This is a genomic window from Aeromonas rivuli, from assembly GCF_020149575.1.
Lineage (GTDB): Bacteria > Pseudomonadota > Gammaproteobacteria > Enterobacterales > Aeromonadaceae > Aeromonas > Aeromonas rivuli.
The window spans coordinates 2,690,086-2,920,771 of the sequence record NZ_CP079742.1; the positions used below are offsets into that span (position 1 = coordinate 2,690,086).

Below are 230,686 nucleotides of genomic sequence, written 5' to 3' on the forward strand. Positions count from 1 at the left end.
TAGAGCGCAGAAGTCGCCTTGCTTTCGGCCAGATCTGAACCACCACGGAACAGGTTGTAGCGCATCCGCACCATAGCGGTCAGATCGTCGTTACGTCCCTTGACAGCATCGATGTCCTCATTCCAGTTCTGATCCACCTCGATGGCGACATTGGGATAGAAGCCAGACTTGGCACCTTCATTCTGGTACTTGGCCGCTTCAATATCTTGCAGGGAGGAGAGCAAGGTTGGATGCACCTCGGTGGCCGTCTTGAGCGCCGTTTCGATGGACGCAGGCATCAGGCTGGCATCCGGTACTGGCTGCACCAGATCCTTGGGCATCTCATTGACCACACGCACGTACTCACTCTCGGCGTCCCGATAGTTGTTCTCCGCCGCCGCCTGGTTTGAATAGGCGCGTGCGACCCGGCCCTCGATCTGGGTCTGGTCTGCTGTTGAGCCCAATCCTGAGTCGGTTCGTTTGCTGATGTCGCTGCGGATCTGCTCATGGGTCGCCAGGTTGTCTTTGGACAACTCCAGTATCTCCTGCTGACGCAGCATATTGAGATACACCTCGGCCGTGCGCAGCGCCGTGTTCTCGGCTTCCGAGATCATGGCCAGGCGCTGGGCGCTCGCTTCTGCTTTGGTACGAGCCACGTTGCTGCTGACATCGAAACCGTCAAACAGCATCTGGCGCAGACTGAGGCCAGCCTCTTTGCGGGTCATGGAGTCATCGACACCAGGGCCCCCCAGACGAGTAGCTGGACTGTCGGTATTCTCATACCCCACCCCGGCTCTCAGATCTATGGTGGGGTAATAGCCGCCCTTGGCACCATCATGCTGATACATGCGGGCCTGATAGAGATCAAATGCCTCCTTGATCTTGGGATGAGTCGCCAACGCCTGAGCAACGGATTGCTCCAGCGTTTCGGCCTGAACCAGGCCAGGAAGTAATACAGCGCCACTTACAAGCATGGCAACAATCGTCTTTTTCATAATATCTCCAGTCATATGCTTTTATTGATTGTTGGCTTATCGTTCCCTCAGTGCCGACTGTTTGGCCCGCAATATCGGTTTTAGCAAATAGTCTAGAACACTCTTTTTACCAGTGATGATATCTGCACTGGCTAACATACCGGGGATGATGGGTAATGCATTTGTTTCATCGCCCAGAAAGCTTTTATCCGTCCTGACTCGTACCAGATAGAAGGAGTTACCTTCCTCATCTTGAATAGAGTCGGCACTTATTTGTTCTACCTTGCCATGCAAGCCCCCATAGATGGTGAAATCATAGGCAGTGAATTTCACCACGGCTTCCAATCCGGGTCGCAAAAAAGCAATATCCTTGGGCGACACCTTGGCTTCAACTAAGAGTGTATCCTCAAGTGGCACTATCTCCATCAAATCCATGCCTGGCTGGACCACACCACCCAAGGTATTGATCTTCAGCTTTTTGATGGTGCCTTTGAGAGGTGCAACCACGCTGGTTCTGTCGACGCGATCTCGCAGCCCCACTTGGCCTGCGGAGAGCTGACCCAATTTACCCTGACGCTCATTCAATTCAGTCTGGGCATCGGCTCGGAATTTCAGTGCGATATCATTGCGCTTGGAGATGGCTTCCCGCAATGCGGAGTTTAGTTTGGGAATTACCAGGCGATTACTCTCCAGCTCACCCTGCATTTCGTTTACCTGACGTTCCAGTTTGATCAATTCAACCTGAGGTACTATCCCCTCTTTCGCCAATGGGCGGCTGATATTCAATTCTTGGCGAGCAAGATCCACACTGCGGCCCACGGTACGTATTTTCGAGTTGAGCTCGATGAGCTCCTGCTCTTTCTGCTCTATCTGTTGTCCCAGGATATAGAGCTGATTCTGAAGGTTGTTGAGCCGATCATTTTGCACCGACACCTCACGGGCCGCATATTCGGCAAATACATTCTCATAACCTTCCGGGAAATCGATGGCCTGTTTGTCAATCGCCACCTGCTCGCGCCAACTCACGTTAGCCTCGCTTTTGACGACCACGCTGCGGATCTCCGCTCGCAGGCGAGCGATGTCGCCCTTTAGGGTAACCAGCTCCTGCTCGCGCTCACGAAAGTCGGAGCGAAACCGGGTGTCATCGATGCGCAACAAGGTCTGGCCCTTCTCGACGATGTCGCCCTCCTTGACGAAGATCTCTTTGACAATCCCCCCCTCCAGGTTCTGGATCACCTGCAATTGGCGGGATGGGATCACCTTGCCCTGTCCCACGGTCACCTCGTCGAGCTTGGCCCATGCGGCCCAGATCAGGGCGCTCATAAAGAAGAAGAAACAGCACCAGAGCAGCACTCGAGCCCGGGTTGGTGTACTGAGCAATACGGCGGCGGCACCATCATCCACGAAGGCCAGATGCTCCTGGGCGGGCAACACATCCTTCTTAAGCATTAGATGCCTCCTGAACCCGTACCTTGCCTTCTTTGAGCTGTTGCAACACCTGAACCTTGGGACCGTCCGCCACTATTTTGCCTTGCTCGATAACGATCACCCGATTGACCACATCCAGCATCAATGTTTTGTGGGTAATGACAATCAGGGTAGTCTCAGAGCCGAGCCTGGCCAGCTCCTGCTTGACCTGTTGCTCGGACTGGTTGTCCATGTTGGAGGTCGGCTCATCCATCACCAGTATGGGAGGGTCATTGAGCAGCGCCCGAGCCAGCAAAATAGCCTGGCGCTGACCACCGGATAGCTGACGCCCCCCCTCACCAATCTGGCGATCCAGACCGTTGGGATCCCGATTGGTGAAGTTGGTCACCCCGGCTCGCTTGGCGGCGCGCAACACCCTGGCATCATCCACCAGAGGATTGCCCAGCATGATGTTGTCACGCACCGAGCCAAAGAAGAGCGTCACATCCTGGGGCACGCAACCTATGTTACGGCGCACCGCGGCAGGGGCCAGCTGATCGAGATCGAAACCATCCAGACGCACCGAACCATCACTCGGGCGATATAACCCCATCAGTAACTTTTCAAGCGTGGTCTTGCCCGCCCCGATCCGACCTATGATTGCCACCTTCTCGCCCGGTTCAATCTTGAGACTGATGTCGTGCAAGGTGCTGGTCTCCATGCCCGGGTATTTGAAGGTAACATTCTCGAATTCGATGCGCCCCTCGACCACGGGGTGGTGAATGTACTGCCGCCCCTCCTCCTGCTCACCCGGGGTGCTCATGATCCCCTCGAGGATGGTCAACGCAGAGCGGGCCTGGTTATAGCGGGTAGCGAGCACGGAGAGCTGCACCATGGGCGCAATGGCACGACTCGACAGCATGACGGCCGCTATCATGCCGCCCATGGTGACCAGGCCATCCGAGATCTGGTAAACACCGACAATCACCAGTCCGACCGTCACCACCTGCTGGATGTAACTCGCCAGGGATGACATGGAGTTGGTGATACGGCGGGTCTGTACCCCCCAGGTGGATATGTGGGAAACCGCCTGTTCCCAGCGATGCTGGAACATGCTTTCGGCCCCGAAGATCTTGACGGTTTCAAGACCCGCGATGCTCTCCACCAGGTTGGCGTTTTTCTGGGAGGCGAGCCGTGAGCCCTCCTCAATCGACTGTTTGAGGGAGCCCTGTATATAGAAGCTGTAGGCCAGCAGGATCAGCATGGCGACGATGGGTACCACCACCATGACCCCGGCAAACATCCAGATCACCACCAGGAAGAAGATGGCAAATGGCAGATCGATCAGGGTTGAGACAGTGGCCGAGGTGAAGAACTCCCGCACTGACTCAAACTCCTGCAAATGTTTGGCAAAGGCACCGGTGGACGCGGGTCTCGACTCCATTCGCATCCCCATCACCTTGGCAAAAATCTTGGCCGACAGCAGCACATCCGACTTCTTGCCGGCAATATCGATGAAGTAGCTGCGCAACTGACGCATCACAAAATCGAAGGTAAACACCACCACGGCGCCCACCGCCAGCACCCAGAGGGAATCGAAGGCAAGGTTGGGTACTATTTTGTCATAGACGTTCATGGTGAACAGAGGGCTGGCCACCGCAAACAAATTGATCAGAATGGAGGCCACCAGGACATCGCGATAGATGCCCCGCGACTCCAGCAGGGTACTCCAGAACCAGTGACCATCGCGGGTCTCCAGCACCTTGGGGGAGCGTTCGTCGAAGCGAAACTGCTTCTTGACGAAAAAGAGCCGTCCCAGATACGCATCGCCGAGTTGGGCTGCCGTTAGCCACTCGGCCGCATCGCCTGCCTGAGGAAAAATAACCTTGGCCTGACTGCGATCCTCGTTCCACTCCAGCAAGATGCAGGCACCGCCATCGCGGGTCTGCAAAATACAGGGCAACAGCAGTGAGGATATTTGTTCGAGAGGTTGCAGCACCTCCCGGGCAGAGAGGCCAGCACGTTCTGCGGCGCGGCTGAGCAGCGCCGTGGTCAACCGACCGGACACCAGTGGCAGCCCAGTGGTCAACGCATCCTTGCTATTGGGAACGCCATAGAAGCGGGTCAGGAAGACCAGGCATTCCAACAGCTCATCGATATGGTCGGTTTCTGCTTGCATAAAATCCTGTTCGATAAATAGGCTGGGGGTCAACCTTGCTTATCCATGCTCAGCGCCAAAACGCCGTTTACCTGAGGCGTCTGGTTGTGATGATAAGCACAAAGATACTCACATGATACCCAATAAAAACACGTAATCCCTAATAAGAGACATGCCATCGTGCGCTGTGGCCCATGTCACCTCTATCACGATAAGGCACCAAACAGGTCACCTCAAGGTTCGGTGCTACATCGGCCTGATAACATTGAATGCGTGGCCTGACAGATATCTCCGAACGGCGCACCTTAACAGCTTAACGACCTGAGAACTATAGAACAGAGTCTGATTTTCATCTAATAACCCACTGTTTTTTTTGCTAAATTTGATAGGTTAGTCAGCTATTGGCTATCGAGTAGAAAGGGGGTTCCCAACCGATGGCCCTGAGGACCGCTCTCAGACAAGCCTGCTGCAATCAGACTCATGGCTGTCCAGCGATTCTCGCACCAGTCCGGAGCCAGCAGGGTCGGTTTACGGGCCGAGGCAGAGACCCTGTGATAGACCACCTCCGGCGGCGTGTGCTGGATCATGGCGACCGCCGCCGCCACATATTCTGCCAGCGTCGGCACCACCAGCCTCCCTGCCAGCCAGGCTTTGCCCAGGGTGCTGCCAGTCACCACATGCAGAGGGTGCAACTTGATCCCCTCGACCCCGGTCTCGACGACTCGTTGCAGGGTCTGCACACTATCCATCGCCTGTTCACCCGGCAAGCCGACAATGAGATGCGTGCACACCTTGATACCACGCACCTGGGCACGGCGCACCGCATCGGCATAAGCCCCATAGCCGTGGCCACGATTGATCCGCCTGAGTGTCTCGTCATTGGCGCTTTGCAGCCCCAACTCCAGCCACACCTCATAACCCTGGGACTGATAACCGGCCAGCAGATCGAGTACGGCATCCGGCACGCAATCAGGCCGGGTGCCGACACACAAGCCCACCATGTCGCTCACCGAGAGCGCCTCTTCGTACATCTGCTTCAGATAGGCCACCTCGGCATAGGTGCTGGTATAGGCCTGAAAATAGGCGAGATAGCGCCGCGCTCGCGTCACTTCCTCACGCCGGGCCTTGAGTTGAGCCATCACCGAGAGCTGCTGGGCCGACTCATCGGCGAAGGAGGAGACATTGCAGAAGGTGCAGCCCCCACGCCCCAGGGTGCCGTCCCGATTCGGACAGCTGAAGGCACCATGAATGGAGAGTTTGTGGATCTTCTCACCATGGCGGCGCTTGAGATCCTGCCCCAGGGTATTGACCATTTCATGTAACTGCATGACAACTCCCGATAAAAAGCGAAATTGTACAGGCTGGGTTGGCCATCATGCTGAGCTGGATCAAGAGTCAGCCCGGTGTAAAAACATATAAATATTCATCCTGAACCGAATAAATATCTCCAACCGAGACTTTATCCCGTTCGGTGCTGCCGTCATGCTGGCAACAGTGAACCTCAGGTGATGAGAATAAATTCCACTAAGCTTTTGTTTATAAAAACAAATAAATCGGTATCTCGGTGGGAAGTAAAAGCAAGTCGCACAACAGAGAAATGTGATCGAACTCATTCACTGATTGCGCAGCTTGGTAAGATTACTACAAGAGGGTCTGGTCGCTACCTCAACTGACAAAGTGCAATATTTAGATATATAACGCTGGTATATCAATTAAAAGCAAACCAATACACCAAAACACCCCCCACATATCAATACGCAACCACATTTTGTTATGTGGATGTAACAAGTAAAACATCTGACTTGTCCAATTGACCTAGTGCAAAATTCCCATTAGTTTGGAGATTCGCCACTTCAGGCAGACGGAACCACAAGAGCCAATCGCAATTTATGCAGTTTGCGAATCAAGGCCGAGCAAGGGAGATATGCAATGTCACTATATGATCCAAAGCTGGAGAGGGATAACTGTGGCTTCGGCCTGTTGGCCCACATGGAAGGGGAAGCCAGCCACAAGCTTGTCCGTCTCGCGATGTCAGCATTGGCTCGCATGCAACACCGCGGCGGTATCTCCGCCGATGGCAAGACCGGCGATGGCTGCGGCCTGCTGCTGCAAAAACCCGACAGCTTCTTTAGAGCCGTGGCCGAGGAGAAGGGTTGGCATCTGGGTCGCAAGTATGCGGTCGGCATGCTGTTCCTCAACCCGGACCCCGTGTTGGCCCAGCAAGCCCGTGACATCATCAACGAAGAGCTCGAGCGGGAAACCCTGAGCCTGGTCGGCTGGCGTCAGGTGCCTATTGATACCCATGTCCTCGGCCCCATTGCCAAGGCGTCCCTGCCCAGCATAGAGCAAGTCTTCGTCAACGCCCCTCCCGGCTGGGTCGACAAGGATCTCGAGCGCCGCCTCTATATAGTGCGTCGCCGCATCGAGAAGCGGATCAGCGATGACTACTTCTACGTGGTCAGCCTCTCCAATCTGGTCACCGTCTACAAAGGGCTCTGCATGCCCGTGGACCTGCCGCATTTCTACCTGGATCTCGCCGACATCCGTCTGCAGTCAGCCATCTGCGTCTTCCACCAGCGCTTCTCCACCAACACCAGCCCGCGCTGGCCGCTGGCGCAGCCGTTCCGTTATCTCGCCCACAACGGCGAGATCAACACCATCGCCGGCAACCGCCAGTGGGCCAAGGCGCGCAGCTACAAGTTCGCCACCCCGCTCATTCCGGATCTGCAAGAGGCCGCCCCCTTCGTCAACACCACCGGATCGGACTCCTCCAGCCTGGACAACATGCTGGATCTCTTCCTGGCCGGTGGCATGGATCTGTTCCGCGCCATGCGCCTGCTGATCCCGCCTGCATGGCAGAAGCACCCCAACATGGATGAGGACTTGCGGGCCTTCTACGACTTCAACTCCATGCACATGGAGCCCTGGGACGGCCCGGCCGGTATCGTCATGACCGACGGCCGCTACGCGACCTGCGCCCTGGACCGTAACGGCCTGCGCCCTGCCCGTTATGTCATCACCAAGGACAAGTTCATCACCCTCGCCTCCGAAGTGGGCACCTGGGACTACACCCCGGACGAGGTGCTGGAGAAGGGCCGGGTTGGCCCGGGTGAGCTGTTCGTCATCGACACCAGCAATGGCAAGGTGTGGACCAGCTTCGAGATCGATGACGATCTCAAGAGCCGCCACACCTACAAGCAGTGGATGACAGATCACTGCAAGCGCCTCATCCCCTTCGAGCAGATGGACGACGCCAACACCGGCGCCCGCGAGCTGGACGACGATCAGCTCAAGACCTATCAGAAGCTGTTTGGCTACTCCTATGAGGAGCTGGATCAGATCATTCGCGTGCTCGGCGAAAACGGCCAGGAGGCGGTGGGCTCCATGGGCGACGATACCCCCATGGCGGTGCTCTCCTCCCGTCAACGCACGCTCTATGATTACTTCCGCCAGATGTTTGCCCAGGTGACCAACCCGCCCATCGATCCCCTGCGGGAAAATCATGTCATGTCCCTGGCGACCTGCATCGGCAGCGAGCAGAACGTCTTCAACGAGACCTTTGGTCACGCCCATCGGGTGCTGTTCCAGTCTCCTATCCTGCTCTACTCCGACTTCCATCAGCTGCTGGCCCTGGAAGGGGATCACTATCGCCACACCCTGATCGACCTCAACTTTGCCCCAAGCGAAGGGCTGGAGGCCGCGGTGCAGCGCATCTGCCAGGAGGCAGAGACTGCCGCCCGTGCCGGTACCGTGCTGCTGGTACTCTCGGACAGAAACATCAGTGCCGATACCCTGCCTATCCCGGCCGCCATGGCGGTGGGCGCGGTGCAACGCACCCTGGTTGACAACAACCTGCGCTGTGACGCCAACATCCTGGTAGAAACCGCCAGCTGCCGCGACCCGCACCACTTCGCCGTGCTGCTCGGCTTTGGCGCCACTGCCGTCTACCCCTATCTCGCCTACGAGACCCTGGCCAAGCAGCTGGAAGAGGGCGTGCTCAAGATGAGCCTGCGCCAGGCCATGCTCAACTACCGTAATGGCATCAACAAGGGCCTCTACAAGGTGATGTCCAAGATGGGCATCAGCACCATCGCCAGCTACCGCTGCTCCCAGCTGTTCGAGGCGGTAGGTCTGTCCAAGTCCATCGTCGAGACCTGCTTCCGCGGCGTGTCCAGCCGGATCCAGGGTGCAGACTTTGACGATATCCAGCAGGATCAGCACAATCTGGCCCGTACCGCCTGGCTCAAGCGCAAGCCCCTCAACCAGGGCGGCCTGCTCAAGTACGTCCACGGCGAGGAGTACCACACCTATAACCCGGACGTGGTGCAGACCCTGCAAACCGCGGTGCGCTCCGGCGAATACAGCGACTACCTGCACTATGCCCGGCTGGTCAACGAGCGGCCGGTGGCGACCCTGCGCGACCTTATCGGGGTCAAGCAAGGCCAGCAGGCCATCTCCATCGACGAGGTGGAGCCGGCCACCAATCTCTTCAAGCGCTTCGACTCCGCCGCCATGTCCATCGGCGCCCTCGGCCCTGAGGCTCACGAAGCCCTGGCGATTGCCATGAACCGCCTCGGCGGTCAGAGCAACTCAGGGGAAGGCGGTGAAGATCCCAAGCGTTTTGGCACCGAGAAGAACTCGCGCATCAAGCAAGTTGCCTCGGGTCGCTTCGGCGTCACCCCCCACTATCTGATGAACGCCGATGTGGTGCAGATCAAGGTGGCCCAGGGCGCCAAGCCCGGCGAAGGCGGCCAGCTGCCCGGTGACAAGGTGACGGCCCAGATAGCCCAGCTGCGCTATTCCGTGCCTGGCGTGACGCTCATCTCGCCGCCGCCCCACCATGACATCTATTCCATCGAGGACTTGGCCCAGCTCATCTTCGACATCAAGCAGATCAATCCAGGCTGCCTGGTGTCGGTGAAACTGGTCTCCGAACCCGGAGTGGGCACCATCGCCTGCGGCGTGGCCAAGGCCTATGCCGACTTCATCACCATCTCCGGTTATGACGGCGGCACAGGGGCCAGCCCCATCACCTCGGTCAAGTATGCCGGCTCCCCCTGGGAACTTGGCCTGGCCGAGACCCAGCAAGCCCTGGTCGCCAACGGCCTGCGCCACAAGGTGCGGCTGCAGGTGGATGGCGGCCTCAAGACGGGTCTGGACATCATCAAGGCGGCCATCCTTGGCGCCGAGAGCTTCGGTTTTGGTACCGGCCCCATGGTGGCGCTCGGTTGCAAATACCTGCGTATCTGCCACCTGAACAACTGCGCCACCGGCGTGGCCACCCAGGATGAGAAACTGCGTCGTGACCACTTCACCGGTCTGCCGGAGATGGCGATGAACTACTTCAGGTTCGTGGCTCAGGAGACCCGTGAGTTGATGGCCGGTTTGGGTATCAGCCAGCTGACCGACCTCATCGGCCGCACCGAGCTGCTCGAAGCCCTGCCCGGCCTCACCGCCCGTCAGGCCAAGCTGGATCTCTCCGGCATCCTGGCCAAGCCGGTGGCGGTGGCGGGTTCCAGCCTGTTCTGCCAACAACACAACCCCACCTTCGACAAGGGGCCGCTCAACCTGCGCATGGTCGAAGACCTGCTCGAGGCGGTGGAAACCAAGAGCGGCGGCGAGTATCGCTACGACATCCGCAACACAGACCGCTCCATCGGTGCGCGCCTGTCCGGTGAAATTGTCACCCGTCACGGTAACCAGGGCATGGCCAGCGATCCGGTACGCGTACACTTCAACGGCACCGCAGGCCAGAGCTTCGGCGTCTGGAACGCCGGCGGTCTGGAGCTGATCCTGACCGGTGACGCCAATGACTACGTGGGCAAGGGCATGACCGGCGGCAAGCTGGTGGTCAAACCCCATGTCGGCGTGTCGTTCAAGTCCCATGAAGCGGCCATCATCGGCAACACCTGCCTCTATGGTGCCACCGGCGGCAAACTCTATGCGGCAGGTACCGCGGGCGAGCGCTTTGCGGTGCGTAACTCCGGGGCCCTGGCGGTGGTCGAGGGCATTGGCGACAACGGCTGCGAATACATGACAGGCGGCATAGTGACCGTCCTCGGTGAAACCGGGGTCAACTTCGCGGCGGGCATGACCGGCGGCTTCGCCTACGTGCTCGATAGCGATGGTCACTTTACCAAGCGTACCAACCCCGAACTGGTGGAACTGCTGGAAGTGGCAGACCTTGCCATTCATCAGGAACACCTGCGCGGCATCATTACCGAACATCTGAACGAAACCGGCAGCTCACGCGCCGAGGAAATTTTGGCCAACTTTGATTCCTATGTGCCGAAGTTCAAGCTGATCAAGCCCAAGTCCAGTGACGTCAAGGCACTGTTGGGCCACACCAGTCGTTCCAGTGCAGAACTCAGAATCCAGGCGCAGTAAGGAGGGAACCTATGAGCCAGAACGTATTCCAATTTGTTGATGTTCAGCGGGTCGACCCGCCGAAGAAGCCATTGAAAATCCGCAAGATCCAGTTTGTGGAGATCTACGAGCCCTTCAACCAGGCCCAGGTCGGCATGCAGGCGGATCGCTGCCTCGACTGCGGCAACCCCTATTGCGAGTGGAAGTGCCCGGTGCACAACTACATCCCCAACTGGCTGAAACTGGCCAACGAGGGACGCATCCTGGAGGCGGTGGAGCTCTCCCATCAGACCAACAGCCTGCCGGAAGTGTGCGGCCGGGTCTGCCCGCAAGACAGGCTCTGTGAGGGTGCCTGCACCCTCAACGACAGATTCGGCGCCGTGACCATTGGCAACATCGAAAAATACATCACCGACAAGGCGTTCGAGATGGGCTGGCGCCCGGATCTCTCCAATGTGGTGAAAACCGACAAGCGGGTCGCCGTCATAGGCGCGGGCCCCGCTGGCCTCGCCTGTGCCGACGTGCTGGCCCGCGGCGGCGTCAGCGCCGTGGTGTTTGACAAGTATCCAGAGATTGGCGGCCTGCTCACCTTTGGCATCCCCTCTTTCAAGCTGGAAAAAGAGGTGATGCAGCGCCGCCGCGAGATCTTCGAGGCCATGGGCATCGAATTCCGCCTCGAGACTGAAGTGGGTAAAGATGTCTCCTTCGCCGACTTGCTCGGCGAGTTTGACGCCGTCTTCCTCGGGGTCGGCACCTACAAGTACATGAAGGGCGGCTTTACCAACGAAGAGGCACCTGGGGTGTATGACGCCCTGCCCTACCTCATCTCCAACGCCAACCGGCTGCTGGGCTTTGAGAAGGCGCAGGCCGATTACATCAACTTCGCTGGCAAGCAGGTGGTGGTGCTCGGCGGCGGCGATACCGCCATGGACTGCGTGCGCACCGCCATCCGCCAAGGCGCCGACAAGGTGATCTGTGCCTATCGCCGCGATGCCGAGAACATGCCGGGCTCCAAGCGCGAGGTGCAAAATGCTCGTGAGGAAGGGGTCGAGTTCATGTTCAACCTGCAGCCCATTGGCGTCGAGCTCGATGCCCATGGTCGCACCTGCGGCATCAAGGTGGTGAGCACCGAACTGAGCGCCCCCGATGTCAACGGTCGCCGCAATCCGGTGGTGGTTGAAGGCTCCGAGCAGGTGCTGGCCGCCGATGCCGTGGTCATGGCCTTTGGCTTCCAGCCCAACCCACAGCCCTGGATGGCTGAGTTCGGTATCGAGCTGGATAATCGCGAGCGGATCCGTGCTCCCGAGCAGTCCGACTTCGCCTTCCAGACCACCAATCCCAAGGTGTTTGCCGGTGGCGATGCGGTGCGCGGTTCGGATCTGGTAGTGACCGCCATCTACGAAGGTCGCAAGGCCGCCGAAGGGATCATGGACTATCTGAGTGTCTAAGCCCGGCCGTCGTCGATAGCGAACCCAGGAGACATCCTCGTGGTGTCTCCATCAGCTACGAAGGCCGCAAGGCCGCCGAAGGGATCATGGACTATCTGGCCGTTTGACCCAGGCCATGAGTCCGAAGGCCTTCTTTGGTCGCTCTGACTAACAAACCGACGCCCCCGCCCCTGCGGGGGCGTTTTTTTGTGCAAGCGATCACCCAAGGCCGCCTCGCCTGTAGGCTTGGCGCGGATTTTTGCTATGATTGCCGCAACTTAGACGGGCTTGAGCCCCTAGACGAGGTTTCTGATGAAAGTAGGTATTATCGGCGCCATGGAGCAGGAAGTTGCCCTGCTGCGCGCCCAGCTGAGCGACATGACCACCACCAAGATAGGCGGTTGCGAGTTTTATAGCGGCACACTGGCAGGCAAAGAGGTGATCCTGACCCGCTCCGGCATCGGCAAGGTCGCCGCCAGCGTCGCCACCTCGCTGCTGCTGGAGAGATTTACCCCTGACTGCGTGATCAATACCGGCTCCGCCGGCGGTTTCGATCAAGCGCTGCGGGTAGGGGATGTGGTGATCGCCAGCGAGATGCGCTTTCACGACGTGGACGTGACCGCCTTTGGTTACGAGATGGGCCAGATGGCGCAACAACCCGCCGCCTTCCCCTGCGATGCGCGTCTCATGACCCTGGCCCAGGAGTGCATCGCCCTGCACGGCAAGCATCAAACCAAGCTGGGCCTCATCTGCACCGGCGATCAATTCATGTGCAAGCCGGATGCCATCAACCGTGCCCGCGCCGACTTCCCGCAGATGCTGGCGGTCGAGATGGAAGGGGCCGCCATCGGCCAGGTGTGTCATATGTTTGGCGTGCCCTATCTGGTGGTGCGCGCCATGTCTGACATCGCAGGCAAGGAGCAAGTGGAATCCTTCGACGCCTTTATCGAGGTCGCCGGCCAGCACTCCGCCGAGGTGATCCTCTCCCTGCTCGGCAAGCTGTGATAACCCTGCCCTCCCTCGACACCCTGACCCTGATGGCGGCCACCCCGGCGGCCATCATGGGGGGCGCCGCCTTGCTCGAAGCCCTGCTGCCAAGGCCTGACTGGTTGCGTCTCTCCGCAGCCGAGCCCCTGCTCAGCCGACTGGGCCACAAGGTTCATCGCCCGGACGGCACCCCGAGCGCGCAGTGGCAGGCGGGCATACTGGCACTGCTGGTCGTCTGGCTGCCCTGCGCGGCCGGGCTCTGGGCGGTGCGCAACCTCGCCCTCTCCGAGCCGCTGTTCGACCTATTGTTTCTGTTGCTGATGATAGAGTCCCGCCCTCTGCGTACCCTGGCCACGGCGGGAGGCGCCTTGCTGAAAAGCGATACCCTGCCCCTGGCCAGGCTGCAAGCCGCCCCCTGGCTCAAGCGCGAAACCGGCAAGCTCTCGGCCATGGGGCTCGCCAAGGCGCTGTGCGAGACCTGCACCTTGCGCCTGCTCGGCGGCTGGGCGGGGCCCCTGCTTGGCTTTGCCCTCGCCGGGGTGCAGGGCGCCTTGTTGTGGCGTTTGGCCCAGCTGACGCAGTACGCCTGGAGCTGCAAGCAACCGGCTTTCGTGCAATTCGGCCGCCCGGCCGCAGCCCTCTATCAGGGATTAGCGGCCCCCGCCGCCCTGCTGCTGGCGCTGCCCAACCTGTTCCCCAAGGTCAAGGAGGGGATGAGTGCCCTGCGCACTGGCGTGAGCCGCTGGCCCCACCCCGCCGCTGGCGCCCTGCTTGCCACCCTGGCGCACCAATGCACACTGCGCCTTGGAGGGCCCCGTTACTATCAAGGCACGCTAGTGCGACTGCCGGTGCTGGGGGATGGAGGCGATCCCTCCTGGGAGAGCCCGCGTCGGCTGCTCACTCGACTCCTGTGTATCGGTTGGGGTTGGCTCGCGCTGGCCTTGCTGTTGACTCTCGCCGGAGGCCTGCATGGTTAAGCGCCTGCTGCCCTGTGCCTTGCTCTGTCTGTTGGCGGCCAGGGCGTATGGCGCCGAACCGCCCCAGCGCATCATCAGCCTGACCCCCCATCTCACCGAGCTGTTGGTCGATATGGGCGCCGGGAGCCGCATCGTCGCCACCGATGATGCCTCCGACTATCCACCACAGGTGCGCGCCCTGCCCCATGTGGCCAATTACCGCAGTATCAATGTCGAGGCCTTGCTGGCGCAAAAACCGGATCTGGTGGTGGCCTGGCGCTCGGCCCAGTCCCGCATGCTGGCCCCCATCGAACAGCTTGGCATCCCGGTGTTTTACTCTGAACCCACCGACTTTGCCTCTCTTGGCCAGGAGATGCGTGCCCTGGGCGAGCGACTGGGGTTGCAGCAGAGTGCCAATGCCCAAGCCGATGCCTATCTCGCCAGACTGGCGGCTCTTGAGGCCAAATATGGTCATGGTGAGTCCATCCGCGTCTTCTATCAGCTCTGGAACCCGCCGCTGACCAGCGTTAGCGGCTACGCCTGGCCGGCGCAAGCCATCACCCTGTGTGGTGGCCGTAATCTGGTCGATGATGCGGCCGGTCCCTACCCCCAGGTAGGGCTGGAGCAGATCATCAAGGCCAATCCCCAACTTATCCTGGCGGGCAGCCGAGACAAGCATGTGCTGGAGCACTGGCAACAGTGGCCCATGCTGGATGCGGTTAAACAACACCGACTCGCCCTGATCAACCCGGATGAGCTGCACCGATTTACCCCGCGAGCACTCAACGCGGTTGAACAGGTGTGCCAGGCCATCGCCACGGCGCGCGCGACCCAACCTTAAGATCTGGAGATCACCATGACCCTCTCTCGTCGCTCCCTCATGCTGCCCCTGTTATGGTCCTGCCTGTGCGGTGCAGCCTTGTTTGGCAGCAATGCCATGGCCGTTGTCCCCATCGACCAGCAGACCCTGCAGAGCTGGCAGAAACAGTCGAGCAAGCGGCCACTGCTGCTGGATGTACGCACGAAAGAGGAGTTTGCCGAGGGCCATATTCCTGGCGCTATCAACATTTCCCACGACCAGCTCATCAAGCGTCTGGCCGAGATCGGCGATGACAGAAGGCTGCCTGTGGTGGTCTATTGCCAAACTGGGCGGCGTGCCGCCCTTGCCGAAGCCGAACTGGAAAAAGCCGGGTTTAGCCATGTCTATCACCTCAGCGGCGACTATCAGGGCTGGGTGAAAAGCGAACAGGCCGTCACTAAATAGCCAGTGGATAAATTGACCGAATGGGCAATCAGCTGATTATTGTTGGCCCTGATTTTGCATTCAATCTCCCCAGACTCCTCTTCACACGAGATATATCTATGTTCAACGAGAAAACGATCCTGGTTACCGGTGGCACCGGCTCTTTTGGCAAGCGTTTCATCCAGATGGTTCTGGAGCGTTACCAACCGGCTCGTCTTATCGTCTATTCCCGTGATGAATTGAAACAGTTCGAGATGCAGCAGCACTTCAACCACCCCTGCATGCGCTACTTCATCGGCGATGTGCGTGATGGGGAGCGGCTCGACATGGCGATGCGAGACGTGGACTTCGTGGTGCATGCCGCGGCGCTCAAGCAGGTGCCCGCCGCCGAGTACAACCCCATGGAGTGCATCAAGACCAACGTAGGTGGCGCCGAAAACGTCATCAAGGCCGCGCTCAACAATGGGGTCAAGAAGGTGATCGCCCTCTCCACCGACAAGGCCGCCAACCCGGTCAACCTCTACGGCGCCACCAAACTCTGCTCCGACAAGTTGTTTGTCGCCGCCAATAATATGGCGGGCAAGAACCCGACCATCTTCTCCGTGGTGCGCTATGGCAACGTGGTTGGGTCCCGTGGCTCTGTGGTACCCTTCTTCGAACAGCTCATCGCCAAGGGCGCTTCCAGCCTGCCCATCACCCATGCCGAGATGACTCGCTTCTGGCTCACCTTGCAACAAGGGGTGGAGTTCGTACTGGCCAACTTTGCCCGCATGAAGGGAGGGGAAGTGTTCGTTCCCAAGATCCCCTCGGTGCGCATCACGGATCTCGCCAGTGCCATGGCCCCAGATCTGCCCCAGGAGATCATTGGCATCCGCCCGGGCGAGAAGCTGCACGAGGTGATGTGCCCGGCCGATGACTCCTACCACACTTTTGAATTCAAAGATTATTACGTCATAGCCCCCAGTATTACCTTCAATCACCGTAGCGATGACTTCTCTATCAATGCGCTGGGAGAACGAGGCGGCAGTGTGCCCATAGGATTTGAATATAACTCGCTTAACAACCCCATTTTTATGTCCCAGGCAGAGTTGCAGCGGCTCAACCAAGAGGTGCTATCAGAGTGATCCCCTATGGCAAACAAGACATCTCCGCGGAAGATATAGCCGCAGTCAATGCCGTGCTCACATCCGACTACCTGACGCAAGGCCCTAAGGTTGCCGAATTTGAACAGGCACTCTGCGATTACAGCGGCGCCCGTTACTGCCTGGTGGTCGCAAGTGGCACAGCGGCTTTGCATCTGGCGGTCGCCGCCTTGGAATTACCTGCGGGTAGCGAGGGCATCACTACCCCGAACACCTTTGCCGCTACCGCGAACAGCATGGCCTATTGCGGCATCAAGCCGGTGTTTGCCGACATAGACCCCCTCAGTCATAACCTCTGCCCAGCAGCCGTTGCGAGCGCCATTACCCCGGCGACGGCGCTACTCACTCCGGTTCACTTCGCTGGCCAGACCGCCGATATGCCAGCCCTTCACCGACTAGCGCAACAACATGGCCTCAAGGTCATCGAGGATGCGGCCCATGCCATTGGCTCCTGCTATGCAGACGGTAGTCCGGTGGGCAACTGCCGTTATTCGGATGCCACCATCTTCTCATTCCACCCCGTAAAAACCCTTACCTGTGGTGAAGGTGGCGCCGTGATGACCAATGACCCCATCTTGTATCAGCGCATGCTGCTGCTGCGAAGCCATGGCATCACCAAGGATCCGTCTCAACTAAGCCAACAACCCGGGCCTTGGTATCATGAGATGCAGACCCTCGGCTGGCACTACCGCATGACAGACATGCAGGCGGCTCTGGGGTTGAGCCAGTTGCAACGCCTGACTCTGTTCAAGGCACGCCGCCGAGCCCTGGTAGCCCGCTACAACGAGGCGCTGGCCGAACTTCCCTGGCTGAAGACCCCCCAGGAAATGGAGGGGTTTTCCTCTTGTTTCCATCTCTATGTGGTAGAGATAGATTATGCAGCTATTGGTAAGAGTCGCAGCCAGGTCATGGATTCATTGATGGCTGACGGCATTGGCACTCAAGTTCACTATATTCCTGTTTATCATCATCCTTGGTATCGTGAGCAATATGGAGATAAAACAGGATCATGTCCGGTAGCAGAGCGTTATTATCAGCATTGTCTCTCTTTGCCTCTCTATTTCACTCTGAGTGATGAAGAGCTGCGTCACGTGAACCAAGCTATACAACGCCTGGCCCGCTAGTCAGAAAATAATATGTATCACTCCCGACAGCCCGACCTCGCTGACATGGAAACTCCTATGACCACATCACAGACCCTGGCTATCATCCCTGCGCGGGGAGGCAGCAAACGCATTCCGGGTAAGAATATCCGTCCTTTTGCTGGTGTCCCTATGATTGTGCATTCAATTAGGACTGCACAGGACGCGGGCTGTTTTGATCAAATCATCGTCTCAACCGATGATGAGCAGATCGCAGACGTTGCCCACAAACATGGGGCCAGTGTGCCATTTATCCGTCCTCCGGAATTGGCAAACGACCATGCCGGAACCCAAGAAGTGGTCGTACACGCCATCAACTGGGCCATCTCAAAAGGATGGCAACTCGGTTCTGTGTGCTGTCTATATGCAACAGCACCTTTCGTGCGTGCAGATGATCTACGCACTGGCCTAAAGATGCTTGAGGAGAGCCATCAGCATTTTGTTTTTAGTGCCGGTACGTTTGATTACTCTCCTTACAGAGGATTTGTACGATCTGGTGATGGTGTCGAAATGCTTTTCCCCGAACACTTTCCCACCCGCTCTCAGGATCTCCCCTTGGTTTTACATGACGCTGGACAATTTTATTGGGGTACCCAATATGCTTGGCTCGAGAGTAATATTTTGTTCAGCCGTATGGCTACACCACTGATATTACCACGTCATCTGGTTATAGATATCGATACACTAGAGGATTGGCATCAGGCTGAACTTATGTGGCAACTTCAAAAACAACAAGGTCTTATCGTATGACAACATCCTCTCGAAAAGTGCTAGTCGTTGCCGCACACCCTGATGATGAAGTATTGGGATGCGGAGCAACAATTGCTAACCATAGCGAGCGAGGCGACCAAGTATCAGTTCTTATTATGGCTGAAGGTGCAACTTCTAGACTCTCCAAACGGGAACGCTCGGTGGTAATGACGGAGTTAACTGAGCTGAATAGCGCTGCACAGATGGCAAATAGCATTCTAGGTGTAAAGAGACTCAACTTACTAGACTTCCCAGATAACAGGATGGATAGTGTCGACCTGCTTGATGTCATTAAAGTTGTCGAAACCGAGATAAATGAATGGCAACCAGATATTGTTTATACCCATCATGTTGGTGATGTGAATATAGATCATAGAGTAATACATGATGCCGTTATCGCAGCAACCCGCCCCTTGCCCGGAAGAAAACTCCAAACAATTCTCTTTTTTGAGATTGCATCAAGTACAGAATGGCGCCCTGCGGCATCTGCTTATCCCTTCTCACCAAATTGGTTCGTCGACATTACGTCACACTGGCAGAAAAAAAAGCTGGCTCTCGAAGCATATGCTTCAGAAATGCGCTCCTACCCGCACCCTCGATCACTTGAAGCTGTAAAATACTTAGCAAAATGGCGAGGGGCCTCTGTAGGATATCATTATGCTGAGGCCTTCATGCTTGGCCGTCACATATTAGGTGCCTAATGATTGTATTCCGTACCGATGCATCAATAAGCTTAGGATATGGGCATGTTATGCGCTGCCTTGCACTTGCTGACGCATTTAAGAAATTAGGTAAAAAATCTGTCTTTATTTTTTCCCCTAATGGGGATGCACTCTATGAGGAGGTGGTTAGAAAGGGGCATGAATATAGAGTATTGACCTCCTCACCTCTACATTCTCTTGGTGAAAGCGAGCAAGATGATGCTTATGCTACGTTATCTAACCTATCGACCTCCACGAAACTTGTGGTAGTCGATCATTACCAGCTGGGCATGGATTGGGAAGAGGTAATTACTGCATCCGACATTTCGTTACTGGCAATAGATGATATTTTCCGTTCCCATTGCAGTCAGTTTCTCCTAGACCAAAATGTCATTAAAAGTGAAAATTTCTATGTGGATTATGTGGATAATATCTCTAAAGAGTGTGTCTGCTTCTTAGGACCTCGCTATGCCCTATTGTCTGAATCCTTCCAACACCTCAGAGATCGTGTAAAAACAAGAAGCAAGCTGGAAAAAATAATTATTTTCTTTGGTGGCACAGATCCAGATAATGAAACGGAAAAAGCTCTGCTAGGGGTATTGGCTGCAAATAAAAACTTTAAAATAGATGTCGTTATTGGTGGCAACAATCCACATCGAAGCCGGTTATTAAAGTTATGTAGCTCAACACACTCTACTCTGCATATACAGACTCCACATATGGCTAGGCTGATGCTCGATGCAGACCTTGCTATAGGTGCTGGAGGGAGTGCGTCCTGGGAGCGCTGCTGTATGGGGCTACCTGCATTAATCAGCACTCAGGCGGATAACCAAGTCCCTATTGCAGCAACACTACATGAATTGGGTGCAGTAATTAATTTAGGTATGGTAGATAACCTTACTGCCACAGATTATCGTACTGCAGTTGAGCGCCTTGATCCCAACCTAATAAATAATATGTCCATATCGGCTATGTCGATTACCGATGGTAACGGAGCAAGCTATGTTGCGTCATCTATTATATCTACTCTGGAGAAGATGAAATGACAGTTGATATCAACACTCTATTTTCTAACAAACCGCTAGAGAATAGGGAGCCGTATATCATACTTGAGGCAGGGATTAATCATAATGGTGATATAAATATCGCAAAAAAAATGATATCTGTCGCTAAATCGGCGGGTGCCAATGCTATTAAATTTCAAACCTTCAAAGCTGATGAATTCGTCGGCGATCCGGAGTTACTCTTTACCTACAGCTCACAAGGTAAAAAAGTGACTGAGTCGATGCGGGATATGTTCCGTCGCTATGAGTTTTCAGTAGCAGAGTGGCATAGCATAAAAAATTTCTGCGACGAGAAAAAGATAACTTTTTTATCTACACCGCAAAATGTTACTGATATGGAGTTGCTACTTCAACTAGGTGTTTCTGCGCTAAAAGTAGGCTCTGATGACTTTACCAATATTCCCTTGCTTAAGCAGTATAGTGCCACTGGATTGCCACTTCTCATCTCTTGTGGAATGGCTAATCTTGGGGAAGTTTATCAGGCTCTTGATGTTACAGGTGCAATGGAAGGTAAACCTGTCGTATTGATGCTATGTACATCTCAATACCCGACACCAGTAGCCGATGTAAATCTGAGTAAATTAAAAACTCTAGCGGCAGCGTTCCCAAATTTAGTATTGGGATTTTCAGATCATACCCAAGGGCCCTTGGCTGCAGCAATTGCATATGGTTTAGGCGCTGTGGTATTCGAGAAGCACTTCACACTCGATCATCAATTACCTGGTCCAGACCATTGGTTTTCAGAAGATCCCAACGGGGCTCGAGAATGGATATCTGCGATCAGAGACGCACACCTGATGCTTGGCTCTCCTCTTATAAGACCTACGATTGCAGAGCAAGATATGAAAGTATTGGCTCGCCGAAGTATCACTGCATTAAAAGACATTACGCCAGGTGAGATCCTCAGTAATATAAACATCGGATTGCGTAGACCTGGTAATGGGCTACCACCAATTCACCTCGACGATGTGCTGGGGAGAGTGGCAAAACACAGTCTTCAGAAGGGCACATTACTTTCTTGGGAAGACATATCATGATGAAGCAAGATGAATACAAGCAACATTTTTATAATTTGACTACTTTCAAAGAAAATCCTTACCATCCCTTAGTATGGATATTAGGCACTCCTGATATTGGAGAAAATGTTTATATTGGCGCCTTTAGCGAAGTTAATGCTACAGGTGCGAACGTTGTCATTGGTGCTCACTGCGATATTGCATCTTTTGTTACTATTAACTGTGCAGATTCTCACTTGAAATGCATTGAGCTAGCAAAGTCTATTGATAGAAAAGATATTATTTTGGAAAATAATGTCTTTGTGGGATCCCATTGCGTAATAAAAGGTGGTGTCTACATAGGGCATCATTCTGTTATTGCTGCCGGCACTATTGTTGATGCTGGCCATATACCACCATATTCATTAGTAATTGGTAATCCCATGATTGTAAAGGAAGGTTACTATTTTGAGGATATCATAAAAAATGATCCCACATAATAGGCCGACACTTGGTCATGAGGAGTCTCAAGCAGCAGCCAGAGTTTTAGCATCCGGGTGGATTGCACAAGGAGAAGAGGTCTTAGCCTTAGAGCAAGAGTTTGGTAAATATATAAACTTGCCCGCAGAGAATATTGTCGCTGTCAATAGCGGCTCTGCAGCACTTTATATGTCATTGACGATCGCAAATGCCAAAAATAAATATGTATCTGCCTCTGCCTACTCATGTCGCTCCATATTTAATGCGATACAGTTATCTGGTGGTATACCCAATTTTTTAGATGTAGAAGAAGTATCAGTAAATGCCTCATTAAAAAAAAACAATGCGGATATTTACATCATAGCCCATATGTTTGGCCTGCCAGATTTGAACGTGGAAAAAAAACGAAGCTATTTTTTAGTTGAAGATGCTGCACAAGCCCTTGGCGCTACGATAAAAAATATACAAGTAGGTCTTTTCGGAGATATCGGTGTATTTTCTCTCGGCGCAACTAAAATAATAACAAGTGGTGGGCAAGGTGGAATTATAATATCAAAAAACAGAGACATTTCCGATCTAGCAAGAAAAATAAGGGATTACGACTCAATTGTCGATACCATACCAAGGTTTAATTTTCAGATGACTGATATTCAAGCTGCCATTGCCAGAGAGCAGCTAAAAAAGCTGCCAGGCTTCATTTTTCGTCGAGCAGAAATATTTAAAAAATACCAAAGTGCAGGCCTTCCTCTCATTGACAACACAGATAAAGACATAAAACCAGTTAGGTTTAGAGCGGTGCTTCTATCTGATGCTAAAAGCATCATTTCATGTCAGGAACATTTGCTTGCAAAAGGTATAAAATCCATAATACCAGTCAAAGAAGAGGAATTACTAATGGCGAGTACGTCTGTGCCTAATGCTGCTAAATTAACTCACAAAACGCTTTCAATACCCATTTACCCTTCTCTCTCAGATAATGATGTCGATAGGGTTATTGACGTTTGCACGAAAGTATTGAAACCATGATAGTCAGCATCCATCAACCCGCTTACCTACCTTGGTTGGGATATGTGGATCGTATCAAAAAAAGCGATTTATTTATATTCCTTGACTCAGTACAACTTGAGAAAAATAGTTTTACCAATCGTAATTTAATTAAGGGTGCCAATGGCTCACATTGGCTAACTATCCCCATTAACAAAAAAGGGCACTTAAGCAAGAGCTTAATCGATATTGAAATGGCAAGCGATATTGATTGGCGAAAAAATCATTTGAAGTCAATAAAAAACAATTACTCAAAGTGCGCTGAATTCCATAGTAAATATATAAGACTATATAATCTCTATGAAAATAATGAAACACATCTTGCTGATTTGTGTTTTAATCATTTATTATTTTGGCTAGAAGAGTTTGACATTAACACAAAAATAATCAGGTCTTCGTCACTAAATATTTCATCAAAAAAGTCAGATCTTATTTTAAATATTTGCCAGGAAGTAGGTGCAACGACCTATCTTTCTGGCCCTATGGGAAAGAACTATCTTGAGGAAAATAATTTCATCTCGAATGGGATAAAATTGAACCACCATAGCTTCGAACAAGTCCCTTACCCGCAATTATTTGGTCCCTTTATCCCTTACATGGGCATCATTGATTACTGGTTCAACCTTAAGTGAGGTATCTATTAAATGACATATGCAACTGAATGGAATGATGTATATAGAAATAACTCTCATATGAGTATCTGGCCATGGAGTGATCTCGTATCATCTGTATATCGATATGCGAACCCTAGAGATGGCTACCAAAGAGTATTGGAACTTGGTTGTGGGGCTGGTGCAAATATACCATTATTTCTGAAAGAAAATTTTGATTATTATTCAATTGAAGGCAGTGAAAACATCGTCAAAAAATTAATAGCGATATATCCTGAACTATCAAAAAAAATTCTTGTCGGTGATTTCACCAATAAAAACTCTTTTTTAAAAGATAACTTTTTTGATCTCGTTGTTGATCGCGGATCAATAACATGTAATGACACCAATGCTATTACAAATACGCTAAAACATGTTGTAGAATATCTCAGACCAGGTGGAAAAATAATATGCATTGATTGGTATTCGAGTGTACATTCAGACTCCAAAACTGGAGATTATATCGACGCCCATACTCGCACAAACCTTCCTGCCGATAGCCATCTAAATAGGATCGGAAAAGTTCACTTTAGTGACAAAGAACATATATTAGAACTCTTTAAAAAAAGCGATCTAATTATAGAAAAATTAGAACATAAAGAAAAATCGCAAGAACTACCAAATAATAAAATTCACTTTGCCAGTTGGGATATTATTGCGCGCAAGCCTGTCTAACACAAATAGCCCAGCGTATCTTTTGCTGGGCTATATCTCACTCCTTAAAACATTATATCAATAAAATAACTTTCTATGTTTTATTTTTCAAGTAGAAACCAAGTTATATCGTCTTGAGGGAAATTCATGTCCCCATGATATATAAAGCCATAATCAACCAATGACAAATCAGGAAATTTTTTCAACATTTCCCCTGCGAAATCTCTTTTAAAGAGCTTTCCGGAATGCCCTCGATAACTAACTTCAGTTGGTGTTTGATTGTAATACTCGGCAATGAGTATATAGCGCGATGATTTCTGATACATTAATTCATATACTTGGGGAAGTTGCTCTGGATTAATATGGATCAACACACCTTTTGTAAAAATAAAATCCCAATATTGATTAGCATTAAAGTTAACGATTGATTTTTGGTATATTTTAGCACTTGGAACATTCTTTTTTAACGTCGCAACTGCCTTTTCATTTATCTCAACTGCCGTAAACTCCGCATTGGGTAATAAGTGCTTCAGAGCCATTAAATTAAGGCCTACATTAGCACCTAGTTCGAGAATTTTATTAACCCTCTCTGTGCGTGCTATAACTTTGCTAAAAAATGCTAAGCTATCGGCCACATAATGTTCATCTTTATTACGTTCAACGTATGCATTGCCAAATTCACCGGCCCAGAAGTCTTCCTGCTCCGTACGCGGTATGTTTATATTTTGTGAATCAGAATTATATTCCATAGCTACCTCTTACCGTTAAGGCATTCTAAGTATAGTTATTAAACTTACAGAAATTAACATTGTTAGTTACAGATATGAACAAGTAAAAATTTCATTTCTTGAATAAATCCATTGTCTGATGATCATCAATCATATCTATACTGTCGAGCGCTCGTGGATACATATCCCTTACTTTTGACAAGAATTCCAGCCATAAACCGATAGCTGGCTCCATCAACGCCAGCGTTTTCTCCTCTCCTTCAAATGAATAAAGAAGGGTGCTCAACATGCTAAATACATAATTCATTGAACCAATCATAACTTGTGCAACATGCTGCTGTTTTGTTGCAGCAATTTGCGCAAGATAACCAAAATTACGTAACATAAGCTGATTCAGTTCATTTCTTGACGAAAATGAACACTGCCAATCATCAGTCATCTTGTCTATAAATACATTAAAGAAATCAATATCTAACAGTGGGTATAAGTCCTGCTTTGACAAGGTAATGGGTGCTCCTAACCTGGTGATTTCTTCAATCAAGGCTGACTTATTTATCGACTGAGAAATATGTATATCCGTACTAGGTAGAGGTCTAGCCATTTCAATTTTGGCGCCATCACTACAGTTGAAGCATTGGACATCGCCATTAGCGGCCAATACCTCCTCTGTCACACGGCGAGAAGTATCAAACATGATGTTACTGATAACTACACCACCAAAGTTCCCTTCACACGCTCTCTGGCTATCACCATAAGCATTCTCTCCAAAAGCCTCGGCTTTAACATTATTATTATAATATGCACTAAATTTAGAATGATGATACCCTCTCTGCCGGTAACCATTATCCATACCAAATAAATATATATTTTTGAAACCAAGATTAATGGGTAGGCTTACACCAATATTGCCAACCAGTGGGTTCATACCACTAAATGCAGCACAAGGTTGCAAGTGAGGGAAATGATTCTGATAGAGAGTAACTCCTGGTTCACCGAGTTTAAACGTGAGCATGGACTTGTTGAAAAGTGTCGAACAATCTGGATGGATAACATCACTACTCAAGAACAGAATTTCTCGCTGATAATCAGGATCATTCAAACTTATCAGAAGATCATAAACACTCTTAGTTCTTTCAGTTTCAACATGGATATCCGGTTTTATGCCCACTTTGTGCAATGCGGTCATGGCACTACCGCAAGAAATCAAAATGGCCCTATCTTTATGTGCCTTGATAACCGCAATTGATTCATCTAATGAGGGACCATTGGCAATAATAAAGACAGGGGTCCGTTGATATACTGGTGAGATTTTTTTATCGTGCTGCAAAAATGGCACTGCACGCTCGATGTTATTGATGGTATGAGACAGTGCGATCAGATTGTCATCGAAGAAACCCCATCCCATCACCAGTAGGTAGTACTCTTGCTGCACTTTCTCTATCAGTTTCCTGATCTTCTCATCCTGATATCCCCACATGATGAAGGCATTAGCAACCAAGAAGGAACCTCGGCGTTGAATGGCTGATGCGAAATCCTTGACGATGGTGTTTTCATCCTGCCCCAGCAGAATATGCAGGCCGAGGTTTTCCTGATGCAAATAGCCGAGCAGCGGCGCCCAGTCGAAGCAATACAAAGAGGCATAGAAGAGATCCAGGTCCGGCTCGAACAGAAAGAGAGTACCGATCTTGCACCTTTCATAGAGATAACCGAGGTGATACCCCAGACCCACCCCAAAGATCAGGGCGCTGGGCACCTCATGGGGGACCCTTTCCAACATCGCCTCTCGGGCAGAGAGATCATCAAGATAGGCATTCAGCTTGTTGAGGTACTCGACATGCATGAAGCCGAGGGGATTGGCCTCTTGACTGAAAGAAAACTTGGACAAAGCCCCCTTTTCCATGAACTCGCTCACCAGCGTCTCACAGATGAGGTAGGGTTCGGCACCGTATACGGCCACATCATCATCGAGCCAGGCCAGATTGGGTTGACCGTTTTCACTGCAGAAAAACTTGAATGGACGGGCGGGCTGATAGTCCTCATACATGTCGGCGATATGGGGAATATATTGGCGAAACGCCGCCATGTTTTGTGCAAAGCGAAGGGGCAACGCCACCTTCATGGCAGCTTCCTGCTCCGCTTGCTGCTGAAGTCGCAGTGCATCCTGTTCCGCTTTTATCAGGATTGCATCAATATTGCCTAGCATCAGAACTCCTTGCAGTTAGCACGATACGCTTGCCCGGCCCTGTTGGCTTTCCCAACATGAGTCAGCTGTTCGAAGATGGCGTGATGATGGCTGGCTGCCAGAGCTTTCGTGCTCTCTTCTTGAATGGACAGTTCGCCAGCCAGGGCCGCAACAGCCTGTTGCTGCTCAGGGTCATCTTGAGCAAGCTGCACCAGACGACCTATCAGCGCCAGCCGCTCATCCATGCAGAGCAGGGCCTCATCATATTGCTGCTGCTGCAATAGTACGTCCATCAAGCAGGTATTTTCCCGCAGTGCGTCATCGAGCTCGGTGAGAGTGGCTCTCACAGCTCACCCAGCTGCTGTCTCATCTGAAAACCTTGCTGTTTTTCAGCCTCGGGCAATTGATCCCAACCGGATTTGATGGTCAGCATCAGTCCCATGACCTCGTCGAGGGGGGCGATATCCCGTGCCAGACTGGCATCCCAGATACGTTCGTCCATATAGGCGTAAAGCCCATAGAGGTCTTCTGACATGGCGCCCTGACTCATATCCAGCGCATCCTGCAAACCATGCAGTAATCCCTGCGCCTTGGAGATGGCAACCGATTTGGCTTCCATGTCCTGGCGTTCGATGGCGCCCTTGGCTTGTGCCAGACGTTCCAGGCACCCCTGCATCATCAGTTGAATGACACGGTGAGGATCCGCCGTGGCCAGATCGGCTGCGAGGTTGCCCGCGGTATATGCTTTGATATTGCGCTTGTACATATTTCAATACTCTCGATCTATCAAGATTTCTGATAATTCGTCTGCAGGCTGGACAATGCAGAGGCCGAGTTGTTCATCTTGACCAGCAAGGCATCCAGACTGCCATACTGGGCACGCAGTGAGGCTTCATATTTTGCCAATTGTGCACTGGCCGTTGCGGTTTTCTGGGTAAGAGCACGCAAGTCCGAGTTCAAGACATCTTCTCGTTGTGCCAGCATGCCACCGCTCTTGGTATATTCTTTCAAGCCGGTATTCAAGGTGCCCGCCAACCCCTTCTCTCCACCAAACAGCGCCACAACCTGATCGAAGTTCTTGTCGACAGCTTCGCCAAACTTCGTCTTGTCAAGGGACAGCTTGCCCTTGTTGTCCATCTTGATACCGACCTCGAAGATGGTGGAGTAGGTACCACTGTTCTGGGAAGGGCTGACCAGCAGATTGCTCATGAATGATTCGATGGCTCTTGTGGTTGAGTCACCGGCCAGGGCGCCGCCATCGTCCTGCTTCACGCCACCCACGAAGGTGTTGCGTTTGCCCAGGGTATTCATCTTGTCTTGCAGGGTGTTGTAACCATCCACGAACTGCTGGACAAGCTCCTGGATAGAGCTCTTGTCGGTCGTGATATCAACCTTGTTTGCCTTGAGATCCCCCACACTGTCTTTATCCGACACACGCAGCACAGTCACCTTGAGGTCCTGAATAGAGTCATCAAAGGTATTGGTGTCGCTCTTGAGGACGTTGCCATCCACGGAAATCTCAGCACTGCTGGCAGCCCGGGTCTGGTTCATGACACCGCCCCCCGACTCGAAGATGGCGAGCTCCGCCGTATCCCCGGTGATGGTCAGATCCTTGCCATCGCCCGAGATGCCGGAATCGATCACCAGTTTGGCCTTGCCATCCGCCGTGTTGACTATGTTGGCGCTGAGGCCGAAGTTGTCGCCATTGCTGTTGATGCTCTTGCGAATGTCTTGCAGGGTATCGCCCGCTTTCACATCCACCTTGAACGTCTTGTCGCCGGCCTTGAACGTCAGTTGCCCATCCTGGGTGACCAGAGAGGTGGTGGAACTATCGAAGATCCCTTCCTGACGGCTCGTTTGTGCCAACTTATTGACGATGATGTTGTATTGCCCATTGGAGGCGCCAGACTTGCTCTCCACCTTCAGTATGGGGTCGTCTTTGCTCTGGGTAATGTTGATAGCGCGTTTGTTGAACGCACCGGGGGCACTCAGCTTGTCGAGGATGTCGGTGAAGGCAGAGATGGAGGATTTCAGCTGACCTATGCCAGACAAGGTGATCTGGGTACTGTTTTGTTTGGTGACGATCGGTTGTTGCAACTGGGCTTTTTTCGCTGCCACACTCGCCGAGATCACACTTTCAAGATCGAGCCCGGATCCCGCCCCCGCAGAGGTAATTGCCATACATCCTCCTGTCTATCGACGTAAAATTGGATCACACCTGACCATCGAACAGCAGCCCGGAGAGACCGGAGCCATTGCCATTCATCTGCTGGTCCATGGATTGCAACCTCTTGCTTATCAAGAGCATTTCCTCGCTCGGGATCTGACGGATAACCTGCTTGGTCTCCGCATCTATCACCTTGATCACCGGCTGGTCGAATTCGGGGACCAGACTGAAATTGATGGTCCATCCCTTCAACTTGCTCAAATTGTCCAACCTTTCTTGCAATTCCTGGGCCTGTTTTTCCATATAGGCCTTGTCCATACGCGGCTCTGACACCTTGGCCTGTGCCTGTGATGTCTTGGCTGTCGGCTCGACACTTGTCTGTTCGGCCAGTTCCTCTCCGCTGGATGTGGGTGGAGAAACAGCCATGGCGGCCTGGGGGCCGCCATGTTGAGTCAGCGTCGAAGTAACAGAAGGCATGGCTATCGATTCATTGGCCATCTGCCGCTCCTCATGTCAATTGACGGTTGAACCGACTTAGCCCAGCAGCGACAGAGCCGACTGCGGACGCTGGTTGGCCTGGGCCAGTATGCTGGACGCGGCTTGCTGCAGAATGTTCTGTTTGGTCATGTTGGCGGTTTCGGTCGCAAAGTCCGCATCACGGATACGGGAGCGCGCGGCGCTGACGTTTTCGGAGATGTTGGACTGGTTGCGGATGGTCGAATCCAACCGGTTTTGCACCGCACCCAGCTCGGCACGTTTGCCATCGACTACTTCCAGCATGGCATCTGCTGCACCCAAAACGGCTTGAGCAGTACTCTGACTAGTGATATCGATGGCACCTGCTGAACCACTAACAAACACAGCAGCTGCTGTTGATCCCGCCGCTGCCGATATCCCTGAAATGCTGAATCCACCAGCCTGAGAAAGGCTGAAGCCGATAGTCTGGTTGGCATCTGCCCCCACCTGGAAGCTGCCACTATAGTTGCCATCCAGCAGTTTGGTACCGGCGAAGGTAGTGTCCTGGGAAATACGGTTGATTTCTGACCCCAACTGATCGACTTCCTTCTGCAGGGCTTGGCGATCCTTGGCGGAGTTGGAACCGTTGGCAGATTGTTGAGCCAGGGTGCGCATACGCTGCAGCATGCCGGTCACTTCATCCATGGCCCCTTCTGCGGTCTGCGCCAGGGAGATGCCGTCGTTGGCGTTGCGGTTGCCCTGATCCAGGCCGTTGACCTGGGAGGTCAGACGGTTGGAGATCTGCAGACCGGCCGCATCGTCCTTGGCGCTGTTGATACGCAGACCGGATGCCAGGCGGGTGTATGAGGTATCCAACGACTTGGTGGTGTTCATCAAGTTACGCTGGGCGTTCAATGATGAAGTGTTGGTATTGATAAACATGGCCATAAAAGATTTCTCCTGATGAACAAGAAACTGCGGGCTCTGTTTGCAGCTATGCAGCCAGGATCCCACCGTTCAGATGGACAGATTGAACGGTCTGTGCCATCTGGCGGGTCCCTTGTTTGAACGGACATAGGACCCGCAGTTGCGCAAATGCTGGATTTCCGAACACCCCACAATTTGCTTCATCCTTTGTAGCGGCAGCCCCATCGGAAGCTTTAGGACATTTATTGCCGCTCTCATCAACAAAGAGGCAAATGCCTTCCCCTCAGAGGCTGATGGCTGTTAATCAGGCTATTTGTCACTCCCGTCCAGAGACGGCGGCTTCTGTTCATATTGAACTCAGGCCAGAAAGTTAAACTGGCATAGTTTATGCCGTATATTTCTCGTCGCCACTTTTCTGGCGCCAATAAAAAGGCCGACAAGAGTCGGCCATTGAAGAGTTTATGCTCAGGAGAACCTCCTCGAGAGTGGCAGAGTGAACGACTGCACAACACTCGAGGAGATACACCAACAAGATAATCTCTCTTTCGATAGGACAAGGCGTAAATCCGAACACCCCATTGTTCCATCTTTTCTTACCAGGGCGGCCTGAACAACCGCCCTGTTCTTTTTGCTGATCAGCCCAGCAGTGACAGGGCAGACTGCGGACGCTGGTTGGCCTGGGCCAAAATACTCGATGCTGCCTGCTGCAGAATATTCTGCTTGGTCATGTTGGCGGTTTCGGTGGCGAAGTCTGCATCGCGGATACGGGATCGCGCTGCGCTGACGTTCTCGGAAATGTTGGACTGGTTACGAATGGTCGAATCCAGTCGGTTCTGTACCGCACCCAGCTCGGCACGTTTCCCATCAACCACTTCCAGCATGGAGTCGACTGCAGCCAGTACGTTTTGAGCATCACTCTGAGTTGCGATGTTTATACCGCCCGCTCCACCGCCAGTAAAAATTGTTGATATAGCGATTGTTACTGTCCCTGCAGTGATCCCTGTGGTTATCGCTGCCGCAATCCCAGAAATGCTGAAACCACCAGCCTGACTCAAACTAAAACCTATGGTCTGGTTGGCATCGGCCCCCACTTGGAAACTACCACTGTAGTTACCATCCAGCAACTTGGTGCCAGCGAAGGTGGTATCCGTGGAAATACGGTTAATCTCTGACCCCAGCTGATCTACCTCTTTCTGCAACGCCGCCCGATCCTTGGCGGAGTTGGAGCCGTTGGCAGATTGTTGAGCCAGGGTGCGCATACGCTGCAGCATACCGGTCACTTCATCCATGGCCCCTTCTGCGGTCTGCGCCAGGGAGATGCCGTCGTTGGCGTTGCGGTTGCCCTGATCCAGACCGTTGATCTGGGAGGTCAGACGGTTGGAGATCTGCAGACCGGCTGCATCATCCTTGGCGCTGTTGATACGCAGACCGGATGCCAGGCGGGTGTATGAAGTATCCAACGACTTGGTGGTGTTCATCAAGTTACGCTGGGCGTTCAATGATGAAGTGTTGGTATTGATAAACATGGCCATAAAAGACTTCTCCTGATGAACAAGAAACTACGGGCTCTGTTTGCATCTATGCAGCCAGGATCCCACCGTTCAGATGGACAGATTGAACGGTCTGTGCCATCTGGCGGGCCCCCTGTTTGAACGGACACAGGACCCGCAGTTGCGCAAATGTTGGTTTTCCGAACACCCCTCAATTTGCTTCACCCTCTGTAACGGCAGTCCCATCAGAAGCTTTAAGCAATTTATTCAACCTCCCCACGCAAAAAACGGGCAACAGCCCTGTTCCAGGCGACGTGGCCGCAAAGCCCTGTCGTCACGAGACACTCCGACGCGACTCATGGATGTCTGCGCAATAGAAATTGGCATGTTTTATGCTGGAGTTTATGTGTCGCCAATTTATCGGCGCCCATAAAAAAGGCCGACAATGTCGGCCAAAGAAGAGCTTACGCTCAGGAGAACAACCTCGAGGGTGACAGAGTGAACGATCTGCGCAACACTCGAGGGGTAATACCAATAAGAGAAACTCTCTTTCGATAGGACAAGGCGTAAATCCGAACACCCCATTGTTCCATCTTGCTTACCAGGGCGGCCTGAACAACCGCCCTTTTCTTTTTCTGGAATTATCGATTAGTTTTGCAGCAAAGAGAGGGCTGACTGCGGACGCTGGTTGGCCTGGGCCAGAATGCTGGAGGCCGCCTGTTGCAGGATATTCTGCTTGGTCATGTTGGCCGTTTCGGTGGCGAAGTCTGCATCACGGATACGGGAGCGGGCAGCCGAGACGTTTTCCGAGATATTGGACTGGTTGCGGATGGTTGAATCCAACCGGTTTTGTACCGCACCCAACTCTGCTCGCTTACCATCAACGACTTCCAGCATGGAATCAACTGCACCCAACACTGCTTGTGCTGTACTCTGACTGCTGATATCGATACCACCAGCTGAGCCGCCGGTAAAAATAGCGGCAACCCCTCCAGCGGTCACCGCTGCAGCAATCCCGGAGATGCTGAAGCCACCGGACTGACTCAGGCTGAAGCTGATGGTCTGGTTGGCATCCGCACCGACCTGGAAGGTGCCACCGAAGGAACCATCGAGCAGCTTGGTACCCGCAAAGGTGGTCGCGCTGGAGATACGATTAACCTCGGCGCCCAGTTGATCCACCTCTTTTTGCAGGGCTTGACGATCCTTGGCGGAGTTGGAACCGTTGGCAGATTGTTGGGCCAGGGTGCGCATCCGCTGCAACATGCCGGTCACTTCGTCCATGGCCCCTTCAGCGGTTTGAGCAAGGGAGATACCATCGTTGGCGTTGCGGTTACCCTGATCCAGACCGTTGATCTGGGAGGTCAGGCGGTTGGAGATCTGCAGACCGGCCGCATCATCTTTTGCGCTGTTGATGCGCAAGCCGGAGGCCAGACGCGTGTAGGAGGTATCCAAAGATTTGGTGCTGTTCATCATGTTGCGCTGGGCATTGAGCGATGAAACGTTGGTATTGATGTACATACTCATAACTATTCTCCTAAGCTATTAAATTTTATCTTTAATTCACTCAGGCTTTATTTTTTTCTGTGCCTGATATGTTCTGGTTAACGGCGCTTTTTGAGAGGACTTTAGCGATTTTTTCGCTGTTCGTTCCATTCTCGCCGCTTAACCTATTTATCGGTCCGTTATCGTCAGACTTAAGTAAATAAACGAAAAAAATAACGGCTGAACGCACATCGCCGTCACTGCGGGCATGAGCCGGGTCAGTCGCCTCCCCCGTCGCAAGCCTGCTATCAGGGCGCTGAGGACGCTCAAAGCGCGGTGGATCTCTCAATTTTACATGGTCGGACTTGGCGCTTGCCCATGCAGCCTCTAGAATCTGCGCCCCTCTTTTGTTCGAGTCGATGTTTCTCCATGCAGAGCCTGGTTGATCAGATTGTCTATGTCAGCGACATGTTCGGTACCGCCGTGTTCGCATTTTCCGGCGTGCTGGTTGCGGGCCGATTGAGGATGGACGCCTTTGGCGTGTTGGTACTGGCGGCAGTGACCGCCATCGGCGGTGGCACTATTCGTGACATGATCCTCGGCGCCACCCCGGTATTCTGGGTGCGCGATACCCTCTATATCTGGGTCATATTGCTGACGGCCCTGCTGGGCATGTGGCTGGTTCGCTTGCCCAAGCGCCTGCCCTGGTATGTTCTACCGGTGGCGGATGCCTTTGGCCTGGCGCTCTTTACGGTGATCGGCGCCCAAAAGGCGCTCCATTTTGGCGCATCCGGCCTGATTGCCGTACTGATGGGCACCATGACAGGGGTTGCCGGCGGCATGATCCGCGATGTATTGGCCCGGGAGATCCCCATGGTGCTGCAAAAGGAGATCTACGCCACCGCCTGTATCCTCGGCGGCATCGTCTATACGGTGGCACTCGAGTGCAGTCTGGATAGGGTGCTGGCCATGTTTATCAGCATGGCGGTGGTATTTGGCCTGCGCGTGGCCGCTATCTACTGGCATCTCTCCCTGCCAACCTTCAGCCTGCAACGGGGCTAGCGGTCGGCACTGACGCCTGCATGGCCATGCCTGAATGACAAAAGCCCGCCTGATTGAACCAAGCGGGCTTTTCTGTTGTCATAGAGAGCAGTCATTATCAGGCAGGAACCTTCATGCAAAAATTCGGGATCATTACCTCGCTGCTGCTCATAGTGACCACCATGGGTGCCAATGCCCAGCTTCTGTTTGGTCGACTGGCCTCCACGCCGGTGCAGGAATTCAATCAGCAGATCCGCCTGGCGAGCAATAAACAGCAGACCTGGGTGAATGACTACAGGGCCATCGCCTTGCGTTTCGTGGGCCATGCTGACGTACCGAGCCGGATCCAGGCGCAACAACTGGATAATGATCTGGTGCTCTCGGTTGCCCTCGATGGCAGCAAGAATGACATGCTCTACATCCTGACCCTGTTTCGCAGTGACAACCTCTGGCAGATGCGCCAAGCCCAGATGGGCTGGCGTTGCCAGGGTCAATCTACCTTTACTCCCGTCCCCTGCCCCTAGGCCGCTGACGACGAGCAGGAGATCCTCATCGCCATACAGCTCGGCTCCGATCACGATTCAGACAGCTCGAGTGCAATAAAAAATCCGGCCATAAGCCGGATTTTTTATTGGCGGCACCGCAGGGTGCCGCACCATGCCCGAGCCTGGTGCTCAGGGGCGATAGACCTTGACGTTGTCAAAGCCCTGCTCTTTCAGATAGAGCGCCTGCAGTTTGCTCATCACGCCGCGATCGCAATAGAGCAGATAGGTCTGCTCTTTCGGCAGGTCACCAAAGGCGGTCGCCAGCTTGAAGAAGGGGATATGCAGCACCTCACGCCCCTCGACCACCAGCGGTTTCTCATCGCGCTCATCATTGGAGCGGATATCCAGGATGATCTCGTCTGCGGCCAGTACCTGGGTGGTCTCCACCTCTTGCACCTGGGCTGACGTCTCTTCACCGATCCGGCGGATATCCAGATGACGGGCCTCGCTCACCACCTTGTCCAGAATAGCGAAGTCGAAGTTGCCCTCCTCCGCCTCGATGTTGGAGAGCACGGCCTTGATGGTCGGCTTCTTGGAGATGACACCGCAATACTCCGGCATGGTCTCGGCAAACTCCAGGGTACCGATGTGGCGCGCCTGGCTGATGATGTCAGGCTTATCCCAGGTGATGAGCGGGCGCAGTATCACCTTGTCGGTCACCCGGTCGATGACGTTCAAGTTGGTGAGAGTCTGGCTCGACACCTGACCCACGCACTCGCCAGTCACCAGGGCCGGGATCTGGAAGTAATCGGCCACCTGGCCTGCGGCGCGCATCATCATGCGCTTGAGCACCACCCCCATCTGGCCGTTGTCCACTTTTTCGAGGATCTCGGCCACCACGGGTTCAAAGTCGATGGCGGTGAAGCGCACCTTGTGGGAGGCGCCAAACTTGCTCCACAGGTAATAGGCCACCTGCTTGACCCCGATCTCATGGGCGGCACCACCCAGATTGAAGAAGCAATAATGCACGCGGCAACCGCGCTTGATGAACTGATAGGACGCCACCCCTGAGTCGAAACCACCGGAGAGCAGGCTCAGTACATCCTCCTGAGTCGCCATGGGGAAACCGCCGAGGCCGTGGTGCACGGCACTGATGATGTAGAGCTCGTCGTTTTCCACTTCCAGATTGACCTGGATATCGGGCTTCTTCAGCCGTACACCACCGGTTTCACAGTGCTGGTTGAGGCCGCCACCCACATAGCGCTCCAGCTCCAGGGAGCTGAAGTCGTGCCTGCCGACGCGACGGGCGCGCACACAGAAGGTCTTGCCTTTCAGACGATCGCCCCAGACGGCGCGGGTCTGCTCGAAGATGTCGTGCAGATCGGTAAAGTTGCTCAGTTTCACTTCGAGGAAATACTGGATGCCGGGAATACAGGCCAGGGTCTCCAGATAGCGGGCGTGGAAGTGATCGTTGCGCGAGCTCACCACTAGCTTGTCCCAATCCATTCGCACGCGGGCGTCCTCGTCGAAACGGCGCAACACGTTACGGATATTGCCCTGCAACATCTTGGTGAAGCGCTGACGCACTGACTTGCTCTTGATGGTAATTTCTGGGAACAGCTTGATGATGAACTTCATGTCATTGACTCGAGTGACCTTAACAAAAGGGCGCGAATTATAGCAGAGCTTGCCGCCATCGCCTACCGGCATGGCGTGGGGACGCGGGTCGCCTCTCCGCAAGGGCCTGAGCCCATTGGCAAACATGACCGCAGCCGTTTGCCGCGCTCAGGGGAACTGGGTATATTGCCCCTCCTCTGTTACTGGCGACGCAAGCGGCGATCACTTCGAGATGAAGACCTTTATCTATTACCCCGGCATGGAGGTGCGCGATGAGCTCTGGCTCAAGTTCGCACTGCTCTGGCTGGAGCGGCTCGCCTTCGTATTCACCCTGAGCGAGCAGAGCCGACTGCCGCCCCTGCTCGACCTGCTGACCCAGCAGAGCAATCTGCTGGCCCCCTCCCCCAGCGCCGCCGACTTCGATGCCATCACCCCCCGGTTAATAGAGCAGTTAGGCACCCTGCTCGCCCCGAGCTTTGTCCGTCACCGGGTTTTTGGCAACAAGGCGCTCATCGACCGCTGGCAGCAAGGCGCCAATCACGACTGCTTCTGCCCGGCCCAGGCCGGGCTGACCCACCTGCATCAATACTGCCTCAGCCATGGCCTGGCCAGCCAGGATGAGGGGGGCATTCGCATGGCGCGGCGCCTGGCCAATCTCCTCTCCATGTACCTGGCCCGGGAGTGGGCACTGACCCACGATGGCATCCTCATCACCGACCATGACTACCTGGATCGCCTGCTCCACCTGGCCGAATCCCGCTACCAACCTCAAGGGGGTCAGGAGTGCTTCCACCTCGAGATTGGCCTGCGCCTGCCGGTACATCTGGGGACACTCCCCTTTGATACCCTGCTCGCCAAACGCCGTCACCCTGACTTTACCCTGGCCCTGACCGGGTTTCATGAGGCGCTCGCCACCCTTATCAAGGGACTGGAGGAAGGAAGAGCGACCCCCCCCATGCTGACGGCATTTGCCAGGGCGAGGGGCCTTCTCGAGGATGAACAGCTAGACACCCGGTTATCCTCCCCCCCTCAGGCTGCCGCCATGGCGCCCCTCGTGCTGCCGCTGACCTTGCTGATCAGCACGGCGCCAGGGGCCGCGCACCAGCTCAGCCGCCTGCAGGCCACCAATGCGGCATTGGCTCGGCCTCTCGTCTTCCATCCCATCAAGAAGAGCCACTTCCTGCGGCGCAAGAGCCTGCACGGTTTCACCCGCCTCGGCCAGATCCGCCACGGTTGAACCGGGGAAAGAGCAAGGTCCCCCGCTCACAACCAGCCTTCGCAAGCTATGAGGGATCGCGCAGGGACGCCACCTGCCAGGTCTTGAAGCCGCCGGAGAGCTTCTTCACCTTGACGTCGTGCTGGCTGAGCAGGCGGCAGGCCCTATGACCACACCACCAACAAACAGGATCCGTTTCATCGGCAAGACGCCAGCCAGCGATAGCTCGCCATAGCATTAGACAACACTAATTTAGGCTTCAACGAAATTTTGTTTGCCCGCAATATGCAGTATTCTTGGCCCTCCGGCAGTCGCTCAACAGGATGTTTCCCCTCATGTCGTCTATCGCACTTCGTCAACCAGTGCCCACCTCGTCCACGCCCCTCTTCTTTCGCCTGGACGCTCGTAGCCAACGACTGGTTGCCCTGACGGATGTGATGAAAACCCCACTGCACTGGCTCGATGAACCCAGAGCTCCCTGGCCTGCCCAGTTGCCGGAAGCCCTGCGCGGCCCGATAGAGCAGATGCTGGCCAAGGGCCAAAGCGGTCGGCTCCATCTACGCTTCGACGGCATCCTCTGGCAGATTGCCCTCTCCCACGAGCAGGATGCCTTCTGGCTCATCTGCCTGCAGACCCAGTCCCAGGAAATTACGGCAGACCTTGCCCTTCACCTGCCCAGACTCAGCCAGATGGCGAGCCAGCAGCAGTTCGCCCCCATGCTCGAGAGTCTGAAAGAGACCCTGGGGGCAGACCGGCTCGCCCTCTGGCATTACCAAGCCAGCGGTAGCTTGGGGGGCGAACAGCTCACCCCTGTCTTCTCCCTCGGCTGGGATGGCACCGATGCCGGCAAGGCGGCCACGCCCCTTGCGGCCATTCGAGGCGACAGCCGCTACATTCGCGCCCTGCGCACCCGCAAGGCATTGAGCTTCTCCGAAACCGCCCACCAGCCCATGCTCAGCCAGCACTACTACCTGAGCGAGGACAATGTCCACTCACGCCTCGATGCCGCCCTGCTCGATCAGGACAGGCTCATCGGCGTGCTCAGCCTGGAGTACCGGACCCCCATGCTGCTCAACGAGGAGATGTTGCAACTGGTGCGCCACTGCGCCCAGCAACTGGGCCACTGGCAGCCTCAGGTTGAGGAGATGGCCAGCGAGGCCGCTCAGGCCCTCTCCCTCCCCGGCGAACTCAGTCTGATGACGGGTATCGACTATTGTGAAACCCTGGTGAGCTGGGCCTGTCATATCAGTGGCGCCAGCCTGGGGTGGGTGGGTGAGTACCAACCGAGGGGCAAGGATCTCTGGGTCATACCGCGCCATGTCAGGCTCAAGGGTGAACCGCAACACTGGCCCGCCATGGGACTGGATCCCGGCCCCAGCGCCGAGCTGTTTCACCACGGTCAGGCGCTCTACATCGAAGATCTGGCGCTGCGCTACCCCAGCGCCACCAAGTTGCTCAGTCACGATGCCAAGGCCTTCATCGGTATTCCCCTGAGCCTGCCGACCCAGGGCCCCATAGGCCAGCTCATCTTGCTGCTTGACCAGCCACTGGCCGATCCCATGCCGCTGCTCGACGTACTCACCTCCCAGGCCAAGCGGGCCGCCATCGAGCTGCAACGTCTGGCTGCCGACGATGCCCTGCGCCTGGCCGAGGTGGCCTTCAACACCCACGATGGTCTGCTGGTGACCGACAGCCAAGGCACCATCCTCAAGGTCAACCACTCCTTTTGCCGCATCACCGGCTTTGCGCAGAGCGAGATGGTGGGCCAGCACATTGACCGATTGCGCCCCCCCTATTACGGCGATCGCCTCAAAGAGGAGGTGTGGCAGACGGTGCGCAATCAGGAACTATGGATTGGGGAGGAGCAGTGCCTCAATCAGGCCGGCAACCTGTTCCCGGTCAGATTGATGGTGAGCGGCGTCAGAAATGAGCATGGGGAGATAGGCCACCTGGTCTGCAGCTTCTATGACGTCAGCAAGGAGAAAGAGGCGGCCCGCAATATCGAACAGCTCGCCTACTACGACGATCTGTGCGGCCTCTATAACCGCCGCAGCCTGACCGATGCCCTCAATCGCACCCTGAGCGAGCCCAATGGCCAGTGGGGTGCCCTGCTGCTGGTCGATCTGGATAACTTCAAGTCGATCAACGACTCCCTGGGTCATGCCTATGGCGACATGTTGCTACAGGCCGTGGTCGCACGCCTCAAGGAGCTGCCCCAGGACAATCTGGTGCTGGCCCGGACCTCGGGGGACGAGTTTGCCCTGCTGTTCACCGCCCTGGGCCAGGGCTATGTGACCGCCAAAATATTGGCAGAGCACTTTGCCCGTGAATTGATGGGTCAATTTCGGGCTCCGTTTGATATCGAATCCCACAAACTGCACTGCAGCGCCTCGATCGGTATCAGCCTGTTCTCGGGAGAGGACAAGGATCACCTGATCCTGATGCAGCAAGCCGATACCGCCGCCCACATGGCCAAACGCGGTGGTCAGGGCAGCTATGTGTTCTTCAGTCAGGCCATGGCCGAGAAGGAGCGCAGCAAACTCGCCCTCAGCAACCAGCTGCGCGATGCCTTACGCAATCACGAACTGCTGCTGCACTACCAGCCGCAATACCGGGTCGACAACGGTGCCCTCTCCGGCATAGAAGCCCTGCTGCGCTGGCAGAAGAGCGATGGCACCATGGTGCCTCCCGGGGAGTTCATCCCCATCGCCGAGGAGACCAGCCTCATTCAGGACATCGGCTACTGGGTGATGAAGACGGCCTGTGCCCAATACAGCTTCTGGCTCAATCAGGGATTCACGATCCCCCACCTGTCGGTCAACGTCAGCGCTCGCCAGTTCCACACCGCCGGTTTCGTGCAACAGGTGGAGTACATACTCCGTGACACCGGGGTGCCCCCCTCCCGCCTCCTGCTCGAGATCACCGAATCCGTGGTACTGGAGAACAGGCTGGAGAGTATCGCCCGTATGCATCAGCTCAAGGAGCTCGGCATCTTGCTCTCCATCGATGATTTTGGCACCGGCTACTCATCCCTCGCCTATCTGCGGGATCTGCCCGCGGACGAGGTCAAACTGGATCGCAGCTTCATTCAGACCCTGGTGCACAGCGAACAGGACAGAGCCATCGTCAAGGCCATCCTGGACTTGGCAAGGGTGTTTCGCTTCACCGTCACCGCCGAGGGGGTCGAAGAGCAGGAGCAGCTCGACATACTCAAACACCTCGGTTGCCAGCACTATCAAGGCTTCCTCACCAGCCGCCCACTGCCGGTCAAGGCACTGGAGAGTCTGCTGACGCCGTTATCAAGCGGCTAAACAAGTATGCTTTATAGGGCTTTTCGTAATAAAATAACGACCTGCTCGAAACGCTGGAGTTCCCTATGTCTGTTATTGGTCGCATTCATTCCGTAGAAACCTGCGGCACCGTCGATGGCCCCGGAATACGCTTCATCGTCTTCATGCAGGGCTGCCTGATGCGCTGCAAGTACTGCCACAACCGCGATACCTGGGACACCCATGGTGGCCGTGAAGTGACGGTCCCTGAGCTGATGCAGGATCTCACCAGCTACCGCCACTTCATGAATGCCTCTGGCGGTGGCGTGACCGCCTCCGGTGGCGAGGCCATGTTGCAGCAGCCCTTTATTGCCGAACTGTTTGCAGCCTGCAAGGCGCAAGGGATCCACACCTGCCTCGACACTAACGGCTTCGTGCGCCACTACGACGAGATGCTCGATCAGGTGCTCGACAACACGGATCTCGTCTTGCTCGATATCAAACAGATCAACGATGAGAAGCACATCCCCCTGACCCACGTCAGCAACAAGTACACCCTGGAGTTCGCCCGTTATCTCGCCGCCAAGGGCAAGACCATGTGGATCCGCTATGTGGTAGTGCCAGGCTGGACCGATGACGAAGAGAGCGCCCATGGCTTGGGTCAATTCATCAAGGAGCTGGGTGAGTCAGTCGAAAAGGTGGAGTTGCTGCCCTACCACGAGCTCGGCAAGCATAAATGGGACGTGCTGGGAGAGACTTACGAGCTGACCGGTATTCATCCTCCCAAGCGGGAGACCATGGATCAGATCCAGGCCATCCTCGGCCAGTACCATAGTCAGGTAAAATACTGATTAACTGAGACGGCCGCGGTCTGCCGCGGCCCCACGGCAAGGATGCCCCATGAGTGAAGGCCAGCTCGCGGCCCTGCTGCTCTGGTTGCTGCTGTTAGGCACCAGCATGAACCGTGCGCTCTGGCACAACCTGCGCACCACCTCCCTCTATCAACACCTGCTGCTCGGCAGCGCCATCGTTCTGATCCCGCTCTGGCTGCTGCGCGCCGGCCTTCATGATGGCCTGACCATCCACTTTCTCGGCATCACCAGCCTGACCCTGCTGCTCGGTTGGCGCCTGGCGCTCTGGGCCCCCTGTCTGACTCTGCTACTGCTCAGCTACACAGGTGTCGAGGAGTGGGCCAACGTTGGCTGGAACGCCCTGCTCGGCATAGCACTGCCGGTGGCAACCAGCTGGTTGCTGTTCCTCGCAAGCTGGGCCTGGCTGCCACGGCATCTGTTCATCTATCTGTTCATCGCCGCCTTCCTCGGCGGCGCCCTCGCCATTTCAACCAAGGTGCTGGCCACGGCCCTGCTGCTCGGGCTAAGCGGCGACTACCCCTGGCAGACCATCATCGATGACTACCTCAGCATCTGGCCACTGCTGCTCTTTCCCGAGGCCCTGCTCAACGGCATGACCATGACCCTGCTCGCCATCTACCGCCCCCATTGGGTCAACACCTTCTTCGACCGCACCTACCTGGGCCGCTGAGCCTAGCTCCCCGCAATATAGAGATAACAAAAAGCCCGCTGTTGCGGGCTTTTTTATGGTGCATCGACGGGATCAGACGCTGCGGGGACGCAGGTGGGCGTGCCAGCGCGACTCCAGCTTCTTGAACAGCCAGACGATGATGAAGGTCAGCATCATATAGAGCAGGCCGGCGGTGATGAACGCCTCGAACGGGCTGTAGTAGCGGGAGTTGATGATCCGCGCCGCCCCCGTCAAGTCGACGATGGTGATGATGCCTGCCACCGCCGAGCCTTGCAGCATGAAGATCACCTCGTTGCTGTAGGCCGGCAATGCCCGACGAAACGAGTTGGGCAAGATGATCCGGGTCAGGGTCTGCCAGGGACTCATGCCAAAGGCCTGGGCTGCCTCTATCTGCCCCTTGGGCATGTTCATCACGGCGCCGCGCACGATTTCAGCCGTATAAGCGCCGGTGTTGAGGGTAAAGGCCAGCAGGGCACAGAACCAGGCCTCGGCGAACAGCGTCCAGGCCGCACTGTTTTTCAGCCACTCCCACTGGGCGGCGCCGTAGTAGATGATGAACAGTTGCACCAGCAGCGGCGTGCCACGGAAGAAGTAAATGTAGGCCCAGACAGGCCCCTTGATCAGCCAGTTCTTGTGGTTACGCAAGATGCCCACCGGCACCGCCAGCATGAGGCCAAGCAGCAAGGCGGCGGCCACCAGCAGCACAGTGGTGTAGAGGCCCTGCCAATAGGTGGGCCACTCTTTGAGGATTATCGAGAAGTCCATGGCTTACCTCGTCTTGATAGCATAATGACGCTCGGCCCACTTGAGCGCCGAGGTGGAGACAGCCGTGAACACCAGGAAGATGAGGGCTACCGCCATGTAGAAGGTAAAGGGTTGCTGGGTCGAGCCCGCCGCCAGTGATGCCTTGCGCACCATGTCATCGAGTCCGATGATGGAGACCAGGGCCGTGGTCTTGAGCAGGACCAGCCAGTTGTTGCCAAAACCCGGCAAGGCATGGCGCATCATCTGCGGGAACAGGATGCGCACAAACACCTGGGTTGCCCGCATGCCGAAGGCGCGAGCCGCCTCCAGTTCGCCCTTGTCCACCGCCAGGATGGCGCCACGGAAGGTTTCTGTCATATAAGCGCCGAAGATGAAGCCTATGGTAGCCACCCCGGCGGCAAAGGGGCTGATATCGATGTAATCGGGCACCAGGGAGACCCAATCCTGGTTGGGATTGCTCGACAACAACCAGGCATTGTACTGCTCGTTGATCCAGGTGCAGATGCCGTTGATGAGCACCTGACCGCCGAAGAAGAGCAGCATCATCAGCACCAGATCAGGAATACCGCGAATGAGGGTGGTGTAGCCAGTGGCCAGACCCCGCGCCCACTTATAGGGGGAGAGCTTGGCCAGTGCACCGAGCAGGCCGAGCAGGAGCGCCAGCAGCAGGGAGGCCAGTGCCACCTGCAAGGTGATCCAGGCACCTTCCAGCAGGGAGGCTTCGTATCCTTTCAAATCAAACATGTGCAACTCCATCGCAAACTGACTGAATGGGTATGCCTCACCCAAACAGAGGATTCAGATCCTTTCAAATCAAACACATACACATGCATCTCTATTGCAACCAAACGGGCCCGCCGTTTTCGTGGGAAAAGCCGCGGGCCCGATGACGATTGACTGGGGTCAGCCTGTCGCCTCGTTATTCACCGTACACATCGAAATCAAAGTACTTGTCATTGATCTCTTTGTATTTGCCGTTGGCACGCAGGGCCAGGATGGCGGCGTTGAATTTCTCTTTCAGATCCTTGTCAGCCTTGCGCACCGCGATACCGGCACCCTCACCAAACCACTTGGGATCGGTCAGTTTCGGGCCGACGAATTCATAGGCGTCACCGCCATCTTTCTTCAGCAGACCGTCGCTGATGGCGGCAGAGTCGGCCATCACGTAGTCGACACGGCCGGACTTCAGATCCAGATAGGCCTCGTCGGCGGTACCGTAACGCTTGATGGTGGCGTTGGGGAAGTTATCGGTGATGTAGGTGTCCATGGAGGTGGCACGCTGCACGGCAATGGTTTTGCCATCCATGAAGGCCTTGTCGAGCTGCACGTCGGTGCCTTTCTTGGCGGCGAAGCGGGCGGGAATGTGCTGGTACTTCTGGGTGAAGTCCACCTTCTTCTTGCGCTCTTCGGTGATGTCCATGGTGGCGATGATGGCGTCATATTTACGCGACAGCAGCGCCGGAATGATGCCATCCCAATCCTGCTTGACCATGGTGCACTTGACCTTCATCTCCTCGCACAGGGCGTTGGCGATGTCGATGTCAAAACCTTTTACCTCGCCGCTTGGCTCGGTCCAGGAGAAGGGAGGATAGGCGCCTTCTACACCGATCCGTACCTCTTTCCACTCCTTGGCCATCAGGCTGCCGGATGCCAGGGTGCTCAGAATGGCCGTGGCCAGTATCAGTTTTTTCATTGTCATCTCTCCTTGATAAAACAATTTGGATAATGGGAAGACTCGTCCATCAATAGATGGAAGATATGAATTGTTTGAAACGCTCTGACTTGGGGTGGGCGAAGATCTCTTTCGGATTGCCCTGCTCCTCCACCACCCCCTGGTGCAGGAACATCACCTTGTTCGACACGTCACGGGCAAAAGACATTTCGTGGGTCACCACCATCATGGTGCGCCCCTCTTCGGCCAGCTCGCGCATCAGGCTGAGCACCTCCCCTACCAGCTCAGGATCCAGCGCCGAGGTGGGCTCGTCAAACAGCATCACTTCGGGGTCGACCGCCAGGGCGCGAGCGATAGCGGCCCGCTGCTGCTGGCCGCCGGAGAGGTGGCCGGGATAGTAATCGCGACGCTCCCAGAGCCCGACCCGGTTGAGCAGATGCTCCGCCTTGGCGATCGCCTCGGCACGGGGCACCTTCAGCACCTGGATAGGCACCTCTATGATGTTCTGCATGATGGTCATGTGTGACCAGAGATTGAAACTCTGGAAGACCATGGCGAGGCGACTGCGAATACGTTCAACCTGGCGCATGTCTTCCGGGGTACGTTCGCCGGTCCGGCTCGTCTTCATCCGGATCAGCTCACCGTGAAGGGATACGCTACCGGAGGAAGGGGTTTCGAGCAGATTGACACAGCGTAGAAAGGTCGACTTCCCCGATCCCGAGGAGCCGATCAGGGAGATGACATCTCCCTTGTGGGCCGTCATATCGATGCCCTTGAGCACTTCGTGGGTGCCAAAGTACTTATGCAAAGCACGAACTTCCAGTGCGGCAACGTCGCTCATCCACTACAACCTTGTCTGTCCCTAGACGCCGCTGGGGCGTGATACCACCATCACTCCATTAACAAAATGTTAACCGATGGCAACCTTCAGCGAAAATATCATCCACATGGTCAAAAAACAATACAGAGTAGAGGTTCTTGGTGTTTTATCTGTATTTTTATTGGCCTTGATAGTATTTTTCAGCACTTTGTATGCATAAAACTCGACTTAATACCGCCAGGACGCCGGCCTGTTTCGCGCCTAATACCTCGGTTAATCCGGCACATCATCGCTTTTTCATCATAACAGCATAAAAGCCTGTTTATTCATACCAGCTGGCGATGCAAACTGGCAGTGGATCCATGTGATTTTCTTGGTTTTTTTGGCAGAAAAAGCCCGCAAGAGCAGATGACGCTCTCGCAAAAGGCTTGGGGCTCCATAAGCGCGAGGTTAAAACAAGGGTCGGATGAGTCAACTTATCTCACAGATATGTGACACCCGCTTAATAACTAATGATAAGGTGTCGTTTTTGTCATTCTCTTCTTTGAGGCCCCGATGCTGCTGAATGTCTTGCTGATCCTGCTGCCCCTGGTGATCGGCTACCTGGTTCCCCTCTCCTCCAAGCCCCTGCTCAAGCTCGTCAACGGCACCCTCGGCAAGCTGGTCTATCTGATCCTCTTCCTGATGGGCTTGGGACTGGCCTTCGTGGAGGATCTGGGGGCTAACCTGCCGCGCATTTTCGTCATTGCGACCCTGATGCTGGCCTCTATCTCTCTGTGTAATCTGGCCGGCCTCTGGTGGCTGGACAGACGCAATCCTCCGCCCCACGATGGCAACGACTCCCAGATGCCGAGCAAGTGGAAGATGTTATGGGAGTCCGTGCAGCTCTGTTTCGTGGTGCTGGCGGGGACGCTCATTGGCCTGCTGTTCGAGCCACGCTTCCTGCCCATCGACAAGTTGAGCGAGTGGGCGCTGATGCTGCTGCTGTTTCTCATCGGAGTGCAGATGCGCAATTCCGGCATGCACCTGCGCCAGATCCTGCTCAACCCCTGGGGCATGAAGATAGCGGCCACCGTCATCCTCACCAGCTGGGTGGGCAGCCTGGTGGCCTCCCTGCTGCTCGGCCTGCCCTTGGCTCACGGCCTGGCCATGAGTTCGAGTTTTGGCTGGTATTCGCTCTCCGGCATCCTGGTCGCCGACAAGCTGGGGCCGGTGCTGGGCTCGGCGGCATTTCTGAACGACCTTGGCCGCGAGCTCATCGCCATCCTCATCATCCCCATGCTGATGCGCCGTCACCCCTCGGCAGCGGTCGGTTATGGTGGTGCCACCGCCCTGGACTTCACTCTACCGGTGATCCAGCGCTCGGGGGGCATCACCATGGTGCCGAACGCCATCGTATCCGGCTTCATCTTGAGTCTGCTCGGCCCCATTTTGATACTTGCCTTCCTCGCTATCTGATCCACAACCGGGTTCAAGGGGGGCCATCACCACGCTCCCCCCTGAACTCGGCTAAGGTTCACTCACTCACCCGGCGAGAACCCCATGAACTATCTTGCACACCTTCACCTGGCGGCCCACACCCACAGCTCCCTCACCGGCAACCTGCTCGGCGACTTCGTCAAGGGCCCCTTGCCAAGCGGACTTGAGCCATCGCTGGATGCAGGCATCTGGCTGCATCGCAAGATAGATGCCTTCACCGATGCCCACCCCGAACACAGAGCCGCGGTCGCCTGCTTTGCGCCGCCCTGGCGGCGTTTTGGCGCCATCCTGGTCGATATGCTCTACGACCATTGGCTCAGCCTGCACTGGGCCCGCTTTAGCCAGACGCCACTGCCGCTCTTCTTGCAGCAAAGCTATGCCGCCCTGCTGGCCGATGAGGATCGCCTGCCAGGTGGCCTCCCCTCCCCGTTAACAGCCATGGTGCGCCAGAACTGGCTCGCCTCCTATGCCGAGCTGGACGGGCTGACACGGGCCCTCAACGGCATAGGCCAGCGGTTGCGCCGCCCGCAACCTCTCGGCCTGGCGCTGGCAACCCTGACCCCGGCCCAGTGGCGCAGCTGTGAGCAAGGCTTTCTTTCCTTCTACCCCGACCTGATGCGCTTTACCCAGCAAGAGTGGCAGGCGCGCCCCCATTTTCCTGACCCGGATCGACCATAAAAAAACGCCCCAAGGGGCGTTTTTTTATGGCTGACAACCTATGGCTGGGTCTCTTTCTTCTTGCGAATGCTCAGGCCCAATTCCCGCCCGCGCAGGCGGGCATAATAGATGGTACCGACGAAGGCGAGGATGGTGAGCACCAGCTCTACGACCGCCAGCCAGCGCTCCCCTTCATCCGCGGTGATCAGGGTCAGGGAGTGCAGGAAGTAAGGCATCAGCACGAAGTTGCCCCAGGCATGGGTGTAGGGATTGCCCTGGAGTATGCCCTTTAGGGGGAACAGCAGCGGCAGCGTCCAGATCACCGGCAGCAACCAGGGATTGATGTCAGGATGCGGAGAGAGCCAGACGTGCCAGATAATGACCCAGGCCAGCAGACCAAGGAAGCCGACCAGGGTCAGCAGACGGGCGTGAAAAGTGGTCACTTGAGGATCTCCAGCACCTGCTCGGGAGGACGGCCAATCCGGGCCTGGCCATCCTTGATGACGATGGGGCGTTCGATGAGTTTGGGATGTTGATGCATGGCCTGGATCAGGGCCTCGCCACTCAGATTTGCCAACCCCAGTTCCTTGTAGAGGTCTTCTTTGGTACGCATCAGCTGGCGGGGATCCTCGAAGCCCAGCTGGCTCAGCAGGCGATGGATCTGAGCTTCGCTCGGTGCCTGCTCCAGATAGAGCACCACCTCGGGCTGGATGCCATGCTGCTCGAGCAGGGCCAGGGTCTCACGGCTCTTCGAGCAGCGCGGATTGTGGTAAATTTGGGTCTCGCTCATGATAACTCCCTGATTTATCGCATGAGAGGGGAAGAAGCGGCGCTATTGTATGGCAAAGCCTGAGGCACGTCTTCCATTGATGGAATGAAACCAGAGAGTTATCAAATTGTATGAGACGCCTTTCATTCTGGCCTGAAGAGGCCCCAACCTGATGACGCATCTCAAGGAGAGGCAATGAAAGCAATCCATGCCATGGCACTGACCGCTCTGCTGAGCGCCTGTACCCCGCAACCCGAGTTGACCGACACCCAGGGTGAACCGGTCAGCTTGCAGCGGTTCGCGGGCAAGCCACTGCTGGTCAACTACTTTGCCCAGTGGTGCGCGCCCTGCCTGCGGGAGATGCCCCTGCTCAATGCCCTGCAACGGGAGGGCAAGGTGCAGGTCGTGGCGCTGAGCTTCGACAGCATGAGCGCGCCCGAGCTGGCAGAGCTGGCCCGTCGTCACGATATCCAGGTGCCCATCATGCAGGTCAACGGCGAAGCCGGCGCCAGGCTGCCCTTCCCCCGCCCCGCCCAGCTGCCCACCAGCTATCTGCTCGATGCCGATGGCAAGCTGGTGCAGACCCTGGTCGGTGAACTCAATCACGCACGGCTGGCGACCCTGACCCGCCAGTGATCGGCAATCACCTGTGCCTGCCTGGGCAGGCCAGCTGCTCCGTCCGGGCATACCAGGCAATAAAAAGGGCGTAGCGGTGACCCGCTACGCCCTTATCCGCCGCAAGAAGCGTCACATCTTGAGGCTCTCCAATGCTTTTTTCTCACGTTCCAACTCGGTGATCCTCGCCTCGATACGGGCCAGATTCAGTTTGTTGCTGGTCGTGCCACGGGCGACGATCAGCTCGTCGATGGCGGCCTGGTAGTCGCCGCGCAGGGAGAGGGTCTCGGCCCGCGCCATGTGCAGCTCTTCCATCTTGCCCGCCTTGCGATAGGCATCGGCCAGCAGACTCCAGGTCAGGCTGTTCTCTTCATGCTCCCGGGCGTAGGGATCCAGAATGGCGATCGCCTTGGCGGTGTTGCCGCCCTCCAGATAGGCGTTGCCCAGGTTGATCACCACCACCTCGTTATCCGGCATCCGCCGTCTGAACTGCTCGAGGCGGGCGATGGCCTGGGCATTGCGCCCCTTGGCAAGATCGATGTCAGTCTGGCCATCCAGGATGAACAGGTCCTCCGGATGGCGGCTGGCCAGCTCCTTCATGATGGCATCGGCCTCGTCCGCCCGTTTGAGCTGAAGCAACACCAGGGCCTTGCCATAAAGAGCAGCGTCCTTGAGGGGGTAATCGCCCCGACTCAGCCGTTGCTCGAAGAAGGTGAGCAGGGCCGCCTGTGTCTCCGTACCAAAACGCGCCTGAATACGTACCTTGGCAAACCAGAAGTCCAGGCTAGGAGGCAGGCTGCGTTTGCCGTAACTGGCGGCCCTGGCACGGGCCTCGGCAATCCGGGTCTCGGGCAGGGGGTGAGTGAGCAGCATCTCGGGGGGCTTGCTGGCGTAACGATACTCCGCCGCCAGCTTCTGGAAGAAGGTCGCCATGCCGCTGGGGTCAAAACCCGCGTCATAGAGCGTCTTCATGCCGATCCTGTCCGCCTCGTATTCGTTGTCCCGGGTGTAGTTGATAGCCGACTGCATCGACAGACCGAGGGTAGTCTGCAGGGCGGCAATACCGGCGGTCGGGTTGATCACCGCCAGGGCGATTGAGCCCACCAGACCGGCGAGGGTCATGGCCGAGCTGCTCGCCTGGGCTTCAAGATATCGGGCGATGTGACGCTGGGTGACGTGGGTGATTTCGTGGGCCAGTACCGAGGCGAGTTCGCTCTCGCTGTCGGCATAGAGAAACAGGCCGGTATGTACCTTGACCCGCCCGCCAAGGAAGGCCGCCGCGTTGATGCTGGGATCGTTGATCAGGAAGAAGGTGAAGGGGAAGCGCACCCCGTCAGCGTTGGTCAGCAGTCGCTGACCCAGATCGTCAATGTACTGGCTGAGCACGGGATCATCGATAACGGGCAGACCTGCACGGGCAAAGCGCATGAAGGCGTTGCCGTAGCGCACCTCCTGCTCGATGGGCAGCGCCGCCACCCCGGCTGTGCCTATGTCGGGCAGCTGATTGTTGGCCTGGGCAGTAAAGCTGGCGCTCATCAGGGAGGTCAGCAGGGGAATGCTTGCCATCAGGGGGGAAAAACGTGCCACGTTATCTCTATCTCCTTTAGGAAGGGGCTTCGGCAGGATACCCTTGCCCCTGACGGCCCACAAGCGTTGTTTCAGGCTGCCATCACGGCCATAATAGCGGCGTCTCGCCCGCTGGAGCCGTTATGGAACACCTGGATCTGACCTCCTATCGCTGCCCTGAGCCACTCATCATGGTCAAGCTCTGGCTGCGCCAGGCTAAAACCGGTCAATCCCTCGCCATCAGTCTGTCCGACCCCGGCTCGCGCCGCGATATCCCGGCCTATCTGACGCGCCTTGGCCATAGCATACTGAGCGCTGAGCAAACCCCTTCGCACCTGCACCTGCAATTCACGGTCGGGGAGCCATCCTGTTGTTGAGGAATACTCCATGTTTGAAGTCCTGAAACGCTGGTATCAGACTCGATTCTCCGATCCCAATGCCGTCACCCTGTTCCTGTTATTGCTGTTCTGTTTCGCCATCCTCTGGCTGTTTGGCGACATCTTGGCGCCGCTGCTGGTGGCCCTGGTGATGGCCTATCTGCTGGAGTGGCCGGTGAGCCGGTTACAGCGGTTGGGCCTGGGGCGAACCCCCGCCACCGGTCTGGTATTGCTGCTGTTTCTCACCCTGACCGTGCTGGCGCTGCTTGGTCTGATCCCGACCCTGGTCAGCCAGGGGATCAATCTGGCCAAAGAGTCCCCCGCCATGCTGGGCCACACCCAGGACTATGTGCGTACCCTGCCCGAGAAGTACCCCGAGCTCATCGATGTCAGCCTGGTGGAGACGCTGATCGACAACATACGCCAACGCATCCTGAGCGGCGGCGAGACCCTGGTGAGCGCCTCGCTCAGCTCCCTGGTCAACGTGGTCGCCCTGCTCATTTACCTCATACTGGTGCCCTTGATGGTGTTCTTCATGCTCAAGGACAAGGGGGTGTTGCTGGCGGGCATACGCCGCTTCCTGCCCCGTAACCGAACCTTGGTCAATCGGGTCTGGGTGGAGATGAACGATCAAATCATCAACTATATCCGCGGCAAGGTCATCGAGATCCTCATCGTCGGCATCGCCACCTATATTCCCTTCGCCCTGATGGGACTGCGCTACTCGGTGCTGCTGGCGGTGGCGGTGGGTTTCTCCGTCCTCATTCCCTACATAGGGGCGGCGGCGGTGACAGTGCCGGTGACCATGGTGGCGCTGTTCCAATGGGGGCTGACACCTGAATTTGCCTGGCTGATGGTCGCCTATCTGGTGATCCAGGCCCTCGATGGCAATCTGCTGGTGCCGCTGCTCTTCTCCGAAGCCGTCAATCTGCACCCTGTGGTGATCATCATCGCCGTGCTGGTCTTTGGTGGCTTATGGGGATTTTGGGGGGTCTTCTTCGCCATCCCGCTGGCGACCCTGGTCAAGGCCGTACTCAATGCCTGGCCCAAACGAGACGAGAGCCCGGCCCCTTAAGGGTGATCCATTGGAGACCACGCCATCGTGACCCAGCGAGCAGAGTTCAACCGGGATGAAAATTATCCTGACATAGGGCGCCAATTTATTGATATTAAATGCGTTGCGCCCTGCTAACTTGCATCTGCTCCGGGCATCGGCTTAAATGTTCGCCTTTTTTCATTCGACACCTCTGGCCTATCACACGGGCAGTTAAACAAGGACGATTTACATGACCCCTGTTCGATCGACACCGTCAACCGCCTGGAAGCTGGCTAGCCTCGCAGCCCTGTTGGCCTCTTGCGCCATCGGCACTGCCCACGCCGACATCGATCTGGGTGCCCTGAGCCCCTTCTCCAGTGACAGCCCCACCAGCCCCATTCCCAAAGGGTTGGTGCTGGGAGGCGCCTTTATCGGCGGCCAGGCCCGTTATCAGCATCAGGATGACACCATGCTGCCCATACCTGGTGGACTCTATTTTGGTGAGAACCTGATGTATCTGGGGGACAGGGCCCGCTACTACCTCTCCCGGGATGGCAATCTGTCGACCTATGCCTTCGGGCGGCTGCGCTTTGGCAACCTGGATCCCGATGACGATCGCTTCTTCGATGGCATGAACAAGCGCAAGGGCGAGTTTGAGGCCGGATTTGGTGCCGATCTGGTGACCCCGTATGCCTTGTTGACCCTAAGGGCCACCAGCGATGTCACGGGGACCAGCAACGGTCAGGAAGTGATGGCATGGGCCAACTTCCCCATAGTGCGCGACAGGCTGCTGGTCATGCCGGGCTTTGGTCTGATGCTACGCAGCCACAACATGGCCAACTACTACTTCGGCGGCGTCTCTGACGATGAGGTGGCACCGGGCCGCCCGCAATGGAACACGGGCACCACCCTCTCCCCCATGGCCTCCATCATTGGCAGCTATCGTTTCAGCCCCCACTGGATTGGTGGATTCGGCGTCAACTACGAGCTCTACGATAACGACATCGCCGACAGCCCTCTGGTGCAACATGAAGGCGAACTCTACGCAGGCGTCGGGCTGGGCTATATCTGGTGACGCCTCCTGAGCTGCGCACAAGAACATAAAAAGAGGCCCGCATGATGCGGGCCTCTTTCTGAATCGATGAGCGGCCAGGTCACAGGGTTGCGAGGAACGCCTCCAGCGCCCCGGTGACTGCCGCTGACGCCTCCAGACTGGCCAGATGACCGGCCCCCGGGATCTCTTTGAGCGGACACCCCAGCTCCTCGGCCATCAGATACCCCTCCAGCACAGGATGTATCTTCTCCTCGCAGCCCATGATGACCAGACTCGGCTGGCTGAAGTATTGCAGCCAGTCGATGCGATCCTCTCGCCCGATCCAATGCTGACCGAGCCGAACCAGGGCGTCGATCTTGTCTGCGGGCCACTGGGCAAGCCGGGCCATCATGGCCTGCTGCAACAGCGGATGGGGGTGATTTGCCAGGTAACGTTCGGTAAAACCGGCGGCGATGGCACTGGGCACGGCCCCCTTGGCGGCTATCTCATCCAGCCAGCCCTGGTAGCGCGCCCGACTGATCTGGGGCTCCCAGCCAGCAAAGCAGCCTTGCAGCACCAGGGCGCGCACCCGAGTGGGCACCAACTTGGCCAACTCTATGCCCCAGATCCCCCCCAGCCCCTGACCGACCAGTACGAATTCCGCTATGCCCAGGCTATCCATCAACTGCAGCATCTGGCTGGCCACGTCGGTCAGATTGCCGTTGGTTGCAGGCAAGCCCCCCGACTGACCATGGCCCCACAACTCGGGAACGATGCAGCGGTAGCGCCCCTTGAGCGCCTCTAATTGCGGACGCCACGCATCGGCATCCATCAGGTAGGCATGGCCAAACAGAATGGCCGGTCCCTGCCCCTCGTCCAGGTAGGCGAGCGGGCTGGCATCAATTTCCACAAACTGTCTCATGAGTTCCTCGAACAAGTTGGCCTGGGAACCAGAACCTCAGGCGACACCCAGGATGTTCTGGCACAGGGTGCTATGAACGGAAGTTTACCATATGACCCCTGGCACGGGGCGTGCGACTGGTGCAAGCTGGGAAGACTCAAAGAGGGAGATGATCATGAGCAAGGCTACCAAGCTGGGCAAGAAAGAGTATGAGAAGGCATTGGTCAATCTGCAGGCCGAGCTGGTCAAGCTGCAGGAGTGGGTCAAACAGGAGGGGCTCAAGGTCGTGGTCCTGTTCGAAGGGCGCGATGCCGCGGGCAAAGGCGGGGTCATCAAGGCCATCACCGCCCAGCTCAACCCACGGGTGGTCAAGGTCGCGGCCCTGCCCGCCCCCTCCGACCGTGAACGCACCCAGTGGTACTTCCAGCGTTACGCCTCCCACCTGCCCGCCGCCGGTGAGATGGTACTGTTCGATCGCTCCTGGTACAACAGGGCTGGCGTCGAGCGAGTGATGGGCTTTTGCGAGGACGACGAATACCGCGAGTTTCTGCGCGCCTGCCCCGAATTCGAGCGCATGCTGACCCGCGCGGGCATCATTGTCATCAAATACTGGTTCTCGGTATCGGACGAAGAGCAGGAGAAGCGCTTCCTCGACCGCATCCATACCCCCATCAAACGCTGGAAATTCAGCCCCATGGATCTCCATGCCCGCTCGCGCTGGGTCGAGTATTCCCGCGCCAAGGATGACATGTTCGTCTATACGGACACCGAGGATTGCCCCTGGTTCGTGGTCGAGGCGGATGACAAGCGCAGCGCCCGCATCAATTGCATCTCCCACCTGCTCAGCCGGATCCCCTACAAAGCCATCAAATACGACAAGATAACCTTGCCTCCCATAGAGACCCAAGGCTACGAGCGCCCCGCCCTCGCCAAGCAGAGCTTTGTACCCGATGTGGCCCATCGACTGCGCAAGGGCAAGGCGCTCAAGGAGCACAAAGCAGTCAAGCCAGCCAAGAACACGGCCCCGTTGGAAGCCAGATCGGCGGCGACAGTGCCATCGATTACCGCCGCCCCGACCAACGCAACCCCGGCAAAGCAAACAACATCGGTAACACCTACGGCCAGCACAACCCCGGCAAAGAAAACGGCAGCGGTGACACCTGCCGCCAACGCAGCCCCGGCAAAGAAAACAACATCGGCAAAACCTGCCGCCAACGCAGCCCCGGCAAAGAAAACAGCATCGGCAAAACCTGCCGCCAACGCAACCCAGGCAAAGAAAACAACATCGGCAAAACCTGCCGCCAACGCAGCCCCGGCAAAGAAAACAACAGCGGTAACACCTGCCGCTAAAGCAGCCCAGGCAAAGAAAACGGCAGCGGTAACACCTGCCGCTAAAGCAGCCCAGGCAACCGCAGCAGAGCCGCCCCAAGGCAGAGGCAAAGCCGCCGACCCTAAGCAGTGATCCCCCCTGAATCCCTGTGCCAATAAAAAGCCGGTCTCACGACCGGCAAAAGGCATTGCATGAAAAGTCAGGCCAGGAAGCCCCTGGCCCCTCCGGGCTGATGGTCAACCACGAATGTATTTGGCTGTACGGGGGAAAGCCTGCTCCTTGCTATCGAACAGGTAGCAGGCCTCGGCCGGGATGCCGACGCTGTAGGATTGACCGCTGCTCACCTCGATGTCCGCATTGGCCTTGACGGTAAAATCATGGCCTTCCACGTCCATGTAGATGAAGGACTCGGCGCCCAGGTGTTCAGCGACCTGCACCTGCCCGGTGACCTTGCTGTGTGCATGGGGGTGATCCAGGGTCACCAGGTGCTCGGGACGCACCCCCAGTTCCACCTTGTCACCGACCGCGGCGCGACGGGCATCGACGCGAGCACGCACCCTATCCCCCGACACCAGCTTGATCAGACACTCCTGCTCGCCGATCTCGGCCAGCTCGCCGCTGAGGAAGTTCATCTTGGGTGAGCCGATGAAGCCTGCCACGAACTTGTTGTCCGGGTTGTGGTAGAGATCCAGCGGCGTACCGAACTGCTCCAGATTGCTGGTTGCCTCCCCCTTGAGCGGGCTCAACACCACGATGCGATTGGCGAGGGTCATGGCCTCAATCTGATCGTGGGTCACATAGATGATGGTGGAGTTGAGCTCCTTGTGCAGCTTGGCTATCTCGATGCGCATCTTGACCCGCAGGGCGGCATCCAGGTTGGAGAGCGGCTCATCGAACAGGAATACCTGCGGCTGCTGGACGATGGAGCGACCGATGGCGACCCGCTGGCGCTGACCGCCGGAGAGCGCCTTGGGTTTGCGCTCAAGCAGAGGCTCCAGGCCGAGGATCTCGGCGGCACGCATCACCCGCTTGTGAATATCGTCCTTGCCCATCTTCTTGATCTTGAGGCCAAAGGCCATGTTCTCGTAGATGTTCATGTGCGGGTAGAGGGCATAGGACTGGAACACCATGCCGACGTTGCGCTCCACCGGCGGCACGTCGTTCATGTAACGACCCCCTATGGTCAGCTCGCCACTGGTGATGTCCTCAAGGCCCGCTATCATCCGCAGCAGGGTCGATTTGCCGCAGCCTGACGGGCCGACGAAGACGATGAACTCTCCCTCCTTGATGGAGAGATTGATATTGCGCAGCGTGTCCTTGTGGACAGCCGGGTCGTAATTCTTGCGAACGTTGTTGAGTACTACTTCAGCCATGACGAGCTCCGCTCTTGAATCTGTGCAAATCGTGATAGCGGGGAGATGTCTCTCCCTGCCATAAAACATCAGCCCTTGACGCCACCGGCTGTCAGGCCACCGACCAGCCAACGCTGGGCCAGCAAGAACACCAGGGTGATGGGCAGGCCGGATAGCACGGCAGCTGCGGCGAAGTCACCCCACAGGTAGTTCTGTGGATAGAGGTACTGCTGGGCACCGACCGCCAGGGTCAGGTTGTTCACATCCTGCAGCAGGATGGAGGCCATGGGCACCTCGGTAATGGCACCGATGAAGGAGAGGATGAACACCACCGCCAATATGGGTACCGACAGGGGCAGCAGGATCAACCTGAACGCCTGCCAGGGAGTGGCGCCGTCGATGGCCGCCGCCTCCTCCAGGGAGGAGTCGATGGTCTCGAAGTAACCCTTGATGGTCCACACGTGCAGCGCTATGCCCCCCATGTAGGCCAGGATCAGGCCACCGTGGGTGTTGAGGCCCAGCCAGGGAATGTACTCCCCTATCTTGTTGAACAGCGCATAGATGGCGACCAGCGCCAGCACGGCCGGGAACATCTGGAAGATCAGCATCCCCTTCAAGATGGTCTGCTTGCCGCGAAAACGCAGGCGGGCAAAGGCATAGGCGCAGGTGGTGGAGAGCACCACTATCATCAGCGCCGTGATGCCGGCCACCTTGATGGAGTTCCACAGCCAGGTCAGTACCGGGAAGGGAGGCGGTGTCACACTGCCATCGGCGTTGGTGATGGTCATGCCCAGCGCCAGCTTCCAGTGATCAAGCGTGGGGTTGGAGGGGATGATCTCCCCCACCGAGAAGTTGCCGTTTCGAAACGAGATGGCGATGACCATGATCAGCGGGAAGATGATCACTGCCAGGAAGCCCCACATCACCAGGTGAGTGGCCCACACCCGGTACTTGACAGATTTAGGTTGTACGATAGCCATATAGCTCCCCTTACAGTTGATCAGCTTTGGAAAGCTTGAGGTTGAGCAGTGCCAATGCCCCGACAATCAGGAAGATGGCGGTGGCGATGGCGCTGGCCAGACCGTAGTCCTGGCCACCCGAGCCCTGGAACGCGATCCGGTAGGTGTAGCTCACCAGCAAGTCCGTGGTGCCGGCCGGGGTACTGGCGCCTATGATGTCCGGCGCACCATTGGTCAACAACTGGATTAACACGAAGTTATTGAAGTTGAAGGCAAAGGAGGCAATCAGCAGCGGGGTGAGCGGCTTCATCAACAGCGGTACCGTGATCTTGAAGAAGTTCTGCACCGGGCCGGCGCCGTCCATGGCGGACGCCTCATAGAGATCTTCCGGGATGGCTTTGAGCAGCCCCATGCAGAGGATCATCATGTAGGGGTAGCCGAGCCAGGTATTGACGATGAGGATCATCGTCTTGGCCAGGAAGGGGCTGGTGTACCAGTCCGGTTTGATGCCGAATGCCGCTTCCAGGAAGAGGTTGATCTCACCGAAGTTCTGGTTGAACAAGCCCTTGAACACCAGGATGGAGATGAACGCCGGGATGGCGTAGGGCAGGATCAGCATGACCCGATAAAATCCCCGTCCTTTGAGCTGCTCCCACTGTACCAGGCAGGCGACGACCATGCCGATGGCCAGGGTCAGCACCACAGAGCAGGTGGAGAAGATGACGGTCCAGATGAAGATCTGGAAGAAGGGTCCCTGGATACCCGGATCGGTGAGGATGCGGGTGAAGTTCTTCCAGCCCACTGCGACCACGAAGCCTGGCGCCACGCTCTTGCCGACAAAGTGGCCCTGCTCGTCGATGTACTGATAAAAACCCGTCTCTGTATTGGGCATCATCAGCTCGCCACTCTGGTTATCACGCAGCAGATTGCTCTCCTTGAGCATCACCCCGGATTTCAGCACGGCGCCATCAACCAGCTGGGTATAGAGCGGCTTTTGCGCGGCAAACTTGCGCAGGCTGCTCATGGTGAGCTGTATGCCGCCTTCGGGCAGCAGCAGATCCAGCTCGGAGAGATGGGTCTTGTGGGCGATGATCTCGCGGATCGGCGCTGCCGGCAGGCCAGGCTCCCCTTCGAGGGGGGTCAGTGTGACCTGTTGCTCGGCACCGTTCACCGGGCCTTGCCCCGCGGCCAGGCTACGCGCCTTGTTGTCCATCAGCGTCATCTGCGGGCTGACAAAATGGCGACCATCCTGGGTGAGCAGCAGCTGATACTGGTTGTTCTCACCCTTGAGCAGCGTGAAATCAAACTCGCCACCGGCGACCTTGTAGCTCTTCTTGAGATGGTAATTGCGCGCCTGCTCGACCGAGAGCAAGTTCGCGCCTGAATAGTTGGTAAACGCTATCCCTATGGTGTAAGCCAACGGGAATATGATGAAGACCACCATACCTGCCACACCCGGGAAGATATAACGGTGTGCATAGGTCTTCTTGTTCATGAAGACATAGAGGCCAACGGAGACCACCAGCAGATCGAGCAAGGCAAACACCCACTCGCCACTGGCATACATCATCACGGCCGCATAGCCGTTGAGCACGGCAATCAGCGCCGCCATGGTCCACTTAAGCCAGGTGTGCTTGTCATTGGGACCGGCATAGGATTCGAGAGAAGGTACTACTTCCATGCCAATTAACCTTATTACGCCAAGGAAAGAAGAGGTGGGAGGCCCGCGGGCCTCCCTGGTAGATACTTACTGAACGATACGCTTGGCAGCGGTATCCAGGGCTTCGTCAACGCCTTGACGACCGGACGTCACGTTCTTGAGGGCAGTTTCAAAGGAAGACCAGAAACGGCTCATCTCGGGCACGGACGGCATCGGCTCACCATTCTGGGCGTTCATCATGGTGGCTTTGATGTTGGCATCAGACTCCAGGGTCTTCTGGAAAGACTTGAGTGCCACGGCGCCGAGGGGCTTGTCAGCATTCACTGCGGCCAGACCCTTGTCGGTCAGCAGGTAGTTCTCCAGGAACTCGACGGCCAGATCCTTGTTCGGGCTGGCGGCGTTGATGGTGGCCCCCAGTACGCCAACGAAGGCCTTGGCCGGTTTGCCGTTCAGGGTGGGCAGCGGCGCAACGCCATACTTGATGCCGCTCTTGTCCAGGTTGCTCCAGGCCCAGGGACCATTGATCATCATGGCCACTTCACCCTTGTTGAATTTTGCATCCATGACGCCGTAGTCGATGCCCTTCTCCAGGTGACCGGACTTGATCATGTCGGCGATGTAGCCCACCCCCGCCTTGGCACCCGCGTTGTTCACGCCGGTATCCTTGACGTCATAACCGGTCGCGGTCTTCTTGAAGGCATAACCCCCATTGGCAGCCACCAGCGGGTAGCTGAAGTAAGGAGTGTCGTAGGCCCACATGATGGCGCGCTTGTCATCCTTCTTGAGGGTCTCGTCGATCTTGGCGATCTCTTCGAAGGTCTTGGGCGGCTCTGGCAGCAGGTCTTTGTTATAGATCAGGCTCACGGCTTCGACAGCGACCGGATAACCGTAGGTCTTGCCATCCACAGACATGGCATCCCAGGCAAACTGTTCGAACTTGGCTTTCTCGTCGGCATTCGGGGTCACGGGCACCAGCAGACCTGACTTGACCCATTCGCCGTAGCGGTCATGGGCCCACAGGAAGATGTCCGGACCGTTGCCGGTCGCGGCCGCTTGCTGGAATTTCACCTCAACCTGATCCGGGTGAGCCACTGTCACCTTGATGCCGGTTTCGGCTTCAAATTTCTTACCCACTTCGGCCAGACCGTTATATCCCTTGTCACCGTTGATCCAGATCGTCAGCTGACCCTCATCAATGGCGGCGGTGGCAGTGCAAGCCACACCCAGGGTAGCCAAACCAATCAGAGAGGAGAGTAATGTCTTTTTCATGAGCCTTTCCTTGTTGTTGTTCCGCGCTGCAAGAGCATTGTGTGCGGGATGAATATTATCCCAAGCCTCAGATGCCTCACATGACGCAACTCGCATTTTTGAAATGCAATTACGTATTTCCTTCCGGAAAGTTCTGAAAACATTTTCTTGTTTCAGGGGGTTATCGCATTTTATGGCCATTATTTCTGACCATTGGAGAAATTAAGTTACCTTACTGAAACATAATTACATAAATGAAAGGGTTTTCACTCTCATGAAAACCCTTTCATCGTTGATTCATTGTTTAATTTGCTAACTAAAGCACTTGGTCAGTTTCTTGCCTCCTCCGCCCACCAAATAAAAAGGCACCGCAGCGAACTGCGGTGCCTTTTTACCAGAAACCCGGGCTGGATCACATTATGACGATCGGGTCAGCTGATCCTTCAAATTGGGCGGCACGCCGCGGATAGTCAGGGTGTCGGTTTGGGGATCATAGAAGACCCGGCTGCCCAGCAGCTTCTGTTCAAAACTCAGGGTCAGACCGCCACCGGAGCCGACGAACTTGGTCAGCCCCCGCAGGGTGGATCTGTCTGGCGGGAAGCGATCCTCCAACTCATATTCCTTGCCAATAAAGCTATAGAAATCGAGGTCGTTATCGCCGGGTAATTCCGCCGAGAGTTCACGGATCTCGATCTCTTCACCGGCACTGGCCTGTTCGGTGCAATATTTGAAGACCTGCTTCTTGTAATCGTTGCGCTCTTGCGGCTCAAGCTGCTGAGTGGCGCAATAATCCTCTACCGCCTGCAATAACCCTTTATTTTGCAGCTTGGCATCCATGCCTTCACGGGCACCTAATAAGTCGAGGAAGAAATCCCCCAACTTGCGGCCAACCCGCCCCTTGCTGAAGGTGATATAACGACGCGACTCGGGCTGAGTCTTCCATTCGGTGAGATCGATACGCGCCACCAGATTGAGTTTGCCGATATCCAGATACTGGATATGGCTGAGCTCGAGGGCTTCACTCACCGTCACGCTCTCCTTGCCCTCCAGCAGGGCGACCAGCAGATAGTCGACCCCCACATAGTTGTATTTGGCAAACAGCAGCACCCCTTGTTCATCCAGAGCATGGTCGACCAGGGTCTTGACCAGGTGCTGGGTCATGGAGACCGAGAAGGGGACGAAGTCGCTCTGTCCGGCGAGCAGCTGTTCGAGGGCGATGCGAAACAGCGGAGAGGCCGGTTTGGGGGCATCATCCCCCTCGGCCGCCTCTGCCCCCTCCTCGCCCTCGGCAAAGTAACCAAATCCTTTGCCGCCTTTGCCGTTATAGATGCGATGCAGCTCCGCCATCAACCCCTGAACGGCCTCGTCGGGGGTCAGGGTCTGGCTGCGGGTATCGGCCTGGGGCTGACCGCCGCTGCCACTGCGCAGGGAGTGAAGAATGATCTTGTCGATATCGAGACTCATGTCACAAAGCCATAGTGTTAGCCGAAAGGGTGGAGTATTATAAGTCGCTTTGAACTGAGATGAACTGAAGATTATGCCCATCGTATCAAAGTACAATAACGAGCAGTTTGACGCCCTGATGAACGACCTGATCACCGCCCTGGAAAAACACAAGGCGCCGGTGGATCTCAGTCTGATGGTGCTTGGCAACCTGACCACCAATATCATCAATGGTATGGCCCCGGCCCAGCGTCAGGCGATCACCGAAAAATACATCCAGGCGCTCACTGCCTCGGTGGATCACCGTCGCGATGCTCACTGAGTTTCTCCGCATTCTTTGATGTTTTTCAAGTAGATGGATCACTATGGTCGAAACCGGCAACCCCTATCGTGATAACGTTTCCCGCCTGATCACCTGGGGGCATTGGTTCTCCTTCTTCAACATCATCCTGGCCATGCTGATCGCCACCCGCTATCTGGGTGCCATCAGCTGGCCATCGACGACCCTCGGGATCGTCTATCTCATCATCAGCTGGATAGGCCACTTCTCCTTCCTGAGTTTCGTCACCTATCTGCTGACCATATTCCCCCTGAGTTTCGTGCTTCCCAAAGAGAAGGCACTGAGGTTCGTCTCGGCCATAGTGGCGACCCTGGCACTGGTGCTCTTGCTCATCGACACCCAGGTGTTCCGGCTGTTCAAGTTCCACCTCAATGGGCAGGTATGGCAGCTGCTATTGGAGCAAGCCCAGACGGAGCAAGGCTCTATCTGGAGCATCATCTTCGTGGCGGTGCCGACCATCTTCCTGCTGCAACTGCTGCTGTCGGCCTATGTGTGGCGCAAGATCAACAAGCGCAAGCGCCGTCAGTATGGCAGCCATGTGGGCCTGGCCCTGCTCGGCTGCTTTATCCTGACCCACGTGGTCAACAGCTGGGCAGATGCGACCCTGTATCAGCCCATCACCATGCAGAAGGCAAACTTCCCGCTCTCCTACCCCATGACCGCCAAGAGCTTCCTGGCCAAGCATGGCTGGCTGGACCTGGATCAGTACGAGAAAGAGGCCCAGTCCCAGGATGGGGATGGCGAGAGCCGGCTGCGCTATCCGCTGCGCCCGCTCAGCGTCAATGCGCCCAGCAATCATCAAAATCTGCTGATCGTGGTGGTGGACTCGCTGCGCTATGACATGCTCAACAGCATCAATATGCCCAATCTGCAACGCTATGCAGACCAGCACCTCAACTTCCGTCAGCACCTGAGCGGCGGCAACGACGATGTGATGGGCATGTTCAGCCTGTTTTATGGTCTGCCCGGTCACTACTACAACGACATCCGCCTCGACAAGACCCCGCCAGTGCTGCTGGATGAGATGCTGCGCCAGGATTACGAATTCGGTCTGTTTGGCTCCCTTGATGATGCCGATAAGTATCGCCGGAGCATACTCGCCGGCCTGCGCAAGCAGGTGTTTGTCTCCCGCCAGCAGGATGATGGCAAGCTGGTTGCAGACTGGCAACAGTGGCTGGGTGAGCGCCCGAACGACAGACCATGGTTCTCGTTTGTCTATCTATCCAGCCCGGGTGCCTATCAGCTACCCGCCGAGATCAAGGGCCCCTTCCAGCCCGAACTGACCAAGTTCAATCCGGCCACCGCCTATCGCGCCGAGAATCGCCAGAAGCTGGAGAACCGTTACAAGAACGCTGTCTTCTACGCCGATCAGCTGCTCGAGCAGATGCTGGCCGAGTTGCAGCAAAAAGGGCTCAGCGATGACACCATAGTGGTGATCACCTCCGACCATGGTCAGGAGTTCAACGACACGGATCGCAACAGCTGGGGATCGGGAACCAATTATTCCCGTTACCAGGTGCAGGTCCCTCTGGTGCTGGCCTGGCCGGGCAAGGCCGCGGCAGACATTGATACGGGTACCAGCCATATGGATTTGGTGCCCACCCTGATGCCCAATATGCTGGGGGTGCGCAACCCTGAGCGCGACTACAGCAGTGGCCGAAATCTGTTCGATCCGGGCCAGCGCAACTGGCTGCTGGCTGGCGATCAGCAGAACTTTGCCATCTATCAGGACAAGACCATCACTGAGTTCAACAAGCAGGGTGACTTCGAGTTGCGTGACTGGGGCAGTTATCGCCAGATCAAGCACGGCACTCCGGACATGGGCGCCATGATCCAGGTAATGAACGAGCTGAACCGCTTCTACCGCGCCCCCTGATTGAGCCTGCCCCCTCGACAGAGCCCGCCTCATGGCGGGCTCTGTCGTATGTGCACGGAATCCAACTCCCCTCCCACCAGTCTCGTCTCTCACCTCCCCGAGTTGCATCGCTATCACACTCTGCCTTCTTCAATCAGACCAAGCAGCACCACCCCTCATTGAATAAATGTCAAAAATATCAATAATATCAATTCAGTACGATAGCAATGATAATTATTATCAACTGTTGATCTGCCCTAATGAGTCTGCAATAATCCGCGCCCTTCAGGCTCAAATAATAATCATTATCAACAATGAAAACACCACTGCACTACTGGCCCATGCTGCTGTCCGGTACAGCCCTGGCCGCCAGCGATCCGGCCAGGATCGACGCCACTGACATCAATCCCACCCTCAAGGCGCGCGAGACCATAGTGGTCAAGGGCCAGCGGATAGAGCAGAAGCTGTCCGACGTCTCGGGCTCCATCACCGTCATCACCGAGGAGGACCTGGATCGCCAGGTGGCCACCGAACTCACCGACGTGTTCAAGAATGAACCCGGTGTCTCGGTGACCGGCTCCGCCGGGCGGCCGCAAAACATCATCATCCGCGGCATGGGCGGCAACCGGGTATTGATCATCAAGGATGGGGTGCGGGTCAGCGATGGCTTCGGCGCCGATGATCTCAACGACAAGGTGGGCCGTTTCAGCTTCGATCTCGACGACGTCAAGCAGATCGAAGTGGCCAAGGGGGCGGGCTCCTCCCTGCACGGCTCCGACGCCATCGGCGGCACCATCGTCATCAGCACCAAGCAGCCGGAAGACTACCTGCAGGGCCAGGATGCCTATCTGAGCAGCAAGATCCTGCACGATGGCAGCAGCGCCAAGCAAAAACTGAGCGCCACCGGCGCCGCCCGCCTGCTGGATACCGAGCACCTGCTGCGCGTTTCCGGCTGGCAGGGACACGAGACCGCCAACTATGACGAGAGTCGCATCCCGGCGGATCTGGACGGCCTCAGCGCCTCCACCAGCTCCCGTTTCGACTTGAATGAGCACCACCTGCTGCGCCTCGAACTCGACTACTTCGAGGACAATGCCTACCGGGATCAGGGACCCCGCGAAGTGCCCCAGCCCGACGGCAAGTGGCAGGTACGCGAGTACCGCGAGAATGCGTCGCAAAAGACCCAGGGCGGCAAGCTGAGCTGGGAGGCGAGCCGCCTCGACAGCCTGCTGGCGGATCAGTTCAGCTGGAACCTCTATGGCAACCACGCCAAGAACACGGCCAACAAGCGCAGCCTGCTGCAAAACGACGAGCTGAGCGGCTACCCGCGCTATCGCAGCGAGCGGGAACGGGCCACCTTCACCGAAGAGCGGATCGGCAGCGCGCTGGATGTGCGCCGGGATCTGACCACCGGCGACCTCGGCCACAAGTTGAGCTATGGCATGGAGCTGGAGCGCACCAACCATGAGCGACCGGTGGACAAGCTGAGCCTGGAGGCGGGCGTGCCCCAGCCCCAGCAGTCGGCGCCGTTCAGCCGGGCCCGCACCGACCGGGCCGGGGTCTGGCTCAGCGACGTGGCGACCCTGGGTCAGTGGCAGTTCACCCCGACCCTGCGCATGGATCATCAGTGGCTGCAACCGCTGGATGGCAGCAATGGCGAGAACCACAGCTGGCATATCTCCCCGAGCCTGGCCACCAGCTACCGCTTCAACGACCAGTGGCGCAGCTGGCTCAGCTACGCCAACGGTTTCCGTGCCCCCTCCTATGACAAGGTGTACGGCAACATCCCCCACTACTTTGCCCTGCCACCGTTCGAGATCATCGCCAACACCGAGCTGCAGGAAGAGACCAGCCACAGCTTCGAGTGGGGCCTTGGCGGCGAAGGTGAGCACTGGAGCATCAAACCGGCGCTCTTCTACAACCGTTACTACAACTTCATCGACTGGCGTGAAGTCGGGCTGCGGCTGCGCGACGGCGTCATCCTGCGCCAGTACCGCAACGTGGCCAAGGCCGAGACCTGGGGCGCCGAAGTGGCCGCCAGCTACTGGCTGACCCAGCAATGGGAGCTCGCCACCAAACTCGGCTGGGTCGATGGGGAAGATAGCGAGGGCGAGGCCTTGCGCACCCTCACCCCGCTGGAGGGCAACACTCGCCTGAGCTATCAGGCCAACGACTGGAGCGTCGGGGTGCAGGCCGACTACGCCGCCGCCATGAGCCGGGTGCCCAGCTGCGGCAACAGCCTGACCAGCAGCCAGAGTGACTGTCTCAAGAGCGCGGGCTGGTTCAGCCTCGCCATGACCGCCGACTGGCTGATCACCGATGCCCTCAAGCTCAACCTCAAGCTCGATAATCTGTTCGACACCCGTTACACCCGCTATCAGGATGTGGCCGGGCTGGAAGCGGGCACCAATGCCGATCTGTTCACCCAGACCGGTCGCTCCCTGAGCGCCAGCCTGCGCTACACCTTCGTGGGGATCTGATGCAGCACCTACTGATCCTGGCCGCCCTGCTGGCGGCCCCTGCCTCCCAGGCCTCTGAGGAAGCGCCCCCCATCCCCAAACGTCCCTTGCTGATGCAAGGCGAGATTGCTCGGGTCGATCCCTATGGCGGCTGGCGTGACGACAGCCGCCGCTCCCCCGAATTGCTGACGCTGCTGCGCGAGCAGAATCGCTCGACCGAGCAACAGCTCAGCGGCCAGCAAGCACTGGCACAGCAACTGCAAACCGAGTGGCAGGCCAGAGAACGGGGCGAGCCTCTACCAGAGGAGTGGCTGACCGAGGCCGGCAGCCAGTGGCGCATGAAAGCGGACGGCAGCCTGTGGCAGCGGACCGATGAGCAGGCCCCCCCCCGCCAGCGGCTGGCCCCGCGTCAACCAGGGGAGGGCTACTACGAGCTCGCCAGCTGGTCGCTGCATCCCGATGGGCGCTGGCTGGCGCTGGCCGAAGATAGCCGTGGCGACAGGGACTACCGCATCACCTTGCTGGATCTGGCGAGCGGCGAGACGCTCGCCTCTTTGCCACACCGCGCCAGCGATCTGCTCTGGAGCCTGGATGGCAAGACCCTCTATACGGTCGCCAACGAGCGCAATACCCTGCGCCCCTGGCAACTGTGGGCCTGGCAAGGGGGCAAGGAGCGGCTGATCCATCAGGAGATGGATGCCGCCTGGCTGCTCAGTCTCTATCGCACCACCGACCAGCGTCACCTCATCTTGCAGAGCAACAACCACAACAGCTCGGAGCAATACCTGCTGGACGACGGCAAGGCCGCCCTGCTCAAGGCCCGCCAACCCGGTGTGGAGTACTACCTCGATACCCTGGGCGAACGGGTGCTGCTCAAGAGCAACCGGGATGGCGAGCTTGGCCTCTACCAGGCCAGCAGCCTGGCCGAACTGAGGCAAGGCAAGTGGCAGCTGCGTTGGCCCGGTCAGGGCCGCACCCTCGAGAAGTGGCGCCTGTTTGCCAATCACACCGTGCTGCAATACCGCAAGGATGGCGATGACTGGCTCGATGTGCTCGATGCCAACGGCGAACTGCGCCACAGCCTGCCGCTCACCGAAGGGGCGGGTACGGCCTGGATCCAGGGCGCTCAGGATCCGGCCAGCCAGCAAGTGTTGATCCGCCGCCAGGGCATGGCCGAGGCCCCGCATCAACGCTGGCTGGATCTGGACTCGGGGCAATGGCTGAGCGATGCCACTCAGGCAGCGGCCTCTGTCTATCAGAGCGAACGGCGCTGGGTCTTGGGCAAGGACGGCGCCCGGGTGCCGGTCTCCCTGGTGTGGCGCAAAGAGATCAAGACCCCCAAGGCGCTGCTGCTCTATGGCTATGGCGCCTATGGCACCCCCATGCGCCCCTACTACCAGCCTCAGGTGTTGAGCCTGCTCGATCGTGGTTTCGTCTACGCCATCGCCCATGTGCGTGGCGGCGGTCTGCTGGGAGATGGCTGGTATCAAGACGGCCGGGGTCAGCGCAAACAGCACAGCGTGGATGACTTCCTGGCCGTCGCCGATGCCCTGGCGCGGGATCCCGCCATCGACGCTGCCCGGCTGTTCGCCATGGGCGGCAGCGCCGGCGGCCTGCTGGTGGCGGCGGCGCTCAATCAGGCCCCTACCCGCTTCGCTGGCGCCCTGTTGCAGGTCCCCTTCGTCGACTTGCTCGGCACCATGAGCGATCCCGAACTGCCCCTCACCCGCCAGGAGTATGCCGAGTGGGGCAACCCGGCCAAGCCGGCGGACTATGCCGCCATGCGCAGGCTCAGCCCCTATGACAACCTGCATGCTGCGCCCTACCCGCCCCTCTATGTGACGGCCGGACTCTATGACAGTCAGGTGCCTTACTGGGAGCCGCTGAAGTGGATGGCCCGTCTGCGGGAGCAGAGCACCGCGGCCGGCCCCTATCTGCTCAGCACCGAGCTCGACGGCGGACATCTGGCCAGCGCGGGCACGGCGCAGCAGCAGGCCGCCCGCGAATATGCCTTCTTGCTCTCCCTGGCGGGGGTCCGTCACTGATGTCCGCATTCACCTTTTCTGTTTTGGAGTCACCCATGAAACCCTCCTCTCTGGCTCTCTGGCTGACGGCGACCCTGCTCGCCCAACCCCTCTGTGCGGCAGAGCTGCAATTTGTCGATGAGGCGCCGCTGACCGCCACGCCCCAGGCCTGGCTGGAGGCTCGCCTCGGCGTGACCCTTGCCCCCGACTACGACAAGGCCAGCCTGCTCGGCCACCACCATAGCTTCCGCATGCTGGTCAACGGCCTGCCGGTGGCCACCACCCAGGCGGCCATCAGCATAGACAGCGCCGGCAAGCCCTGGCGCCTCTACCACAACCTGCGCCCCCTTCAGACCAGCCTGCCGGGCTGTGATGCCAGCGGCAATCTGGATCCCTTGCTGACCAGCCTGCGCGATGCCGGTGCCCAGATTGACACCCTCGATCTGGTCGAGGCCTGGTACTGGCGCGATGGCGAGACCCTGGTGCCGGCCCTGCGCCAGCGCATTCGTGAGCACAAGGATGGCAACGCCAAGGCCTCCTATGTGCAGCTGTTTGCCAGCTGTGATGGCACAGAGGAGCTCGGCCGCTGGGGCGACATCGCCACCACCACAGCGCTACAGGCCCCCGATGCGGGGGATGTCTCCGTCTTGGCCCGGGTATTCGACCCGGATCCTCGTACCCAGTTGCAAGATGCCAGCCTGATCTGGCACGACGCCCTGGTACTTGCCGATGCCGCCTACCAGGACAAGGTGGCGCTGCCGGTCACCCTGCAGGGCAGCGACTATCTGCTCAGCGGCCCCCATGCCCGGGTGGTGGATGCCATGGAGCCCAGCACGGCGCCCTATCGCGCCGACAATGCTCAGGCATTTCGCCTGACCCGAGACGATCCGGGCTTCGCCGACATCAACGCCTACTACCACCTGGACTTGGCCCAGCGCCACCTCAAGGCGCTCGGCTTTGCCGACCTCATCCCCGGCGCCCTCGACATCGACACCGATGCCGGCTTTCAGGACAACTCCCTCTACGATCCGTTCGAGCGTCGGCTGGAGCTGGGCCGCAGCGGCGTGCCCGATGCCGAAGACCCCATGGTTGTCTGGCACGAGTTTGGTCACGCGGTGCAGCACCACATAGTGCCGGATCTCGGGGAAGAGGGTGACTGGGGCGCCATAGGTGAAGGCTTCAGCGACTATCTGGCGGCCAGTCATCGTCAGCGCAGCGAGACGGGTCGCCAGTTCGAACCGGCCATGGTGTTCAACTGGGATGCCCGCTTCACCGACCGGGCCCCGCGCCAGCTGGACGATCTGCGCGCCCGCTATCACCCGGACTACAACTATCCGGCCCACAGAACCATCAACGGCAGCAACGGTGATCAGCTGTGGGGCACCCCCCTGTTCCAGGCTCTGCTGGCGGCCGTCGCCGAACATGGCGAGCTGGCGCGAGACGAGTTTGATCGCCTCGTCATCGAGTCCCACTTCGGCTTAGGACCCGCCATTCGCATGCCACAGCTGGCCCGCCTCACGGTGGACACGGCCGAGCGGCTCTATCCGGCGCGCCACTATGGTCGCCTGCTGGAACAGGCATTCCGTCAGCACGGCCTGCTGCAGGCACCGGTCAGCATGGCTCTGGCCGACGGCAGCGCCATCGAGCTCGGCGAGCGCCAGTCGGTAGTACTCAACCTCAGCAACCCCGGCAACACGCCAGTGACCCTGCACAGTCTGACCCTGGCCCTGCCCGGCGGCCTGCAGGCCGAGCCGGTTCAGTGGCAGAGCAGCACCCTGGCACCAGGCGGCCTCATGACCACCACCCTGCGACTGTTGGCCCAGAGCCCCCTCGCCTGCGGCGACGTGACATCTGTGCCCGTCAACCTGACCCTGACCGGTGCCAGCCCGAGCGAGCGCCAATGGCAACAGTCCCTGAGCCTGCCCATCGGCACCCCGGTAGTCGCCCGAGCAAGCGGCCAGTCGCTGGCCCTCAACGATGCCATCAGCAGCGATGAAAAGGGCTTGAGCGAAACCAGTCTGCTGCTGGAAAAGAGCGATGCCAGGGTGAGCGATCAGTTGCAACTGACCCTGGACTTGCAACACGAGGCCCTGGACGAGCTGGAGATCTGGCTCAACTCCCCCTCCGGCACCCGGGTCCAGATCTGGGACAAAGGCTACAGTCCGCTGCCCCGTCTCAAGGGGGTCTTCCCGACCGAACTGCAATCCCTGCAACCCTTGAGCCTGTTCAACGGCGAACCCTTGTCGGGCAAGTGGACCCTGGACGTCGTGGACAACGCCCCCGGCAAGCGGGGCCGCCTGAATGGCTGGAGCATCAGCCAGCGCGTCGGCGCCCAATGTGGCAAGCCGGTGACGCCGCCCAAGGACGGCATCATCCACTTCGACACCGCGGACAGCAGCGGGGGCGGTGCCATCAACCTGTTCTGGCTGCTGCCGCTCGCCCTCTGGCGCCGTTTCGTGCGTCGTCGTTAACACAGACCCTATCAATAACAGCGAGGGGCCCAGGCCCCTTTGAGGACAAGAGATGAATCTGAAATACAGCTGGCTTGCCTGTTTGCTGGCTCCCCTGCTCAGCGCCTGCGGTGGCGGCGACTCGGACGAGGCGCCACTGGCCGCACCGGCCTATCGCCTGACGGTCAACCTGCCCCAGGCAGGCACCCTGTGCGTCAACCTCAATCAAAACGATCGTTGTGACGCCGGTGAACCCGAGGTCAATGGCGCTGCAGGCGCTCGCCCGCTGGAGGGTCACTCCCCCACCCTGCTGACCAGCCCTCTGCTGTTCATCCCAAGGGATCCCGCCGCGCTGACTCTGACTCACCCGGCGGCGCGCCAGGATGCACAACACCTCACGCCCAGTCCCCTGAGCACCTTGTTGCAGATCCGGATCAGTGAGGGGATACCGCCAGCCCAGGCACTGGCCAAGCTGCTGGCCGACCTGGCACCCCTTCAGCCGGGCCAGGATCTGGCCGCCCTGAGTCAGCTGGAGGCCTTCAACCAGGCCCTCGCCGAGCTGGCACTGGCCGCACTCAATGATGCCGGCACCCTGCCGGGGATCGCGGCCAATGAGCGCCAACGCCAGATCTGGCAGGGGTTGGTCACCCTGCTGCCCGAGCTCAGTCAGCATTTTGCCGACAGTCCGGAGCTCCTCAGCCTGCAACCCCGACTCGGCGCCGTGTTGCAACAGCAGCAGCCAAGAGCCCTGGTCACCGCCAGCGGCGTCACGACGTACAGCGACGGAGTGGATTATCTGCTGACCAGCGAGCCCGCGGATCACCCGGGCCAGGATGCCAGCCTCAAGCAGGCTCCCCTGCGTTATCGCAAGCTCGACAACAAGGGGCAGCCGCTGCCGGACAGCGCAGCTCAATGGGATTGTGTGGAGGATCTCAACACCGGCCTCGTCTGGGAGAAGAAGCTGGATGACCCGGACAGCCCGCGGGATCTGCATCGGGTCTTCGCCTGGGAGTTTGGCAACTACCATCCCCAACAAGCCGAGCTGGACTACGCCTGCCCGAGTGGTGAGGCCATCTGCTCAACCGAGCAATACCGTCAATGGCTCAACAGCCAGCAGCTGTGCGGCATCGCGCACTGGCGTCTGCCCCACGCCCAGGAGCTGATGAGTCTGCAACACTACGGCTCGCTGGCTCAGCAGGATGGGCAGATTGCCACCCTCGATGTGCGCTACTTCCCCGATCTGGGCACCGGTCTCAATGGCTTCGATGGCTATTACTGGAGTCAGACTCTGACCCCCTCCCGTCGCCTCGAGAGTGCGCCGCTCAGTGTCATTGCCCCGCTTTATTGGGGTGAGGACGCTGGCACCGATTACCCGACTCCCGTACAAACCCCTGACGACCCCAATGCCCTGCAACTGCGCCTGGTGGCCGAGGTAACCCGATGAACAAGTTTCTCCTGACCCTGCTGCTTTGTCTGTGCAGCCCGCTGGCACTGGCCATCGCCATCTGCGACGACAGCATGCCCAGAACCAGCCCCAGCTCCCGCTTCCTCGATCACGGCAACGGTACCGTGACGGACCGGGCATCCGGCCTGACCTGGATGCGCTGCCAGCTGGGGCAAACCTGGCAAAATGAGAGCTGCCGTGGCGAGCCGACTCGCCTCTATTGGCAGCAGGCACTGCTGACCGCCGAGCGGATCCGCACCGAATCCAATCACGCCCTCCATGGTTTCGGCGGTCACACCGACTGGCGCCTGCCCACCATCAAGGAGCTGACCAGCATCCTGGAATCCGCCTGCTACAAGCCGGCATTGAACGAGACCATCTTCCCCCGCGCCATGGCGGGCGAGGGCAAAGAGGTCAATGACGGTTACGTCTATCTCTGGTCCTCGACCCCCTTCCCGGCGGGCAAGACGGTGGCTTATCTGGACATCACCAGCGGCGCCGTCGGTCTGCGGGCCCCCAGCGCCTGGGCAAAACAGCTAATACTGGTGCGCTAAGCCCCTGAACTGACCGACAGCGGACGCACCGCGCACCGCTGTCGGCCAGCAGGTGTCGCCAAAACAGTACAGTGATTGCGCGCACTGTCAGAAAATAGCCAAATCACGTCATTGTGTGGCCGAACAGGCAGGATTTGCATGGCAGAGCGCTGGTATGAAGGCGGTGAAGCGGTTAGTCTAGCGACGATAGTTCAATCCCATGAGGTACAGATGAAAACCGTATTGCGTTTTAGCCTGCTGGGCGCCTTCTTGCTGAGCGGGCATGCCTTCGCCGCCGAACCGAAAAAATTTGATATCAGCATGTTCCCGGCCGCCGAGATAAACCAGGAACGTGTCGTTGTCCGCCTGCCGGAAGTCGAGAATGAAGCCGACATGATGGTCGAGCTGCAAGTCGGCAAGAAGATGCTGGTGGATTGCAACGTGCCGCGCTTCGCTGGCAACCTGGAGCAGCACAGCGTCAAGGGGTGGGGTTACAACTACCTGACCCTGGGCAAGGTCTCCGACCCCATCAGCACCCTGATGGCCTGCCCGGAAGGCCAGAAGAAAGAGAGTTTCATCCAGATTTATGGCCAAGGCTTCTTCGTGAACTACAACTCCAAGCTGCCTTTCGTCATCTATATACCCCAGGAGTACGAGGTGCGCTATCGCTTGTGGCGTGCCGATGCCCAGGCGCAACCGGCCATGATTGAATGACATTGGGCGGCCAGTTTGGCTCTCAGAACTGAATGACAAGGGCGCCACTGTGCGCCCTTTTCCTTGCCAAAAATGGGCAAAAAAAAATGACAACGGGATGATGCGCTGCATCATAAGTCCGTTATTTTTCTCACTTTTTGGCCAACTTACCCCAACAATCATCACCACAGACAGGGGTAAATAGTTCAATAAAATATTTTTATCAAGATAGTGAGAAAATTGATTTTGCACTATTTAAAAGCCTGATGATACTTGCCCGCAAAGGTCAAACTAACCAGAACAAGAGCACTATGAGCTTCGAATCAGACAAGCGTTTCAACGACTTCAAACATTTTCCCCGTGGCCTGCGTCGCAGTGGTGAATTCACCGTCGCCGAAGCAGACAGTCTGGAAAAATACGGCACCAGCATGCTGGCCATCTACCAGGGCAACCTGGCGCCGCGCGACGAGGTAGAGACCGCCTTCGCCGAGCAACTCAAGGCGGGTGAACCCGGCAGCAACCCTCACGCCAAGGTGTGGTTCAAGTATCTCAAAGTCATAGGCCCGAAGCGGGTTCATCGCCTCTGCACCGTCGCCGGTGGCGCCAGTGACGAGGCTGCTGGCAGCTTCGGCGGGAGTGGCAGCATGGGTGGTGGCATGGGTGGCGGTGACGAGTCCCTCGACTGATGGATACCGAACTGCTACGCACCTTCATCGAAGTCAGCAAGACCCGTCACTTTGGCCGCGCCGCCGAGAATCTCTATCTGACCCAGTCGGCGGTGAGCTTTCGCATTCGCCAGCTCGAGCAGCAGCTCGGGGTCAGTCTGTTTGCCCGTCATCGCAACAACATCCGTCTGACCGCCTCGGGGGAGCGTCTGCTGCCCTATGCCGACGCCATCTTGCACACCCTGGGCCGTGCCAAGCAGGATGTGGCCCTCTCCCCGGGCTTCAGTCAGCAGCTTGCCATCGGCGCCCCTCCCGTGTTCTGGGAGCTGGATTTCAACGACTGGCTCAATCATGTCTACGCCCTGGCCCCCGGCCTCGCGGTAAGGCTAGAGACCGCCTCTCGCGAGCACCTTTGCCGCCAGTTGCTGGAGCGCTCCCTCGACTTGGCGCTGCTCTCCGAGCCAACCAAGATCGACGAAATAGCCCTGCACCCCATTGGTGAGCTGGTGTTCGAGCTGGTGAGCCGGGACCCGGCCGCCAATGCCGACAACCTGATGCAGATGCCGCACATCCATCTCGATTGGGGCACCAGCTTCGAGCCGCAGCCAAGCCGCCTGCAGAGCCTGCAAAAGACCCCGGTGCTGCACTCAAGCTCCGCCAGCATGGCGTTGCAGTTTGTGCTCGCCAACGGTGGGGCCGCCTATCTGCCGCGGCGCATGGTCACCCCCTTCCTGGAGCAGGGGCGCCTGCATCTGGTGGAAGGAGGCCAGCCCCTGCGCCGTCCGCTCTATCTCGCCTATCTGGAAAAATCCGATCGCCGGGAGTTGATCGATGCCCTGCTCACCCTGCCCCTTGGCTGGGACGATGCCGAGCTCTATGTGCCTGCGACTGACTAAATCATCACGCCATAAAGAAGGGGCCCGCGGGCCCCTTCTGCTATTCATGCTTGCTGTCCAGACTAACCGTAGTGGCGCCGGTCGTTGGCCTGCGCCAGCAACATGCGGCTCTCCTTGAGGAACTGATCGGCGTGGGGGCCGAAGAAGTCGGACACCTGACGAAATGCCGTGATGAAACCAGCCCTGTCCCCTTGCTCCAGCAGGTGCAACACCTCCCCGAAACGCTCGAAGTAGCGACGCACCATGGCCAGATTCTGGGGTGAAGAGAGGATGATGTCGGCATAGAGCTCGGGATCCTGGGCAAACAGCCGCCCCACCATGGCCAGTTCCAACCGGTAGATGGGTGAGCTCAAGGCAAGCAGCTGTTCGAGATCCGCCCCCTCCTGGGAGAGATGCCAGCCATAAGCGAAGGTGGCGAAGTGGCGCAGCGCCTGAATGAGGGTCATGGCCTCATCATGGGCCTTGGCCTCTACCTGTTGCAGACGGGCGCCCCAGATGGTCATCTGCTCGAGCAGCCATTGGCTGGCGGCCGGATCCCGACCCAGGCAGCAGACGATCACCTGCTTGGCAAAGCTGGCCACATCCGGGCCGAACATGGGATGCAGACCCAGCACGGGCCCAGTGTGGGTGGCCAGCATATGAGCCAGAGGCTGACTCTTGACGCTGGTCACATCCACCAGCAGGCAATCTGCTGGCAGGGTACCCAACCGGTCGATGATCTGACAGGTGATGTCGATGGGCACCGCCACCATCACCAGTCCCGCATCGGCCAGGATCTCGTCCGCCCGCGGCCAGTCGGCCTGTTCCAGCGTCTCGACCCGGTAGCCGGAGAGCGAGAACATGTGACCAAACAGCCGGCCCAGCTGCCCCTCGCCCCCGATAATGACAATCTTGCCCAGGGCAGGATTGATGCACTTGAAGCCGGTATCTTTCTCGCTGGCATAGGATTCGCGCATCACCCGGCGCAGCACGTCTTCAATCAGATCGCCGGGCACCCCCAGCCGTTCGGCCTCGACCCGGCGACCGGCCAACATACTCGCCTCCCTGTCCGGGGCATAGATGGGCAGACCATGACGGCTCTTGACCTCACCCACTTCCCCCACCAGGGCCAGACGCTGGGCCAGCAGATCAAGCAGCTGCCGATCGACTACATCTATCTTGTCCCTGAGGGCATTCAACTCTTCTGCCATGACATCTTCCTGACGGCGTCGCCGGATGCGACGCCCTATTATTCAACATTTTCACACAGTGACTCAATGGCTTAGCCCTGAGCACGCGCCTTGAGCGGGGCCGCCAGCTGCTGGTGACAACGATCCAGCAGCGTGGCAGTGGTCTCCCAGTCGATGCAAGCATCGGTAATGGAAACGCCGTAACGCATCTGTGCCTTGGGCTGCTCGCTGGACTGGTTGCCCTCGTTGAGGTGCGATTCCAGCATGACGCCAATGATAGAACTGTTCCCCTCCTGGATCTGGTGGATGACGTTGTCGGCCACCTTGGGCTGCAAGCGGTGATCCTTGCTGGAGTTGCCATGACTGCAATCCACCACCAACCCCGGCAGCAGGCCCGCCTTTTCCAGCGCCTCCTCGGCCAAGGAGACATTGACCGAGTCGTAGTTGGGGTGCTTGCCGCCGCGCAGGATCACGTGGCCATCCGGGTTGCCCTGGGTCTGCAACAGCGCCACCTGGCCCTGCTGATTGATGCCCATGAAGGCATGGGGACTGGATGCCGCCTGCAGGGCATTGATGGCGGTACCCAGGTTGCCGTCGGTACCGTTCTTGAAACCGACCGGCATGGATAGGCCGGAAGCCATCTCCCTGTGAGTCTGGGATTCGGTGGTGCGGGCACCGATGGCCGACCAGGAGAAGAGCTCGGCCAGGTATTGCGGGCTGATGGGGTCGAGGGCCTCGGTCGCCAGCGGCAACTCCAGCTCGGCCAGCCAGCAGAGCAGTTCCCGGGCCCGGTGCAGTCCCAGCTCGACATCGAAAGTGCCGTCCAGGTCTGGATCATTGATAAACCCCTTCCAGCCGACCGTGGTGCGGGGTTTCTCGAAGTAGACCCGCATCACTATGTAGAGAGAATCTTGATAGGCGTCATGCAGCGCTTTGAGTCGGGTTGCGTACTCTTTGGCGGCGTCCATGTCATGAATGGAGCAGGGCCCACAGATCACCAGCAGCCGATGATCCCGGCGGTGAATGATGTCGGCTATGGTATTGCGCGCCCCTTGCACGAAGGCCAGGGCCTGCTCCGAGATGGGCAGTCGCTCCTTGAGCTGGGCCGGGGTGATCATGACCTGTTCGGACTGGATGTGGATGTTGTTCAGGGGATCTCTGTGCATGATGTCATTCTCGCTACTGTCTAAGCCAAAAGGGGTGGTGTATCTTAATGTTTACACCAGTTCACCCCTTGTTACGCAACCGCCACCACCTTACCAAGGAAAAACAAACAATCAAGTGTAACCAGCGGTAAAAGCTGTCAATAGCTGGATAAACAACCAATCTGGAATGATAAAGACCTATAAGATAGGCCGTACCACTTGCCATAAAATCATAAATCGTAAATAAAAAATTACACTCGCAGCAGCTCAGCCTGACATCATGATGCCACCGCAGTCACTGAGCGGCCCCTCATCCACCAAGGCGGGTACTGCTCCCCTTCCCCACAGCGTTGCCAGGTCATGCAAACGATCAGACTGCTCGCTTCCCCGTGGCCTGCCCATAACAAAGCGGGGCACCTGGCCCCGCTCGTTCTTCCCTGTTGCGCCCTGATTTACGCTTTGCCGTGGGCCTCGATGACGGCGACCGCCTTGTCCGGGAAATCGCTGAACACCCCATCCACATCGGCCTGATAGAGGAAGATGTTGAGCAGGTCGGTGAAGTCTTTGGCATAGGCCGGGATCTGGCCCTCGTCCTGGCGGAAGGTATAAGGGTGTACCTTGAGCCCGGCAGCATGGGCGTCCTTGACCATGCTGGTGAACACCGGCTTGCCCGGGGTACCCGGCTCGGTGACTATCATCGGCTTCCAGGGGCCTATGCCGTCGGCGTAAGCGGCTATGGTCTTCATGGCCCCCGGCTTGAACATCCAGTCATAGTCGTAGGGGGTCGCCTTGCCCTTGGTGTCGTAGACCATGGTCTCATTCCAGTCGGTCTCGGCCATCAGCTGCACCAGCTTCACGTCCATGCCGAGGGCGGGCATCAACTCAGCGTTGATGCGCTTGAGTTCATCGGCATCAAAGCTCTGCAGGTAGACCTTGCTCTGCTTGTCGGTGTAACCGTACTCCTTGAGCACGGAGAGCACCGCCTTGGAGATGTCCTTGCCTTCGTGACGGAAGAACCAGGGCGCCTTGATCTCGGGATAGATACCGACCTGCTTGCCAGTGCTCTTGTTCATGCCCTGGATCATCTCTATCTCTTCCTGGAAGGTGTGGATCCGAAAATCCGACTGCCACAGCGGGAAGCGGGCCGGGTAGACGGGCACCTGTTTGCCATCCACCAGCTGGAAGGGCTCGGTCATGCGCAGGGAGCGCACCTCGGCCAGGGTGAAGTCCACCACATAGTAGCGGCCATCGGCGCGGGCCCGGCCGGGGAAACGCGCCGCCACATCGGTGATGCCATCGAGGAAGTGATCGTGCATCACCACCAGCTGGTCATCCTTGGTCATCACCAAATCCTGCTCAAGATAATCCACCCCCATGGCGTAGGCCATGGCCTTGGAGGCCAGGGTGTGCTCGGGCAGATATCCGGAGGCGCCGCGGTGGGCGATGACGACCTTGCCCTCATCGGCAGCCAGTGCAGGCAGAGGGAGAGTGGCGCCGAGGGAGAGGGCAAGAAGGGATAAGGCTACTTGTTTCATCTTGGGTGCTCTTGTTGTTATTGAAGGGTCAGGTAGGTAAGTCAAACTGCCAATCGATGGCGCAGGTCAACCTTGGGGTCATATGTCAGACCGCCGTCATGGGGCAGGTCATTGTTATAGAGGGAAAATATGACGAGCAGATGATACCGGCCGGGCCGTGGTGGCCATCTGCTCGTGATGACGGGGCATGCTCGGGACATGCCCTCATCCTTTACATGGCCTGTGGCAGGGCGTGGTGGAACTGCTCAAGCCAGGCTTGCAGTGCGGCTTGTTGCTGGGCATCCAGACGCAGCCCCAACTTGCTGCGGCGCCACAGGATGTCTTCCAGGCTGTGCGCCCACTCGTGTTCCAGCAGGTAACGCACCTCGGATTCATACAAGCCAGCACCAAAGTGCTCGCCACGATCATGCTGCAACCAGAGACGGGCCTGAGCGCCATAGGCTTCGCTGATGCGCTGGGCACTGCGCTCATCGAGCCAGTCAAACTCGAGTCGATAGGCGCGGGCCAGCTCCTGGGTGCTGCAATCGAACTCGCCGCCGGGCAGGCGGCTGGACGCGGTCCAGTCATCGCCCATCTGAGCAAACCAGGGCTTGAGTTTGTGACAAGCGGCCTGGGCCAGCTTGCGGTAGGTGGTGAGTTTGCCACCAAATACCGAGAGCAGGGGCGCGCCATCGGCATCGCCACTGAGTTCGAGGGTGTAATCCCGGGTCACCGCCTGGGGGGAGTCAGACTCGTCATCGCACAGCGGTCGCACCCCGGAATAGGTCCAGACCACATCGGACGGCGCTATCTTGCGGGTGAAGTGGGCATTGACCACGTTGCACAGGTAGTTCACTTCGGCGTCGCTGATGTGAGCGTCGCGGGCATCGCCCCTGTGCTCCACATCGGTGGTGCCGATGAGGGAGAAATCCTGCTGGTAGGGAATGACGAAGACGATGCGGTGGTCTTCGTTTTGCAGGATATAGGCCTCTTCGCGCTCGTGGATGCGCGGCACTATGATGTGGCTGCCCTTGATGAGGCGGATACCTCGGGGGGATGTCTCGTGCAGCCCCTCGTCATAGAAGGTCTTGACCCAGGGACCCGCCGCATTGACCAGCCCCTTGCAGGTGACGGTGAAACGCTCACCCCCCTCTCGCTCCAGGGTCAGGGTCCATAACTTGGCATCCCGGGTCGCCTTGACGCAGCGGGTGCGGGTCTGCACCTCGGCCCCCTTGCTGCGCGCCATCATGGCATTGATCACCACCAGTCTGGCGTCATCAACCCAGGCATCCGAATATTCGAAGCCCTTGCTGATCCCCGATCTCAAGCCATCTTGCGGCAAGAAGCGCACACCGCAGCTGCCCTTGAGCTTGTCGCGCTTGGCGAGGTTGTCATACAGAAACAGACCGGCGCGGATCATCCAGGCCGGGCGCAGATGGGGACGATGGGGCAAACGAAAGCGCATGGGGCGAGCGATATGGGGAGCCATGCCGAGCAGCACTTCCCGCTCGGCCAGGGCCTCTTTCACCAGGCGAAACTCATAATGCTCGAGATAACGCAGGCCGCCATGGATAAGCTTGCTGGAGTTGGACGAGGTGGCCGAGGCGAGATCATGAGCCTCAAACAAAGCTACCTTCAGGCCACGGCCGGCCGCATCCGCCGCGATGCCAACCCCATTGATGCCGCCACCGACGACGACCAGATCATAATGTTCGCTCATGTTCACCTACTTTCTTATATTTGCGTTCGCCAAGGCGACAATGTTTGATTTCGCTCATATTAGAGCATAAAAAAACTATAAACGAACATTTAGTGATGAAAGTGTGATCGCGATAGAGGCCAAACCGCAAAAAAAGGGATCCGGCCTCCCTTCCTTGCAGCAAGGAGGCACCACCTGTCTCGATACCAGCAAAAAGCAGACGATGACGCAGCTTGATAGGCGTCAGTTGCCATCCCATGACAGGGGCAACGCCATCAGCGAGGGGGAGGGGAAAGACTGCAAACAATCAGGTGATCGCGCTCCTGTGCCGCAGAGTGCAGAGTGCAGAGTGCAGAGTGCAGAGTGCAGAGTGCAGAGTGCAGGCTAACAGCGAGCGGATAAAGGCGCCATATCAGGGCAAATGGGGAGCAGGCGGGATCAGATAAGCGGCAACGGCAGCGAGGAGATGCGCAGCAAGCCACCGCAAGGGGGTTGACTCACCCTTCAAGCGCACTCCCCCATCAAAACGGCCGCCCGTGGGCGGCCAGACCAAGCACTGCGGGAAAAACGACTCGGCACCGCAGCGGGAGCGGCGCCGGAGTCGTCAGCAGATATGACACTCTATCTGATGCTGAGCCATGATGCGCATCAGCTTCTCGGGAGGGGGCTGGTCGGTGAACAGGGCATGTACCTGATTGAGGTGGCCCAGGTTCACCATGGCGTTACGGCCGAATTTGGTGTGATCCGCGGCCAGAAAAACCTGGCGGGAATGGGCGATGATGGCCTGGGCTATCTTCACCTCGTGATAGTCGAAATCGAGCAATGAGCCGTCACCATCGATGCCGGAGATGCCGATGACACCGTAGTCCATGCGGAACTGGCCGATGAAGTCACGGGTCGCCTCCCCCACTATGCCGCCATCTCTGTTGCGGATCTCGCCCCCGGCGATGATGACGGTGAAATCATCCTTGGCGGTCAGAATGCTGGCCACGTTGAGGTTGTTGGTCACGACGCGCAATTCCCGGTGATCGAGCAGTGCCCGGGCAATGGCCTCTGTGGTGGTGCCGATGTCGATAAAGAGGGAGGAGCCGTCGGGAATGTTGGCCGCCACCTCGCGGGCGATGCGCTCTTTCTCCTTGAGCTGCATCACTTTACGGGCGCTGTAGGCGGTATTGACGGTACTCGAATGCAATGAGGCGCCGCCATGGTGACGACGTATCTTGTTCTGTTCGGCGAGATCGTTCAGATCCCGGCGTATGGTCTGCGGGCTGACGTCGAAATGGCTCACCAGGTCTTCCGTCGAGACAAATCCCTGCCGCGTCAGGACGTCCAGTATCTCCAGATGTCGTTGGGTTTGTTTCACGCTTGCACTCCGATGATGAAACGAAAAAAGGCCCCGGCAGATGCGGGGCCTTTCGGAGTTTACCTTATCCCCTTTGGGATCGATAAGGTCAGGATCACGTTTTATGCCTTATTGGCGGCCGCCTTGGCTGCCACAGCGATATTTTCATGCTTGAGGGTCATGGCCAGCAAAACGATGGAGATCACGCAAGACGCGGTCAGCACCATGAAACCGCCATCCCAGCCGAAGTGGTCAACCGTGTAGCCCAACATGGCGTTGGCTGCGACTGCGCCGCCCAGGTAACCGAACAGACCGGTGAAGCCCGCTGCGGTACCCGCCGCTTTCTTGGGCGCCAGCTCCAGCGCATACAGACCAATCAGCATGACGGGGCCATAGATCAGGAAGCCGATGGCAACCAGCGCCAGCATGTCGATGGTCGGGTTGCCCGCCGGGTTGAGCCAGTAGACCAGCACGGCCAGGGTCACCAGCACCATGAACAGGATACCAGCCGGGGCACGGCGACCCTGGAACAGCTTGTCGGAGATCCAGCCGCACAGCAGGGTGCCGGGGATACCCGCCCACTCGTAGAGGAAATAGGCCCAGGAGGAGTGATCCACGCTGAAGTCCTTGGCCTCTTTGAGGTAGGTCGGCGCCCAGTCCAGCACACCGTAACGAATGAGGTAAACGAAGGCGTTGGCGATGGCGATATACCACAACAGTTTGTTGTGCAGCACGTACTTCATGAAGATCTCCTTGGCGGAGAACTCCTGCTCGTGACTCTCGTTGTAATCCTTCGGATAGTCGTCCTTGTACTCCTCAATCGGCGGCAGACCGACAGATTGCGGAGTATCACGCATCACGAAGAAGACGATCACCGCGATGGCTGCGGCAGCGGCCGCCGGCACATAGAAGGCACTGCGCCAGTCGTTGAACCAGCCCATGCCGAGGATGAACAGCGGGCCTATCATGCCGCCACCCACGTTGTGGGCCACGTTCCAGACCGAGACGACTTCACCCCGCTCCTTCTGGGACCACCAGTGTACCATGGTGCGGCCGCAAGGGGGCCAGCCCATGCCCTGCACCCAACCGTTCAGGAACAACAGCACGAACATGATGCCGATGCTGGACGTGGCCCAGTGCATGGTCCCCATCATGAACATGATAGCGGCCGAGAGCAGCAAACCTGCCGACAGGAAATAGCGCGCGTTGGAGCGATCCGACACGTTCCCCATCAGGAATTTGGAGAGACCATAGGCAATGGAGACCCCGGACAGGGCCAGGCCCAGATCGCCGCGGGAGAACCCCTGCTCTACCAGGTAGGGCATCGCCAGGCTGAAGTTCTTGCGCACCAGATAGTAACCGGCATATCCGAGGAAGATACCGAAGAACATCTGCCAGCGCATGCGCTTGTAGAAGGGGTCAACCTTGTCAGCCGGCAGACGCTCGATATGAGGCGCTGGCCTGAAAAAACTAAGCATCTTAGTTTCCTTGTCTTGTTGTTATTGAGTGTGGGACTTTGCCCAGTGCACACCGCACGATCAGTACATCTTGATTCGTAAGCGAGCCAATTATGCGCATTTAGGAACATTTAATCTGTGATGTAACCGAAAATATTACAGATTTATTACAGAAAGTGCGCACTAATGAGCAAACACTCATCAGACCAGAACCCTGATAGCAAGGGCCTTTCAGACTAACACCTAAGGGATAGACCACTTGCTACGCCTTGCTTTTCGTCACATTTTATTAGCAATGAATGGGATCTTGCCCACATTTCCCAACAGAGGGATGTGGCGAACAGGCCAGAAAGGTTTATTTTCTCATTCGTCCGAGAACGAGCACAAACGAGCATAACGTTTGCGCAGACTCCAAAAACAACAAACCGATCCTCGGCGCCAATTGGAATGAAAGAAAAAACATGGAACATCAAAACCTGTCTGTGGGTGGATAAGAGGAATAAAGGAATGAGCATACAAAGACCCAATACCCTGCTTGGCGAATGTCTCGCCGAGTTCATCGGCACCGGCCTGCTGATCTTTTTCGGCGTCGGCTGTGTGGCGGCACTGGTGCTGGCTGGTGCCAACTTCGGCCAATGGGAGATCTCCATCACTTGGGGGATCGGCGTTGCCATCGCCATCTATGTGACCGGCGGCATATCAGGTGCCCACCTGAACCCGGCCGTGACCCTGGCACTGATGACCTTTGCCGGTTTTGACAAGCGCAAGGTCGTGCCCTTCATCATCGCCCAGATAGCCGGAGCCTTCAGCGCCGCCGCCCTGGTCTACTTCCTCTACAGCAGCCTGTTCACCCAGTGGGAGCTGACCCATAATGTGGTGCGCGGCAGCCTGGAGAGTCTGGCCACCGCCGGTATCTTCTCTACCTACGCCAACCCGCTGCTCTCCAACCTGCAAGCCTTCGCGGTCGAGCTGGTGATCACCGCCGTGCTGATGCTGGGCATCATGGCACTGGGTGACAACAACAACGGCGCCCCCAAAGGCTTCGCCGCCGCCCTGCTGATTGGTCTGCTCATCGCCGTCATCGGTGCTTCCCTCGGCCCCTTGACCGGTTTCGCCATGAACCCGGCCCGTGACTTTGGTCCCAAGCTGTTCGCCTTCCTGGCGGGCTGGGGCGATGTCGCCATGACGGGTGGCCGTGACAACCCCTACTTCTGGGTACCTATCCTGGGCCCCATCGTCGGCGCCCAGCTCGGCACCGCCCTCTATGTGAAAGTGCTGGCTCCTTGCGTACCGGGCAACCGTGTTGCCGCCACCGAGCAAGCCGCCCAAACTGCTAAAGAAGAGGCCGCCGCTTAAGAGCGGTCCCATCCAAACCTGGAGAACATCATGTCTACTGCACAAAAGTACGTCGTCGCCCTGGACCAAGGCACTACCTCTTCCCGCGCCATCGTCTTCGATCAGGATGCCAACATAGTGGCCGTCTCCCAGCGGGAGTTCACCCAGCACTACCCCAACGCGGGCTGGGTCGAGCACGACCCCATGGAGATCTGGGCGACCCAGTCCTCCGTCTTCACCGAGGTGCTGGCCAAGAGCGGCCTGCACAGCGACCAGATCGCCGCCATCGGCATCACCAACCAGCGCGAAACCACCGTCGTCTGGGAGAAAGCCACCGGCAAGCCCATCTACAACGCCATCGTCTGGCAGTGCCGCCGCACCGCCGCCATCTGTGAAGATCTCAAGGCCCGTGGCCTGGAAGAGTACGTGCGCGACAACACCGGTCTGGTGGTCGATGCCTACTTCTCCGGCACCAAGGTGAAATGGATACTCGACAACGTCGAAGGCGCCCGGGAGCAGGCCATGAACGGCGAGCTGCTGTTTGGCACCATCGACACCTGGCTGCTGTGGAAGATGACCAATGGCGAGGTGCATGTCACCGATCCCACCAACGCGTCGCGCACCATGCTCTACAACATTCGTGATCTGAAATGGGATCAACGCATGCTCGACGAGCTGGGCATCCCGGCCTCCATGCTGCCCGAGGTACGCCCCTCCTCCGAGGTCTATGGCTACACCACCCGTGGCGGCGGCGCGCGCATCCCCATCGCCGGTATCGCCGGTGACCAGCAGGCGGCGCTGTTCGGTCAGCTCTGCTTCGAGAAAGGCATGGCCAAGAACACCTATGGCACCGGCTGCTTCTTGTTGATGAACACTGGCACCGAGCCGGTTCGCTCCAACAACGGCCTGCTGACCACCATCGCCATCGGTCCCAAGGGCGACGTCAACTACGCCCTGGAAGGGGCCGTGTTCATGGGTGGCGCCACCGTCCAGTGGCTGCGTGACGAGATGAAGCTCATTCACGATGCCCGGGACACCGACTACTTCGCCACCAAAGTCGGCGACACCAATGGCGTCTACCTGGTCCCGGCCTTCGTCGGCCTGGGCGCCCCTTACTGGGATCCCTACGCCCGTGGCACCATGGTCGGCCTGACCCGTGGCACCAACCGCAACCACGTGATCCGTGCGGCGCTCGAATCCATCGCCTACCAGAGCCGCGACGTGCTCGATGCCATGCAGCAAGACTCCGGCATCAAGCTGGCTTCTCTGAAGGTGGATGGCGGCGCCGTGGCCAACGACTTCCTGATGCAGTTCCAGTCCGACATGATGCGCACCCCAGTGGTACGCCCGACTCGCATCGAGACCACCGCCATGGGCGCCGCCTTCCTGGCCGGTCTGGCCGTGGGCTTCTGGAAGAGCGCGGATGAGCTCAAAGACAAGTTCAGCGTGGACCGCGAGTTCATCCCGCAGATGGACGACGCCCGCCGCGATCGCCTCTACGGCGGCTGGCAGAAGGCGGTCCAACGCTCCCTTCGTTGGGCAGAAGAGGATTAACAGTCGGGGCGCGGCGCCCGATCCTGACTGGCGCAGCCCCCGGGGCCACGCCTGCGGGTATCATCGCCAGGGGATGCCAAGCACCACTTGCATCCCTTGCGAGCCAGCCGCTCATCAATAAAAAGTGCATGCAGCGCACACAACAGAGAAAGAGAGACGGGTAATAATCAACGGGCCGACAGCAATGTCGGCCCGTTTCTTTGTGGGGCTGTCAGGCGGTGGCCCGGGGGGCGAGCAGCGTCACGCCCTCCATGGTGCCTGCGGTGCGGCGCCCCTCAGAGCGCGTGGCGGCCAATCTGCTCTTTCAGAAAATCGAGCCAGACCCGCAGCCGGATATCCCGCTGGGCATCGGAGTAGAACACAGCATGAATGGGGCGCGAGGCGCCGCTGTTGCTGCGGGCCAGCACCTCCACCAGGGCGCCGCTCGCCCTGTCTTCCCCCGTCATGAAGTCCGACAGACAGACGATACCCTGCCCCCCCAGCGCCAGCTGGCGCAGGGTCTCACCACTACTCGCCCTCAGGGTTGGCGTGATGGCGAACCTGTCTCCCTGCTCCTCGGTGAGCAGGGGCCAGTGATTGAGGTGCTCGGGATTCAAAAAGCCCAGCAGCTCGTGGCCCGCCAGCAGATCCGCCGGCTGGCGCGGGGTGCCCCGCTCGCTCAGGTAAGCGGGGGATGCCAGCAGCCGCAACCGCGTGCGCCCGAGCGGCAAGGCGCGCAGGGAGGAGTCGGTCAGCTCGCCGATGCGAATGGCCATGTCCACCCGCCGCTCCATCAAATTGATAAAGCCCTCCGAGCTGTGCAGTTGCAGCTCGATACCGGGATAACGGTGCCGAAACTCGCCGATGAGGGGCACCAGTCGATGCAGGATGAAGGGGGTGGCGGCATCGACCCGCAGTATTCCCTCCGGCTGCTCCTTGCGGCTGAGCAGATGGCTCTCCGCCTCGCTCATCTCGGTCAACACCCTCACCGCCCGCTGATAGAACCAGCTCCCCTCCTCGGTCAGGCTGACCCGGCGAGTGGTGCGGTTGAGCAGCAGGGTCGCGAGCTTCTCCTCCAGCCGCTTGATGCCGCGGCTCACCACAGAGTTGTCCAGCCCCAGGTTCTCCGCCGCCTGGCGAAAACTGCCCGCCTCCACCACGGCCACAAACAGGGTCAGTTCATCGGAATGGGTCTTCATTGATGTCATCCAGGCAAGAGTCATGGGGCTTTATAGGCGCAATGCGGGTTAGTTGGCAAGGCAGTCATCCCGGATACGGCGCCTGATCCTGCTCTGTTTTCTTCTTGGAACCCAGGCTCGCGGCCCCCATGCAGCGCCAGTCTGTCCATCTGCAGCCCTCGATGGGACATGGCTATACTGATGCGGGCCCTTCATCCGGTCGGGATCCGGGGCCGCAAGGGCGCAGAGCCGCCTCGGCTCAGGGCCCTGACCATATAACGCAAGGAGTCGGGTGATGAAATACAAGGGAAGCTGCCACTGCGGCAGAGTGGCATTCGAAGCCGATGGTGAACTGACCCAGGCCCTGGCCTGCAACTGCTCCATCTGCCAACGCAAGGGGTCTCTGCTGTGGTTTGTCCCCTGGGAGAAGATGACGTTGCTGACCCCGCCTGAGGCGGCCAGCACCTACACCTTCAACAAACACGTGGTCAAACACAGATTCTGCCCGGTGTGCGGCATGCACCCCTATGGTGAGGGGGTGGATCCCGATGGCAACCATGTTGCCGCCATCAATATCCGTTGCCTGGAAGCCATAGATCCCGAGTCCGTGCCTGTGCATCACTATGATGGCCGGGCCCTGTAGCCAGGGAGACCATCTGACGTTGTCAATCAGGCCGGAGGTACCTCTCTTCCCTCTGGCCTGCCCCTCTACCCCCAGCCTGCTCTCCCCCTTCTACTGCACGGAACGATGTGATCCGGCGCAAACACCCGAGCCAGCAATAAGGCTACAATCGGCACCACCTTATTGAAGTTCGGAGCGGCGCTCCATCGCCCGGCCCTGTCATGCCGTCACACAAGAGAAGCACCATGTTATTTGAACATCGCCTATTCGCCGCCCATAGGGAGCTGGCCGACAAGGGCGTGCAGGCGCTCAACTACAACCCGCCACTGTTCAGATTGCTGCGCAGACTGGGCCTGCGACTCAGACCGCCCCACCATGAACGCTTTCTGGTCAACCTGCTTGCCTTTGGTCTGCCGACAGGTGCCATCTGGGGGTTGTTGATGTGGTGCTTCGGTTGGCAGCATGAGGTGAGCCCGGGGTATGCCCTGCGCCAGATCAGCGTCTTTGTCAGCGGTGCCGGACTGATGATGGCAATCATCTTCCGGGTGCGCCGTTGGCAACTCAAGCTGATCCCCTGGGAGACACTGCCCTGCTCCACGCCACGGACCCAGCAGCGCTGGCAGCCCAGACAATCGTGAGCCAGTCATCACACACCGTTTGAAACAAGAGGAAGTTGCCATGACCAAGGCCCATGAAAAACTGAACTATGTGGAGTTTGCCGCCAGGGATCTTGCCGCCACCCAGGCCTTCTTTCAGGCCGCCTTCGGCTGGCAGTTTGTCGACTATGGCCCCGACTACTGCGCCTTCGAAGGGGAAGGGCTCGATGGTGGCTTCTACCGGGCGGATCTGTGCAGTCACAGCGCCCAGGGTGGCGCCCTGCTGGTGTTCTACAGCGCCGACATTGCCGCGACCCAGGCCAAGGTGTTCCAGCATGGGGGCTCCATCATTCGCCCGCTGTTCGATTTCCCCGGTGGCCGCCGCTTCCACTTCGTCGAGCCCAGCGGCAATGAGTTTGCGGTCTGGTCGGAGGCAGCCACGGCCTGATGATATAGCCCGCAAGGCCGCCACTTTCCACACCACATGGGCGGCCTTACGGGCAACGGGATATGTGCCACGACAGCCCCCCATCAACCCATGGGCGTCACTCAATAATCCTTGGCGCGAACCCGTTTTATTGATGCTTTATTATCAATAGTGTTTTGCGACTGCTGCTCTGTTCCCTCCATTTCGCCACGGGCATACTGGCCACCGTTTCCACGAGGAGGTTCGGATGTCATCTGCTGTCGTCGTCATTGCCCAGCTTGAAGCCAAGCCCGCATTCAGCGCCGAGTTCCGAGCCGCCCTGACGCCGCTGGTCGCGGCGAGCGTACAAGAGCCCGGCTGCCACAGCTACCAGTTGCATCAGAGCTTGGACAGCACTCACAGCTGGATGCTGTATGAAGTGTGGGAGAGCCAGGACGCGCTCAACGCCCACCAGCAGCAGCCCCACTTTGTCGCCTTTGTGGCCGACACTGAGCATTGGTTTGCCAGCAGTGCCGTCCGCCGTTACCACGCCGTGACGGCCTGACAACCCAGCGCCGCGCTATTTGCTATCTCACTATTTGCCCCGCCTTCGCCATTGCGCCAAGGAGCGGGGCTGAATGTCACAACACAATTGAGGAATTTGATGATGAACATGCCACTGATGGGTCTGGGGACCTTCCGCCTGAAAGAGCAACCCCTGCGCGACTCCCTGCTGCAGGGTCTGGATCTCGGCTATCGCCATATAGATACCGCCCAGATCTATGACAACGAGGCCGAAGTGGGCCAGCTGATGAGCGAAAGCGGCGTGCCCCGCCAGGATATCTACCTGACCACCAAGGTGTGGATCAGCGAGTTCGGCCCGGGCAAGGTGATCCCGAGCCTGGAGCTGAGCCTGGAAAAGCTGCGCACCGACTATCTGGATCTGGCACTTATTCACTGGCCCTCCCCCCAGGATGAGGTGGCGATGGCGGTCTATCTGGAGCAGCTCGCCGAGGCCAAGGCCCGGGGCCTGACCCGGGAGATAGGGGTGTCCAACTTCACCGTGGCCCAGCTCCAGCAGGCCATCGAGATCCTGGGGCCCGGCGCCATCGCCCACCAGCAGGTGGAGATCCACCCCCTGCTGCAAAACCGCAAGGTGGTTGAGTTCTGCCAGGAGCACGGCATCGCCATCACCGCCTATATGCCGCTCGCCTATGGCAAGGTGCTCGCCGAGCCCCTGATGCAGCAGATCGCCGCACGCCATGGCGTCTCCGCCGCCCAGGTATCCCTGGCCTGGCTGCTGGCCCAGAACATGGCGGTGATCCCGAGCTCCACCAAGCGGGAAAATCTCGCCGCCAACCTGGCCGCCCTCGAGCTCAAGCTGAGCGGCGACGAGATGACCCAGATTGCCACCCTGGATCGGGGCGAGCGCTGCGCCAACCCGGACTTCGCCCCGGCCTGGGATTAACCCCCTCGACGGCCACTCTCGGTAACAGAGAGCGGGATAAGCGGGCGCAGCTGACTGATAGCTGGCGCACCGCATCCCCGCCCCTGCTTCCACTCGGGGGTATGTCGCTCATCGCGCCCTGACATTATCCATAAGCACCCAAGCGGGAGGCACTCGGCGAAAGCCCTCTGCCTCCCGCTTCTTCATCCTGCCTTCTGTAACCCGCCACCCTGAGCGCCACCCTCTATCTCCCTATTTCCCTATTTCCCTATCTCCAACGCCGCTACTCGGCATCTCATTGCTGCTGATTGAGCAAAAGTCATTTGATGTCGTCGTCATTTTTGCCAACAAAGCTCTTGGGCATACTGGCCTCCTTCTCCCATAGGGAGCCCATATCCAAGGAGTTTCTATGCCACTGGCATTATTTGCCCTCACCCTGAGTGCCTTCGCGATCGGCACCACCGAATTTGTGATAGTGGGGCTCATTCCCACCATCGCCGAACAGCTTCATGTCTCGCTCCCCTCGGCGGGCCTGCTGGTCAGCCTCTATGCCCTTGGCGTCGCCATCGGTGCGCCGCTCTTGACCGCGCTGACCGGCAAGCTGCCGCGCAAGTGGTTGCTGGTGGGGTTGATGGCGCTGTTCACCCTTGGCAACCTGCTCGCCTGGCAGGCGCCGGGTTACGAGAGCCTGATCGTCGCCCGCATCCTGACCGGCCTGGCCCACGGGGTCTTCTTCTCGGTGGGCAGCACCATCGCCACCGGTCTGGTGGCCAAAGAGAAAGCGGCGAGCGCCATCGCCATCATGTTCAGCGGCCTGACCGTCGCCCTGGTGACAGGCGTGCCGCTTGGCACCTGGATTGGCCAACAGTTTGGCTGGCGCGAAACCTTCCTGGTGGTGAGCCTGCTGGGCCTTATCGCCATGGTGGGCAGCCTGCTGCTGATCCCGAGCAACCTGCCCAAAGGTGCTGCCTCCAGCATCCGTGAGCAACTCTCGGTGCTGACCAAGAAGCCGCTGCTGCTGGTCTACGCCAAGACGGCCCTGGGTTACGGCGGCGCCTTCACCGCCTTTACCTTCCTCGCCCCCATACTGCAACAGGTGAGCGGCTTCGGCGCCAATGCGGTGAGCCTCATTCTGCTGGTGTACGGAGTCTCGGTTGCGTTCGGCAACATCTGGGGCGGCAAGCTGGCGGACAAGATGGGCCCCCTGCCCGCCCTGAAGCTGATGTTTGCCGGGCTGGCGCTCATCTTGTTGCTGCTCACCTTCACCGCGCCCCATCCGGTGCTGGCGGTGCTGACAGTGCTGGTGTGGGGTGCCTTCGCCTTTGGCAACGTGCCTGGGCTGCAGGTACTGGTGGTGAAACAGGCGGAGATCCATACCCCCAATGCCGTGGACGTGGCCTCCGGCCTCAACATCGCCGCCTTCAACGTCGGCATAGCCCTGGGATCAGTGGTCGGTGGCCTGGTGGTGGAGCACCTTGGGCTGATGCACACCCCCTGGATCGGCGCGCTGATCGTGCTGCTGGCCTATGGCCTCACCCATGCAAGCGAGAAGCGCGAAGCCAAATTGGCGCTGGCCATCTAATTCGCCATGCAGACGCAAAACGAAAAGGCCGACACCCAGTGTCGGCCTTTTTCATTTCCAAGGCGAAGAGACTCAAGACTCCTTGAGATCCTCATCCGCGGCCCAGCGCGCCTCCAGCCAGAGCAGGTTGACCAGGCCGCACAGCAGGGCAAAGCCCAGCCCCAGAATCCAGGTGAAATACCACATATCGAAACTCCCTTGAGGTGAAGACGGTTAGTAGAGGCTGTGGCCATGCTGGCGAACCTGATCCGTGCTGACCTTGCCGCGCACCACCCGGTAGACCCAGAGGGTGTAGCCGATGTTGATGGGCATCAGCACCCCCACTATCCCCAGCATGATGAGCAGGGTGCCCTCGCTGGAGGTGCCGTCCCACAGGGTCAGGCTGCTGGATGGATCCAGGGACGAGGGCAGCACGAAGGGGAACAGGGCGATGGCGATGGTCAGCATCATGCTGGCGCAGGCGCCGCCGCTGGCCATGATCGCCAGGCGCGGCAGGCCGAGACGACTCGCGAGCGTGCTCAAGAGCGGTAGCAAGAGGCCGAGGGCAGGCACAGCCCAGAGCACCGGGTGCGCCACGAAGTTGCCAAACCAGCCATTCGGCGCCGTCGTGACCTGCTTCATCAGCGGGGTGAGGGCAGCGTTGAGATCGCCGATCGACTCTATCTGGTAGCCCCCCATCTGGCTGAGCCAGACGCCGCCGAGGGCAAACAGGCCGCTGGCCAGGGGGCCGAGCCAGAGGCTGTGGCGGGCGCAGCGCTCCGCTATCACCCCTTGGGTCTTGCACTGCAGGAAGCTGGCGCCGTGCAGCATCAGCAGGGCCAGCGCCGTACCCATGCAGGTGAAGAGCAGCGGCCAGTTGAAATCGAAGGCGCCATAGTGGATGCGAAGGGCCGAGTCGAAGCGAAACGGCAAGCCTTGCAACAGGAAGCCCAGCGTCGCGCCGAACACCAGAGTCGGCAGCAGGGCGCCGGTCACCAGGGCCCTGTCCCACCAACGGCGCCACTGGGCCGATTCGAGCTTGCTGCGATAATCGAAGCCGACCGGGCGCAGGAAGAGACCGAACAGCAGGAACATGAAGGGCACATAGAGGGCCGAGAAGGCGGCGGCATAGACCAGGGGCCAGGCGGCGAACAGGGTACCGGCGCCGGCGATGAGCCACACCTGGTTGCCCTCCCACACCGGGCCGACACTGTTGAGCAGCACCCGCCGCTCCTCATCGGTTTTGCCGACGATGGGCAACAGCAGGCCCACCCCCAGATCGAAGCCGTCCATCACCACGAAGCCGATGAGCAGGAAGAGCACCAGACCCCACCAGATCACTTTCAGGGTTTCGTAATCCATCAGAGCGCACTCCCGTTTTGCAACACTTCACCTTGATAACGACCCGTCTGCAGGCTGGCGGGCCCTTTGCGGATCACATGACGCAACAAGAACAGCTCCACCACCAGCAAGCTGGTGTAGATGAGGCTGATGGCGATGAGGCTGAACCAGATCTGGCCCGGCTGCAGCAAGGAGACCGAGGCCGACACCGGCAACACCTCGCTGATGGTCCAGGGCTGGCGGCCAAACTCGGCCACGAACCAGCCCGCCTCGATGGCGACCCAGGGCAGCGGAATGCACCAGAACAGCGCCTTAAGCAGACGCGGCGACTGCACCAACCGACCTCTACACAGTTGCAGGAAGGCGGCGGCAAAGAGCCCGAGCAACACCACCCCGATGCCCACCATCAGCCGGAAGCTCCAGAACAGCGGTGCTACCTGGGGCACGGAGTCCTCCACCGCCCGCGCGATGGCCCCTTCGTCCGCCTTGGCTATGTCCTTGGCATGAGGGGTGAGCAGCAGACCGTAGCCGAGATCCTGGCGATGCTGCTCGAAGGTGGCGCGGGCGGCTCCATTGCCACCATCCTGGCGCAGCGCCTCAAGGGCGCCATAAGCCAGCATGCCGCTGCGGATGCGCACCTCGTGCTCGGCCTTGAGATCTTTGATGCCGGTCACCTGCTCATCCAGGGAGCGGGTGGCGATGATGCCCATCAGATAGGGGATCTTGACGGCCCCGTGGGTGGTCTCGGCGCTTTGATCGGGCCAGCCGAACAGGGTGAAGGCGGCCGGGGCGGGCTCGGTCTCCCACTCCGCCTCGATGGCGGCGAGTTTGACCTTCTGCACCTCGCCAGTGCGATAACCGGACTCATCCCCGAGCACGATAACCGAGAGGATGGCGGCCAGGCCAAAACCGGAGGCGATGGCAAAGGAGCGCAGGGCGAAGCGCACCTCCATCCGGCGCAGCAGATACCAGCTGCTGATCCCCATCACGAACAGGGAAGCCGCCACGTAACCCGCCGCCACAGTGTGCACGAACTTGACCTGGGCCACCGGGTTGAACAGCACGGCGGTCACATCGGTTAGCTCCATGCGCATCGTCATGGGGTTGAACTCGGCACCGACCGGGTTCTGCATCCAGCCGTTGGCGATGAGGATCCAGAGCGCGGAGAGGTTGGAGCCGAGCGCAACCAGCATGGTCACCATCAGGTGCTGACCACGGGAGAGCCTGTCCCAGCCGAAGAAGAACAGGCCCACCAGGGTGGACTCCAGGAAGAAGGCCATCAGCCCTTCCACCGCCAAGGGGGCGCCGAAGATGTCGCCGACATAGTGGGAGTAGTAGGCCCAGTTGGTGCCGAATTGAAACTCCAGGGTGATCCCCGTGGTCACCCCCATCACGAAGTTGATGCCAAACAGCTTGCCCCAGAAGCGGGTGATGTCCTGGTAGATCACCTTGCCGGTCATCACGTAGGCGGATTCGGCGATCACCAGGATCCAGGACAGCCCCAGGGTGAGGGGCACAAACAGGAAGTGAAACATGGCCGTGGCCCCGAACTGCAATCGGGACAGGCTTACCACATCATCCAGGTTAATCATGCAGGACTCTCTATGTTGCATTTAACAGACAGCTTTTCGCCCGTTAAGTACAACACGCCCTATGACACCTATAACAGATGCAGTTATAGTGAAATACACCTATAACAGTTTAAGCCCACCATGTCCCGCTACGGCCAGCTGGCAGCCCTGCTGCAACAACAAATAGAGAGCGGCCTCTGGCAGCCGGGGGAGCGCATTCCCTCCATTCGCCAGAGCTGCAAGACCCACACCCTCAGCCCCATGACGGTGCTGCAGGCCTACCAGCTGCTCGAAAGCCGTGGCCTCATCCTGGCGCGGCCCCAGTCCGGTTACTACGTCAAGGCCGCCACCTCACCGCTGCGAGCCTGCGCCCCGCAACAGGCGCACTACACAGGCTCGGTGGATATCAACGATCTGGTGTTCGAGGTGCTGCAGGCGAGCAAGTCCCGGGCGCTGGTGCCCCTTGGCATGGCGGTGGCGGATCCCGCCCTCTTCCCTCATCCCCAGCTCGGCCGGGCCCTGGCGAGCTGCATGCGCCGCCTCGACCCCTTCAGCACGGTGGCAGATCTGCCCCCCGGCAACGAGGCGCTGCGCCGCGCCATCGCCCAGCGTTATGCCAGCGACGGCCTGGCGGTGGATCCCCAGCAGATCATCATCACCACAGGCGCCATGGAGGCGCTATCCCTCAGCCTGCAGGTGCTGACCGAGCCGGGGGACTGGGTGGTGGTGGAGTCCCCCACCTTCTACGGCGCCCTGCAAGCCATCGAGCGCTTGAAACTCAACGTGGTGGAGATCCCGGTGATCCCCGGGGTCGGCATCGATCTCGCCCTGCTGGCCGAGGCGCTCGCCCAGCGCCCCATCAAGGCGTGCTGGCTGATGGGCAACGTCCAGCACCCCCTCGGCCACACCATGCCGGATGGCCACAAGCAGGGGCTGATGCAACTGCTCAACCGCCATGAGGTGCCCCTGGTGGAGGACGACGTCTACGCCGAGCTCTATGTTGGCCGCGATCGCCCCAGGCCCATCAAGCTCTGGGACGCCCGGGGCGACAGCCTGCTGTGCGGCTCCTGGACCAAGTGTCTGGCGCCGGGCTTTCGGGTCGGCTGGGTGGTGGCAGGGCCCCATGCCGAGCGCATCCAGCGGCTGCAACTGATGTCGACCCTGTCGACCAATGTGCCGAGCCAGCTGGCGCTGGCCGACATGCTGCGCCAGGGCGGGGTGGATGCCCACTTTCGCCGCCTGCGCCACACCCTGGCCCAGCGCCAGCAGCAGATGCGGGCGGCCCTGCTGCGCCTCTTCCCGGAGGAGGTGCGCATCTCGACCCCGGATGGCGGCTACTTCCTCTGGCTGGAATTTGATGCTCGGCTCGACAGCCGGGCGCTGCATGCCCAGGCGCTGGCCTGCGGTTTCTCGCTGGCGCCGGGGGCGCTGTTCTCCAGCCAGGGTCAGTACAACCACTGCCTGCGTCTCAACAGCTCCCATCCCTGGAGCCCCGAATTGGAGGCCGCGCTCAGCCGGTTGGCGGCGCTCATCCACCGGCAGCTCGGTCGCCATGAAAGCCGGACATAACAAGGCCCCATGACGGGGCCTTGTCTCCTGAGGGGAGGAGCGCTTATCGGGCGTAAATTTCGGACTGACGGGTGAAACCCAGGGATTCATAAAACGACCTGGCCCTGTCGTTGAAGGACATCACCTCCAGCCGGATTTGGCTCGCATTCTGGGCCTTGGCCCACTGATCGCAATGGGCGATCAATGCCTTGCCGATGCCGCCGGATCTGTGCTGCTCATCGACCACCACTGTGGTGATACGACAGATGGGGAGCTTGCTGATAAAGGGAATGGCTTCATTGATGTCAATTCTTGCCACCAGAAACCCCAGCACCTGAGCATGCTCCACCGCCACACAAAACAGCCGCTCTTCGCTGCCGATGGCGGCGAGCAGAAAGTCGCGGTCCTCCGCAGAGGGGCCACAAAACACCTCGGGGACATGTTCAAAGTGCATCACGCATATTTGCCGATTCAGTTCCGCGAGGGCGTCGATATCGCGCGCGGTTGCCTTGCGTATTTTCAATGATGGCTCCTTGCCGGTGAGTGACACATTCATCCCCTGCGATCTCTGGAGAAAGGCCAATCATAGGGGGAGTCAGCCACAACAAAAAGGGTCAATCGCATCCCAAATGGGCAGTGCCGCCAGGCAAGCACAAAACATAACGCCCCGTGATTGGGGCGTTATCGACTATCCCGCTATTTGCCAACGGTCAGCTCGGGGCTCCCAGCTGGGCCACCTGTCGCTCTATGCTGCCCTTGAGGTTGGCATCGAGCTTGAGGGCCCGCGCCAGCTCGTCCAGATAGCCGCGCTCCATGAAGTGATCCGCCTCTATGGTGAGCAGGGAGGCGAGGTAGACCTCGGTGGCCTGCTCCATGTCGGTCACTTCCCGTGCCAGCGCTTGCGGGTCGAGAGGGCGCGCCAGTTCGGCGTCAATCCAGCGCGCCGCATCGCTCTGACCCTGCTCGGTCAGATACTGCTGGATCTTCTGGCGCTCGGCGTCGTCGATGTGACCGTCAGCCCTGGCCGCCGCCACCATGGCGCGCACCAGCAAGGTGGCGCGGGCATCCAGCGCCTGGCCCTGCAGGCTGTCCAGTGGCTGGGTCGGTTGCGCAGCCCCGCCCTGCTGGGCCTGCCAATCCTGATAGAGCTTGTAGGCGAGGCCGCCGAGGGCCGCCGCGCCGCCCACCGCCGCCACCTTGCCGCCATATTTGCGGATCTTCTTGTTACCCAGCAACAAGGCCATGGCCCCGGCGGCCAGGCCACCTTGCGCCATGCCCTTCATCTGCGCCTTGCGGCTGTCACCGCCATCGTTCAGCCAGCTCTTGCCGCTGCCCAGCAGTTGATCGAGTATTTGTTTCATAGGCCCTCCTCGTTGCATAGTGACCCATGCTGGGTCGCGTCCACTGAACTCAAGGTGAATAAATGCCACTGCCACGCCTGCTGCTGCTGACCCTGTTGACGCTGATGGCGTTCGCAGCCAATTCGCTGCTCTGCCGCCTTGCCCTGTTCGACGAGCGGATGGATCCGGCGCTGTTCACCCTGCTGCGCCTGACCAGCGGCGCCCTGATGTTGCTGCTGCTCTGTGCGCTCCGTCGTCCCCCACAGCCCCGCCAGGGGGACTGGGGGGGCGCCCTGGCCCTCATCGGCTATGGCGCGGCCTTCTCTTTTGCCTACCTGACCCTGACCACGGGCACCGGCGCCCTGCTGCTGTTTGCCGCCGTGCAGCTCAGCATGCTGGCCCCGCCCCTGCTGCGCGGTGAACGCCTGCCCCCTCGCCAGTGGGCCGGCTTGCTGCTCGCCATGGCGGGACTGATCCTGCTACTGCTGCCCGGCATCACGGCGCCGGATCCTCTGGGGGCGGCTTTGATGATAGCCGCTGGCATCGCCTGGGCCTGCTACACCCTGCGGGCCTCACGCTTTGCCGATCCCATCGCCGCCAATGCCGGCCACTTCCTGCGCGCCAGTCTGCCGGCGGCCCTGCTCTACCTGTGGCTGGGGCACCTTGAGGCCAGCCCGCTGGCCATCGGCTACGCCCTGGCCTCCGGGGCGCTGGCCTCCGGGCTCGGCTATGCACTCTGGTATCGGGTGCTGCCCCAGCTGGGCCGCACCCTGGCCGCCAGCGTCCAGCTGCTGGTGCCTCTGCTCGCCGCCCTCGGCGGGCTCATCTGGTTGGATGAGTCATGGTCAATGCGGCTGTTATTGTCATCCATAGCCATCTTGGGGGGCATCGCCCTGGTCATATGGGGACGGCCCTCTCAATCCCAATGATCCGGTGCACACTACGCCCCGGGTAGCATACGAGATAAGGAAGTGCCATGAGTGCCCGTGAACTGACCCTGCAATTTCTCGCCGAGCCCGCCGACGTCAACTTCGGTGGCAAAGTCCATGGCGGCATGGTGATGAAGTGGATCGATCAGGCCGGCTACGCCTGCGCCGCCGGCTGGTGTGGCGGCTATGCCGTCACCGTCTATGTGGGGGGCATTCGCTTCTTGCGTCCCATCCAGATAGGCCAGCTGGTCGAGGTCCATGCCAAGGTGATCCACACAGGTACCACCAGCATGCACCTGGCCGTGGATGTCTATAGCCGCCACCCCACCGACCCGGCTCGCCACAAGACCACCCACTGCATCATCATCTTCGTGGCCATGGATGAGCACGGCAAGCCGAGCCCCGTGCCCCAGTGGCAGCCGGTGAGCGAGCAGGATCTACGCTTGCAGCAGTACGCCAAGAAGCTGATGGCCCTGCGTGAAGAGCTCGACAAGGAGATGCGTCAGCACATGTGACAGCATGCGCCCCGGCCAGCGGGGCGTGTATCCGTCGCTCCGGGCTGTATAATGGCGGGTCCCTTCTATTCGAGAAACCAAGATGTCCCTGGAAAGTGCCCCCGCAGAGGTGCAGCTCGCCGTCGATCTGATCGAGCTGCTGGAAACCAACAAGATAGCCCCCGCCCTGGCCCTGGCGGCGCTCGCCATCGTCCGTCAGGACTATGAGCGCAAGCTGGCCGCAGGGGCCGAGCACTAATCCCAAGACGGTTTTAGCCCGAGACCGCCCCCATTCCCGTCGAGGAAGCGCAGCATGAGCCAACCCCAGCGTTTCGAACAAGGCCGTCCTATGTTGCTCGGCGGCCTGCGCCGTCAGCACGACGCAGCCAGTGCAGACATTGGGCGCCAATGGCGGGATGCCGGTCAGCTCTGGCCCCTGCCCGGCCAACTCGGTGAATATGCCTACGGGGTGATGTGCGGGGGCGATGACAGCCGTTTCGAATATATGTGCGCCCTGGAAGTGGCCAGCCTGGCGGCGCTGCCCGCGGGGCTGGGGCGGATGCGGATCGAGGCCCAGACCTACGCGGTATTCTGCCATCAGGGCCATGTCAGCGCCCTGCCTGCCCGCTGGCAAGAGGCGCTGGCCTGGCTGGCAGCGTCTCAATATCAATCAGCCCATAAACCCGATTTCGAGCGCTATTCCCCGCAGTTTGATGGCATCAACGGCATCGGCGAGATGGAGATCTGGCTCGCCGTGGTGCCGCGTCAACAACTGGCCTGAGCCTCAATGCCGGTCATCCACAGTCATCACCTCATCGCACAGGGTGATCAGCGCCTCGGCGAGCCGGGCCAGGGGCTCGCCCCGCTCACGGCTCACATGCAGGGCCAGTTCGACCGGGGCGAGGGCGGGCCAGTCACTCAGGCTAACCTGCCCCTCCTGCAACAGCCGTTGGGGTAACAAACTGACCCCGATCCCGGCGCTCACCGCCCCCTGCAAGCTGGCCAGGCTGGCACTGACATAGGCAATGCGCCAGCGCAGCCCCATGGCGTCCAGCGCCGCCGTCATCTCGTCGCGATAGAGTCCTGCGCTTGGAAAGGCCACCAACGGCAGGGGATCCCGTCCTGCCGCAGGCCAGTCGCGGCTGTCGACCCAGGCGATCGGTTCGGGCCAGATTGCCCTGGGTTGGCCCTGGCCCCGCCTCTGCTTGACCAGCGCCAGATCCAGCTCCCCTGCGGCAAAGCGCTGCCACAGCTCATGGCTGAGTCCGCTCATCACCTCGAGCCGCACCTGGGGATAGTCCCGAGCGAAGCGGGCCAACACCCGGGTCATGGCGCCTGCGGCAAAATCTTCCGGCACTCCCAGCGTGAGCTGCTGGCTCGCCTCTGCCACCTGTTGCTCCGCCTGGGCGAGCAGATTCAGGATGCGCCGCGCCGTGCCAAGCAGGGTCTCCCCCTGAGCCGTCGCCGTGACCTGACCGCCACGCCTGTCCAACAAGGCGCAACCGAGTTGAGTCTCGAGTCGCCGCATCTGCTGGCTGATGGTGGATTGGGTCAGATGAACCCGTTCACCGGCGCGGGTGAAACTGCCGGTATCGACGATGGCAACGAAGCTGCGCAGCAATTGGGGATCCAGCATGGGTGACTCCATTTGAAAAATTACTGATTGGCATTGAATCATTTAATTTCCCCATAATAGCGCGAGCGGCTAGCCTGTCACCAGACTCCACAAGCGGCCACTCCATATGACTGACACTTCCACACCCGATGGCTCCCTGGCGACCCATCAAGCCTGGCTGGTACAAACGGTCGAACTTGCCCTTGATCACCGACGCCAGGGGGGGCGCCCCTTCGCGGCCCTGCTGGTACGCGATGGTCAACTGCTGGCCAGCGCCGTCAATCTGATGCACCTGGCCGGGGATCCCACCCGCCATGCCGAACTCGAAGCGCTGCGCACCGCCAGCCAGCACGGCGCCCTCAAGGGCGCCGTGATCTACGCCAGCGGCCACCCCTGCCCCATGTGCCTCTGTGCGTTGGTGATGAACGGCATCAGCGCCGTCTACTACGCCTTCGACAATCAGGATGCGGCCCCCTTCGGCTTTGACAGCGCCGCCAGCTACGCCCGGCTGAGGATCCTCCTGTCGCCCCCGCCGCTACCGCTCATCAAGCTGCCGAGCCCCATCAGTGCCGCCGCCCTCTACGGCCCTGACGCCGATGAGTAAGCCATCTATTCAGGAAGGCCGCGGTGCCCTGCTGGTGCTGGTGATGCTGATTGGCATCAACCTGCGCCCCTTCCTCACCGCCATCGGGCCGCTGGCGGAGCGGATCGACGGGCGTCTCGCGCTTGGCATGGACAACCTCGCCTGGGTGACCCTGCTGCCACTGCTGCTGATCGGGGTCGGTGTGCTGTTCACTCCGGCCCTGCTGCGCCTGGCCAGCCCGCGCCAGCTGCTGGCCACGGCGTTGCTGTTGCTGGCTCTCGGCAGCGCCCTGCGCTTCGATGTGAGCAGCGGCGCCCTGCTCATCGCCAGCGCCGCCCTCTGTGGCCTCGGCTCGGCCCTGGTGCAGGGGGTGTTGCCCGGTCTCATCAAGGGGGCCTTCGCCCAGCGGGTCCCGCTGGTGATGGGGATTTTTTCTGCCTGCATGATGGGGGGCGGGGCACTGGGCGCCATCCTCAGCCCCCAACTCGCGAGCCAGCTGGACTGGTCGCGGGTGCTCGCCCTGTGGAGCCTGCCGGTGCTGCTGGCGCTGATCTGGCTCGGCTGGCGGGTACGATTACCTGTGGTGGACAAGGCCCTGCCACCACCGGGGGAGCCGCGATTGATAGGCCTGCCCCGCAGCTGGCTGCTGATCGGCTGCTTTGGCATCATCAACAGCGGCTATGGCATCGTCGTGGCCTGGCTGGCACCGGCCTACATGGCGCAGGGCCTGAGTGCCCAGCAAGGGGGAGAACTGGTCGCCTGGCTGGCACTGGCCCAGACCCTGAGTGGTCTCGGCCTGCCCATGCTGGCGGCGCGCAAGGAGGACAGGCGCCCCTGGATGGGGCTCGCCATCTTGTTGCAGGTCGCGGGATTTGGCGGCCTCTGGCTCGCCCCGGAGGCCGCCCCCATCCTCTGGTGCCTGCTGTGCGGCGCAGGCCTCGGCGGCAGCTTCTCCCTCATCATGGTGATAGCGCTCGATCACCTGCCAGACCCCAGACGCGCCGGTAGCCTGAGCGCCCTGATGCAGGGATTTGGCTTCATCTTGGCGGCCACAGGCCCCTGGGTGGCGGCGCGCCTGCACCACTTGAGCGGTGACTTCGCCGCCGCCTGGCAGTGGCAGCTCGGCGGATTGGCGCTGATGAGCCTGTTGGTGCTGCGCCTCAACCCCTTGCACTACCCGAGCGCGATGCGACTGCCCGCAGTGCCCGAGAGTGATGCCCCGGCCCCGCTGCCCGCACATAGCAATACACCGGCCTGAGGCCGGTGTATTGGGAGGGATCACTATGGGATGAGGGGCGAGCTTAGCGCCCCTTCTTCTGCCGTCCAGCCTGGGGGGAACGCGGTTTGCCCGCAGCCGGTTTGCCGCCCTTGGCCGGAGCGCCCTTGCCAGCGGCGCCTTTACCGGCCGCGACCTTGCCCGCTGGGCTCTTGTTCTCAAACGCCGAGGGGCCCGGCACATTGGGGCGGCCGCCAATCTCGTGGTCATCGTCCCGGCGCGGCTTCTTGCCCTGGGCCGGTTTGGCGGTTTGCGCCGCCGGGGTCTTGGGCTTCTCCCCCTTGGCCGGTTTCACCTCGGAGGAGGAGTCTTCAATGAGCTTGAACAGCTCGATCAGCTCGTCGTCGGTAAGATCGCGCCACTCCCCCACCGGCAGCCCCTTGAGGCTGACGTTCATGATGCGGATGCGTTCTAGCTTGGTGACCTCGAAGCCGAAGTGCTCGCACATGCGGCGGATCTGGCGATTGAGCCCCTGCACCAGGGTGATGCGGAACACGAAGGGAGCCTCTCGCTTCACCTTGCACTTCTTGGTGACGGCACCGAGGATCGGCACCCCGGCCCCCATGCCCCGGATAAACTCATCGGTCACCGGCTTGTCGACGGTCACCAAGTACTCTTTCTCGTGATCGTTGCCCGCCCGCAGGATCTTGTTGACCAGATCCCCGTGGTTGGTCAGGAAGATGAGCCCCTGGGAGTCCTTGTCGAGTCGGCCTATGGGGAAGATACGGGTGCTGTGGTTGACGAAGTCGACGATGTTATCCTTCTCCCCCGCCTCCGTGGTGGAGACGATGCCCACCGGCTTGTTGAGCACGATGAACACCAGGCTATCGGCTTCGCGCGCCTCGATCACCTGACCGTTGACCAAGACCCGATCCCCGGCAAACACCTGATCGCCGATCCCGGCCCGCTTGCCATTGATGAAGACCTGGCCCTGCTCGATGAAGCGATCGGCCTCACGACGGGAGCAGATGCCGCTCTCGCTGATGTATTTGTTCAGGCGCATGGATTCATCAGCCAGCATGGGTCACCTGCCAGAATATGGGGTTGAGGAGGGTTGTCGGCTGAGTCAGCCATGTCATCGGGTTAGTCTGCATACTGTTCCATCTACAAAAAGCATCTGCAAAAAAGCGTCTTCAAAAGGGTCAAAGCCTGCGCATTCTTCAAAAAAGCGCCGCTACAGTAGCATATTGCCCCGATCCATTCGCCGGATACTTCTCCCCCGCCCTCCCCAATAACGCGATCGCAAGGCCCGATATGAGGCCCGCAACGGCACAAGTACCCACTCCCACATTCAGCGGAGCACAGAGTGCGGCCAACAATGGGCACATCAAGACGCGCTACAGGCCGACGACCTTGCCCGCACTCCTCGCACGAGACCCATTCACTGGCTATGCAGCCAGCTTGCCCCTGTGTCACTTGGCACCAACAAAAACTTGCTATTTATTAATCAAAAATGCATAAAAAGATTTTCGTTCACGCGAATTATCTTGCTGTAAGCGCCACGATCGCCGTGGCTTCGGGTCTAAATAAAATATTATTTTTAAAACAGGCCATGGATTCGAATATTTACCCGCACTGACTACCAATTAAAAAATAACCTTTCATGCGGGGCCTGACTCGCTTTCTGACAGACGCCTATTTCATCATCCCATACAGGAGTTACCGATGAGCCATTCCCTTTCCCAGACGGATTTCCTGGCCCAGCTGGCCAACCGCAACCCCCACCAACCCGAGTTCATCCAAGCCGTGAGTGAGGTGGTTGCCTCCATCTGGCCCTTCATCGAACGTCACCCCCACTATTTGCAGCACGGCCTGTTGGAGCGGCTGGTAGAGCCGGAGCGCCTGATCCAGTTTCGAGTGAGTTGGGTGGATGATCGGGGTCAGGTGCGGGTCAACCGTGGTTATCGTATCCAGCACAACTCGGCCATCGGCCCCTTCAAGGGGGGCATGCGCTTCCACCCCTCGGTGGATCTCTCGGTGCTCAAGTTCCTCGCCTTCGAGCAGACCTTCAAGAATGCCCTCACTACCCTGCCCATGGGCGGCGGCAAGGGCGGCAGTGATTTCGATCCCAAGGGCAAGAGCGAGGGAGAAGTGATGCGTTTTTGCCAGGCGCTGATGCTGGAACTCTATCGCCACCTGGGCGCCAACACCGATGTGCCAGCCGGTGACATCGGGGTGGGCGGGCGCGAGGTGAGTTACATGGCGGGCATGATGAAGAAGCTCACCAACAGCGCCGAGTGCGTCTTCACCGGCAAGGGACTCTCCTTTGGCGGCAGCCTCATTCGCCCGGAAGCCACCGGCTACGGCCTGCTCTACTTCGCCCAAGCCATGCTGGCCAATCGTGGACAATCCCTCGCAGGCATGACGGTCTCGGTATCGGGTTCCGGCAACGTGGCGCAATACGCCATCGAGAAGGCGATGGCGCTCGGCGCCCGGGTCATCACCGCCTCTGACTCCGGCGGCACCGTCTTTGATCCCGACGGCTTCACCCCCGAGAAACTGGCCCGCCTGATGGCGCTCAAGAACGAGCAGCGCAAGCGGGTCGCCGATTACGCCCACGAGCTGGGGCTGGAGTTCTTCACCGGCCGCTCCCCCTGGCACTTGCCGACTCAGGTCGCCCTGCCCTGCGCCACCCAGAACGAGTTGGGGGAAGAGGATGCCGCAACCCTCATCACCAACGGTGTGCAGCTGGTGGCGGAGGGCGCCAACATGCCAAGCAGCGCTGCCGCCATTCAGCTCTTCCATGAGGCCAGGGTACTGTTTGCCCCGGGCAAGGCGGCCAACGCGGGGGGCGTGGCCACTTCGGGTCTGGAGATGAGCCAGAACGCCCAGCGCCTCGGCTGGAGCCGGGACGAGGTCGATGCGCGCCTCAAGGAGATCATGACCAGCATTCACGCCACCTGCGTGCGCTATGGCCAACATGGACAGGGCCAGGATGACGAGGCCCACGTGAACTACGAGAGCGGCGCCAATATCGCCGGCTTCGTCAAGGTCGCCGACGCCATGCTGGCGCAAGGGGTCTGCTGACAGAGACCATGGCCGGACAAAATGAACAACGCGGCAGCCCTTGGGCTGCCGCGTTTTTTATCATCGGTTAAAGATAGTCACCGACTGGTGATACCCCATTATCTCGATTGTCTTTATGTCTCATCACCGCATTGAAAATAGCCAATCGGATTACCTCACCCTTCTCTGCACTTGTCGTGTCAGATGCCTGTCGGACACTTTATTAAAAATCGGGGAAAACCAAGCTTAGTATTCTGATTTATTTACACAAATTTATCGAAATCACGCCTATTAACCCCCTCTACTGGCTGAAGATAGGGTTCATTTGGCTTAATATGCGAATCAGAATAATATGAACCGAATGAAACCTTACCTGCCCCATCGACACGGAGCAGAAGATGGGTTCATCTAGCCCGATGAGAGGAGTCTGATTTGAACCGTGATTGGACAGAAGAAGAGTTAACAGCAACAGTCGTGGCTTACCTTGAAATGCGCGATAAAGAGTTAAATGGAACCCATTTTGTTAAAAAACACTATTACGCGGATCTCGCTGACCAATTCAACCGCACTCAAAAGTCGTTTGAATATCGCATGCAGAATATCTCTTATATCTGCGCCTTGCTGGGCCGCCCTTGGGTCACGGGGTTAAAACCTGCCAAGAATGTGGGATCTCACAATGCCCCTATCATCGAACGCCTGCTCTGTGAACTGAGCGGCCAAGCTAACAGGAGGCAGGCTACCTTCGAACTCGAAGTCATCCACAGCAAGACAAAGCCACTGCGGACCATGCCCGGCGGTACCCAAGAACCCAAACAGCGCTATGACACCATAGCCCACCATGGTCGTGATCCCAGGGTGAAAGCCTGGATACTCAGGATGGCTGACGGCCAGTGCGAATCGTGCGGCCAGCAGGCTCCCTTTATCAGCGCCATCGGTGAGCCCTTCTTGGAGGTGCATCACCTGCGCACCTTGGCAGAGGGCGGCTCAGACACCGTCAGCAATACGGTGGCACTGTGCCCCAACTGCCACCGTGCCTTTCACTATGGCCTGCAGCAGGTTGCGTTAAAAGAGGCGCTCTACCACAAGTTTCCCCGGTTAGTACGGGAATAAAGCTTATAGCTTGGCGCAGCCGGTGGCCTTGAGCACTCGCCGACTGGAGGCTGGGTCTTTGAGCAGCCGCGCCGCCGGGCGAATAGGCCGTGCCACCAGGTTGCCGCCACAGTTGGGGCAGATCCCCCCAAGCTGCTGCTCGGCGCAGGAGGCGCAGAAGGTACATTCATAGCTGCAAATCAGCGCCTGATCCGACTCAGGGGGCAAATCCCGATCGCAGCACTCACAGTTGGGTCTCAGTTCCAGCATCTTGACTCCTGAGCCACCCCTTGAGGGCGACTGGTTGCTAAGGGCTATGGCTTCATGTGTATCGATTCAATCCCATCACCGCCGGACAGGATATCAGGCGAACGTCCGATGAAGGAGGCAGGGAGCCTCCTCAGAACAGGCTGTCTGTAAACGCCTCAAGGGGCGCGGGCAAGAGATCCTGGGGATGATCCCCCCCAAAAGTAGCGAGGCCGCTCTGGCCTTCAATCAGGGCCGAATGCAGCGCATTGGCACTGGCCACCTCGAACAGGGTCAGTTTGACGGTCACCTTGTCGGAGCGGGCGGACCACTCGGTAGCCCTGTCTTCCCAGTGCAGGATCTGGGGGTAGCAGAGCAGGTCATATCCCCCCTTTCGGGCACTAGACAGGGCTTCATTCAGGTTCTCTGTATGACGCGCCAACTCGACCCGGGTTAGCCGCTTGAGCAGCGGCGTGGCTATCGCCTGACTCAACATCAGACCGGAGCCCGGGTAATGGTGCTCTCCATAAGCGCCATCTCTGGCGAGGGCCACATAGAGGCTCTGCCCGGCCTGGATCCTGGGAGATGGCAGCTCTGGGGAGAGGTGCACCTGATGGCTGTCGGCACATCCCGTAAGCAGTTGGCCGACCCACACCAAGGCAAGCCAGCACCCAATATTGTTCGCAATCTGCCTCATCACGCCTCCTTGGCCATCATTGATGATGTCTGTTAGCTACTCAATACCGTCACATAACGTGTCGCGTCGAGCCAGCAGTCGCTCATCCGCAGAGTTCATGGCCACGAGGATTGCCTGATTGCAGGCGCGCTCTGCCGCTTGCTCTGACGTGGTACTGGCGCGACCAATCTCGGCGATCATGGGTTTGTCATTCAGGGCGGCGTGGCAATAGATCCGCTTGATGTTGGGGCTGACCGCGTCCTGTTTGGCTGTCAGCGTCTGACAACGCTCGCCAAAGAGCGAGGCCGCCTTGACGGTGCACTGGCTAAACCGCACCACATCCTGCTCGTAGCGGCGGCACACGCTCTGCTCATTGACCCGCCAACGCACAGGTAGGAGAAGGGCACCTGCTCCCCTTGATATTCCACTACCTGAGTATTGAGTTCGGTTCCCATGCTATCGGTCAGCTGCTGCACCAGATTGAGATACGCCGAAAACAGATAACTGACCGGATCCACCCTCACCTCCTTGTGCATGACACTCGGGCAACACGCGTCACTGTGCGCCCATTAGTTCCGAGACTCAGGATAGACGCTCACTTCGATCAGGTTGGCATCGGGGTCGAGGAAATAGACTGAACAGATCTCTCCCATGGCACCGGACTTGGTCACCGGCCCCTCAATCAGAGGGATCCCCTGCTCACTCAGATGGCGCATCACCTCGCCAAGGGGCCATTGGCTGATGAGGCAGAGATCCCCCGAACCTACCTGTGCCCGGTTGCGCGGCTCCTGCCCCAGCAGCTGTAAATTGATCTTCTGGTTGCCAAAGCGCAGCGCTCGCCGTCCCGCACCAAAGGTGATGGCTTCCATCTGCAACGCCCGGCTGTAAAAGGCGAGGGACGCGTCTATGTCGCTGACCGTCAATACCAGATGGTCGATGTGACTGATCATGATGACTCCTTGTCTGCTCCGGTTACACCCCCTGCCATCATAACGACTCCGCAATCCCGGCGTCAGCTCACAATCGACGCCGAGACTGAAATAACGGCGCAGCGCGTCGGCCTATCTATTTGTCACCAAAGAGTGAGCGCAGCGCAATAACCATTTATTTCCAGTGGGAATATTTGGAACCCAGCAACCAGCAGTGCCACTGCCAAATATAAAAAGCCATGTAAATGTGGTGATAATGAATATTAAATGTCATTAATATCAACTAGATATGCAATACCTTCCGAAATATGCTTTAAAGTCACTCTCCGCCTCTATATCTCGCTGATTTATACCCGGCCTGGTGTACAATCGCCGCCCAATTTGCCAGATCACCTTTGCCATGGCTCAGGCCGGCTATTCATCCCAGGGTTATTAGACGTGCTCATGACGCCTCCCATGCTCGACAGTTATTACAGCCAGGAACTGGTCTTTTTCTCCATCCTGGTGGCGGTGCTCGCCTCCTATACGGCGCTGAACATGACGAGCCGGGTCAGCCAGAGTCAGGGGCGCGCAGCCGCTTTCTGGCTCACCGGGGGCGCCTTTGCCATGGGGCTTGGCATCTGGTCCATGCATTTCATCGGCATGCTCGCCTTCAAGCTGCCCATCGCCCTCGGTTACGATCTGGCATTGACCGGTCTCTCCCTCATCACGGCCATCGGCTCGTCCGCCTTCGCGCTCTGGCTGGTGAGCCGCGCCACCCTGCCCTTGAGCCATATTGCTGGCGGCGCCCTCCTGATGGGGCTGGGCATCGCCGCCATGCACTACATCGGCATGGCGGCGATGATGATGACCCCCGCCATTCACTATCTGCCGAGCCTGTTCGCACTCTCTATTGTCATCGCCGTGCTCGCCTCCGGCGCCGCGCTCTGGATAGCCTTTCGCCTGCGAGAGCACACCCAGCGCGCCTTCTTCAGCAAGGCGCTCGCCTCCCTGGTGATGGGATTTGCCATCATCGGCATGCACTACACCGGCATGGCGGCGGCCCAGTTCCCGGCCGATAGCCTGTGCGGCGCCCTCTATACCGGGCTGGATGCCAAGTGGCTGGCCCTGGTGGTCATCATCGTGACCCTGACGGTGTTTGCCATCGCTCTTATTCTCTCCATGCTGGATGTGCAAAATGCCCGCCTCTCCTCCTCCTTGCACCAGGCTCACGACGAACTGGTCAAGCTGGCGCTCCATGACAGCCTGACCCGCCTGCCAAACCGCTTGTTGTTTGCCGATCGGCTGGCCCAGAGCATCAAGCGCTGCCAGCACAGTCGGCAGCGCTTCGCCCTGCTGTTTCTCGATCTCGACGGCTTCAAGATCATCAACGACGCCCACGGTCATCACACCGGCGATCTGTTGCTGCTCGACGTCACTGAACGCATCAAGGGGTTGCTCGGCAGCGGCGATACCGCCTCGCGCTTTGGGGGGGACGAGTTCGTGCTGGCCCTGGCGCCGGGAGAGATGGCCCAGACCCGCTTGTTCGCCAAGCGACTGCTGGCCGAGATAGCCAGACCCTATCAGCTCGAACACCACCACCTGCACATCACGGTCAGCATCGGCATCGCCATTTATCCGGATAATGGCACCAGCCTGCACGAGCTGACCCTCAATGCCGATGCCGCCATGTATTACGCCAAGGAGCGGGGCCGCAACGACTACTTCTTCTTCGACAGCGCCATGAACGCCAATGCCCACCAGCAGTTTTTGCTGCAACAGGATTTGAGCCACGCCCTGGAGCGGGGCGAGCTGGCACTACACTATCAACCCAAGTACGAGGCCAAGGGGGGCCAGGTGATCGGCGTCGAGGCGCTGCTGCGCTGGCAGCATCCCATCCATGGTGCCATCTCCCCCGCCACTTTCCTGCCGCTGGCGGAGAAGACCCGGCTCATCATTCCCATCGGCAACTGGGTCATCGATGAAGCCTGCCGCCAGATGAGCCGCTGGCTGGCGGCAGGCCATGAGCAGTGGAGCCTGGCGGTGAACCTCTCCACCATACAGCTGGCCAGTCCGGGATTGCTGGGGGTGGTCGAAGAGGCCCTGCGCCGTCACCGGCTGGAGGCCCGCCATCTGACCCTGGAGATCACCGAGTCCACCGCCATGGAGAATGCCGAGGAGAGTCTGCTCATCCTCAACCGGCTGGCCGAGCTGGGCGTCAAAATATCCATCGATGATTTCGGCACCGGCTACTCCAGCCTGCTCTATCTCAAACGCTTCCCCGCCAATGAGCTCAAGATAGACAAGGGGTTCATCACCTCCCTCGGCCAGACGGGAGAGGATGCCGCCATCGTCAGCGCCATCATCGCCCTCGGCCACACCCTGGGGATGCGGATAGTGGCGGAAGGGGTGGAGACGACCCAGCAGCAGGCGCTGCTGGTGCGCCTTGGCTGCGACACCCTGCAAGGTTATCTGCTCGGCCGCCCCATGCCCGCAGACCGCTTGCTGGCCCACTGCGCCGCCAACGAAGCCATCCCGGCCTGAGGCTGGGCCCTTGTCCAGACTCGCAACCACTGACCTGCTGCTTGCTTTGCCATGAGCCAAGTGTTCAGGCCATAAAAAACGGCGCCAAGAGGCGCCGTTTTTGATCCCCGTCTTTCTACCGTGACGGGATGAACAAGCCGCTGGCTTATTCGTCTTCCAGATAGGCATAGCCTTGCAGACCCAGATCCAGCTCTTCGAGCAGGGCCTTGCGGGTCTCATCGTCCAGGGCCGGATGGGAGACGATGCGCTGATAGCTCTCGCGGATCACGGAAGGATCGATGTTGACATAACGCAGCAGCTGCTCGACGGTATCGCCGCGCACCACGTTACGGATGTCCATCTTGCCTTCGTCATCCAGCCACACTTCCGCGCAGTGGGTGTCGCCGAACAGGTTGTGCAGATCCCCCAGGATCTCCTGATAGGCGCCGACCAGGAAGAAGCCGACGTGGCACTCTTCGTGTTCGCCATATTCCGGCATCGGCAGGGTGCTCTCCACCCCCAGGCCATCCACATAGTGCTCGACCTGACCGTCGGAGTCGCAGGTGATATCCATCAGGATACCGCGACGGGTCAGCGGGCGATCCAGGCCAGCCAGGGGCATGACAGGGAACACCTGACCTATGCCCCAGGCATCGGGCAGAGACTGGAACAGGGAGAAGTTGGCGAAACATTTGTCGGCCAGCTTCTCGTTCAAGTCATCGGCCAGGGCGCGGTGGCTGCGGTTCACCGGGTTGAGCTTCTCTTTGAGCTTCAAGCAGGTGTTCTGGTGCAGCGTCTCGGCCCAGGCCCGTTGCTCCAGGTTGAGCAGACCCATGGTGTACTGGGCGTTGACGTCGGTCAGGTCGGCCAGGGAGTCATGGAACAGCTCCAGCAGGGAGGGATCTTCCTCGTGGTTGAGCTCAAGCCAGCCTTTCCACATGTTCTGCAACAAGGTAGGCGCATCCGCATCAGGCGCATGCACCTCGCTCATCTCGGCCCCTTCGGCGCCGATGATGTTGGTAACCAGCACCGCATGGTGGGCGGTCAGTGCCCGGCCAGATTCACTGATGATGGTCGGGTGCGGCAGATCGAACTCGCGGCAGACGTCGCCGATGCCCCACACCACGTTGTTGGCGTATTCGGACAGGCTGTAGTTGGCGGAGCAGTGGCTCTGGGAGCGGGTGCCCTCATAGTCCACACCCAGACCACCGCCCACATCGACCACGTCGATATCGGCGCCCAGACGACGCAGCTCGGCGTAGAAGCGACCGCACTCGCGGATGCCACCCTGGATGTCACGGATATTGGCAATCTGTGAGCCCAGGTGGAAGTGCAGCAATTGCAGGCAGTCAAGCTGGCCCAGGCCGCGCAGACGCTCGACCAGCGCCAGGATCTGGGAGGCGGAGAGACCGAACTTGGACATGGCGCCGCCGCTCGATTCCCACATGCCGGAACCGGTGGAGGCCAGACGGGCACGCACACCTATGTTCGGCTTGATGTTGAGGCGCTTGGCTTCATCGAGCACCAGCTCCAGCTCGGAGGGCTTCTCGACCACGATGTAGACCTTGTGGCCCATCAGGTTGCCGAGCAGGGCGTGACGCACGTATTCACGGTCTTTGTAACCGTTGCAGACGATGACGGAGCCGCGATCGTGATGATGGGACAAGACGGCCAGCAGTTCGGGCTTGGAGCCCGCTTCCAGACCCAGACGCGGTTTGTCGCTATAAGACTGGCTGATGGTTTCGATGACGCGGCGCTGCTGGTTGACCTTGATCGGGTAAACACAGAGGTAGTCGCCCTCATAGCCTGACTTCTCGATGGCCTGACCGAAGGCGTTGAACAGGGCATCGACCCGGCTCTTGAGAATGTCGGGGAAACGCAGCAGCACAGGAGTGGTCAAGCCAGATTGACGCAGCTGCTCGATGGCATCAGACAATACGATCTGTGCCTCGGGGCGAGTCTTGTCGGGCGAAACGGTCACATGACCGGCGTCGTTGATATTGAAGAAACCCGCACCCCAGTAGGGAACGTTGTACACCTTCAAAGAGTCCTTGCTGGACCAGTTAGTCATGGGCTATGCCTCGCAAATGAGCGGCGTGAAGCCGCCTTCGTTACCCTCAATCACATCCAGACCATCGATTGCAAATAGTGGCAAGCCAAGCTGCCTGCTGGGGCGAATAACGTAACGCGTCTTGCAAGGGCGGTTGGCCGCCATCTTGATCACGACTGTTGACGTCTGTCACATCCAGACTATCTATTTACCCATCGCGGCGAGCCAAGGCTGCCTGGTGGATTTTGGGAAGTAACGAGTCTTGATGTGGGGCTTGTGGCTTTACATCAAGCTCAACGGTATGCGGCGCTGGGTGTCAGCTCCGCGGTACTTTGATGGCGCGCAGCATCAGCCACGCCGCGGCTCATCATGGCCTGGCAGTCACAACACCTTGGGAGCAGGATTTCAAGGAAGAGAGGGACGAGGCGTCATCGCAAACGCGAGCAGATGACGACAAGATACCGCAGCATGCATTTCCATCCACGACCGCCCATGACAAGGGGATGATGATGAGCCCAAGGGCCCACTCGGTCGCCTGAATGGTCAAAATGCCTGCTGTTCTCCCTGATACCGGCACCTAACCGATATAACAGAAATCCAATCCCTGCAGTGTCTGTCGTGTCTGCATGCCTCGCCCTATAGGCGGTCGAACGCAAGGGGGATGGGCGGCCTCGCCTGCCCGGGGTTACCCCTTGGATCGGCGCGGAGTTTACACACTTCTGCGCCGGGCTGACAATAAAAAACCTTGTTAAATTTTCGCTTTTTTGGAGTGAGCCCAATCTCGCTGCCAGCCAAGCCAGCTCTGGGGTTGGCCTCTGTTGCCCTCCCCCCGTGGCCTGGGGCTTTTTCAACCCGCCACCCCGGGCACTTCTCCCCCCTTTTTGCCGCCCCGAACGCAGGCAGTGTCGCACGACAACCCCTGACCCCATTCTCGATGGTCAAGGGCCCGTGACGGGGTTAGTCGCCAAAAAACTGCGCTGACGCAAGGCGAGGCGCAAAGGGCCGGCAGACAATGGTGGCTCATCCCCTGTCGAGGCCGTCCGATGGACCAGCTGCTTTCCCGCTTTCTGCACTATCTGAGCTTTCATACCCGATCCAACCCCAACAATCCCCTCTGCCCGAGCAGCCCGGGCCAGCGGCAATTCGCCCAGGCCCTTCAGGGTGAGCTGCACGCCATGGGCCTGAGCCAGGTGATCCTGGATGACAATGGCTATCTCACCGCCTGCCTGCCCGGCAACCAACCCAGTGCCCCCGCCATCGGCCTTATCGCCCACCTGGACACCGCCGATTACGAGGCCGAGCGGGTCAACCCCCAGCTCATCGAACAGTACCAGGGGGGCGATATCTGTCTCGGCAAGGGGGACGAGGTGTTGAGCATTCGCGAGCACCCCTGCCTCAGGCACTATCTGGGCCAGGATCTCATCACCACGGATGGCACTACCCTGCTGGGGGCCGATGACAAGGCCGGCATCGCCGAGATCATCACGGCGGTGGCCCGGTTGCAGGCCGAGCCCACGTTGCCCAGGGGCGATCTCTGGCTCGGATTCACCCCGGATGAAGAGATAGGCCGCGGTGCCGATCGGTTCCCCCTTGACCGTTTCCCGGCTCGTTGGGCCTATACCGTCGATGGCGGTGAACTGGGCGAGCTGGAGTATGAAAACTTCAACGCCGCCAGCGCCACCGTGCGCATCACAGGCAACAACGTGCACCCCGGCACCGCCAAGGGCAGCATGATCAACAGCCAGACCCTGGCCGCGCGCTTTCACGCCGCCATGCCCGCCGAGCAGACGCCGGAGGCCACCGACGGCTATCAGGGCTTCTTCCACCTGGCGCAGATGCAGGGCTCGGTGGAGCAGAGCGAATTGCACTATCTCATTCGCGACTTTGATGATGAGGGCTTTGCCGCTCGCAAGGCCCTGCTCGCCGAGCGGGTCGCCGCCCTGCAAGCCGATGCGGCGGGGGCGCGCATCGAACTCGCTATCCGGGACAGCTATCGCAACATGAAGCGGCAGATAGCCCCGCACATGCACATCATCGCGCTGGCCGAGGCGGCCATGGTGGCCGTGGGCGTCACCCCCAGGATAAAGCCCATTCGCGGTGGCACCGACGGCGCCCGCCTCTCCTTCATGGGCTTGCCCTGCCCCAATATTTTCACCGGTGGCCACAACTTCCACGGCAAGCATGAGTTCATCCCGCTGCAATCCATGGAGAAAGCGGTGCAGACCCTGGTCGCCCTGGTGCACCTGAGCGCCCAGTACCAGGAGTGACGCCGCCGAGGTGGCCTGGTGCCGGAGTCTACCCAGCCGCCAGGCTCTCCCACCGCCCCTTGCCATCAAACTGTCACGGGGCTGCCACGGGGCGGGAACAGAACGGCGCCATGCTGGGGGAAGAGCCACAGCCGGAGCCGCCCCATGTTCAGCGTCGATGCCATTCTCAGCCAGCACTACCCCCATCTCAATCTGCCGGGCCCGGCCCGCCGCCTCCTCAGATGGTTATTGCGCGAGCGCGACTTCCAGCACTTCGCCGCCCAGTATCCCCATCTCAAGGGGCTGGATTTCGTCGAACAGGCGCTCTGCCAGCTCGATTTCGACTATCACGTCAGCGATGCCCAGCTCGAGAATATCCCGGCCGAGGGGCGGGTCATACTGGTGGCCAATCACCCCATCGGATCCCTCGATGGTCTGGCGCTGTTGCGCCTGCTCGGTCGCATTCGTCCCGATGTGAAGATTGTTGCCAATCGGCTGCTGGCCGGTCTCACCCCCCTGCAATCCCTGCTGCTGCCGGTGGACAACCTGGGAGGCAAGACGGAACGCAGGGCCATCGTCGCCATGGGGGAGCATCTGGCCAAGGGCGGCGCCATCATCATATTCCCGGCCGGCGAGGTGTCACGCCTCGGTCTCAGGGGCATCAAGGATGGCCCCTGGCAGGGGGGATTTCTGAAATTGGCCAAGCGTACCCAGACCCCGCTGGTGCCAATCCACCTGGGGGCACGCAATGGCCTTGGCTTCTACCTCGGCTCCTGGCTCAACAAGTCCTGGGCAGGCCTGCTGCTGGCCGCCCAGCTGTTTCGCCAACAAGGGGGGCGCATGACCATTACCATAGGGCAGCGCATCCCGCCCCATGCCTTGGAGGCGCTGCCAGCCAAGCCTGGGGCCAAGCTGGTGCGCGAACATCTCTATCGCATCGGCCAAGGCAAAAAGGGCCGCCTCCCGACCGAATCCCCCATCGCACTGCCGGGCGACAGGGCCCGGCTCAAACAGGCGATCGAGGCTTGCGAGCCTCTCGGCCAGACCCCGGATGGTCAGCGGATCTACCTCTATCGCCGTCATGAGCAGAGCCACTCCGAGATACTGCGCGAGCTGGGCCGATTGCGGGAGATTGCCTTTCGGGCCGTGGGGGAAGGGTCGGGGCGACGCCGGGATCTGGACAGTTTTGATGATGAGTACCATCACCTCATTCTCTGGGATCCGACCCGGCTCGACATCATAGGTGCCTATCGCTTCGCCCCGGTGCGCGAGATCCTGGTCAGCAAGGGGCTGAGCGGCCTCTACAGCCACACTCTGTTTGGCTTCGAACCGGCGTTGCTGCCTCAACTGGATCAGGCCATTGAACTGGGGCGCAGCTTCATTCAGCCCGCCTATTGGGGCAAACGCGGGCTGGATTATCTCTGGTTCGGCATCGGCGCCTACCTGGCCCGCTACCCGGATTACCGCTACCTGTTTGGCCCCGTCTCTCTGTCCGGCAGCCTGCCACCCCAGGCGCGGGATCTGCTGGTGAGTTTCTATCGTCAGCACTTCGCCCCCCAAGGGCCTGCCGGACAAGGATCCCCGGCCCCTTCTCGTCACCCCTATCCCGCCACGGACACCCACTTCGCGGGTCTGGATTATGGCGATGCCCTGATAGCGCTCAAATCCCGGCTCGGCAACCTGGGCTGCGCCATCCCCACCCTCTACAAGCAGTACTCAGAGCTGTGCGAGCCGGGGGGCGTGCAGTTTATGGATTTCGGCATAGACTCGGACTTCAACCACTGCATCGATGGCCTGGTCTGGGTCGATGTCAGCCGCATCAAACCCCACAAACGGACACGCTATATCGACAACCAATCCCTTGAAACCCCCTCCATTGAACACTTGCGTGCCATGCCCGCCACCACCACAACCAGCCCCTGATCACCAGTGCCGCCTGCGAAGAGGGAGGCCATGGCCTCCCTCTTCGTATGTGCCCGCTATCCTCATTCGCTGGCGGGTTTGCGATCCGAGTGACCGAGGTCGCGCTCAGGGGCAATGAGGTCCCGCACCCGCTGCTTGATCTCCTTGGCCTCGGGGAAGCCCTCATCCGCCACTCTGTCCCACACCAGAACCCCATCGACCAGGATACGAAACTCCCCCTTGCTGGCGGGCACCAGGGCCACCTCCCCCAAGTCGCTGTCGAAGGTGGAGAGCAGCTCCTGGGCCAGCCAGGCGGCCCGCAGCATCCAGCGGCACAGGGTGCAGTAGCGGATCTCAATCCGTGGTTTGGGCAAAGACGACGATAACTCTGTCATTGGGTCACTCCCTGAAAATCGGTTAGCCCGTCGCGGCCATGGATCAGGTCTGGCCGTTGTCCGCGCTTAAAAAGAGGCCTATTGGCTGACCCCATGAAAATCGGCCAGCCAGTGGCGAGCAATATTGCGCATCAGATCCGGCGGCAGATCCCGCAACCCTGCCACCATGGGAAACTCCGCCAACAGCCGCACCCCCTCCATGATCTCCGCCAACACCAGGTAGACATAGCCTCCGATCACGGCGCCATGGACGAAGTTGACCGCCTCACCGCGATTGAGCAAAAAGATGACGCTGCCATCGGGACGGGTCAGCGCCAGCACGTGGGGGCACACCTCCTCGCTCGGCCAGGGCAGTTGTGCCAGGCAGAACGCGAACTCGTCATCGGCCGAGGTGACCGAGGCCAGCATGGCGCCGGGGCGCAGCGCCTCGAGATCGGCCAGATCGAGGGAGCCATTACCGGTGGAGCAGACCACCAGCTCGGCCCGGGACAGGGCTTGCTGCTTGTCTACCAGCCGAAAACCGTGGGAGAGCGCCTCCACCTGGCGCAGTTCATCGGTCTCCACCACCTCCAGATGCAGATTACGGCAGCGCAGCTCCCGGGCTATGCTACGCCCCACCTTGCCATAACCAAACAGGGCGGCCTGGCAGACATTGAAGGTGCGATTGAGGGTGCGAGCCAGGGATTCGGCGGAATAGACCACGCTCAGGCCAATCTGGATATCCTCGGCCTGCTTGAGGGGGCTGCGCGCCACCGAGAGCACGGGGGCCGACAGCGGCTCCAGCTCATAGCGCTGATGACCATTCTCCGTCATCTCCACCACCCCCAGAAAACGGGGGCCGAAAAACGCAGCGATCTGCGCCTGGGTGCGGGCGAAATAGCCACCGATATCCAGGATGATCAATCGCTCATGAGCCGCCACCAGGGGGGCGAGCTGAGTGATCACCTCTTGGGGACAGTTGCTCCACTGGCGGTTGAGATCCCGCACGGGAAAGTGCTGGCGGGCCCATCCCAGGGTGGCTTCATGAACGGATTTGGGTTTGGGCAAGATGGCGCCAATACGGCCAATCTGGGCCAATGCCTGGATGAAGTGGGGTCGATCGGGCAGCAAATGAGTTACCAGCACGATGCAGAGTCCCTCGATGGGGCCCTGCCTGGTAAAATGGCGAAAAAACAGATGCTCAGATCCTTGACTGCGCAACTGTGGCCTCCTTAGCACGCCGCAAACTGCAGGCAAACAGAAACCCGGCCTTGCCGGGTTTCTGAAAGTGTCCAAATTAGATATGCAGCCTTTTTAGCCCAAACGCGATTGAGGCTCAATCTTTATCGGACAAAACTATGCGCCAGATGGCAATAAGGTTGTTAATTGTCTGTTTTACAAACATTAACTGCCATTCTTAATCGCCAGAACTCAGTAGAGGGATGCCTGTGGCCAGACGAACCACAGGCTGAGCCCGGTGCCCATGGCGGCCGATACGATGAGCACGGCCCAGCGCACCGGCAGGGAACGCGTTCTCAGCAACCACTCGAACAGCGGCAACAACCAGACTGGCAACAGGGCCAGCAGGGGCACTTCCACATACTGCCAGGCCAGCATCTGCATGAAGGCCAGTGCCAGCCCCAACGGAGCCACTGCCCCCTTGAAACCGGTCAGCATGGTCAGCAGGGCCCGCAGTCCGGCAAAGGCGGCCAGGGCACCGGCGAGCTGGGCGATGAGCAGACTGCCATCAATACCGATGACCAGGGCCAGCCAGATGAAAGCCAGGGTAAATCCCAGCCCTTCACGACTATCCCCATGGCGATGAGTCCAGCCAAGCCAGAGTACGGCGGCCAGCACTGCCAGCCAGAGCTCGGGGGTGCCCTGGATCAGGCTGGCAAAGCCCAGCCACCAGATGAGGGCGCCCTGCAGGGCGAACAGGCCCAGACCGAGCCAGCGGTTGGACAGTTGGCTGACGAGGGCCACCGCCGCCAGGGTCAGCGGCAACCACTGCCAGGCCTTGACGGGCAAGAGATAGGTGCCGCCCACCAGAGTGCCTACCAGCCAGAGCGCCAGGGCGCCCCACAGGTAGTCGAGTCTGGGCCAGCGCCAGGATAACAAAGCGGCTCCCAGAGGAGCCGCCAGTGTCTGCAGCAGGAGTGCAGCGCCCATTAGCGACGCACGCCTTCGACGAACAGTTTGATCTTCATCTCGTCAGGGATGTTCGGCAGCATGTAGTTCACCCCGAAATCGCTGCGCTTGATGGTGGTCGCTGCGTTGAAACCGCTGCGATAACCGCCCCAGGGATCCTTGCCTTCACCGATCTTGACCAGATCGAAGGCCACTTCCTTGCTGACGCCGTGCAGGGTCAGGGTGCCCTTGAGCACGCCTTTATCCTTGGTGCCTTCATAGGCGGAGCTGACGAAGCTCAGCTTGGGGTACTGTTTGACATCCAGGAAGTCCGGGCTGCGCAGGTGCTTGTCACGGGCCTCGTGGTTGGAGTCCACGCTGGCGGCATCCACCTCGAAGCTCGCCTTGGCGGCAGCCGGGTTGGCATCGTCCATGGCAAAAGTGCCGCTGAAGGTATTGAAACGGCCAACCAGCTCGGAGAAACCGAGGTGTCCCACCTCAAATTGCACCGTAGTGTGCGCCGCATCCACGTCATACTCGGCGGCCATCAGTGGCGTCGCCATCAGCAGGCTGGAGGCCAGCAACATCTTGGTCATCTTCATGTCTCGTTCCTTCATGGGTGGATTCATTAGCATTTGCCAGATACTAACTCACCGTGAGAGAGTGATAATCAGCGATTTATTAAAATAATTATTTACCGAGAGTTAACAATGGACCAGATAGCCGCCATGCGCACCTTCATCAAGGTGGTGGAGTGCCAGAGTTTTACCAAGGCCGCCGCCCAGCTCGGCATCTCGGTCGCCATGACCTCCAAGTTGATGCAGCAGCTCGAGGAGTCCCTCGCCACCCGGCTGCTGTCGCGCACCACCAGACAGGTCAATCCGACCGAGGCGGGCCAGTTCTACTACCAGCGATCCCAGGCGCTGCTTGCCGAGCTGGAAGAGACCCACAGCCAGCTGACCCACAACAACCAGCAACCCCAAGGCACCCTCAAGCTGTCGGTGCCCATGGATTTTGGTTACCTGCATCTGGCCCCCGCCCTGCCGCGATTTCGTGAACGCTTCCCCGAGCTCAAGCTGGAGATAGAGTACAGCGACAGGCGGGTGGCGCTGGTCGAGGAAGGCTTCGATCTGGCCCTGCGCATTGGCACTCTGCCTGACTCCTCCCTGGTCGCCCGGCCCCTGGCAAACATGCGTCTCGAGGTGTGTGCAAGCCCCGGCTACCTGGCCAGACACGGCACGCCCCGGCACCCGGAGGATCTCAAGGAGCATGACTGCCTCATCTATACCCTGACCCAGCCGGACTGGGTGATGCATCGGGGGGAGGAGCGCCAGAGCGTGCGTCCCCAGGGGCCGCTCAGAGCCAACAATGGGGTGGCCCTGACCCGGGCCGCCTGTGATGATCAGGGCATCATATTGCAGCCGACCTTCATCGTCGGTGAGGCGCTGCGCGAGGGGAAACTGGTGTCACTGCTGCCCGAATGGGACAAGGGAGAGGTGGGATTGTATGCCCTCTATCCGCACCGGCGCTTCGTGTCGGCCAAGGTGCGTTGTTTCATCGAGTTCGTGCAGGAGCGCTATCTGGCCCCCCATTACTGGGATAATGTCACGCCCTGAGTCCCGCGGCACAGGGGGGAGTGGCGACGGTCTTTGTCTGCGCTCAGACAACTTCATCCGCCAACCTGGCCTGCAATTGCTCCCCGTCGCAGTCGATCTGCCAGCGCGGCAGTCGGGTGCGGATCTGGGCCAGCTGCTCGGCCTTGAGCACATAGGGCAAGGCCACCGTCAGGGCGCGGCAATCATGGAGTGCCGCGATTTGCAGCAGCAAAATGAGGTTCGCCTCGTCACGGCGATTGCGGTTGATGCGCCGCGCGACCTCATCACGAAAGTGCTGCTCGGGATCCCCCGTCATCGCCTGCCAGCCGAATCCGAACATCGGCATGACGGCACTGATGATGCCAAGGGCGGTCAGGGGCCGCTTGGGCGGGTGATAGAGGCCATTGAGATCGAAGGCGACCGGCTCCTGCATGGGCACGCGATCCCGGGATAAAATATTATTACTCATTGGCCTGACCTCTTGGTTCCTCTAGACTCCCTGACATAGTCGAACTCCTATGCCAACGAGGTGCTGATGCTAAGCGATATCGAGATCTCCCGCCAGTCCCCCCGCCTGCCTGTGACCCTCCTCGCCGAACGCCTCGGCATCGATCCCGCCCATCTCTCGCCGCAGGGCCACCACATGGCCAAGCTGGACCCGGCCTTGCTGAGTCAGGGCGAGCCGCGTGCCGGCAAGCTGGTGCTGGTCAGCGCCATCACCCCGACCCCCCTTGGCGAGGGCAAGACGGTGACCACGGTCGGGCTCGCCATGGGACTCAACAAACTGGGCGAATCTTGCATCGCCACCCTGCGCCAGCCGAGCCTGGGCCCGGTATTCGGGGTCAAGGGGGGCGCCGCCGGGGGTGGTTTTGCACAGGTGGTGCCGATGGAAGCGATGAACCTGCACCTGACCGGCGACTTTCATGCCATCAGCGCCGCCCATAACCTGGCCGCCGCCGCCCTGGATGCCCGCCTGTTCCATGAGCGCAGACTCGGCGACCAGTTCACTGCCACGACGGGTCTGGCACGGCTCGAGATTGATCCGGCCAGGATCCTGTGGCCCCGCACCCTGGATATCAATGACAGGGCCCTGCGTCACATAGAGGTCGGCCTCGGCGGCGAGCAGGATGGGGTGCCCCGCTCCGACAGCTTCGTCATTACCGCCGCCTCCGAGCTGATGGCCATCCTGGCCCTGGCTCGGGATTTGCGGGATCTGCGCGCCCGCATCGGCCGCATCCAGCTCGCCCTCAATGACCAGGGCCAGCCCATCACCGCCGAGCAACTCGAGGTGGCCGGGGCCATGACGGTGCTGCTCAAGGAGGCGCTCAAGCCCACCCTGATGCAGACCACTGAGCAGACCCCGGTACTGGTCCATGCCGGTCCCTTTGCCAATATCGCCCACGGCAACTCGTCAGTGATAGCCGACCGCCTCGCCCTGCATCTGGCCGACTATGTGGTGACCGAGGCCGGTTTTGGCTCCGACATGGGGTTGGAGAAGTTCTTCAACATCAAGTGCCGTCAATCCGGACTTGCCGCCGATGCCGTGGTGCTGGTCGCCACCGTCCGTGGCCTCAAGGCCAACAGTGGTGAGGTCAATCTCGTCCCGGGCCAGCCGCTGCCCGCCAGCTTGCAGCAAGAGGATCTGCCCACCTTGCAACTGGGTTGCGCCAACCTGGTCTGGCACATCCACAATGCTCGCCGCTACGGGGTGCCCGTGGTGGTGGCCCTCAACCGCTTCCCCAGCGACAGCGAGGCTGAACTCGAGATGGTGCTCGCCGCCGCCAGAGCCGCGGGGGCAGAGGCTGCCCTCTCCCAGGCTTTCACCCAGGGCGGCGCCGGGGCCACCGAGCTTGCCAGGGCCGTGGTGAACGCCTGCCATCAGACCAGGTTACCCACGAGCGAGTCCCAGCGCCTCTATCCTGACAGCCTGCCGCTGGCCGCCAAGCTCGCCACCCTGGTCGAGTGCGGCTATGGCGGACGCGGCATCCTGCTGTCCGAACAGGCCAAGGCCCAGCTCGCGGCCCTGTCGGCGGCAGGCTGGGATCATCTGCCGGTCTGCATCGCCAAGACGCCGCTCTCCCTCAGCCATGACCCGGCCCTCAAGGGGGTGCCCACCGACTTCGAACTGCCCATCCGCTCGCTGACCCTGTGCGCGGGCGCCGGTTTCGTCTATGCCCTGGCTGGCCCGGTCATGACGATGCCGGGGCTCGGCACCTTGCCAGCCTATCGACACATCGATATCGATGAGAGGGGTGACATTGTGGGATTGAGTTGATGACGCAAGCCCCGGCCCCACTATCGACACATCGACACATCGACACATCGACAGCGTTGCAAAGGGTGACATCATCCGATCAAGCGGATTCCTCCCCACATGAAAGACCCCGCCTATGGGCGGGGTCTTTCACTGGCGTCAGGGCCATCCATCAGTAGTGGAAGCGCCCCAGCTTGGTCATCACCGCCTCGGTCAGGCCGTGCATCTGCCGACTCTGGGCGTCCTGCTCCCTGGCCACCTGGGCCCCGGCCGTCGCCACCTCATGAATGCTGCTGACATTGAGGCTTATCTCCTCGCTCACCTTGGACTGCTGCTCGGCGGCGCTGGCTATCTGGGCCGCCATGTCCTGGATCCGGTCCGCCGCCACCACTATGGTCGCCAGCTCCTGCACCGCCTGTTCGGCATCTTGCAAGGCCAGCGTGCTCAGATTACGCCCCTCGGCCATGGTGCCAACGGCCGCACTGGTGGTCTCCCGCAGGCTGTTGATCATCTGCTGGATCTCCTGGGTCGAGGCTTGCGTCCTGGATGCCAGACTGCGCACCTCGTCGGCCACCACCGCAAAGCCACGGCCTTGTTCACCGGCCCGGGCCGCCTCGATGGCCGCATTGAGCGCCAGCAAGTTGGTCTGCTCGGAGATGTTGCGGATCACATCCAAAATAGTGCCGATCTGTACCCCCTGTTGCTGCAAGGCGGTGATCTTCTCTGACACCTCCTCCACCTGCCCGCTCAGCTGACGAATGCCGTTGGCCGAGGCACTCACCACCTGCTGACCCTTGTGCACGGCCTGACGGGTCTCATCCACCGCCTGAGCCGTGATCTGGGCGCTGCTGGCGACCGAATCCGCCGTGGAGGACATCTCGTGGATGGCGGCAGCCACCAATTCCACCTGCTCCAGCTGATGATGACTGTTACTCAGCCCCTGTTGAGCCTGGCGAGCCGAGCCCGCGGTCGCCTGTTGCAGCTCCCTCACGCTGGCGGCGGTATCGGTCACTATGCCTTGCACCGTGGCGACAAACTGGTTGATCCCCTTGGCCAGGGCCCCCGTCTCATCGGGTCGGTTCTGGCTCAGACGCTGGGTCAAGTCGCCCCCGGCGCTGGAGAGACGCGCCACCATGCGCGCCGTCTCCTGCACCGGCCGCGAGATGGAGCCCGCCGCGAAGGCGAGGCAAACTAATCCCACCCCCGCCACCAGCATGCCTACCATCAGCTGGGTCCAGATCCCTTTGCCAAACGCCTGGGCCCGCGCCTGCGCCGTCAGCTCATACTCGGCATAAAGCGCGCTATTGGGCACCTCGATGGCAATCCCCCAGGCCTGTTTGACCTTGTTGAGACGGATGGGCGCGAAGACGCTCAACTGATCATCACTCTCCTCGCTGCCTGCCTGGCCTCGTTGCTGCTGGGCCAGTAACAGGGGATCTTGCAGGCGGCGACCGATGCCGCTCTCGTCGCCAGAGTCCGCGGCAAGGATGCCCATGGGACTGATGATGCGCACCCTCCCCTGACCATCGAATACCCGCTGGCTGATGTTGAGGGCGATCTGCTGCAGATAGTTGAGCGAGTAATCGACCCCCACCATGCCGAGGTATTGATCGCCATCGAGCACGGGGACCACGAAGGAGGTGAGCAGCGTCGGTTGACCATTGACCTGATAGACCGAGGGATCGACCGCGCAGGTCGCCTTGCTCTGCTGCGGGCACAGATACCATTCGGAGGCGCGGATCCCGGTCTCGCTCGGTGTCTGGCTATAGAAGTCACCGAGGGGCTTCAAGCTGAAACCGGCCGGGCCGCGGCTCCAGTAGGGCGCGAAGTTGCCCGATCCCTGGCTATGCTGGCCATTGCCGGTATGAGCCAGATCCTCGCCATCGAAGCTGTTGGCCTCCCAGCCGCTGTAGATGCTGAGAAAGTCCGGGTTGCGATCGCCGATGTCCCTGAGCAGGGCCGTGACCTCGTCCCGGTTCAGGGGCTCAGGCTGATGGACATTGCCCGCCAGCAGCGCCGCCAGGGTCTCACCGGCATCGAGCGCCAGCTCGAAGGAGCGCGCCACTTCGCTCGCCTGACCATCCGCCAGGGTCAGTAGCCACTGCCTGGCCTGCTGCCGGGCACTGGCATGACTCTCCTGCTGGATCTTCTCCTGCAAGCTGGCCAGGGAGAGATAACCGTAACCCACCACGCTGAGGACGGTGGCCAGCAGGATGCAACCCGCAAAAAACATGACCTGGTATTTGATGGAACGAAACATAACGAACGTGGCGCCTCCTGGGCCAAAAATTCAGGGATCATAAGGGGTTGAGGCAGTAACAGGAACTGGGATAGCTGAAATTAATCACCGTTTTGTGAGCGAATTCGAACATTTCCGACAATCCGCTGACAACGCTACCGCCGTGGCACCCCCTTGCCGGGGAAACCCTGGGTATCTGCGCGTCCAACGCCCGATCAGGCTACCAGCCTGGCCAAGGGGAAGCGCCGCTTTCAAGCCCTCAGCAACGACCAGGCCCCGCCGATGGGCGGGGCCTGGTTATCCAGCAGATGCCCGCAATCAGAGGGTGAAGCGCTGGGTCATATGGTGCAGGTTGTTGGCCAGCTTGCTCAGCTCGACACAGGCCTGGGCGGTCTGCTGCGCCCCCAGGGCGTTCTCGTCGGCGGCATTGTGGATGTTGACTATGTTGCGATTGAGCTCCTCGGTCACCGCATTTTGCTGCTCGGTGGCGGTGGCGATCAGGGTATTCATGTCGGTTATCTCGGTCACGGCACCATTGATGATGTCGATGCTGTTGCCCGCATCCCGTGCCAGGCCGACGCTCGACTGCATCTGATGACGGCTCAGTTGCATGGCGTTGCCCGCCTCGGCGGCGCGACTCTGCAGCAGCTCGATCATCTTGCTTATCTCGGCGGTGGAATCCTGGGTACGCTGGGCCAGGGAGCGCACTTCATCGGCCACCACCGCAAAGCCACGGCCCTGTTCACCGGCCCGGGCCGCCTCGATGGCCGCGTTGAGCGCCAGCAGATTGGTTTGACCGGCGATGTCGCGGATCACGTCCAGCACCATGCTGATGTTGGCGCTGTCCGCCTCCAGCTGCGCCACCACGGCGCCCGCCTGCTCTATCTGCACTGACACCTCTTCGATGCTGCTGATGGCGCTGCGCACCACCTGATGACCCTCGGCCGAGGTGCGTGATGCCCCCTTGGCGGCGCCCATGGCATCCGTGGTGTTGCGGGCCACTTCATTGACCGTGGACTGCATCTCGTTCATGGCGGTGGCCACCTGGGACACCTCGCTCTGCTGGCTGGCCATGCCCTTGGCGGACTGCTCGGCGATGGCGCTCACCTCCTCCACCGCGCTGCTCAGCTGGCTCACCGAACCGGCAATCTCGCTCACCAGGTCGGCCAGGGCCCCCTGCATCTTGTGGATGCCGGCACCTAGCTGACCCAGTTCATCCCGATTGAAGCGATGCTCCTGGATCCAGCTCTGCAACTCGCCCTTGCCCAGATCGCCGCCCGCGATGCGCTGGGTCTGGCGGGCCAGCATGATGAGGGGATCTCGGATCTGGCGGGTCAGCGCCACAGAGAGCGCGATCACCAGCGCCAGACCGACCAGCAGGGCCAGGGTGACGCTCAGCTTGGCGGAGTCATACGCCCCCACTACTACCTTGCGGGAGGCGTCGGCATAGCCATGGTTGATGCGTACCAGATCGCCAACCGACTTGGCCAGGTTGGTGTAGAGGGTGATCCCCTCCCCCATGAAGAGATGCTGGGCCTCGGTCATCTGACCGGCGTCCTGCATCTGCCTGATACGCTGGTGCAGGCCGAGGTATTTCTCCCAGTCCGCCTTGACGATGTCGAAGGTGCGGCGCTCCTCCACATCCTCCGCCCAGATGGTGGCATCGTGGGCCGCTATCTGCTGCCCGGCCTCCCTCAGGCTCTTCTCGCTCTCATTGCGGTAATGGGCCTGCTGCTGGGGATCGTCCGCCACCAGAAAGACATCCAGCTCATAGCGGCGCACCGCATTGATGGTCTCCCCCAGGGTGCTGGTGCGCACCACGGCGGGCAGTATGCTGTCGGTGAACCCGGTGGCGGCCCGGTTCATGGTGCTGAATTCAAACAGTGAAAAACCGCCGATAAAGGCCATCATCAGGCCGAGTACGGCAAAGCCGGCGGTGAGTTTCTTGCCTATCGTCATGGTGTTCATGGCATGTCCTGCATATGGGTCATCAAGTGGCATTCGTCGGCGCTGGCCCCAAAAGGCGCGAGCGCGCTAGCTGCCATCCATAGCAGTCATTCAAATCTCATCCGTATCGGCACGGACGAGGGGGCCAAACGGGTGTCAAACAGACCATCTCGCGGCACGGTGAGCTGTATCGGCGCACGCGGGCATCCCTTTAGGATTTTTTCAAAAAATAAACCGGGGTGGGCAGACGGGAGAGAAAAAAAAAAAAAAAAAAAGAAGAAGAAGAAGTCGGGGCATGTCGGTGGGACATGCCCCAGGGTGACTAGCCTTTCAGGCCACCGAGAAACTCGGCGCGGGTATCGGGCTGGGTCTTGAAGACCCCGCCCAGGGAGGTGGTGGTGGTGTAGGAGGTCGAATCCATCACGCCACGGGCCTTCACGCAGTAGTGGGTAGCGGCGATGCTGATGGCCACATCCTTGGTACCGAGCAGGGTCTGCAACGCCAGCAATATTTGCTGGGTCAGCCGCTCTTGTACCTGAGGGCGGCGGGCGAAGAACTGGACGATACGGTTGATCTTCGACAGGCCGATCACCTTGCCACGGGGGATATAGGCCACGTGGGCCAGTCCGTCGATGGTGACGAAGTGATGCTCGCAGGTGCTGGTCAGGCTGATGTCCTTGACCATGATCATCTCGTCCACCTTCATCTTGTTCTCGATGACGGTCACCTTGGGGAAGCTGGCGTAGTCGAGGCCGGAGAAGATCTCGTTCACATACATCTTGGCGATGCGATGGGGAGTCTCGGCCAGGCTATCGTCGGCCAGATCCAGGCCGAGCGTCTCCATGATGGCACGCATGTGGCCCTCGATATTTTCCTTTTTTTGCTGGTTGTTCAGGGAATTGGAGACCAAGGGGGTCTCCAGTCCTTCGGCCTCGAGGGCCGCTCTGACCAGCAGGGCTTCCTGGCTTAAGCTCATCATCTTGTCTCTCTCCCACGCAGAGGGAATATTATGGCCCACAGGGTTTGTGGCGGCATAGTAAACGGCGATTGGCCTCATAATTCAAGTCACCCGCACGCCCATGCCCTGACTTTATGTTAATACGAGGGGTTTTACTGCCCTAATCGCCTGCCCATTCGGGGGGGATTTTGGGATAATCCCCCCCATAACCCAGTTTCCCTTACCAAGAGGTCATGACAATGGGATTTGATACCGCAGCCCTACTCCCCTTAAGCGATGCCCTGGCGAGCATGCTGGAACGACTCGATTGCAGCTGCGACGCCGAGTCCGTTGCCCTGCCCCAGGCGCTAGGTCGGATATTGGCCGACGACATTCTCTCTCCCCTGTCTGTGCCTCCCTTCGATAACGCCGCCATGGACGGCTACGCCGTGCGCTTGACCGATCTCGCCGCCGGCACCCCGCTCAAGGTGGCTGGCAAGGCGTTCGCCGGCCAACCCTATCAGGGTGAATGGCCCGCGGGCCACTGTATCCGCATCATGACGGGGGCACCTGTCCCCTTGGGCACCGAGGCGGTGGTGATGCAGGAAGAGACCACGGCCGAGGGGGACAAGGTCCTCTTCCTGAGTCAGCCGGTTGTGGGCCAGAATGTTCGCCGCCGCGGCGAAGACATCCGCGAGGGCGCAAGCGTACTGGGGGCCGGCACCCGGCTCAGTCCACGGGAGTTGCCGCTGCTGGCATCGCTGGGCATCGCCACCCTCAGGGTGCGCCGTCCGCTCAAGGTCGCCATCTTCAGCACCGGTGACGAACTCAAGCCGGTGGGCGCCCCCCTTGCCCATGGCGACATCTATGACTCCAACCGCTACGGGGTCAGGGCCATGCTGGCACGCATGGGGGTAGATTGCCTGGATCTGGGTATCATCCCCGATGACCCTGCCGCCTTGCGCGCCGCCTTCCTCAAGGCAGACAGTGAAGCCGATGCCCTGATCACCACCGGCGGCGTCTCGGTCGGCGAGGCGGATTTCACCAAGCAACTGCTGGAAGAGCTCGGCGAGATCGGTTTCTGGAAACTCGCCATCAAGCCGGGCAAGCCCTTTGCCTTCGGCCGCCTGCCCCATACCTGGTTCTTCGGCCTGCCGGGCAATCCGGTCTCCGCCATGGTCACCTTCGATCAGCTGGTGCAACCGGCACTGGCCAGGTTGGCCGGGCAGCGCTGGACCCCACCCCTGCGCATCGAAGCCATTGCCAGCGAGCCCCTGAAAAAATCACCGGGACGACTGGACTTCCAACGCGGCATCCTGAGCCAGGGCCCAGACGGCCTGACAGTGCGCAGCACCGGCTCCCAGGACTCCGGCGTGTTCAGCTCCCTGGCCAAGGCCAACTGCTACATAGTGCTGGAGCAGGCACGGGGCAAGGTTGCCACCGGGGAGACCGTCACCGTCGAGCCGTTCGGGAGCCTGCTGTCGTGAGCGAGATCCTCAGCGACGCCGAGCTGCTGCGCTATAACCGCCAGATAGTCCTGAAGGCCTTCGATTTCGAGGGACAGGAGGCGCTCAAACAGGCCAAGGTGCTGGTGATAGGCGCCGGGGGTCTGGGCTGCGCCGCCGCCCAGTATCTGGCGGTGGCCGGGGTGGGCCAGCTCACCCTGGTGGATTTTGACAAGGTGGAGCTCTCCAACCTGCAACGCCAGGTGCTGCACAACGACGCCCGCATCGGTCAGTACAAGGTCGCCTCGGCGGCGCTGAGCCTGCGCGCCCTCAACCCTTGGCTCAAGGTCGAGACCCATGCAGCCCTGGCCGACGAGGCACTGCTCGATGCCCTGCTGCCGAGCCACCAGCTGGTGCTCGATTGCACCGACAACGTCACCATCCGCAATCTGCTCAACCAGCGGGCCCGCCAGCATCGGGTGCCCCTGGTCTCCGGCGCCGCCATCCGACTGGAGGGGCAGGTGATCAGCTTCAGCTGGCAAACGGATGAGCCCTGCTACGCCTGCCTCAGCGGCCTGTTTGGCGAACAGTCGCTGACCTGCGTCGAAGCGGGGGTGCTGGCCCCCATGGTCGGCCTGGTGGGCAGCCTGCAGGCCCTCGAAGCCATCAAGCTGCTCGCCGGCATGGGCCAGAGCCTGAGCGGCCGCCTGCTGATGATCGATGGCCTGTCCGGTGGTTTTCGCGAGATGAAGCTACCCAAGCGCCCCGACTGCCCGGTCTGCTCACTCCTGAGCACGGCACCCTCATCATCTCTGCGGTCACGCTCCCCATAAAAAATCCCGGCCAGGGCCGGGATCTTTTAGTTGCTATCTACAACAGGTTTACTTAGCGGCTCGCACTATGGCTGGCGGCGCCCAGCTGGCGTTCACCAGCTCAGGTTTGGGTCCATAGGCACGCAGCGTCATGGCAAACTCCCCCGCCGGGGCAGGTAACCAGTTGTTCAACTTGTCTGCGCTGGGCTGCTCATGCTGAACATAGAGGGTCAGGGAACCATCGGTATTGTACTTGAGCGACTTGTTCTTGGTCCCCGTCGAGTAACGTTTGAGGGCATTGGGTGCAAAGAAGTGGTACTTGTCATACATGGTCAGCGACCAGAAACCGGTCACCGGTGGCGTCTGCCCCTTGGCAAAGGTCAGGCTGTACTGATGGGCCCCGCTCAAGCGCTGACCCGCACCATCATGCTCGGCAAAAATGTAGCTGGTCTCATCGACGCCATTTTCGAAGATATTGGACTTGGCCACCGCCAAACGGGTCAGGTAATCCGTGCCCCACTTGGCGTTGTTGAGGGGGCGGGTCCAACCATGGGCCAGCCTGACCCCATTGTTGTTGAGCAAGAAGAGTGGATCCACTATCTGCTGCTCGGCCCGCTCAGCCACCTCGGCCAGGACCCTGGCGATAGCAGGATCCTGCTCACCTGCCGCTATCAATGCCTTGAATTGGCCATACAGCGCCTCTTCCCCCGGCAAAGGCGGCACTTCCGCCAGCACCGCGTTCAAATCGCTGAAGAAACGCTTGGGCGTAACCCAGCTCAGTTCCCCCTTGCTATCACCTTCTGTTTTGGGCAAGGGCAACGCCGGTAACTTGCTCCAATCGGTGCGCTGCATGGTGCCATCGAAACGTGACAACGGGTACATCATCACCTCAGACAGCACCGGCTGAATGGCCGCCCTGTCCGTCGCAGTATCCGCCATGAAGGCTCTGGGGATCACCACGCCAGTGTGAGTCGGAGAGAGGAATACACCGCTGATCCCCTTGGGGGTCTCTCCTTGCCAGTTCGGCCCCACCAGCAAATAGAAACCGGGTTTGGTGCCATGCACAGTACCTAACCTAGCGAAGCTGTCGGTGCGCTGATCCGCAACCTGATAGAGCCAGAAGCGATCGCCGAAGTCAGGCACCTGGATCACCACCGGCTCCTTGTCCAGCGCCAGGGCACCAAAGCCATAGACCACATCCTGATTGGGATGGGCCACTATCTTGACGTTGGGGTCGATATAGTCGTTGAGCATGGCAAGCTCATTGAGGGGCGCCACCGGCGTCGGGCCCAGCAACGCTATCTGGGGCACCTGGCTATACATGGCCCTGCGGTTGTGCATATTGACCAAGGGCCAGCCCCACGCATAGGCGAGCTGCCCTACCGCCTCGGCATAGCCTGGGGTCATCACAGTACCGGCCACAGGGCCTGGCACTGTGGCCGCAGGCTGAATCGCCTCTGCCGACACAGTGCCCGAGCAGAAGGACCCGCACACGGCCGCACCCAGCAAGATTCTGGAAATAGTAGCCATCTGGCCTCCTTAGAAGCGGTAGTCGTAGTTCACGGTCATGAAATAGAGCGCCATGTTCTGGTACTCCCCTGAGAGCCCCCCTCCCTGCACCTGGGCATTTCCCAGGTTGAGGTACTCAAGCGCAGTGCCCACACTCTGGTTTGCACTGAGCCGATAACGGGCCCCTGCGCCAAGGCGCCAGGCGCGATCGGATGGCAGGGTCAAAGAGGCATCGGACTGGCTCTTGTAAAAACTGGAGTCGTAGGCAATGCCCGTGCTGAGCAGCCACTCGGGCGAGAGTTGATACTGAGTGCCCAACGCCAGATGCCAGGTATCTTGTAATCGGTGCTTGCTCGGCACTTGATTGCCAGCGGCCTCAATACTGCCATCATCAAATTCACTCCAGTTTTGCCAGCCAATATTGCCCAACAAGGCCCAGCGTGCGTCGAGGCGCTGATAACCGCTCAGCATCAACTGACTGGGGGAGGACGTGCTGGCATCGATGGGAATATTGAAGGTGAGCGTCTGGGGCGGCAGCGGCCCGGGCGGATCGATGGCCTTGCTGACCTGGGTCTCGATATCGTAATTGAAATGGGTGCGGCTGCTATACGCCAGACCAATGCGGCTGTTCTCGCTCCATTCATAAAGCAGACCCAATCTGGCATTCAAGGCCCAGTCATGGTCCTTGAGATCCTGATCCCCGGTCTGGCTGTCTCGACTCAGGGAGAACATGCCGTAGTTGATGCCAAGCCCCCCACCGACGGAGAGTCGAGGTGAGAGCCGCACTGCCACCGTAGGTTGCAGTGTCAGTGCCATGAGAGAACTCTCTCGTACCAAGCCACTGCCTGCCCAATCCCCAAAGTCGAGACCCAGACCGAAGTTGCCATAAAAACCCACCCCAATCTTGACGTCCTGATTGATGCTATGGCTATAAAACAGACTCCCCTGAGGGGAGAACCCCACCACATTGCCCGGGCTCTTGCCAGGCCCATCCAGTGCATAGGAGGCATCGCCATAGAGCCCTTGCAGGCCGCCGCTGACCTGATCCCCATCCAGTCTGGTCATACCCGCCGGGTTACCAAAGATGGTACTCGCATCCTGGGCCCTCGCCGCCATGCCAGCACCGGCCAGCCCAACATCATCGGTGGCTATCTCATAGAGGTAGAGGCCCCCTGCCAGACTCTGACCGGAATAAAATGCGGCCAACATGGTCACTCCGAGCGGTAGATAGCGCATAGGATGTCCTCTCATTGTGGTGTCATGACCTCGACTTGGGGCAGTTCATATTCACCAGACAGCACACTCTCTTGCGGCTGATAGAGGCGCAGCAACAAATAGAAGGGGCCTGCGGGGGTGGGCAGCCAATTGGCCTGCTTGTCACCCTTGGGTACCTCGCGCTGCAGATAGAGATCGAATGAACCGTTTTCTGCCATTTTGAGCCCCTGGGTATCGCTGCCCAGCTTGTAACGTGCTATCTCGTTGTGCACCAACATTTTGTCCACGGCGTTATACACGGTCAACGACCAGAAGGCGTTGGTGGGCGGCGCCTTCTTGAAGTGCAGAACATAGGCTTTATCGCCGCTGAGTTGCTCACCTTTGGCGTCGGTGGAGCGCAGCGGATACATGGCTTCTTTCTCTCCCTGGCCACCCAGATAGGGGCCGGACACCAGGGCCCGCAGCGGATAATCGGTACCGAAATGATCCAGACCACTGGCCCAGGCCCAACCGTTTCGTTGCACGGCAGAGGTTGCCAGCGCCGAGACGGCCACCTTGGGGCCATCAGTCAGGGCCTTGAGCAACCCTTGGCGCTGAGGCTCAACAAGTTGGCTGGCATCGAATCCTTGCTCCGTCAGCCCAAAGCGGCCGAACTGAGCGAATAGTGACGTATCACGCGCTGGCACCCCATTATCTTTGAGTACGGCGCCCAGTTGGCGATAGAAGCCCAGGCCATCCTCCCCCATCTCGGGTAGCGCTGGCAGCACCTGGTCAGGGGCTGTGTATTGCTTGTTGTTCATCTGGGAGAGCGGCCGCAGTGTGAAGCCTTTTTGCAGCAGAGCCACAGGAGCCATATCCTCACCCTGTTTCACGCGAAGTCGCCCCCACAACCAGACTTTGCTGGTCGTCACGTCGAGTCGGGTGACCCCTGTAGGCAGAGTGCCCTGCCAGCCCGGCGGTACCAGGGCAAAATCTCCCGCTTTGGTGCCTGTGGTACGACGCCCGACATAGTGTTCAAGCTCCTGCCACATATTGAACACATCCACCACGTAGTAACGATCATGGGTGTCGGGCACGTGCAGTATGTAAGGCTCATCGAGCTTGACGATGGCGCTCAGATAAAGGGTGTCATTGTTGGCGGTGGGCATGTCTTTGGCATCAGGGGTCGCCAGCTCCCTTGCCCAGCCCAACTGATTGAGGGGGGCCCGGTAGCTGGTTGCAGCCTGGGAGGCGGACACCTGAGTGTATTCACGGGCAATACGCTCCATGCGCACCAGAGGATAACCCCAGACATAGGCATTGACGCCGTTGGCATAGGCATCTGCTGCGAGCCCTGCGGCGATGTTCTCTGTACTGGTGGGCATGGTCAGCAAGACATCCGTCTCTGTTTGCTGGGCATGGACGCCAGGCACCAGCAGTAGCGTCGTGCCCATGCCTGCCAGCAACAGGGCTCGCCATATTGACGTCAATTTCATAGGAGAACCTCTAAATTGGATACGGCGGCACCATGGCGCCACCGTCAGAGCTTCATCAATTGGCATGTTTTTTAGCACTTTCCAACTGATTCAGGGCCGATGCTACCCCGATGCCACTGGAGCCTTTTTGCGCAGGCGGATACTCTTTCATGCTCTGCATAAAGGCTTTCACCGGCGGCATGATCTTGGGCAGCAACCAACTCTTCTCTTTCATCCACAGTAAATGACCACCGGTCTCTGGGCTGCGCTCGTAAGGGTCCAGCTTGATATCGATCATCAAACCGCCCGGGATCTTGCGCGTGTCGTCCAACCACTTGTCCTTCACCGCCAAGTGGATCTTCCACTGCTCGACACGGATGGCGTTGAGATGAGTCTCACCAAAGTAGAAGAACTCATGGCGTTGGGATTTGCCATCGGACTTGGTCAACATGTCTATCTGGTTGTAACCATCGAGATGGTTCTTGTAGACCTTGTCACCCACTTTCAGTCCCTTGAGCAGATCCTGTTTGACATCAGGTTCACCGACAGCCGCCATCAGAGTGGGGACCCAATCTTCCGAAGTCATGAAACCGCTATTCCAGGTGTTGGCCTTGATGTGACCTGGCCAGCGCACCAACATGGGCACCCGGAACCCCCCTTCCCAAGTCAGCCCTTTCTCTCCCCGGAAAGAGGCGCTACCGGCCATGGGCCAGTGAGCCAGATTGACCCCGTTATCCGAGGTAAACATGACGATGGTGTTCTCGCTCAGCCCCTCTTTGTCCAGGGTATCGAGCAGTTTGCCGACCAGATGGTCGAGCTGCAAAATCGCATCGGCGTACTCGGTATGGCCACTCTTGCCGAGCCACTCCGGACTGACGTGGATCTGCTGATGCATGCGCGACGGGTTGTACCAGAGGAAGAAGGGACTATCTGCCGCTTTCTGCTTCTTGACCCAATCGATGGAAAGATCGGTGAAAGTATCATCCACCGATTCCATCAGCTTGCTGGTCAAGGGCCCCTTGTCTTCAATGGTCTGTTTGCCTACCCGTCCCCAACGAGGATCCACGGTCGGATCATCCTTGTCGGACGCCAAGGCATGGATCATGTTGCGTGGACGGCCAACAAAATTGGGATCCTTGGGAAAATCCGGCTGCTCCGGCATCTCCATCATGTTCAGGTGGTAGAGAAAACCATAAAACTCATCGAAACCATGCAAGGTTGGCAGGTACTCATTGCGATCGCCGACGTGGGATTTGCCAAACTGAGCCGTGGCATAGCCCTTGTCTTTCAGCAGTTGCGCCAGGGTGACGTCACTGTCTTGCAGACCAATTTTATCTCCGGGTTGCCCAACGGCAGTCAACCCCGTGCGAATAGGATACTGGCCGGTGAGAAAGGCGGCGCGCCCCGCCGTCGAGCTTGGCTGGGCATAATAGTCGGAGATCATCATCCCCTCGGCTGCCAGGCGATCGATGTTGGGGGTATCGACGGCCCCAATCCCTCGGTGATAGGCAGAGATATCCATGGGCGCCATGTCATCGACCATGATCATCACTATGTTGGGTTTGCTGGTATCAGCTGCCATGGCAAGTGACAAAGGAGACGTCATCGCCCCCAGTACCAGACTGGCCAATAAGGTTTTTTTCATGGTTTTCATCCTTTTTTACTTGATGACCCCGGGACTTAAAACAAACCGAGACGGCGCAGCAGCGGCACCATGTCGCTATCTATGTGGCGATAGAACTGCATAAAACCGCCGCATAAGTAGTTGAGCCCCCTTTGTCCTTCCTGGGTGCGGAGCAATCTGTCTTTCGGACATCCCCCCCAGCACAGCGCCAGGTAATCACAACGACGGCACTGATCAGGCAGCGTCAGATGCTTGGCCTGTCCAAAGGCAATCTGTTGATTGCCAAAAGCGAGATCGCCCAAATGCTGCTCGGCTATGTTGCCTATCCGATGTTCCGGGTAGACGAAGTGATCGCAGCTATACACCTCCCCGTCGTGCTCAAGGGCAAGCGCCTTGCCACAGAAAGGAGCCTGGGTGCACATCTGGGCAGGCATGCCTGCCGATTGCACCACTGCGGTTTCGAACAGGTTGACATGAACTCGCCCCACCCCTTCAGCCAACCAGACATCCCAGACATCACAGAGGAATTGGCCGTAGTCGGCGGCGGCTACGCTCCAATCGGTAACGATGGACATGGGGTGGCCGGGCTCGGCCTCGGGACTGCCCTGCCATGGCAAGGCTTCGGTGGCTAGCGTCGTCACCGAGCCCTGGCGAAAGATCCTGGGCTCCACCACTGGGGTGAACTGGATACGGGTGCAACCTAGCTCCTCGGCGAGGAAGCGATAAACTCGCTCCCCTTGCTTGGCGTTATTGCGATTGACGACACAAAGCGCAGCAAACGGCACCTCTGCGCCGCGCAGCAACTCGACCGCTGTCATGACGCCATCGAAGGTCGGTCGGCCAGCCCGGTTCTTGCGGTGAATATCGTGCAGGTCACGGGGGCCATCAATGGAGAGGCCAACCAGAAAACCATGTCGTTTGAGAAAAGCGACCCAAGCCTCATTGAGCAAGATGCCATTGGTTTGCAGATCGTTCTCGATCCGCTGCCCGGCCTTGCGATACTTGGCCTGCAGTGCCACCACTTTTTCGAAGAAAGGCAACCCGAGCAGAGTTGGCTCCCCCCCCTGCCAGGAGAAGACCACCTCATCCCCTGTCTGGGCTTCTATATATTGGCGGATATGCTGTTCGAGCAGTTCGTCCGAAAGCCGAGGGGCGGCATCATGTTGGAACAGATCCCCCTTATGCAGATAGAAGCAATAGTCACAATCGATATTGCAGCGAGATCCACCGGGTTTGACCATGGTATGGAAGCGGTAATGCTGCCCCTTCGGAAGAGGGGGTAAATGGCTGTGGGGTAAATGCAACGATAACACCTCTCAAATCCATTGAATGCAGATGCGACAGGCTCCCAGTCTCGGCGTTATTCTTGCTGATGCATAGGAAGCAGCTAACTATAGCTTTTGGCTGGCGTAGCCGGATATGTATGCCCATATTCAGCAAAATAATTTCTTGCGAAATAAAGTGACCTTGACGGTAGAATCAACAATCTACTATGGCTTTGCTTCAGACAAGTTAATCACCACCGAAAAAACCATCAAAAAAATAAATGTAATTAAATGATTTTAATGGGAAAAATAAAAAACACGCCACACTCCTGTTTTCTTCGTCCCCGAATGTCGCCGGCCAGAAAGTACACCACCCAAATACGCAAGCAATTTCGCATTGAATCAATGCAATCTTCTACCCACACAGACTCATAGCGAGAGTTCAATTCATAAAGCCGCCGATATATCACCAGAAATAGACAGATATAAAAAAACCGAACCCAGGGGTTCGGCTTTTTTATTGGCGGATCGCTACATGAGCACCATGGGTCGGCCCTTAGAAGAGGCCCCTGGCTTTCACCTTCTTCATGTTGGCGACCTGGCTCGAGAGATCCTCGAACAATGGCTCGGCCGTCCGCTTATCCAGATCCACGGATCGGCCCGGCTGACTGGCCAGTCGCTGGATCAAGCTGTGCTGCTCGCGAATAAGCCGGGATTGCTCTTCCAGCTGACGGGAGAGCTGCAAGATGCTGCTGGCAAGGGGCGCCAGGTCCGGCTCGGCCGCCGCCGGCAGCCTGCCGGCGATGGCGTCTGCCAACTGCTCAGGGTCCAGCGAACCCGGCAGCCCTTGCCGGATCTCGTCCCACAACTCGGTGGGTTGCTGCTCCCCGAGACGACTGACGATCTCATCGACTAAATTGCCCTGATCCGGCATAGCGGCTTGCTGACCGAGACGACTGACTATCTCATCGACTAAATAATCCTGATCCGGCGTAGCGGCTTGCTGGCCGAGGCGACTGACTATCTCATCGACCAGCGCCCCGCTGTTTCCCTGCCCCAACCGGGGGCCCAGCCGTGCCACTATCTGATCGACCATGGCATCGCCCGCAGAAGGGGACGCCTCGCTCCCCTCCCCCAGGGTGAAGCCACAACTGGCAAAGGCGTGACGCAGGGTCATCAGGCTGACTTGTTCGGGCCCGAGCGCGTTGGCAACGGCCTTGCACAGGTTCGGTGCCAGCACGTACATGAACATCCCCGACAGGTAGATGTCCTTGTGGAAACGGCTCTTGGAGAAGTCAAACTCCTCCGCCCCATCCTGGATCTTGCGAGCCCGCTGGTACCAGTTCTGCAACACTCCGACCGCGTAGCGATCAGACTCCAGCGCACCCGGATCCATGTAAATGGAGAAGGTCATGCGCTTGAGCTGACTACTCATCAGCCACCTCGGCCATCACGGCCGCTTCCCGGTACACTTCCTCTTCTTCCGTGGTGTAGAGGCAGATCTCCCGGGCCAGGGCAGACTGTGCATCGTCCAGCAATTCAACTCTGTCGCCCAGGGTAGGATAAGCCTGTTTGATCGCCTCGTGGATGAGGGGGGCACCACCGCCGACCAGATAGACCCGGTTCGGATTCTTGGCGAACTTCTTCGCCTCGTGGGCGACCTGGCTGCCCAGCTCGTCTATCTTGTTCTGCATTTTTTCCAGGATCTTGGGGATCTGGGCCTCGTCGTTGACCACGTCACGCACGAAGCTGGCGTCACCACGACGCTTGATAAACTCGTTGGCCACCAGATAGCTGGAGTCGCTGTCTGCGGCGGCCAGGGCCTTGCGTACCGCATCCGTCACCATGGAAACACCGATCTCGTTGTTGCCATAGACGTCAGACACATCGTCGAACTCGCCGACGATGATGCCCATGTCCAGGGTGGTGCCACCGCAGTCGATCACCAGGGTCTTGGTGAACTCGTTGCAGCCCGAGCCAATCAGGCGGGAGAGGGCGGCAGGCAGGCTCTCCGGCATCACTTCCACACTGACGATATTGAACAGCTCCCCCTTGTTGAGGGAGATGGCACGAAGCAAGTTGCGCCGCTTCTTCTCGATTTTCTCTTCGTTGCGCTGGCAGTCATCCGGCTGGTAGAACTCCGTAATGGGCAGCGTCACTGTGATCGCCACATCGCACGGCGCCATGCCGGTCTGCAGCAGGGCGTGGTGCACGGAGAGCAGGTTCAGGTCGTCGTACTGATACTCCACATGGGTGGTGGCCAGTGACTTGTCCGAGGTGGCGTCATAGGTGTACTTGGTGTTGCCTATCTCGTAGTTGTAGATCTTCTTGTCTTTGCGCAATGCGGCGCTCTTCCAATCCTTGCGAAACGAGTTGGGGGAGATGATGGTCTTAAGCGCCTTGTTATCGATCCAGCTGACCTTGACGTTGGTCGAGCCATCATCGATGGCCATCTTCATTACTTCAGACATATGGGGAATACCTATGGGGGAGCAGACAACATGGTCCGATTGCCTTGCACTCTGGCAAGCCAAGGCGATCGAACCACTACATACACGGTTTATGAAGGCGACAAGTCTAATGTCTTTCTAAAATCCGTTGAAGCAAATGATTGAATCCGGAGGGATCTTCCGCAGGCCAGGCGTGGTGGCCACGGGGATTATGCACCGTTGCGTTGGGCAGGGCGGCAAACTGCTCCACCCGTTTGGCAAGCGGCAAGTAATCATGTGTCGTGGAGATGATGGCGACCGGCTGCCAGATGGCGCCGAGCCGGGCACGGGCCGACCAGCCGGGCAAGGCATCCAGCAGGGCCTTGTAGACCTTCTTGCGATTACGGCAGAAACGTTGCCGGAAGGTACGACGCATCTGGGCAAGTTCAGAGCCGGGAAAGAGCTCCCGACCCAGCCACCAGGCCAGCGGCCGCATGCCAAACCAGCGCAGCCACTTGAGGCGCTGGGCGTAACGCTCCTGCTCCCTGGGGTTCTCCAGCAGAAACTCGCTGAAGCCGTTGACCAGCACCAGACCGCGGATCTTGCCTGGCAGTTGCAAGGCCAGCTCCAGCGCAACCATGGCCCCCAGTGAGAGTCCCACCACCCAGGCAGGCTCTGGCTGTTCATCGAGCCAGCGTACCACGTCCGCCGCCAGGGTCCCGACATCGAAGGGCCCCTCTTGCAGGCTCTGGCCATGGCCACGCAAGTCGATGGCCACCACCCGATAGTCGTCGGAAAAATGTTCGAGCTGGGCCTGCCAGTCCAGGCTGGATGACCCCAGGCCATGGAGCAGCAGCAACAAGGGGCCCTCCCCGGCACTGCGCCAGGCCAGTCCCTGAGACTTCATGATTTGATTGCGACGCATCCATTTTCCTCAAACACGCGGTGCCAAGTCCTCAAGCCCTCTGCCGATGGCAGAAGGCGTCGAGCAGCCCAAGGCCGCCATAGCGCAGCTCATTGCCGCGAACGGCAGTCGAGGATCTGCCGCTCACCCTGCCACGCTCTAGCAAAACAGTGGAGGATAGGGGTGACGGCAACGCCAGTGAGCGCTCCCGGGCGGTGACCAGCACCATGGCGGCCCAAGCGCCCTTATCCCTCCCCGACCAGACTCACCGCCTTGACATAGGCATGAATCTGCTGACCCTCAGCCAGACCCAAGCGCAGGGCTGAACGGCTGGTGATCCGGGCCAGCAGTATCTGCTCACCCAGCGCCAACTGCAACAGCGTCTGACCCGGGCGCACCTCACGCATCGCCAGCAGGCGGGTACTGAGGCAGTTGGAGAGACTGGAGTGCGCGATGGGGGCGGTCGCTATCACCAGATCCCGCCCCGCCACCTTGATCTGCAAGGGGCCACTCTCGTCGGGGGCATGCTCCATGGTAACCATCAGGCTCTGATCCCCGAGCTGCAGGGTCGCCATCTGTTCGGTGGCCTCGTAATGGGTCAGGATCGCCGTCAGCATGACCCCCACATCATCCCGACTGGCGAGGGAGAGGTCGGTGCGGGCGAAGATCTCACTCGGCCTGCCTTGCGCCTCGACCTGCCCCTCGGCAAGCAATACCAGCTGATCGCACAGCAAGCTCACCTCCTCCATGGCGTGGCTGACGAAGACCATGGGAATGCCGCTCTCTTGCTGCAATCCCTTGAGCACATGGGCCTGATGGATGCGGCTGCGGCTGTCCAGCGCCGAGAAGGGTTCATCGAGCAGCAGCAGGTCGGGCTCCGCCAGCAGGGCCCGCCCCAGGGCCACCCGCTGGCGCTGGCCGCCGGAGAGCCCGTGGGCAGGCTGTTCCAGCAGATCGGCAAAGCCGAGCCGCATCGCCAGCGCCTCGGGCTGCCAGCGCCCTCGCCCCTTGCCCGCCGCCAGTTGCAAATTGCCAAGCACCGTCATATGGGGGAAGAGGCGGGAGTCCTGGAACACCAGCCCGATGCGGCGCGCCTCCGGCAGCAGGGCGGCCAGATCCCGCCCCTGCCAGTGCAGGACGTCCGAGGGGGCGCGGTCCAGCCCGGCGATGATGCGCAGCAGGGTGCTCTTGCCACAACCTGAGGGGCCAAACAGGCCGAGGATGCCACCCAGGGGCAACGCCAGATCACACGCCAAATTGAAGGGGCCGAACGAACGGCTGGCCTTGAGGTGCAGGCTCATCCGAACAACCTCCGCTGCCGACGTTGCAGCACGCCATAGACCAGCACCAGCATAATGAGGGAGAAGCCCATCAGGCCGCCTGCCAGGTAGTGAGCATTCTGGTAATCCATGGTTTCCACGTGATCGAACAGGGCGATGGAGAGCACCTGGGTCTCCCCCGGGATGTTGCCGCCGATCATCAGCACCACGCCAAACTCCCCCAGGGTGTGGGCAAAGCCCAGCGCCGCCGCCATCACGAAGCTCGGCAGCGTCATCGGCAAGATGATATGAAAGAAGCGCTCCAGGGGCCCCAGCCCCAGGGTGGCGGCGGCCTCAAGTTCTTTGCTGCCCATGTTGACGAAGGCGGAGGTGAGGGGCTGCACCACGAAGGGGAGCGAATAGAGGATGGAGGCGAACAGCAGGCCGAGGAAGCTGAAGGCCAGGGTTGTCCCGAAGGTGTCGCGCCACCAGGCGCCGAGGCCATACTCCGGGGAGAAGGCGAGCAGCAGATAGAAGCCGAGCACGGTCGGCGGCAGCACCAGGGGCAGCGCCACCAGCGCCTCCACCAGCGGCCGCAGCCGATGCTGGCTGCGGGACAGCCACCAGGCGAGCGGGGGGGATAACAGCAGCAGGATACCGGTGGTACTGGCCGCCAGCTTCAGGGTCAACCAGACCGCGAGCAGATCCCCTTCACTCATGGCGCATATCCCTCCCTGGTTCGAGCAGCAACATGTTCGGCATCCTCATTGCAAAGCGTGGCCGGCCCTGAGGCCGGCCTGTGGTCATGGGAGATTGGCATTCATGCATCATTGCGGCAAGGCATAGCCCGCAGCCTTGATGGCGCCCTGACCCGGGCCCTTCAGCCAGGCCACCAGGGCATCGACCGCGGCTCCCTTCTTCAGGATCAATCCCTGCTGCTCGATGGCCGGATAGAGCGCATTTGGCACGGCCCAGGCTTCGCCGGTTTTACCGGCTTCCACCAGATTGGCCCAGGCAACAAAGCCCAGCTCGGCATTGCCGGTATCGACGAACTGCCAGGTCTGGCTGATGTTGGCGCCGGTCAGCAGACGGTACTGCTTGGGATCGATGTTGAGCTGCTCAAGGGTTGCCATGGCGGCGGTGCCATAGGGCGCGGTACGCGGGTTGGCGATGGCGAGGTTGCCCTGCCAGCTGCGCAGGGTGGCCTCATCAGGGGCTGGGCCGCCCTTCTTCCACAGGCCCAGCTGGCCGATGGCATAGGTGAAGCGCTCGCTGCCCTTGCCTTCTGCCTCCAGTTTCTGAGGGGTGGCCACGTCGGCGGAGAGGAAGAGGTCAAACGGAGCACCGTGGGTGATCTGGGTGTAGAGCACCCCGGTGGCGGCCGAGCTGATGACGACGCTGTGACCGGTCTTGGCGGTGAACGCCTTGCCGATACGCTCTATGGTGCCCTTGAAGTTGGCGGCCACGGCGACCTTGACCTCATCGGCCTGCACGGCGGTGGTGTGCAGCGCCGCGGCGCAGACGCCTGCAATGACAACAGATAGCAGCGGTTTCATTCCCTTACTCCTGGTTGCGGATCCTTCGTGACCAGATCCTGTTATGGGGTCTATTCCCCTGATTGCCAGCGGGAAGCGGCGGCGTTGTCGCTCTGCTTCGCCTCGACCCAGCGTTGTATCCCCTCGGCGGTCAGCTCTTTTTTCCAGAACGGTGCCCGGGTCTTCAAGAAATCCATGATGAAGTGACAAGCCTCGAAGGCCGCATCCCTGTGGGCACTGCTCACCGCTACCAGCACAATCTGATCGCCGAGCAGCAGCTCGCCGATACGGTGAATGAGGGTACACTCCTGCAGCGGCCAGCGGGTGCGGGCCTGGATGACGATATCGGCCAGCGCCTTCTCGGTCATGCCGGGATAGTGCTCGAGCGCCAGTCCCAAGACCTGCTCCCCCTGATTGAAGTCGCGCACCTTGCCGACGAAGGTGACGATGGCCCCGCTGTCGTGACGGGCGGCGAGGCGTTCGTACTCCTCCCCGAGGGAGAAGTCGGCTCGCTGCACCAGGATGCGATCCGTGATGGTTGCCTCGCTCATGGCATCAGCCTCCGGTCGTTACTGGGAAGAGAGGGAAGAAGGCGGCCTCATCCCCGTCCCACAGCTCAGTGGTGCGATCCACGGTCGTTATCTCGCTCATGCTCAGCCTCCGGTCGTTACTGGGAGGAGAGGGAAGAAGGCGGCCTCATCCCCGTCCCACAGCTCAGTGGTGCGATCCACGGTCGTTATCTCGCTCATGGTCAGCCTCCGGTCGTTACTGGAAAGAGAGGGAAGAAGGCCACTTCATCGCCACCGCACAGCTCAGTGGTGCGATCCACGGTCGTTATCTCGCTCATGGTCAGCCTCCGGTCACAGGGGGGAAGAAGGCGACTTCATCGCCATCATTGAGCGGCGTCTCGAGCGGCACCAGGGTCTGGTTGATCGCCACCAGCAACTTGCCGGACTCGAGCGCCAGGGCCCACTTGTCACCGCGCACGCACAGCGCGCTGCGCAGATCTTCGGCGCTGGCATAGTCGCAGGGCAGGCTGAGCTCGTCGCAGCCGACCAGCTCCCTGACTTGGGCAAAAAACAGAACCTTGATCATGACGGCTCTCCCGCATTCTGTTGTGCACCGCCATCGGCAGCCGGGGCCAGGAAGTGGCCGGACTTGCCGCCTTTCTTCTCCACCAGCCTGACTTGCTCGATCACCATGTCCTTTTGCACCGCCTTGCACATGTCGTAGATGGTGAGCGCCGCCACGGACGCCGCGGTGAGCGCTTCCATCTCCACCCCGGTCTTGCCGGAGAGCTTGCAGAGGGTGCGAATATGGACCCTATTGTGCTCGGGTTGGGGCTCAATCTCTACCTCCACCCGGGTCAGGGCCAGCGGATGGCAGAGCGGGATCAGATCGGCGGTCTTCTTGGCCGCCATGATGCCGGCGATGCGGGCGGTGGCGAACACGTCGCCCTTGTGGTGCTGACCGCTCAGGATCAGGGCCAGGGTCGCGGGGGCCATGGTCACAAATGCCTCGGCGCGGGCCTCGCGCTCGGTAACCTGCTTGTCGGTGACGTCCACCATGTGGGCCTCGCCGCTCTGGTTGAGATGGGTCAAACTCATTGGCTGTTACTCGTCACTGATGGCGCGGTATGCCGCCCCGAAAAGGAAAGGATGGTGCGGATCATCTGATCAGCTGGGTCGCGAAGTTGCATGGCCGGGTGCGGACATCGAGCTGATCCCGGATCAGCTTCTCCCACCCCAGTTGGCAGGCCCCCGTGGATCCGGGCAAACAGCAGATAAGGGTGCGGTTGGCGAGCCCGGCCAGGGCGCGGCTCTGCATGGCCGAGCCCTTGATCTCGGCAAACGAGAGCTGACGGAACATCTCGCCAAAGCCCTGCACGGTGCGTTCGAACAGCACACCCACCGCCTCCGGAACCCGGTTTTGCTCATTGAAGCCGGTGCCGCCATTGATCAGCACCACCTGCACACTCTCATCAACGATCCACTGGCTGACCTGAGCCCGTACCCGGAACAGGTTGTCGGCGCACAACGCTCTATCCGTCAGCTGATGTCCCGCCTCGGTCAGGGCCGATGCCAGGTAATCCCCCGAGCTGTCGTCGGCGGCGCCTCGGCTGTCAGAGACCGTCAGTACGGCAATGTTGAGGGGGGTGAATTCGCTGATGTCTGCTGCCATTGAACAATTCCTGTAAATCATCGAGCACGAGGCGAAGAGGGGGTAGGATGCTTGCGGTACGCCAGCCAGGGGCGAGGCCAGCCAATTGGATCTGATTGGCAATATCCTTGCTGGGGATGGATTCTACCAAAAGTTGTCGGGGAGTGGGGTGAATAGGCTCATTAATCTGCTCGCAGCGCCCAGTCAGGCTCATAGCAACAGGCCGGGCTCACCCGGCCTGTCTTGCGAGGGCACTCCGATCAGAATCCCTTGACCCCTGTCATGTCAGGCAGCTGGTGCGCAATCCCCTTGTGGCAATCGACGCAGGTATTCTCGCCACTGGCCAGGTTGGTTGAGTGCATCTGAGCGGCGCGCCGTCCTTGCAAGGAGAAGTCCATGTACTCGAAGTTGTGACAGTTGCGACACTCCCTCGAATCCGTGTCTTTCATCCGCTGCCACTCCCGCTCCGCCATCTCCCGGCGGTGAGACTCGAACTTCTCGCGGGTGTCCACCTTGCCGGTCAACATGCCCCACAGCTCCTTGGAAGCCTGCACCTTGCGAATGATCTTGTAGGTCCACTCGTGGGGGACGTGGCAGTCCGGACAGCTGGCCCGCACCCCGGAACGGTTGGCATAGTGGATGGTGTCGCGATACTCGACGAAGACGTTGTCTTTCATCTCGTGACAGCCGGTGCAGAACTTCTCGGTGTTGGAGGCTTCCATGGCGGTGTTGAAACCGCCCCAGAAGATGACGCCGCCAAAGAAGCCCATCATCAGCAGCACCCAGAGCGCCGCCTTGGAGGGCGACTTGAAGGTGGTCCAGATCCGCTGCACAAAACCGGGTAATTTCATCTAATGACTCCTTAGTTCAGCGCATCGACCGGTTTGAACGTATTGTCCACCAGCGGCTTGGCATCGGTCTGCGGCACATGACACTGCAAGCAGAAGTAGCGGCGCGGCGAGACTTCGCCCAGGGTCAGGCCATCTCGCGACTCGAAATGGGTCGGGCTTATCTTGGGCGCCTTCATGGCGGTGGCATTCTTGAAGCTATGACAGGCCAGGCACTTGTTGACCTTCTTGTCTATCTCATAGTTGCGAATGTCATGGGGGATCAGCGGCGGCTGATGCATGTATTGGCGGGTATAAAGATCGCCATCCTTGCGAAAGTTCTTCATCTGGGCCGCGGGTGCCTCGACGGCAAGATCCGCACTGTTGCGCAGGGACTTGACGCCGCCGCTCTCGGTGGTGACCTGTGGTGCCTCGGCAGCCATCAGACTCCCCGCCATCAGGCAGGCCAACATTGCTCCAATCAGCTTCTTCATTATTTGTTCTCCGAACATGTTATCCGCAAGGGCCCGCGCCGGGCAGGCCCCTGGGTAGCAAGCGAGCGTCGCCCGGCGGCCGGGCGCTCATCAATGCCTGTTGCCTCAGGCCTTGGCGACCTTGACCGCACACTTCTTGTAATCCGTCTCTTTGGAGAGCGGATCCGTGGCATCCAGGGTCAACTTGTTGACCAGCTGGCTCGCATCGAAGAAGGGCATGAACACCAGTCCTCTGGGCGGCTTGTTGCGGCCACGGGTCTCGACCCGGGTCTTCACCTCACCGCGGCGGGAGGAGACGATCACCTCCTCACCACGGCGCACGCCGCGAGCCTTGGCATCTTCCGGGTGCATGAACAGCACCGCATCCGGGAAGGCGCGATAGAGCTCGGGGACCCGACGGGTCATGGTGCCGGTGTGCCAGTGCTCCAGCACGCGGCCGGTGGAGAGCCAGAGATCGAACTCCTGATCCGGGGACTCGGCGGCCGCCTCATAAGGCAGCGCGAAGATGACCGCACGGCCATCGGGTTTGCCGTAGAAGTTCACCCCCTCCCCCGCCTTCACATAAGGGTCGAACCCTTCCCGATAGCGCCACAGGGTCTCCTTGCCATCGACCACGGGCCAGCGCAGACCGCGCTCTTCGTGGTAACGATCGAAGGGGGCCAGGTCATGACCATGACCGCGACCGAAGGATGCGTACTCTTCAAACAGGCCTTTTTGCACATAGAAGCCAAAGTGCTCAGCCTCGTCGTTGAGCTCGCCCTTGCTCTGCGCTTTGGGGAACTGATCGACCTGACCGTTCTTGTAGAGCACCTCATAGAGGGTCTTGCCCTTCACTTCCGGCATCTTGGCGATCAGTTCCGCCGGCCACACCTCTTCCACGGTGAAGCGCTTGGCAAACTCCATCAGCTGCCACAAGTCGGACTTGGCCCCTTCCGGCGCCTTGACCTGCTGGTGCCAGAACTGGGTGCGGCGCTCGGCGTTACCATAGGCGCCCTCTTTCTCCACCCACATGGCGGTGGGCAAGATGAGATCGGCAGCCTGGGCGGTCACGGTCGGGTACGGGTCGGAGACCACGATGAAGTTGGCCGGGTTGCGATAACCGGGCAGCCCCTCCTCGTTCATGTTCGGGCCGGCCTGCATGTTGTTGTTGCACATCACCCAGTAGGCATTGAGCTTGCCATCCTTGAGCATGCGGCTCTGCAGCACGGCGTGATAACCCACCTTGTCCGGGATGGTGCCTTCCGGCAGCTTCCAGATCTTCTCGGCGATGGCGCGGTGTTTGGGGTCAGTGACCACCATGTCGGCGGGCAGGCGATGGGCGAAGGTGCCCACTTCCCGGGCGGTGCCACAGGCGGAAGGCTGGCCGGTCAGGGAGAAGGGACCGCTGCCCGGGGTGGAGATCTTGCCGGTCAGCAGGTGGATGTTGTAGCAGAGGTTGTTGGCCCAGACGCCGCGGGTGTGCTGGTTGAAGCCCATGGTCCAGTAGGAGACCACTTTCTTGCTTGGGTCGGCATAGATCTGCGCCAGTTTTTCCAGCTTCTCTTTGGAGACGCCGGAGAGCTTGGAGACCGACTCGACGTCGTAGTCCGCCACGAATTTCGCGAAGTCATCGAAGCTCATGGGGGTGGAGTCGCCGCTGTCCGGGTTCTTCGCCTGCTGCTGCAGCGGGTTGGTCGGACGCAGGCCGTAGCCGATGTCGGTGACGCCCTTGCGGAACTGGGTGTGCTTGTTGACGAACTCCCAGTTCACCTTGTCGTTCTGGATGATGTAGTTGGCGACGTAGTTGAGGATCGCGAGATCGGTCTGCGGGGTGAACACCATGCCGTTGTCGGCCAACTCGAAGCTGCGATGCTCGAAGGTGGAGAGCACATGCACCTGCACGTCCGGATTGGAGAGGCGGCGATCGGACATCCGGGACCAGAGGATGGGGTGCATCTCGGCCATGTTGGAGCCCCACAGTACGAAGGCGTCGGCCTGCTCGATGTCGTCGTAGCAGCCCATGGGCTCATCCATGCCGAAGGTGCGCATGAAGCCGACCACGGCCGAGGCCATGCAGTGACGGGCGTTGGGATCCAGGTTGTTGGAGCGGAAGCCCGCCTTCATCAGCTTGGAGGCGGCGTAGCCTTCCCACACGGTCCACTGGCCTGAGCCGAACATGCCGACCGCGGTCGGGCCCTTCTCTTTGAGGGTGGCCTTGAACTTCTCGGCCATGATGTCGAACGCCTGATCCCAGCTGATGGGGGCGAAGTCACCGTTCTTGTCGAACTTGCCGTTGGTCATGCGCAGCAGCGGCTGGGTCAGACGATCCTCGCCATACATGATTTTCGACAGGAAGTAGCCCTTGATGCAGTTGAGGCCACGGTTGACCGGCGCATCGGGATCGCCCTGGGTCGCGACGACGCGGCCGGCCTGGGAGCCCACCAGCACTGAGCAGCCGGTCCCGCAGAAGCGGCACGGCGCCTTGTCCCAGGTGATGGCGGTCTTGTCGGTGCTGGTGATCAGGTTGGCCGCCAGGGCGGGAGCACTGACACCGGCCACGGCCGCCGCGGCTGCGACCGCGTTGGCCTTCATAAAGTCGCGTCGACTCAGCTTCATGACATTTCCTCACATTGCTTATCGTTATTATCGAACTGATGGTAGATGAGACCGGCAGACAGTACCTCCGGCATCCCGTTGATGGCCTCTATGGCCATCATGGTGAGCCACGCTGACTCAGCATCATGGCGTGTTATTCCTTGCATTGGACATCGCGCTCATCGAACTGGTGGTAGATGAGACCGGCGGAGAGCACGCCCGGCATGGCATTGATAGCCTCTATGGCCATCATGATGAGCCACGCTGACTCAGCGCCATGGCGTGTTATTCCTTGCATTGGACATCGCGCTCATCGAACTGGTGGTAGATGAGACCGGCAGACAGCACCCCCGGCATGGCATTGATCGCATCGATGGCCGCCATGATGGGGCGCTGACTCGGCCCCTCCAGGGTGACAACCAACTTGCCCTCCTCACTGACCACATGCACTTCGGCCCCTTCGAGGGCACCAATCTGCTCGGCAAGCCGATGGCGCAAGGGGGGCTGGGTCAATACCACCAGGCTGGATACGTGGTATTCCTGCTCAAGCTGGACATCGGCTGGCTGCGGTTTCATTCATGCTCCTTCGCGGCCGGGCTGGCCACCTTGATACTGTCAACCGGGCAATCTGCGACACAGGCGCCACACCCGGTGCACAGGGCGGCATCCACGCTTGGGGTTGGCACCCGACCGAGTATGGGGATAAAGCGGATTGCCCTCGCCTCGCAGCTATCCTGGCAGCGCTGGCAATAGACCTGGCCGTTGGCCAGGCAGCTTTCGGCTATGTGGGCGATATAGTCCCAGGGGGATTGTTCAGTCGGGCGAAAAAGCGGCTCGCTGCAAGCGCTCGCACAATCGCCACAGAAGCTGCACTCACCCCGGCTGAAGTCGAGTTCGGGAAAGCCGCCATCCCCTTTGATGATGATCTGTTCGGGGCAGGCGGTGAGGCAATCGCCACAGCGGCTGCAATCGGCGACAAACGCGGGCCAGGGCAGTGACCAGGGCAACTGGGCAGCAGGTGTCACAGCCTTGAAACGGCCGCGCAGCAGGTGCCGGCGTGACAGCTTGACCCCATCGGACATATCCACTCCTTGTGAACCCCGAAAAACCTGGCCTGAACAGGCGAAATAAGAATGGCATCTGTAATACCTATTCTAATAGTGGGCCTATTTTGCGGACTCAACAAGGTAAGGGATATACCACCAGGGGGATAAACAGGGGGGATTATTGCGCTGGATCAATCCCTTGGCGCAAAAAATCGTAGGGGATATCCGTCAAGATACCCCCTAATAGGCAAACCGGCAGGAAGGAGAGGCTTGTTTGAGGCTTACCCACCTATCGAAGCGAGATGAGGGGTCATGCCCGCATTCCCTTCGTGAAGGTGATGGGTCGCGGCCTTGCCGAGCAGGGCGACTCGAATGCGCTGGATCAGCTCATCCTGTTGCTGGTCGGCACTCAGCAGATCCCTGAGCTCGACGCCACTCTCCCCAAACAGGCACAGATGCAGCTTGCCGACGGAAGAGACCCGCAACCGGTTGCAACCGGCGCAGAAATCCTTGCTGTAAGGCATGATGAGGCCAATGCTGCCGCGCGAGCCCGAGTGCTGGAACACTTGCGCCGGGCCATCATCCACCCCTCGCAACTGCTGCAGCCAGCCCTGCTCAAGCAAGTGCGCCTTGATGGTCTCGCCGCTGACGTGATGATCGCGAAACAGCGTGTCCATCTCCCCCGTCTGCATCAACTCGATGAAGCGCAGCTCGATGGGCTTGTCCCGGATCCAGGCCAAGAACTCGGCAAGCTGGCCATCATTGAGCCCCCTGAGCAGCACGGCATTGACTTTGACCGAGGGAAAACCGGCATTGAGTGCCGCCTCTATCCCATCCATGATCTCGGCCAGCTTGTTTTCACCGGTGATCTGGTGGAACTGGCGCGGGTCCAGGCTGTCGACACTGACATTGAGCGCGGTCAGCCCGGCGGCTCGCCATTCGGCGGCCCGCTCCTTGAGTCGATAACCATTGGTGGTCATGGCTATCTTGTCGATGCCAGGAGTCGCCGCCACCGTCTCGATGATCTCGGTGAAATCACGGCGCAGGGAGGGTTCACCACCGGTCAGGCGCACCTTGCGGGTGCCCATGGCAGCAAAACCGGACACTACCCGGCGGATCTCATCGACAGAGAGGAAGGACTTGCGCCCCTCGGGGCGATAACCGTCCGGCAGGCAATAGGTACAACGAAAATTGCACACATCGGTGATCGACAGGCGCAAATAGTAAAAACGACGGGAAAAACCATCTTCAAGTGGCAACATAAACACCTTTCCAAATACGGGAGGCCAGGGCATTTCTTTCCTGACCCTTACAGCGCGCATGTCGGCTGTCGGCAATCTTCCCCTTATCCAAAGACTTAGGCGAAAATGCTCGGAGTTCATCTAGTTTTTCGATGCTAGCACAAGTTGGAGTACACTCCCACGCAACTTATGGGGTATTTCAGCGGCGCAGAGGCTACATGGGGCAATGGTTCAGGGTTCATTCGGTCAGTAGCGCCATCGGTCGCTCCATGATGCTGATCCTGTTTATGGCGAGCCTGATCGCCCTGGTGGCCATGGTCACCCTCTTCTACTCGGTGCCCGATGCCAAGGCCATCAATCTGTCCGGATCCTTGCGGATGCAGGCCTATCGCATGGCCTATGAGATTGGTCAGGGACAGCCTGCCCTCAAGCGGCTGGATCAATTCGAGCAGACGCTCAATGCCAAGGAGCTGCAAGAGACCCAGCGCTGGATAACCCCGGCGGCCCTGCGCCTTACCTATGGCGAAGTGCTGCGCCAGTGGCAGTTGATGCGCAGCCACATAGAGCAGGCGACCCCCCAGCGCTACATAGACAACACGGAGCAGTTCGTCGCCGCCATCGATGACTTCGTCAACCAGATGCAGTACCACGTCGAATTCAAGGTGCGCATGCTGGCGCTGGCCGAGGGGTTGGGGCTCATCTCCATCATCACCATCGCCTGGTTCACGGTGCGCTTCACTCGCCAGCAGGTAGTGGCCCCCCTCAACCAGCTGGTCTATTGCGCCCGCCAGGTCCAGCGGCGTGAATTTGACCTCACTCTGCCCCCCCACTGCGACAACGAATTGGGGGAGCTGTCCGACGCCTTTGGCACCATGGCCACCGAACTGGGCAAGCTCTATCGGGACTTGGAGAGTAAGGTCGAAGAGAAGACCGCCAAGCTGCAGCAGGCCAATGATACCCTCTCCTTCCTCTACACCACGGCCCAGAAGCTGCACGCCGCCCCCTTAAGCGGCCACACCCTGCAAAAGCTGCTCGACCGGGCCGCCGCTCATCAGCAGATAGCGCATATACGGCTGACCCGTTTCGAACACAATGCCATGCCGGTCTACCTCACCGGGCGCAGTGGCTGGCCTGGGGAACTCGAAGCGGTGGTGAGCTTCTATTTGCAGATGGATGACAGGGAGTTTGGCCGTCTCGACATCATCAGCCCTCACCCCATCGACGAGCGGCTGATGAAGAACTTTTCCATGCTGCTGGCCCAGGTCCTGCACAAGGATCAGACGCTCTTGCAGCAACAGCGCTTGTTGTTGATGGAGGAGCGGGCCGTCATCGCCCGCGAGTTGCACGACTCCCTGGCCCAGGCCCTCTCTTACTTGAAAATCCAATCCACCCTGCTCAAACGCGCCTTCAACAAGGGGGACAGCAGCAAGACACAGGCGGCCATGGAGCAGATAGACGAGGGGCTCAGTAATGCTTACACCCAACTGCGTGAGCTGCTGGGCACTTTCAGACTCAGCATCGGAGATGCCAATCTGGGGGAGGCAATCCACATCATGATAGAGCAGCTCAAGCCCCAGACTCAGGCCCAGATCAGGCTCCATTACGGTCTGTCCGATACGGATCTGGAAGCGGGCCAGCACATTCACATACTGCAACTCATCCGTGAGGCCGTCCTCAATGCCATCAAACATGCCAGTGCGCAACTGATTGATGTTAGCTGTGAGACCCTTGCCGATGGTAACATTCAGGTGCAAATCACCGATGACGGTGTCGGTATCGGCCATGCCCGTTCAGCCATCAACCACTATGGCCTCAGCATCATGGACGAGCGGGCCAGCAAGCTGCATGGGGTCCTGGCGATCAGCGAGATCCACCCCAAGGGCACCCGAGTGCACCTGACCTTTCCCACCAGCCTAACAAGAGATGCCTGATGGACGAGATAAAATACACAGTTCTGGTGGTCGATGATCACCCCCTGATGCGCAAGGGGATAGTGCAACTCCTGGCGTTGGAAGAGAACCTAGAAGTATGCGGCGAAGCATCCAACGGCAGTGACGCCATCGCCATGGCCAAGGCGGCCGAACCCGATCTGATCCTGCTCGACCTCAATATGAAAGGTCTCTCCGGTCTGGATACCCTCAAGGCACTGCGCGCCGAGGAGATCACCTCCCGGGTGGTGATCCTGACCGTGTCCGATGCCCGCCAGGATGTGGTCGCCCTGCTCAAGGCAGGCGCCGACGGCTACCTGCTCAAGGACACTGAGCCCGACACCCTCTTGGCCCAGCTCGGCGACGTGATGACGGGACAGCAGATCCTGAGCGAGCCGCTGCGCCCTTATCTGGAGAACATCTACGAGCTGGATCACTTGCAGCAGAAACTCGAGAGCCTGACGCGTCGCGAAATGCAAATCCTGCGCGAAATTGCAAAGGGCCTCTCCAACAAGCAGGTGGCCTCGGTGCTCCATATCTCGGAGGGGACCGTCAAGGTACACGTCAAGAGCCTGCTCAAGAAGCTCGAGGCCCAGAGCCGGGTCGAGGCCGCTGTCATGTATCTGGAACAGCGCCACTGAGCACAATGAAGCCACCCCAGGGTGGCTTTAAAAATTTAGCTAAATAGATGAAACAAAAGGATTTGTTTCAGTCAATGTCCACACGTTGACCACATCGAGAGATATTATGCCAAAGCCTCGCCATGCGGGGCTTTGTTATGTCTGGGTATCCCCTGCCGCGCTTCGCTTGCCACCCTACCTAATGAGCAAGACGGAACCCAATGCCTTACTCATCAGGCAGGGCATATAGAGACACAATCCATCACGATTCAATATTATCCGAATGAAATAGTTTTATTATTTTCCACGCTTCATGTTATTTTCCCCGAAAATATCTCTTTGCTAAGCATCGTCAATGGGGACGCTATGACCGAATTTTTGAAAACACTCATGAATGTCCGTAGCCTGCGCGCTGCTCTGCGCGAGCTGTCATTCGAACAGCTGCAAGATGCGAAAGAGAAGTTTGATGCCATCTATATAGAACGCCGTGACTCAACCGAGAAAGAACGCGCCGAGCAGGCAGAGCATCAGCGTAAACTGGCAGAGTTTACTGAAATGCTGAAAGAGGCGGGAATCGACCCGCGCGACTTAGTAAACAATGCCGCGCCAGCAGCCAATGCTGAAAAGGGTAAGAGTAAACGCACTCCCCGCCCCCCAAAGTATAAGTATCAGGAAGATGAGCAGGAAAAGACCTGGACGGGTCAGGGCCGCATGCCTAAGGCGATAGCCGAGCAGATAGCACAAGGCAAAAGCCTCGAACAGTTTGCAATATAAAAAAGGCCGCCGAAAGGCGGTTTTTTTTCTACCTTTTTCCTCGGTATCTATAATATAGCGTCACTAATAATATTGATAGAATCATGCAAGATGGCGCTAGGCAGTAGAGAACGAAGTCGAAGAAGTACGCCGCATAGGTCTCACCAACATAGTTTCCAGCCAAGACATACTTTGAATAGATTGAAAATAATGGTTTTGCAACCGTGACCATCGCTAACGCAAGCACCATACAGAACAGAGCAAAGGTGATCAGTGCACGAATCATTATTATGTATCCCGAGTTTGAGTTCACAGCCGCTTAGATAGCAGCCAGTTCACCACTATTGAGGCAGCAAGGCTAATAGGGGCCATAACATATCCAATCACTTTCAATACTTCGTGAAACACTTCATCACCAATGTAAGTGGAGCCTAGAACACTCTGGGAATATATAAAATAAACGGGTTTAGCAAGTAATGACATAGGTATAAGAATAAGCACAAACAAGCCAATTACAGAAAGTGTGAAAACAGTATATCTGATCATAAATCCTTTCCAGAACATAGCCATGACAGTGTGCTATATAGATTTCACTTAACTCATCATCCGCCGACAAAGGGCTCAGTTGACCCCTATCAGTTCGATACTACCTCTATCCACATGAGCTTTTCAATTTTACACTTTTTCATTTAGCTTTGGCTGGCTACAACACATTGAAAAATAAATGAAATTTCGATTTTATGGACTCATTACCCAAGCACATCACCACAGTGAAACCCTCACAGAAAACTGATAAAAGTCTTTTAAAACAATACATTGAAGATTTGACGCTGTTCGATGTGGGTATCTGGAAACTGTAATGCAGTGAAAAAATGTTCACTCTTTTCAGTTTGGATTTTAACTGTAAGGCCCAGAGCTGGCGGGCTCTGGGCCTATGGTTTCGCCGTAATCCATTTTTGCAAAAATTTTTTCCCACAGGGCGCGCAGGCGGGAGCGGATGAGCGCGGATTCCGTGACGCAGCTCTATCCGTGGCTCTTTTTGCTTGTGTAGGCGTAGGTATGCTCTGGGATTACCTGTGGGGCACCTGAGTGCCCCTACAGGGTGCTGTTGATGATACCGCTCTTGCTGCTTGGCACGTTCAAACCGTCTTGTTCTTTAAACCCTAGGCCTTTGCACAATGGATGATACACGCAGCACGTAGGCGGGAGCGGATGAGTGGTTTCCGTGGCGCCATAGATTCTGTGAGAATTGCAGGGGGGGATGAACTTCGCTACCTCCTCCTACAGTTGAAATAAATTAGATGCCAGACTATAGATGAAAGAATTTCGAGGCTATTTAGGTGTTTTGTAAGGTTAGACTCTTGTATTGAAAGTAGGAAATAAAGCGTGTCGATGTTAGTTATCTACACGCTCTATTGGGGATTTTAAATTAGCTTGGAATAACTATCCTAAACCCCCCGCGACAAAATTTAATGTTATTTGCCAGAGAATAGACAAGTGCAGTTCTCCAGTCATTCAATCCAAACCGTTTGGCGTGCGTCGTACTTTCTTTTAGCATGAATTCTTTTACATCATCGGCGTTTTCTCTAACTTCATAAATACCCTCTATTGAATTTGAGTATGATGCTAAGAATATATTAACCTCTGCTTTCAGTCTTTCATTTAAATTAACCTTACCCATTTGAAAGTTAATCATAGTAAGCGTGGGGACGCTAAGACCTGGTGTTTTTATTGCCGAGAAAGTTACAATTAATGCACCGTATTCTATGCTGGTGTCAGCCACAAAAAAACGCTCGTCACTTGGAACGCTTTCGAAATAGGCGTGCAGAAATCTCTCATCAGCAGTGCTGTGATGAGTTCTTTTTGTATTATTGCATGTATGGCAAAGAGGAATCAGATTATTAAAATATAACGATAGGGGCTTAAATATGGAGCGTGGCAAATAATGATCAAGTTCATCTGCAGCGGAAATCCCGCAGCATGGACATCGATTAGCCAATAGAAGTAATTTGCTCCTATAGTCACTCAATCTACCGCGTTTCTGCACCTCTCCATATGCATCATGCATAGCATTTCGGCTATCTTCACTTAAAGTAGCCAACCCTTTAAGATTGTCGTCTTCTTTTCCTTCTAGTCTATCGTATTGTTGGCATATATTAGCTATTGCATTTTTCTCATCAATTGTTAATGCATGTTTAGGATCACCATTGTGATATGTCAATGCTGTAACTATTATATCTAGATGATTGATATTTTCTGGTGGTGTTAGTGTCCACATGTCATAGACCCCTATGACTTGCAATAATTCTGGACATTACATATGAACGAGCCTGCATGCTTAGGTCATTTCCAAAGGCACTCTCTATGTTATTATAGATAGTTTCCGGTGAATCTTTCTTACCTGTTTCTATGTAGAAGTCAGTAATGTTATCTAGTTCCTGATGGTATTCCGTAAACTCTCCTGTCAGACTAAATACAAGCGTCGTAATTGTTGACAGGCTTTCACCATAGGTTTCTATCTCTGGTGAAATTAGATCCATTTGTCCGCCGAAACGCCTCACAATATGAACATGTCTGCGCAGTGTTTCCTGAACAACAATGGGAGAATGCGTTGCAACGATACAAAATGAATCGAATTCCCGTAATGCTTCTCTAATTGCTGTCATGAAAACAGCAAGAAGCGGTGGGTGTAGATGCGTTTCCGGCTCATCCATAAGAATTAAGCTTCTTTTTTCTGCATGGGCAATAATGTTCATTAATGAATGAATTACAAATTTATGGCCCGTAGAACATTCAAAGAATAAATCTGGTAGTGTTTTGATATCTATCGATACCAAAAGAATGGCTTTTATTTCTTTGAAGGATAGCTCTTTGAAAAGGATTGATATTATTCTTTTGAATGCACGAATTCGTTTTTTTCTCTCTATTAGAGTCAATAGCTCTGCAATTTCTCCTTGCAAGGTTGAAATTGACTTCAGTGTCGTTGATTCTAATCTATCATTTATTATTTCATCATCTGGGAGAACATCCATTTCAACATTTGAGAAACGTTTTATGTAGTCCTCAAGTTCTTTGTTAATATCTCTTATGCCACAAAAAATATATCTTCCTCTGTTACTAACTATATCTGAAAGTATTTGTTTTTTCTCACCCAAAGAAACACCTGGAATCTTGAAACTGTCAAATGCACTATAAGAGACGCTAATTATTTTAGGAAATCCTATCCCTAGCGGCTCTATTGTCCCAACCTTTGTTAATGCCTTACTTGTTCTGTCTTTACTTGATGAGAATGCCACTCTGGAAATTTTTGATAATATGGAACTTTTACCAGAGCCATTTTGGCCAACAAGCACATTTATTCTGCATGGCAACTTTTCATTTTCAAAATAGCCATATGATGGTGAGTCAAAATCAAAAACAACAGGTTTCTTCATTGATTCATTGTAAAATGACAATTTTAATTCTATGCTCGGTATTGAGCTGTAATCTTTGCTTATTAAATACGGTGACAGTAAAAATATGTCATCTGATTCACTGATACCTCTCATTAAGGAGATTTTCCAACCAGGTTCATTCTCGAATGATTTTTTTATTTGAGGGTTATAAATAACATCATTAAGTGCATTCAATATGAATATCTTTTCATCTTCGTTTAGAGATGAAATTCGTTCATAATAGTCCAGTGATTGGCCTAAGGAACAGAAATCTTTATTTAGAAAAGCAAGATCACCGCATTTTAATTGGATGCCATCTTCTTCTGTTTGTTCTTTTTTTAATATTTTTACTTCACCAATTCTTATGGGCTCGCCATCCTTGGCTCTATATCCAGAAAGAAATAAATAAATGATATTGTGTTTGAAATGAAAAATCATTCCAAGCGTCTTGGTGTAGATAGAAATCTGCATCTTTCTCATCCATCTTGGATTGAGACTTTGTCGGTAGCACTCTGATGTTCATAGATTGAGATTCCTGCGTTCAACATGAAAGATGGTTATCTTACTATTCTTCGGTGATGCAGTGTTGATGTGGCTTCACAATTTTTAAACAATGCGATGCATCCTCATTTTATGCTTACCACCAACTCACATGGTAAGATGAGGGGCGTTATATATGCTGAAACATGTCACATTTGAACGCTTATGTAATTAGACGTGATTATTGTGGAAATCTAAAGCCTATCGGAAGATTTCTTTGCTAGGAAACTGCAATTGTATATAGAAATGCATGCCGTTTTACTTAATCGATAATGATATATTTTCTAGCGTACAGTTATTGCCAGAGCTCCAAGGAGCGCAGCTGGCGCCGCTCAATGGCACCTCGCTACGCTCGCCAAACCCTGCTTCGCTTTGCTCGCTCAACACCTCTTCGGCGTGCTCTGCGGGCTCGTCGGTCGCCTTTCGGCGTAGCACCCAGCCATCAAGGCGGGTTCGCTTAACGGCACTGCCAGCGGCCACACCCACAAGCCGAGTCACATCCTCCCCGTACTTATTCTTAGCAAGGTCTATCAGGTGATGCAGCCGCACCGGGCGTGCATCCCGGGGGCACACTGGGCCACCCATGGAATAGGTAAACTCCTTCCAGTTCGCCGTGTCTGCATAGCGGCGGCACTCTTCCATTATCTCGCTCGGCAGCGGGGCTACCGTGCGCCCCTCCTTCTCTTGCACTTGCCCAGGCAAGCGCCGCAGCTCACGCCACACGCTCACCGAGGGGCCACCCAGTTGTTGAAACTGGCGCAGGCCCCAGAGTGACGCCCACACCCTGACACGCCTTGCCCCTTCACTGGCGGCGGTTTCGGCCTCAAGGTCGCCTTCGTCCCCGATTTGGTGGCCGTCGATATTCTTGGCGATGTACTTGACGATGTAGCCCACGGCACCGCCTTTGGCGGGATCCATTGCCTTCCAGTCAAAGCGCGGGGTGATGTCGCTATAGGGGCGTTTGCTTAGCGGGTGGCGCTTGCGCTCAAGATCGTCCCTGTCGTGACTCAGGGCGTAGCGTTGCATGATGCCTATCAGCTCATGCTGTTGGGCGGGGTTCACGAACAGCAGCAAGTGCCAGTGCGGGGTGCCATCGTGGTGAGGCTCGACCACCCGAAAGCCGAAATACTCGACACCCCGGCGAGCCAGCGCGGCGCGGCAGCGTTTCCAGAGGGTGCCTAGGTAGGTGTTGGTGTCGCGGGGGGTGTGGCCCTGATACTTGGGGTTTTCCGTGGTGCGGGCGGGTTGGCCATGACCTTGGGGGATTGTCTTCCACGGGTGATATTGGCTCGGGGCTGTCCAGGTGAAGAACAGGCCCACATAACCCATTTCGTCGGCGGCATCGGAGAAGCCCCGCGCCCTGACCACCAGTTCATCCCGGCGGTTTGACGGGTTGGCCATGGAGCTGGCGACCGCATCGGCCAGTGAGATGGTGATGCCGTGCGCTTCGTTGTGCGCCTCCATGCTCTTGAGCCACTGCTCGGCGGCCAGCTGGCGCGCATTGAAGGCCCGCAGGGCGTAGCTGGACACGTAGGGCGAGACACCCCGGCGCACCTTGCCCAGCAAGATGGCGCTGTGCTCCCGATATTGCTCCCAGAGCTTGCGCAACTTGCGCGCCCACCATTGTGGGTCGAGCCAGCGAATAAGGTGGGCGGCGATGAAGGTATCCCGGGTGTCAGTGCTCTTGAAGCTGGGGAGTAATGGCAAGAAGCCCCAAGGCTTGAGGGGCTGGCCGCAGACTCGCCAGAGGTAGGTGGCGGGCATGGCGTTGACGTGGCCGTTGGTGGCGGCATCCAGCAGGCGCTGGACGCGCTCCACGTAATCCACCGCCAGCTTTTCACGGCGGTCTTTGTGCTGCAACTGCTCAAGCGGCTCGGGCAGGTCAGCTTGCACCTGTCGCAATACCCTCACCCGGTCAGATAGCCAGAGGCGGGCTTCCTTGCAGGCGACCTCTTTGAGGATGGCGGGCACCCGCCGCACACAGTAGCCCGTGAACAGCTCGCCGATGAGCGCATCGGCCAGCTGCCCCGAGCCACGCTCACCCCGCTTGACCGGGAACATCAGCAAGTCGAGCGCCCAATCAAGGTCGTAAGCGCGATTCAATTCAGCAAACTATGGCCTATGCGCATTTTGCGCCGGACTATTTGCAAATTTGCAAGATGCGATCAACTTTAACCCGTTGCGCGGTGAGGCAGGGATCTGATGGCCACATAGTGTCTACGCTAAGGCTAATTTCATAGGTTAGAGATCAGCCAGAGTAAACGATAAGCTGTTGATTCCCCATGTAGACAGACCTACATGGGGATGAAATCACCATCCCAGGGTGGCTTTTTTCATGGTCTGGCACAGTCGCTGCATTACTCCCTCCAAGCATGAATCAACGGAGGAAGGAACATGAATAACACCACGCTGGCACTGTTCCCCTTACCGTCCCACATACTGCCGGGCGGCAAGTTGCCACTGCGACTGTTTGAGCCGCGCCACCTGCAGATGCTCAAGGAGTCTTTCGAACAGGACAAGGGCTTTGGCATCGTCATGGAGGAGTCCACCCCCTCTGGCTCCGCCGGGCGCATCCTGCCGGTAGGTACCCGGGTCAGAGTCACCGACTTCTATACCCTCAATGACGGTCTGCTCGGCGTCACCGTGCTCGGCCTGGATCGCTTCTGCATTCACAGCATGACGACGGATGAGCTGGGAGTGCGCCGTGCCGAGGTAGAGTCGCTGCCCAACTGGCCCAGCATCCACTCCGACTTCAGCGACGATCTGCTGGCCAACCGGCTGCGGGAAGTGTTCGATCAGTACCCCGAACTCGATGAGCTCTATCCCGACAAACAGTTCGAGGATGCCACCTGGCTGTGTCAGCGCTGGTTGGAAATACTGCCCATGCCCATCTACGAGAAGCAAATGCTGATTGCCAAGCAGAACAGTGAAGCGGCCCGCCAATTCCTGCGTCGGCTGATTGCCCGCTAACCTAGAGGGTTCCGAGCCCAGGCGCCGCCAAGGTGGAAAGAGAGGAGTCTCGCGAGGCTCCCCCCTTGGCATCAAGCTGACCAAATAGTACAAGCAGAGAGACCGCAGAGAAGCAGGGCAAGGGCTCCCGCTTGAGCGTACAGCCCCTTGCCAGATGTTTGCAAAATGCGAAAAGTCTCAATATGAGATGTCAATATTCGCAATTTGCAAAAAAATGTATTCATTAGACACCAGATTTGCACCACATCGGCCTGAATTAGCGGGTCGGTGAAGATTTAAAAAGTTGGCACGTATCTTTCATATAGCTCTATACAACCCGATTTATCCCGTGCTCTCTTCAGTATTTGCTGAAGAACTGGTCAACTACCTAGTTGACCATTTTTTTTGCCTGCATTTTTTTGCCTGCACTTTCGCACGCCAAACTCGACTGGATCTCAGTAGACCGTCACAGCCTGTCCCACGCTCCCATGGCAGTCTGCCCCCTCCCTGTGACAGGGCCATGACACTCAGCAGTGACGCGTCAGGCACTCGCGCAGCCGTGCCAGACTGATGGGTTTGGCCAGGAAGTCCGTCATGCCAGCGGCCAGGCAGCGCGCCCGGTCTTCGGCCATGGCATTGGCGGTCAGCGCCACTATCGGCATCTGATAACCCAGCTCGCGCAGCAACCGGGTCGCCTCCAACCCGTCCATCTGCGGCATGCGCATGTCCATCAAGATGAGATCCGGCGCCTGCTCCGTCACCTGGGCAATAGCCTCCAGACCATTGCCCGCGAGACGGACCCGGCTCACCAGTTTCTGCAGCATGAGCGAGACCACGAGCTGATTGACCGGGCTGTCTTCCACCACCAGCACCTCCAGAGGCCGCAGCATCAGTGTCGGCTGACTGGGGTGCGTCTCGCTCTCGCAGGGCACGCTGAGCCCGGGCAGACTGAACCAGAAGCGACTCCCCTCCCCCAGCCGGCTCTCCAGGCAGAGCTCGCCCCCCATCAGGGCGACCAGTCGCTTGCTGATGCTCAAGCCCAGCCCTGTCCCCGCGCAGTGGCGAGTGGCCGAGCTGTCGACCTGGGTAAAGGGTTCAAACAGGCGTCCCTGATCCTCTTCGCTGATGCCGATACCACTGTCTTGCACCTCGATGCGCAGCCGCACACCGTCCCAGCCCATCCTGAGCACCACCCAGCCCCGCTCGGTGAACTTGACCGCATTGCCAAGCAGGTTGTTGACTATCTGGGACACCCGAACCGGATCCCCGAACAGAACCTCGGGCACGGCCTCCTCCAGCTCGCATCGCAAGCTGAGCCCCTTGCTCCTCACCATGGCCTGCAGCGGCTCCATGATCGACTGGCAGAGATGCCGGGGGGAGAAACGCTCGCAGTGCAGCTCCAGGCTGTGGGCCTCAATCTTGGAAAAATCGAGCACGTCATCGATGATGGTCTGTAGCAGCCGCGCCGAGTGCGCCGCATGACCCAACAGCGATTGCTGGGCGGGCGCCAGGGCCTCGTGCTGCAATAGATCCAGCATGCCCATCACGGCATTCATGGGGGAGCGTATCTCATGGGTCATCATGGCCAGGAACTGGGACTTGGCACGATTGGCGGCTTCGGCCTGATCCCGGGCCTGGGCCAGTTGCTGCTCTCGGTGGATCTGGGGGCCAATGTCGCGGGCCGTGCCGCTATAGCCGCTGAATCCCCCTTGCGGATCGAAACCGGGCTCGGCGCTCACCTCCATCCAGCGCACGACTTCGCCGGTGTTGATACGCACCCGCTCCGCCCGAATGGCCTGACGCCCCTCCACCAGATGACGAAACTTGTCCCAAGGCTCTCCCTCCCGCTCGTGGGCAACCTCATAGAGGCTGCGCCCCGTCTCCATGGTCATGACCCCGCCCTGATAGCCGGGGGCCGAGACATAGCGGAGCCTGTGGTCGGCATCCGTCTCCCAGAACCAGTCCGAGGCCATGGCGGCGAAGCGACGAAAACGGCGCTCGCTCACCTGCAGCTCCCGGGTTTTGAGCGCCACCTGCTGCTGCAACCGGGCCCGATAAGCAATGTTGACCAGCGCTTGGGAAATGAGTGGGCGACAGCGCGCCAGCGCCGCCTTGCTTTGCAGATCCAGCCCCCCTCGAACCGAGTGCCGACACAGCAAGATGCCGACAAAGCCCGGGGCGTGCAGGCCGGTCAGCATCAGGCTGGCCCAGCCAGCCTTGCCTGCCATGGCCGCAAACTCGGGCAGTTGGCCCGGGTCATAGATGACCAGGGTCTCCCCCGCCAGGGCGCGAGCGAACAAGGTAGAATGGCGCCAGGTTTGACCACACTCCCTGGGCTCGGTGCTCAGATGGGTGACGCCCGATCCTTGCTCCCAGGCCAGGACGTCCGCCTGCTCGAAACCGATAAAGGGCTGCAGGCTGCGGATCAGGCTGTCGAGCACCTGATCCAGCGTGCGGGCCTCGGCCAGGGTGCCCAGGCCGGCCAGCAGGGTCTGCGACTCCTGACGATATTGCTCCTCCCGCGCCCGACAGTGCACCAGCTCCAGCAAGGTCGCCTGCAGCTTGTCGTTCAGGGCTTCCAACTCCTTGCTGTCAGGGTTCGGAACAGGGGTCATGCGGGTTCTCCCAGCAGTATCACGGCGGAGACCATCAGGTTGCCGTGCGCCAGCTCGCCATAAGGCAAGCGCCCCTGCTCGCCGAAGGTAAAGGGGGTAATAAAGGGGATAGCGCCGAGCTGGGTCTCGAACAGGCTGCCAAATTCGTGGATCCGCTCCCCAAGCGCCAGCCGGCAGCCGGCGCAGAAGATGAGCAGGGCGCCGAAGGGGCGCATCTCGCGGCAGCGGCCATAGGCGGGCTCGATGCGACCCGCCGCCAGACTGCGGGCGAGGAGCCCCTCTTCACTGCCATACATGAGCGTCAATCGCTCCCCCAGCTCGATATCGGTAAAGAGCCGCAGCCCACCACGGGCCGTCACCGCCTCCGGGTGGGAGAGCTTGTAGTAGGGCACCCCATCCAGGGTGCCCCGCTGACGCGCCAGCGGCGCCAAGGTGCTCTCCTTGAGGATGGGGCCGACCGGCAGGGTATTCACTCCTCGCCACCGGGCATAGACCTGGGCCGCTGGCTCACCATCCAGGGTCAATATCTCGCGCCCCTCCCTGGCCGTCACCACCCCATGATGGGCGGTGGCGAGGTAGCCGGAGTGAAACTGGAACGCCAGCTCGCAGTCCGGATAGAGCAGTGCCAGCACGACCCCCTGCTTGCCCTCCCCTGCTTGCCAGCAGACTTGCCAGTCGCCACTCACCCTGTCGTCGGCGGCCGAGCCCCCCACCACTGGCACCTGGCTGCCAAATTCGGCCTCAATGGCCCCCAATACGGCCTCCTCCTGACCTGGACTGGCATGGAGCAATATCATGGCCGGCAGTTCGCCCGGACGCGCCGCCTGGGCCATGGCGCCATGCAGCAGGCTTTTCATGTCAATCTGGTCACCGAGCGCCCCGGCCACCCCATAACTGCCCCGCTCATCGCACAGGGCTGCCACCGCCAGCCCCCAGCCCCCGGCACTGTGATAACCGGACTGGGTCTGTACCCCATGGCAAGAGCTGCATCCGATGAGGCGCGTGTTGGGATAACGGCTAGTCAGCTGAGCACGCAAGATGGCGGCATCATGGGCCTGGGTGAAATAGACAAGCAGCAAGGCCGGCTCCCCCTGCAGGGTCGCCAGGCGTTCGCACACCTCGCGACAAGCAAGCATCGAGCTGGTTGCAAGGGAGTGAGCCGTCAGAAAGTCCACCTGCTATCTCCTGTTAAATCTCATTGAACGATGACGCCTGGGGGCATCCGGGAAACAGGCCCGCTTTTGCATCGCCCCTGTCATCGCAATCGGGGCCAAGAAAATCAGGTGCAGCGATCAAGCAAAAGTCATACCCTTTGCGAAAAATTCCGCTGTTGCCGAAAAATCGGATCAGGGGCAAACAACAACATGGGGCCCATGACTACACTGGGCCATCATGAGTCAGCACGGGGATCTCTATGTGGCAGAAAAATATCAATGACTTCCAGCATGTCGTTGCCATTGGCGGTGGCCACGGCCTGGGTCGGGTGCTCTCCTCCCTCTCTTTCCTCGGCGAGCGCCTGACGGGCATAGTGACCACCACGGATGATGGCGGCTCCACCGGGCGGCTCCGTCAGGGTCAGGAGTGCATCGCCTGGGGCGATCTGCGCAACTGCCTCAACCAACTGGTCACCGAGCCCAGTATCGGCAGCATGCTCTTCGAGTATCGCTTTGCCGGCCGGGGCGAGCTGGCCGGTCACAACCTTGGCAACCTGATGTTGCTGGCGCTGGACAATTTGTCGGTGCGCCCTCTCGATGCCATTCGTCTCATCAGCAACATGCTGAAAATTGAGAGCAAACTGTTGCCCATGTCGGAGTTTCCCACCGATCTCAGCGCCCGCACCGCCTGTGGCAACCAGATCCTCGGTGAGGTATCCATCGACAAACTGGACAGCCCGCCCCTTTCACTCACTCTGAGCCCCAAGGTGGCGGCGACCCGGGAGGCGGTATGCGCCATCGCCGAGGCTGACATGATAGTGCTGGGACCAGGCAGCTTTCTCACCTCCATCATGCCCCCCCTGCTGCTGGAAGAGATTGCCCAGGCCATAGGTCAGAGCCGCGCAAAATTGGTCTTTATCACCAATCTGGTGGCGGAGAAGGGGCCGGCTGGCCAGATGGATCTGCTGACCCAGTGGCGCTGGCTCGAACAGCACATTGGCACGGGGCGGGTCGATGCCATCATAGGTCCGCAGGGTCAATACCCGGCCGAGCTGGATGGTTTGCTGATGACGGCCTATCTGGGTGAGGAGGGCCTGCCCCATCGTCACGACAGGGCCAGGCTCAAGGCGGCGCTGGACAGGGCAATTCACTGGCGCAAGCGTCACTGACCCCGGCGCCAGGGATTCAGGATGATGGCTGGCAGTAATGGTTCAACTGGGTGAATACCTGGGGCAAAGACTGCTGCAACTGGCCGATGAGCAGGCCGCTCTCGGCGCTATCCTGACGCTGGCAGGCCAGCTCCAGGGCCACCACCTGCTGCTGGCTGAGCCGGGCACCATAACTGGCGCAGGACGATTTGAGGCTGTGGGCCAGTCGCCCCAGCGCCCGCCACTCTTCCTGCTCATAAAGGGGCGGCAATTGGGCAAGCTGCTCGCCCACCTCCTCGATAAAGACCCCGATCACCACGGGCATCATCTCTTCGCCAATGTCTTCGGCCAACTGGGCCAAAACCGCCTGATCCAACAGTGTCATCTTGCCTCCTGCAATGTGGTATCCAAATAGAACATAGATCAATGGCGGCGAACAGGGGGAGTCAAATCATCCCCATGCATCCTGGCCTGGGGATGGAGAAACTGTGATCTGGCTCCATTATCGTGAAGTGGCCCGCCCCATGTCATCGCAATGACTTGCAACAAAATTAACATTCAGGCAACAATGCGAACCATGAGAATGAGCAGGGCTCAATATCACCTCATCCCTTTTTGCCTGTATGGCTGCTGCGAAGAACCAGGGTAGATTTCTACCCTGGTATTTTTTTAGACCGGGTTGTCGATATCGACAAAGATCACCTCAACGCCATGCTCGGTGGCCAACCACTCTCCCAGTGCCTTGACGCCATATCGTTCGGTCGCATGATGGCCTGCGGCGAAAAAGTGCATGCCCATCTCCCGGGCCGTGTGTATGGTCTGCTCCGACGCCTCCCCCGAGATGAACGCATCTATGCCCTGCTCTGCGGCGAGGTTGATATAACTCTGTCCCCCGCCGGTACACCAGGCCACGGTTTCGATGAGGGCAGGTCCGCTCTCGCCGCAGTGCAGCACAGTGCGGCCCAGCCGTTCGCCAATCCGTGCGGCCAACGCCTCACCGCTCAGGGGTTCGTCAAACTTGCCGACCATGGCCACGCTTTTCTTGTCCCAGGGCTCCAGACCACGACGCACCCGGATGCCGAGCAGCTTGGCCAGCTGGGCATTGTTGCCAAGCTCCGGATGGACATCCAGTGGCAGGTGATAGGCGAACAGATTGATGTCATGGGTGAGCAGCGTCTTGAGGCGGCGCTGCTTCATGCCGGTGACAACCTCGGCCTCCCCCTTCCAGAAGTAGCCATGGTGTACCAGTATGGCGTCGGCTCCCTCGGCCACGGCGGCGTCGAGCAACCCCTGGCTAGCGGTGACCCCTGTGACTATCTTGCGGATCTCGTCGCGCCCCTCGACTTGCAGGCCATTGGGGCAGTAATCCTTGATGGCATGGGGTTCGAGCAGCTGATTGAGTATGTTGGTGAGTTTCTGGCGGCGGATCATAGGCCCCTCTGTGCCCGGATGGGCGAGCTGACAAAGGGCCATGATAATCGAGCCCGCCGACCAAGGCCATGGTGGCGGGCTCACACTGGTGTCCTTGGCCCGTCAGCGAGACGGCAAGGGCGCCAGGGTCAGGCGCGACTGGGGCGCCTCCGGTTGCAGGGTAGGGCTCAGGCGGGCAGGAGAATACCCGCCTCTCGCATCTGCGCCAGCTTGTAGCGCAAGGTGCGCGAGCTGATGCCGAGCCGCTCGGCAACGGCTTTACGGCTCCCCTTGCAGTCGTGCAAGGTCTCCAGAATGATCTGGTGTTCCTGCTGCTTGAGCTCGCTGCCGAGCCGCTCGCCGTTGAAGGGGCGCTCGACATTGCCCGCAGTGTCCGCCGGGATGAGTCCGGCCTCGCCGACCCCCAGCGCGAATGCCCCCACGTCTCCCGGCTCCAGGATCAACTGGGCGACCCCTATCTCGCCATCGGTGGAGAGGATCAGCGCCCGCTGCACCACATTGTCCAGTTCGCGCACGTTGCCGGGCCAGGGATGGGCGAGCAGCAGCGCCGCCGCCTGAGAGTCCAGCCTTGGGGTCGGCAACCCTTGTTGAGCCGCATGGAGCGCAAGCAGGTGCTCGGCCAGGGGCAGTATGTCCCCGGTCCGCTCCCCCAGGGCGCGCCAGTGCAGGGGGAACACATTGAGCCGGTAGTAGAGATCCTCCCGAAACAGCCCCTCTTGCACCGCTCTCTTGAGGTCGCGATTGCTGGTGGCAATGACCCGCACGTCCAGGGGGATCATCTTGCGACTGCCGAGCCGCTCCACCTCTTTCTCCTGCAATACCCGCAGCAGCTTGGCTTGCAAGGAGAGATCCATCTCGGTTATCTCATCGAGCAGCAAGGTGCCGCCCTGAGCTTGTTCGAACTTGCCAGGACAGCCCTGCACGGCGCCGGTGAAGGCCCCCTTGTCATAACCAAACAGGGTCGCCTCCAGCATGTTCTCCGGAATGGCGGCGCAGTTGATGGCCACAAAGGCTTGTTCACTGCGCGGGGAGTTGTCGTGTATGTAGCGGGCCAGCACCTCCTTGCCCGTGCCACTGGGCCCGGTCACCATGACGGTGGCCTCGCTTCTCGCGACCCTTGCTGCCAGCTGGAACAGCTCGGCACTGCGCGGATCCCCATGCACCACAGTACGCCGCTCCACTTTCTGAGCCGGCACATAGCGACTCACCTGGTTGAGCAGCACCTCGGGGGAGAAGGGCTTGGCGAGATAATCGATGGCCCCCTCGCGCATGGCGCGCACGGCACCATCTATGTTGGCATGGGCCGTCATCAGCAGCACCGGGATCTGGGGATAGGCCTGGCGGATGTTGCCCAGCAAGGTGAGGCCATCCATGCCCCCCATCTGAATGTCGGAGATCACCATGTCGAAGGGCTGGCGCGACAGGGCAAGCAGCGCCCGCTCACCGCTCTCGGCCTCACGACACTCGTAACCGCCGAGCAGCAGGGTATCGATCAGCGCCTCGCGCAGACCGGCATCATCTTCAACGACCAGGATCCGGGCCTGACTCATACGCTTGCTCCCAGGGACTGAGCGGTCTCATTGGAATGGAAAATCAGGGTGACGACTTGGTCATCCCCCCATCGGAGGTCTGCGACACTCATGCGACGACTCCCAGGGCTAGAGCGCCCTCATGCAAAGGGAAAGAGAGGGTAAAGCAGCTGCCCTCCCCCGGTACCGAGGTCACCTTGACCTCCCCCTGATGGGCCCGCACCACGGATTGCACCACGGCCAGCCCCAGGCCCGTGCCCTGGCTGCGGGTCGTAAAGAAGGGTTCAAAGATCTGGGCGAGTTGTTGATGGGTCATGCCTTTGCCGTTGTCGATCACCCTCAGCTCGACCCTGTTGTCGCTGCGCACCGCACTCACCATGAGGGAGTTGGCCCCCGCCTGGGCGCCATTGGCAATCAGATTATTGATGGCACCCGCCAGGGCATTGCTGTTGGCAAGCAGGCAGAGATCGGGCTCAGGGGCCTCGATATGCAGGCTGCACTGCTGTTGATGGCAGAACGCCTCGGCGCCCAGTTGCACCTCGCCCAGCAATCCTTGGACCGAGATGGGGGCCACCACCTGGCTCTCGCCACTGCGGGCGAACAGCAAGATGTCGCTGATCTGTTTTTCCAGATCCTGCAACCTGGCCATCAGTTTTTGCTGAAACAGCACCCGTGATTCCGGCTTGAGGGTGCGGTTGGCCAGGTTGGCGCCATAGAGCATGGCCGCGGACAGGGGGGTGCGGATCTGGTGAGCCAGGGAGGCCGCCATGTTGCCAAGTGCAGAGAGGCGCTTCATGTGGTTGACCCTGTCCTGGAGGCGGCGGGTCTCGGTGAGATCGGTGAGGAACACCAGCTGGCCAGGTTGATCCGGCAACGGCTGGGTAGAAAGCTGCACCCGGCGACCATCTCTCAGGGAGATCTCGTGGCCGTCATCGGCCCTGGGCTCGAAGCAGCGGCCGATGATGGCGCGCCAGCTCAACCCTTCCAGCGGCTCGCCGAGCAGCGCATGGGCTGCGGGGTTGGCGCGGGTGATGGCCCCCTGGCCGTCGAGCAGCAGCACCCCGGTCGGCAGCGCCGTGAAAATGGCATAGAGCTGACTGACTTCGTGGGACTGGACCGGGTTGTCTTGCTGTTGGCTCGTCATAAACCTGACCTCAAACGGGGAGTACGTTCAGGTTATTCAAGTTCTATGCCAGATAAATTTACTGTTTTAAATCATTAGGTTAAATAGGTGCGTCAAGGGGTTGACCCTAGGCTTCCTTGCTCATGCCGTATTTCTTCATCTTCTCGACCAGGGTCGTGCGGCGCATGCCGAGCAGATCGGCGGCCCGTGCCACCACCCCTTCCTGGGATTCCAGGGCCTGGCGGATCAGCTCCACTTCCAGGTCGGCCAGCATCTCCTTGAGGTTGACCCCCTCCTGGGGCAGCTGCATCAGGTTGCCGTTGCCAGGGCTCGCCAGCAGTTCGGGCGGATCCTGGAACACGGCAGCCAGGGCATCGCGCTCATCCATCTCGGTCAAGCGAGCGTCTCTGGGTTCGCAAGGCAGCAGTCGATAGCGGCTCGGCAGATCCGAGACATCCACTATCTGCTGGGGATAGAGGATCAGCAGACGCTCAAGCAGGTTGGAGAGCTCGCGCACGTTGCCGGGCCAGGGGTATTGCAGCAGGGATTCCATGGCGCGCTGGGTCAGGCGAATGAAGCCCTGATGCTGCTCCGAGTGGCGATTGAGCAACTCCTGCAGCAGCAGCGGAATATCATCGATACGATCGCGCAGGGGGGGGGTATCGATAGGGAACACATTGAGGCGGTAGTAGAGATCTTCCCGAAACTCCTGGGTGCGGATCATCGCCTCAAGATCCCTGTGGGTCGCCGCTATGATGCGCACGTCCGCCTGGATAGGCTTGCCGCCGCCGACCCTGTCGAACAGCCGCTCCTGCAACACTCGCAGCAGTTTGACCTGCATCGGCATCGGCATGTCGCCTATCTCGTCGAGGAAGAGGGTGCCGCCCTGGGCCAGCTCGAAGCGGCCACGCCGCGCCGCGATGGCGCCGGTGAAGGCCCCTTTCTCATGACCGAACAGCTCGCTCTCAAGCAACTCTGCCGGAATGGCGCCGCAGTTGATGGGCACGAAGGGACCGCCAGCACGAGTGGAGAGTTCATGGATGGCGCGCGCCACCACCTCCTTGCCGGTCCCGGATTCTCCCAGGATCAGCACATTGGCATCGGTCTGCGCGACCTGGCCGATGAGACGGCGCACCTCTTGAATGCCCTTGCCCTTGCCCACCAGAAGTCGCAACAGGGTTTGACCCTTGTCATGGGTCTGCTGTTTCGGGTGCAAGGAGACAAACGCCTGGCAAAAGTGCAGATGGCGGGTCAGGGATTCATAAGAAAACGGCGCCTGGGCCACCCCGATGAAGTTGCTATTGGGCAGCGCTATCTCGGTCAGGGAGACGAAGGGGGTGCGGGGGTATTGTTCGAGCAGCGCGCTCAGGGGACGATCCGCCAGCTCGCCGATCAGGACCCCTTGCAGGGGGCCAGAGGCTTCGATGGCCATGTCGAGATCCCCCTGTGCGACCTCTTGCCAAGGCATTCCCATGAAGGAGAGCACTGTACCCAACTGCTGGCGTCTAGCGACATCCGTATCCACTATCAGCACGCCCATTGCCATCATATTCATCCCTCTTCCACCGCCGATTCTTATTGCTATCGCCAGCCACCCCGCAGGCGGGTGGAGGCACAAGGCGCACAAAGTGCCAAAATTCCGGCACCTTGTCAAAAACTGTCGCGCCAGAATGCGTCCTGGCCGACATAGTGGCAACAGATGATTCCAATCAGGGACGTTTCGCCCATCAACTTTAGTCAATCGAGTCCGAAAATCCCATTCCGATCGCCAGTTTCAGTGCTGCGGGTTCGGCTTGAGGGTCGCATAGCGGCACTCGGGGAAGCGGGTACAGGTGAGAAACTGCTTGCCGGCATAGGGCCCCTTGCGGGCCTCGCGATCCAGCAGAGGCGCGCTGCAGCGTGGGCAAGCGTGGGATTTGGCCGGCGCAGCATCATCCTGGTCATGGATCTTGTGGTCCTGCTCCATACCCTCCTCGTCCTCATCCAGCGAGGTGGCGGTGAATACCCCCTGGGGCATCGCCTCTGGCTCGCCACTCGCAAACGTCTGGGGGAGGGATCTCATCATGGGCAGATCAAGGGGGGGCTTGTCCGCGTCTTGCTCCCTGTCATGACGACGGCCAGCCCCTTTGCTGGTGCGCCCACTCGCCGCATCGGCCTGGGGCCGAGTCAGCGGCCTGGGGGTATCGCCCAGATCCACGGCACCGAGGGATTGCGGGTTGAAGGTCGGTTCGCGCCTTGCTCCCCCGCTGAGCGCGGGTTCCATCAGGGGATCCAGCGCATCCTCGGCGAGCAACAAGGCCTGCACCTGTTCCCTGAGCTCGTCGAGATCCGCCGCCTCCTGCCCCACCAGGAGCAAGAGCGGCAAGTCGGCGCGCTCACACAGCTGCTGCAACCAGCGATCCCGGCTCGGTCGACGCTTGCCCTGCCCCGGCGCCAATCGCTCGACCGCGCAGACCAGCGACAGATCCTCGGGGTCACAGAGCAGATAGTCGAACTGACGATCCCCCATGCTGGCCAGCTGCTTTTGCCATTTTCCCTTGCCAACCCCCTTGCCCGGCAGCAGCACGTCTTTGAGACGCACATGGGTAAAGAGTTGCACCTCCCCTTGCAGCAGTGCCTGCAAGGCCGCGAACTCGCGATGGCGCTCCGAGGTCATCAGCGTCTCTTGCAAGGAGCAGGAGACAACCCTGGCACGGCGAGCACGCCAGACAAACAGGACAGCAACGAGGGCCAGTACTAACAGACCGGGTAACAGCAAGCCATTCATGGAGGGGGCAATCCGACTAACGAAAGAGGGGCATAATATTACCACAACCCCCGGCCACAACCGCTATCTGTCAAGGCGCAAAAGCCGGATGCGCCCATCGGCAGAATAATTTCGGTTTTGGCCGGGTCAGGGGGTTCATCTGGCCTGCAACGGCAGGCACAATGAAGTGGACTCACACACAAGGAGAGCAGGATGCAAAAGCAATTGGTTGTCACAGTCATAGGCGCAGACAGACCCGGCATAGTGGAAGAGTTGGCCGCCCTCATCAATCTGCAAGGGGGCAACTGGCTCGCCAGTTCCATGAGCGAATTGGCCGGTCAGTTTGCCGGCATCCTCCAGATCAGCGTGGACGATGCCCACTACCGTACCCTGTGCGAGGCGCTCTCCCTGCTGGCCGGACTCAAGGTGAGCTTTGCCGAAGGGGTGCTCAGTGCCGAGCCCGAGCGCCAGCTGATGCTGACGGTCACCGGCAACGACAGACCCGGCATTGTCCATGAAGTGGCGAGCATCTTGCGCCAACTCGGCGCCAACGTCATCGACCTGACCACGGGCTGCGAGGCCGCCCCCCACTCCGGTGCGCCGCTCTTCTATGCCCATGCTCTGGTCGCCCTGCCCCAGGGGCTGGCCCTGCCGACCCTGATCGATGCCCTGGAGTCCCTCTCGGACGATCTGGTGGTCGACATCGATCAAGACGTGGAAGATTGATGCTGCTGTCATTAAAGCGTCACAAAACCGTCATCTAATGAGGCCCATTCGTTCCACGGGATTGGATAAACAGAGGCACTGATGAGCACCGACAAGCTGTATGAAGAGAAAGAACTGAGCTGGCTCTCTTTTAACGAGAGGGTGCTGCAGGAGGCGATGGACAAGACGGTGCCGCTCATCGAGCGGATCCGCTTCCTCGGCATTTTCTCCTCCAACCAGGACGAGTTTTTCAAGGTGCGGGTCTCCGAGGTGAAGCGCCGCATCCTGATCAACGAGGTCCATGGCGGTGATGACGAGGCCAAGGGGCTGCTGCGTGCCATCCAGCAGAAAGTGATGGCGCTGGGCGAAGCCTTCGACAACACCTACAAGGAGCTGCTGATAGCCCTCGCCCGCCACAATATCTTCCTGGTCAACGAGAATCAGCTCTCCGACAACATACAGCTGTGGATGCGGGTCTTCTTCAAGGAGAAGGTGCTGCGCCACCTGATCCCCATCTTGCTCAACAAGGAGGTGAACCCGGTCAAGTTTCTGAAAGACGAGTACACCTACCTGGCGGTGGAGATGAAAAAGCAGGGCCAGGTGATCCAGTACGCCCTGGTCGAGGTGCCGACCGACGATCTGCCCCGCTTCGTGCAACTGCCCTCAGAGGGCACCCGCCGCAAGAAACAGATCATCATTCTCGACAACATCATCCGCTTTTGTCTGGATGACCTGTTCAAGGGCTTCTTCGATTACGATGAAATCGCCGCCTATGCGGTCAAGCTGACCCGGGATGCGGAGTACGATCTCTCCGACCAGCTCGATCTCAGCCTGGTCGACAAGATGAGTGATGGCTTGAAGCAGCGCCTCACCGCCATGCCGGTACGCTTCGTCTATGAGCGGGAGATGCCCGCCGCCATGATAAGCTTCCTCAAGCTCAAGCTGCAGATCAGCTCCTACGACGCCATCATGTCCGGTGGCCGCTATCACAATTTCAAGGATTTCATCGGCTTCCCCAATGTCGGCCGTGACTATCTGGAAAACCCCAAGCTGCCGGCCCTCGATTGCCGCGACTTTGATGGCTTCGTCAACGCCTTCGATGCCATCACCAAACAAGACATCTTGCTCTACTACCCCTATCACAAGTTCCACCACTTCACCGAGCTGGTGCGCCAGGCGGCCTTCGATCCGGCAGTGAGCGCCATTCGCATCAATATCTATCGGGTCGCCAAGAAGTCGCGCATCATCCACTCCCTGGTCGATGCCGCCAACAACGGCAAGAAGGTGACTGTGGTGGTCGAGTTGCGGGCCCGCTTCGACGAGGCGGCCAACATCGACTGGGCCAATGTCTTGACCGACGCCGGGGTCAAGGTGGTGTTCGGGGTACCCAGCCTCAAGATCCACTCCAAGCTCTGCCTCATCACCCGTCTCGAGCAGGGTGAGGCGGTGCGCTATGCCCATATCGGCACCGGCAACTTCAACGAGAAGACCGCCAAGATCTATACCGACTTCTCTCTGCTGACCCGCAACCCCGACATCACCGCCGAAGTGGAGGGAGTATTCGAGTACATCGAGTACCCCTACCGCCGCTACAAGTTCAATCACCTGCTGGTCTCCCCCATCAACTGCCGCCGCCAGCTCTACCGGTTGATTGACAACGAGTTGACCAACGCCAAGGCGGGGCTGCCCAGCGGCATCACCCTCAAGATCAACAATCTGGTGGACAGAGACCTCATCAACCGTCTCTATGCGGCGGGCCAGGCCGGGGTGCCCATCCAGATGATCATCCGTGGCATGTGCGCCCTGCGCCCAGGGGTGCCGGGTCTCAGCGAAAACATCAGAGTGATCAGCATCATAGATCGCTTCCTCGAGCATCCACGGGTCATGGTGTTTCACAACAAGGGCAATGTGCAGCTCTATATCTCCAGCGCCGACTGGATGAGCCGCAACATCGATGGCCGCATTGAGGTGGGCACCCCCATCTATGACGATCGGCTCAAGCAGCGCATCCTGGATATACTGGAGTTGCAACTGAGTGACACCACCAAGGCGCGGGTCATCGATGCAGAACAGCAGAACCTGTATGTAAACCGGGGCAACAGGCGCAAGATCCGCTCCCAGGTTGCCACCTACGACTATCTCAAACGCGTCGAGTCAACTCCCCATGGACAATAGCCTTTATGCCGCCGTCGATCTGGGCTCCAACAGCTTCCACATGGTCATCGCCCGTCTCACCGACGGGCGCATGCAGATCATCGACAGGATCAAGGAGCGGGTCCGGCTGGCGGAGGGGATGGATGATCAGCATAGAATGTCGGTCGAGGCCATGGCCCGCGGTCTCGCCTGCCTGACCCTCTTTGCCGAACGGCTCACCAACATCAAGCCGGATCAGATCCGCATCGCCGGCACCTATACCCTGCGCCGGGCCAGCAATGCCCGGGAGTTCGTCGCCAAGGCAGCCAGCTTGCTCCAGCACCCCATCGAGGTGATCAGCGGTCAGGAGGAGGCCCGTCTCGTCTATCAGGGCGTGGCTCACACCCAGCATATCGAGGGGCCTGCGCTGGTGGTGGATATCGGCGGCGGCAGCACCGAACTCATCATTGGCGAAGGATTCGAACACAAGGCGCTCACCAGCCGCAAGATGGGGTGCGTCAGCTTCACCCAGAGCTTCTTTGCCAACGGCAAATTAAGCGAGAAAGCCTTCAACAGTGCCGTGCTGGAGGCGCAGCATCAGCTCGCCCCCATCATCAACCAATACCATAAGCTCGGCTGGCAGAGCTGCCTGGGCAGCTCCGGCTCGATCCGTACCGTGCGCGACGTGTTGCAGGGGGAAGGCTGGACCGATGGCAGCATCACCCTGACAGGGCTCGAGCGCCTCAAACGGGAGCTGCTCGAGCACAAGAAGGTCGAACAGCTGAAGTTCTCTGGCCTGACCGAGGATCGCCAAGGGGTGTTTGCCGCGGCGGTCGCCATCCTGCTTGGGCTCTTTACCTCCTTGCCCATCGAGCGGATGGAGTATTCGGACGGCGCCTTGCGCGAGGGGCTGCTCTATGAGTTCGAGGAGCGTCTGCAGCACCACGACATTCGCGAGCGCACCGCGCTGGCCCTCAGCTCCCACTATCGCATCGACAAGCGCCAGGCGACCCGGGTGGAGCAGAGCGTGCTAACCCTGTTTGATGCCCTGAGCGACCCCTGGCAGATGCCCATCGAGCCTTATCGCGCCATCCTCGGCTGGGCGGCGCGACTGCACGAGATTGGCCTTGCCATCAACTACAGCGGCATCCATCGCCACTCCGCCTATATCTTGCAACATACCGACTTGCCCGGTTTCAACCAGGACGATCAGGCCCTGCTGGCCGCCCTGGTGCGCTTCCAGCGCAAGGGGCTCAAGCTCTCGGAGCTGCCCGCCCTGCCCAACCACGATGAACACACTGTGCTGCGCTGCATCCGCATCCTGCGCCTCGCGGTGGCCGCCCACCACAGGCGCCAGGACAAGCTGTTGCCTGAATGGCGAGTGCAGGCCGCCGGGGATCAGCTGGTGGTCACCCTGCCAACCGACTGGTGCGAGGAGAACCGGCTGCTGATGCAGAATCTGGAAAAAGAGCAACGCTACTGCCAGGAGCATGACTGGCCCTTGCTGTTTCAACTGAGCTAAACCATACCCCCTGAAAACAACAAAGGCAGCCTGAGCTGCCTTTGTGCATTTGATCTCTGCGCGCTCAGCTCAGCTCAGGCAGGATCAGCTTGGCTATCTCGAAGTAGATGATGAGGCCGGTGCCATCGACCAGGGTCGAGATGAAGGGGGCCGACACCACGGCCGGATCCATCCGCAAGCGGCGCAGCAGCAGGGGGATGATGGAGGCGACGATGGCGCTCCACAGCACGATGGCAATGATGGTCAGGGTGACCACCACCCCTACTTCCACGCCCACCCCCAGACTCCAGGCCCGTACCCAGGCAGCCACGGCGATGGCCACCGAGACCAGCATGGCGGTGGAGATCTCTTTGCGCAGCACTGTGCCAAGGTTGCGCAGGCTGACCTCCCCCACCGCCATGGCCCGCACCAGGGTGGTGGTGATCTGGGTGCCGCTGTTGCCGCCCGTGCCGATGAGCAGCGGAATAAAGAAGGCCAGGGCGATGGCCGCCTCCAACTGCTCCTCGAAGGCCCGCAGCACTGTGCCCGTATAGGCCTCGGCCACGAACAGGATCAACAGCCAGCCGATACGCTTGCGCCACAGCTGCCAGGGGGTGGCATGGAGATAAGGGGTTTCGAGGGGGGACGAGCCACCTTGCAACTCGGCATCCTCGGTGGATTCGAGCTCGAGTATGTCGGCGGCATCATCCAGGTGGAAGATGCCGAGTAGGCGACCATCGGATTCCACCGGCAGGGAGAGCAGATCCCGCTCCACCAGCATCCGCGCCGCCAGCTCCTGATCCATGCGGGCGTCGAGGCGGATCAGATCCCGCTCCATCAGCTCGCACACCGCCCTGTCCGGCTCGGCCACCAGCATGGTCTTGAGCGAGAGATAGCCGAGCAACTGGCCACTCTCATCGACCACATAGATATCCTGGAACACCTCGGCGTTGTCCCAGGCATCGTGGATCCGCTGTTTGGCGCTGGCGATGGACTCCTCCCCCTTGAGGGTGAAGAAGTCGTGACGCATGTGAGCGCCCACCGACTCGCTTGGCCAGCGGAGCAGCCCCTTGAGCTCGGCACTCACCCCGGATGGCAGACTCGCCAACAGGGAGGCGCGATCCCGTTTCCCCAGGCTGCGCAACATGGCAAGCAGCTCCCGGCGCGGGATCTTGCCTTGCACCAGGGTCAGCACGCTCGGGTGCAGGCGCAACAACAGCCGGGCACCGCAGGTGCGGGCCAGCATGCCGAGCAGTCGGGCGCCATCGGCCCCCAGGGTATCAAACAGACAGTTAAGCTCTTCCTGGCGCAGGGCGAGCAGCTGGTCGGCCCGCGCATCCGGGGCCAGTTCATTGTCGAGCCAGGCCTGCAGGGTGGGCAGGTCGAGCAGTTGATGACGGTTCAGTAACAGATGTGTTTTCTTCATCGAAGATAAGCCTTTGTGATCCCGGCGAGCCGGGCTATCCCGCGAGGGATGGGCTGATAAGAAAACAGCAATTGATGGACGAGAAATCGGCAGGAAATGACGCCGTTCGGCGTGTCATCATCCCCACGTGCCAGCTTTAGCACTGCATAACGTATCCGGCGAACTGGAAGCCACTTGGGTTTACACCTTAATCCGATGAAAACTGTCCTGAGCTTGGGCGTCTCTCGACGTCGTGAGATCAGTGGCCTGTGTTTATGCAGGAGCCTCGCCTAACGAGATGCTGCGAAAAAGCAGGCAGATGCGACGCACCTTGCCTGCCCTGCTATGGTCGGTCAGACCCGCCAGGGAGTCAAACGCTATGAGCCTTTATTAACAATCCCTTACAACTCTCAAGCCGGTTAGCGAATGTAGTCGAACAGGGTCAGCTTGCTGATATTGCTAAACGCCTGCTGAGAGGCGCTCATGGCCGCATTCTCCTTGGAGAGGGTCGAGATCACCTCATAGAGATCGATCTCGGACACCTTGGCCCTGGCCTGCTGGTTGAGGGTATCGAGCCCGGTATTGGAACTCATCACCTGCTCCAGGCTGTTCATTCGCCCCCCCAGCGCACCGAGCCCGGTGTCCATCCGTTGGCGGGCATTGCCCAGATGGGCCTGGGCATCCTGCGATCTCAGCTGGAAGTCATCATTGGAGAGATTCGGGTCGCGCAGGGCACCGAGAAAGTCGGAGATACCATTGAGAATGTTGTCGTTCTTTGGCTGATCCAGGGAGAACTCCTGCACTGTGCCGGCGCCTTGACTCAGATTGAGGGTGAGGCCGTTGAAATTGATATCCTCCCCGGCCACATAGTCGCCATTTTGCAGCACATTGCCGCCCACGTCGGTGATCTGGTAGCTATCCGGCACCCCCGCCACCGTGGTAACGGTGTATTTGTTGCTGGCCAGGGCGCTGTCATAGTTGGTGCGATAGAAGTTGTCGAACTGGCCTTGAGCCCCCACCTTGACCTGGATATCGGCGGTATCGGCACTGGCAGTGCGCCGGGTCGGCACCGTCTCGAACAGATCCAGACCCGAATCATTGGCGGGGATGCGCACCGTGGAGGAGACCTGGATCTCCCGCTGACCGGTATCCCCCTGGAACACATAGTTGCCGCTGGGATCCTTCACGAAGGGTTGAGTCTTGCTCTGGTTGCCGCCGAAGATGTACTCCCCTTGCGAATTCTTGCTGTTCATCAGGTCGAACATCTGTTGCTGCAAGCCTTCCAGCTCCTTGGCCACGGACTCGCGATCCGTCTGACTCAGGGCCGAGTCGTTCGCTTTTTGCATCAGGGTCTGGGCACTGAGCATGGCATCATTGAGGGAGCTGAGGATGGTCTCCTCGTGCCCCAGGCTGTTCTCCAGCAGGCTGCCATTGACGCCATATTGCTGGAACAGGTCTATCTCCTTGGTCAGCGCCATCTTCTGGCTCATGCCGGACGGATCCTGACCCGCCGTCTTGAACTTGTCCCCGGAGTAGAGCTGCTCATAGGCGGTATTTTGCCGCTCGGCCGCCGCACTCAGGGAGGAGAGCCCGCGGTTGTACATCATGTTGGTGGTGATGCGCATGACTTACCTCACTGATGACAACAGGGTGTCGAAGATGGTTTTGGCGGTGGTGACCACCTGGGCCGAGGCGGCATAAGCCTGCTGGAAGCGAATGAGATTACCCGCCTCCTCATCCAGGCTGACCCCGGAGACACTCTCGAAGATGGCGCTGCTCTGCGCCAATTTGCCCTTGTTGGCCAGCATCTCGGTGTTGGCCTGACTGGTCTTGTTGCCCACCCCGACCACCAGCCCGGTATAGGCCTCGTTGAAGGTCATCTTGTCATTGCCGCTGGCGGAGCTGCTGCTCTTGCGCACCAGATCCTTGTTCTGCAACTCGGCCAGGGCCAGGCCGTTGGCATTGTCGGAGAAACCGTTCTTGTTGTAACTCAGGGTGAAGCTGTCATTGGCCTGGACCTGACCCGTGATGCTGAATTCATAGCCTGGGCTCTGACCCGGATCGGCGTACACCTTGGGGCCACCCAGCGGGCTCTCGAGGGCGGCCATCAGGTTTTGGCCCTTGCTGCTGGCGGGCGCGACCCCTATGAGCGTGGTGCCATCTTTCTCATAGACCTCATAGTTGCCACTGCCGTCTATCTTGACCACTTGCGGCGCTGCGGGATCCAGGTCATTGCTGGCAAAACCCGAGCCTGTCCCCGTGTTGCCTATGGTGCCGAGGGAGATGATGCCCGAGCCCAGGTTCTGACTGCTCTTGTCGGCCTTGAGGGGAGATGCCAGCGCCAGATCCTCGGCGCGGTTGATCAGCTTTTCAATCCCGGCTGCCGCCTGTTTGGTCGGTTGCAGCAACAGCTTGTCCCCTGCCGCCGGCGTGCCGGACAAGTCGATGGAGAGCCCATGACCCGGCACCTCGAAACTGGCGGGCGGCGTGCTGCCGGTGGCGACGGAGGTACGCTTGCCATCACTGCCGATGGCGAAGACTTCAAAGCCGGTGGCACTGCTGAAACTCACCTCATAATCGAGGGCGGTCACCTCGCTCCCCTTGCCGGGCACGAAGTGGACCATGGCCTCCCCCGAGCCGGTGTTCTTGGCAAAGGGCAGCCCTTCGCTGCTGGGCAAGGAGAAGAGGTCCCCCCCCAGCTCGTTGTCGAGATCCAGGCCCAGGCGGTTCTGCTGATTCATGGCGTCGGACAAGGAGATGGCGAGTTGCCCCAGTTCACGCTTGGTCGGTTCGAGATCGCGACGGGCAGAGAAGAGGCCCCCAAGGCCGCCCCCCAGCACCTTGTTGTCTATCTTGGCCTGATTCTTACCGAGATTGAGCTGCAGCTCCTTGTCCCTGGAGTCGGGATCCCCCGGGATCACCGTGAACTGGGCCACAGAGCCATCCAGCACCAGTGAGTGGCCCGAGCTCATGTTGACCAGCACGCTGCCATTGGGCTGGGTGACGGTACGGATATCCATCTTCTGTGAGAGCTGGGCAATGGCATCATCGCGCTGATCGTAGAGCATCAGGTTCTCTTCCCCCGTGCCCTGGGTGCGCACTATCGCCTTGTTGATCTCGTTGATGTTATTGAGCAAGCTGTTGACGTGCTGGGTCTCGTCATCGATGCGATCGTTGATGACGTCACTCTGTTTGTCGAACTGGGAGGAGAGGGTGTGGAAGCGGTTCACCATGCTGCCGAGCCCGGTGAGGGTGGTATTGCGCGCCCCCAGATCCGCCGGCGATTCGTTGGCGGTATGGAACCCCTTGAAGTAGGCGGTGATGGCCGTGCCGACGCTGTTGCTGGTATCCCCCAGCAGGCTGTCCACGGTAGAGAGCTGTTCGAAACGCATGGAGGATGCGTTGAAGGCGGAGGTGTCGCGACGCAGCTCACCCTGGGCATACTGGTTGATCACCCGCTCGCTCATGCTCTCACCCGTGCCAAACCCGATGGCATTGGTGTAGATCAGGGTGCGTTCCCGGGTATAGCCCTGGCTATTGACGTTGACGATATTGTTACTGGTGGTCTGCAGCAGTTTCTGATGCGCCAGTATCCCAGAGGTTCCTATCCCAAGCAGATCGCTTGCCATGCTTTACAGCTCCGTGTCTGTGTATTGGGCAATGTGTTCACTGCGCAATACCTGTTTCAATTTATTGGCGTACTGGGGGTCGGTGGCATATCCGGCCTGCTGCAGTGCCTCAAAATAGCGATCCGGGCTGTCGGCCTTGGCCAAGGCGCCCTTGTAACGGCTCCCGGATGTCAGGAAATCAACATAGTCATTGAAACTCTCTTCGAACGAGTCGTAGGAGCGAAACGCCGCCTTCTGACGGGAGGCGACACCCTGCTCATACTCCAGGGTGCTGACCACGGCCTTGTCCCCTTGCCAGCGCGGATCGGCCTTGATGCCAAACAGGTTATGGCTCATCTGGCCGTCCCCATCCTTGATGACCCGTTTGCCCCAACCACTCTCCAGGGCCGCCTGGGCGACCAGCACCGCCGGGTTCAATCCCAGCTTGTCGGCGGCCTTCTTGGCCATCGGCATCAACTTGCTGACAAAATCGCTGGGGGAATCAAAACCGCTGCCCGCCGAGGGGTCGCGCAGCCCCTGAGGAGACTGCTGTCCCATGGCCGGTATGCTGCGATGGCGCCTGCCAAGGGCGGCACTCCCGGTCAACTCTCCTGGCTCCATGGTCTTTTCAGCAAAATCCTTGCCAACTTTGGAGGCTTCGATCAGACCATGCTCACTGCCGGTCGGGGCCACATAGGGTTTGTGCGCCCGTTCGGTGCGCTGGGGCAGCTTGAGGACGCGGCCATCCTCATGTTTGAAGCTGTCAGGGGAGAACTGCTTGACCACCATGTCGGCCAGCCCCAGCCCGCCTATCCCTGACATGTCGGAGACCCGCTGCTGGTCGAGCATGCCTTCGTAGAACTGGGTGTAGCTGCTGCTAAAGGGGTTGTCCGCGGTCAATGCCTGGCTCGCCTCGCGCATACCCTTGAACAACATCTGGCTGAAGATGGATTCGAACTGGCGGGCTGCCGACTGGAGCGCCTGCTGCTTGCCCTCCTTGGTAAGGCTCATTTGACGCAACTTATCCAGATTCTGGATATCCTGCACCATGCCTAAATCCACGCCTTTATTGTCGATATTCGCCATCTTGCTTACCTTCTTTGCCGCCTGTGGCAAGCCCTTGCCGGTTGGCTGCCACGGGGCAGCCAAGGTTGGAGACTGTTACAAAATAACCAGCTGACCTTCGATGGCACCCGCCTGCTGCAGGGCTTCGAGGATGGCCATGAGATCGCCCGGCGCGATGCCGACCTGATTCACCGCCCGGACCAGATCATCCAGGGTGGCACCGGTATCGAGCTTGAACATGCGCCCCGGCTCTTGCTGCACATTGATGGTGGAGTTGTTGGTGACCACCGTATCCCCCCCCGCGAGCGGGTTGGGTTGAGAGACCTGCTGGTTCTCGGCAATGGTCACCGTCAGGCCGCCATGGCTGATGGCCGCAGGCTTGAGCCTGACCTGGCTGCCGATGACGATGGTGCCGGTGCGCGAGTTGACGATGATCTTGGCCGCCTCGGCACCCGGATCCACCTCCAGGTTCTCTATGGTGGCAAGATAGGCGACTCGCTGACCCGGATCCCGGGGGGCAAACACCTTGACCGAGGTGGCATCCAGTGCCTGGGCGGTATTGGGCCCCACCAGATTGTTGATGGATTCCGCCAGGCGGCGCGCCGTGGTGAAATCGGAGCGATTGAGGTTGAAGGTGATGGTATCGCCCTGACTGAAGGAGTTGGGCACCTCACGCTCGACGGTGGCGCCATTGGCAATGCGGCCCACGGTCGGGGTATTGACCACCACCTTGGAGCCATCGGCTCCCTCGGCGCCGAGACCACCGACCACCAGACTGCCCTGGGCCACCGCATAGACGCGGCCATCCAACCCCTTGAGGAAGGTCTGCAGCAAGGTGCCGCCCCGCAGGCTCTTGGCCTCACCGATGGCGGAGACGGTCACGTCTATGGTCTGGCCCGGCTTGGAGAAGGGGGGCAGGTCGGCGTGAATGGCCACCGGTGCCACGTCTTTTATCTTCGGCTTGATGTTGTCGGGCACCTTGATGCCGAAGTTGTTGAGCATGGTGCGAAATGTCTGTTCGGTGAAGGCGTTGTTCTTCTCGCCGGTGCCGGGCAGACCCACCACCAGGCCATAGCCCAGCAGCTGGTTGTTACGCACCCCTTCGACCGAACTGATGTCCTTGATACGGGCAGCCTGGGCCGCCAGGGGTAACAGGCAGCAGCACAGACAGAGTAGACGGAGTCGTTTCATGGGTTGTCCTAGCACTAGAGTGGCCACCAGGGACCATTGAAGAAACTGGTCAGCCAGCCCTGTTCCTGGGTATTGGCCAGGTCACCGGTACCACCGTAGTGGATACGGGCATTGGCCACCTTCTGGGAGGAGACGCTGTTGTCCGAGGTGACATCTTCGGGGCGGATGAGGCCGGTGATACGGATATACTCGTTGCCGTTGTTGAGCATGATCCACTTCTCGCCACGCACCACCAGGTTGCCGTTGCTGAGCACCTTGGCCACGCTGACCGAGATACTGCCCTGCAAACTGTTGCTCTGATCCGCCTTGGCTTGCCCCTTGAAGGCGGAATCTTGCCCGATGGAGGCCGACATATTGTACGCGCCGGCCGTGATGGGCACGCCCCCCAGGCTGACCGGATCCAGATTGAAATCATTCTCCTTGCCTGTCTGGGTGTTGGCCTTCTTGGAGGCGGAGGTCGACTCGGCCAACTCGATGGTGATGATGTCACCGACCTTGTGGGCCTTGATGTCCGAGTAGATGCCATTGACCTGATCGGGCTGGAAGATGGCACCGGTCGGGCGCACCGACACCGGCTCGGATTCACCATAGACCGGGGAAAACTCGGGGTCGTCCGGTTTGGCGGTATTGAGGGTGCTGGTACAACCCCCCAGCGCCAACAGGCCCAACATCCAGATGTGTTTCATTGCAAGACTCCCATTACTACCGCTGGGTCAGAGAAGAGGTTATGTCCGTTGGGTCAGGTAGGACATCATGGAGTCCACCGCCGAGATCACCTTGGAGTTCATCTCGTAGACCCGCTGGGCCTGAATGAGGTTGACCAGCTCCTCGGTGACGTTGACGTTGGAGACCTCCAGCATGCCCTGCTTGATGACACCCAATCCGTCCGCACCGGCCGTGCCTTCGATGGGCGCTCCGCTCGACTGGGTCTCGAGGAACATGTTCTCACCCATGGGCTGCAGGCCGGAGGCGTTGACGAAGTCGCTGATGTTGATCTGGCCAATCACCTGGGACTGACCGTCCCCCTTGAGCTGGATGGAGACCTGACCATCCTCGCCTATGGTGACGCTCTGGGCGTTTTCCGGGATCTGGATCTCGGGCTGCAACGGATAGCCGTTGCCCGGGGTGACGATAGTCCCCTCGTCATTGAGGGTGAACTGGCCGTTGCGGCTATAGGCGCTGCTGCCATCGGGCAGTTGCACCTCGAAGAAGCCACGCCCATTGATCATCAGATCCAGGGAGTTGTCCGTGGTCTGCACGTTGCCCTGACTGAAGCTCTTCTGGGTGGCGACCACCTTGGCCCCCGCCCCCAGCATCAGGCCGGACGGCAGCTCGGTATCGGCCGAGGAGCGCCCCCCCGGCTGATTGATGTTCTGATAGAGCAAATCCTCGAAGATGGCTCGGGATTTCTTGTAGCCAACGGTACTGGCGTTGGCGAGATTGTTTGAGGTAACGGCGATGTTGGTCTGCTGGGCATCCAATCCCGTCTTGCCTATCCAAAGTGCAGGATTCATGTCTGGCTCCTAATTAGCTGATACGCAGCAGCTGGGTTTGGGCTTCGTCGTTTTCCTCGGCCGTCTTCATCATCTTGACCTGGGTTTCAAACTGACGTTGCAAACGAATAAGGTTGGTCATCTCGTCGACCACATTGACGTTGCTGTTCTCCAGCGCACCGGCGATCAACCCCACATCGGCAGAGGCCGGCTCAGGCTGGCCATCCTTGCGGCGAAACAACCCATCTTGCCCCTTCTCCACCGCATCCGCCGCCGGCCTGACCAGCTTGATGCGCTGAAAATCTTCCGGCAAATTGGGGGCGGCCCCTTCCGGGCGACCGGTGATGGTGCCATCCCGGTTGATCTCCACCTTCTCGAGGGGCAGCGGCAATACGATGGGCCTGCCTGCGTCATCCACCACATTGAGCCCGGTACTGGTCTGCAGATTGCCGGTGGCACTGAGTTCCAGATTGCCCATGCGGGTGAAGGCTTCTCCCCCCTTGTCATCCTGTACCGCGATCCAGCCCTGACCATCGAGGGCCACGTCCAGATCCCGCCCCGTGGTCATCAGGGAGCCGTGCTGCAGGTTCTGGCCCGGCCGCTCGGTCATGGCAAATACCCGGGTCGGCAGCCCTTCGCCAAACGCCTGCATGGCGCGAGCCTGCTCGAAGTCAGACTTGAAGCCGGTGGTGTTGGCGTTGGCCAGGTTGTTGCCACGCACAGCCAGGCTGTTCATGTTCTCTTTGGCACCGGACATCGCGATATAAAGAAGGTGGTCCATGGGTTCTCCGTCAAACAGATGACTCTGCCTGGAATAAAGCAATTAAGATGCCAAGAAGATTAGATTGATCTTAAGGTGTTGATATATAAAGAAAGGGCGCCGAGGCGCCCTTGTGTGCTGGTCACAAACTTATCAGCGGATCTGCAATATGGTCTGCTGCAGCGAGCTGTTGATTTCCAGAGAACGGGAGTTCGCCTGGAAGTTGCGCTGGGCCGTGATGAGATCCACCAGCTCCGAGGTCAAATCCACGTTGGACTGCTCCAGGGCCGACGACTTGATGGAACCGAAGGTGCCCGAGTTCGGGGTGCCCGGCAGACCATCGCCGGAGAGCAGGGATTCCCGCCAGGAGGTATCACCCACCTGAGTCAGCCCCTGGGCGTTGGCGAACTTGGCCATGGCCACCATGGCCACCTTGACCGTGGTCGCGTTGCTGTAGGTCGCGGAGACGATGCCGTCATTGGTGATTTCGACCTTGGTCAACCGTCCTACCGTGGAGCCATCCTGGGTCAATTTATTGACTTCGAAAGGAGACGAGTACTGGGTCACAGTACCGAACTTGATTTCGATCGCCTGGGTGGGATCGGCGCCATTGTCGATGACGCCCGCCCCCGGCGTACCCAGGGCTTCGGTCTTGATGACCGCCGGAGTAATGGTGTTCACCTTGCCATCGGCATTGAACGTGATACTGGCGCTGAGCGGGGGGGTGGCCACCCCGGTTGCCGGCGTAGTGATGGCACCACCGGTGATATCGATGGGTTTGTCGCCCTCATACAGATACATGCGCCAGGAGGTCGGGTTGGCCGACTTGGTAGGATCCAGCGGATCGGCATCTTTGACGAAGTACTGAGTGATGGTATGAGGCTCACCAAGGGAGTCGTAGGAAACCACAGAGGTGGACGACGAATAGGTGGATGAATCCTTGGGATCGAAGGTAGAGGGGTTGACGACCTGAGGGGTCGCAGTCGCAGGCAGGTTAAAGCTGGCCTCGACCGTGGTGGTCTGTTTGGGCTCACCCGCCTTGTCCGGGATCTGGATGGGCTTGGTGGCATTGAGGCTCACCGCCTTGGGGGTGCCGTCGGCATTGATCTCGTACCCCTGCAGGAAACCGCCGGAGTTATTGACCATGTAGCTGTTTTCATTGAGCTTGAAGGCACCGGCCCGGGTGTAGCTGCGATCCAGGGCATTGACCCCGTCCGAGGTGACGAAGAAGCCATTGCCCTGAATGGCGAGATCCAGGGAGTTGTTGGTAAATTGCAAGGCCCCTTGCTGGAACTGCTGCGCCACGGCACCGGTCGCCACACCATTGCCCACCTGGGTCTTGGAGTTGACGAAGATGGAGTTGGCATAGACATCGGCAAACTCGGCACGGGACTCCTTGAAGCCGATGGTGTTGACGTTGGCAATGTTGTTCGCGGTGACGTTCAGGTCTTTTTGAGCCGCATTGACGCCACTGAGGGCATTGTTAAATGACATGTCTTTCTCCTTAGATCACTGCGTTATTGGTTGGGGTGGGCGTCGGGGTCGACTTGCTGCCAGAACCGGAAATTTCCAGCACATCCGTGAGGTAGATACCGCCCAGCCCTTTGAGTTTCAGGGTGCTGGGTGAGCTGGCCGAGCCCAGGGTGACACTCTCCACCTGGGCATAGGTCAGGGCCGGCAGGCTCTCGGACTTGCCCGCGACCGTTGCGCTGGCTTCAATCTGGTACTTGCCTGTCTTGGCGGGATTGCCATCCTTGTCCAGGCCATCCCAACTGAAGGCCACGTTGCCCTGGTGATCGCCCTCGAGGGCAAACTCCTTGACCACCTGGCCACTCTCATCTTTCACCGTCACCTTGACGTTGCTGCCGCCATCACCGGTTGCAATGACCCCCGAGATGTCGCCGCCTTTTTCCAGATAACCGGTATTGGACGGGATCAACACATCCTGGCCGACCAGTGCCGAGGCCTGCAGCGCCTGGCTCGAGGTCATCAGGCTGTTGAGGCTCTCCATCTGGGAGGAGAGATTGTTGATCCCCTCGGAGGTAGACATGGACGTCATCTGGGACAACATCTGGGCGTTATCTACCGGCTTGAAGGGATCCTGATAGGAGAGCTGCATGGTGAGCAGCTTGAGGAAAGACTCCTGATCCAACTCCTTTTTCTGGACTGTGTTTGCGGTCTGGTTCGATGCAACGCGATTGACGCCCAGTACGCTGTCATAGGTATCTGCCATTTACTTGCCGCCCCCTATCAGGACTTACCGAGATTGAGGGTCTGCTGCAGCATGCGCTTGGCAGAATCGGCAATCTGGACGTTGGTTTGATAACTGCGCGAGGCGCTGATCATGTCAGCCATCTCCTCGACCATGTTGACATTGGGTTTGAAGATGAAGCCATCCTTGTCGGCCATGGGGTGATTGGGATTGAACTCCTTGAGCAGCGGAGCCTTGCTCTCAACGATGCCCTTCACCTCGACGCCGACCGACCCCTGGCCATCGGACATGGCCTGCTCCAGCTGGGCGGCAAAAACTGGCCGCCTGGCATGGTAAGTTCCTTCCACACTGGAGCTGACGCTGTCGGCGTTGGCCATGTTGCTGGCCACGGTATTGAGTCGCACCGACTGGGCACTCATGGCAGAACCTGCGATGTCAAAGACCTTGAACAAACTCATTGCTGTGCTCCTTGGTTTTGTTGCAAGGCCTGGTCCAGGCCGCGGCGTATCGGATCATTGCTGAAGCGGTAAGCGATCAGGCATAACAAAGCGTCAGGCTTCATCATCCCTGCTCTCCCTTGAGGGCCTTGAGCAGGCCGCTTATCTTGCCGTTCATGAACTCGACCGAGGTCTGGTATTCGAGACTGTTGCGCAAAAACTCGCTGCGTTCCTGCTGCAGATCGACGGTGTTGCCGTCCCCGGTGTCGGGCTGGAGCGGGTTGCGGTACTGGGATGTGCCCGGCTTGTCCATGTTCAAGGCAAAGTGGCGCTCGCTGGTCGTGGCCAGACTGAACCCCTGTTGATGCTGCTGCGCCTGGGCCATGGCATCGCCGAAGTTGATGTCCCGGGCCTTGAAGCCTGGGGTATCCGCGTTCGCGATATTGCTAGATAGCACCTCGGCACGTTTGGCGCGCACGCTCAACGTGTATTGATGAACACCAAAAGCCTTGTCGAATGAAATTGCCATAACACACCTCCTGCTTGCTGGATTCTTAGCAAGAGGTGTGCCAAAGGAAGAGATGGGAGGGGTTATTTGACTTTGTAAACAATACCGGGGTTGCAGCGGATCATCTCGAACCTGTCAGTGAGGCCCGCCAGGGACTCCGAGGCCCCCAGCATCAGGTAGCCGCCCGGATTCAGGCTGGCTGCGAACTGGTTGAGGATCTTCGACTTCACTTCAGGGGCAAAGTAGATGAGCACATTGCGGCAGAAGATGATGTCGAACTTGCCGAGCAGGCTGTAGCTTTCCAGCAGATTCAGGGGGCGGAAGGTTGTCAATTTTCTGACACGATCCACGACCCGCATCTTGTTGTCACCATGGGGCTCGAAGAATAACTTCTTGCGCTCTGGGGAGAGGCCGCGGGCCAGCGCCAGGCTGTCGTATACCCCCTCCTTGCACTGATTGAGCATGGTGGTGGAGATGTCTGTGCCGATGATCTGTACCCCGCCCGGCAAGGTACCAGGGCGTTTGACCTGCTGCTCCAGCGCCGACATGGCGATGGAGTAAGGCTCCTGACCCGAGGAGGAGGCCGCCGACCAGATCTTGATGGGGCGGCCACTCTTGCCCAGCTCCGGGAAGATCTTGTCGGTGAGCAGCTGGAAGGGATAAGCATCCCGAAACCAGAGGGTCTCATTGGTGGTCATGGCATCGACCACCGCCATCTTCAACTCCCGCTCACGCAGGCTCATGGAACGGGTCACCAATTCAGACAGACTCTCGATGCCAAACTGAGCCATCAAGGGGGACAGGCGGCTCTTCACCAGGTATTGCTTGTTGTCACCCAGCACAATTCCGCACTGCAGCGCCAGAAAGCTGCTGAATTGCTTATATAAGTCGTCTGACAGTGTCTTCATGTATGCGTTCTTCTTGTTTTAGAGTGCGCCTTGAACGGCCTTGGCCAACTCATCGGGCTGAAACTTGGCGATAAAATTGTTCGCCCCGACCTTCTGCACCATGGCCTGGTTGAACACCCCACTGAGGGAGGTGTGCAGGATAACATGTAAATCCTTCAGGCTGGGATTGTTGCGGATCTCGGCGGTGAAGGTGTAACCATCCATCTCGGGCATCTCTATGTCCGAGATGACCAGGGCGATTTGATCCTGGATGGGGCCATTTTTGGCCATCTCCAGCAGCATGTTGAGGGCCTCGCGGCCATCTTTTGCCAGCACGCATTGCACACCGATGGCATCGAGCGCCCGCTGCACCTGTTTGCGCGCCACCGAGGAGTCATCGGCCACCAGCACCGGCCGTCCCTGGGTATTGTGCTCTGCGCTCACCGCCACCAGCTCCTGGCTCACCTCGGTCGAGACCGGGGAGATCTCGTTGAGGATCCGCTCCACATCGAGGATCTCCACCAATTCGCCATCCACCTCGGTGACCGCCGTCATGTAGTTGATCCGTCCTGCCCCCTTGGGGGGTGGCAAGATAGATTCCCAGTTCATGTTGATGATGCGTTCGACCGACTGCACCAGGAAGCCCTGGATGGATCTGTTGTATTCCGAGATGATAATGAAGCACTTGGAGAGATCGGCGATGGGCCTGTTACCCATGGCCATGCTGATATCGATCACCGAGATAGTCTGGCCACGAATGTGCGCCACACCGCGAATGCAGGGATTGAGCTTGGGCATGACAGTCAAGGGCGGGCACTGCAACACCTCGCGCACCTTGAAGACGTTGATGCCAAATCGTTGACGCCCATTGAGTCGAAACAGCAGCAACTCCAGGCGATTTTGCCCGACCAGTTGAGTCCGTTGGTTTACCGAGTCCAGAATACCGGCCATACACACTCCCTAAAAACGCCTGGCATTATTCATGCATGTTGTGCATGCGCCATGTTGACTCGCGCCAGATTCCCAGCGGTTCCAGGAACCCATCTTGGCGCGAGCATAGTGAACAGTTGTCTTATACGTTATCCACTTATCGACCAGCGGACGAAAATGATTAACAGACTTTTCCTCATCCTGTTGCTGCTCAGCGGGGCCAACAAGGCCCTGGCGTCCGACATCAATGCCGGGTTGCAAACCCGGGCGGAGGAGTTCGTGCGCGATCAGCTCTCCTTGCCCCTCGATGCCCGTGCCGAGCTCAGTGCCGCCAGCATAGATACCCGCTTGCAGCTCACGGCCTGCGAGCATGATCTCGACATCAGCCTGCCTGCCAAGATGGAGATCAGACGCAACACCACTGTCTACCTCAAGTGCAACGAGACGCCGGGCTGGGATCTCTATCTGCCGGTGCGAGTCAGCATCCAGAAGCCTTATATCACCGTCTCGGAAGCCATCGCCAAGGGGGATATTCTCGGTCGCAACCAGCTTATCCAGGCCTACGAGGATCAGACCCTGATCCGTGGTGACTATATACAGGACATAGAGGCGCTGGTCGGTACTCGCAGCAAACGCGAACTCAGACCCGGCCAACCGCTGCGCCTGAATCAGATCTGTGTGATCTGCAAGGGCGATCAGGTTACCCTCATCGCCGAAAACAGCAGCATGCAGATCAAAACCATGGCGCGCGCCTTGCAAGATGGTAGCTTCGGCGACATGATCAAGCTGGTTAATATCAGGTCCGGCAGGACGGTACAGGGCAAGGTGAATTCAGTCGGCTCCGTTATTGTCAGCTTCTGAATGAATTTTTTGGTAATTTTCCCTAAAGTTCCGGTAGCTTAGACCGATAAACGGGTAAGCAGGCAGCAAAGCGAATAAAGGTAACCAAGATGGCTATTAACAATATCAACAACTTGGCAGGTAATCGGGTACAAAATACCGGTAACAGCCAGAGCAGCGTGGCCAAGTCGACCAACGGCGGACAAGATGCCCGCACCACTCAGGTCAAGGTCGATTCAGTCTCCCTGACCAGTGAGGCGCAACAGTTGCAACAAGTACAAAAAAACCTCAACTCGGCATCGACCGGGAATGAGAGCCGGGTGGAAAGCCTGAAGAAAGCCGTGGCCAGTGGCCAGTATCAGGTCAATGGCGAAGCCGTTGCCAAGAAGATGTTCAGCTTCGAAGCCAAGCTGGAAAAAACCCTGGGATGATGAGTCTGGCTGCACTGCTGCAACAACAGCATGATCAGCTGACCCAGATGCAGGGTTTGCTGAGCGAGGAGTTTGAACTGCTCAAGCAGCGCAGAGCCTTGGAGTTGCCGACCCTGGCAGAACGTAAACAGCAGTTGCTAGGTGCCATAGAGGCGCTTGATACCAGTCTGGCCCAGCAGCCCGATCTTCAGGATAGGCTCGCACACCAGCCGGATATCATGGCCAGGATCGCCGATGCGCTGGTCGCCTGCCAGCAACAAAACGATACCAATGGTCGCCTGCTGGAGCTGAGTATTGTCTCCAATCGTCGCCTGGCCGGTTTCCTGAACCAGCTGCGAGACAGAAACTCGCTCACCTATGATGCCAAGGGCAACACCCGCTCCGGCACCCGCTCCCCGGGGATCAAGGCCTAGCCTCTCCCGTCTGCCTTCCCGGCCCCTCAGGGCACCCTTTTCGCTTTACTCATCATCGATCTTCACTCGTGAGCCGCCCAACCATCGGGCTGGGCACTCAGGTTCACCACTGTCATCTCCCCCCCTGCTCAGGCAGACCCCTCTGCCAGAGAGAGCCGCTGCAGCACCCGTCCATCCTGCGCCGCCCGCAGACTCAGCTCCCCCGCTTCATAGCAGACCAGGCTGGCAGGCAGCTCGCCCCGGGGAAAACAGAGAGAGCCCGGATTGACCATGACCCGCCGTTGCTCGCCCTGCCCTGTGCGCCTCAGCTCGGGCAGGTGGGTATGACCGCTCAGATAGAGGCTGCCCGGCGGCAGAGGCACGGCATCGGCGTGGTAGAGATGACCATGACTCATGAACCAGCGCCGCCCATCGACCAGCAGTTGGTTGTAGGGCGCCATCATGGGGAAATCGAGAAGCATCTGATCCACTTCCGAATCACAGTTCCCTCGCACCGCCAGAATGCGACTGGCCAGGCCATTGAGTCGTGCGGCCAGCGCCGCCGGCTGGTAGCCCTCGGGGACGGGATTGCGCGGACCATGGCTCAGCAGGTCCCCGAGCAGCAGCAAGTGATCCGGCTGCCAGGGCCCGAGCCAGGCCATGACACCGTCAAAGGCGCTCAGGCTGCCATGCAGATCAGAGAGAATGGCGAGTCTCATCACTTGGCCCCTGAAGGAGTCACGAAATAGAGATCCTTGGTGGCGATCGCCCCCTTGAGATTGCTGCTGGGCAAGCCACGCAATTGGGGATCGACCAGCCGCATCTGGTTGTAGTGATAGAGGGGGATGACGGGCACATCCTGCTCTATCAGACGCTCGGCCTGCTGATAGAAGTGGTTGCGGCGCTGCTCATCCAGGGTCGCCGCGGCCTGCTCTAACAGTTGATCATAGTGAGGGTTGCAGTAGCCACTCTCGTTTTGCGGATCCAGGCAGCGCAGGGCATTGAGCATGGCAGAGGGTTCCACATAGTCACCAAACAGGAAGGATCGCGCCACCATGAAGTCACCGCTGTTCTTGGCAAGCTGATAGGCATTCCACTCCATGTTGCGCAGTTCGACCTCGACCCCGAGGGGCTTCCACATGCTGGCCACCGCCAGCGCCATGCGTTTGTGGTTCTCCGAGCTGTTGTAGATGAGGGTCAGGCGCAGGGGATGAGTCTCGTCGATGCCCGCTTCCTTGAGGAGCTTAACGGCCATGGCGCTGCGGATATCCTGGGAGGCATTCGCCAGCTCAGGGGTGGTGGCCGTATAACCCGGCATATCTGGCAGCAGGCGCCAGCTGGGCAGCTCCCCCTGAGCACTCACCTTGTCGGTCAGCAGCTGGCGGTCGATCACCATGCTCAGGGCCTGGCGTACCCGCACATCCTGCAACTCGGGTTTGTTCATGTTGAAGCTATAGAGATAGGTGCCGAGCAGCGGCAGGCCCCAGAGCCGTTCAGGGGCAGTGGCCTTGATGCGGGCATAGTAATCCTGGGCGACCCGGTTGGTGAGCTGGATCTCTCCCGCCTCGTAGCGCAGTCGCTCGGCATGCTGGGAAGCGAGCGGCAGATAGGTGACCCTATCGATGCGAGTGTGGCCGTTGTCCCAATAAGCGGGGTTGCGCTCGGCCTCCAGCCGCTCGTTCATCACCCAGCTAGTGAGCCGATAGGCACCATTGCTGACGAGATGAGCGGGCTGGGTCCACCCCTTGCCAAATTCGGCAATCACTTGCCGTGGCACCGGCACGAAGGGGCGCTGACTGATGAGCTGCAGAAAATAGGGGACGGGCCGCTCCAGGGTCACCTTGAGGATCTGATCCCCCTCTGCAACCACCCCCAGCGAGTCAAGATCCAGGGCACCGGCATAGATGGAAGCGGCATTGTTGATGCCCGTGGCCAGCATCAGCCCCGCCGAGGGAGATGCCAGGGCGGGATCGAGCAAACGGCGCCAGGCATAGACAAAATCCTCCGCCTTGAGGGGCGTGCCATTCGACCAGTGCAGGTTGGGGCGCAGGAAGAAACGCCACTCCAACCCATCCGGGCTCTGCTCCCACCTCATGGCCTGGGCCGGTACTATCTTGCCCTCGCCATTTTCGCTCACCAATCCCTCGAACAAGTCGACCAGGATCACTTCACCGGGAAAGCCGCTGCGCACCAGGGCCGGATCCAGGGATTCTGGCTCGGCACCATTGCCCTTGACCAGAGTCTGACGGGGGGCGAGATCCGGGGCGGCATCCACGGGCGTGGCGAGGGCCACCTGGCTCAAGGTGCCGCCACATAGCAAGGCGCACAACAGGGGAGAGATCCGGCGCAGGGCGGGATGGACAAGACGGTGATACATACAACTGACCTCTTTTCGCAATGCTTTACCAAACATGAGGGGAAGGCCGACGGCGCGCCTGATGACGAATGCATGATGCCGTCCTTGTTATCCCCGAAAACGCCCCGTATTGTATCCGGCTCTCCCCAGAGATGGAGTCTTTCGGGCATTTTTTTTCGTCGTTGGCATGGAATCCGGATGACTGGCGCAGGCAACGGTTTGCCGCACCTTTCCCCCTTGAGACGCCGCAGTCTTTATGCAGTATGAGTCACGGGTGCAGGGCGTGGCCTGCTACGGCTTTGCAGCTACTTTTTCGTTGTTGTCATGAAGGTCGGGGAGTGGCACAGGTCGCCGCCTGGCTCGGCTTTCAGACTGGATGTTCAGAGGTCTTTATGGGGTACGAGTGGCTGGCGCTGGCTGCCGCCAGTTTATGGGCGGTTGCCGCCCTGATATCGGTCAAACCGGCTCGCCATCTGGGGGCCTTCGCCTACAGTCGCTGGCGCATGTTCCTGGTCAGCCTGATGCTGGGGGGGGCCAGTCTGGCAACGGGTGGCTGGCAGAGCCTGAGCGCCGGGGCCGTGCCTCTGCTGATCCTCTCGGGTCTCATCGGCATCTTCATTGGCGATACCGCCCTGTTCGCCTGCATGAACCGACTCGGCCCCCGCCGCAGCGGCCTGCTCTTCTCCTGCCATGCGCTCTTCTCCGCCCTGCTCGGCCTCTGGCTGTTTGACGAGACGCTCACCGGCTGGCGGCTGCTTGGCGCCCTGCTGGTGCTCACCGGGGTCATGCTGGCCATACTCTTCGGTCGGCGCGGCCAGTCCCATGACTGGGAGCAGGTTCGCGGCCACATCGCCATCGGCATAGGGCTGGGTCTGACTGCCGCCCTGTGTCAGAGCCTGGGGGCCATCATTGCCAAGCCGGTGATGGCCGGCAGCGACATAGATCCGGTCAGCGCCTCCGGGGTGCGCATGGCCAGCGCCCTGTTTGCCCATTGCGTGCTGCGCCTGCTGCGGGTGCCCCTCGCCATGCCCCTCAACCCCATCAATCGCCCCATTCTCGCCATGATTGGAGTCAATGGTTTCCTGGCCATGGCCTTGGGGATGACACTGATCCTGGTTGCCCTGCGCCAGGGGGATGTGGGCATGGTGGCCATTCTCTCCGCCACCACCCCTGTGGTGCTGCTCCCCCTGCTCTGGTGGCATTCGGGTCAGCGCCCCAGCCTGCCCGCCTGGGCGGGTGCCCTGCTCGCCACCCTGGGCACCATTCTGGTGCTGGGCATGAGTGGCAGCCATTGAGCCATGCCCTCCCCATGGGACCTGCTGAACAGGCGCCGTCCCAGTGGGTAACGCCGCTCCCTGACCCTCAGGGAGGGGATGAGAAGCCACAAAAAAACGGCGGGGGCCTGTCAGCCCCCGCCGTTTTTCCATCCCATATCCCCGCTCCTGCCCAGGCAATGTGGTTGAGCACAAGGGGACTCAGAACAGGGCAATCTCTTCGTCAGTCAGCTCACGATACTCACCAAGTTCCAAGGTCTCATCCAGCATCAACGGCCCTATCTGCTCACGGTGCAGGCCGACCACCTTGTTGCCGATGGAGGCGAACATCCGCTTGACCTGATGGTACTTGCCCTCTTGGATGGTCAGCCGCGCCTCGCACTCCCCCAACAGCTCGAGCTTGGCCGGGCGCGTTTTATCGGTCTCATTGCGCAGGAAAACCCCATCGGCAAACAGCGAGACCGCATCCTGATGAACAGGGTCCGCCAGCCAGACGCGGTAGGTCTTGGCACACTCGTGGCGAGGCGAGGTGATGCGATGGGACCACTGGCCATCGTCGCTGATCAGCACCAGGCCTGTGGTATCGAGATCGAGGCGCCCCACCACATGCAGCTTGCCGATGGCCGGCTCATCCAGCAGCGCGAACACCGTCGTGTGATCAGGATCCTCATTGGAGCAGACATAGCCTTCCGGTTTATGCAGCATGAAGTAGCGGTTGCGCCTGTCGAGGCTCAGCATGACGCCGTCAAACTCGATCTGGCTCTGTTCGTTGATATGGAAAGCGGGTTGTTTGACCACGATGCCATCCACTATGACCTCTCCTCGCCTGATCACTCGGCCCGCCAGGGAGCGGGTCAGATCGGAACAGTCGCAAAGAAATTTATCGAGCCGCATTCACTACCTCAACATTGCCATCGGGAAAAGGGCGACATTATATCGGCCAACCGTGACAACTCCAGCATTAACGCCCGCCAGGCCTGTGACGGCCTCCGAAACCAGTGGTAGACTCGCCCCATAATCAGCCTAAGTGACCAGGCACCATCATAAAGGCAGAACCCTATGATCTCAGCCTCCCCCCATCCCGTCATTGCCATCAGTAGCCTCAAACCCGGCATGTTCGTGGTAGCCATCATCAGCCAACGGGGCGACATGGAGATTGCCCAGACAGGCCGGGTCAACGATGAGCGCCAGATTGCGGCCCTGGTGACCCGCGGCGTGCTGAGGGTGCGGGTCGATCTCAGTCGTAGCAAGCTGGCCAAGGCTTCCCCCCCTTGTGCCGCCGAGCAACCAGACAGCTCCTCTCTCTCGATGACTGCCCCCCAGGGGCCCCGTGTCCCGGGTGAGGGGCGCGAGCTCAAGATCCGCCGCCTCTATCAAGAAGCCCGTGAGCTGCAAGGCAAGTTCATTCGCCAGCTCAAGGCGGGCGAACCCATCGATATCACCTCGCTCGCCACCGTGGCCGAGGAGATGGTCGACACCATGTTCAGTCACGGGGATGCCATGCTCTGTCTGGCCCGCATCCGGGCCAAGGATGCCTACCTGATGGAACACTCCATGAACGTGGCCATACTGCTCGCCAACTTCGGCCGCTATCTGGGGCTCGAACGCAGCGTGCTCAAGGAGTTGACCCTGGGAGGGCTGCTCCACGATGTGGGCAAGATAATGACCCCGGATGCCGTGCTCAACAAACCGGGCAAGCTGACCGACGAAGAGTTTGCCATCATGCGCGAGCATGTGGTGCACAGCCACGACATCCTCAAGGCGACGACGGGTATCACCCCCACCATGCTGGAGGTGGCCGCCAACCACCATGAGCGGCTGGATGGCTCAGGTTACCCCCGCCACCTCAAGGGAGAGCAGCTCTCGCTCTACACGCGCATGAGCGCCATTGTCGATGTCTATGATGCGGTGACGGCAGACAGGGTCTACAAGCAGGGGATGCAGCCGACCCAGGCGTTCAGGATCCTGCTCAAGGGGGCTGTCACTCACTTCGATGAGGGACTGGTGACGCGTTTTATCAAGTGCATGGGGGTCTATCCGGTTGGCACCCTGGTACTGCTCTCCAATCAGCGCCTGGCCCTGGTGATGCAACGCAACGAGCTGGCGCCACTCAAGCCCCTGGTCAAGGTGATCTATCACGCCACCCAACGGCACTATCTGGAGGTGCAACTGCTCGACCTTGCCAAAGCCAGCGTCAATGAGACCATAGAGAGCACCGTGGATCCCAAGGATTATGGCATCACCCTCGCTCATTTCATCTGACGACACCACGGCGCTATAAGGGAGTCCGGCGCCGGCCGCGCTCAGGCTGGCCGATCGGTACTGTTGCCAGGCGCGGTCCAGTGGGTGATGAGAAACTCTCCATCGAGGGGAGAGAGATCGAAGCGCAGGCAGGCCTCCTCGATAGCATGGGGATCACTGGCGTGTCCCTCGGCCAACCAGCGTACCGCCCGGCGCAGATCCTCGCCATGGGGAAGCAGGGAGTGATCGCTCATGGGGTACCTCCGTATTTACCATTTATCAGGACCCGCACCGCGGGTGCTCTCCCTTGGAGTTTAGTCTGCGCAACCCCTCCCCGAGCACTTCCCTGGCTCTTGGGCAATCAAGGCAGCTCGCCAGGGCGATGACCCCATCACAGGCGGCTTTGAGCATTGGCATCTTGTATCGAGTGCCGGCTCCCCCCTCAACGGACACCTAAATCAGCCTGAAACTGGCGTTCCGGTTGACGCCGGGCACCCTGTCGAGGTTATGCTCGACACCTTGCCTGCCTGTCCTGGCGGGATCATTACCTTCGCTATCAAACAAGGATGTGTCATGCAAGCCAAGGACAAGTGTCTGGCAGCCCTGGTTATCCTCTGCTGGGGCCTCAATTTCGTGGTGATCAAGTGGGGGCTGGACGGCATACCGCCCCTGCTGCTGGGCGCATTGCGTTTTGTCGGCGTGGTCTTTCCCGCCATCTTGCTGGTACCAAAACCCACCATCCCCTGGCGCTGGCTGCTGGCCTACGGCGGAACCATCAGCCTGGCCCAGTTTGCCTTCCTGTTTAGCGCCATGAAGTTTGGCATGCCCGCAGGCATGGCCTCCCTGGTGTTGCAATCTCAAGTGGTATTTACCCTGCTGTTCGCCATGATCTGGCTGGGAGAACGCTGGCAGCCCCACCACTGGGTCGCCCTGCCGTTGGCAGGAGCCGGTCTCTACCTCATCGCCACTCATGGGGAAGGCAACCTGACCCTGCTCGGCTTCGTGCTGACCCTGTGCGCCTCCGCTTGCTGGGGCCTCGGTAACGTCATCAACCGCCAGATTGGGCTGCGCTATCAGGTGGCCTTGCCGAGCCTGATCGCCTGGGGTGGCCTGGTGCCCATAGTGCCGTTTCTCGCCCTCTCCTGGCTGTTCGAGGGGCCGGCGCTTATCGTCCATAGCCTGCAACAGTTCAGCTGGAAAGGGTTGCTCTGCGTGCTTTATCTCTCGCTGGTTGCCACCTGGCTCGGCTACGGGCTGTGGGGCCGCTTGCTGATGCGCTACCCCGTAGCCCAAGTGGCGCCGCTCTCCCTGCTGGTCCCCTGCGTCGGCATGGTGACTGCCGCCATCTTGCTCGATGAGCATCCAACCCCCTTGCAGTGGCTGGGCTCTGCGCTGGTGCTGCTCGGCTTCCTGGTACACCTGCTGGGGGGGCGGTTGGCCCTGTCCAAACCATTGACCCGGGCCTGATGCCCTCTCATGATGGGCCATGCCAATGGCTTGGCCCGCTATTGTAAAATAAACGCCTCAACACGCAGCCACGACAAGGAAGCAAAGGATATGCGACTGAATCACCTGGGGGCCGCCGCCCTCGCCCTGTGCTGGACTCAGCTCGGCTGGAGTGCCACCCTGCCAACGGATCTCAAGTGGGAAAGCAACGATACGGATCCCGTCTATGCCGATCCGGCTGCCCAGCGGGGCGGTACCTTTCGGACCTTCATGACCAGTTTTCCGCTGACCCTGCGCAACTATGGCCCCGATGCCAATGGCGCCTTCGCCGGTTATATGCGGGAAAACCGGCTGCCCCTGCTGGCCAGCCACCCCGACACCGGCAATCCGATCCCCATGCTGGCCAACCAGTGGGCGTTCGGGGCCGATCACAAGACCATGTATTTTCGCATCAACCCCAAGGCCCGCTGGTCCGATGGCGTACCGGTCAGCGCAGACGACTTCCTGTTCACCCTCAAGATGCTGCGCAGCAAGCAGATCAATGCCCCCTGGTACAACAACTACTACAGCACTCAAATTGTCGATGTGATCAAGTTCGATGACCACACTCTGGCCATCACCAGCGGCAGCGAGAAGAGCCGGGAAGACTTGCTCGATTCCCTCCCCTTCTCCCCCGAGCCCAGTCACGCCATCACACTCGATGACAACTGGGTGCGGGAGTACAACTGGAAGGTATTGCCGGTGACGGGCCCCTATCAGCTCAGCGAGGTCAAGAAGGGCAAATCCGTTACCTTCAGCCGCATTCCCGAGTGGTGGGGTAACGACGAGCGCTACTTCCAGCACAGGTTCAATCCCGACCGTATCCAGATCAAGGTGTTGCGCGATCTCAACATTGCCTGGCAGCACTTCCTGCGCGGCGAGCTGGATACCTTCGGACTGGTGATCCCGAACTGGTGGCACGACAAGACCAAGACCCCCGAATTTGACAAGGGCTACATAAACCGTATCTGGTTCTATACCCAGACCCCGCAATCCCCGAGCGGCCTCTATCTCAACATCGATGACCCTTTGCTGAGCGACCTCAATGTCAGGCTCGGCATCCAGTACGCCCTCAACATCGACAAGATGCTGAGTACCTTGTTGCGTGGCGACTACCAGCGCCTCAACAACTATGGATCCGGTCAGGGAGACTTCACCAATAACGCCCTCAAGGCGCGGCCCTTCGACCCTGCGCTCGCGCGCGACTATTTCGCCAAGGCGGGTTTCACCAAAGCCGGGCCAGAGGGCATATTGCAAGATGCCAAGGGCAGATCACTGTCACTGAACGTGATCTACACCACCTCGGAGCACTCCCAGCGCCTCACCCTGCTGCGTGAAGAGGCCAAAAAAGCGGGTCTTAATCTGGAGCTCAACCTGATGGATGCCTCAGCGGGCTTCAAGGCCATGCTGGAGAAGAAACACCAGAGCGCCTGGATGGCCTGGAGTACGGGACGTTATCCCGCCTACTGGGAATATTTCCACAAGGTCAACGCCCACAAGCCACAGACCAACAACATCATGAACATCGATGATGACGCCATCACGGCCCTGGTGGAGCAGTACGACAAGGAGTTCGATTTTGCCAAGAAAGCCGAACTGTCACGGCAGATCCAGGCCCGGCTCTATGAGCTGGCCAGCTTCGTGCCCACCTATCAGGTTCCCTATACCCGGGAAGGGGCATGGCGCTGGATAAAACTGCCCAAGGAGATTGCCACCACCAAGAGCGAAGTGCTCTATTGGCCCCTCGATGGCTTCAACTCCGGCTACAGCTACGGCGGTCTGTTCTGGATAGATGAGACGGTGAAGAAGGAGACCCTGAACGCCATCAAGCAAGGCACCCGCTACCCTCAGGTCAATATCCGCGACACCCGCTACCTGCAGCCCTGAGTCCGTCATCGGATGCCCCAAACGACACAACCCCGCCAATGGCGGGGTTGTGTTTAGCACAAGCGGAGGGGAATTAACCGCGCTTGGCCTGCTTCTGGGCAACCGCATCGGCCACGTCGGCAGGCTCGAGTACGATGCCTTCCTGATCCGGGGTCGGGAACACGGCCACGCAGAGCTCATCCTGCTCCATGCCTTCCACCCAGCGCTCCAGCCACACCTTGAGGGTGATGGACTGCGGCTTGCATTCAGCCCACTCGCCTTCGGCCCAGGCCTGGGCGTATTCGGGGTGCGGCCATACCGGGATGCAGTCTTCGTCTTCGGTGGTCAGCATCATGACGCCGTGTTCGTCGGTCAGCACGAACAGCTCTTCATGCTCGACCAGCTTGCTGATGAAGTGATCAAAGCGGTAGTCGGCGTTCAGTTGCAGCGCGGCATTGCGCTCGGTCTCGGTCAGTTCATAGCTCATGGTCAAGTCTCTTATGCAGTACCAAGGATCGCGATGGGCCTGGGCTGCCGAGTCGATGATGACCCGAACCGGGCTGGCTCGCGCAATAAAGGGCGACATGTTCACATCTTGCCGCAGCCTTGTCCAGTGAATGGACGCCCCGCGCCGTCAGGACACGGCTGGTTAACGCCAGTTAAGGATGCCACCCGGTCAATCAGGGCGACTCAAACAGGGTGACCCCGTAAACTCAACGGTTTCATCATCTCTACAGTGCGGGAATATGCAGCACTATCTCGGCCTGCTCACTCAGACGCTGACGCAGCCAATAGGCCGATTCAACCTCGACGAAACAGAGCAGATCCTGCCCCTTGGCCGCCGTCATCAGCTGCGCAAATCGCAGCTCCTGTTGGCGTTCCCAAGCCTGGGCCAACTTGCTGCCATGGGCCTCATCCACCACTCCCCTGCGCAGTTCAAACAGGTTATCGGTGATCGGGTGATTGATCTTGGCCGCACTGCCCCAGTAAAGGCGCAGGTTATCCAGCATCTCTTCGTCATAGTTGGCCAAGGCGTCCAGCTCGGGGGTATCACCGCTGTCGCTCACGGCAAAATCGCACCAGCCAGCGGAGAGGGAGGCAAGCTCACGCAGTGCTTGCGGGACCACCTTGGCACGCAAAGCCGCCACATCCGGACTGCTCAGAGGGGGTAACCAGACCTCCCCCTCATGCTCGCTCAACGGGAACAAGAGCTGCGCCACCGGATAGATGGGAAACTGGGGAGAGAGACGGTGAAGCAGAGAAATCAATGTGATGCAGGTCATGCGGGTTGCCTTGGACAAGGGGATACGAGGGACTGGGCCGATGAAGCCCTATCCTATCACGGTGAGCGGCAATGCTCATCGCACCGCCTGCCTGAAAAATCGCCATACGGCCTGTCCACCCACCATAATCGCCAATACTTTGACCCAGCGCCCACTAAACTCCCTCGGGGAGTGCTAATTTGCATACATCATTAGCGTAAGGAGCCTGTCCATGATTGGGATCGACCAGATTTCTGAAGACTTTATCCATGAACTGAAAGTACTGGCCTGCTTTGATCCGGCGAATTTGAGTGTGGGGATCAAGTTACGCAGTGATATGAGTGATACGCTCTGCCAGGCGGCGGGACGCCTGCATCAGCAGGGTCTGATCAGCGCCGAGGATGGCGGCTATCTGACTCCCTTTGGCATGACAATGGTTGAACACCTGCAACACCTGCTCGTGGCCCTCAGGCCGGTGGCATAGGCGCCGCCCAGAGCGAAAAGTTCAACAGTTCCCAGCGTGCGCCTTGTTGCAGGTGACACGCAAACAGCAAAGGACCTTCGGGTCCTTTTACATTGCCGTCCACCAGCCACTGCTGGTCCCTGTGGGGCACGGGGCGGGTCTCAATACTGATGGGCGCGGCCTCGCCCCCGAGTCGAACCTGCAAAAATTGCAGGCAGGTGAGGCGGGCCTGCTCGGCGGCAACCAGATCAGGCTGTGTCCCGGCTACCGGAGACGCTTGAGTGGCTGATGGCGGCAAGGTGAGCGCCACAACGACCGCCAGGCAAGCGGCGAACCAGATCCTTCTCTTCATCGACGAACCTGCCGAACAGTCCTGTTCCTGTTGATACCTTATTTCTAACACACTCAGTCGAGCACGCTCAACCCGCCATGACACCGTGATGTCAGGCGCAGCCACACAAGGCCATATCCAGAGCAGGAGTGGTCATATCACGAAGGAAATCGCCGCCATCCCTGCCGCTGAGATCAGCTTGGCAAAGCCCAGATAGACAAAAAGCCGTGGTACCAGAGGCACCACGGCTTTCTTAAATTCTGTAACAATTACAGAGCGGTTACGTTCTCAGCCTGCGGGCCTTTCTGACCTTGGGTCACGGTGAACTGTACGCGCTGACCTTCAGCCAGGGTACGGAAACCGTTGCCTTGAATGGCGCTGAAGTGTACGAACACATCCGGGCCATTTTCTTGCTGGATGAAGCCGAAGCCTTTGGTTTCGTTGAAGAATTTAACGGTACCGGTGATCATGTTAGACATATCTATTAAACCTGTATTCAAAAATTACTCGTGCCTTGAAAGGCGGATAAAGCTTCGAAAAGAGGGAATGACTTATGGACACTAGAAGGGGATGTGAAACATCGTATTCAGTAACATAAATATTGCCTTTTTCAAGCTCGACTGATTATACGTAGCTTTGTTCATTACGCAAACATATTTGTGCCCTGCCAATGGCAGGGCACAAGGCCTAGCAGGCAGGGGCCTCCAACGCCTTGACCAGCGCCTTGAGGAAGCGCGCCGCCTCGCCGCCGGTGCAGGCTCTGTGGTCAAAGGTCATCGACAATGGCAGGGCCCTGACCGGCCTGGCCTCCCCTTGCACGAAGACCACCTTATCGAACAGTGTCCCCGCCCCTATGATGGCCACCTGGGGCGGTGTCACTATCGGACTGGCGTAGCGACCGGCGATGGCACCGAAGTTGGTGAGGGTGATGGTCGCCCCCTGGAGCATCTCCCGCGGCACAGCCCGCGCTTTGACGTCGGCTATCATGCGATCCAGCCCCTGGCGAATGTCGCCAGGCTCCCGCTCGGCCACATTCTCCATCACAGGCACATAGAGCCCATGGCGTGAGTCCACGGCGATGGCCACATTGACCTCCGTAAACAATCGCCGCGACAAGGTCTCGCCATCGAACCAGGCGTTCATCGATGGTTCGGCCCGACAAGCGACGCCGATCGCCTTGATGAGACGTACCGTCACATCTTCCTCGGCCCGCCAGGCTCGCAGATCGACCTCATCGGTGATGCTGACCGGTACCACGGTACGATGCGAATGTTCCATTGCCTTGGCCATGGCCCGGCGAGCCCCCTTGAGGAACTCGTTGCCGCTGCCTTGCTGCGCCTCGAACGCCTGCTGGACATCCAGCTCCAGCACCAGGCCGCCAGCGCCACTACCCTTGAGGTTATTGATGTCGATGCCCAGCTGCTGGGCGAGTTGACGTACCGCCGGCATGGCCTGCACCAGACGACCGCCAGCAGCCAGCACACCGGCCACGAAGTGATCCTCTATATGTTGCTGGCTGCTGCTCACCTTGCCCACGACGGTGCCATCATCTTCTCCGCCCTCAAACTCCACCAGGGGGGCGCCTATGTGCAATATGTCTCCCTCCTGACCACAGAGCCGAGCGATGACCCCATTGACTGGCGAGGGCACATCCACCAGCGCCTTGGCCGTCTCGACCGAGAGCAGCACCTGATCGACCTTGACCGCATCGCCGGCAGCAACCTTCCACTCCACGATCTCCGCCTCGGCCAGTCCCTCGCCCAAATCCGGCAACTTGAAATATTTCATGATCCGTTCTCCATCCGCGGGGACATCACCAAAGGTTGAAAAATCTCATGACTCTTTTTTGCTCGACGGCCAGTTCGCCACAATGTGAAGTAGTTCATAGCCACTTGTTCTCCATCAGCTGGTGCGCCGCCAGGGCGATATCCTGCTCGGTGATGAGGTAGTGCTCCTCATTACGGTAATAAGGCACGGCGGCATCGACACCGGTGAGCCGCTTTGGGGGGGCCTTGAGGCTGGTAAACGCCTCTTCCGTCACCCTGGCCACTATCTCGGCCCCCACCCCGAAGCTGCCACACGCTTCATGTACCACCAGCAGGCGGCCTGTCTTGCGTACCGAGGCGAGTATGCTAGCCATGTCGAGGGGCTTGATGGTGGCGAGATCCAGCACCTCGCACTGGATGCCCTCATCGCTCAGCGCCTGGCTGGCACGCATCACCTCCAAGATACAGGCTCCCCAGGCCACAATGGTCAGATCATGGCCGCTGCGCAGGGTAAAACAGACATCCAGCGGCAAGCCGATGCCGTCATCCACCACATCGGATTTCATGGCGCGATAGATGCGATCCGGCTCGAAAAACATCACGGGATCCGGGCTGCGGATGGCCGATAAGAGCAAGCCATAGGCCCGCTTGGGACTGGATGGGATCACCACTCGCAAGCCGGGAATATGGGCAAACAGCGCCTCCACGCTCTCACTGTGGTGCTCAGGGGAGTGGATACCGGCGCCATAAGGAGAGCGATAAACGATGGGGCAACTGAGCCGGCCCCGGGTGCGGTTGCGCATCCGCGCCGCCTGGCAGATGATCTGCTCCATGCCGGGGAAGATGAAGCCCTGGAACTGGAATTCGGCCACCGGCTTGAGTCCCTGGGTGGCCATGCCGACCGCCACCCCGGCGATCAGCCCCTCCGCCAGCGGGGTGTCTATCACCCGCTTGAAGCCGAACTTGTCGCGCAGGCCGACGGTGGCGCGAAACACCCCGCCATTGACCCCCACATCCTCACCCAGCACCACCACGTCGGGGTCGTGTTCCATCTCGTGATGCAGCGCCAGATTGATCGCCTCGAGCAGTGTCATGTCACTCATGGTGTCGCCCTCCCTGCCCGGCCATGGCCTTGTCGATGATGCGCTGACGCTGACCGAGATAATCCCGGGGCAGCTCGGCAAACTGGTAATCGATGAGGGACTCCGGCGGTTGCGCCGTCAGTGACTCATAGGCGGCAACAGCGAGATCCACTGCCTTTGCGGCATCGGCCAGCAGAGCCTGCTCCTGCGCTTCGTCCCACCAGCCTCGCTCGGCCATGAACTGGCGCAGCCGCTTGACCGGCTCCTTGGCCCAGGCGGCTTCAACCTCGGCGGCATCGCGGTAGCGGGTCGCATCATCGGCGGTGGTATGGTCGCCGAGCCGGTAGCTGATGGCCTCGATCAGGGTGGGTCCCTTACCGGCGCGGGCCCGCTCCACCGCGCTCAGGGTGGCATCGTAGACGGCGAGCACATCATTGCCATCGACCTGGATGCTGGGTACCCCGGCACCAAGGCCCTTCTGGGCCAGAGTCGGCGCGCTGGATTGCAGCTTGCGTGGTACCGAAATCGCCCACTGGTTGTTGTTGATCACCATCACCATCGGCAGGTGCCAGACACCGGCACAGTTGAGCCCCTCCAGGAAATCCCCCTTGGAGGTGCCGCCATCCCCTATGGTGACCACGGCGACCCTGGGCTGGTTGCGCAGCTTGAACGCCGCCGCGACGCCGCAGGCATGGGTCACTTGTGTGGCGATGGGCACGCAGATGGGCAAGTCCTCAGAGGGCGTGCCATCTGGCTTGCTGAAGACGCTACCCCGCTCATCACCGCCCCAATACTGAAGATTCTTCTCCATGGGCACGCCACGCACGAACAGGGTGGGCATGTCGCGGTAGTAAGGCACATAGACATCCTGGGCCTGCATGGCGAGACCGACGCCAATGCCGACCGCCTCGGCCCCCAGATGGGAGGGGAAGGTCCCCAGCTTGCCGGTGCGTTGCAGGGCGATTGCTTTCTTGTCATAGCTGCGCACCATCACCATGTTGCGGTAGAAAGTGTGCAGCAGCTCCTTGTCCAGCCAGGTCGGAAGTGTGGCGACCGGGCGCCCCTCCTCATCGAGGTAACGAAGGAAGGGGATGTCGACATGGGTCATAACTGGCTCCTTGCCGTGATTGCGTCACCACCAGCGGCGACCCTTAAAATGTAAACAAGTTGTTAAGCAAAGCGCAATGCGGCAAAAGCAAATAACCCCAGTGATATCCTCTTTATTTAGCTCAATAAGCAGCCAATCGGTCTGACGCGCAGGCAACAAAAAAGGAGCCAATCCAGGCTCCTTTTTCCATCATCTGACCGCCAGGCCCGTCCCGTCAAGGGGACTCGTTATCAAGGGATCAGGCATCCCACAGCCGGGTTGGCACCACCAGCAGCATGGTTCGCTGGCCGATGGCCACATTGGCATTGGGAAATACCACGGCTTCCCGCTCTTTCTCCACCAGATGGCGCAACTCGCCATCTTCCGCCAAGACAAATCCTTGGGGAAATTCGGTGAAATTGTCGACATCGCTGGCAAACAGGAAGCGAAAATCGGCACTGCGCTTGTTGATCACCCGATCGATGGCAAAGATATTGAAATCCTCGGGCCGCCAGGGCTCCAGCGCCACGCTCGCCTCGCACACCAGCTCCTGCAGTGCCTGTCTGGCCTCGATGAAGCGGGTCATGTCATTTTCGCCAAAGGGGCGCACCTTGCCGAGCTCCACCGTGAAGCCGTAGGCATGGTGCTGACGGACGCTGTAATAGCTGAAGGTGGTGGTCGGACCGTTGGAGAGCAGTATGGTGCGCACCCCGCAGGCACCGAGGAAGCGGATCTGCTCCTGGCTGTAGGGGCGATCATGGGGGAAAGGATAAACGGCAAACTTCTCGTGACGGGAGCCGCGAATGGCGGTGTGCAAGTCATAATGCAGGCGCTCGGCCCCGGGCGTTGAGTAGAAGCGGGACACATATTGCTCGAGGCGCATGGCGCGGATCCGCTCTCTGTTGCACAACCCCTCCCCCTTGCTGTGGGCACCGCTAAACAGCCGGTTCATGTTCTCTTCCAGCTCGCGCACCCCCAGGTTCATGGCCGCCGGATTGCCAAACAGGAACAGCACCCGATGGCGGGCGCTCAACTCACCGCTGAGCAGCTTGCCAAGCAGCTGGTTGCAGATCTCGATGGGGGCCGTCTCGTTACCATGGATGCCGCAGGAGAGCACTATCTCCTTGAGGGGCTCGGCGCGCAGCTGGCTGGCCGGTTCGATGCAGAGCACCCCTGTGTCCCACACCTGCGCCTGCGCGCCATCGGCCAGGGAAAAGGAGAAGGGATCGAGCTGCCATTCGTGACGGCGGGTCAGCGCCAGGAAATCATGTTGAGGGATCATCCGTTTCACCATCTTGTCACTGTCGATGGCGCCGATTATACGGTAGCGCTCTGGCTTAAAAACAATTTTTTAAACAAATTCAACCATTAGCATAACAATGCAAGGGGAACAGGAAAGGATGCAGAGGTGACAATGAGGGCTCATGCTGAGCAGATGACGCAAAGAAGGAAGATGGCACTAGTAGAGATCGGCGGTATGGCAGAGAGACTATGGTTGGCACTATCGGCCAGCGAAAAAAAACGAGGCATCCGTGCCCGGTCAATCAACCACGCCAGAACGGCTTGGTGGTTTCCTGATAACGATCAGATTCGTTCAGGCCGATATCTTTGAGCAGATAGGCAGGCAGCTCGGAGAGCTGGCGACGACTACGGCTACGCTCCAACCAGGTCAGGAAGGTCTGTTTGGCACGAACCATCAGATTCAGTTCGCTGGACTGCTGATAACCGGCTTGGGTATAAGTCATGTTGGCCATGGTGCGGCTCCTCTTAATTAGTTGCCGCAAGCTTAGGAGTTGTCCACCCATGTCTCAATTGACGAATTTTGATACAACACATTAGTAAAAGTAATATAAGAAATCCGGCAAGAAAAATCACCAAGACAATGATTAATAAGTAAAAATTAAAAAACAAAAGTCTATTTCAATGCAAACAGCAGATTGTTCTTTTAAACGCCAGGTTAACTATTCACTTTATATTTAAGCTTATGCAATGCTCGTCATGGCGAACAGTTTGCCTATTTTCCTCATCCCGATGAAATGATCCTTGGGTGATAACGGGATGTTTCCAAAAATAACAAATGAACAATTTCATTACATGGCCACCCTCCTCATATTCTCACTCCATTTATTCGCCATGGCCAAGACTCATAGGGACAAGATCCCAGCATGATCCCCAACGCCCCCGTGTGACTCACCTCACGATTCCCGCCCACTGACCGCCAAACTAGGACATTTTCCTAACTCCCCTAGGGATGGCTCTCACGCCATTTGCGCCGCGCCTCATTACAGTCGGCTCACCTGATGCAATTCCCCGACGCTCGCCAAGGCGCAGGTTTGGGCATGGGTTCAATCGACAGGGGAGCGAGGTGCACAGTGCGACCCGCTTGCTGTTGCCCTTTCCGTGGCGTGACCTCTAACAACCCATCAACCAATGGGAGGCGCAGCGGAAATACCGTCTATCTCGCAGAGGATGAACGAAGATGTTGAAATTTCTCCAACAGGTCCGGATCCCCACCCTGGACCTGCCGGTCGAAGCCCGGCGCAAGCTCTGGTTCAAGCCATTCATGCAATCTTATCTGGTTGTATTCATTGGCTATCTGACCATGTATCTGATCCGCAAGAACTTCAACATTGCCCAGAACGACATGATCCAGGAGTACGGTCTCTCCATGACCGAGCTTGGCATGATAGGCCTTGGCTTCTCCATCACCTACGGGGTGGGCAAGACGGTCGTCTCCTACTATGCCGACGGCAAGAACACCAAGCAGTTCCTGCCGCTGATGCTGATCCTCTCCGCCCTCTGCATGCTGGGCTTCAGCGCCAGCATGGGGGGCACGGGTTTTAGCCTCTACTTCATGATCTTCTTCTATGCCCTGAGCGGCTTCTTCCAGAGCTGTGGTGGCTCTTGCAGCTACTCCACCATCACCAAGTGGACCCCCCGCAACAAGCGCGGTACCTATCTGGGCATGTGGAACCTCTCCCACAACGTGGGCGGCGCCGGGGCGGCCGGGGTGGCGCTGTTCGGTGCCAACTACCTGTTCGATGGCAACGTGCTCGGCATGTTCATCTTCCCCTCCATCATCGCCCTCATCGTCGGCTTCGTCGGCCTGCGTTTTGGCAGCGACTCGCCGGAGGCCTATGGTCTGGGCAAGGTGGAAGAGCTGTTTGACGAAGTCGCCAGCGAAGAGGACATCGCCACCGAAGAGCAGAAGCTGACCAAGGGTCAGATCTTCGTGAAGTACGTGCTGATGAACAAGGTGATCTGGCTGCTCTGCTTTGCCAACATCTTCCTCTACGTGGTGCGCATCGGCATCGACCAGTGGTCCACCGTCTACGCCCACCAGGAGCTTGGCTTCTCCAAGGAAGTCGCCATCCAGGGCTTCACCTTCTTCGAAGTGGGCGCCCTGGTCGGCACCCTGATGTGGGGCTACCTCTCGGATCTGGCGAACGGTCGCCGTGGTCTGGTGGCCTGCGTGGCACTGGCGCTCATCATCGCCACCCTGGGGCTCTACCAGCACGCCACCACCCAGTTCATGTTCCTGGGCTCCCTCTTCCTGCTGGGCTTCCTGGTGTTCGGGCCGCAACTGCTGATCGGCGTGGCCGCCGTGGGCTTCGTGCCCAAGCAGGGGATCAGCGTGGCCGATGGGGTCAAGGGCACCTTCGCCTACCTCATCGGTGACAGCTTCGCCAAGCTGGGTCTGGGCATGATCGCCGACGGCACCCCCATCTTCGGTCTGACCGGCTGGACCGGCACCTTCGCGGCGCTGGACATGGCCGCCGCCGCCTGCCTGGTGCTGATGGCCTGCGTGGCCGTGGCCGAGGAGCGCAAGATCCGCCGTATCAAACGCGAATTGAAAGCCGCCACCCTGGCTGCCCAATCCGTCTGAGCAGCACACAACCAGGCTGCTCCTCACTGAGCACTTGGTCACCGGGCGCCGCTAGTGTTTAATGCCCCCTGACCAGATATGCCTGCTCATCGCCGTGATCCAGATGCCAAGGCGCCCCTTTCGGGGGCGCCTTGGCTGTTATCCCTGCCGGGTAGGGCACGTCTTTGGTAGCCATTCGCCATCACAACCCCCACCAGGAGGCGGGCCCCATGATCAAGATTGCCCTCATCGACGATCACCAGATAGTCCGCTCCGGCTTTGCCCAACTGCTCAATCTCGAACCCGATCTGCGGGTCGTTGCCGAATTCGGCAGCGCCGCCGAGGCGCTGGCGGGCCTGCCCGGCAGCGGCGTCCAGCTGTGCGTGTGCGACATCTCCATGCCGGCTCAGTCCGGGCTGGAGCTGCTCAAGCTCCTGCCCGCCGGCCTCGCCGTGGTGATGCTGTCGGTGCACGACAGCCCGGCGCTGATCGAGCAGGCGTTGCAGGCCGGTGCCAAGGGTTTTCTCTCCAAGCGCTGCAGCCCGGAGGAGCTGATCGCCGCGGTGCGCACCGCCGCCCACGGCGGCTGCTACCTCACCCCGGACATCGCCCACAAGCTAGCCAGCAACAACCAGGATCCCCTCACCAACCGGGAACGGGAAGTGGCGCAGCTGCTGGCCCGCGGGCTGGAAGTGAAAGCCATCGCCGAACAACTCGGCCTCTCCCCCAAGACGGTGCACGTGCACCGCGCCAACCTGATGGACAAACTGAAAGTCAGCAACAACGTGGAGCTGGCCCACCGCATGCTGGACAGCTGGTGATCTCCCGGTTTACCAGCTATGTCGCCATCTCCCTGGCGGCCAGCTTCATTTTCGCCGCCGGCTGGTTCTGTCTGTGGAGCATCGGCCTGCATCTGGCGGGTGGCCCGGTGCTGGCGGTGCTGCTGTTCCCGTTCGGACTGCGACTGGGCCTGCTGCTGCAAAGCCCCCTCCCCTACTGGCCGCCCCTGCTGCTGTGTGAATCCCTGCTGCTCTACTGGCTCGACAGCGAGATAGGCCTGCCAGCCTGGCCACTCATTCAGGCCGGCAGTCTGCTCACCCTGCTGCCGCTGCTCATCGCCCGCCGCCAGCGGGTACGCAACGACTGGCAGCAGCTGCTGGTGCTGCTCGCCACCGTCACCGTGGCGGCGCTGCTGCAATCCCTGCTCTGGCATCTGGCCGGGGAAGATGGCCTCACTGCCCTGCTGCTCACCCTGACCGGCGGCCTGACCCTCACTTCAACCTGCATGCTGATCTGGCACTATCTGACCCGCGCCACCTGGGTGCCGCTCGGCCCTGCGCTGGTGGATCAGCCGGTGGACTGGCGCTTTCGTCATCTGGTCTGGTATCTGCTGCTGTTCGTGCTGAGCCTGGGGTTGCAGCTCGGTCTGCCCGATTCCCTGGTGCGCTTCACGCCGTTTTGCCTCGCCATTCCCATCATGGCCATGGCCTGGCGCTATGGCTGGCAGGGGGCCCTGCTCGCCACCCTGATGAACACTGTGGCCCTGATGGCGGGCCAGGCCTGGCACGAACATCCCCTGGATCTGCTGCTCTCCCTGCTGGCCCAGAGCCTGACCGGCCTGCTGCTGGGGGCCGGCATCCAGCGCCAGCGCGAGCTCAATCAGGCGCTGACCCGCCAGCTCGCCCACAACCGCCAGCTCACCGAGCGGCTGCTGGAGACAGAGGAGAGCATCCGTAAGGAGGTGGCCCGGGAGCTGCACGACGACATAGGCCAGACCATCACCGCCATTCGCACCCAGGCGGGCATCGCGCAGCGACTCGCGCCGGACAACCCAGGGGTCGGCCAGAGCAGCGCCCTCATCGATACCCTGTCGCTCGGCATCTATGATGCGGTGCGCGGCCTGCTCGGCCGGCTGCGCCCGCGCCAACTCGACGACATGAGCCTGGAGCAGGCGGTGCGCGGGTTGCTGCGGGAACTGGAGCTGGAGCGCCATGGCATCGTCACCCGCCTTGAGTGGCAGCTGACCGACGAGCGTCTCTCCGATGCCCAGCGGGTCACCCTGTTTCGAGTCTGCCAGGAGGGGCTCAACAACGTGGTAAAACACGCCAACGCCAGCTCGGTGCGCATCCGGGCCCACCAGCAGGGTGAGCGATTGCAGCTGCTGCTCGAAGATGACGGCTGCGGCCTGCCCGAGCAGACGCCCCAGGGTTACGGCCTGCTCGGCATCCGCGAGCGGGTGCAGGCGCTGGGGGGCAGCCTGCAACTCTCCTGCATTCACGGCACTCAACTGACCCTGAGCCTGCCCTGCCGCAAACGGGAAGATCACCATGCGTAACAACCCACTCCGGACGAGCCCAGTGCCATGCTGAACTTTATGAAGAGCCGCCCGGCCCCCCTGGTGCGGGATCAGCGCGAGATCGATGCCAGTTATCGTCACTGGCGCCTCCACATCTTGCTGACCATGTATCTGGGCTATGCGGTCTTCTACTTCACCCGCAAGAGCTTCAACTTCGCCATGCCGGACATGCTGGCGAGCGGCATCCTCGGCAAGGCCGACATCGGCATGCTGTGGACCCTGTTCTACCTCACTTACGGCTGCTCCAAGTTCGTCTCCGGCATCATCAGCGACCGCGCCAATCCCCGCTACTTCATGGGGCTTGGGCTGATGGCGACCGGGGTCATCAACATACTGTTTGGGCTCTCCTCGTCGCTGTGGCTGTTCGCGGCACTCTGGGTCGCCAACGCCTTCTTCCAGGGCTGGGGCTGGCCCCCCTGCTCCAAGCTGCTCACCAGCTGGTATTCCCGCACCGAGCGCGGCTTCTGGTGGTCGGCCTGGAACACGGCCCACAACGTGGGCGGCGCCCTGATCCCGCTCATCGTCAGCACCATAGCCCTGCAGCATGGCTGGCGCTACGGCATGATAGTGCCAGGGATCATCGCCATCCTGGCCGGGCTGTTTTTGTGCTGGCGGCTGCGGGACACCCCCAGTGCCATGGGGCTGCCCACGGTCGGGCAGTGGCGCCAGGACGCCCTGGAGATCGCTCAGCAGACCCAGGATGCGGGGCTCTCCCATCGCCAGATCCTGCGCAAGTACGTGCTCGGCAACCCCTATATCTGGCTGCTGGCCTGCTGCTACGTGCTGGTCTACGTGGTGCGTACCGCCATCAACGACTGGGGCAACCTCTACATGACCGAGCAGCGCGGCTTCAACCTGATGAGCGCCAACTCGGCCATCTCCATGTTCGAGGTGGGGGGCTTTATCGGCGCCCTGGTGGCGGGCTGGGGCTCGGACAAGCTGTTCAACGGCAACCGGGGACCGATGAACCTCATCTTCGCGGTGGGGATACTGCTGGCGGTGGGCTCGCTCTGGCTGATGCCCTTTTTCAGCTACGTGATGCAGGCAGCCTGCTTCTTCACCATCGGCTTCTTCGTGTTCGGCCCGCAGATGCTGATCGGCATGGCGGCGGCGGAGTGCTCCCACAAGGATTGCGCCGGGGCCGCCACCGGCTTCGTCGGCCTGTTCGCCTACATGGGGGCGGCGCTGGCGGGCTACCCCCTGGCCAGGGTGATGGAGATCTGGCACTGGAACGGCTTCTTCGTGGTGATCTCGGTGGCCGCCGGGGTCTCAGCCCTGTTGCTGCTCCCTTTCCTGAAGGCCCAGGCGCCTCGCGTCCTCGCCACCGAACCGGGTTGAACCGGGTTGAACCGGGCAATGGGGATCCAGACCCGGTTGCTGCTCTACGCCTTCAAGCTCAAAGCCCAGGCACCTCGCGTCCTCACCACCGAACCGGGTTGAACCGGGCAATGGGGATCCAGACCCGGTTACTGCTCTACGCCTTCAAGCTCAAAGCCCAGGCTCTTCGCGTCCTCACCACCGAACCGGGTTGAACCGGGCAATGGGGATCCAGACCCGGTTGCTGCTGCACGCCTTCAAGCTCAAAGCCCAGGCTCCTTGCCCACAAGGCACTGCTCCCCTGCTCGGTAACAGTTGACACAAGGTAACTGTTTATTTATACAGTTACTTTGCGGCGAGCAGATGGCGGCTTGCCCCACTCCCCACGTCACCGAGAGATGAACCATGGAGACCTTTACCCCCAAGGCCGCACTGCGTCAGCAGATGAGTGAGCTGGAATCACTGTTGGCCGAACTGGCCGCACAGTTGGAGCAGCTGCCCCTGCTGGAGGCTCAGGTCTACCCCCTGCCCCCTGTGCTGCAAGGCAAGGAGCATGACCCCATCAGCCAGATAGCGGTGGGGCAGCTGTGTGGTGAGGCCGCCCGCGAGGCGGCGATTGCCGCCTATCAACATCATGGCGCCCGCCCCGGCTGCTCGACCAAGTCCACTCAACGCCTGCCCGGCTGGCTGCGATTACCCGCCCGTTGCGCGGCCCAGCTCAGCCCCCTGGTGGAGAAGATCAATCATTGCAAGCAAGGCTTCAAGACGCTGGTGCAGCAAGCGGGGGGACGGGATGAGAAGTTCGAGCTGGTCCACGATGCCCTGCCCGGGGTCATCACCTTGCAGATCTATCGCCAGCTCACCCTGTTGACCGGGGAGCTCCACTCCTTCGGCTTCACCTGGGCAGACAAGCAGACCATCCGCCGCCTCGGCCGGGAGCAGGTGATCACCATGCTCGAGCGCAGCCGTCACTATGTGCCCATGCTGTCGAACCCGTCGCAGTGGCAGCAGATGGTGGATCAGGAGGTATACGACATCCGTCGCCTGCCCGCCGAGGCCGAGCTGCGGATCCGTCGCCCGGTCAAGACTCACCCCATGGTCAACCTGCTGTGGCGCGATCGCGAACCGAGGAAGCAACAGATCAAGGCGAGCCTGCCACTGCTGCTCTGCGCCGACGACTCTCCCCTCATCAAGCCGCTAGGTCACTATCCTCCCAAGCTGCGCCAGCCGAGGCGGGATCGCAAAGGGGGAGAGCGTCTCATCATCGATCGGCTGCATCTCTATGTGTATGAGCACCTCGACTAACGCAGCTCGGCCCTGCGGGTGCGGCGCCAGCCTGAGCCAGCAGGTTGTGCGGTTCGGTGACAGGGGCAAGATGAGAGCTGTTGCGCAGTCGGTGGGCTGCCCGCAGACAGGCACTGACCGTCGGCGGCAGGCAACAAGGGGAATAAAAACGCCCCCTCTCTTTGGGAGAAGGGGCGTGATCGGCAGGAAAGGAGGCGAGTATCAGCCCATCAACAGGGCACGCAGACTCTCCACGTCCAGCCCTCTTACCTCGGACTGGCCGCTGAGCAGGCCATCGGCCAGGGCGCGCTTCTCATCGTGCAGGGCCACTATCTTCTCCTCCACCGTCTGTTCGCACACCAGGCGATAGACGGTCACCGGCTGGGTCTGACCCATACGGTGGGCGCGGTCACTGGCCTGATCTTCCACCGCCGGGTTCCACCAGGGATCCAGGTGCAACACGGTATCGGCCTGGGTCAGGTTGAGACCCGTCCCCCCGGCCTTCAGGCTGATCAAAAACAGCGGTACCGGCTCGTTGCGAAATCGCAGGATGGACTCCTGGCGCGACTTGGCGGAGCAGCCACCATCCAGATAGCAGTAATCCCAGCCCCGCTTGCCGATACGCTCGCGCAGCAGGCTCAGCAGGTCGACGAACTGGCTGAACACCAGCACCCTGTGACCGTTGTCGATGGCCTCCCCAAGCAGGGCCATGGCTTCGTCCAGCTTGCTGTTGCTATGGGCCCACTCCGGCATGATGAGAGAGGGCGAACAGCAGAGCCGCCGCAGCCGGGTCAGGCCGCTCAGCACATGCATCAGGGCGCGGCCATCGGCGCTTTGCACCTGCTGCACCACCTCGCGCCTGGTCGCCTCATAGAGCTGACGCTCCTCGGCCGACAGACTGATGTGGTGCACTATCTCCGTCTTGTCCGGCAACTCGGTCAACACCTGCTGCTTGAGGCGACGCAGGATGAAGGGGCTGATCACGGCCCGCAGCAGCGCCATGTGTTCCGGATCCTTCACCGCCTTGCCGAAGCGACGCTTGAACTCGCCCAGGCTGCCGAGCAGACCCGGGTTGATGAAGGTAAACAGACTCCACAACTCCCCCAGATGGTTCTCGATCGGCGTGCCCGACAGGGCCAGACGAAAATCGCCATCGAGCTGGAACAGCAACTTGGCGCGCTGGGTACCGGCATTCTTGATCTGTTGGGCCTCGTCCAGCACCATGCTTGCCCAGCGGCGCCCCTTGAGCGCCGACGCCAGTCCGCCCAGCATGCCGTAGTTGACCAACACCAGCTGACCCGGCTTGGCCTCGGCGATCTGCGCCTCCCTGTCCATGCCTGGCTCGAAGGTCACCACTTCCAGCTCGGGGGCGAAGCGCGCCACCTCCTCTTGCCAGTTGGTGACCACTGACTTGGGCACCACCACCAGGGCGGGGCCCAGGTGCTGGCGCATACGCAACACGATCAGCGCCTGCAGCGTCTTGCCCAGCCCCATGTCATCGGCGAGGCAGGCGCCAAAGCCGTGATGGGCCAGGGTCGCGAGCCAGCGCACCCCATCTTTCTGGTAGTCCCGCAGCGGGGTGAGCAGCTCAGCCGGACAGTCAACCTCCTGTTGCCACTCCGCCTGCAACTCCTGCCAGGCGCTGTCCCCTTGCGTGCTGATCACCGAGAGCAGGCGGGTCAGTGGATAGGCGAGCCGGGTGTTGACCCTCTGCTCTTCGTCGAGCATGGCCCCCAGCATGGTGAGCCGCTCCACCAGCTTGTCACTCAGCACCAGACTGGTCTGCTCGTCGAGCTGGACGGTTCGCTGGCCCGGGGTCAACTGGCGCAAAATGAGGCGCAGATCCAGGATTTCGTGTTCATCCAGACTGAGGCTGCCCTCAACCTGGAACCAATCCTGGCGCCGCTCGATACGCAGGCTCAGAGCCGCTTCATCCAGGCTCTTGAGGCGGGCGCTGTCCTGATGCCAGTGAATGCGTATCTGCTGCTCCACCAGCTCGGGCAAAGCATTGACCAGAGAGAGTGCCTGCTCCCCCTGCAGCAGCCATTCGGTGCCGGGCAAGTCGATGGGCAGCTGATTGCGCAGGCTCTGGGCCTCGCGCTTCTCTTCCGCCAGATCTCGCAACCAGTAGAGTGACTCTTTCATCCCCTGGCGCACCACGGCCTCCCCCTTGCCCAGGGGCAAGGCGGGCATATCGTCAAGCTGAGTGACCAGCCTGACCGCGAGCTGGCCATCCTGCCAGTCGAGCTGGACCGACGCCAATCCGGGCCAGGACTTGAGCTCGACATTGCCTTGGAGCCCAGCCACCTCGCTGTGCCAGGGCAATCCAGGAATGGCGTTGAGTGTCTGTTGCAGGGCGGCCAGCCCCTCCCCCGGCAGGGGCGGGATCGACGCCAGAGCGGGCAGCAAGGGCTGCAAGCCGGGCGGCGTCAGCATCAACTGCCACAGATCCTGGGCCAGCGGCACTATGTGCGCCCCCTTGCTGGCCTGAGCCGGGCTCAATACGCCGCGCATGCCGGCGTCCTCTGCCACTATCTGCAGCAAGGGGGCACTCAGGGCAAGCTGCAGCTTCTGCCCCTTGGCGTTGAGCAGACGGGGATGCTGGGCGAGCACGGGCCAGAGTTCATCCGGCAAGCGGCTCATGTTGCGCGGCAGCAGCCGCACCAGCGCCCAATCCTCCTCATCGAGCAGGGCCGCATATTGCGTGGAGAGCAGACCAGGATCGACCCGGCGACCGGCGGTCCACTCCCCCTTGGTGCTCTGTTTCTGGATCTTGCATTCGAGCTCGGGCCCTTCTGCGTGCAGCAGCCAGACCAGCTGCTCCTTGTTTTTCCGCCCCCCGCTGGCGCGTCCCAGCCCTTGCAGCCAGTTGAGCCAGCTGGCCGATGCGGCGCCCTTGTCATCGTCGTCATCCTCATCCCCCTGCCCGTTCAGGTCAGCGTTCAGGCGATCGAGGGGGCCTTGCCTGGCCGCCTGGCCGAGCAATTGCCGCAGCAGATCCTGACAGAACCCCATCAGACGATGGCGAGGTGCCACCCCGAGCAGTGCGTCAAGATCCCACTTGTGCAAGATGGCGACTTGCGGGCTCTGGCCACCGTGGCGGGCCAGGGCACAGAGGTCGAGCCAGAGGTAGCCCCAGTGCAGTTCGTCGGCGGGCAGTTGCAGGGTATCAAACAGCCCCACCGCCTGACCGTGGCGATCCCCCGCCCATTGAGCGATCAGATCCTGCAGCAAGGGTTGCTGCTGACCCAGGCTGCGCTGCCACAACTTGCGCTGACTGCTGGCAAGTTCGGGGTCCGCCTGCTGCAACCAGCCAAGCCAGAGCAGCATCATGAAATTATGCGGATACTGACCCTTGCCATGACGTGCCTGCCACCCATTGAGGGCACTCAGCAGCGCCTCCACCAGGGGGGCACTCCCCCCTCGCTCCGCCAGGGTCATCAGCTCGGGCCAGCCATTGGGGTGATCGGGGACACTATCTTGTAACACCGCAAGGTCAGCATCCGCGTCATCACACAACCAGTGCCATTGGGCGGCCAGTTGCTGGTAGCAGGGCTGCAACTCGGCAACCACAGTCGCCTCGGCCAGGGGCCAGGGGCCAGGGGGGCAATCCAGATTCGCCTGCAGGGCGAAGTGCTCGAGCAGGATGCGCTGCCACTGGGGGCTGGATCCTGAGAGCAGGGCGTGGGACTCGGGCACATCGAGCAGGGCCAGCAGATCGGCACCATTGAGATAGGCTGGCGGCTCGCCGTCAACCCCCAGGCAGAGGGATCGCACCAGGGCCTGGACGGGATCCTGGCCGGTCAGGCTAGGTACCCGCGACCAGTCAGGCATGGGACAGTCTCCCTGGCGAACTCCCAGAATGAGCGCCAGTGTTCCCTCGGCACTCAGGCTCCAGAGCTGTTCGCCCCGCAACCGGATCAGTCCCTCGTCGTGCAGTTGCGTCAACTTGTCGATCAATACCTGGCCCAGCGGCAGCTGTTCTTGCAGATAGCGGGTACTCACGGCACGCTGCAACTGCAGCTCGCCGAGCAAGGCATAACAATCTGGAGACAAGGTTGGTGCAGACATCAAGACTCACGCGAAGGAGCAAAAGCGGAATTTTACCGGGAAAGCGCCTTCGGCTCGACCCTTAACCATGAAATAACGCAAATTAAATGGCTTGCCCCCAAAATGCCCGTTCATCCTGAGGAGCGACTGCGCAGCCAGATAGCAAGCCAGTAGGGATGATAAAGAGATCAGGACGGAGCCTGCGAGGATAAGGGTAGTAGGGCGCGGCCAGGGCCGACAGACAATGCACCAGGGCTGGCCGCCTCTTGATGGCGGCGCCCTGGTGCATCAGAGAGTAAGGGACGATTAAGAGGTCAACTCATCCAGACGCGCACTCAGGGCGGCGACCTGGCCACGCAACTCGCTGATTTCCGTCTCCAGGGTTTCGACGCGCTCAGCGAGGGCTGCGTTGGAGCCGTTCGCCCCGCTGCCGCCAGGCTCGCGTCCTGAGTAGGCACTCACCTCGTCACTCGCGACCCCGCTCACCTCGCCACTGAACAGGTGGGCAAAGCGGGATTCGCGCTTGCCTGGTTCACGGGCCAGCTTGACCACATAGGGGCCCTGCTCCATCAGCTCATGCAACACGGCATCGACCTGGGTCACATCCTCGAACTGGCAGAGCCTGTTGGTACGCGATCGCAGCTCCCCCGGCGTCTGCGGGCCACGCAGCAGCAGCTCGCAGACGATCCCCAGCGCCTGGGCATCGAATTTGAGATCACCAAACTCGGTATTGCAGAACCTGTGCTGATAACGGGGCACCCGGGCGTTGAATCCGGCAGTATTGACCACCAGTCGCTTGCGGATCAGCTCGTCAACCACGGCGCGGATCTGCAGCTCTTCGAGCTCCAGCACCGGATCTCTGTTGCTCTTCTGGTTACAGGCATTGACCAGGGCATTGAGGGACAGTGGGTATTGATCCGGCGTGCTGATCTCTTTCTCGATGAGGCAGCCGATCACCCGGGCTTCTAATGGGCCTAATACCAACTCCATTGCAGACTCCCTTTATAAACAAGATATTGCATTCAGTGCCCTATCTTATCCCGCGGGAGCCCCCCGTCTAGCCTGGCGCCCTGATTTTGCGATAACGCCATGGCCTTGGTGAAACAAACAGCAGTCTTGTCGACCAGGCGCCATCACTGGCTGGCTAGCCGCGCCGCATCAGTGAGCCTGCGTTGCCGTGGAGCTGGCAGAGACTGCGGGGCGCTTCTCCAGCGCGGTGGCCACAGAGGTGGATTTGCCACTCAGCAGCGGATCCGCCGGGTAGAGCAGCAATGCCTGCTGGCGCAGAGCCTTTGCCTCCTCTTCCCGCCCCAGGGCATTGAGGGCTATGACCATGTTGGCGTAGATGTTGACGCGGGGGGTATGGCGCACAAACTCTTGTCCCCATGCGAGGTAAGCCGCCAGCTCCTGCAGATTGTTGCTCTGCAAACCCACCAGCAGGCGCACCGAGTTGACGTCGAATTCGACCCGAGTCAGCCAGGCGAGGGGATTGACGACATCCAGCAACAAGGTGGGTTGCTTGTAGCCGCCCCGCTCATACTTGGTCACCACCCAGGCGGTGTGAATGGCGGTGAGCATGAAAGGTACCACCAGCAGGGGGATGCCGATGGCCAGAAAACGCAACAGCAACCAGGGACGGTAGACATGCTCACGCCAGTCGGGCCCTGGGGCTTGTTCCTCCACCTCACTGTCGAGCACGAAGATAAGCAACAACAAGACCCACCAGTGGGCGATTGAGTGGTAGAAGGGATACTCGGTCTGGCTGTGCAGCACGAGCGGAGTCACCAGGGCCAACAGCGCCAGCCCCTGGCGCCATCTTGCCTGACTCAAACGCCACAGCAGTGCAACCCCCATCAGCAACATGCCCAGCATGGGGGCTATGCCCCCCTCCACCGCCCAGTAGAGAAACTCGTTGTGGGGATGATCCAGGTTGTACTCAATTTGCACCATGTCTGGCTGCAGCGCCTTGTCGGCCATGTAGTGATGCAAGAACACCGACTCAAAGCTGCCATAGCCCCAGCCACTCCAGGGCGACTGCATGATGAGCTTGATGGCATAAGGCCAGTAGATGGATCTCATGCCGCCGGACTGATAGACCTCCAGCCCCCGTTTGGCCCCGGCAATCAGGTATTGGGATAACAACCCCAGCAAGATGCCGAGCGAGACCAGCAGCAATACCCGGGTCAGCTGCTGGCGACTCTTGAGCATGGGCAGCAAGAGCCCCAACCCCAGCAGGGCGCCGAGCTGGCCCACCCGGGATTGCAGCACGACCAGCAACAAGGGGCACGCCACCATGAGGCCATAGCGTAACCCTTGGAGCCAGCGCCTCTTCAGCCGCCCCTCTCCCTCCAGCCAGACGGCCAGTACCAGGCCGGTGGCCATGAAGCTTGCCATCACATTGGCCTGCTGGAAGATGCCATAGGGGCGATTGGCTCGGGTGTCATAGCCGAGCCAGTTACCCGGCACCAGCAGGTAATACTCTATCAACCCGAGAACAGCCTCAATCCCTACCGCGGCCAAGACCAGATAAAGCAACTGCTCACGCCTATCTGCACCCAGCGCCCACTGATAGAGGCAAAATAGGAAGAACAGGCCGGCAAAGAGCCCCAACAAGCGGGGAATGGCATAGTCCTTTAGCTCAAAACCGGGATAAGCCATGGGCAACAGCAGCAGGAGAGCCCCCACCCAGAGCCAGCCCTGCAAGGATGACCAGACTAGCCGCTGACGCAGTGTGACCCGCCAGAGCCCCAGCCCAATGGCCAGGCTGGCAAACACCCAGCCCCAGGCATTGAACGGCAGGTAGAGCCCTGCACCGCCCGGGTTGTGCATGAAGAAATGCATGCCCAACAACAGATAGAGCGCGAAGAGTCCAAAAAATCCTTTTTCCAGCATCTGGCCAGCATCCTGAGATTGTCTATTCACCCAGCATAACCCTTTGTCTCAAAAAATAAAAAAGAGGGCCTAAGCCCTCTTTTATCATGCCGATATGGCGTTACTTGACGCGGACTTGTTCACGGAAGGCATAACGCACCAGCACTATGCCAACTCCCAGCATGCCACCGAGCAAGGTGGCCAATACCACAATCAAGGGGCGCTTGGGCTTGTCCCGGGACAAGGGCTCGCTGGGCGAGGCCAGATAGGTGAACGACTGGAACGGCAACTCTTCGAGCTTGATCGCTTTAAGGCTGCTCAGTTGCAGGCGCAGATCGCTCAGGGCCGGGTTCAGAAACTCAGGATTCTTGATCTCCTTGAGGATCTTGAGTTTCTCGGCCAGGGCGCGAGCACCCAAGTCGATAGCCAAACTGCCCTGACTTTGCAGATTCTGTACCGGCGACTCTATGCCTGCAGCTTGTGTGATGCGCAAGCTGTATTGGGTACGAAGGATGTCGTCTTGCAGTTGTTTGAGGGTGTCGGCCCTGGCACTCTCATACTGGGAGTGCAGCGTCTTGAGCCGGTTCTGCCAGATGGTGTCCAGCTCCTTGCCCTTGGCCGCAGACTCCTGCTGCTGAATAAAGGCAATATACTGCTCCAGCCGCTGCTTGGCCTCCTCGGCCGTGTCCGCGGCGAAAGAGAGTGTGACATCTTCACTCAGCTTGTCCGGAGCCTTGGCGTCTATCCCTTCGGCCATCTTCTTGAGCAGCAGGCGCTTGCCCTTCTCCTCGGTGACCTCAGATTGAGCCGCCTCAGCGTCGAGATAGCCCTTCTCAATCAAAAATTGGCGTTTATTATTGAAACTGTTGAAGTTATTAACAAAGTCATCATATAGCGCTTTCTTGTCAAAGGCGGTAAAGGCGGTCTCAGGTACTTGGGCATTCATCAACTGGTTGATGTTGAGCTCGAGGGACTCTATCTCCTTGAGGGTCGGCTGCTTGATCTCGGCCTGGCTGACCCAGACTTGCGGCGCAGTCAGCGCATAGGCGATACCACCAGCCGCAAACAGGGCCGCGATGCCGAGGATCAGTAACTTGCCGCGCCAGAGCGTCACGATAAGCTCTCTCAAATCAATCTCATCACTGGGTCGGTTTTGAGACCAACCTGGCGGTAACGCAGTTTGCTGGGTAGGCAAGGTAGGATCTTGATTGCTCATGCTGTCACATTTCTCTTATTGGAAATTGGATTGGCTAATCGATACGGCAAGGATTGCAGCAGATATGCCGATTCAAACCTGTTGATAGTAGTCACGATACCAGTCGATAAAGGTTTTGACACCTGCTGCCACCGTCATCTGTGGCTGATAGCCAACGGCATCGAACAGGCCCCGAGTATCGGCCCAGGTGGCATGCACATCACCGGGCTGCATCGCCATCATATTCTTGATGGCCGGTTTTCCGATGGCATGCTCCAATGCCTCGATAAAATCGAGCAGTCGTACCGGGCTGCCATTACCTATGTTGAACAGGCGATAGGAGGCCGAACTCTCATCCCTCGCCCCTTGGCTGGCGGTCCACTCAGAGTTGGCAGTCGGCACATGGTCCGCCACCCGCATTATCCCCTCGACGATATCATCCACATGGGTAAAGTCCCGGGACAGCTGGCCCTGGTTATACACATCGATGGGCTCGCCCGCCAGGATAGCCTTGGTGAACTTGAACAGCGCCATGTCGGGTCGACCCCAGGGGCCATAGACGGTAAAGAAACGCAGGCCAGTGGTGGGAATGCCATAGAGATGGGAGTAACTGTGCGCCATCAGCTCATTGGCCTTCTTGCTGGCCGCATAGAGCGAAATGGGGTGATCCACGCCATCCGTGGTGGCGAACGGCATCTGGTCGTTAAGGCCATAGACCGAGCTGGATGAGGCGTAGATCAGATGGCCGATACCATGATGGCGACACCCTTCCAGTACGGTCAGGTGGCCCACCAGGTTGCTGTCGGCGTAAGCAAAGGGGTTATCGAGGGAGTAGCGCACGCCCGCCTGGGCGGCCAGATGAACCACCCGCTCGAAGCCCCCATCGGCAAACAGCTGGGCCATACCGGTACGATCCGCCAAGTCCAGTCGGATGAATCGAAAACCAGGTAGAGGGGCCAACTGCGCGAGGCGAGCCTCCTTGAGGCTCACTTCGTAGTAGTCATTGAGGTTGTCGATACCGATCACCTCATGGCCGTCAGTGCAGAGGCGCTGCACCAGATGAAAGCCGATAAAACCAGCGGCGCCTGTGACCAGATACTTCATGGGAACACCTTCAATAGCCTTGGGATAAGCCCCATCCGAGGGTGCAGACAGGGCCTCAATAATTGTTCTCTATTTAGTCGCTACCAAACAGGTCCCGGGTATAGACCTTGTCTGCGACATCGCTCAGCTCGCTTGCCATGCGATTGGAGAGGATCACATCGGATATCTGCTTGAATTCTGCCAGATTGGTGATGACCCGGGAGTTGAAGAAGCTCTGCTCCTTGAGGGCAGGCTCAAACACCACCACCTCGATCCCTTTTGCCTTGATCCGCTTCATCACCCCTTGAATGGCAGAGGCGCGGAAATTATCGGATCCCGATTTCATGATCAAGCGATAGACACCCACCACTTTGGGGTGACGCCGGATGATGGAGTCGGCAATGAAGTCTTTGCGGGTAGTGTTGGCATCGACGATGGCCCGCACCAGATTGTTCGGTACATCGTCATAATTGGCCAACAGCTGCTTGGTATCCTTGGGCAAGCAGTAGCCGCCATAACCAAAGGAGGGATTATTGTAGTGGCTGCCGATCCGTGGATCCAGCCCCACCCCTTCGATGATCTGCCGACTGTCCAGACCATGGGCCTGGGCATAGGTGTCCAGCTCGTTGAAGTAGGCCACCCTCATGGCGAGATAGGTATTGGCAAACAGCTTGATTGCCTCCGCCTCAGTACTGTCCGTCAACAGCACCGGCACATCCTGCTTGACGGCGCCGCCTTGCAGCAGGGCAGCGAACCGCTCTGCCCGCTCGGAGCGCTCACCCACTATGATGCGCGAGGGATGCAGGTTGTCATGAAGTGCCCGCCCCTCTCGCAAGAACTCTGGTGAAAACATCAGGTTATCGCAACCAAGCTCTTCTTTGAGCGCCTTGGTATAACCCACGGGAACGGTCGATTTGATCACCATCACCGCCGTCGGATTGATGGCCATCACATCCCGGATCACCGCCTCGACCGAGCGGGTATTGAAATAGTGGGTGTCCGCATCGTAGTCAGTCGGGGTCGCTATGATGACAAAATCAGCCCCTTGATAGGCGTGATGCTTGTCCAGAGTGGCCGTCAAATTGAGCGACTCATGAGCAAGATAATGCTCAAGCTCGGTATCGGCGATAGGAGACTTGCCCTGATTGATCAACTCAACTTTTTCCGCCACCAGATCGAGGGCGACCACTTCGTTGTGCTGGGCAAGCAGCACGGCATTGGACAGGCCGACATAGCCAGTCCCCGCTACGGCAATTTTCACCATGGGTTACCTTATTGATTAAATTAAGGTTCTTATTTGAATCAGTAATTGTGCCACAAAATTGCGAGTCGACCCTAACTCAGAATGGCGGGAAGATAGGTGCATCAGCATCCTTGTCGGACAAGAACAGCGGGATACCAGTCAAAATAGGCCAGTTAATAGCCAGTACCGGAGAGTCCCAACGAAAACCACACTCTCCCGCCGGAGAATAGTAGTCACTGCATCGATAGAGGACATCTGCACCCTCGCTCAATACATAGAAACCATGAGCAAAGCCGGGGGGGATCCACATCTGGTGATCGTTTTCATCGGACAGGATCTGGCCGACCCACTGCCCATATGAAGCTG

205 protein-coding genes, 1 pseudogene and 2 riboswitches (2 of these 208 running past the window's edge) are annotated in these 230,686 nt (G+C 59.2%); of the genes and pseudogenes, 85 read left to right on the plus strand and 121 right to left on the minus strand.

The genetic code is table 11. The annotated features are described in order from the left end of the window. The 4 genes from KYK33_RS12400 to KYK33_RS12415 all read right to left on the minus strand — a co-directional run. Nucleotides 1-974, minus strand: the 5' portion of a protein-coding gene (locus KYK33_RS12400; RefSeq protein ID WP_005907529.1) for a TolC family outer membrane protein. Its footprint begins 346 nt before the window's first position; only the first 974 of its 1,320 coding nucleotides appear in the window; the start codon lies at nt 972-974; the stop codon falls past the left edge of the window. Nucleotides 975-1,010: 36 nt separating this feature from the next. Next, a complete protein-coding gene (locus KYK33_RS12405) occupies nt 1,011-2,402 on the minus strand; it encodes an HlyD family type I secretion periplasmic adaptor subunit (RefSeq protein ID WP_224430713.1) in 1,392 nt (463 codons plus the stop codon). After that, nucleotides 2,395-4,539: a type I secretion system permease/ATPase gene (locus tag KYK33_RS12410; protein WP_224430714.1), complete on the minus strand. Its 2,145-nt coding sequence runs from the start codon at nt 4,537-4,539 to the stop codon at nt 2,395-2,397. Before KYK33_RS12410 ends, KYK33_RS12405 begins: the two co-directional genes overlap by 8 nt. A 377-nt stretch (nt 4,540-4,916) precedes the next feature. After that, the gene (locus tag KYK33_RS12415) at nt 4,917-5,846 is read right to left on the minus strand and encodes a TIGR01212 family radical SAM protein (RefSeq protein ID WP_224430715.1); all 930 of its coding nucleotides are present in this window, start codon (nt 5,844-5,846) and stop codon (nt 4,917-4,919) included. Between the two features lie 601 nt (nt 5,847-6,447). On the opposite strand from KYK33_RS12415, the gene gltB reads away from it, so the two are divergent. The 16 genes from gltB (at nt 6,448) to KYK33_RS12495 (ending at nt 24,140) form a co-directional block, all read left to right on the plus strand. Beyond that, on the plus strand, nt 6,448-10,905 hold the full coding sequence (gene gltB / locus KYK33_RS12420) for a glutamate synthase large subunit (RefSeq protein ID WP_224430716.1): 4,458 nt from the start codon (nt 6,448-6,450) through the stop codon (nt 10,903-10,905). An 11-nt stretch (nt 10,906-10,916) separates the two neighbouring features. After that, a complete protein-coding gene (locus KYK33_RS12425; protein WP_042043567.1) occupies nt 10,917-12,332 on the plus strand; it encodes an FAD-dependent oxidoreductase in 1,416 nt (471 codons plus the stop codon). A 291-nt stretch (nt 12,333-12,623) separates the two neighbouring features. Continuing rightward, on the plus strand, nt 12,624-13,316 hold the full coding sequence (gene mtnN, locus KYK33_RS12430) for a 5'-methylthioadenosine/S-adenosylhomocysteine nucleosidase (protein ID WP_224430717.1): 693 nt from the start codon (nt 12,624-12,626) through the stop codon (nt 13,314-13,316). A gap of 5 nt (nt 13,317-13,321) precedes the next feature. Beyond that, nucleotides 13,322-14,275 (plus strand): cobalamin biosynthesis protein, encoded by a 954-nt coding sequence (locus KYK33_RS12435; RefSeq protein ID WP_396021399.1) that lies wholly within the window; start codon nt 13,322-13,324, stop codon nt 14,273-14,275. Continuing rightward, a complete protein-coding gene (locus KYK33_RS12440; RefSeq protein WP_224430718.1) occupies nt 14,268-15,095 on the plus strand; it encodes a cobalamin-binding protein in 828 nt (275 codons plus the stop codon). The genes KYK33_RS12435 and KYK33_RS12440 overlap by 8 nt, the downstream gene beginning before the upstream one ends. Nucleotides 15,096-15,110: 15 nt before the next feature. Beyond that, a complete protein-coding gene (locus KYK33_RS12445) occupies nt 15,111-15,518 on the plus strand; it encodes a rhodanese-like domain-containing protein (protein WP_224430719.1) in 408 nt (135 codons plus the stop codon). 98 nt (nt 15,519-15,616) lie between these two features. Continuing rightward, on the plus strand, nt 15,617-16,621 hold the full coding sequence (pseB, locus tag KYK33_RS12450; RefSeq protein ID WP_224430720.1) for a UDP-N-acetylglucosamine 4,6-dehydratase (inverting): 1,005 nt from the start codon (nt 15,617-15,619) through the stop codon (nt 16,619-16,621). Further along, nucleotides 16,618-17,763 (plus strand): UDP-4-amino-4,6-dideoxy-N-acetyl-beta-L-altrosamine transaminase, encoded by a 1,146-nt coding sequence (gene pseC, locus KYK33_RS12455; RefSeq protein ID WP_224430721.1) that lies wholly within the window; start codon nt 16,618-16,620, stop codon nt 17,761-17,763. Before pseB ends, pseC begins: the two co-directional genes overlap by 4 nt. 57 nt (nt 17,764-17,820) lie before the next feature. Further along, entirely contained in the window at nt 17,821-18,531 is a 711-nt protein-coding gene (gene pseF / locus KYK33_RS12460) for a pseudaminic acid cytidylyltransferase (protein ID WP_224430722.1), read from the plus strand. Then, nucleotides 18,528-19,232: a PIG-L deacetylase family protein gene (locus KYK33_RS12465; RefSeq protein WP_224430723.1), complete on the plus strand. Its 705-nt coding sequence runs from the start codon at nt 18,528-18,530 to the stop codon at nt 19,230-19,232. Before pseF ends, KYK33_RS12465 begins: the two co-directional genes overlap by 4 nt. Further along, nucleotides 19,232-20,278, plus strand: coding sequence for a UDP-2,4-diacetamido-2,4,6-trideoxy-beta-L-altropyranose hydrolase (pseG, locus tag KYK33_RS12470; protein WP_224430724.1), 1,047 nt, complete (start codon nt 19,232-19,234; stop codon nt 20,276-20,278). Before KYK33_RS12465 ends, pseG begins: the two co-directional genes overlap by 1 nt. Continuing rightward, a complete protein-coding gene (locus KYK33_RS12475) occupies nt 20,275-21,333 on the plus strand; it encodes an N-acetylneuraminate synthase family protein (RefSeq protein WP_224430725.1) in 1,059 nt (352 codons plus the stop codon). Before pseG ends, KYK33_RS12475 begins: the two co-directional genes overlap by 4 nt. Further along, nucleotides 21,330-21,791, plus strand: a complete 462-nt coding sequence (locus KYK33_RS12480) for an acyltransferase (RefSeq protein ID WP_224430726.1) — start codon at nt 21,330-21,332, stop codon at nt 21,789-21,791. Before KYK33_RS12475 ends, KYK33_RS12480 begins: the two co-directional genes overlap by 4 nt. After that, complete coding sequence (locus KYK33_RS12485; RefSeq protein ID WP_224430727.1) at nt 21,778-22,797, plus strand: DegT/DnrJ/EryC1/StrS family aminotransferase; 1,020 nt, start codon at nt 21,778-21,780, stop codon at nt 22,795-22,797. The genes KYK33_RS12480 and KYK33_RS12485 overlap by 14 nt, the downstream gene beginning before the upstream one ends. Then, nucleotides 22,794-23,447, plus strand: coding sequence for a WbqC family protein (locus tag KYK33_RS12490; protein WP_224430728.1), 654 nt, complete (start codon nt 22,794-22,796; stop codon nt 23,445-23,447). Before KYK33_RS12485 ends, KYK33_RS12490 begins: the two co-directional genes overlap by 4 nt. A gap of 12 nt (nt 23,448-23,459) precedes the next feature. Beyond that, on the plus strand, nt 23,460-24,140 hold the full coding sequence (locus KYK33_RS12495; RefSeq protein ID WP_224430729.1) for a class I SAM-dependent methyltransferase: 681 nt from the start codon (nt 23,460-23,462) through the stop codon (nt 24,138-24,140). An 80-nt stretch (nt 24,141-24,220) separates the two neighbouring features. Here the strand turns inward: KYK33_RS12495 and KYK33_RS12500 are convergent, their stop codons facing one another. Both KYK33_RS12500 and KYK33_RS12505 read right to left on the minus strand, forming a co-directional pair. Then, nucleotides 24,221-24,868 (minus strand): pseudaminic acid biosynthesis-associated methylase, encoded by a 648-nt coding sequence (locus KYK33_RS12500; protein ID WP_224430730.1) that lies wholly within the window; start codon nt 24,866-24,868, stop codon nt 24,221-24,223. 91 nt (nt 24,869-24,959) lie between these two features. Further along, entirely contained in the window at nt 24,960-27,050 is a 2,091-nt protein-coding gene (locus tag KYK33_RS12505; RefSeq protein WP_224430731.1) for a motility associated factor glycosyltransferase family protein, read from the minus strand. Between the two features lie 56 nt (nt 27,051-27,106). Here KYK33_RS12505 and KYK33_RS12510 point away from each other — a divergent pair, with 56 nt between their 5' ends. Next, nucleotides 27,107-27,313, plus strand: a complete 207-nt coding sequence (locus KYK33_RS12510; protein ID WP_224430732.1) for a hypothetical protein — start codon at nt 27,107-27,109, stop codon at nt 27,311-27,313. Nucleotides 27,314-27,372: 59 nt separating this feature from the next. Here KYK33_RS12510 and fliS read toward each other — a convergent pair whose 3' ends face one another. The 6 genes from fliS to KYK33_RS12540 all read right to left on the minus strand — a co-directional run bounded on the left by fliS (nt 27,373) and on the right by KYK33_RS12540 (nt 33,593). Further along, a complete protein-coding gene (gene fliS / locus KYK33_RS12515) occupies nt 27,373-27,795 on the minus strand; it encodes a flagellar export chaperone FliS (protein WP_106887225.1) in 423 nt (140 codons plus the stop codon). Between the two features lie 20 nt (nt 27,796-27,815). Then, the gene (gene fliD, locus KYK33_RS12520) at nt 27,816-29,210 is read right to left on the minus strand and encodes a flagellar filament capping protein FliD (RefSeq protein ID WP_224430733.1); all 1,395 of its coding nucleotides are present in this window, start codon (nt 29,208-29,210) and stop codon (nt 27,816-27,818) included. 31 nt (nt 29,211-29,241) lie between these two features. After that, nucleotides 29,242-29,694, minus strand: a complete 453-nt coding sequence (locus tag KYK33_RS12525; RefSeq protein ID WP_163134909.1) for a flagellar protein FlaG — start codon at nt 29,692-29,694, stop codon at nt 29,242-29,244. Between the two features lie 36 nt (nt 29,695-29,730). After that, nucleotides 29,731-30,600: a flagellin N-terminal helical domain-containing protein gene (locus KYK33_RS12530; RefSeq protein WP_224430734.1), complete on the minus strand. Its 870-nt coding sequence runs from the start codon at nt 30,598-30,600 to the stop codon at nt 29,731-29,733. 614 nt (nt 30,601-31,214) lie between these two features. Continuing rightward, a complete protein-coding gene (locus KYK33_RS12535) occupies nt 31,215-32,111 on the minus strand; it encodes a flagellin N-terminal helical domain-containing protein (protein WP_224430735.1) in 897 nt (298 codons plus the stop codon). A 606-nt stretch (nt 32,112-32,717) separates the two neighbouring features. Next, on the minus strand, nt 32,718-33,593 hold the full coding sequence (locus tag KYK33_RS12540) for a flagellin N-terminal helical domain-containing protein (RefSeq protein ID WP_224430736.1): 876 nt from the start codon (nt 33,591-33,593) through the stop codon (nt 32,718-32,720). 387 nt (nt 33,594-33,980) lie between these two features. Between KYK33_RS12540 and KYK33_RS12545 the strand changes: the two genes are divergently transcribed. Further along, nucleotides 33,981-34,613 carry a trimeric intracellular cation channel family protein gene (locus tag KYK33_RS12545; protein ID WP_042043537.1) on the plus strand — a complete coding sequence of 211 codons (633 nt, stop codon included), beginning with the start codon at nt 33,981-33,983 and terminating at the stop codon, nt 34,611-34,613. A gap of 113 nt (nt 34,614-34,726) precedes the next feature. Beyond that, the gene (locus KYK33_RS12550; protein ID WP_042043536.1) at nt 34,727-35,116 is read left to right on the plus strand and encodes a hypothetical protein; all 390 of its coding nucleotides are present in this window, start codon (nt 34,727-34,729) and stop codon (nt 35,114-35,116) included. A gap of 150 nt (nt 35,117-35,266) precedes the next feature. On the opposite strand, the gene thiI is transcribed toward KYK33_RS12550, so the two are convergent. After that, a complete protein-coding gene (gene thiI / locus KYK33_RS12555; protein WP_224430737.1) occupies nt 35,267-36,715 on the minus strand; it encodes a tRNA uracil 4-sulfurtransferase ThiI in 1,449 nt (482 codons plus the stop codon). Nucleotides 36,716-36,926: 211 nt separating this feature from the next. Here thiI and KYK33_RS12560 point away from each other — a divergent pair, with 211 nt between their 5' ends. Further along, a complete protein-coding gene (locus tag KYK33_RS12560) occupies nt 36,927-37,931 on the plus strand; it encodes a hypothetical protein (protein WP_224430738.1) in 1,005 nt (334 codons plus the stop codon). Between the two features lie 46 nt (nt 37,932-37,977). Here the strand turns inward: KYK33_RS12560 and KYK33_RS12565 are convergent, their stop codons facing one another. Continuing rightward, a complete protein-coding gene (locus KYK33_RS12565) occupies nt 37,978-38,148 on the minus strand; it encodes a rhodanese-like domain-containing protein (protein ID WP_224430739.1) in 171 nt (56 codons plus the stop codon). 97 nt (nt 38,149-38,245) lie between these two features. On the opposite strand from KYK33_RS12565, the gene KYK33_RS12570 reads away from it, so the two are divergent. The 3 genes from KYK33_RS12570 to KYK33_RS12580 all read left to right on the plus strand — a co-directional run bounded on the left by KYK33_RS12570 (nt 38,246) and on the right by KYK33_RS12580 (nt 42,721). Next, nucleotides 38,246-41,221 carry a sensor domain-containing phosphodiesterase gene (locus KYK33_RS12570; protein ID WP_224430740.1) on the plus strand — a complete coding sequence of 992 codons (2,976 nt, stop codon included), beginning with the start codon at nt 38,246-38,248 and terminating at the stop codon, nt 41,219-41,221. Between the two features lie 65 nt (nt 41,222-41,286). Next, complete coding sequence (pflA, locus tag KYK33_RS12575; protein WP_042043488.1) at nt 41,287-42,030, plus strand: pyruvate formate lyase 1-activating protein; 744 nt, start codon at nt 41,287-41,289, stop codon at nt 42,028-42,030. A gap of 49 nt (nt 42,031-42,079) precedes the next feature. Next, the gene (locus KYK33_RS12580) at nt 42,080-42,721 is read left to right on the plus strand and encodes an energy-coupling factor ABC transporter permease (protein ID WP_224430741.1); all 642 of its coding nucleotides are present in this window, start codon (nt 42,080-42,082) and stop codon (nt 42,719-42,721) included. A 72-nt stretch (nt 42,722-42,793) separates the two neighbouring features. On the opposite strand, the gene KYK33_RS12585 is transcribed toward KYK33_RS12580, so the two are convergent. From KYK33_RS12585 to KYK33_RS12600, 4 genes are all read right to left on the minus strand, one after another. Next, entirely contained in the window at nt 42,794-43,486 is a 693-nt protein-coding gene (locus tag KYK33_RS12585) for an ABC transporter permease (RefSeq protein ID WP_042043485.1), read from the minus strand. 3 nt (nt 43,487-43,489) lie between these two features. Further along, nucleotides 43,490-44,230, minus strand: coding sequence for an ABC transporter permease (locus KYK33_RS12590; protein WP_042043484.1), 741 nt, complete (start codon nt 44,228-44,230; stop codon nt 43,490-43,492). A gap of 175 nt (nt 44,231-44,405) precedes the next feature. Continuing rightward, nucleotides 44,406-45,179 (minus strand): ABC transporter substrate-binding protein, encoded by a 774-nt coding sequence (locus KYK33_RS12595; RefSeq protein ID WP_042043482.1) that lies wholly within the window; start codon nt 45,177-45,179, stop codon nt 44,406-44,408. 49 nt (nt 45,180-45,228) lie between these two features. Then, on the minus strand, nt 45,229-45,999 hold the full coding sequence (locus KYK33_RS12600) for an ABC transporter ATP-binding protein (protein WP_042043480.1): 771 nt from the start codon (nt 45,997-45,999) through the stop codon (nt 45,229-45,231). 534 nt (nt 46,000-46,533) lie between these two features. On the opposite strand from KYK33_RS12600, the gene KYK33_RS12605 reads away from it, so the two are divergent. After that, nucleotides 46,534-47,436 carry a lysine exporter LysO family protein gene (locus KYK33_RS12605; RefSeq protein WP_224430742.1) on the plus strand — a complete coding sequence of 301 codons (903 nt, stop codon included), beginning with the start codon at nt 46,534-46,536 and terminating at the stop codon, nt 47,434-47,436. Nucleotides 47,437-47,520: 84 nt separating this feature from the next. After that, the gene (locus KYK33_RS12610) at nt 47,521-48,135 is read left to right on the plus strand and encodes an acyl carrier protein phosphodiesterase (protein ID WP_224430743.1); all 615 of its coding nucleotides are present in this window, start codon (nt 47,521-47,523) and stop codon (nt 48,133-48,135) included. Between the two features lie 38 nt (nt 48,136-48,173). Here KYK33_RS12610 and KYK33_RS12615 read toward each other — a convergent pair whose 3' ends face one another. Then, nucleotides 48,174-48,557 (minus strand): DUF2069 domain-containing protein, encoded by a 384-nt coding sequence (locus KYK33_RS12615; RefSeq protein WP_042043475.1) that lies wholly within the window; start codon nt 48,555-48,557, stop codon nt 48,174-48,176. Then, nucleotides 48,554-48,904, minus strand: coding sequence for an arsenate reductase (glutaredoxin) (arsC, locus tag KYK33_RS12620; RefSeq protein ID WP_042043474.1), 351 nt, complete (start codon nt 48,902-48,904; stop codon nt 48,554-48,556). Before arsC ends, KYK33_RS12615 begins: the two co-directional genes overlap by 4 nt. Before the next feature lie 174 nt (nt 48,905-49,078). Between arsC and KYK33_RS12625 the strand changes: the two genes are divergently transcribed. Continuing rightward, nucleotides 49,079-49,519, plus strand: a complete 441-nt coding sequence (locus KYK33_RS12625; protein ID WP_042043473.1) for a TlpA family protein disulfide reductase — start codon at nt 49,079-49,081, stop codon at nt 49,517-49,519. A 111-nt stretch (nt 49,520-49,630) separates the two neighbouring features. Here the strand turns inward: KYK33_RS12625 and bepA are convergent, their stop codons facing one another. Further along, on the minus strand, nt 49,631-51,085 hold the full coding sequence (gene bepA / locus KYK33_RS12630; protein ID WP_396021342.1) for a beta-barrel assembly-enhancing protease: 1,455 nt from the start codon (nt 51,083-51,085) through the stop codon (nt 49,631-49,633). A 122-nt stretch (nt 51,086-51,207) separates the two neighbouring features. On the opposite strand from bepA, the gene KYK33_RS12635 reads away from it, so the two are divergent. The 3 genes from KYK33_RS12635 to KYK33_RS12645 all read left to right on the plus strand — a co-directional run bounded on the left by KYK33_RS12635 (nt 51,208) and on the right by KYK33_RS12645 (nt 53,552). After that, nucleotides 51,208-51,441 carry a sulfurtransferase TusA family protein gene (locus tag KYK33_RS12635; protein ID WP_224430744.1) on the plus strand — a complete coding sequence of 78 codons (234 nt, stop codon included), beginning with the start codon at nt 51,208-51,210 and terminating at the stop codon, nt 51,439-51,441. A 10-nt stretch (nt 51,442-51,451) separates the two neighbouring features. Next, the gene (locus KYK33_RS12640) at nt 51,452-52,516 is read left to right on the plus strand and encodes an AI-2E family transporter (RefSeq protein WP_042043469.1); all 1,065 of its coding nucleotides are present in this window, start codon (nt 51,452-51,454) and stop codon (nt 52,514-52,516) included. Nucleotides 52,517-52,727: 211 nt separating this feature from the next. Further along, nucleotides 52,728-53,552, plus strand: coding sequence for a MipA/OmpV family protein (locus tag KYK33_RS12645; protein ID WP_224430745.1), 825 nt, complete (start codon nt 52,728-52,730; stop codon nt 53,550-53,552). 79 nt (nt 53,553-53,631) lie between these two features. Here KYK33_RS12645 and KYK33_RS12650 read toward each other — a convergent pair whose 3' ends face one another. Then, nucleotides 53,632-54,432, minus strand: coding sequence for an alpha/beta fold hydrolase (locus tag KYK33_RS12650; RefSeq protein ID WP_224430746.1), 801 nt, complete (start codon nt 54,430-54,432; stop codon nt 53,632-53,634). Between the two features lie 148 nt (nt 54,433-54,580). Here KYK33_RS12650 and ppk2 point away from each other — a divergent pair. After that, nucleotides 54,581-55,378, plus strand: a pseudogene (gene ppk2, locus KYK33_RS12655) (polyphosphate kinase 2); the annotation flags it as partial. 599 nt (nt 55,379-55,977) lie between these two features. Here ppk2 and KYK33_RS12660 read toward each other — a convergent pair. The 5 genes from KYK33_RS12660 to yejK form a co-directional block, all read right to left on the minus strand. Next, a complete protein-coding gene (locus tag KYK33_RS12660) occupies nt 55,978-57,114 on the minus strand; it encodes an ABC transporter ATP-binding protein (protein WP_042043466.1) in 1,137 nt (378 codons plus the stop codon). A 68-nt stretch (nt 57,115-57,182) separates the two neighbouring features. Then, on the minus strand, nt 57,183-58,073 hold the full coding sequence (gene malG, locus KYK33_RS12665; RefSeq protein ID WP_042043465.1) for a maltose ABC transporter permease MalG: 891 nt from the start codon (nt 58,071-58,073) through the stop codon (nt 57,183-57,185). Between the two features lie 10 nt (nt 58,074-58,083). After that, nucleotides 58,084-59,733, minus strand: a complete 1,650-nt coding sequence (gene malF / locus KYK33_RS12670; protein ID WP_224430747.1) for a maltose ABC transporter permease MalF — start codon at nt 59,731-59,733, stop codon at nt 58,084-58,086. Between the two features lie 66 nt (nt 59,734-59,799). Continuing rightward, a complete protein-coding gene (gene malE, locus KYK33_RS12675; RefSeq protein WP_224430748.1) occupies nt 59,800-60,981 on the minus strand; it encodes a maltose/maltodextrin ABC transporter substrate-binding protein MalE in 1,182 nt (393 codons plus the stop codon). Between the two features lie 396 nt (nt 60,982-61,377). After that, entirely contained in the window at nt 61,378-62,424 is a 1,047-nt protein-coding gene (yejK, locus tag KYK33_RS12680) for a nucleoid-associated protein YejK (RefSeq protein ID WP_224430749.1), read from the minus strand. 73 nt (nt 62,425-62,497) lie between these two features. Here yejK and KYK33_RS12685 point away from each other — a divergent pair, with 73 nt between their 5' ends. The 10 genes from KYK33_RS12685 (at nt 62,498) to hdfR (ending at nt 75,762) form a co-directional block, all read left to right on the plus strand. Beyond that, nucleotides 62,498-62,725, plus strand: a complete 228-nt coding sequence (locus KYK33_RS12685) for a YejL family protein (RefSeq protein WP_005901622.1) — start codon at nt 62,498-62,500, stop codon at nt 62,723-62,725. A gap of 43 nt (nt 62,726-62,768) precedes the next feature. Next, on the plus strand, nt 62,769-64,619 hold the full coding sequence (locus KYK33_RS12690) for a DUF3413 domain-containing protein (protein WP_224430750.1): 1,851 nt from the start codon (nt 62,769-62,771) through the stop codon (nt 64,617-64,619). A 293-nt stretch (nt 64,620-64,912) separates the two neighbouring features. Then, nucleotides 64,913-67,078 (plus strand): TonB-dependent hemoglobin/transferrin/lactoferrin family receptor, encoded by a 2,166-nt coding sequence (locus KYK33_RS12695; protein WP_224430751.1) that lies wholly within the window; start codon nt 64,913-64,915, stop codon nt 67,076-67,078. Continuing rightward, the gene (locus tag KYK33_RS12700; RefSeq protein WP_224430752.1) at nt 67,078-69,102 is read left to right on the plus strand and encodes a prolyl oligopeptidase family serine peptidase; all 2,025 of its coding nucleotides are present in this window, start codon (nt 67,078-67,080) and stop codon (nt 69,100-69,102) included. Before KYK33_RS12695 ends, KYK33_RS12700 begins: the two co-directional genes overlap by 1 nt. A 35-nt stretch (nt 69,103-69,137) precedes the next feature. Next, nucleotides 69,138-71,552, plus strand: coding sequence for a proprotein convertase P-domain-containing protein (locus KYK33_RS12705; RefSeq protein ID WP_224430753.1), 2,415 nt, complete (start codon nt 69,138-69,140; stop codon nt 71,550-71,552). Nucleotides 71,553-71,604: 52 nt separating this feature from the next. Next, nucleotides 71,605-72,975: an Lcl C-terminal domain-containing protein gene (locus KYK33_RS12710; protein ID WP_224430754.1), complete on the plus strand. Its 1,371-nt coding sequence runs from the start codon at nt 71,605-71,607 to the stop codon at nt 72,973-72,975. Beyond that, nucleotides 72,972-73,529: an Lcl C-terminal domain-containing protein gene (locus KYK33_RS12715; protein WP_042043452.1), complete on the plus strand. Its 558-nt coding sequence runs from the start codon at nt 72,972-72,974 to the stop codon at nt 73,527-73,529. The genes KYK33_RS12710 and KYK33_RS12715 overlap by 4 nt, the downstream gene beginning before the upstream one ends. A gap of 210 nt (nt 73,530-73,739) precedes the next feature. Next, on the plus strand, nt 73,740-74,222 hold the full coding sequence (gene eco / locus KYK33_RS12720) for a serine protease inhibitor ecotin (RefSeq protein ID WP_005901610.1): 483 nt from the start codon (nt 73,740-73,742) through the stop codon (nt 74,220-74,222). 290 nt (nt 74,223-74,512) lie between these two features. Continuing rightward, entirely contained in the window at nt 74,513-74,887 is a 375-nt protein-coding gene (gene maoP, locus KYK33_RS12725) for a DUF413 domain-containing protein (RefSeq protein WP_042043449.1), read from the plus strand. Further along, entirely contained in the window at nt 74,887-75,762 is an 876-nt protein-coding gene (gene hdfR / locus KYK33_RS12730) for an HTH-type transcriptional regulator HdfR (RefSeq protein ID WP_224430755.1), read from the plus strand. The genes maoP and hdfR overlap by 1 nt, the downstream gene beginning before the upstream one ends. A 62-nt stretch (nt 75,763-75,824) precedes the next feature. Here hdfR and tyrA read toward each other — a convergent pair whose 3' ends face one another. The 6 genes from tyrA to glpT form a co-directional block, all read right to left on the minus strand. Then, entirely contained in the window at nt 75,825-76,952 is a 1,128-nt protein-coding gene (tyrA, locus tag KYK33_RS12735) for a bifunctional chorismate mutase/prephenate dehydrogenase (protein WP_224430756.1), read from the minus strand. Nucleotides 76,953-77,023: 71 nt separating this feature from the next. Continuing rightward, complete coding sequence (locus KYK33_RS12740) at nt 77,024-78,097, minus strand: 3-deoxy-7-phosphoheptulonate synthase (RefSeq protein ID WP_042043445.1); 1,074 nt, start codon at nt 78,095-78,097, stop codon at nt 77,024-77,026. 431 nt (nt 78,098-78,528) lie between these two features. After that, complete coding sequence (gene glpQ / locus KYK33_RS12745; RefSeq protein WP_224430757.1) at nt 78,529-79,611, minus strand: glycerophosphodiester phosphodiesterase; 1,083 nt, start codon at nt 79,609-79,611, stop codon at nt 78,529-78,531. A gap of 211 nt (nt 79,612-79,822) precedes the next feature. Further along, the gene (glpD, locus tag KYK33_RS12750) at nt 79,823-81,310 is read right to left on the minus strand and encodes a glycerol-3-phosphate dehydrogenase (protein WP_042043442.1); all 1,488 of its coding nucleotides are present in this window, start codon (nt 81,308-81,310) and stop codon (nt 79,823-79,825) included. A 583-nt stretch (nt 81,311-81,893) separates the two neighbouring features. Continuing rightward, nucleotides 81,894-82,652, minus strand: a complete 759-nt coding sequence (locus KYK33_RS12755) for a DeoR/GlpR family transcriptional regulator (RefSeq protein ID WP_005901758.1) — start codon at nt 82,650-82,652, stop codon at nt 81,894-81,896. Nucleotides 82,653-82,753: 101 nt separating this feature from the next. Then, nucleotides 82,754-84,109, minus strand: a complete 1,356-nt coding sequence (gene glpT / locus KYK33_RS12760; protein ID WP_042043440.1) for a glycerol-3-phosphate transporter — start codon at nt 84,107-84,109, stop codon at nt 82,754-82,756. A gap of 486 nt (nt 84,110-84,595) precedes the next feature. Between glpT and KYK33_RS12765 the strand changes: the two genes are divergently transcribed. Further along, a complete protein-coding gene (locus KYK33_RS12765; RefSeq protein ID WP_042043439.1) occupies nt 84,596-85,444 on the plus strand; it encodes an MIP/aquaporin family protein in 849 nt (282 codons plus the stop codon). A gap of 30 nt (nt 85,445-85,474) precedes the next feature. Then, on the plus strand, nt 85,475-86,977 hold the full coding sequence (gene glpK, locus KYK33_RS12770; protein ID WP_042043437.1) for a glycerol kinase GlpK: 1,503 nt from the start codon (nt 85,475-85,477) through the stop codon (nt 86,975-86,977). A 275-nt stretch (nt 86,978-87,252) separates the two neighbouring features. Here the strand turns inward: glpK and KYK33_RS12775 are convergent, their stop codons facing one another. Then, nucleotides 87,253-88,155: a LysR substrate-binding domain-containing protein gene (locus KYK33_RS12775; RefSeq protein WP_224430758.1), complete on the minus strand. Its 903-nt coding sequence runs from the start codon at nt 88,153-88,155 to the stop codon at nt 87,253-87,255. Nucleotides 88,156-88,429: 274 nt separating this feature from the next. Here KYK33_RS12775 and KYK33_RS12780 point away from each other — a divergent pair, with 274 nt between their 5' ends. From KYK33_RS12780 to KYK33_RS12805, 6 genes are all read left to right on the plus strand, one after another. Continuing rightward, a complete protein-coding gene (locus tag KYK33_RS12780) occupies nt 88,430-88,777 on the plus strand; it encodes a GFA family protein (RefSeq protein ID WP_042043435.1) in 348 nt (115 codons plus the stop codon). 224 nt (nt 88,778-89,001) lie between these two features. Beyond that, on the plus strand, nt 89,002-89,394 hold the full coding sequence (locus KYK33_RS12785) for a DUF6404 family protein (protein ID WP_224430759.1): 393 nt from the start codon (nt 89,002-89,004) through the stop codon (nt 89,392-89,394). Nucleotides 89,395-89,434: 40 nt separating this feature from the next. Continuing rightward, nucleotides 89,435-89,800 (plus strand): VOC family protein, encoded by a 366-nt coding sequence (locus KYK33_RS12790; protein ID WP_224430760.1) that lies wholly within the window; start codon nt 89,435-89,437, stop codon nt 89,798-89,800. Nucleotides 89,801-90,026: 226 nt separating this feature from the next. Continuing rightward, nucleotides 90,027-90,323, plus strand: coding sequence for a putative quinol monooxygenase (locus KYK33_RS12795; RefSeq protein ID WP_224430761.1), 297 nt, complete (start codon nt 90,027-90,029; stop codon nt 90,321-90,323). Between the two features lie 99 nt (nt 90,324-90,422). Continuing rightward, on the plus strand, nt 90,423-91,226 hold the full coding sequence (gene dkgB / locus KYK33_RS12800; protein ID WP_224430762.1) for a 2,5-didehydrogluconate reductase DkgB: 804 nt from the start codon (nt 90,423-90,425) through the stop codon (nt 91,224-91,226). Nucleotides 91,227-91,614: 388 nt separating this feature from the next. Then, nucleotides 91,615-92,787, plus strand: coding sequence for an MFS transporter (locus KYK33_RS12805; RefSeq protein ID WP_224430763.1), 1,173 nt, complete (start codon nt 91,615-91,617; stop codon nt 92,785-92,787). A gap of 72 nt (nt 92,788-92,859) precedes the next feature. Here KYK33_RS12805 and cydX read toward each other — a convergent pair whose 3' ends face one another. From cydX to KYK33_RS12820, 3 genes are read right to left on the minus strand one after another with little or no spacing between them, the layout of a single operon-like run. Continuing rightward, nucleotides 92,860-92,973, minus strand: coding sequence for a cytochrome bd-I oxidase subunit CydX (cydX, locus tag KYK33_RS12810; RefSeq protein ID WP_005310033.1), 114 nt, complete (start codon nt 92,971-92,973; stop codon nt 92,860-92,862). Between the two features lie 27 nt (nt 92,974-93,000). Beyond that, nucleotides 93,001-94,128 (minus strand): cytochrome d ubiquinol oxidase subunit II, encoded by a 1,128-nt coding sequence (cydB, locus tag KYK33_RS12815; RefSeq protein WP_224430764.1) that lies wholly within the window; start codon nt 94,126-94,128, stop codon nt 93,001-93,003. Beyond that, on the minus strand, nt 94,128-95,699 hold the full coding sequence (locus tag KYK33_RS12820; RefSeq protein WP_224430765.1) for a cytochrome ubiquinol oxidase subunit I: 1,572 nt from the start codon (nt 95,697-95,699) through the stop codon (nt 94,128-94,130). The genes cydB and KYK33_RS12820 overlap by 1 nt, the downstream gene beginning before the upstream one ends. Before the next feature lie 120 nt (nt 95,700-95,819). On the opposite strand from KYK33_RS12820, the gene KYK33_RS12825 reads away from it, so the two are divergent. Next, a complete protein-coding gene (locus KYK33_RS12825) occupies nt 95,820-97,247 on the plus strand; it encodes an aminotransferase-like domain-containing protein (protein WP_224430766.1) in 1,428 nt (475 codons plus the stop codon). A gap of 43 nt (nt 97,248-97,290) precedes the next feature. Here the strand turns inward: KYK33_RS12825 and KYK33_RS12830 are convergent, their stop codons facing one another. Next, nucleotides 97,291-97,749 (minus strand): GNAT family N-acetyltransferase, encoded by a 459-nt coding sequence (locus tag KYK33_RS12830; protein WP_224430767.1) that lies wholly within the window; start codon nt 97,747-97,749, stop codon nt 97,291-97,293. A gap of 187 nt (nt 97,750-97,936) precedes the next feature. Further along, nucleotides 97,937-98,587: a tellurite resistance TerB family protein gene (locus KYK33_RS12835; RefSeq protein WP_224430768.1), complete on the minus strand. Its 651-nt coding sequence runs from the start codon at nt 98,585-98,587 to the stop codon at nt 97,937-97,939. A 62-nt stretch (nt 98,588-98,649) separates the two neighbouring features. Between KYK33_RS12835 and KYK33_RS12840 the strand changes: the two genes are divergently transcribed. The 4 genes from KYK33_RS12840 (at nt 98,650) to KYK33_RS12855 (ending at nt 100,770) form a co-directional block, all read left to right on the plus strand. Continuing rightward, nucleotides 98,650-99,495 (plus strand): DMT family transporter, encoded by an 846-nt coding sequence (locus tag KYK33_RS12840; protein WP_224430769.1) that lies wholly within the window; start codon nt 98,650-98,652, stop codon nt 99,493-99,495. Between the two features lie 47 nt (nt 99,496-99,542). Next, a complete protein-coding gene (locus tag KYK33_RS12845) occupies nt 99,543-100,010 on the plus strand; it encodes an acyl-CoA thioesterase (RefSeq protein WP_042043416.1) in 468 nt (155 codons plus the stop codon). Between the two features lie 82 nt (nt 100,011-100,092). After that, nucleotides 100,093-100,248 (plus strand): pleiotropic regulatory protein RsmS, encoded by a 156-nt coding sequence (gene rsmS / locus KYK33_RS12850; protein ID WP_224430770.1) that lies wholly within the window; start codon nt 100,093-100,095, stop codon nt 100,246-100,248. Nucleotides 100,249-100,302: 54 nt separating this feature from the next. Beyond that, nucleotides 100,303-100,770: a GyrI-like domain-containing protein gene (locus KYK33_RS12855; protein WP_224430771.1), complete on the plus strand. Its 468-nt coding sequence runs from the start codon at nt 100,303-100,305 to the stop codon at nt 100,768-100,770. Nucleotides 100,771-100,773: 3 nt separating this feature from the next. On the opposite strand, the gene KYK33_RS12860 is transcribed toward KYK33_RS12855, so the two are convergent. Then, entirely contained in the window at nt 100,774-101,625 is an 852-nt protein-coding gene (locus KYK33_RS12860; RefSeq protein WP_042043411.1) for a LysR family transcriptional regulator, read from the minus strand. Nucleotides 101,626-101,731: 106 nt separating this feature from the next. Between KYK33_RS12860 and KYK33_RS12865 the strand changes: the two genes are divergently transcribed. Further along, nucleotides 101,732-102,208 carry a nucleoside deaminase gene (locus KYK33_RS12865; RefSeq protein ID WP_224430772.1) on the plus strand — a complete coding sequence of 159 codons (477 nt, stop codon included), beginning with the start codon at nt 101,732-101,734 and terminating at the stop codon, nt 102,206-102,208. Next, nucleotides 102,201-103,445 carry an MFS transporter gene (locus tag KYK33_RS12870; protein ID WP_224430773.1) on the plus strand — a complete coding sequence of 415 codons (1,245 nt, stop codon included), beginning with the start codon at nt 102,201-102,203 and terminating at the stop codon, nt 103,443-103,445. Before KYK33_RS12865 ends, KYK33_RS12870 begins: the two co-directional genes overlap by 8 nt. A 43-nt stretch (nt 103,446-103,488) precedes the next feature. Here the strand turns inward: KYK33_RS12870 and rluF are convergent, their stop codons facing one another. Then, a complete protein-coding gene (gene rluF, locus KYK33_RS12875) occupies nt 103,489-104,484 on the minus strand; it encodes a 23S rRNA pseudouridine(2604) synthase RluF (RefSeq protein WP_224430774.1) in 996 nt (331 codons plus the stop codon). A 644-nt stretch (nt 104,485-105,128) separates the two neighbouring features. On the opposite strand from rluF, the gene gdhA reads away from it, so the two are divergent. Then, nucleotides 105,129-106,490 (plus strand): NADP-specific glutamate dehydrogenase, encoded by a 1,362-nt coding sequence (gene gdhA / locus KYK33_RS12880; protein WP_224430775.1) that lies wholly within the window; start codon nt 105,129-105,131, stop codon nt 106,488-106,490. 411 nt (nt 106,491-106,901) lie between these two features. After that, nucleotides 106,902-107,579, plus strand: coding sequence for an HNH endonuclease (locus tag KYK33_RS12885; RefSeq protein WP_224430776.1), 678 nt, complete (start codon nt 106,902-106,904; stop codon nt 107,577-107,579). Nucleotides 107,580-107,582: 3 nt separating this feature from the next. Here KYK33_RS12885 and KYK33_RS12890 read toward each other — a convergent pair whose 3' ends face one another. The 4 genes from KYK33_RS12890 to KYK33_RS12905 form a co-directional block, all read right to left on the minus strand. Then, nucleotides 107,583-107,828 (minus strand): DUF1272 domain-containing protein, encoded by a 246-nt coding sequence (locus KYK33_RS12890; protein ID WP_224430777.1) that lies wholly within the window; start codon nt 107,826-107,828, stop codon nt 107,583-107,585. Nucleotides 107,829-107,958: 130 nt separating this feature from the next. Then, entirely contained in the window at nt 107,959-108,501 is a 543-nt protein-coding gene (locus tag KYK33_RS12895; RefSeq protein ID WP_224430778.1) for a DUF4823 domain-containing protein, read from the minus strand. A 36-nt stretch (nt 108,502-108,537) separates the two neighbouring features. Next, a complete protein-coding gene (locus KYK33_RS12900; RefSeq protein ID WP_224430779.1) occupies nt 108,538-108,843 on the minus strand; it encodes a hypothetical protein in 306 nt (101 codons plus the stop codon). Between the two features lie 206 nt (nt 108,844-109,049). Continuing rightward, on the minus strand, nt 109,050-109,430 hold the full coding sequence (locus KYK33_RS12905) for a VOC family protein (protein WP_224430780.1): 381 nt from the start codon (nt 109,428-109,430) through the stop codon (nt 109,050-109,052). A 435-nt stretch (nt 109,431-109,865) separates the two neighbouring features. Between KYK33_RS12905 and KYK33_RS12910 the strand changes: the two genes are divergently transcribed. Next, nucleotides 109,866-111,932, plus strand: a complete 2,067-nt coding sequence (locus KYK33_RS12910) for a putative bifunctional diguanylate cyclase/phosphodiesterase (RefSeq protein ID WP_224430781.1) — start codon at nt 109,866-109,868, stop codon at nt 111,930-111,932. Between the two features lie 145 nt (nt 111,933-112,077). Here KYK33_RS12910 and speA read toward each other — a convergent pair whose 3' ends face one another. Beyond that, nucleotides 112,078-113,982, minus strand: coding sequence for a biosynthetic arginine decarboxylase (speA, locus tag KYK33_RS12915; protein ID WP_042043399.1), 1,905 nt, complete (start codon nt 113,980-113,982; stop codon nt 112,078-112,080). A 1,022-nt stretch (nt 113,983-115,004) separates the two neighbouring features. On the opposite strand from speA, the gene pepT reads away from it, so the two are divergent. Both pepT and KYK33_RS12925 read left to right on the plus strand, forming a co-directional pair. Next, on the plus strand, nt 115,005-116,228 hold the full coding sequence (gene pepT, locus KYK33_RS12920) for a peptidase T (protein WP_224430782.1): 1,224 nt from the start codon (nt 115,005-115,007) through the stop codon (nt 116,226-116,228). A 144-nt stretch (nt 116,229-116,372) separates the two neighbouring features. After that, nucleotides 116,373-118,130 (plus strand): lysophospholipid acyltransferase family protein, encoded by a 1,758-nt coding sequence (locus tag KYK33_RS12925; RefSeq protein WP_224430783.1) that lies wholly within the window; start codon nt 116,373-116,375, stop codon nt 118,128-118,130. 62 nt (nt 118,131-118,192) lie between these two features. On the opposite strand, the gene KYK33_RS12930 is transcribed toward KYK33_RS12925, so the two are convergent. From KYK33_RS12930 to KYK33_RS12945, 4 genes are all read right to left on the minus strand, one after another. After that, nucleotides 118,193-118,504, minus strand: coding sequence for a SelT/SelW/SelH family protein (locus KYK33_RS12930; protein WP_042043396.1), 312 nt, complete (start codon nt 118,502-118,504; stop codon nt 118,193-118,195). A gap of 78 nt (nt 118,505-118,582) precedes the next feature. Then, nucleotides 118,583-119,704 carry an adenosylhomocysteinase gene (locus tag KYK33_RS12935; protein ID WP_042043395.1) on the minus strand — a complete coding sequence of 374 codons (1,122 nt, stop codon included), beginning with the start codon at nt 119,702-119,704 and terminating at the stop codon, nt 118,583-118,585. Between the two features lie 210 nt (nt 119,705-119,914). After that, a complete protein-coding gene (locus tag KYK33_RS12940; RefSeq protein WP_224430784.1) occupies nt 119,915-120,652 on the minus strand; it encodes a hypothetical protein in 738 nt (245 codons plus the stop codon). Beyond that, on the minus strand, nt 120,652-121,212 hold the full coding sequence (locus KYK33_RS12945) for a YceI family protein (RefSeq protein WP_224430785.1): 561 nt from the start codon (nt 121,210-121,212) through the stop codon (nt 120,652-120,654). The genes KYK33_RS12940 and KYK33_RS12945 overlap by 1 nt, the downstream gene beginning before the upstream one ends. A gap of 108 nt (nt 121,213-121,320) precedes the next feature. Here KYK33_RS12945 and KYK33_RS12950 point away from each other — a divergent pair, with 108 nt between their 5' ends. Next, nucleotides 121,321-122,226, plus strand: a complete 906-nt coding sequence (locus KYK33_RS12950) for a LysR family transcriptional regulator (protein WP_042043391.1) — start codon at nt 121,321-121,323, stop codon at nt 122,224-122,226. A 43-nt stretch (nt 122,227-122,269) separates the two neighbouring features. Here the strand turns inward: KYK33_RS12950 and KYK33_RS12955 are convergent, their stop codons facing one another. After that, nucleotides 122,270-122,674, minus strand: coding sequence for a hypothetical protein (locus tag KYK33_RS12955; RefSeq protein WP_224430786.1), 405 nt, complete (start codon nt 122,672-122,674; stop codon nt 122,270-122,272). A gap of 66 nt (nt 122,675-122,740) precedes the next feature. Between KYK33_RS12955 and KYK33_RS12960 the strand changes: the two genes are divergently transcribed. Next, complete coding sequence (locus tag KYK33_RS12960) at nt 122,741-124,480, plus strand: formate--tetrahydrofolate ligase (RefSeq protein ID WP_224430787.1); 1,740 nt, start codon at nt 122,741-122,743, stop codon at nt 124,478-124,480. Nucleotides 124,481-124,631: 151 nt separating this feature from the next. Here KYK33_RS12960 and KYK33_RS12965 read toward each other — a convergent pair whose 3' ends face one another. The 3 genes from KYK33_RS12965 to folE all read right to left on the minus strand — a co-directional run bounded on the left by KYK33_RS12965 (nt 124,632) and on the right by folE (nt 129,624). Then, entirely contained in the window at nt 124,632-126,719 is a 2,088-nt protein-coding gene (locus tag KYK33_RS12965) for a methyl-accepting chemotaxis protein (RefSeq protein ID WP_224430788.1), read from the minus strand. Between the two features lie 297 nt (nt 126,720-127,016). Beyond that, on the minus strand, nt 127,017-128,666 hold the full coding sequence (locus tag KYK33_RS12970) for a methyl-accepting chemotaxis protein (protein WP_224430789.1): 1,650 nt from the start codon (nt 128,664-128,666) through the stop codon (nt 127,017-127,019). A 301-nt stretch (nt 128,667-128,967) separates the two neighbouring features. After that, the gene (folE, locus tag KYK33_RS12975; protein ID WP_042043384.1) at nt 128,968-129,624 is read right to left on the minus strand and encodes a GTP cyclohydrolase I FolE; all 657 of its coding nucleotides are present in this window, start codon (nt 129,622-129,624) and stop codon (nt 128,968-128,970) included. Between the two features lie 218 nt (nt 129,625-129,842). Between folE and moeA the strand changes: the two genes are divergently transcribed. Continuing rightward, the gene (gene moeA, locus KYK33_RS12980) at nt 129,843-131,069 is read left to right on the plus strand and encodes a molybdopterin molybdotransferase MoeA (protein ID WP_318010426.1); all 1,227 of its coding nucleotides are present in this window, start codon (nt 129,843-129,845) and stop codon (nt 131,067-131,069) included. Beyond that, complete coding sequence (gene moeB, locus KYK33_RS12985) at nt 131,066-131,860, plus strand: molybdopterin-synthase adenylyltransferase MoeB (RefSeq protein WP_224430791.1); 795 nt, start codon at nt 131,066-131,068, stop codon at nt 131,858-131,860. Before moeA ends, moeB begins: the two co-directional genes overlap by 4 nt. 48 nt (nt 131,861-131,908) lie before the next feature. Here moeB and KYK33_RS12990 read toward each other — a convergent pair whose 3' ends face one another. From KYK33_RS12990 to moaA, 22 genes are all read right to left on the minus strand, one after another. Beyond that, on the minus strand, nt 131,909-133,369 hold the full coding sequence (locus KYK33_RS12990) for a DUF1254 domain-containing protein (RefSeq protein ID WP_224430792.1): 1,461 nt from the start codon (nt 133,367-133,369) through the stop codon (nt 131,909-131,911). 9 nt (nt 133,370-133,378) lie between these two features. Then, nucleotides 133,379-134,557, minus strand: coding sequence for an OmpP1/FadL family transporter (locus KYK33_RS12995; protein WP_224430793.1), 1,179 nt, complete (start codon nt 134,555-134,557; stop codon nt 133,379-133,381). 38 nt (nt 134,558-134,595) lie between these two features. Beyond that, complete coding sequence (locus KYK33_RS13000; RefSeq protein ID WP_224430794.1) at nt 134,596-136,038, minus strand: DUF1254 domain-containing protein; 1,443 nt, start codon at nt 136,036-136,038, stop codon at nt 134,596-134,598. 55 nt (nt 136,039-136,093) lie between these two features. Next, entirely contained in the window at nt 136,094-137,662 is a 1,569-nt protein-coding gene (locus KYK33_RS13005) for an arylsulfatase (protein WP_224430795.1), read from the minus strand. Between the two features lie 35 nt (nt 137,663-137,697). Beyond that, nucleotides 137,698-138,954 (minus strand): anaerobic sulfatase maturase, encoded by a 1,257-nt coding sequence (locus KYK33_RS13010; protein ID WP_224430796.1) that lies wholly within the window; start codon nt 138,952-138,954, stop codon nt 137,698-137,700. 508 nt (nt 138,955-139,462) lie between these two features. Next, a complete protein-coding gene (locus KYK33_RS13015; protein WP_224430797.1) occupies nt 139,463-140,341 on the minus strand; it encodes a hypothetical protein in 879 nt (292 codons plus the stop codon). Further along, entirely contained in the window at nt 140,334-141,359 is a 1,026-nt protein-coding gene (gene parM, locus KYK33_RS13020) for a plasmid segregation protein ParM domain-containing protein (RefSeq protein ID WP_449500923.1), read from the minus strand. Before parM ends, KYK33_RS13015 begins: the two co-directional genes overlap by 8 nt. Before the next feature lie 124 nt (nt 141,360-141,483). Then, on the minus strand, nt 141,484-142,260 hold the full coding sequence (locus KYK33_RS13025; RefSeq protein WP_042043378.1) for an alpha/beta fold hydrolase: 777 nt from the start codon (nt 142,258-142,260) through the stop codon (nt 141,484-141,486). 224 nt (nt 142,261-142,484) lie between these two features. Next, the gene (modC, locus tag KYK33_RS13030) at nt 142,485-143,540 is read right to left on the minus strand and encodes a molybdenum ABC transporter ATP-binding protein (RefSeq protein ID WP_224430799.1); all 1,056 of its coding nucleotides are present in this window, start codon (nt 143,538-143,540) and stop codon (nt 142,485-142,487) included. Next, nucleotides 143,537-144,217 (minus strand): molybdate ABC transporter permease subunit, encoded by a 681-nt coding sequence (gene modB / locus KYK33_RS13035; protein WP_224430800.1) that lies wholly within the window; start codon nt 144,215-144,217, stop codon nt 143,537-143,539. The genes modC and modB overlap by 4 nt, the downstream gene beginning before the upstream one ends. A 108-nt stretch (nt 144,218-144,325) precedes the next feature. Beyond that, a complete protein-coding gene (gene modA, locus KYK33_RS13040; protein ID WP_224430801.1) occupies nt 144,326-145,054 on the minus strand; it encodes a molybdate ABC transporter substrate-binding protein in 729 nt (242 codons plus the stop codon). A 50-nt stretch (nt 145,055-145,104) separates the two neighbouring features. Then, nucleotides 145,105-145,584 (minus strand): molybdopterin synthase catalytic subunit MoaE, encoded by a 480-nt coding sequence (moaE, locus tag KYK33_RS13045; protein ID WP_224430802.1) that lies wholly within the window; start codon nt 145,582-145,584, stop codon nt 145,105-145,107. Nucleotides 145,585-145,882: 298 nt separating this feature from the next. Further along, on the minus strand, nt 145,883-146,128 hold the full coding sequence (gene moaD, locus KYK33_RS13050) for a molybdopterin synthase sulfur carrier subunit (protein WP_224430803.1): 246 nt from the start codon (nt 146,126-146,128) through the stop codon (nt 145,883-145,885). Continuing rightward, nucleotides 146,125-146,640: a cyclic pyranopterin monophosphate synthase MoaC gene (gene moaC, locus KYK33_RS13055; protein WP_224430804.1), complete on the minus strand. Its 516-nt coding sequence runs from the start codon at nt 146,638-146,640 to the stop codon at nt 146,125-146,127. Before moaC ends, moaD begins: the two co-directional genes overlap by 4 nt. Before the next feature lie 61 nt (nt 146,641-146,701). After that, nucleotides 146,702-147,214 carry a molybdenum cofactor biosynthesis protein B gene (gene moaB, locus KYK33_RS13060; RefSeq protein ID WP_042043367.1) on the minus strand — a complete coding sequence of 171 codons (513 nt, stop codon included), beginning with the start codon at nt 147,212-147,214 and terminating at the stop codon, nt 146,702-146,704. Between the two features lie 239 nt (nt 147,215-147,453). Then, on the minus strand, nt 147,454-148,044 hold the full coding sequence (locus KYK33_RS13065; RefSeq protein WP_224430805.1) for a cytochrome c3 family protein: 591 nt from the start codon (nt 148,042-148,044) through the stop codon (nt 147,454-147,456). Between the two features lie 11 nt (nt 148,045-148,055). Further along, the gene (locus KYK33_RS13070; RefSeq protein WP_224430806.1) at nt 148,056-148,514 is read right to left on the minus strand and encodes a nitrate reductase cytochrome c-type subunit; all 459 of its coding nucleotides are present in this window, start codon (nt 148,512-148,514) and stop codon (nt 148,056-148,058) included. Between the two features lie 105 nt (nt 148,515-148,619). Continuing rightward, nucleotides 148,620-151,109: a nitrate reductase catalytic subunit NapA gene (gene napA, locus KYK33_RS13075; protein WP_224430807.1), complete on the minus strand. Its 2,490-nt coding sequence runs from the start codon at nt 151,107-151,109 to the stop codon at nt 148,620-148,622. A gap of 133 nt (nt 151,110-151,242) precedes the next feature. Beyond that, the gene (locus KYK33_RS20145) at nt 151,243-151,386 is read right to left on the minus strand and encodes a chaperone NapD (RefSeq protein ID WP_396021349.1); all 144 of its coding nucleotides are present in this window, start codon (nt 151,384-151,386) and stop codon (nt 151,243-151,245) included. Further along, nucleotides 151,374-151,664: a chaperone NapD gene (locus tag KYK33_RS13080; RefSeq protein ID WP_259235717.1), complete on the minus strand. Its 291-nt coding sequence runs from the start codon at nt 151,662-151,664 to the stop codon at nt 151,374-151,376. Before KYK33_RS13080 ends, KYK33_RS20145 begins: the two co-directional genes overlap by 13 nt. Then, on the minus strand, nt 151,661-152,170 hold the full coding sequence (napF, locus tag KYK33_RS13085) for a ferredoxin-type protein NapF (RefSeq protein WP_224430808.1): 510 nt from the start codon (nt 152,168-152,170) through the stop codon (nt 151,661-151,663). The genes KYK33_RS13080 and napF overlap by 4 nt, the downstream gene beginning before the upstream one ends. A 245-nt stretch (nt 152,171-152,415) precedes the next feature. After that, a complete protein-coding gene (gene moaA, locus KYK33_RS13090; RefSeq protein ID WP_224430809.1) occupies nt 152,416-153,396 on the minus strand; it encodes a GTP 3',8-cyclase MoaA in 981 nt (326 codons plus the stop codon). Next, a riboswitch (molybdenum cofactor riboswitch) is annotated at nt 153,384-153,523 on the minus strand. Its footprint overlaps the gene before it by 13 nt. Nucleotides 153,524-153,593: 70 nt before the next feature. Between moaA and narQ the strand changes: the two genes are divergently transcribed. The 3 genes from narQ (at nt 153,594) to KYK33_RS13105 (ending at nt 156,697) form a co-directional block, all read left to right on the plus strand. Then, nucleotides 153,594-155,306, plus strand: coding sequence for a nitrate/nitrite two-component system sensor histidine kinase NarQ (narQ, locus tag KYK33_RS13095; RefSeq protein WP_042043358.1), 1,713 nt, complete (start codon nt 153,594-153,596; stop codon nt 155,304-155,306). Continuing rightward, nucleotides 155,306-155,944, plus strand: a complete 639-nt coding sequence (narL, locus tag KYK33_RS13100) for a two-component system response regulator NarL (RefSeq protein WP_042043357.1) — start codon at nt 155,306-155,308, stop codon at nt 155,942-155,944. The genes narQ and narL overlap by 1 nt, the downstream gene beginning before the upstream one ends. Nucleotides 155,945-156,289: 345 nt before the next feature. Continuing rightward, nucleotides 156,290-156,697, plus strand: coding sequence for an H-NS family histone-like protein (locus KYK33_RS13105; protein WP_224430810.1), 408 nt, complete (start codon nt 156,290-156,292; stop codon nt 156,695-156,697). Between the two features lie 1,408 nt (nt 156,698-158,105). Here KYK33_RS13105 and KYK33_RS13110 read toward each other — a convergent pair. From KYK33_RS13110 to KYK33_RS13120, 3 genes are all read right to left on the minus strand, one after another. Further along, nucleotides 158,106-158,954 carry an HNH endonuclease gene (locus tag KYK33_RS13110; protein ID WP_224430811.1) on the minus strand — a complete coding sequence of 283 codons (849 nt, stop codon included), beginning with the start codon at nt 158,952-158,954 and terminating at the stop codon, nt 158,106-158,108. A gap of 1 nt (nt 158,955) precedes the next feature. After that, complete coding sequence (locus KYK33_RS13115) at nt 158,956-160,581, minus strand: AAA family ATPase (RefSeq protein WP_224430812.1); 1,626 nt, start codon at nt 160,579-160,581, stop codon at nt 158,956-158,958. Nucleotides 160,582-160,908: 327 nt separating this feature from the next. Next, nucleotides 160,909-162,753: a replication endonuclease gene (locus KYK33_RS13120; RefSeq protein WP_224430813.1), complete on the minus strand. Its 1,845-nt coding sequence runs from the start codon at nt 162,751-162,753 to the stop codon at nt 160,909-160,911. A 291-nt stretch (nt 162,754-163,044) separates the two neighbouring features. On the opposite strand from KYK33_RS13120, the gene KYK33_RS13125 reads away from it, so the two are divergent. Beyond that, nucleotides 163,045-163,620 (plus strand): LON peptidase substrate-binding domain-containing protein, encoded by a 576-nt coding sequence (locus KYK33_RS13125; RefSeq protein ID WP_042043356.1) that lies wholly within the window; start codon nt 163,045-163,047, stop codon nt 163,618-163,620. Between the two features lie 506 nt (nt 163,621-164,126). On the opposite strand, the gene KYK33_RS13130 is transcribed toward KYK33_RS13125, so the two are convergent. Next, on the minus strand, nt 164,127-166,214 hold the full coding sequence (locus KYK33_RS13130; RefSeq protein ID WP_224430814.1) for a PAS domain-containing sensor histidine kinase: 2,088 nt from the start codon (nt 166,212-166,214) through the stop codon (nt 164,127-164,129). Further along, nucleotides 166,211-167,350 carry an FIST signal transduction protein gene (locus KYK33_RS13135; protein ID WP_224433013.1) on the minus strand — a complete coding sequence of 380 codons (1,140 nt, stop codon included), beginning with the start codon at nt 167,348-167,350 and terminating at the stop codon, nt 166,211-166,213. The genes KYK33_RS13130 and KYK33_RS13135 overlap by 4 nt, the downstream gene beginning before the upstream one ends. Before the next feature lie 278 nt (nt 167,351-167,628). On the opposite strand from KYK33_RS13135, the gene KYK33_RS13140 reads away from it, so the two are divergent. Beyond that, the gene (locus tag KYK33_RS13140; protein WP_224430815.1) at nt 167,629-168,537 is read left to right on the plus strand and encodes a gluconeogenesis factor YvcK family protein; all 909 of its coding nucleotides are present in this window, start codon (nt 167,629-167,631) and stop codon (nt 168,535-168,537) included. 16 nt (nt 168,538-168,553) lie between these two features. Here KYK33_RS13140 and KYK33_RS13145 read toward each other — a convergent pair whose 3' ends face one another. The 6 genes from KYK33_RS13145 to KYK33_RS13170 form a co-directional block, all read right to left on the minus strand. Next, on the minus strand, nt 168,554-168,901 hold the full coding sequence (locus KYK33_RS13145) for an Hpt domain-containing protein (protein WP_042043351.1): 348 nt from the start codon (nt 168,899-168,901) through the stop codon (nt 168,554-168,556). 284 nt (nt 168,902-169,185) lie between these two features. Next, complete coding sequence (locus KYK33_RS13150) at nt 169,186-169,947, minus strand: Nif3-like dinuclear metal center hexameric protein (RefSeq protein WP_224430816.1); 762 nt, start codon at nt 169,945-169,947, stop codon at nt 169,186-169,188. Between the two features lie 167 nt (nt 169,948-170,114). Next, entirely contained in the window at nt 170,115-171,497 is a 1,383-nt protein-coding gene (locus tag KYK33_RS13155) for a sigma-54-dependent transcriptional regulator (protein ID WP_224430817.1), read from the minus strand. 88 nt (nt 171,498-171,585) lie between these two features. Continuing rightward, nucleotides 171,586-172,620: a sensor histidine kinase gene (locus tag KYK33_RS13160; protein WP_224430818.1), complete on the minus strand. Its 1,035-nt coding sequence runs from the start codon at nt 172,618-172,620 to the stop codon at nt 171,586-171,588. A gap of 106 nt (nt 172,621-172,726) precedes the next feature. After that, on the minus strand, nt 172,727-174,148 hold the full coding sequence (locus KYK33_RS13165) for a sigma-54 dependent transcriptional regulator (protein ID WP_224433014.1): 1,422 nt from the start codon (nt 174,146-174,148) through the stop codon (nt 172,727-172,729). A gap of 225 nt (nt 174,149-174,373) precedes the next feature. Next, complete coding sequence (locus KYK33_RS13170) at nt 174,374-175,366, minus strand: DUF2726 domain-containing protein (RefSeq protein WP_224430819.1); 993 nt, start codon at nt 175,364-175,366, stop codon at nt 174,374-174,376. A 192-nt stretch (nt 175,367-175,558) separates the two neighbouring features. Here KYK33_RS13170 and KYK33_RS13175 point away from each other — a divergent pair, with 192 nt between their 5' ends. From KYK33_RS13175 to ppx, 3 genes are all read left to right on the plus strand, one after another. Continuing rightward, the gene (locus KYK33_RS13175; RefSeq protein WP_042043344.1) at nt 175,559-176,071 is read left to right on the plus strand and encodes a glycine cleavage system protein R; all 513 of its coding nucleotides are present in this window, start codon (nt 175,559-175,561) and stop codon (nt 176,069-176,071) included. 81 nt (nt 176,072-176,152) lie between these two features. Further along, the gene (gene ppk1, locus KYK33_RS13180) at nt 176,153-178,225 is read left to right on the plus strand and encodes a polyphosphate kinase 1 (RefSeq protein WP_224430820.1); all 2,073 of its coding nucleotides are present in this window, start codon (nt 176,153-176,155) and stop codon (nt 178,223-178,225) included. Beyond that, entirely contained in the window at nt 178,215-179,705 is a 1,491-nt protein-coding gene (gene ppx, locus KYK33_RS13185; RefSeq protein ID WP_224430821.1) for an exopolyphosphatase, read from the plus strand. Before ppk1 ends, ppx begins: the two co-directional genes overlap by 11 nt. A gap of 64 nt (nt 179,706-179,769) precedes the next feature. Here ppx and mgtE read toward each other — a convergent pair whose 3' ends face one another. From mgtE to KYK33_RS13255, 14 genes are all read right to left on the minus strand, one after another. Beyond that, entirely contained in the window at nt 179,770-181,110 is a 1,341-nt protein-coding gene (mgtE, locus tag KYK33_RS13190; protein ID WP_224430822.1) for a magnesium transporter, read from the minus strand. 114 nt (nt 181,111-181,224) lie between these two features. Then, a riboswitch (M-box (ykoK) riboswitch) is annotated at nt 181,225-181,394 on the minus strand. A gap of 114 nt (nt 181,395-181,508) precedes the next feature. Beyond that, the gene (flgL, locus tag KYK33_RS13195) at nt 181,509-182,714 is read right to left on the minus strand and encodes a flagellar hook-associated protein FlgL (protein WP_042043338.1); all 1,206 of its coding nucleotides are present in this window, start codon (nt 182,712-182,714) and stop codon (nt 181,509-181,511) included. Between the two features lie 3 nt (nt 182,715-182,717). Next, entirely contained in the window at nt 182,718-184,718 is a 2,001-nt protein-coding gene (flgK, locus tag KYK33_RS13200; protein ID WP_224430823.1) for a flagellar hook-associated protein FlgK, read from the minus strand. A 3-nt stretch (nt 184,719-184,721) separates the two neighbouring features. Then, nucleotides 184,722-185,783 (minus strand): flagellar assembly peptidoglycan hydrolase FlgJ, encoded by a 1,062-nt coding sequence (gene flgJ, locus KYK33_RS13205; protein ID WP_224430824.1) that lies wholly within the window; start codon nt 185,781-185,783, stop codon nt 184,722-184,724. 75 nt (nt 185,784-185,858) lie between these two features. Next, entirely contained in the window at nt 185,859-186,953 is a 1,095-nt protein-coding gene (locus KYK33_RS13210; protein ID WP_042043334.1) for a flagellar basal body P-ring protein FlgI, read from the minus strand. Between the two features lie 14 nt (nt 186,954-186,967). Then, nucleotides 186,968-187,639 (minus strand): flagellar basal body L-ring protein FlgH, encoded by a 672-nt coding sequence (flgH, locus tag KYK33_RS13215; RefSeq protein WP_042043333.1) that lies wholly within the window; start codon nt 187,637-187,639, stop codon nt 186,968-186,970. Nucleotides 187,640-187,678: 39 nt separating this feature from the next. After that, the gene (gene flgG, locus KYK33_RS13220) at nt 187,679-188,467 is read right to left on the minus strand and encodes a flagellar basal-body rod protein FlgG (protein WP_042043331.1); all 789 of its coding nucleotides are present in this window, start codon (nt 188,465-188,467) and stop codon (nt 187,679-187,681) included. A gap of 13 nt (nt 188,468-188,480) precedes the next feature. After that, the gene (locus KYK33_RS13225) at nt 188,481-189,227 is read right to left on the minus strand and encodes a flagellar basal body rod protein FlgF (RefSeq protein WP_042043330.1); all 747 of its coding nucleotides are present in this window, start codon (nt 189,225-189,227) and stop codon (nt 188,481-188,483) included. 132 nt (nt 189,228-189,359) lie between these two features. Then, on the minus strand, nt 189,360-190,700 hold the full coding sequence (flgE, locus tag KYK33_RS13230) for a flagellar hook protein FlgE (protein ID WP_224430825.1): 1,341 nt from the start codon (nt 190,698-190,700) through the stop codon (nt 189,360-189,362). Nucleotides 190,701-190,710: 10 nt separating this feature from the next. Then, nucleotides 190,711-191,439 (minus strand): flagellar hook assembly protein FlgD, encoded by a 729-nt coding sequence (locus KYK33_RS13235; RefSeq protein ID WP_042043327.1) that lies wholly within the window; start codon nt 191,437-191,439, stop codon nt 190,711-190,713. A 17-nt stretch (nt 191,440-191,456) separates the two neighbouring features. Next, nucleotides 191,457-191,876 (minus strand): flagellar basal body rod protein FlgC, encoded by a 420-nt coding sequence (gene flgC / locus KYK33_RS13240; RefSeq protein ID WP_005894515.1) that lies wholly within the window; start codon nt 191,874-191,876, stop codon nt 191,457-191,459. Nucleotides 191,877-191,979: 103 nt separating this feature from the next. Beyond that, nucleotides 191,980-192,384, minus strand: coding sequence for a flagellar basal body rod protein FlgB (gene flgB / locus KYK33_RS13245; protein ID WP_042043325.1), 405 nt, complete (start codon nt 192,382-192,384; stop codon nt 191,980-191,982). A gap of 62 nt (nt 192,385-192,446) precedes the next feature. Then, nucleotides 192,447-193,271 carry a CheR family methyltransferase gene (locus tag KYK33_RS13250; RefSeq protein ID WP_042043324.1) on the minus strand — a complete coding sequence of 275 codons (825 nt, stop codon included), beginning with the start codon at nt 193,269-193,271 and terminating at the stop codon, nt 192,447-192,449. An 18-nt stretch (nt 193,272-193,289) separates the two neighbouring features. Further along, nucleotides 193,290-194,201, minus strand: coding sequence for a chemotaxis protein CheV (locus KYK33_RS13255; protein ID WP_224430826.1), 912 nt, complete (start codon nt 194,199-194,201; stop codon nt 193,290-193,292). 234 nt (nt 194,202-194,435) lie between these two features. On the opposite strand from KYK33_RS13255, the gene flgA reads away from it, so the two are divergent. The 3 genes from flgA to KYK33_RS13270 all read left to right on the plus strand — a co-directional run bounded on the left by flgA (nt 194,436) and on the right by KYK33_RS13270 (nt 195,864). Next, nucleotides 194,436-195,041 carry a flagellar basal body P-ring formation chaperone FlgA gene (flgA, locus tag KYK33_RS13260; protein ID WP_259235843.1) on the plus strand — a complete coding sequence of 202 codons (606 nt, stop codon included), beginning with the start codon at nt 194,436-194,438 and terminating at the stop codon, nt 195,039-195,041. Nucleotides 195,042-195,130: 89 nt separating this feature from the next. Next, nucleotides 195,131-195,451: a flagellar biosynthesis anti-sigma factor FlgM gene (gene flgM, locus KYK33_RS13265; RefSeq protein WP_224430828.1), complete on the plus strand. Its 321-nt coding sequence runs from the start codon at nt 195,131-195,133 to the stop codon at nt 195,449-195,451. Further along, complete coding sequence (locus KYK33_RS13270) at nt 195,448-195,864, plus strand: flagella synthesis protein FlgN (RefSeq protein WP_224430829.1); 417 nt, start codon at nt 195,448-195,450, stop codon at nt 195,862-195,864. The genes flgM and KYK33_RS13270 overlap by 4 nt, the downstream gene beginning before the upstream one ends. Before the next feature lie 128 nt (nt 195,865-195,992). Here the strand turns inward: KYK33_RS13270 and yfcE are convergent, their stop codons facing one another. Continuing rightward, nucleotides 195,993-196,562: a phosphodiesterase gene (gene yfcE / locus KYK33_RS13275; protein ID WP_042043320.1), complete on the minus strand. Its 570-nt coding sequence runs from the start codon at nt 196,560-196,562 to the stop codon at nt 195,993-195,995. Beyond that, nucleotides 196,562-198,220, minus strand: a complete 1,659-nt coding sequence (locus KYK33_RS13280; RefSeq protein WP_224430830.1) for a peptide ABC transporter substrate-binding protein — start codon at nt 198,218-198,220, stop codon at nt 196,562-196,564. Before KYK33_RS13280 ends, yfcE begins: the two co-directional genes overlap by 1 nt. A 371-nt stretch (nt 198,221-198,591) precedes the next feature. Here KYK33_RS13280 and KYK33_RS13285 point away from each other — a divergent pair, with 371 nt between their 5' ends. Next, nucleotides 198,592-199,494 (plus strand): DMT family transporter, encoded by a 903-nt coding sequence (locus KYK33_RS13285; RefSeq protein ID WP_042043315.1) that lies wholly within the window; start codon nt 198,592-198,594, stop codon nt 199,492-199,494. A gap of 180 nt (nt 199,495-199,674) precedes the next feature. Here KYK33_RS13285 and rsuA read toward each other — a convergent pair whose 3' ends face one another. Continuing rightward, complete coding sequence (gene rsuA / locus KYK33_RS13290; RefSeq protein WP_042043314.1) at nt 199,675-200,367, minus strand: 16S rRNA pseudouridine(516) synthase RsuA; 693 nt, start codon at nt 200,365-200,367, stop codon at nt 199,675-199,677. A 165-nt stretch (nt 200,368-200,532) separates the two neighbouring features. On the opposite strand from rsuA, the gene KYK33_RS13295 reads away from it, so the two are divergent. After that, nucleotides 200,533-201,735: an HD-GYP domain-containing protein gene (locus KYK33_RS13295; protein WP_224430831.1), complete on the plus strand. Its 1,203-nt coding sequence runs from the start codon at nt 200,533-200,535 to the stop codon at nt 201,733-201,735. A gap of 41 nt (nt 201,736-201,776) precedes the next feature. Here KYK33_RS13295 and KYK33_RS13300 read toward each other — a convergent pair whose 3' ends face one another. Continuing rightward, complete coding sequence (locus KYK33_RS13300; protein WP_224430832.1) at nt 201,777-201,968, minus strand: hypothetical protein; 192 nt, start codon at nt 201,966-201,968, stop codon at nt 201,777-201,779. A gap of 319 nt (nt 201,969-202,287) precedes the next feature. Here KYK33_RS13300 and KYK33_RS13305 point away from each other — a divergent pair, with 319 nt between their 5' ends. Both KYK33_RS13305 and KYK33_RS13310 read left to right on the plus strand, forming a co-directional pair. Next, entirely contained in the window at nt 202,288-203,181 is an 894-nt protein-coding gene (locus KYK33_RS13305; RefSeq protein WP_042043309.1) for an EamA family transporter, read from the plus strand. A 90-nt stretch (nt 203,182-203,271) separates the two neighbouring features. Then, nucleotides 203,272-205,086: an extracellular solute-binding protein gene (locus KYK33_RS13310; RefSeq protein WP_224430833.1), complete on the plus strand. Its 1,815-nt coding sequence runs from the start codon at nt 203,272-203,274 to the stop codon at nt 205,084-205,086. Between the two features lie 73 nt (nt 205,087-205,159). On the opposite strand, the gene KYK33_RS13315 is transcribed toward KYK33_RS13310, so the two are convergent. Beyond that, complete coding sequence (locus tag KYK33_RS13315) at nt 205,160-205,552, minus strand: DUF2750 domain-containing protein (RefSeq protein ID WP_042043575.1); 393 nt, start codon at nt 205,550-205,552, stop codon at nt 205,160-205,162. Nucleotides 205,553-205,796: 244 nt separating this feature from the next. Next, nucleotides 205,797-206,348: a hypothetical protein gene (locus KYK33_RS13320; protein WP_224430834.1), complete on the minus strand. Its 552-nt coding sequence runs from the start codon at nt 206,346-206,348 to the stop codon at nt 205,797-205,799. A gap of 211 nt (nt 206,349-206,559) precedes the next feature. Here KYK33_RS13320 and KYK33_RS13325 point away from each other — a divergent pair, with 211 nt between their 5' ends. After that, nucleotides 206,560-206,811 carry a TIGR02647 family protein gene (locus KYK33_RS13325; protein WP_042043305.1) on the plus strand — a complete coding sequence of 84 codons (252 nt, stop codon included), beginning with the start codon at nt 206,560-206,562 and terminating at the stop codon, nt 206,809-206,811. On the opposite strand, the gene KYK33_RS13330 is transcribed toward KYK33_RS13325, so the two are convergent. The 7 genes from KYK33_RS13330 to KYK33_RS13360 all read right to left on the minus strand — a co-directional run bounded on the left by KYK33_RS13330 (nt 206,795) and on the right by KYK33_RS13360 (nt 212,810). Then, nucleotides 206,795-207,142, minus strand: coding sequence for a hypothetical protein (locus tag KYK33_RS13330; protein WP_224430835.1), 348 nt, complete (start codon nt 207,140-207,142; stop codon nt 206,795-206,797). The two genes, KYK33_RS13325 and KYK33_RS13330, sit on opposite strands and share 17 nt — an antisense overlap. Before the next feature lie 248 nt (nt 207,143-207,390). Next, the gene (locus KYK33_RS13335) at nt 207,391-207,600 is read right to left on the minus strand and encodes a cold-shock protein (protein ID WP_042043304.1); all 210 of its coding nucleotides are present in this window, start codon (nt 207,598-207,600) and stop codon (nt 207,391-207,393) included. Nucleotides 207,601-207,808: 208 nt separating this feature from the next. Next, nucleotides 207,809-208,909, minus strand: a complete 1,101-nt coding sequence (locus KYK33_RS13340) for a dihydrolipoamide acetyltransferase family protein (protein WP_224430836.1) — start codon at nt 208,907-208,909, stop codon at nt 207,809-207,811. 94 nt (nt 208,910-209,003) lie between these two features. Then, complete coding sequence (locus KYK33_RS13345; protein WP_224430837.1) at nt 209,004-209,990, minus strand: alpha-ketoacid dehydrogenase subunit beta; 987 nt, start codon at nt 209,988-209,990, stop codon at nt 209,004-209,006. Further along, a complete protein-coding gene (gene pdhA, locus KYK33_RS13350; protein WP_224430838.1) occupies nt 209,983-211,077 on the minus strand; it encodes a pyruvate dehydrogenase (acetyl-transferring) E1 component subunit alpha in 1,095 nt (364 codons plus the stop codon). Before pdhA ends, KYK33_RS13345 begins: the two co-directional genes overlap by 8 nt. A gap of 238 nt (nt 211,078-211,315) precedes the next feature. After that, the gene (astE, locus tag KYK33_RS13355) at nt 211,316-212,338 is read right to left on the minus strand and encodes a succinylglutamate desuccinylase (protein WP_224430839.1); all 1,023 of its coding nucleotides are present in this window, start codon (nt 212,336-212,338) and stop codon (nt 211,316-211,318) included. A gap of 262 nt (nt 212,339-212,600) precedes the next feature. After that, a complete protein-coding gene (locus KYK33_RS13360) occupies nt 212,601-212,810 on the minus strand; it encodes a DUF1127 domain-containing protein (RefSeq protein ID WP_042039552.1) in 210 nt (69 codons plus the stop codon). 725 nt (nt 212,811-213,535) lie between these two features. On the opposite strand from KYK33_RS13360, the gene uhpT reads away from it, so the two are divergent. From uhpT to KYK33_RS13385, 5 genes are all read left to right on the plus strand, one after another. Next, a complete protein-coding gene (gene uhpT, locus KYK33_RS13365; RefSeq protein ID WP_224430840.1) occupies nt 213,536-214,942 on the plus strand; it encodes a hexose-6-phosphate:phosphate antiporter in 1,407 nt (468 codons plus the stop codon). 209 nt (nt 214,943-215,151) lie between these two features. After that, a complete protein-coding gene (gene uhpA / locus KYK33_RS13370) occupies nt 215,152-215,742 on the plus strand; it encodes a transcriptional regulator UhpA (RefSeq protein ID WP_224430841.1) in 591 nt (196 codons plus the stop codon). Then, nucleotides 215,739-217,256 (plus strand): signal transduction histidine-protein kinase/phosphatase UhpB, encoded by a 1,518-nt coding sequence (gene uhpB / locus KYK33_RS13375; protein ID WP_224430842.1) that lies wholly within the window; start codon nt 215,739-215,741, stop codon nt 217,254-217,256. The genes uhpA and uhpB overlap by 4 nt, the downstream gene beginning before the upstream one ends. Nucleotides 217,257-217,283: 27 nt before the next feature. Further along, nucleotides 217,284-218,615, plus strand: a complete 1,332-nt coding sequence (gene uhpC, locus KYK33_RS13380) for an MFS transporter (RefSeq protein WP_224430843.1) — start codon at nt 217,284-217,286, stop codon at nt 218,613-218,615. A gap of 384 nt (nt 218,616-218,999) precedes the next feature. Next, nucleotides 219,000-219,899 carry a DNA replication terminus site-binding protein gene (locus tag KYK33_RS13385; protein WP_224430844.1) on the plus strand — a complete coding sequence of 300 codons (900 nt, stop codon included), beginning with the start codon at nt 219,000-219,002 and terminating at the stop codon, nt 219,897-219,899. A gap of 201 nt (nt 219,900-220,100) precedes the next feature. Here KYK33_RS13385 and KYK33_RS13390 read toward each other — a convergent pair whose 3' ends face one another. The 7 genes from KYK33_RS13390 to rfbC form a co-directional block, all read right to left on the minus strand. Beyond that, a complete protein-coding gene (locus KYK33_RS13390; RefSeq protein WP_224430845.1) occupies nt 220,101-223,949 on the minus strand; it encodes a DEAD/DEAH box helicase in 3,849 nt (1,282 codons plus the stop codon). Nucleotides 223,950-224,234: 285 nt separating this feature from the next. Further along, the gene (locus KYK33_RS13395; RefSeq protein ID WP_224430846.1) at nt 224,235-224,918 is read right to left on the minus strand and encodes a YceH family protein; all 684 of its coding nucleotides are present in this window, start codon (nt 224,916-224,918) and stop codon (nt 224,235-224,237) included. A gap of 168 nt (nt 224,919-225,086) precedes the next feature. Beyond that, nucleotides 225,087-226,820: a PglL family O-oligosaccharyltransferase gene (locus KYK33_RS13400; protein ID WP_224433016.1), complete on the minus strand. Its 1,734-nt coding sequence runs from the start codon at nt 226,818-226,820 to the stop codon at nt 225,087-225,089. Between the two features lie 100 nt (nt 226,821-226,920). Continuing rightward, entirely contained in the window at nt 226,921-227,928 is a 1,008-nt protein-coding gene (locus tag KYK33_RS13405; protein WP_263479949.1) for an LPS O-antigen chain length determinant protein WzzB, read from the minus strand. A gap of 159 nt (nt 227,929-228,087) precedes the next feature. Further along, nucleotides 228,088-229,098, minus strand: coding sequence for an NAD-dependent epimerase (locus KYK33_RS13410; RefSeq protein ID WP_224430848.1), 1,011 nt, complete (start codon nt 229,096-229,098; stop codon nt 228,088-228,090). Nucleotides 229,099-229,171: 73 nt separating this feature from the next. Next, nucleotides 229,172-230,341, minus strand: coding sequence for a nucleotide sugar dehydrogenase (locus KYK33_RS13415; RefSeq protein WP_449500920.1), 1,170 nt, complete (start codon nt 230,339-230,341; stop codon nt 229,172-229,174). Between the two features lie 76 nt (nt 230,342-230,417). After that, nucleotides 230,418-230,686, minus strand: the 3' portion of a protein-coding gene (gene rfbC / locus KYK33_RS13420; RefSeq protein WP_224430850.1) for a dTDP-4-dehydrorhamnose 3,5-epimerase. It continues 259 nt past the right edge of the window; 269 of the gene's 528 nt are visible here — the last part of the coding sequence; its start codon lies beyond the right edge, outside the window — the gene reads right to left on this strand; it ends in the stop codon at nt 230,418-230,420.

Bases quoted from the DNA above. Each gene is read 5' to 3' on its own strand.
- KYK33_RS12695 (WP_224430751.1), top strand. From the start codon at position 64,913: ATGAAAACACCACTGCACTACTGGCCCATGCTGCTGTCCGGTACAGCC.
- KYK33_RS13125 (WP_042043356.1), top strand. From the start codon at position 163,045: ATGAATAACACCACGCTGGCACTGTTCCCCTTACCGTCCCACATACTG.
- KYK33_RS13300 (WP_224430832.1), bottom strand. From the start codon at position 201,968: ATGAGCGATCACTCCCTGCTTCCCCATGGCGAGGATCTGCGCCGGGCG.
- KYK33_RS12990 (WP_224430792.1), bottom strand. From the start codon at position 133,369: ATGGCTACTATTTCCAGAATCTTGCTGGGTGCGGCCGTGTGCGGGTCC.
- KYK33_RS13140 (WP_224430815.1), top strand. From the start codon at position 167,629: ATGTGGCAGAAAAATATCAATGACTTCCAGCATGTCGTTGCCATTGGC.
- KYK33_RS13210 (WP_042043334.1), bottom strand. From the start codon at position 186,953: ATGAAACGACTCCGTCTACTCTGTCTGTGCTGCTGCCTGTTACCCCTG.
- narQ (WP_042043358.1), top strand. From the start codon at position 153,594: ATGGGGCAATGGTTCAGGGTTCATTCGGTCAGTAGCGCCATCGGTCGC.
- rsuA (WP_042043314.1), bottom strand. From the start codon at position 200,367: ATGCGGCTCGATAAATTTCTTTGCGACTGTTCCGATCTGACCCGCTCC.
- parM (WP_449500923.1), bottom strand. From the start codon at position 141,359: ATGGCCATCGATGATGGCTCGACCAACGTCAAGGTCAGCTGGATCGAT.
- KYK33_RS12640 (WP_042043469.1), top strand. From the start codon at position 51,452: ATGTTTGAAGTCCTGAAACGCTGGTATCAGACTCGATTCTCCGATCCC.
- yejK (WP_224430749.1), bottom strand. From the start codon at position 62,424: ATGAGTCTCGATATCGACAAGATCATTCTTCACTCCCTGCGCAGTGGC.
- KYK33_RS12965 (WP_224430788.1), bottom strand. From the start codon at position 126,719: ATGTTTCGTTCCATCAAATACCAGGTCATGTTTTTTGCGGGTTGCATC.
- KYK33_RS12795 (WP_224430761.1), top strand. From the start codon at position 90,027: ATGTCATCTGCTGTCGTCGTCATTGCCCAGCTTGAAGCCAAGCCCGCA.
- KYK33_RS13280 (WP_224430830.1), bottom strand. From the start codon at position 198,220: ATGTATCACCGTCTTGTCCATCCCGCCCTGCGCCGGATCTCTCCCCTG.
- thiI (WP_224430737.1), bottom strand. From the start codon at position 36,715: ATGAAGTTCATCATCAAGCTGTTCCCAGAAATTACCATCAAGAGCAAG.
- KYK33_RS12785 (WP_224430759.1), top strand. From the start codon at position 89,002: ATGTTATTTGAACATCGCCTATTCGCCGCCCATAGGGAGCTGGCCGAC.
- narL (WP_042043357.1), top strand. From the start codon at position 155,306: ATGGACGAGATAAAATACACAGTTCTGGTGGTCGATGATCACCCCCTG.
- speA (WP_042043399.1), bottom strand. From the start codon at position 113,982: ATGACTAACTGGTCCAGCAAGGACTCTTTGAAGGTGTACAACGTTCCC.
- KYK33_RS12625 (WP_042043473.1), top strand. From the start codon at position 49,079: ATGAAAGCAATCCATGCCATGGCACTGACCGCTCTGCTGAGCGCCTGT.
- KYK33_RS12860 (WP_042043411.1), bottom strand. From the start codon at position 101,625: ATGCTGGATCCCCAATTGCTGCGCAGCTTCGTTGCCATCGTCGATACC.
- flgJ (WP_224430824.1), bottom strand. From the start codon at position 185,783: ATGGCGAATATCGACAATAAAGGCGTGGATTTAGGCATGGTGCAGGAT.
- glpQ (WP_224430757.1), bottom strand. From the start codon at position 79,611: ATGAAACAAGTAGCCTTATCCCTTCTTGCCCTCTCCCTCGGCGCCACT.
- KYK33_RS13310 (WP_224430833.1), top strand. From the start codon at position 203,272: ATGCGACTGAATCACCTGGGGGCCGCCGCCCTCGCCCTGTGCTGGACT.
- KYK33_RS12805 (WP_224430763.1), top strand. From the start codon at position 91,615: ATGCCACTGGCATTATTTGCCCTCACCCTGAGTGCCTTCGCGATCGGC.
- KYK33_RS12565 (WP_224430739.1), bottom strand. From the start codon at position 38,148: ATGCTATGGCGAGCTATCGCTGGCTGGCGTCTTGCCGATGAAACGGAT.
- flgL (WP_042043338.1), bottom strand. From the start codon at position 182,714: ATGCGCATCACCACCAACATGATGTACAACCGCGGGCTCTCCTCCCTG.
- KYK33_RS12445 (WP_224430719.1), top strand. From the start codon at position 15,111: ATGACCCTCTCTCGTCGCTCCCTCATGCTGCCCCTGTTATGGTCCTGC.
- KYK33_RS12945 (WP_224430785.1), bottom strand. From the start codon at position 121,212: ATGAAGATGACCAAGATGTTGCTGGCCTCCAGCCTGCTGATGGCGACG.
- pseG (WP_224430724.1), top strand. From the start codon at position 19,232: ATGATTGTATTCCGTACCGATGCATCAATAAGCTTAGGATATGGGCAT.
- KYK33_RS13270 (WP_224430829.1), top strand. From the start codon at position 195,448: ATGATGAGTCTGGCTGCACTGCTGCAACAACAGCATGATCAGCTGACC.
- KYK33_RS13005 (WP_224430795.1), bottom strand. From the start codon at position 137,662: ATGAAAAAAACCTTATTGGCCAGTCTGGTACTGGGGGCGATGACGTCT.
- tyrA (WP_224430756.1), bottom strand. From the start codon at position 76,952: ATGGCAGAAGAGTTGAATGCCCTCAGGGACAAGATAGATGTAGTCGAT.
- KYK33_RS12415 (WP_224430715.1), bottom strand. From the start codon at position 5,846: ATGCAGTTACATGAAATGGTCAATACCCTGGGGCAGGATCTCAAGCGC.
- modC (WP_224430799.1), bottom strand. From the start codon at position 143,540: ATGAGCCTGCACCTCAAGGCCAGCCGTTCGTTCGGCCCCTTCAATTTG.
- flgG (WP_042043331.1), bottom strand. From the start codon at position 188,467: ATGAATCCTGCACTTTGGATAGGCAAGACGGGATTGGATGCCCAGCAG.
- KYK33_RS13330 (WP_224430835.1), bottom strand. From the start codon at position 207,142: ATGAAGAGAAGGATCTGGTTCGCCGCTTGCCTGGCGGTCGTTGTGGCG.
- KYK33_RS13340 (WP_224430836.1), bottom strand. From the start codon at position 208,909: ATGAAATATTTCAAGTTGCCGGATTTGGGCGAGGGACTGGCCGAGGCG.
- KYK33_RS13175 (WP_042043344.1), top strand. From the start codon at position 175,559: ATGCAAAAGCAATTGGTTGTCACAGTCATAGGCGCAGACAGACCCGGC.
- KYK33_RS13115 (WP_224430812.1), bottom strand. From the start codon at position 160,581: ATGCAGATTTCTATCTACACCAAGACGCTTGGAATGATTTTTCATTTC.
- KYK33_RS12505 (WP_224430731.1), bottom strand. From the start codon at position 27,050: ATGCTAGGCAATATTGATGCAATCCTGATAAAAGCGGAACAGGATGCA.
- KYK33_RS12790 (WP_224430760.1), top strand. From the start codon at position 89,435: ATGACCAAGGCCCATGAAAAACTGAACTATGTGGAGTTTGCCGCCAGG.
- KYK33_RS12925 (WP_224430783.1), top strand. From the start codon at position 116,373: ATGTTCAGCGTCGATGCCATTCTCAGCCAGCACTACCCCCATCTCAAT.
- uhpA (WP_224430841.1), top strand. From the start codon at position 215,152: ATGATCAAGATTGCCCTCATCGACGATCACCAGATAGTCCGCTCCGGC.
- KYK33_RS12545 (WP_042043537.1), top strand. From the start codon at position 33,981: ATGCAGAGCCTGGTTGATCAGATTGTCTATGTCAGCGACATGTTCGGT.
- KYK33_RS13360 (WP_042039552.1), bottom strand. From the start codon at position 212,810: ATGGCCAACATGACTTATACCCAAGCCGGTTATCAGCAGTCCAGCGAA.
- eco (WP_005901610.1), top strand. From the start codon at position 73,740: ATGAAAACCGTATTGCGTTTTAGCCTGCTGGGCGCCTTCTTGCTGAGC.
- KYK33_RS13015 (WP_224430797.1), bottom strand. From the start codon at position 140,341: ATGAGTAGTCAGCTCAAGCGCATGACCTTCTCCATTTACATGGATCCG.
- arsC (WP_042043474.1), bottom strand. From the start codon at position 48,904: ATGAGCGAGACCCAAATTTACCACAATCCGCGCTGCTCGAAGAGCCGT.
- ppx (WP_224430821.1), top strand. From the start codon at position 178,215: ATGGACAATAGCCTTTATGCCGCCGTCGATCTGGGCTCCAACAGCTTC.
- KYK33_RS12535 (WP_224430735.1), bottom strand. From the start codon at position 32,111: ATGGCCATGTTTATCAATACCAACACTTCATCATTGAACGCCCAGCGT.
- KYK33_RS12595 (WP_042043482.1), bottom strand. From the start codon at position 45,179: ATGAAAAAACTGATACTGGCCACGGCCATTCTGAGCACCCTGGCATCC.
- KYK33_RS12685 (WP_005901622.1), top strand. From the start codon at position 62,498: ATGCCCATCGTATCAAAGTACAATAACGAGCAGTTTGACGCCCTGATG.
- KYK33_RS13160 (WP_224430818.1), bottom strand. From the start codon at position 172,620: ATGACGAGCCAACAGCAAGACAACCCGGTCCAGTCCCACGAAGTCAGT.
- KYK33_RS13000 (WP_224430794.1), bottom strand. From the start codon at position 136,038: ATGAAATTGACGTCAATATGGCGAGCCCTGTTGCTGGCAGGCATGGGC.
- KYK33_RS12690 (WP_224430750.1), top strand. From the start codon at position 62,769: ATGGTCGAAACCGGCAACCCCTATCGTGATAACGTTTCCCGCCTGATC.
- KYK33_RS12840 (WP_224430769.1), top strand. From the start codon at position 98,650: ATGCCACTGCCACGCCTGCTGCTGCTGACCCTGTTGACGCTGATGGCG.
- astE (WP_224430839.1), bottom strand. From the start codon at position 212,338: ATGATCCCTCAACATGATTTCCTGGCGCTGACCCGCCGTCACGAATGG.
- KYK33_RS12820 (WP_224430765.1), bottom strand. From the start codon at position 95,699: ATGATTAACCTGGATGATGTGGTAAGCCTGTCCCGATTGCAGTTCGGG.
- KYK33_RS12425 (WP_042043567.1), top strand. From the start codon at position 10,917: ATGAGCCAGAACGTATTCCAATTTGTTGATGTTCAGCGGGTCGACCCG.
- flgK (WP_224430823.1), bottom strand. From the start codon at position 184,718: ATGGCAAGCGATCTGCTTGGGATAGGAACCTCTGGGATACTGGCGCAT.
- KYK33_RS12660 (WP_042043466.1), bottom strand. From the start codon at position 57,114: ATGGCTGAAGTAGTACTCAACAACGTTCGCAAGAATTACGACCCGGCT.
- KYK33_RS12590 (WP_042043484.1), bottom strand. From the start codon at position 44,230: ATGTTTGATTTGAAAGGATACGAAGCCTCCCTGCTGGAAGGTGCCTGG.
- KYK33_RS12475 (WP_224430725.1), top strand. From the start codon at position 20,275: ATGACAGTTGATATCAACACTCTATTTTCTAACAAACCGCTAGAGAAT.
- KYK33_RS12740 (WP_042043445.1), bottom strand. From the start codon at position 78,097: ATGCACAGAGATCCCCTGAACAACATCCACATCCAGTCCGAACAGGTC.
- KYK33_RS13065 (WP_224430805.1), bottom strand. From the start codon at position 148,044: ATGAAATTACCCGGTTTTGTGCAGCGGATCTGGACCACCTTCAAGTCG.
- rsmS (WP_224430770.1), top strand. From the start codon at position 100,093: ATGTCCCTGGAAAGTGCCCCCGCAGAGGTGCAGCTCGCCGTCGATCTG.
- KYK33_RS12970 (WP_224430789.1), bottom strand. From the start codon at position 128,666: ATGAACACCATGACGATAGGCAAGAAACTCACCGCCGGCTTTGCCGTA.
- gdhA (WP_224430775.1), top strand. From the start codon at position 105,129: ATGAGCCATTCCCTTTCCCAGACGGATTTCCTGGCCCAGCTGGCCAAC.
- KYK33_RS12525 (WP_163134909.1), bottom strand. From the start codon at position 29,694: ATGGCCAATGAATCGATAGCCATGCCTTCTGTTACTTCGACGCTGACT.
- moaD (WP_224430803.1), bottom strand. From the start codon at position 146,128: ATGATCAAGGTTCTGTTTTTTGCCCAAGTCAGGGAGCTGGTCGGCTGC.
- cydX (WP_005310033.1), bottom strand. From the start codon at position 92,973: ATGTGGTATTTCACCTGGATTCTGGGGCTGGGCTTTGCCCTGCTGTGC.
- uhpC (WP_224430843.1), top strand. From the start codon at position 217,284: ATGCTGAACTTTATGAAGAGCCGCCCGGCCCCCCTGGTGCGGGATCAG.
- moeA (WP_318010426.1), top strand. From the start codon at position 129,843: ATGGGATTTGATACCGCAGCCCTACTCCCCTTAAGCGATGCCCTGGCG.
- moaE (WP_224430802.1), bottom strand. From the start codon at position 145,584: ATGAGCGAGGCAACCATCACGGATCGCATCCTGGTGCAGCGAGCCGAC.
- KYK33_RS13165 (WP_224433014.1), bottom strand. From the start codon at position 174,148: ATGATGGCAATGGGCGTGCTGATAGTGGATACGGATGTCGCTAGACGC.
- KYK33_RS12500 (WP_224430730.1), bottom strand. From the start codon at position 24,868: ATGGAATATAATTCTGATTCACAAAATATAAACATACCGCGTACGGAG.
- KYK33_RS13390 (WP_224430845.1), bottom strand. From the start codon at position 223,949: ATGTCTGCACCAACCTTGTCTCCAGATTGTTATGCCTTGCTCGGCGAG.
- KYK33_RS13285 (WP_042043315.1), top strand. From the start codon at position 198,592: ATGGGGTACGAGTGGCTGGCGCTGGCTGCCGCCAGTTTATGGGCGGTT.
- fliD (WP_224430733.1), bottom strand. From the start codon at position 29,210: ATGGCAATTACCTCTGCGGGGGCGGGATCCGGGCTCGATCTTGAAAGT.
- KYK33_RS13415 (WP_449500920.1), bottom strand. From the start codon at position 230,341: ATGGTGAAAATTGCCGTAGCGGGGACTGGCTATGTCGGCCTGTCCAAT.
- pdhA (WP_224430838.1), bottom strand. From the start codon at position 211,077: ATGACCCATGTCGACATCCCCTTCCTTCGTTACCTCGATGAGGAGGGG.
- KYK33_RS13305 (WP_042043309.1), top strand. From the start codon at position 202,288: ATGCAAGCCAAGGACAAGTGTCTGGCAGCCCTGGTTATCCTCTGCTGG.
- KYK33_RS13025 (WP_042043378.1), bottom strand. From the start codon at position 142,260: ATGCGTCGCAATCAAATCATGAAGTCTCAGGGACTGGCCTGGCGCAGT.
- KYK33_RS12895 (WP_224430778.1), bottom strand. From the start codon at position 108,501: ATGAGGCAGATTGCGAACAATATTGGGTGCTGGCTTGCCTTGGTGTGG.
- KYK33_RS13315 (WP_042043575.1), bottom strand. From the start codon at position 205,552: ATGAGCTATGAACTGACCGAGACCGAGCGCAATGCCGCGCTGCAACTG.
- pepT (WP_224430782.1), top strand. From the start codon at position 115,005: ATGGACCAGCTGCTTTCCCGCTTTCTGCACTATCTGAGCTTTCATACC.
- KYK33_RS13080 (WP_259235717.1), bottom strand. From the start codon at position 151,664: ATGAAACCGCAGCCAGCCGATGTCCAGCTTGAGCAGGAATACCACGTA.
- KYK33_RS12480 (WP_224430726.1), top strand. From the start codon at position 21,330: ATGATGAAGCAAGATGAATACAAGCAACATTTTTATAATTTGACTACT.
- fliS (WP_106887225.1), bottom strand. From the start codon at position 27,795: ATGTACAAGCGCAATATCAAAGCATATACCGCGGGCAACCTCGCAGCC.
- KYK33_RS12930 (WP_042043396.1), bottom strand. From the start codon at position 118,504: ATGACAGAGTTATCGTCGTCTTTGCCCAAACCACGGATTGAGATCCGC.
- mtnN (WP_224430717.1), top strand. From the start codon at position 12,624: ATGAAAGTAGGTATTATCGGCGCCATGGAGCAGGAAGTTGCCCTGCTG.
- yfcE (WP_042043320.1), bottom strand. From the start codon at position 196,562: ATGAGACTCGCCATTCTCTCTGATCTGCATGGCAGCCTGAGCGCCTTT.
- KYK33_RS13335 (WP_042043304.1), bottom strand. From the start codon at position 207,600: ATGTCTAACATGATCACCGGTACCGTTAAATTCTTCAACGAAACCAAA.
- KYK33_RS12870 (WP_224430773.1), top strand. From the start codon at position 102,201: ATGAGTAAGCCATCTATTCAGGAAGGCCGCGGTGCCCTGCTGGTGCTG.
- KYK33_RS13235 (WP_042043327.1), bottom strand. From the start codon at position 191,439: ATGGCAGATACCTATGACAGCGTACTGGGCGTCAATCGCGTTGCATCG.
- KYK33_RS12960 (WP_224430787.1), top strand. From the start codon at position 122,741: ATGCTAAGCGATATCGAGATCTCCCGCCAGTCCCCCCGCCTGCCTGTG.
- dkgB (WP_224430762.1), top strand. From the start codon at position 90,423: ATGATGAACATGCCACTGATGGGTCTGGGGACCTTCCGCCTGAAAGAG.
- KYK33_RS13320 (WP_224430834.1), bottom strand. From the start codon at position 206,348: ATGACCTGCATCACATTGATTTCTCTGCTTCACCGTCTCTCTCCCCAG.
- KYK33_RS12955 (WP_224430786.1), bottom strand. From the start codon at position 122,674: ATGAGTAATAATATTTTATCCCGGGATCGCGTGCCCATGCAGGAGCCG.
- cydB (WP_224430764.1), bottom strand. From the start codon at position 94,128: ATGGATTACGAAACCCTGAAAGTGATCTGGTGGGGTCTGGTGCTCTTC.
- pseB (WP_224430720.1), top strand. From the start codon at position 15,617: ATGTTCAACGAGAAAACGATCCTGGTTACCGGTGGCACCGGCTCTTTT.
- KYK33_RS12715 (WP_042043452.1), top strand. From the start codon at position 72,972: ATGAACAAGTTTCTCCTGACCCTGCTGCTTTGTCTGTGCAGCCCGCTG.
- KYK33_RS12710 (WP_224430754.1), top strand. From the start codon at position 71,605: ATGAATCTGAAATACAGCTGGCTTGCCTGTTTGCTGGCTCCCCTGCTC.
- KYK33_RS12700 (WP_224430752.1), top strand. From the start codon at position 67,078: ATGCAGCACCTACTGATCCTGGCCGCCCTGCTGGCGGCCCCTGCCTCC.
- flgH (WP_042043333.1), bottom strand. From the start codon at position 187,639: ATGAAACACATCTGGATGTTGGGCCTGTTGGCGCTGGGGGGTTGTACC.
- pflA (WP_042043488.1), top strand. From the start codon at position 41,287: ATGTCTGTTATTGGTCGCATTCATTCCGTAGAAACCTGCGGCACCGTC.
- KYK33_RS12775 (WP_224430758.1), bottom strand. From the start codon at position 88,155: ATGAAGACCCATTCCGATGAACTGACCCTGTTTGTGGCCGTGGTGGAG.
- KYK33_RS12465 (WP_224430723.1), top strand. From the start codon at position 18,528: ATGACAACATCCTCTCGAAAAGTGCTAGTCGTTGCCGCACACCCTGAT.
- KYK33_RS12560 (WP_224430738.1), top strand. From the start codon at position 36,927: ATGAAGACCTTTATCTATTACCCCGGCATGGAGGTGCGCGATGAGCTC.
- flgC (WP_005894515.1), bottom strand. From the start codon at position 191,876: ATGAGTTTGTTCAAGGTCTTTGACATCGCAGGTTCTGCCATGAGTGCC.
- KYK33_RS13325 (WP_042043305.1), top strand. From the start codon at position 206,560: ATGATTGGGATCGACCAGATTTCTGAAGACTTTATCCATGAACTGAAA.
- hdfR (WP_224430755.1), top strand. From the start codon at position 74,887: ATGGATACCGAACTGCTACGCACCTTCATCGAAGTCAGCAAGACCCGT.
- KYK33_RS12410 (WP_224430714.1), bottom strand. From the start codon at position 4,539: ATGCAAGCAGAAACCGACCATATCGATGAGCTGTTGGAATGCCTGGTC.
- flgB (WP_042043325.1), bottom strand. From the start codon at position 192,384: ATGGCAATTTCATTCGACAAGGCTTTTGGTGTTCATCAATACACGTTG.
- malE (WP_224430748.1), bottom strand. From the start codon at position 60,981: ATGAAAAAGACATTACTCTCCTCTCTGATTGGTTTGGCTACCCTGGGT.
- modB (WP_224430800.1), bottom strand. From the start codon at position 144,217: ATGAGTGAAGGGGATCTGCTCGCGGTCTGGTTGACCCTGAAGCTGGCG.
- KYK33_RS12950 (WP_042043391.1), top strand. From the start codon at position 121,321: ATGGACCAGATAGCCGCCATGCGCACCTTCATCAAGGTGGTGGAGTGC.
- KYK33_RS12605 (WP_224430742.1), top strand. From the start codon at position 46,534: ATGCTGCTGAATGTCTTGCTGATCCTGCTGCCCCTGGTGATCGGCTAC.
- KYK33_RS12835 (WP_224430768.1), bottom strand. From the start codon at position 98,587: ATGAAACAAATACTCGATCAACTGCTGGGCAGCGGCAAGAGCTGGCTG.
- KYK33_RS12510 (WP_224430732.1), top strand. From the start codon at position 27,107: ATGAGTCAGCTGTTCGAAGATGGCGTGATGATGGCTGGCTGCCAGAGC.
- KYK33_RS12890 (WP_224430777.1), bottom strand. From the start codon at position 107,828: ATGCTGGAACTGAGACCCAACTGTGAGTGCTGCGATCGGGATTTGCCC.
- KYK33_RS12825 (WP_224430766.1), top strand. From the start codon at position 95,820: ATGTCCCGCTACGGCCAGCTGGCAGCCCTGCTGCAACAACAAATAGAG.
- moaB (WP_042043367.1), bottom strand. From the start codon at position 147,214: ATGGCAGCAGACATCAGCGAATTCACCCCCCTCAACATTGCCGTACTG.
- KYK33_RS13295 (WP_224430831.1), top strand. From the start codon at position 200,533: ATGATCTCAGCCTCCCCCCATCCCGTCATTGCCATCAGTAGCCTCAAA.
- KYK33_RS12540 (WP_224430736.1), bottom strand. From the start codon at position 33,593: ATGAGTATGTACATCAATACCAACGTTTCATCGCTCAATGCCCAGCGC.
- KYK33_RS12995 (WP_224430793.1), bottom strand. From the start codon at position 134,557: ATGTTGGCCGCATTTTATTCCGGTCAGAGTCTGGCAGGGGGCCTCTAC.
- glpD (WP_042043442.1), bottom strand. From the start codon at position 81,310: ATGAGCGAACATTATGATCTGGTCGTCGTCGGTGGCGGCATCAATGGG.
- rluF (WP_224430774.1), bottom strand. From the start codon at position 104,484: ATGCTGGCTGATGAATCCATGCGCCTGAACAAATACATCAGCGAGAGC.
- KYK33_RS12490 (WP_224430728.1), top strand. From the start codon at position 22,794: ATGATAGTCAGCATCCATCAACCCGCTTACCTACCTTGGTTGGGATAT.
- KYK33_RS12765 (WP_042043439.1), top strand. From the start codon at position 84,596: ATGAGCATACAAAGACCCAATACCCTGCTTGGCGAATGTCTCGCCGAG.
- KYK33_RS12405 (WP_224430713.1), bottom strand. From the start codon at position 2,402: ATGCTTAAGAAGGATGTGTTGCCCGCCCAGGAGCATCTGGCCTTCGTG.
- flgM (WP_224430828.1), top strand. From the start codon at position 195,131: ATGGCTATTAACAATATCAACAACTTGGCAGGTAATCGGGTACAAAAT.
- KYK33_RS12495 (WP_224430729.1), top strand. From the start codon at position 23,460: ATGACATATGCAACTGAATGGAATGATGTATATAGAAATAACTCTCAT.
- KYK33_RS13345 (WP_224430837.1), bottom strand. From the start codon at position 209,990: ATGAGTGACATGACACTGCTCGAGGCGATCAATCTGGCGCTGCATCAC.
- ppk1 (WP_224430820.1), top strand. From the start codon at position 176,153: ATGAGCACCGACAAGCTGTATGAAGAGAAAGAACTGAGCTGGCTCTCT.
- KYK33_RS12905 (WP_224430780.1), bottom strand. From the start codon at position 109,430: ATGATCAGTCACATCGACCATCTGGTATTGACGGTCAGCGACATAGAC.
- KYK33_RS13155 (WP_224430817.1), bottom strand. From the start codon at position 171,497: ATGAGTCAGGCCCGGATCCTGGTCGTTGAAGATGATGCCGGTCTGCGC.
- KYK33_RS13225 (WP_042043330.1), bottom strand. From the start codon at position 189,227: ATGGACCACCTTCTTTATATCGCGATGTCCGGTGCCAAAGAGAACATG.
- KYK33_RS13135 (WP_224433013.1), bottom strand. From the start codon at position 167,350: ATGCTTGCTTGTCGCGAGGTGTGCGAACGCCTGGCGACCCTGCAGGGG.
- KYK33_RS13070 (WP_224430806.1), bottom strand. From the start codon at position 148,514: ATGAAGAAGCTGATTGGAGCAATGTTGGCCTGCCTGATGGCGGGGAGT.
- maoP (WP_042043449.1), top strand. From the start codon at position 74,513: ATGAGCTTCGAATCAGACAAGCGTTTCAACGACTTCAAACATTTTCCC.
- folE (WP_042043384.1), bottom strand. From the start codon at position 129,624: ATGATGAGCTTAAGCCAGGAAGCCCTGCTGGTCAGAGCGGCCCTCGAG.
- KYK33_RS13255 (WP_224430826.1), bottom strand. From the start codon at position 194,201: ATGGCCGGTATTCTGGACTCGGTAAACCAACGGACTCAACTGGTCGGG.
- KYK33_RS13400 (WP_224433016.1), bottom strand. From the start codon at position 226,820: ATGCTGGAAAAAGGATTTTTTGGACTCTTCGCGCTCTATCTGTTGTTG.
- KYK33_RS13145 (WP_042043351.1), bottom strand. From the start codon at position 168,901: ATGACACTGTTGGATCAGGCGGTTTTGGCCCAGTTGGCCGAAGACATT.
- napF (WP_224430808.1), bottom strand. From the start codon at position 152,170: ATGTCCGATGGGGTCAAGCTGTCACGCCGGCACCTGCTGCGCGGCCGT.
- KYK33_RS12610 (WP_224430743.1), top strand. From the start codon at position 47,521: ATGAACTATCTTGCACACCTTCACCTGGCGGCCCACACCCACAGCTCC.
- flgE (WP_224430825.1), bottom strand. From the start codon at position 190,700: ATGTCATTTAACAATGCCCTCAGTGGCGTCAATGCGGCTCAAAAAGAC.
- KYK33_RS12705 (WP_224430753.1), top strand. From the start codon at position 69,138: ATGAAACCCTCCTCTCTGGCTCTCTGGCTGACGGCGACCCTGCTCGCC.
- glpT (WP_042043440.1), bottom strand. From the start codon at position 84,109: ATGCTTAGTTTTTTCAGGCCAGCGCCTCATATCGAGCGTCTGCCGGCT.
- KYK33_RS12845 (WP_042043416.1), top strand. From the start codon at position 99,543: ATGAGTGCCCGTGAACTGACCCTGCAATTTCTCGCCGAGCCCGCCGAC.
- KYK33_RS12600 (WP_042043480.1), bottom strand. From the start codon at position 45,999: ATGAGCGACGTTGCCGCACTGGAAGTTCGTGCTTTGCATAAGTACTTT.
- KYK33_RS12645 (WP_224430745.1), top strand. From the start codon at position 52,728: ATGACCCCTGTTCGATCGACACCGTCAACCGCCTGGAAGCTGGCTAGC.
- KYK33_RS12440 (WP_224430718.1), top strand. From the start codon at position 14,268: ATGGTTAAGCGCCTGCTGCCCTGTGCCTTGCTCTGTCTGTTGGCGGCC.
- KYK33_RS13385 (WP_224430844.1), top strand. From the start codon at position 219,000: ATGGAGACCTTTACCCCCAAGGCCGCACTGCGTCAGCAGATGAGTGAG.
- KYK33_RS20145 (WP_396021349.1), bottom strand. From the start codon at position 151,386: ATGCAAGGAATAACACGCCATGGCGCTGAGTCAGCGTGGCTCATCATG.
- KYK33_RS12650 (WP_224430746.1), bottom strand. From the start codon at position 54,432: ATGAGACAGTTTGTGGAAATTGATGCCAGCCCGCTCGCCTACCTGGAC.
- KYK33_RS12550 (WP_042043536.1), top strand. From the start codon at position 34,727: ATGCAAAAATTCGGGATCATTACCTCGCTGCTGCTCATAGTGACCACC.
- moaA (WP_224430809.1), bottom strand. From the start codon at position 153,396: ATGTTGCCACTTGAAGATGGTTTTTCCCGTCGTTTTTACTATTTGCGC.
- KYK33_RS12865 (WP_224430772.1), top strand. From the start codon at position 101,732: ATGACTGACACTTCCACACCCGATGGCTCCCTGGCGACCCATCAAGCC.
- moaC (WP_224430804.1), bottom strand. From the start codon at position 146,640: ATGAGTTTGACCCATCTCAACCAGAGCGGCGAGGCCCACATGGTGGAC.
- KYK33_RS12570 (WP_224430740.1), top strand. From the start codon at position 38,246: ATGTCGTCTATCGCACTTCGTCAACCAGTGCCCACCTCGTCCACGCCC.
- gltB (WP_224430716.1), top strand. From the start codon at position 6,448: ATGTCACTATATGATCCAAAGCTGGAGAGGGATAACTGTGGCTTCGGC.
- KYK33_RS12530 (WP_224430734.1), bottom strand. From the start codon at position 30,600: ATGGCCATGTTTATCAATACCAACACTTCATCATTGAACGCCCAGCGT.
- KYK33_RS13105 (WP_224430810.1), top strand. From the start codon at position 156,290: ATGACCGAATTTTTGAAAACACTCATGAATGTCCGTAGCCTGCGCGCT.
- KYK33_RS13250 (WP_042043324.1), bottom strand. From the start codon at position 193,271: ATGAAGACACTGTCAGACGACTTATATAAGCAATTCAGCAGCTTTCTG.
- KYK33_RS12855 (WP_224430771.1), top strand. From the start codon at position 100,303: ATGAGCCAACCCCAGCGTTTCGAACAAGGCCGTCCTATGTTGCTCGGC.
- glpK (WP_042043437.1), top strand. From the start codon at position 85,475: ATGTCTACTGCACAAAAGTACGTCGTCGCCCTGGACCAAGGCACTACC.
- KYK33_RS12585 (WP_042043485.1), bottom strand. From the start codon at position 43,486: ATGGACTTCTCGATAATCCTCAAAGAGTGGCCCACCTATTGGCAGGGC.
- KYK33_RS13150 (WP_224430816.1), bottom strand. From the start codon at position 169,947: ATGATCCGCCGCCAGAAACTCACCAACATACTCAATCAGCTGCTCGAA.
- modA (WP_224430801.1), bottom strand. From the start codon at position 145,054: ATGAAACCGCTGCTATCTGTTGTCATTGCAGGCGTCTGCGCCGCGGCG.
- pseF (WP_224430722.1), top strand. From the start codon at position 17,821: ATGACCACATCACAGACCCTGGCTATCATCCCTGCGCGGGGAGGCAGC.
- KYK33_RS12485 (WP_224430727.1), top strand. From the start codon at position 21,778: ATGATCCCACATAATAGGCCGACACTTGGTCATGAGGAGTCTCAAGCA.
- KYK33_RS13110 (WP_224430811.1), bottom strand. From the start codon at position 158,954: ATGTGGACACTAACACCACCAGAAAATATCAATCATCTAGATATAATA.
- KYK33_RS12910 (WP_224430781.1), top strand. From the start codon at position 109,866: ATGCTCGACAGTTATTACAGCCAGGAACTGGTCTTTTTCTCCATCCTG.
- KYK33_RS13410 (WP_224430848.1), bottom strand. From the start codon at position 229,098: ATGAAGTATCTGGTCACAGGCGCCGCTGGTTTTATCGGCTTTCATCTG.
- KYK33_RS12635 (WP_224430744.1), top strand. From the start codon at position 51,208: ATGGAACACCTGGATCTGACCTCCTATCGCTGCCCTGAGCCACTCATC.
- malF (WP_224430747.1), bottom strand. From the start codon at position 59,733: ATGGAAGTAGTACCTTCTCTCGAATCCTATGCCGGTCCCAATGACAAG.
- KYK33_RS12780 (WP_042043435.1), top strand. From the start codon at position 88,430: ATGAAATACAAGGGAAGCTGCCACTGCGGCAGAGTGGCATTCGAAGCC.
- napA (WP_224430807.1), bottom strand. From the start codon at position 151,109: ATGAAGCTGAGTCGACGCGACTTTATGAAGGCCAACGCGGTCGCAGCC.
- KYK33_RS13170 (WP_224430819.1), bottom strand. From the start codon at position 175,366: ATGAATGGCTTGCTGTTACCCGGTCTGTTAGTACTGGCCCTCGTTGCT.
- mgtE (WP_224430822.1), bottom strand. From the start codon at position 181,110: ATGAAGAAAACACATCTGTTACTGAACCGTCATCAACTGCTCGACCTG.
- malG (WP_042043465.1), bottom strand. From the start codon at position 58,073: ATGGCTATCGTACAACCTAAATCTGTCAAGTACCGGGTGTGGGCCACT.
- KYK33_RS12580 (WP_224430741.1), top strand. From the start codon at position 42,080: ATGAGTGAAGGCCAGCTCGCGGCCCTGCTGCTCTGGTTGCTGCTGTTA.
- KYK33_RS13395 (WP_224430846.1), bottom strand. From the start codon at position 224,918: ATGGAGTTGGTATTAGGCCCATTAGAAGCCCGGGTGATCGGCTGCCTC.
- KYK33_RS12940 (WP_224430784.1), bottom strand. From the start codon at position 120,652: ATGGGCGCTGCACTCCTGCTGCAGACACTGGCGGCTCCTCTGGGAGCC.
- KYK33_RS13130 (WP_224430814.1), bottom strand. From the start codon at position 166,214: ATGACCCCTGTTCCGAACCCTGACAGCAAGGAGTTGGAAGCCCTGAAC.
- uhpT (WP_224430840.1), top strand. From the start codon at position 213,536: ATGTTGAAATTTCTCCAACAGGTCCGGATCCCCACCCTGGACCTGCCG.